Consider the following 224610-nt stretch of genomic DNA (forward strand, 5'->3'; position numbering starts at 1 on the left):
CCGAAAAGTGGTCGAGCTCAACGGAACAACCCACCACAACGTCGTTGTCACCGCCGACGACTTCATGAGCAACTGGTCGAAGCTGAGTTGGCAACGGGACGGGCCGCTGTCCGAGCCTGCGGACGTTGCGGTGTTCCGGTTGGCGCAACTCGCGCGCGAACAGGTCAAGGTCGTCCTGAGCGGCGAGGGAAGCGACGAACTGTTCGCCGGGTATCCCAAGTACAAGTTCGCCGGCGCAACCCGCTGGCTCGGGGCGATTCCCTCGCTGGGGCTCCTCGGCCGCTTGGAGAGGGCACTGCCCGCGAGCAAGGCTCGCCTCCGGATCGCGATGCGCGCCATGGACGAGAGCACCTACGACGAGCGGCTGCGCGGCTGGTTTGCGCCATTCACGGTGACGGAACGGAGCCGAATGACCGGGCGCCCGGCACTGCGCGGCGCACCCGCCGCGTACAGCACGGGCCGTGGCGACGCACTGCGCCGCATGCTCTACGCCGACACTCTGGTCTGGCTTGCCGAGAATCTGCTCGAGCGCGGCGACCGGATGTCGATGGCCGCGTCACTCGAAACGCGCCCGCCCTTCCTCGATCACCGTCTGGTAGACCTCGCGTTCGACCTACCGAGCAGCGTCAAAATCCGCGACCGCACGACGAAGTGGGTGGTCAAGCAAGTCGCGCATCGCTACCTTCCAGCCGAGATCGTCGATCGCCGGAAGGTCGGTTTCAAGGTCCCGCTGGACCGTTGGTTCCGGCATGGCCTGCGGGACATGGCATTCGACTTACTGACCGGGCCGTCGTCGTATGTCGGAAACAACTTCGACAGTGCGATCGTGTCCGGACTGCTGAGCGACCACGCGAACGGTGTCAGCGACGAGGAGTCGCGCATCTGGACGCTGCTGTCACTGGAAGTCTGGCACCGGGAGTTCGTCGCGCGGACGCTCGCCTAGCCGGTGCGCGGGTATCCCTCGACCTGATAATTGAACAGTCCCGCGAACTGCCCGCACGCATAGAACAGGCTGAAGTACGGCCGGGCCTGTACCCCACGGCCTCTGGCCAACCCCACCGGAATGAATACGAGTCCGTAAACCGCGCTACGGACGGCTCTTCCCAGTGCCGCGAACAGCGCGTCATGATGCTTGCGTAGCACGCGAATCTCGTTGGCGCCCTCGCGAATCGCGCGGCGACGCACCCAACGCAACGACTGCCTGTCACTCGGCACCTCTTCGTGCACGACTGCTTCGGCGCAGAAGAGCATGGTCGCGCCCGCCAATCGGATCCCATAGAAAAAGTCGGTGTCCTCACCACCCGTCTTCGAGAACGCCGGGTCGAAGCGGGGCGAGCCGGCCCGGACCCACATATCGCGAACCAACAAGGTGTTGTGCGACGGCGCGTGCCGCAGGTTTTCACCGGTGGCGTGGGATCGGGCCGCGAAGAAGCCCCCGCGTCGCACCCATTCCGGTGCGGGCTGAAGAAAGGCGCTCTGCACCGGACCCACCGCCACGTCAGCGCGTGTCCGGGTGGCGAAGGTCGTCAGGGCGGCCAGCCAATCGGGCTGCACCCACTCGTCGTCGTCGACGAAGATGATCGCGTGGTACCGGTCGGTGAAATGATCGAGCGCGCGGTTGCGGGCGGCCGAGATACCCGGCTCGGGCTCGACGACATACGTCGTGCCAGCCGGATGTGTGACTGCTACCGAACGTCCCGATTCCCCGGCGTCATTGTCCACGACGACGATATCCACGTTCAGGTTCGCCGACGAGATGGCCACTTCCAAACTGTCGAGTAGTCGCTGCAGTCCGGCTGGGCGGCGGTATGTAGCGATCGCGATCAGGTAGTTGTCGGCCACAGAACGATTGTTCCATTGCCGGTCAGGGCCAGAACCGCATTCTCGATCACCTGGCCGGTAACATGCTCGACGAACCCGTGTGCCGTCATCTCGGCGACTTTGCCCGGGCAGCACGAGCGGAGGGCGGATGCAAGGAAGAGGCCGGCTGTTCATCACGTGTGATGCCGCGGCCGTTCTCCTCATCGCCTTTCTGTGGTTCCGGACAATCGGCTCGTTCGTCGCGCTGTCGTTGACCGCGGAGAAGGTGTTCGTGCCCGTTGGCGCGGATCCCATCTGGCCACCCGCAGCCAACATCGTTTCAAAGGTGTTCTACCTGCTGGCGGTAGGTTTGAGCGTCTTCATCATTTTGTTCCGGATGAACGACATCACCCGTCCGGGTCTGTGGCGCATCGCTGTTCTGTTGGCTCCCTGGCTGTACATCATGACCCGCGGCCTCTACGTCGGCGGCGAGCTCAACGCCGAAACCGTCCTCTACGTCGTGGTGATATTGGCGCTGGCCGCGTTGCGCCCCCGCCCTCGGGTGCTCGCCGCGCTGGGTGTACTCGTCGTGCTCACAGCGATCATTGCGATCGCGTTCGGATTCCTGGACCCCGACGCAGGCCTGGCACATGGTGCAGATGGCAGTCTGTACGACCGCCCCGACAAGGCGGTGTTTCCCTCGTTGGGATTGCTGCAGGGCATGTTCACAGCCGAGAACAGCCTGGGGGTGTACCTGGCGATCGGGGTGGCATCGGTGGCCATGCTGCCACGGTGGTGGCGGTTCGTCGGGATAGCCATCGTCGGGTTCGCCCTCGCCTGGTCATCGGCTCGAAATTCGATGTTGGCCATGGGATTCATGCTGTCACTGGCGGGCGTGATCTGGGTTGTGAGGCAGCTCGGATGGGCCCGCGCGGCATCTGTGGTGGCGCGGCTGGCAGCCGGTGGGGCAGTCGCGGTTATGTGTGCGCTCCCATTGTCGGGATGGCTTCTGTCCCCGACGGGATGGGATGGCGACGCGTACACGGGCCGTGGCGTCATCTGGAATGGCTCACTGACCGAGTGGTCGACGAAGGGAATCCTCTTCGGTTTCGGGCGGAAATGGTATGAGCGGATCGTGGAAAGCGACACGTCCACGTTGATGAACGGGGCCTACTCAGGCCACAACGAGTTCGTCCACCTGCTTGCGACCGGCGGCATCGTGTTTGCGGTCCTGGCTGTCGGTGCGCTGCTGGTACAGGGGTATGTCATCACGACGCCCAGAAGCCGTTATCTCGCGATCGGCGCCATGCTGGTTTCGGCAATAGCGGTCAGCGGCTGGCTTGAGGTACCGCTGCGCTTCGTCGACGGGTCGATGTACTGGACCGTCACGGTGATCCCGCTTGCGGTGTTGTTCTTGGCGCCACCCGGCGACGGTGGACACGAAATACCCGGTCGATGAGGGGCAATCGAACTCGTCCGGTTTCGTCATGGTGGCAGCGGATCGAGCTACGAGAACGGCGCTTGATCCTCGCGATACCGGCCGCGATTTTCGTCACGACTCTGCTGGTGGCGATTGTCGCGGTCGCGAGCCCGCGACAACGCCCGTACACCGACGGTCCCGGAGTGATCGATGGCAGCACCCCGGTGTACACCACGCTGTACACCGATCCCGACATGTTGGCGATCGCCGCGGCACGCGACGATTCTCGCTTCGACCCGATTGCCGAAACGCCCCAAGCCAAGTGGTTCAGCGACTGGACCACCTCTTCCACGATCCGGCGGGAGATCGGTGACTATCTCAAGGCCGCAGCGGCGTCCAACGCCGTCCCGACGCTCGTGCTGTACCGGATCCCGAACCTCGACTGTGGCGGAGGCGAGCACCCTGAACAGGTGTACACGGGTGCGCACGATGAGCAGGAATACAAGGCTTGGGTGGACGGCGCAGCCGCAGCGCTGAAGGGCCACGATGACGCGATCGTCATCCTCGAACCCGATGCGCTTCCGCAACTTGGGCATTGCGAACAGGGCGACCGCCTGAACACCCTGCGTTACGCGGTGGATGCGCTCTCGACCACGCGTGCCCGGGTCTACATCGACGCGGGACATGAAAAGTGGTTGAGCGCAGCCGAAGTGGCGGACCGATTGAAGAAGGTTGACGTCGACCGGGTTACGGGCTTCAGCCTCAACGTCTCGAATTACAACAAGACGGACAGCGAAGTGGAGTACGCGGAGAGCGTGCGATCCGAACTCGGCAAGCTCGGTATCGCCGATGCGCACTACGTGATCGACATCAGCCGAAATGGCGCCGGCGGGCAGGACGATTACTGCAATGCGCCGGGGGCCCGGATCGGGCATGCTCCGCAGCTGTATCAGGGCGGTCCGCTCGATGGCCTTCTGTGGGTGAAGAATCCAGGTGAGACCGACGGGATGTGCCATGGCGGCCCGATACTCGGGTTCTGGCCATCGGGCGCGCTTCGTCTACTCGGGGGCGACGGGGCTCAGGCGACCGGTGGGTGGACAGTCGTGGAATGGGTCGCGGTGGTGGCGGTCGCGGTCGATGGCGTTGCCGTGGCGGCAGTGCTCGGCTTCCTGGCGGTCAAGAGGCGTCGCGCCCGTCTGTAGCGCAAAATGGATGTGAACGCGTTCCGCTCACCTGCCCCCGGCACCAGGTGAATTCTTCTACGATCGTCTCGTGACAGGCGGGGGCATATGAAGATTGCTGTTTTCGGGTTGGGATATGTCGGCGCAGTTTCGGCGGCGTGCCTCGCGTCAGATGGCCACCAGGTAATAGGAGTCGATCCGAATCAAACAAAGGTCGACCTGATCAACGCCGGCCAGACGCCGATCATCGAAGCTGATGTCGGTGAGATGATCGGCGCCGAGGTCAACGGCGGTCGACTCCGTGCGACAACCGAGACTGATGAAGCGGTCGTTTCCAGTGACATCTCGTTGATCTGCGTGGGTACGCCAAGTCAGCTGAACGGCAACCTTGACCTGACCTATGTACGTCGGGTGTGCGAGCAAATCGGCGAGGCGCTGCGGGACGAGGACCGCTACCACGTTGTCGCGGCGCGCTCCACGATGTTGCCGGGCAGTATGCGCGGTGTCGTGATTCCCACATTGGAGGCCGCGTCGGGCAAAACCGCCGGCGTCGATTTCGGGGTGTGCAACAACCCGGAGTTTCTCCGCGAAGGCACCGCCGTGTGGGACTACCACCACCCGCCGAAAACTGTCATCGGCGAGACAGATGCCAAAGCGGGGGAGCTGCTTGCCACGCTTTATGAGAACCTCGATTCGCCGATGATCCGGACCGGGGTCGAGGTGGCGGAAATGGTCAAGTATGCCGACAACAACTGGCACGCCATCAAAGTGGCTTTCGCCAACGAGATCGGTGCGATCTCCAAAGCAATCGGAATCGATGGCCGACAGGTGATGGAGATCTTCTGTCAGGACACGAAGCTCAACCTGTCGCCGTACTACCTGAAGCCCGGCTTCGCCTTCGGTGGGTCGTGCCTGCCGAAAGATGTGCGAGCGCTGACATATAAGGCTCGTGAACTGGATCTTGATGTACCGCTGTTGAATTCGGTCCTGCCGTCTAACCGTCGTCAAGTCGAACGTGCGATCGCGATGATCACCTCCAAGGGCAAGCGAAAGGTGGGCGTGCTCGGTTTCGCTTTCAAGGCCGGGACCGACGATCTGCGCGAATCTCCGGTCGTGGATGTGATCGAGCATCTGATCGGCAAGGGATACGACCTTCGGCTGTACGACGACAACGTGAACATGGCGGCGCTGACGGGCGCGAACCGTGACTACATCCTCAACCACATTCCACATATCGCCCGCCTGATGGTGGATACCGTCGAGGAGGTCATCGACTTTGCCGAAACGATCGTGGTGGGCAATGGCGCCAAGGAGTTCCGCTCGGCCATCGAGCGCCTAGGACCCGATCAGATGGTGATCGATCTGGTGCGCGTCGCCGACCGCACGAGTGACGACAGCTACGACGGAATCTGCTGGTGAGCGCCCCGGTGCCGAACAAATCAAGCAGTCCCAAGCGGGTCCTGATCCTGGTCGAGAATCTGCCGGTACCGTTCGACAGGCGCGTCTGGCAAGAGGCGACCACACTGCGGGCGCATGGCTGGCAGGTCAGCGTCATCTGCATCACCGGCGATGGGTACGAGAAGACTCACGAGATCGTCGACGGGATCCATATCTACCGTTATCCGTTGCCCACGCAGGGCGACGGGGCCCTGGGCTATCTGATCGAGTACTCGGCTGCGCTCTGGCATACGTTCCGCCTGACGTTCCGGGTCCGAAAAGAGCGGGGTTTCGACGTTATCCACGCCTGCAACCCGCCCGATCTGTTGTTCGTGGTGGCAGTTTTCTTCAAGGTTTTCGGCAAGACCCGATTCGTGTTCGACCACCACGACATCAACCCCGAACTCTACGAAGCAAAATTCGGGCGTCGGGATTTCTTCTGGCGACTGATGGTCTGGCTCGAGCGCTGGACTTTTCGCACGGCGGATGTGTCGATCGCGACCAACGAGTCCTATCGCCGCATTGCGATCGAGCGAGGCGGCATGGACCCGGAACGGGTATTCGTGGTGCGCAGCGGACCTATGCTCGAACGACTCAAGATCTTGCCGCCGAAGCCTGAGTTACGGTGTGGCAAAAAGTATCTGGTGGGTTATGTGGGCGTGATGGGCAAGCAGGAAGGCATCGATCTTCTGTTGCTCGCGGTGAAGCACATCGTTCGCGATATGGATCGTCACGACGTGCACTTCGGGTTGGTCGGTGGGGGCACCTCACTGGCGGAGATGCGACAGATGGCGGTCGACCTCGGGATATCCGACTACGTCACCTTCACCGGTCGCGTCCCGGACCAGGAGCTTCTCGAGATGCTGAACACCGCCGACATTTGTGTCAATCCCGACGTCGCCAATGAGATGAACGACAAGTCGACGATGAACAAGATCATGGAGTACATGGCTCTCGGCAAGCCGATCGTGCAATTCGACCTCACCGAAGGGCGATACTCCGCGGGCGAGGCATCCCTGTACGCGGCGAAAAACGACCCTCTCGATCTGGCGCAGAAGATAGTCGAGTTGCTGGATGACCCGGAGAGACGGGCGACCATGAGTGAGCTCGGGGTGCGCCGCGTCCGGGACGAGTTGGCGTGGGACTACGAAGTTCCCAACCTGATCCGCGCCTACGACAAGGTGATGTCATGACCGACCCGGCCGAAAATCCCCTCTCTTATGCGCTGGTGACGCCGAGCTTTCGCCTCGATGTGGACCGCTGCGCGCTGCTGGTCGAGAGTGTCGAGCGTTGGGCTGCACCGTATTTGCAGCATTATCTGGTCATCGACCGGCGCGACGTTGCGATGTTCAAATCCTTCGAGTCGTCGCGTACCCGAATACTGGTCGTCGAGGACATCATTCCGAGCTGGCTGGTACGGATTCCCGGTATCCGTCGGTTCTGGTTCAGCTTTCGTACGCGGCCGGTCAAGAACTGGATTCTGCAGCAGATCGTCAAGCTGTCGATTCCTAACGTGGTCAACGATGACATTCTGCTCTACACCGATTCCGATGTCTTCTACGTCGCGCCCTACGATCCCCGGACCTACGAGCGGGATGGCAAGGTGCCGTTGTTCATCGAGACCGGGCAGCGCGGCCTGATCGCCAACAACGATCATTGGCACGCCGTTGCTGCCGGGCTGCTCGGGATCCCTGCCGAAAAGGAATACGACACCAACTTCATCGGCAACGCGATCTGCTGGCGGCGCGAGAATGTGCTGAAGATGCAGGAGCGTTTACACAGTGTCGCCCACAAGCAGTGGGAACGGGCCATCGCGCCGCTGAGTGGATTCTCCGAATACATACTCTATGGGCTCTACGTGACCGAGGTACTCGGCGAGGCGTCAGGACACTGGGAGGATGGCACGGTCCGAACTCTGAATCATTGGGCTCCCGTCCCGATGACCGTGCCAGAACTGCAGGAGTTCAAGGCGAAGCTGACGCCGGAGTATGAGTCGGTGATGATCTCGGCGAAATCGAGAACTCCGGTCGCCGATATTCGCAAAGTCTTTTTCCAGTAGGCGTCAGCGCTTACGTCAGACCTTGTAGGCGTCGCGCCAGAAGCCCATCGGGTTGCGCAGTGCCCGCCCGAGTTTCTCTCGCTGAATCCGGGCGTGCTCTCGCTTGATCTCACGCGCGAAGGGGCCTGGGCCCGCGCTGACATACCCCCATACCACCGCGAAGAAGCCGACGACGTAGGGACGCCGAAAGATATAGCGGATGCAGTGCAAGACGAAGTAGGGGAACGAGTAACCGGTCCATCGGCATGTCCGGCCATTGCGGTAGCGGCCGTTGATTTCGCCCTCGCTGGCGCCGACAGCCCGGGTCAAGTGAAAATGCGCATCGGTGTCCACGTATGTCTGCAGCCCCGCCAGGCTGGCCGCCATCTCATCCACCGCGTCGAAGCCGTGTTCCTCCGGCATCGACTCCGTGGCCCGGTACGCCTCGATCGTGTACAGCTTGACCGAACCCTGAACATGAAACTTCTGCTCGGCCATGCCCTTGGTCACGACGATGCCGCCCGCGATACCGATCGGGCCCTGAGCTCGCGCCACGATCCTTTCGAGGTAGTCCGGAGCCAGTCGCACATCCGCATCCATCTTCATGACGTGCGTATACGGTTTCTTCGGCAGCGCGGTCACGACGCCGTGCCGCCAGGCTTTGAATTCTGAGCCGGTCAGCAGCCCGCCGGAGTTGTCCTTCGCCAGTATGGTGGCGATGTTGTCGGTGTCGACTTCGCTGAGGCGTTCAGCAGTGCCGTCGGTGCTGCCGTCGTCCACGACGACCCAGTCGAAGTCCTGGAAACGCTGCGCCCGAAGGGTTTCGACGAGCCCCGCCACGTTGTCGATCTCATTGTGCATCGGCGTGACGATGAGCAATGTCATAAGACCACCTCACTGACGTAGCGGCGCGGGAGTCGCACGCGGTCAGTCACTGATGCGTGAAACCGGCGGACGGTCAGTCATTGGTTTGACCCTCCTGATCGGCCGGCGCCGACTGCTCGTCCCGGCGGACTCGCGACAACACAACACCGAGAATCCTAGCGCCGCTGTGACGCAATGAGCGGGTGACTCGTTGCAATTCAGCACGCCGCGTTTTCGCTGCCTCTGCAACCACCACGACATTCGAGATGTTCTGTGTGAAAAGGGAAGCATCGCTCAAATTGGTGATCGGCGGGGCGTCGACGATCACCACGTCGAAACGCCCGGCGAGATCCCTCATCAGCTGGCGGAACTTCTCGCCGGCGAGCATCTCACCGACGTCGATGGCACTCCCGCCGCACGGTATGACCGTGAAACCACCCCAGTGCGCGTCGAACATCGATTCGTCGAGTTCGGTTCTGCCCGAAATCAAATCGGTGATTCCCTGCGTCTGCGGGATGCCGACCTGAGCAGCCAGGCGCCCTCCCCGGACGTCGGCGTCGATGAAGGTCACTCGATTTCCGGCCTCGGCAAGGGCGCCGGCCACGTTGGCGGCCAGCGTCGTCTTGCCGGCACCTGCCCGGGGTGAGGTGAAGAGCAGGAAGGGCGGTGTCTCATCCGCGGCATACAAAATGTCGATGGCGATGCGATGAAGTATCGAGCGCAATTCGGGTGACTGCTCCGTGAACTGCAATACATCCCAGGCCTTCGCGTCACGCACCTTGGGTATCCCGCCAAGATACGGAACATCGAGCGCGGTGACGTCGCGACGACTTCGCACCCTGGTGTCGAAATTGTCGATGATCAACGCCGCGAACACCCCGGCGACCAACGCGAGCATCACGGCAACGGCAAGGTTCAACAACAAGTTTGGCGACGATTGGAACAGCGGAATGCCGGCAGGCTGCAGCACCGACACCTGGATCGGGGACTCAGCGGGCACGGTGGCACCTTCGAGGCCGGCCACGGCGCCCGGCATCTCCATGGCGATGCGATTGGCGATCGAGGCGGCAGCCGAGCCCGTCCGTGCCGACGCCTGGACGTCGAGAACCGACGTGCCCGTTGGGATCGTGATGTCCAACTGCTTGGCCAGGTCGGGCACCGTGGTGCCCAGACCGAGCGAGTCGATGACCGGCTGCAGAACCTGGTTGGTCGTCACCAGTTGCGCGTAGGTCTTCATGCGACTCGTGAGATACAGGTCGGCAACCTGGCGCGTCTCCATGCCCGTGGTCACGGAGAGGTTGGGGGCGAATACCATTCGGACGCTGGAGGTGTAGGTCGCCGGTATGAAGAATCCCGCACCGGCCAGCGCCGCACCGACCAGGACGAAAACCGTCAGGAGCACCGGCCAGCGTCGCAATAGCCTACGAAAGTAGCTACGAAGGTCCATATCCCACCAGACTTGTCGGCACCAGACACCACGAAGCCCGCACGTCAGCGGTGGCCGGCTTCGTGCAGAGACAATAGCGCGACGAATCCGCGCCGGGTGAAACGGCTACGCAGGTGTCCTGAACGCAGTTCCCCACGAAAGTTATTCGCTCTCTCGTTCACGAATCTGGATCCGCGCATTCGCCGCAATCAGCACAAAGTCGCGCGCGCCTGACAATCCCGGAAGTACATTTGGTGCTACGCGCGACACGTTTAGTCCGACATTGACTCCAGCCCCCCGGGCGGGGCCGATGTCATCGCTTGCTGTCATGGCAGCGAAGCGACGTACGCCCGAGATCGCGCCCGGCACGGCGCGCGCTGTGGCTCAACAGTTCGTCACGCATGGTGATGACGGTAGCACCCAACTAATCGCCGGTACCTGGCGAAAGGTGCGGGCGTGCTCTTCCGTGTGCGGTGTGGTGGCAGACCGTGACCCACCCAATCATTGCCCGGTCGTGGCTAAGTGACCGAGATTTGCCGCCCACGCCCTGCTAGGCTACTGAGCCGGTCAGCGTGTATGGGTTGGAAGACTCGTGAAAGTAGAACTGCGTGAATTCGATCGGTGCGGCCCGGTTTGCGGCCTCGCAGGACCTCGGCGCGCGGGCGCCCCGTAACGGAAATGGTCGTTCACGCCTCGGGCGTCAGCGCCTGCAACCAGGAAAGTTCATGAGCCGGCCAGCTATGGCGCGCAGATTCGCTTGGATGATGGTGCTCGTCCTGCCGATGACGCTGGCGGGATCACTCGCCGGCTCGGCGTCTGCCGCGCCCGGTGACCCAGGCGATGTGACATTGGTGGATAACGGCCCGAACGCCACCGGCCTCGTGTTGCCGTGGTCTGCTCTGGGCTTGCCTTCCTCGGTCAGTCTGTTCGGCGAGGGTGCCAGCGGTTACACCGTGGCGCTGCCCGACGGACTGGCTGCTGTGCGGTTGCAAGGAACCGTTCACGCGCCGATCAACATCGACGGCGGCTACCTCGAGATCGACGACAGTGAGGGAAAGTTCCTCGGGGCTGTCGACCTGCCCCCGGCGGGCTCCGGCGCGGTGATGACACCGTTCGATGTCGACATATCGGCGGCGCGGGTGAAGAGCTCCGCGGTCGACCTGTCGTTCACCATCCGCCCGCGCGACGACCGGGACCGATTCTGCCGGCCGCTGCCGCAACTCCAGATCAGTGATCTCAGAACGGTATTCGCCGGCACGCAGCTTCCCGTGACCACGGTCGCGAACTTCTTCGCGCCGGTGCTGGGCAAGGTCACGTTCTACGCGCCGAACGATGCCAGTTCCGCCGAACAGCAGGCGGTGCTGGCACTCACCGCGGCGCTGGGCCGCTACTACTCGACCCAGCCGGTGGCCATCTCGGTCGTCAGTCAACCGCGGGGCGCGGTACCGCCGCCGACTGCCGGGCTGGACCGGGCGATCGTCGTCGAGAAGGGCGACCCGGGCCTGACGGTGGAAAACCCCGGGACACCGAACGCATACCTTCGGGTCTCGGGCGACGGCGACGGACTCTTGAAGCAGGTGTCGCTGGTCTCGACCCAGCTGCAGCCACTCGCGCAGGCGAGCGCGGTACGCGTCGACCAGGCCGGATCCAGCACAGCTCAAATCGGGGATACCGTGACGTTCTCCCAGTTGAATCTGGGTGACGAAAAGGTCGATACATTCGGGACGAGCAATCTCGAGGTCGGATTCCAGCGGACGCTGTTGGGCCAACGATTCGACAGCGTTCAGGTGCACCTTCTGGCCGACTACACGCCGGTGGCCGACCGTGCCGCGGCCTCGGTCATGATTCGCTCGTCGAAATCCGTCGTCTATCGAGCGTTGCTGAACAACACCGGCCATCTGGACGCAACATTCACGTTGGACAGCTCGGTCCTCGACCAGCAGTGGGTCAATCTGCAGTTCGCTCTGACCTACACGCCGGATCAACCGTGCGGCCCGTTCGTCGCGCCGCTGACCTTCCAGGTCAGCCCGCAATCAACGCTGACCATGCACCGCGGTGGCGCTCCGCTCGGCGGCTTCGCCGCATTCCCGTCGGAGTTCAGCCCGAAATTCGTGGTGGCGCTTGACGGTAGTGGCCCCAATCAGCTCGGCTACGCGGCGCGGATCGTGGCCGCGGTGGCGCGGATGAGCAAGACCGAGCTCACGCCTCAGGTTGTCGACGTTCAGAAGGCCGCATCCGCAACGTCAGGGGCGCTGATCGTGGCCAATTCCGATGCGATCAAAGGAACTCCGCTGACGCCCCCGGTCGGTGCCAACGGCTCGACTCTGAACGTGGCGCTGCCGACCCAGCTGCAGCTCAATATCGACAAGGGCCTGGGATCCATTCAGGCTTTTGCCGATCCGTCGCGCAACCGTTCGGTCATCCTCGTCACGACGACCTCGAACTGGGCGTTGGTAGACCCGCTGTTCAACTATTTCAACGGGCCCAATGGCGATGACTGGACGCAACTCAAGGGTGACGTGCTCGCCGCAGGAGAATCGGGCAACCCGGTCAACGTCGCAATCCGGCAGGCCGCCGGCGCCGCCGCCGAGCAGACCGTGTCCAGCACGTCCCGCTGGTCGACGTATGGCTACGTCGTCGGGGGCGTGGTCGCCCTCGTGGCCCTCGTGGCATTCGCCCTGACACTGTTCTTGCGTCGGCGTAGAACCCAGAAGGAACTCGTCGGTACTGAAGGCACGGGCAATTCCGACTGACTAAACTCGGCCGAGTCGCACAACCGATAGGGGAGGGCTGCGGTGTTGGGGCGGGTTGAACTCCAGGGACCGCAGTTGACCGTGAGCGCGGTCGGATTCGGGTGCGGCGGCCTGATGCAGTCCCCCTCCCGCAAGGAGCGAATGGCTGTCCTGGGCAGCGCCGTCGACAATGGGATGACCCATTTCGACACTGCGCGAATGTACGGGCTCGGGATGGCGGAGGCTGAGCTCGGTGCGTTCTTGCGCACCATCGACCGAGACAGCGTCACCATCGGCACCAAATTCGGCAACGAGATCGGCGGGTTGGCCAGCCGGCTCGCCCGGTTCCAGGCTCCGGCGCGGGCGATCTTGCGAAAGGCGCCCGCCTTGCGCGCGGCGGTCAAAGGCCGTCAGGCACCGGCCCCGACCCCTCGTACATACGACGCGACCGTTGCCGCGCACAGTCTCGACCAAAGCCTGGCGGCGCTGGGTGTCGACTACGTGGACATCCTGTTCGTGCACGGCCCGCGGCGTATGGACACCGTGGCCACCGATGAGCTCCGCCAATTTTTCGAGACCGCCCGTCAACAGGGCAAGATCCGCGCCTGGGGGGTGTCTCAGGACGAGGACCTCGACGTGGATTTCACAGGCCCGTTCGGCCCCGAGGCGGTGGACCAGCTTCGCGGTGACGTGTTCAGTCCGCCGCCGCGTTCGTCGGATATCACGTTCGGCGTTCTGAACCGGCCGTTCGCGGCACTGTCGGCCGGGCTGCACGGCGACGCCCGGATGGCGGCCCACTGGCGTGACTCTTTGCAGCTCGACCCACTGGCTCCCGGGGTGTTGGCGAAGCTCATACTCGGATCGGCCACCAGGGCAACGGATTCCCGCGCGGTTTTGTACAGCACCACCAATCCTGCGCGCGTCGCCGAAGCGGCCGGCGCCATCACATCGCCATACGACGCCGAGACGTTGGCCCGTTTTCTCGAACTCGCCGAGGAGTTCCGGCACAGCGGCCGGATGGTCCGTAAGACCGAGGACTTCACCGCGGGCACGACGATCAAGACGGACGTCGTTGTCGTCGGCGCGGGCCCGATCGGTATCTCCACCGCGCTGGAGCTCGCGAAGGCGGGCGTCGAGGTGGCGCTCATCGAAAGCGGCCTGGAACGCACTGATGACGCCGCGCAGGAGTTGGCGTCTTTCGACTCGCGTCAAGACGATGTCTTCCATGCTCGCAGCGATCTCACGGTTCGCCGCGCGGTGGGCGGTGCATCCGCCTTGTGGGGCGGCCGTTGTGTCGCGTTCGACCCGATCGACTTCGAGGACCGGCCGCTGACCGCCCAGGCACCGTGGCCGATCACGTCTGCTGATGTCGAGCCCTACATGCAGCGCGCCTGCGACTGGGCGCAGTGCGGCCAGGCCGCGTTCAACGCGCGCGATGTTCCAGAGCTCGCGCACCGCGACTTGGTCGCCGGGCTTGCCGACGGTGATGTGCGCACGACTGACCTCGAACGCTGGGCGTTACCGACGCGCTTCGGGCGCGAGTACCGCGATGCGCTGCACGGCACCCCGTCGCTGTCGCTGTGGACCGGGTTGACCTGCACGGAGATCATGACCGGTGAGAACGGCGACTCCGTTGACCATCTCGTCGTCAAGACGCTCGATGGCAAGGAGGGCAAGGTCGTCGCCAACGACTACGTCATCGCGACCGGCGGCGTGGAGGCAACCCGGCTGCTGCTGGCGTCCGACCGGCACCACCCGGGCGGGCTGGGTAACGCGGGCGGGCACCTCGGGCGGTGGTACATGGCCCACGTGGAGGGGCGATTCGCGCGGGTGAAGTTCAACACCGACAACGTCATCTACGAGCACGAGCGCGACCGCGACGGAGTTTACGTCCGTCGACGGTTCACCTTCAGCCCGCAGCTGCAGCGCGAGCTCGAAATTCCCAATGCCGCAACCTGGTTGGTCAACCCGCCGATCAGCGATCCGGGACACGGAAGTGGGATCCTGTCGGGCGTCTACCTCACTTTGATTTCCCCGGTCGGCCGGTTCCTGCTCGCCGAGGCGATTCGCGAGGCCCACACCAAGACCCAGGGGCCACCGCAGATCATGGCGCACCTGCGCAACATCGTGCGCGATCTGATCCCGTCGGTCCGGTTCGCGATCACATTTACCTACGCCCGCCTCATCCGCAAGGGCCGCAAGGCGCCGGGCTTTTTCATCAAGAGCGCCGACAACCGGTACCTGCTCCACTACCACGGCGAGCATCTCCCGCACTGGGAGAGCCGGGTCGAACTCACCGACGAGCGCGACGCACTCGGCATGCGCAAAGTCCGGACGCATATGCACTTTTCTGATGCCGACTACGAAAGTGCCCGCAAGGCAATTGATCTCATCGATGCCCACCTGCGGGCCAACGGTGCGGGAAATGTGGAGTGGCTCACCGACGACCCCGAGGGTTCGGTACGGGAGTTCATGCACGGATTCGCCGGTTACCATCAAGCCGGGACGACGCGAATGTCCGAAACCGCTGAGGGTGGCGTCGTGGATTCCGACCTCCAGGTGCACGGGGTACGCGGACTGTACGTCGCGAGTACCTCGGTGCTCCCCACCTCCAGCCAGGCCAACCCGACGCTCGTCGGGATCGCGCTCGGAGTCCGACTCGCTGACCACCTTGCTGATGCCCGCAAGGCCGACGCGACTCCGGGCGATTGATGTCGGTTTATTTGGAGGGGGTTGTTCATGACTGCTGACAATGCAGTAATGGTCACGGGCAGTGCGGGTTTCATCGGGAGCGCCCTGGTGTCCCACCTGCGCGAGATCGGCCGACCCGTCGTGGGGATCGACCGTGCCGCCGAGCCGGGCGCCGACTCGTTGCGTCTGGACCTGACGACCGTCACCGGGGCTGACCTTCCTCAGCCGTGCCCGCCGACCATCGTCCACCTTGCCGCGCTGTCCAAGGAACCCGGATTTCCGTGGCGGGAGTACTTCGCCAACAATGCCGAGGCGACGCGTCGCCTGTGCCGCGCCGCCGATGAAGCAGGCGTGCAGAACATCGTTTTCACCAGTTCGATGATGGCCTTCGCTGCCGGTCCCTGGCGTCGTAGCGAAAACGATTTCGGGGACGCTGACACTGCTTACGGCGCCAGCAAGCTGCAGGCAGAGGAGATCTTGCGGACGTGGCAGGCCTCGAAACCGGGACGGCGCCTGCGCATCGTGCGTCCGGGTGTGGTGTTCGGCCCCGGCGACACAGGCAATATGCGGCGGCTGATCCACGGCCTGAGCAAAGGGCGTTTCGCCTACATCGGCCGCGATGACACGGTGAAAAGCTGTATCTACCTGAAGGATATGGTTCGGCTGCTGGTTCTCCTCACCGAAGACAACGGGCCGCACGACACGTACCACGCCGTCTATCCGCAGCCGACCACGATCCACGATCACGTCGAGGCCATCAATGCGGCCTGGGGATGGGACCGCCACCCGCGGACTGTTCCGTATCGTTTCGCCTTGGCGGCGGCCTCACCGTTCGCGGTGGTCGATCCGACGGGGACGCGTTTCGGCCTGCATCCCAGGCGCATTCAGAAATTGCAGTTTGACACCAACATCAGTTCGGAGCGCCTGGCCGATATCGGCTTCACCGCTCAGTATTCGCTTCGCGAGGCCTTCGCTGATTGGCGGCGGGACTGTGGCGGTGGGTTGCCTCAGTGAGTGGTACCTCAGCGTGGTGGCTTGACGGGCTGCACTGCTGAGACTGGCAGGGGTGCTCCGGGCGTGCTGACGGGATCGACGGGCTTGCCGATCACTTCGTAGACGCGGAACATCTCGTCGCTGGTCGCGCCGTCTGCCGAGTAGATCAGCCTGGCGATGCCCGCGCCGGTGGACCATAATTCCGGATAGCGGCGGTTGATCGCGTCCGGGATGTTGAGCCGGGGATTGGTCGCCACGATATAGCGGATTCCCATGTCCCACGGGCGATTCAAGGCGGCCGAGAAGTCGTAGTCACTGGTAATAACGAACTGTTTCGGGTGGTCCGAGGACAGCCAGACCCCCCACGCCAAAAAGGTGTCCATCAACACTGCGCCGTCCGGAAGCTTCTTCGCATCGAGCCAGGCAGTGAGTTGTCGCTCACTGATCAGCCGCCGGCGTGCGGACTGCTTTTCGGGGGGATGGCCGACCGGATCGACCAGGGAGATGAAGCTGGATTCCAGCTGGCCGTAGGCGATATCTTCGTTGACGATCAGTGGCGTCGTCACCGGGATCGCCACCACCACCGAGGCGGTGAGCAGTACAGCGGCGGCCTGTGTGGAACGCTTGTCCGCCGTGCTGCGGATAGTCGTGGACCGTGTCGGAGGCCAACATGCAACCGCAATGCAGACCACCATCGGGATTGCCAGCAGATAGAAGCGGAACCAACCGAAAGTCATTGAAAGATGTTGTGCCACAGCGGCAAACGTCAAAGTGGCGCCCAGCACCGCAACTGGAACGACAGTGCTGACCTGCCGCCGCAAAACCCCGACCAGAACCGCCATCGCTACGGCGATACCCGTCAGAGGTTGCATGCCGAAGAGGCGTGCGGCGATGACCAGCCATCTGGAACCAGGGTCGCCGCGGCCCACGTGTGCCAGCCGTTGAGCCACCTGGCTGCTGTTCCCGTACTGGGACGAGAAGGTGGCGAACAGTTCCCCGTTGATGATCCAGCCGGTGACCGCCCATACGAGGATCGCGATGGCGATCGGGAAACTTATGATGGCGAGATTCAGGACGGTCGACTGCACACGGTCGGAATACCGCGAGCGGTGCCAGGTGACCGCCCCCACCAGAAGTGCGGCTCCGGCTGCGGCCGGGACCACTTCGTACCGGGTGAGATATCCACACCCCAGTGCGATGCCTGCCCACGCAAGGTCTCCGACGCGATCGCTCTCGCACCAGCGCATCAGGTGACGCACCGACCAGACCAGGCAGAACATTTCGGCGGCCTCACTGAGTCCGGAGGCGCCGTACAGGATGATCATCGGGTGCAGGGCCACTGCGCCGACGGCTACCCAGCGCCACCCCGCCGGGAGTCCGCGGTCGAGGGCGATCCCGCGGACCATGAGTGCGGCGCCGGCCATGAACAGCGAGCTCTGGATGACTCCGGCGATCCCGTAGTACTTCAGCGCGGGAAACCAGTGACTCAGTGCCACGAACGGTATGTCGACCATGCTGGGCAGCGGATTCCAGACGAACCCGATGGCCGACAGGTGTGGATCGCGGGCATATATCGCAAAACCGGCGTTGGCCACCCGGTTGGGCGCGTCCGGCTCGAAGATGTTGTACCGCAACACTAGAACTGTCCCGACAACACAGTAGAGCGCAGTCAGGGCGGTGAAGAGCAGCAGCCCAGGCCAGCGCGGTCGGTCCGGAGCGGACCGGCCGGGGTCGGCCTCGATCGGGGCGGCTACGACTGTGGTCACGGCGCGGAGCTGGTGGTGGTGCGCCTGCGTAGCCGGATCACGAGAACTGTCGCGGCGATGACGAGCGCGGCGGCGCCGATGCCGAGACTGAGCCAGGCCCACCATTTCCAGGCGTCGCTGGGGTGGGGCTGGCGGGCCATCGGGCCGCCCTCATTGATGGACATGTTCACTGTGCGGCCCTGGGGTCCGGTCGCGACCACGTCGCCGACCACTGAGGCCCAACGACTCGGAAGGCCGCGGATGTAGTCGAACGACGCGTCGACCAGAGACCAGTCGCCGGTGGCCGAGATGGCGAGCACCGTTCGGTTGTTGGAGGTGAACGCCTGGATGGCGCCGACCTGGCCATTGATGTTGAGATCGGTGGTCGGGTCGCCGTTGACGCCGACGTCGCTTGCTCCGTTGGGAACCAGCGGCGCCTTCATCCCCGCCCTCGACAGCGCGGCACCGGTGGTGACGGCCAACAATCCGGTGCCGGAACCGGCCGCTTGACCGAAGGTCGTCACCTTCGGACGCAGGGTCACCGACGTCTGCTGCGCCATCAGATTGATGGCCTGGGCGGCGTACCGGATGTATTCGGGACTGTCGAGCGCCACGTTGAAGTCGGGGGTGAACGCCATCGGCAGCACGGGGAAGCCGCCGCGGTTGTTGGTACCCGGTGTGACGGTGACGGTCGATTGCCCGTCCAATGCGAACGTCATACGGTCATTGAGGGGAGCGCACTCCTGCTGCGGAATGTAGCGAAGCTCGAGTGCCAGTCCGACGTTGGACGAGATTTCTTCCGGAGGAATCACGCCGGTGATGTCCAACGTGCCCGAATTGTCCAACCTGTGCGTGGCCAAAACCGTTGATCCCGAACGGATCAGGACGGACGCCTGGCCGCTGCCGACCGGGGTGTACTTGGCCATCAGGTGCACGCTGGCACTGCTGATCGGACCCGCGCCGAAGGCGCTCACGTCAAAGCCGGCATAGATGGTGGTGACCCCGAGGACCGACGCCTGTCCGTTGACGCCGAGTTGGTCAAAGGTCTTGGTGTTGCTCGACAGGATGGTGTCGTCCTTCGATGACAGCACAACGGCTGCCGGCGCCTGGGCCAAATTCGTTCTCTGGTCGGCGAATAGCTGCACCTGTCGAGCCAGAGTCTGCCCGGTGCCGCTGATCACCAACGTGGCCGCGGGCGTACCGGGGTTCTCGACGATCACCCCCGGCTGGCTGTTGTCACGGATGTCGATCACCCGCACAGTGGGTTCCGGTGCGGGTGCGGTGTCCAGCGTGGTGACGTCGATGCGGACCGGCATCGGACGGTACTTCTTGGTCAACCGTGCCACCAAGTCCAGCGCCGCCTGCTGCTGAATATAGGTCGGGTTCGGGCCCACGTTGATCAGAATCTTGTCGAGAAAGCTCGGCAGGTAGTCGGCTACCGATGCCGGGTCGGTCGGCGGTCCGGTGAACGAACTGGCCAGCTGGCTGATCGAAAGCGCCGGTATCTGGGTGCAATTGTTGACGTTTTGGTTGTTGTCACGGATGACGAAGCTCAGCTTGGCTATGCCGTCGGCGACGAGGGCTGGGCTGATGTCGATTTGGAAGGGTACGGTCGTCGCATCGGCCGGCACCGGGATGGTGCCGAGCACCATGCCGCGGTCGTCGAGAACGTCCACCCGTCCGCTGACCACGTTGACGACCGCTCCGACGATGCCGCTGAGCACTGTCGGCACGGTGCCGGCGGGGACCGGAACCGCGGTCTCGCTTGGTTGATTGGCTCCGAGTAGATCGATCCTGTCTGGCAATCCCAGCTGGGGCCACCCGATCAATCGCGGGGGCTCGGGCGCGGGCTCGGTGGCGATCACCTCGACCACGTCACCGCCCGGATCTGCCGATGCCGGCGCGACCGAATTGCCCGACATCGGTGCGGCAAGCAGAACAGACACCATGCTGACGGTGCCGAGCGCGGCGAAAAATGCTCTCACGAAAGGTTTCCCGTCGACTCAGGAGCAGTGTGCGTGTGGGACAGGCCGTGCACGGTCTTCTCCCAGAAACACGGTTTGGTCACCAGCTGGTAGAGCGCCTTCACCGCCGCGATCGATTGCAGGAACCAGTAGAGCGGGACCAGCGCGGCCGCCCACCACAGGTGCGGTTTACCCAAGGCCTGCGCGACGATGAGGCCGACGAAGATCGACATGGGCGCGCCGATGAGAAGCAGAATCAGACAGACGTAATAGGTCATCGGTGGGAACACCACTTCGACGGCGTGGGGCCGGCCCAACATCCACGTCGCCAGGATGAACCAGAACAGCAGATTGCATGCGGCGGTCAGCGGCACACCGCCCGTCATGTTGATGAGGCGCCAGGTGCCCTTCAACCCGATCTCTCTGCGCAGTGCCGCGGGATTACGCAGATGGACGAGCATGGTTTGCAGGTAGCCCTTGTACCAGCGCGACCGTTGCCGAATCCAGTTCACCACATCGGAATTCGCCTCTTCCAATGTCACCGAATCCAGGATGCGGGTTCGGTAGCCGCAGCGGGCGAGCCGCACACCGAGATCTGCGTCTTCGGTCACGTTGTACTCATCCCACCCGCCGATCTCGCGCCACACGTCGGCGCGCATGTGGTTGGAAGTGCCGCCGAGCGGCACTACGCAGCGGGCTCGTTCCACCGCGGGCAGCACGACTCCGAACCATTGGTCGTACTCCAACGAGAAGAATCGCGTCAGCAGATTCTGCCGCTCGTTGAAATAGCCGAGCCGGGCTTGCAGGCATCCCACCTCGGCGGGGGTCCGCCGAAACGCGGCGACGGCGCGTCGGAGTTGCAGCGGGTCGGGGATGTCCTCGGCGTCGTAGATGGTCATCAGCTCACCGCGGAGGCCGGGCGTTGCCATGCCGTAGTTACACGCCTTCGGCTTTGTCTTCGGCATGCTGTGCGGAACGATGATCACCCTGATCGACGTCAGATTCGCGTCGAGCAACGCCATCTGGGTTGGCAGATCGTCTTCCTCGACGAGCAGCAGGATTTCCAGTTTGTCTCTGGGGTAGTCCAAGCGCCCCACCCCGTTGAGGAGATTGGCGACGATCGTGGGCTCGTCGTAGACGGGCAGCAACACGGTGTAGACCGGCAACTCGTCATCGGTGAGTGCCAGCGCTTCGTCGTCGGAGATCCGGATGAGTGCTGACGAGCGAATCCCGCGCAGCAGAAGGTAATTCCGGTCGATGCTGGAAAAGAGATAGAAAGCCGCAATCAGTGCGGTCAAGGTGGGTGCGACAGCGTAGGGGAACTCGGCGCCGCCGACGATCAGGGCGGCGGTGACAACACCCAATGCCGTCAGGGTGCGTGCACCGAGAAGATTCCGGGCCGAGAACCGCGGGTGCAATTGCGTCGGTTGCAAGGTTTCAGTCACGTCTGCGGGGGCCTCCGGGAGATGGAGAGTCGGAAATTCCGCTGACGGCGGCCGTCAGCCTGGCGGCGCGTTGACTCACCAGCGGATCGACGTGATCAAGGCCCTGTGGCCGCTGGCGCGACAGCCACAACCACGAACCCACGGATGCGTCGAGCACGTCGGGCGGCTGAGGTGCGGGTGGTGCCTGATCACCCGACAGCGACTGGCTGACGATCACGGTCACCCGCTGGAATAGTGCGCCGGCGCGTTGGGTCCAGGTCAGCGCATACCAGTCCACTCCGCGGGCGTCTGCGGCGGCGTCGGCATCACTGTGGACTGCACGTGTGCCTGGCGGAATTCCGTTGGACGCGGCGACCGCCCGATAGCTCACCGGCCGGGCGGTCGGATACCAGACGACATCGGAGAGATCGGCCAGCACGGCCTCGCTCGGTGTCGACAGCACATCCACCGCAGCGGCCGGCATGCCCTTTGCTGCCGGCACCGCATACCGGACCAGTGTGGCGTCGGGCCCGGCGAACTTGGTGACGAAGTCATAGGAGGCGACGCGGGACAGACCGCTTCGTGCCGCCCAGTCCATTGGGATCGTCGGCTGGGCCGTTGCTCCGTACTGGTGCAGCCCGGCGGCGGCCAAGACTGCCGTGCCGACGGCCAGGACGCCCACCGTCCGTGAGGAACGGTGGGGCATTGCCGCGCTGATCGGGCGTTCGCTGGGGTCTGCCGCCCGGCGATCCGGCGTCAGCCGGGCACCGATCACCGAGAGGACGGGAATGACTCCGGCGGCGACGACGACCGTCGGCAGAAACCAGGAGGCGCAGTTGATGACCAACGGGGCGCTCGCCGCGAGGCTGATGGCCGTGGCGGCTACCCGACGATGCATCGCAAGGGTCCGGGTGGCAAGGAAAACTGCGACGGCACCGATCACGGCGGCGACAACGGCGGCGGCAGTGGGGGTCCCGCCCAAGGCGGCCGTGGCCGCCAGGTAGGGCACCGGCGTGGCGAAACAAGCCAGGAAGATCCACAGCGACCGCATCGTCAGGGCGTGACGTATTCCGAACAAGATGACGACGCAGCACACGGCCCACACCAGGACCGTCAGGGACTCCAGGCGCCACCACGCCGACAGCGTCGGCATCCGGCCGATCAACAGATAGATGGCCGCCAAGCCGAGAATGCCGATCAACGTGGCCACGATCCAGTCGGATTCACCGTCGCCGACCCCGTGTGAGGTGGTGCGGTATCCGGCGGCGATCAGAAGAGCCAGGACGGGCAGGACGACCAGATACGCGGCGCGCGAGCCGGCGAGCGCGTCGGCGAAGTTGTGTGCGTAGCTGGATGCGTACGCGACCAGGCAGAGCAGTGCCACCGCTATGCCACGAGTCAACACGCCGAGACCGGTTGGCCGGTGCGGGGCGTCAGTCGAAATATCGTCTGGGAGTTCGGTGTCGCGGACTGGCCGCGGCGCAACGGCGGCCGTCACATCGATGTTTGGCATCTATCCATCCGGGTGTCCAAATAATGTTGCAGCAGCTAATTTGCGTTTGCATGATCGCTTACGGCAGATACGGGCTGTCGGTGAATCATGGGCACAACTAGGAGAAAGTTACGCCGTAAACAATTACAGCAAACATCCAGTCCATCGCTGATAAACCCCGCCCAGTGTGGTGTAACTCACGTTTCAGCCGGGTGCGGCGGGTGCGGCGGGTACGGAGGCGCAGCGGATGCGCAATGCTGAAGACCGTGACCGCCGCGCGCACCACAACGTCGATCTACATCGCCTCCCCCGAAGGCGACACCGGGAAATCCACCGTCGCACTCGGCATCCTGCATCGGTTGACGGCGATGGTGCCGAGGGCCGGAGTGTTCCGCCCGATCACCCGGCGGGAGAACCGCGACTACATCCTGGAGTTGTTGCTGGCACACAGCAACGCCGGCCTGACATACGACGAATGCGTCGGGGTGACCTACCAGCGGCTGCACGCGGATCCCGACGGCGCGATCGCGGACATCGTCGACCGGTATCACGAGGTGGCGGCCCGCTGCGATGCGGTCGTGATCGTCGGATCTGACTACACCGACGTGGCGACCCCGACCGAGCTGAGTGTCAATGCGCGGATAGCGGCCAACCTCGGAGCGCCGGTGCTGCTGTCGGTGCGTGCCCGGGATCGCTCCCCGGCGGAGGTCGCCGAGGTCATCACGTTGTGCCTCGCCGAGCTCGCTGCCCAGCACGCACACACCGCCGCGGTGGTGGCCAACCGAGCCGACCCGGCCCGGCTCCGCGCGGTGGCCGAGGCGTGCGCGGACCTGGGCCCACATGTGTACGTGATCCCCGAGGAGCCGCTTCTGGTCGCCCCCACCGTCGCGGATCTGAGCCACGCCGTGGACGGCGTTCTGGTCCACGGTGACGGCTCGCTGCTCGGCCGCGAGGTGATGGGTGTGCTGGTGGCGGGCATGACCGCTGAGCACTGTCTGGAGCGACTCACCGAGGGCGTTGCCGTCATCACACCGGGGGATAGATCCGATGTGGTCCTCGCCGTCACCAGTGCGCATGCTGCCGAGGGGTTCCCGTCGCTGTCGGCGGTCATTCTCAACGGCGGGCTTGCGCTCCACCGTTCGATCGCCGAACTGGTGACGGGGCTGGGCCTGCGATTACCGATCATCGCCACCGACCTCGGTACCTTCGAGACGGCCAGCGCGGTGGCAGGAACGCGCGGGCGTGTCACCGCCACATCGCAGCGCAAGATCGACACCGCGATCACGCTGATGGAGCGGTACGTCGACATCGACGAGCTACAGAACCGGCTCAGCCTGCCCATCCCGACGGTGACCACCCCGCAAATGTTCACCTATCAGCTGATGGAGCGGGCCAGAGCAGATCGTAAGCGCATCGTGCTGCCCGAGGGGGACGACGACCGCATCCTGCAGGCGGCCGGAAGGTTGTTGGTGCGCGGTGTCGCCGATCTGACTGTCCTCGGGGAGGAGGCTCAAGTACGTTCGCGTGCAGCCGAATTGGGTGTCGACCTGGCGGCGGCGGTTGTCATGGACCCGCGCACCAGCGAGCTGTGTGATGAGTTCGCCGAACAGTACGCCGAGCTCCGCAAGAAGAAAGGTGTAACGCTGGAGCAAGCGCGCGAGATCATGCACGACGTGTCGTACTTCGGAACAATGTTGGTGCACAACGGAATCGTCGACGGGATGGTTTCCGGGGCGGTGCACACCACTGCGCACACGGTGCGGCCCGCCTTCGAGATCATCAAAACCCAGCCGGATGTCTCGACGGTCTCGAGCATCTTCTTGATGTGCCTGTCCGATCGCGTGCTGGCCTACGGCGACTGCGCGATCGTGCCGGATCCGACCGCTGAGGAACTCGCCGACATCGCGATCAGTTCGGCGCGGACGGCCGCACAGTTCGGTATCGAACCTCGAGTAGCCATGTTGTCTTACTCCACGGGTGACTCGGGCAGCGGCAGCGGTGTCGAGAAGGTCAGGACCGCCACCGAGTTGGTCCGATCGCGGGCGCCGGAGCTGTTGGTGGAGGGGCCGATTCAATACGACGCTGCCGTCGACCCGACCGTTGCCGCAGCCAAAATGCCGGGCTCTGAGGTGGCCGGGAGTGCGACCGTACTGATCTTCCCCGACCTCAACACCGGTAACAACACCTACAAAGCGGTCCAGCGCAGTGCGGGCGCCATCGCGATCGGCCCGGTGCTGCAAGGGCTCAACAAACCCGTCAATGACCTGTCCCGCGGCGCGCTCGTCGAGGATATTGTCAACACCGTGGCGATCACCGCGATCCAGGCACAGGGGCTGTGATGGCCGATACCGTTCTGGTACTCAACTCCGGTTCGTCATCACTGAAATACCAGTTGATGCAACCAGATACCGGTATATCCCTGGCATCTGGGCTCGTCGAACGGATCGGCGAGGAGACGTCGACCGTGACGTTGAAGTGGGGCAACGAGGAGACCAGCCGTGACGGCCGGATCGCCGATCACGAGGCGGCGCTGCGCACCACGTTCGACCTGTTCGCCGAGTCCGGCCGGCACCTGGACGATCTGGGGCTCGTCGCCGTCGGGCATCGGGTCGTCCACGGCGGCCAGGCGTTATACCGCCCCACCATCGTCGACGATGCAGTGGTCACGACGCTGAAGGAGCTCGCAGCACTGGCTCCACTGCATAATCCCCCGGCCGTACTCGGTATCGAGGTCGCCCGCCGAGTGTTGCCCGACCTGCCACACATCGCAGTGTTCGACACTGCGTTCTTCCATGATCTGCCATCTGCTGCGGCCACCTACGCGATGGACCGGGAATTGGCGCAGCGCTGGGATATTCGCCGCTACGGCTTTCACGGGACGTCGCATCAGTACGTCAGCCAACAGGCCGCGCAGTTTCTCGACGCACCGATCGAATCTCTCAACCAGATCGTGCTGCACCTGGGTAATGGCGCTTCGGCGTCGGCCATCGCCGGCGGGCGGCCGGTCGACACCTCGATGGGATTCACGCCGATGGAAGGGCTGGTGATGGGGACCCGCTCGGGCGACATCGACCCCGGCGTTCTCATCTATCTCTGGCGCACCGCGGGTATGAGCGTCGAGGAGATCGAGACCATGCTCAATCGGCACTCTGGAATGTATGGTCTCGGCGGCGAGATCGACTTCCGGGTGGTGCATGAGCGGATCGAATCCGGTGACGAGGCAGCGCAATTGGCATACGAGGTGTACATCCACCGGCTGCGCAAGTACGTCGGCGCCTACCTGGCCGTCCTGGGGCACACAGATGTGGTGACGTTCACCGCCGGTGTGGGTGAAAACGACGCCCGGGTGCGGCGCGATGCGTTGACCGGGCTGGCGCCGCTCGGCATCGAACTCGACGAGCATCTCAACGACAGCCCCGCCCGGGGTGCGCGACGGATCTCGGCCGACAAGTCACCGACGACCGTGCTGGTGATCCCGACGAATGAGGAGCTGGCGATCGCGCAAGCCTGCCTGACGGTGGTCTGAGCGTCGAGCTAGCTGGCGCCGGGCATCGGGATCGGCTTGACGCCTGGGGTCCCGATCTTGCCTGCCAGCCATGGCAGCGCATCTGCGAATGCGTAACCCGCAGACTGCAGATCGTGGCCGGCATGGAAATTGACCACAGCACATTCGATGCCGTAGCTGCTCGCAAGCTCGCACATGGCGTGTGCGATATCGGCGTGATTCTCGGAATCGGTATCCCACTTGGCGGGTGGGGTGGGGACAGCGCCGGAGTGGTCGCCGGGCCGGTACTCGGGTGGCGTGTTCGACGACACGGCAAACCACGCGGACACGCCGGTATACGTGCCATGCCGGGTGATCGCGGTCTTCGGGTCGAATGCTTCCCAGGCGTTGACGTCGCCGCCGAACAAGCGCCCGACGGTCTGATCCTTGGTCCCGGCATTGGGGCCGAGCTGACCGTCGATGTCGACGATCGCGCTGAACAGCTCCGGGTGTACGACCCCAAGCATCAGGGCGCAGGTGCCTCCCGACGACCAGCCGGCAACGCCCCAGTTCTCTGGCTTCGGACTGACGCCGAACGTCGAGGTCACGTAGGGCACGACTTCTTTGATGAGATGATCGGCCGCGTTGCCGCGCGGGCCGTTGACGCACTCGGTGTCGTTGATGAATGATCCGCCGACATCGGGAAAGACCAGCACCGGAGCGTTGCCGTGATGGCGCGCCGTGAAATCGTCCAATGTGGTGAGCACATTGGACGACCGCAGCCAGTCGTCGGCGCGGCCGAACTCGCCGCCGAACATCATCACCGCCGGCAAGGACGGCGGGGGTGCGGTCGCGAACCAGGCCGGCGGCAGGTAGACGTACTCCTGTCGATGCGCAAAGCCTGATTCCGTGTCCGGTGTCGTCATCTTGACGACGACGCCCTGGGTGGGCCTGATCCCACGCTTCTGCATATCGGCCAAGGTCGCCTGGTCGATCCAGCGGTCCGGTTCGGCACCGGTGACCCGGTCCCATGCCGACTGGACGGTGGGGAAGTAGCCGACCCAGGTGTTGACCGCCAGTGCTGTGCACAGCAGACAGAGCGGAACGGCGAGTAGTGCCGCACTTCGGCGGGGCCACCCGACGCCGCGCCAGCCCGCGACCAGGACCACGATTGCGGCCCCGAAGCCGACGATCCACACCCAGAACGTCGCTGGGGCAGGGTCCTGGGACATCCCTTGGTCTTTGATGAACCAGAAGGTCAACGCCGCGCAGACGCCACCGACGAGAAGCGCGACCGGCAACCAGACCCGAAGCCACCGTGGCGATCTGCGGCCGATCGCCGCCAACAAGACCACCGCCGCGAGGAGTTGCAGGACGATCAACAGCCAGCCATGGGTCAAGCTCACGGTTTGCGGCCTTCGCAATCATTCGGCGCCGGAACGGAATTGACGCGCTGGCTCATCCATTCCAACGCCTCCGCCATGTCGAACTTGTCGGGGGCATCGTCCGGTAGCCGGCGAATGGTGATGACGGCACCTGCTGCGCAGGCGTTGTTCAACGCGGCATCCGTCCACGCCGCGGGCACCAGCGGATCCTGATTCCCGTAGATCACCAGCATCGGCGCCTGCGTGGGCCCCTGGGGCAGGCTGACCTTCTTCAGGAATCCTCGCAACGTCTCGAGCGCGGCGGGCGACTTGGGCCGTAGGTCGTCCGGGGTGATCTGAGCTGCGATCGCGCTGCGTGCTTCAAGACCCGCCGGGTCGCAGGCCAGAAGTGCGTCCCATTTCTGCGCGACGACTCCGCTGCGGTAGTCCTCGAGGTTGAAGTCACGCGGGTACGAACTCTTCAGACCGGCGAGGAATGCTGTCAGATCGAGTTCCTGCTGGGTGTTGAGCGTGCCCGCTGCGGCCGCGTCGGCCAGCCCGGTGATGTCGGCAACCGGGGAAATCGCGACAGCGCCAAGCAAAGTGAGGTTCCACCCCTCGTTCCCCGCGAGCTCGTCGGCCGCCCACGCTGCTTGGCCGCCTTGGCCCATCCCGAAGGCCAGCCAGGAGGCCGACGACGGGGTGTTGGCCTTGTCGAACAGTTTGCGCGCGGCCCGCACGGCATCGATCAGGTTGTAACCGGCCGTCATCGAGTCGAGGTAGGGATGGTAGGTGTCGAGGTCCGCCTGATCGTGGGTCTTGTCGAGGCTGCCCAACCCTTGATAATCCGACATCACGACGGCGTAGCCGGCTTGCAGGAGTTGTCTCACTGTGTCGGCGGCGCCGAGCAGAGTCGGCGATGTCGACGGTCCGCAGCCCGGCAGGATGCCGGTGGCGGGGTGGCCGAACGCGACGATCCGCCACCCTCCGCCGGGGGGTGTGCCATTGGGAACCAACAGGATTGCTGTTACATGGGTGCCGCTGTCGTTGATTCCTGATCGAGAATGGTAGGTGAAGCGCTGGGCCCATGCGACCGCCGACTGTAATGACGGATCGAGGTCTCGTACCCCCTCGCTGTTGAGGATGGCGCCAGATTCCTCGAGCGTTGCGGGCGATGTCGGGGTGCGCGATTTAGGGCCGCCACAGGCAGTCCCGACAAGGGCGACCACCGTGACGGCGGCCAGGACGGTCAGAATTCGTCGCACGACCCAGATGGTAGTGCTCGACGTAGCCACTGCGGCCCGGGTTCGCGCGCAGTCGTGGGATTGGTTGCAGTTCGTGCCGCCGAAGTGGGAGCGGTTGGTCAGTGGTCTAGCTCGCCGGCCGCGGGTCGCGCGGGTCGTCCGGGTTCGGGTCGCCGAACCACCGCGACGCGGTGTGCTCTGGATAGTGGTCGTGCCAGGCCCACCATTCATAGGGCTTGCTCTGCGGATAGCCCGGGGGTGAGTCTTCCCAGGTCTCCTGGCGGCCCAGTGCGGTCATGTCGAGGAAATGCCATGTGTTGACGAAGATTTCATCACCGCGACTGTCGATGAAATATGTGCGGTAGATCTGGTCGTCGTCGCGGATAAACGCGTTGGTGCCGTGCCATTGATCGACTCCGAAGTCGACGTCGAAGGCGTTGTCCTGGCCGGCCTGCATCGTGTACCACGGGATGTCCCAGCCCATCCGGGCCTTGATCCGCGTGATGTCGGCCTGTGCGCCCCGTGATGCGTAGACCAGCGTGGTGTCGCGGGCGTTGAGATGGGCGAGGTTACCGATGTGGTCTGCCATCAACGAGCATCCGACGCACCCATGGTCGGGCCAACCGTGGACACCTGGATCGAGGAAGGCGCGGTAGACGATCAGTTGTCTCCTGCCGTCGAACAGCTCGAGCAGGCTGATCGTGCCGTCCGGCCCGTCGAACGCGTAGTTCTTCTCGACCGGTGTCCATGGCATGCGCCTGCGCAGTGCGGCCAGTTCGTCGCGGGCGCGCGTCAATTCCTTTTCCTTTTCCAGCATTTGGGTGCGGGCGGCTTCCCACTCGGGTGCCGACACGACGTCGGGCATCTGCACGGTTGCTCCTTGCGAATCATTCAACAAATGAGTTGAGTATCTGACTCCAGCGAACCACGGTGAGTGGCTATAGTCAACAAGATGGTTGAAGATCAAGTCTTGGACCGGGCCTATGCCGCCCTGGCCGACCCGACACGCCGCCACCTGATCGAGGTGTTGCGACAGGGTGATGCGCGGATCACCGACCTTGCCGCCCCACTGCCGATGACGTTCGCCGGAGTGTCGCGCCACGTCGGGGTGCTGGAGTCGGCCGGCTTGATCCAGCGGGAAGTCCGCGGCCGCGAACACTGGGTATCGTTGCGCCCGGAAGGGCTTACGGCTGCCCAACATTGGATCGAGGAGCAAACCCGGTTCTGGTCGACCCGCGCTGATGCGCTGGCCGCACGGCTGCGCCGCAAGAAGGCCGACGACCGATGAGTGGGACCGTGACCGTCGTCGTTTCGCGCATCATGCCCGCCCTGCCCGCGGTGGTGTTCGACGAGTGGCTCGATCCGGAAGCGCTGCAGGAATGGATGTGCCCGAACCCGGTGCGCGTCATCGAGGTCACCGTCGAGCCTCGCGTCGGCGGAACGGTGCGCTTCGACGTCGACGATGCGGGCACCAGGGTGCTCATCAGCGGGCAGTTCCTGACCATCGACCGCCCGCGGTTACTGCGGTTCACCTGGAGCAACTCGAATTGGGAGGATCCCTCTCAGGTGAGCATCGTCGACGTGACGTTCGAGCCGGTCGGTGCGGACGAGACGTTGATGTCGATCGAGCACTCGCTGCTGCCGACCAGTGAATTCGAATCGTTCCACAGCGGTTGGATCGACACGTTCGCCCAGCTCGCCGCGCGGCTGGCGCCGACCGTGGGGTGAGGGCGTCGAGTGTGCGTCCTGTGCGATGCCCGGCGCGTTGCGCGCCGCTGAGCGCACAGTCGATCCTCAGCTGACCGGTTTAGCCTGAGCAGCTGTGGTTCGCTGGTCATGTTTGGTGCTGGGCTTTACCGTGTGGGCGTTGACCACGTTCGGCCCCATCGGCCACTACGCGCCGCTGCTGTTCTGGGTCCGCGCGTTGCAGGTGGTGCTGCTGTTGTTCGTCGCACCGTTTCTGCTGGCATCAGCGCGCCCGGTGGCGTGGTTGTGCGCGCTCTCGACGCCTGTGCGACGGGTCGTGGACCGCGTGCTGAGTTCGAGAGTCATGCGGGTGGCGCTGTCGCCGCTGACCACATCAGCCGCCATGCTGGCCACACCGTGGCTGCTGTACCTGACGCCCTGGTACGTCGCCTCGATGACCGGACCATTGGCGGCGGTAACTCGAGTGCTGCTGGTGCTCGTCGGGTTCGGGTACTACTACACCCGGATGCAGGTCGATCCGGTGCCGCGACGGTTCTCCCCGCTGCTGTCCATCGGCATCAGTGTCGTGGAGTCCTTGGCCGATGGTCTGCTCGGCATCGTGCTCTGGCTCGGACCGCTCATTGCCGTCGACTACTACGCTGCGCTGCAGCGTGATTGGGGACCAAGCCTACGGACCGACCAGTCCATCGGCGCGGGCATCCTGTGGATCCTCGGCGATGTGCTGAGCATTCCGTTCATGGTGGCGCTGATGCGTCAGCTCGGGACCGACGAGCGTCGGAAGGCCAAGCGGGCCGACGCCGAACTCGACGAGGCGACCGCGGACGGGCCGTCGACGCTGTGGTGGGAGAACGACCCCGTGCTGCGCGATCGCTTCTCGCGCTAGAACGTGCTGGTTGGCCGGACGTTGTTGGCCATGTCGACCAGCGCGTAGCGGTGCGCCTGACTGGTCGCCACCCGCGCCAGGCTACGCAGTGACGCCTCAACACCCAGGCGCAGACCGTGCTCGGTGAACGGGAAACCGAGAATATGGTTGGTGCTGGCGGTGTTCCCGCTCATCCAGTCCATTGCCGTGCCCAACACCAGTGCGCGGATCTGCAGCACGCGCGGTTCGGAATCGGGCAGCGCCTCCACTCGGTGCGCGGCGTCGCGAATTTGCTCTTCGGACAGCTCATGGGCTGACCGCCCGGACAGTAGCGTCACCGCGCTGGTCAACCGGGCTGTCGTGAAATGCCTTGATGCAGCCGGGACTTCGTCGAGCGTTCGGACCGCCGCTTCGCGATCGCCCTCCACGGAGAGCGCTCGCGCCAGGCCGAACGCGGCCGAGATGGAGTTGTTGTCGGTATGCCAGACAGTCCGGTAGAACGGCAGCTCGTCGGAGGTGGCGGCCAGCTCGGCTGTTGCCGCCAACGCCAGCTTGGGCGCGAGCTCGCCCGGGAAGATGTCCAGAACCTCGGTGAAATGCTTTGTCGCCGAATCGTAGTCGCCGGTGAGTAGCTCGGACACGGCCTTGAACCAGATCAGCCGCCAGCGCCAGCCCACCCGCTCGGCCAGGTCGTCGAGCTTGCGGTTGGCCTTCGCGACATCGCCGAGGTCGAGCAGCGCCCGCACCTCCATCAGTGGCAGTTCGATCGACTCCGTGAGGTCGACCCCTTCGGAGTCGAGTACGCCGTGTCGGGCTGCGCGCAGCGAGTCCAGCGTCTGAACCGGCTGCGACAACACCGTCGCGGACAGCACCGTCGCGGCGATGTCGGTGGGATCCACCAGGGGAACCGGCAGGGCGGTGACGATTTCGGCGGCGGTCAGCTTCTCGGCATGGGCCAGCCCGTCGAGGTACACATCGGTGTGCGCCACCAGCAGCTCGACCCCGAACGCCGCCCGGGTTCGGGTGAAGACGTTCGACAAGCCGGGCCGCGGCACACCGGTGTCCTCGGCGACCACCTCACGCAGGACACCCAGCAGCTGTGACGACATCTCCTCGGCGCTGGCGAACCGGCGGCGCGGATCCGGGTCGATCGCCCGGCGCAACAGCCGCGCGAACGAGTCGTACTTCTTGAGCACCGGGTCGTCTTCGGGCAGACCATCGACGTAGCGGCCCTTGCGGGTTCGCAGGTTCAGCGTCAATGCTGCCAGGGTGCGGCCCACCGTGTAGATGTCGCTGGCGACGGTCGGTCCGGTACGAACGATCTCGGGTGCCTGATAGCCGGGCGTGCCGTAGAGGTAACCGAACGAGTTGATCCGCGACACCGCGCCGAGGTCGATCAGCTTGAGCTGCTCTTCGGTGACCATCACGTTCTCCGGCTTGAGGTCGTTGTAGCACAGGCCGATCGAATGCAGATACCCCAGCGCCGGCAGGATCTCCAGTACGTAGGCGATGGCTTCGGACACCGGAAGCTTCTCGCCCTTGGGCACTTTCAGCGACTTTCCACCGACGTACTCCATCACGATGTAGCCGACGGGCTCGCCGTGGGAGTCGGGATGCTCGACGAAGTTGAAGATCTTGACGATCGACGGGTGGACCACCTCGGCCAGGAATTGGCGCTCGGCCATCGCGATGGCCTGCGCCTCGGCGTCCCCGGAATGCACGAGGCCCTTGAGCACCACCGGCCGTTCGTTCACGTTGTGGTCGACGGCCAAGTACACCCAACCCAGGCCGCCGTGCGCCACGCATCCCTTGATCTCGTATTGGTCGGCGACCATGTCCCCGGGAACAAGCTGGGGCACAAATGAATACGGGCTGTTGCAGTGCGGACACCAACCCTCCGACGGCGCCTCACTGTCTTCGGTCGAGCGGCCCACCGGACGACCGCAGTTCCAGCAGAACCGCTTCGCCTCGGCGACAACGGGATTGACCATCAACGCCTTGAGCGGGTCGATCTCGGGATACCGGGGAATCTCCACCAGGCCGCCGCCGAGACGCCGGGTCGGCGACAGCTTGCGTGCCACGGTGGGATGATGCATGGCCTCGGGTTCGGTGCCCACACTGCCGATCGAGTCGTCGTCGTCCTCGAACTGCGGCCGATAGATTGCCTGGGTGGCCATCGGCCGCACCGTCGAGGCCGAGTCCATGGCGAAGTCGTCGAACGACGCGGGCTGTGTTCCCACGTCGACGTCTGGCTGATCGGAGGCGGCGGCCATCAGTCCAGGTACCTCGGCGTCGGGGGAGCGGGCGCTGGTCCCAGTACTGTCAACCACTTGCGGTACAGCGTGTTCCACGTGCCGTCCCGGCGGATCCGCTCCAAGGTCCCGTTGACGAATCGCACCAGCCCGGTGTTGGCCAGATTGATCCCGATGCCGTACGGCTCCTGAGCCATGTTCGGTCCGATGATGTGCAGATACGGATCCTGGGCCACCAGGCCCGCCAGGATGGAGTCGTCGGTGCTGACCGCGTCGACCTCGCGTTGCTGCAACGCGACCAGGCAGTCTGCCCAGCTCACCACGGTCACGATGATCGGAGGTGGCGCGATCTCACGCACCCGGTCCAGCGACGTGGTTCCGCTGCCGACACACACCCGGCGTCCGGACAGGTCGGAGGCCTGCGAGATGGCCGACTCGCGTGGAGCCAGAATGCGTTGGTAGGCCATGAAATACGCGGTCGAGAAGTTCACCTGCTTGCGGCGCTCACAGGTGATGGTCATGGTCTTGACCACGATGTCGACGGTGTTGTTCTGCAGCGCCGTGATCCGGTCGGCCGACGACAGGATTCGGTACTCGACGGCCGACGGCGTGCCGAAGATGTCGCGAGCCACCTCGCCGGCGATGTCGACGTCGAACCCGGTGATCTCGCCGGTGATCGGATCGCGGAAGGAGAACAGGTTGCTGCCGACGTCGAGCCCGACGATCAGCCGGCCGCGGGCGCGGATCCCGGCAACCGCCGCGTTGGCCTCGGCCTTGGTGGGGAAGGGCCGCAGACTGGCGGTGCGGTCACAGGAGTTCTCCGACGGGTCGGGACGCAGCGGCGGTTCCGGCGCGAGCTCCTGCATCCCGGCCGGCGTCGGTGGGGCCAGCGTCGGTACCGGAGGCGCCCCGATGAACTCTGTTTTGCCGCAGCCGCTGAGCACGGTCGCCGCGGCGATCGCGATGCAGAGCAGTCGGCGCATCCGCATCAGCGGTTGTCTGGTCTTCGCGCGGGCGCTCATCAGCGGTACTCGCTGAGCCGAGGCCACAGGCCGAGCGCCACTGACACCGCCGCGCCGACCGAGAGCACCACTCCGCCGACGGTGGTGCCCGACAGCACCCGGCGAGCCGACAGGATGTCGTTGCGCAGTTGGTTGCGGCTCTGCCGGATACCGCTCGAGAGCGCCGCGTCGAGCTTGTCGAACGCCGGTGTCGAGTCGTCCTCTCCGGTGCCCAACGCCACCTGGGTCGCAGCTTGGTAGTTGCCGACCGAGATGTAGGCGTTGATCCGCTCGTCGGCCTGGCGCCACTTGGTCAGCAAGCTGTCGGCATCGGCCAGGTCGTCCTTGGCGATGGCGTCCTTGCGGGCGAGGTATTCGGTGAGCTGTGTGTGCATGGCTTCGACGCGTTGATAGTAGGAGCGCTTGCGGACGTCTTCGTCTCCCCGCCGGATCAGCGACAGCGTCTCGTCGGCGCGCGCCTGCTGGGCGGTGATCGCCAGGCTAGTCACCGTTTTCAGGGACTCGGCTGCGGTGTTCTTCGCAGCCCGGCTGCCTGCGGTGGAGATGAGCAGCGCCGAGCCCACCCAGATGATCATCACCACGATCGCCAGGCCACCGGCGATCAGACCGACATTCACCCGGCGTTTGGTTCGATCGGCCAGCCACCGGTGACCGAACGCCCCGAACAACAGCGTCACGGCGACCACCATGATCACCGGCGCCGGGACTCGGGTGGAGGCGGTGGTCTCGGCGTCGACCCGCGCGGAGGTCTGCTCGTACAGCCGCTGCGCGTCCGGCAGGATCTGCTGCTGCATCAGGGCCGAGGCCTCCGAGAGATACGACGAGCCGACCGGATTGCCCATCCGGTTATTGGTGCGGGCGGTTTCGATCAGTCCGGTGTACACGGCCAGTTGCGCGTTGATCCGGCCAAGCAACTGCACAAGGGGCTCGTCGGTCAGTCCGCTGGATGCGCGGGTCACCGCCACAGCCGCATCGGTGATGGCCTGCTCGTAGCGCTGCCGGACAGCGCGCGGCTCGGAGCCGGCGATGAACGCGGTCGCCGCGGCGGCGTCGGCCACCGAGAGCGTGGTGTAGAGCTGGCCGGCAGCGAAGGACAGCGGCTCGGTGTGGTTGAGGACGGTGGTCAGCTGCGTTTGCCGGTCGGTGATCGTCGTCGAGGTGGCGAATGCGCTGAGGATCCCGAGCGTGGCGAGGATGACGCCGAGGGTGAGGATGCGCCCGGGCGTGGTGCGGGCGAACCACCAGCGGGGGTGAGCGGGCGGCACGGTCGACCGCTGGCCCAACGGCTCGGTCGACGGGTGCGCCAGCTCAACGGTCACGTTCGCGGACCTCATTCCGTGTTGTCCGGATCCACTGCTGCCCTTTGCCGGGAGGCCCGGCACGCTTTCTGAGACAATCCTAAGAGGTGCTGTGACGGATGGGGCGGGATCGACCGACCTAAGTCCGGCGTGGCGTGCTTATCCTGAACGCGTGCGCGGGGACGGCGACGGTTGGGTGGTGTCGGATACCGGCACGCCCTATTGGGGACGGCACGGCGCCGCGGGGTTGTTGCTGCGGGCGCCTCGCGCCGACGGTACCCCCGCCGTGCTGCTTCAGCATCGGGCCCCGTGGAGTCATCAGGGCGGCACCTGGGCGCTGCCCGGCGGCGCCCGTGACAGCCACGAGACCCCCGAGCAGGCCGCGGTGCGCGAGGCCCACGAGGAGGCCGGCCTGCTGGCCGAGCACGTCCAGGTCCGCGCGACCGTAGTGACGGCGGAGGTCGTCGGAGCCGGGGGCGCGCAGTGGAGTTACACCACCGTCGTCGCCGACGCCCCCGAACTGCTCAGCACAGTCGCGAACCGGGAGAGCTCCGAATTGCGCTGGGTGGCCGAGGACGAGGTGATCGAGCTGCCGCTGCACCCCGGGTTCGCCGCCAGCTGGGAACGCTTACGCATCACGACCATGCTCAGCGCCCACGAGCACGATGAATGCCTGCAGCCGGTGCCGCACACCGTGGAGATCCGGGCCGGTGTGTTCGCTTGGTGCACCTCGGCGGCCGCCGAAGTCAGCTAGTCGACCGGAGCGGGTTGGTCGAGTGCTGCCCGTAGTCGCTCGGCGGCGGCCTTCGGGTCGTCAGCCCCGGTGATCGCCCGCACCACCACAATTCGGGTCGCGCCGGCGCCGAGCACCTCCGGCAGACGCGTCTCGTCGATCCCGCCGATCGCGAACCACGGCTTGGCCGATCCCATGGCCGCGACGTCCCGCACCAGATCCAGGCCGGGCGCGGGCCGGCCCGGTTTTGTCGGCGTCGGCCAGCACGGGCCGACGCAGAAATAGTCGACGTCCTCGGCGAGCGCGCGAGCGGCCTCGCCGCCCTGATGGGTGGAGCGTCCGATCAGGGCTTGCGGGGCGACGTCGCGGGCCACGGCCAGCGGCAGGTCGTCCTGACCCAGGTGCAGGATGTCGGCGCGCGCCGCGCGGGCGATGTCGGCGCGGTCGTTGACCGCCACCAGCGCGCCGTGCGCGTGGGCGGCCTCGGCCAGGATGTCCAGTGCTGCCAGCTCGTCGCGGGCCTCCAGCGGCCCGAACCGTTGCTCACCGGGTGAACCCTTGTCGCGAAGCTGGATGATGTCGACGCCGCCGGCCAGCGCCGCGTCGGCGAACTCGGCCAGGTCACCGCGTTCGCGGCGGGCGTCGGTGCACAGATACAGCCGTGCGGTCGCCAGCCTGGAGTGAGGTTCGTGCACACCGCGACGGTAGCGGCTAGCGTGGAGGATCGGCACGGGAGCCCCGGCGCGGGGCTGAGAGTGGAGCGCAAGGCTCCAGACCGTCACCACCTGATCCGGGTCATGCCGGCGAAGGAAGCGAAAGGGATATGTCGAAGGATTCTCTGGCCGTCATCGGGGGCGGTGTCATCGGACTCGCGGTGGCACGGCGCGCCCTGCTCGACGGGCTCGCGGTGCGGGTGCACCGGACCGCCCTCTGGGGGGCGTCGTGGGTGGCCGGCGGCATGCTGACCCCGCACAGCGAAGGCTGGCCCGGCGAGGAGCAACTGCTGGCGCTGGGGTTGGAGTCGCTGCGACTGTGGCATGACGGCTTCCTCGACGGTCTGCCTGCCGAGGTCGTCACCGCGCGCGAGTCGCTGGTGGTCGGTGTGGACCGGGCTGATGCGGCCGATCTGCGGACCGTCGCGGACTGGCTGTCGGCCCAGGGCCATCCGGTCACCGAGACGACCACCGCCCGTGACACCGAACCGCTTCTGGCCCAAGGCATTCGCCACGGTTTCCTCGCCTCCGACGAGCTGGCGGTGGACAATCGCAAACTGGTGGCTGCCCTGGAGGCGCACTGTGAGCAGCTCGGGGTGCAGTGGGCGGCACCGGTGGAGCGCCTCGACGACGCCCGCCGCGGTGTCGCCACGGTGGTGATCGCCAACGGCATCGACGCGCCCGCACTGTGGCCCGGCCTGCCGGTGCGGCCGGTGAAGGGCGAAGTGCTGCGGCTGCGCTGGCGGCGCGGCTGTATGCCGGTGCCGCAGCGCGTGGTTCGGGCCCGGGTGCACGGCCGCTCGGTCTACCTGGTGCCCCGTGCCGACGGGGTGGTGGTCGGTGCCACCCAGTACGAGCACGGCCGCGACACCGCGCCGTCGGTGGCCGGGGTGCGCGAGTTGCTCGACGACGCGTGCGAGGTGATCCCGGCGCTCGGCGAATACGAGCTGGCCGAGTGCGCGGCCGGTTTGCGGCCGATGACCCCGGACAACATGCCGATCGTCGGCCGGCTCGACGAGCGCACCCTGGTGGCCACCGGGCACGGCCGGTCCGGATTCCTGTTGGCGCCCTGGACCGCGCAGCGCATCGCCGCAGAGTTGATGGGAGCACACGCGTGAAGCTGATGGTCAACGACGAGGAACTGGAAGTCGACGACGGCACCACCGTCTCGGGGCTGCTGGACACGCTCGGGTTTCCCGACCGCGGCATTGCGGTCGCCGTGAACTGGTCGGTTCTGCCTCGTTCACAATGGGATTCGACGGTGCCCGAGGGGGCCCGGGTCGAGGTGGTGACGGCGGTGCAAGGTGGTTGAACAACTAACGATCGCCGGCCGTACGTTCGGCTCGCGGCTGATCCTCGGCACCGGCGGCGCGCCGAACCTGACCGTGCTGGAAGAGGCATTGGTGGCCTCCGGCACCGAGCTGACCACCGTTGCGATGCGCCGGGTGGACGCCGAGGGCGGCACCGGTGTCCTGGATCTGCTTGCCCGCCTCGAGATCACCCCACTGCCCAACACCGCGGGCTGCCGCGGCGCGGCCGAGGCCGTGCTGACCGCACAGCTGGCCCGCGAGGCGCTGGGCACCAATTGGATCAAGCTCGAGGTGATCGCCGACGAGCGCACCCTCTTGCCCGATGCTGTCGAATTGGTCCGCGCGGCAGAGCAATTGGTGGACGACGGGTTCGTGGTATTGCCGTACACCAATGACGATCCGGTACTTGCCCGTCGGCTCGAGGACACCGGATGCGCGGCGGTGATGCCGCTGGGCTCGCCGATCGGAACCGGGCTGGGCATCTCCAATCCGCACAACATCGAGATGATCGTCGCCGCCGCCGGTGTACCGGTGATCCTCGACGCCGGAATCGGCACCGCAAGTGATGCCGCGCTCGCAATGGAATTGGGTTGTGATGCAGTCCTTCTGGCCAGCGCCGTGACGCGGGCCGCGGATCCGCCTGCGATGGCCGCCGCGATGTCGGCCGCTGTGACCGCGGGCCTGCTGGCCCGGCATGCAGGGCGCATCCCCAAGCGGTTCTGGGCACAGGCGTCGAGCCCGAGTCTGGCCTAGATGAGTCGTTATGTGGCTCTGGGTAGTTCGATGGCGGCCGGCCCTGGGATACGTCCCAGGGCGGCTGGTTCACCGATCCCGGCCGGGCGATCGGCCCGCAACTACCCACATGTGACCGCCGAACTGTTGGGCCTGGATCTGGTTGACGTCACCTACTCCGGCGCCACCACCGCGCACGTGCTGCGCGATCGTCAGCGTGGTGCGCCACCGCAGATCGATGCCCTCGACGGTTCGGAAGAACTGGTGACCGTCACGATCGGTGGTAACGACGTCGGCTATGTCCCTTTGCTGTTCGCGGCGACGCTCCCGCCGGTCCTGCACAAGATTCCGGTGCTCGGTGCCCGACTGGATGAACTCCGCGACCCCACCGCCCGGGGTGCGGCGCTGAACCAGGTGGGTGCATCGCTGCGTGAAGTGGGTCGGGTGCTGCGGGAGCGATCGCCGCGGGCGCGCATCATGTTCGTGGATTACCTGACCCTGCTGCCTCCCGCGGGAATGCCGGCGCCACCGCTGCCAGACGACGTTGTCGACCTGGGTCGCCACATCGCAACGCGATTGGCCGACCAGACCTTCGAAGCCGCGTCGGCCACGGGCTGCGAGGTGATCCACGCCGCGGAAATGAGCCGCGACCACCACCCCTGGTCGGCCGAACCGTGGACAGTGGGCGCCGGGTCCTTACTGCCATGGCGTCCGAAGCCGTGGCATCCCAACGCCGCCGGCATGCGCGCGGTCGCCGATTTGATCGTCGCGAGGGTGCGTCAGCCGTAGGTGTTGGCGGGTGGGTCGATCCGCACCACACTGACCACATCGAGGGTGGGTATCGACGCTGTGCCGGAATAGGTTTGGCCCGGCGGGGCCGTCCCCACCACCCGAAGCCAGGTGTTCTCCGGCATCGCCGCCGCGGCCTGCGCCGCCGGGCCGGACAGATGAAGGCGGGCCAGTTGAGCGTCGGCGGCACAACAGACGATCACGATCTTGGCCAAGTCGACGCGATCGCCGTCGCGCATCGTGAAACCGGTCGTGGTGATCGGGTGGGCATCCAGGCCGCCGACCTTGCCGACCGCCACCCGCATCAACACCTCGGGCAGTGACAACGACGGCGCAGGCCCTGGCGGCAGCGGCGGGAACGACCGCGCGATCGACACCGTCGCGGGAGCGGCGGCCCGGGCACTCAAAGCCGGTGGCACCACGAAGATCAGCAGGACCACCGGCAGCACCAACAACCAGACGATGCCGTTGCGGTGATGGTGACCGGCGTGCTCGGGGTGGTGACCGCCGCGGCGGACGTCGCGCACGATCGCGGTCAATGCGAGCCCGAGCAGCACGGCGGCCGAGATCACCAGCCACGGCAGCATTCCCGGCTTTACGTATCGGGTGTAGGCCCCGGTGACCGTGACCATCACCAGGGCGATTCCGACGATCAGAAGCAGCGTGTTCTCGGTTTCGCGCCTCACAACAGCACCAGCCCGACTGCCGTCGCCAGTACCGTCGCCACCACCAGCGTGACCGGGGCGAAGCGCAGCGCAAAACTGCGACCGAACAATCCGGCTTGCATGGCAACGAGTTTCACGTCGACTGCCGGCCCGACCACCAGGAACACCAGCCGTGGTACCAGCGGAACCATGGTCAGGCTGGCCGCCACGAAGGCGTCGGCCTCCGAGCACAGTGCCAGCACGAACGCCAACAGCGCCATGGTGATCACGCCGATCAGCAGGTGGCCGGCCACATGCTCGAACACCCACGGCGGCACCACGACGCGCAACGTGGCGGCGGCCGCTGCGCCGATCACCAGATAGGAGCCGGCCTGCAGGAAGTCGTGCCGGGCGGCCTCGCTGAACGCGACCCAACGGGATTGATCCGCGTCGTCGGAGCGGGGCAGCCTGCGGGAGACCCAGCCCGGTCGGCCCCATCGCGACCACAACATTCCCATCACCACCGCGGTCGCCAACGATGCGGCGCAGCGGGCGGCCACCATCTCGGGTTGACCGGGGAAGGCCACCGCGGTGGCCACCAGCACCACCGGATTGGTCGCCGGCGCACTGAGCATGAACGTCAGCGCCGCGGCACCGGTCGCCCCATCGCCGAACAGGCGCCGGGCCACCGGGACCGAGCCACACTCGCACCCCGGCAGCGCCGCGCCGGCCACGCCCGCGGCCAGCACAGCCACGGGCGCGCGGCGGGGCAGCCACCGGGCCAGCCGCTGCGGGGACACGAACGCGGCGATCAGCCCGCTGATCACCACGCCGAGCACCAGAAACGGCACAGCCTGCAGAAAAACCCCGGCGAACACAGTCCCGGCGGTGGACAGCCGCGGATCGCCCGCGACCCCGTCACGCATCCAGGTTCCGGCGAGCGCGCACACCACCAATGCGGCGACCAGCACCTCGGTGGAGGTCACCAGGCGCCGGCGCGGGGACGTGACGGTCATCGGGCACATGGTGCCACCCGAATCTGCGCGTTCGCCGATACGTACCCTGGGCGCGATGAAGTACAGACACCTGGCCGTCGCGCTGTCGGTCGCAGTCGTCGCGGTGGCGGGATGCAACCGGCCGGCCGACTCCGGCCAACCGGCAGCCCCGGCCAAGGCCGCTGCGCAGTTCGCCGACGAGCTCCGCCAGCGGGTCACCACCGACGCGATGATGGCCCACCTGCAGAAGCTTCAGGACATCGCCAACGCCAACAACGGCACCAGGGCGGTGGGCACCCCCGGCTTCGATGCCAGCGTCGACTATGTGGCCGGCGTGCTGCGCTCGAAGGGGTTCGACGTCCAGACCCCGGAGTTCCAGGCCAAGGTGTTCAAAGCCGGTAAGCCGGAGTTGCGAGTCGGTGGCGACACCGTCACCGCGCAGGCCGCGGAGTTCAGCCTCTCCACCCCGCCGCAGGGCATCACCGGGCCATTGGTCGCCGCCCCTGCGAGCGACACACCGGGCTGCGCGCCGGCCGACTACGACGGCCTTGCCGTCCAGGGAGCGGTGGTACTCGTCGACCGGGGTAGTTGTCCGTTCTCCGATAAGCAGGCCATCGCGGCCAAGCTCGGTGCGATCGCGATGGTGGTCGCCGACAACGTCGACGAGCCGGCGATGGGGGCCACCCTCGGAGAGACGACCGACGTCAAGATCCCGGTGGTCGGTGTGAGCAAGGCCGACGGCGCGCGGCTGCGTGCCAATCCCGGGCCGACGATGCTCAAGCTCGAGGCCACCACGCAAGTGGTCAACGCGCGCAACGTCATCGCGCAGACCAAGACCGGATCGACCACTGACGTGATCATGACCGGCGCCCACCTGGACAGCGTTCCCGAGGGACCCGGCATCAACGACAACGGCTCCGGGGTGGCCGCTGTGCTGGAGACCGCGGCGCAACTCGGCCCCAATCCCGACGTGAAAAATGCTGTGCGATTCGCGTTCTGGGGTGCCGAGGAGCTCGGGACCATCGGATCCAACAAGTACATCGAGTCGCTGAATGTGGATCAGCTCAAGGATATTGCGCTGTATTTGAATTACGACATGATCGGCTCGCCCAACCCCGGCTTCTTCACCTACGACGGTGACCAGTCCACCGCCCCCGGGCGCGGGGAGCGGGCTCCGCGCGTGCCCGAGGGGTCCGCCGGTATCGAGCGGACCTTGGTCGCCTATCTGAAGTCGACAGGAAAGACCGCCCAGGACACGTCTTTCGACGGCCGGTCGGATTACGACGCGTTCACCAAGGCCGGCATTCCCTCCGGTGGGCTGTTCTCCGGGGCCGAGGAGAACAAGACCGCCGACCAGCAGAAGCTGTGGGGTGGTACTGCCGACGCGCCGTTCGATCCGAACTATCACAAGGCAACCGACACCATCGATCACATCGACAAGGCCGCGCTGGGCATCCTCGGCGGGGGAGTCGTGTTCTCGGTCGGGCTCTACGCCCAGGACATCGAGGGCCGCAACGGTATTCCCATTCGGGAGGACCGCACTCGGCACGCGGGTTTGGTGTCGTAGCCCGTCGTCGAGATTGCGCTCAGATCGTCATTCCAGCCGAAATTGCGATCTGAGCGCAATCTCGCTGCCGTGAGCACAGATTCGATATGGGTTACGCCGGTCCGCCGCGCAGCACCCCCAACGCCCGCATGCCGTGGTAGATGACGAGCGCGGCGATCGAGCCGAGCGCAATGCCGGTGAACGTGAGATTGCCGATCTTCCAGGTGAAGTCGGCGATGCCGATGATCAGTGCGATCGCGGCGGTCATCTGGTTGATCGGCAGGCTGAAGTCCACCCGATTGGTCAGCCAGATCCGCACACCCAGCACGCCGACCAGACCGTAGAGCACGATCGTCGCACCGCCGAGCACGCCGGGCGGGATCGCCGAGATCGTCGCTCCGACCTTGGGACACAACGCCAACAGGATCGCGGTCACACCGGCCACCCAATAGGCGGCCGTGGAGTACACCCGGGTGGCCGCCATCACGCCGATGTTCTCGGCATAGGTGGTGGTGGCCGAGCCGCCGCCGAAACCGGCCAGCACGGTCGCGACGCCGTCCGCCGCCAGCGCGCGCCCGGTCAGCGGGTCGGTGTCGACCCCGGTCATCTGACCCACCGATTTCACGTGCCCGATGTTCTCGGCGATCAGTGCGATCACCGCGGGCAGGAACATCGGCAGGACCGAGAGGTTCAGCGTCGGCGTCTGGAACTCCGGAAGTCCGATCCACCCGGCCGCCGCGATCCCCGCGCTGTCCACTTGGCCGAGGACCAGCGCCAACAGATACCCGGCGACCACGGCCAGGAAGATCGCCAGCCGTCCGATGATGCCGCGGAAGAACGCCAGCGCCGCCACCAGCAGCACCAGCGTGACGATGCCGACCAGTGGGCCCTTCTCGAAGTTCGTCTTGGCGGCCGGTGCCAGGTTGAATCCGATCAGCGCGACGATGGCGCCCGTGACGACCGGCGGCAGCGCGATGTCGATCCAGCGGGTGCCGGCCAGGTGCACGGCCAGACCGATCACGATCAACAGCACCCCGACCGCGATCAGCCCGCCCAGCGCACTGCCGGCGCCGTGTGACGCCACCGCGGCGGTCACCGGCGCGATCACCGAGAAGCTGGAGCCGAGATAGCTGGGCAGCCGGTTGCCGGTGATCACCAGGAACAGCAGTGTCCCGATACCGGAGAACAGAAGCGTGGTGGCCGGCGGGAACCCGGTGAGCACCGGAACCAGAAACGTGGCGCCGAACATGGCGACCACGTGCTGGGCGCCGATACCGAGGGTGCGCGGCCAGCTCAACCGCTCATGCGGGGCGACGACAAAGTTCTGGTCAGCCCGGCTTTCCACCGGTGTCCAGGTCATGGGAATCACGGTCATACCGTAACCGCCGAACCGCGTAGATGACGGCGCCAAGGACGAGCACCCCCGCCCCGGACAGCACGGTCGGAAGTGGCAGTGCAACCGAGAGCACCACGCAGCCGACCAGCCCGACCGCGGGAATGATGCGGCGCCCCAACGTCCAGGCGGATGCGTTCGCGACCGCGTAGTACACCAGCACCGCGAACGACGAAAAGCCGATCACCCCACGGACATCTGCGACCGCGGCGAGCACCGCGACCACCACCCCGACGGCCACCTCGGCGCGGTGCGGAACGCCGAACCGCGGATGCACGGTGGCCAGCCCGCCGGGCAGGTGATGATCGCGCGCCATCGCCACGGTGGTTCTCGACACCCCGAGAATAAGCGACAGCAGGGAGCCCAGCGCCGCCACCGCGGCGCAGATCCGCACCACCGGCTCGAAGCCGGCCGCCCCGGCAACGCGTACCGCGTCCGCCAATGGTGCTGCGGCTGTTGCCAATCGCTCCGGACCCAGAGTCGTGAGCACCGTGACCGCAACGGCCGCGTAGATGACCAGAGCGAGCCCGAGTGCCATGGGGATGGCCCGTGGGATGGTCCGGGCCGGATCGCGGACCTCCTCACCGAGGGTGGCGATCCGCGCATAGCCGGCGAACGCGAAGAACAGCAGACCGGCCGCCTGCAGCACCCCGAGCACCGTGCCGTGGCCGAGCCGCAACTGGTCGACGTCCCCGCGTCCCGAGGCGGCCACGATCACCACGACGGCGGCGAGCACCGCCAGCACGACGGCGACGATGACGCGGGTCAGCAGCGCCGATTTCTGGACACCGCGATAGTTCACCGCCGTCAGCGCCGCCACCGCGGCGACGGCCACCGCGTGGGCGTAGGCGGGCCATACGTAGAAGCCGACGGTCAGTGCCATCGCCGCACACGAGGCGGTCTTGCCGACCACGAAGCTCCAGCCGGCCAGGTAGCCCCAGAAGTCGCCGAGCCGTTCCCGCCCGTAGACGTAGGTGCCGCCTGATTGGGGGTAGCGGGCCGCCAGCCGCGCGGACGAGTTGGCGTTGCAGTAGGCGACCACGGCGGCAACCGCCAGCCCGACCAGCAGCCAGGATCCTGCCGCCGCGGCGGCGGGCGCCAGCGCGACGAAGATGCCGGCCCCGACCATCGAGCCGAGCCCGATGATCACGGCGTCGGTGATGCCCAAACGGCGTTGGAGCGTGCTCACGGCCGGGATGCTAGGCGCTGAACATGAATGCGGACCGGCGAGGGAGCGGTCGCCCGCGCCCAAGCCGGTCCGGCACGGTCCCCCGACCCATTTCGCGTGGCATCCTCACAAACCAACGACATACGCGTCGCCGTGCCCGATCAATGTAAGCGAAATATCTGACGGGGCTGTAAATCTTGTCGGAACTGTGATCTCGAGTGTCAGCGGTTGCGGACGATGTTGGCACCCAGATAGGCGCCGTAGGCCAGCAATCCGGCCACCGCGAGCTTGCGAGTCTTGGGTGCGATCAGGGCCAGCCCGATCGCCGTCTCGATGCCGCCGTCGATGTAGGTGTGCTGCAACGTATTGTCCGGAAACGCCGACATGGTGGCGGATTCGAACAGCTCCGGGCGCACGAAGTGCGACAGCCCGGTGGCGGCCACAACCAACCCGGTCGCTTTGATCAACGGCTCTGCTGACATCGACGTCCTCTCACAGGTCAACTGATGTGGTAGTCGGAGAGCGGGTACGTCGACGCTTCGCGTAGTGCCTCGTGCGTAGTCATCGGCCGCAACAGCGTCGCCTCACCACTGGGATTGAAATAGTACGACCGCGCCGTCGCGCAATTGCCGAGGGTGAACAAAGAGGTGCCGAGCAGCTCGGTCATCTCGTCCAGATAGCGGGAGTTGGCTTCTTCGGTGATCTCGAACGTGGTTGCCCCCCGTTGCTTCAGTTCGCCGAACAGCCGGTCCATGTGCCGCATCTGATATTCCATCGAGTTGAAGAAGTTCAAGCCGAGGAACGCGTACGGACTGGCCAGGCTCAAGAAGTTGGGGAAGTACGGAACCGATACGCCTTGATAGGCCTGGAATCGGGTTTCGCGCCACCACTTCCCGAGATTGCGGCCGTCGCGACCGATCACCTCGATGGCCGGGAAATTGGCTTCCCAGAGATCGAAACCTGTTGCCAGCACCAGGGTGTCGATGACGGACTTGGTGCCGTCGTTGGCGACGATCCCGTCGGCCTCGATGTGGTCGATCCCGCTGGACTGCAGGTACACATTCGGTCGGGTGAATGCCCGATAGAACTTGTTGGAGAACGTCGGCCGTTTGCAGCCGAAGGCGTAGTCCGGGGTGAGCTTGCGCCGCAGTTCCTTGTCCCGGATGACGGCGAAGCGCCACACCTTGGAGAGGTAGGCCGCGGCGCGGTTACCCAGCGGGAAACGGCTGTAATGCAGAATGCCCCAGTCGACCAGCACCTCGTAGACGAAGTCGGTGACGGCGCGAATGATGCGTTGGCTCAGCGGCACGCGGGCGAACAGCCGCTTGGCCCTGGCGGAGAACTTGATGTCGAACTTGGGCACGACATAAATGGCCGTGCGTTGATAAACGGTGAGATCGGCTGCGTCGCGGGCCAATTCGGGGATGAGCTGGACCGCGGTGGCGCCGGTGCCGATGATGCCGATCTTGCGGTTGGTCGCGTCGTAACTGTCGTCCCACGCCGCGGTGTGGACGATCTTGCCTTCGAAGGTGTCGATGCCCGGGATCTCGGGGGTGCGCGGTTGCGAGAGGAAGCCCGTCGCGGTGATCAGGTACCGCGCCGCCAGGGTGTCACCGTCGGCGACCGTGACCCGCCACACGTTGTCTTCTTCGTCCCAGCGGGCGCTCTCGACGGTCGTGTTGAACCGGATGTGGCGACGCACGTCGTACTTGTCCGCGACGTTGTCGGCGTACTGCTTGATCTCGGCCCCGGTGGAGAACAGCCGGTCCCAGTTCGGGTTGGGCTCGAAGAAATACGAATACGTGGTGGTGGGGACGTCGACGGTCAGCCCGGGATAGTGGTTGACGTACCAGGTGCCGCCCAGATCGTCCTCGCGATCCAGAATGGCGAAGTTGTCGAATCCGAGGCGCTTGAGCTCGATCGCCGCGCCGATTCCTCCGAAACCGGCGCCCACGATGATCGCGTCGTACTGCGTTGGCATGGGAACAGAATACCGTATCTTACTCGCCAGTAAGATACGCCGTTGGACCCTAATTCCTGGGACTGATGTCGTCTCGGCCGACGTTGCTCACCGCGTCGAGCTGCGCTCAGGACAGTGCCGCCAGCGCGGCGTCGACGGCGAGGGTGGGCACGTCTAGCTTCGTGGAGCCGAGGTCGTGGCGGGCGCCGGTGACTTCGACAATCGACACCGGCGCGGGAACGAGCGTGGCCGCCTCGCGGAGTTCGTCGATGGTGCCGAACGGATCGGCGGTGCCGTGCGTGAACACCGTCGGCACGGTGATGGCGCCGAAGTGTTCGGTGCGCAACCGGTCTGGCTTGCCGGGCGGGTGCAGGGGGTAGGAGAACGGGGTCAACACGCCGACGAGGCCGGGATGCTCGGCGACGACCATCGACGTCTGCCGACCCCCGTAGGAATGCCCGCCGGCCAGAAGCGGACCCGCGGCCATTGACCGGGCCAGCGTGAGCGCATCGACGATCCCGTCCCGGTCGCCGCCCGCCGACCCCGACGGCGGACCCTTCGGGCGGCGCCTGCGGTAGGGCAGGTTGTAGCGGATCGCGAGCCAACCGCGGGAGGCCCACTCGTCGCAGATCCTGATCAGCAGGGGCGACTCCCGGCTGCCGCCGGCACCGTGGGTCAGTACCACTACGCCGGCCGGGGCGCCGTCCGGTTCATGTGCGACGCCGGCGATCTCGTCGAGGTCGGTCATGACTGCAGCCGCCACAGCGCCGACACCGGCCCGTGGCCGCTGCCAAGCGGATACGCCGCGCGCAGGCACTCGGTGACCCACGCCTTGCCGAACGCGACGGCGTCGGGCATCGAGTACCCGTGAGCCAGGGCGCACACGGTGGCCGCCCCCAGCGTGTCACCCGCACCGTGGTCGTGGCCGGTCTCCACCCGCGGGGCGTCGAACTCGTGGAAGTCGGTGCCGTCGTACAGCAGGTCCGGGCTGTGCGTCGACCCGCGCAGATGGCCCCCCTTGACCAGCGCCCACTGCGGGCCCAGTGCGTGCAGCGCCTTGGCGGCATCGCGCTGGGTCTGCTCGTCGACGACGTCGATACCCACCAGCAGTCGGACCTCGTCGAGATTGGGGGTGACCAGACTGGCCAGCGGGAAGAGCTGGCTGCGCAGGGTCTCCAGTGCCGACGGGTGCAGCAGCGGGTCGCCGTGCATCGAGGCACAGACCGGGTCGACGACAAACGGCGTGGTGCCCGCCAGGCCGAGGTCACGCCATGTGCCCGCCACCGTTTCAATGATCTGCGAGGAGGCCAGCATGCCGGTCTTGGCGGCCTGCACGCCGATGTCGGTGACCACCGCCGAGATCTGGCCGGCGATCACGTCCGTCGGAATTTCGTGAAAACCCTTGACGCCCAATGAGTTCTGTACAGTCACGGCAGTCACGGCGACCAGCGAGTGCAACCCGAGTAGGGCGAAGGTGCGCATGTCGGCCTGGATACCCGCGCCGCCACCGGAGTCGGAGCCGGCGATGGTCATGACCCGCAGTGGCGTCCGGCCCGGCGGGGTCAGGGGGAGCAAATTCACGGCACTGAGTTTTCCAGAGGGATGTACACCCGGTTGCCGTGTGCGGCGAACTCCTCGGATTTGGTGTCCATGGCGTCGCGAATGTCCTGCGTGATGCGCATCGAGCAGAACTTCGGCCCGCACATCGAGCAGAAGTGTGCGGTCTTGGCGGGCTCGGCGGGCAGTGTCTCGTCGTGGAACTCGCGGGCGGTGTCGGGGTCCAGCGACAGCGCGAACTGGTCGTGCCAGCGGAAGTCGAACCGGGCCCGCGAGAGCGCATCGTCGCGCTCCTGCGCACGGGGGTGGCCCTTGGCCAAGTCGGCGGAGTGGGCGGCGATCTTGTAGGCGATCACGCCGTCCTTGACGTCCTTGCGGTTGGGCAGGCCGAGGTGCTCTTTCGGCGTCACGTAACACAGCATCGCGGTGCCGGCCTGGGCGATGATCGCCGCCCCGATCGCCGACGTGATGTGGTCATAGCCCGGTGCGATGTCGGTGGCCAGCGGACCCAGTGTGTAGAACGGCGCCTCCTCGCACAGCTCCTCCTCGAGTCGCACGTTCTCGACGATCTTGTGCATCGGCACATGGCCGGGGCCTTCGATCATCACCTGCACCCCAGCGGCTTTCGCGACCTTCGTCAGCTCGCCGAGGGTGGCCAGCTCGGCGAATTGAGCCGCATCGTTGGCATCGGCGATCGAACCCGGACGCAAGCCGTCACCCAGTGAGAACGTGACATCGTAGCGGGCGAGGATCGTGCAGAGTTCGTCAAAGTTGGTGTACAGGAACGATTCTTGATGATGAGCCAGGCACCAGGCGGCCATGATCGCGCCGCCGCGACTGACGATCCCGGTGACGCGCTTGACCGTCAGCGGGATGTGACGCAACAGCACGCCGGCGTGCACGGTCATATAGTCGACGCCCTGCTCGCACTGCTCGATCACGGTGTCGCGGTAGATCTCCCACGTCATCCGGGTCGGGTCGCCGTTGACCTTCTCCAGCGCCTGGTACATCGGCACCGTGCCGACCGGAACAGGGGAGTTGCGCAGGATCCACTCCCGGGTGGTGTGGATGTCGGCGCCGGTGGACAGGTCCATGATGGTGTCGGCGCCCCACCGGGTGGCCCACACCATCTTGTCGACTTCCTCGGCGATCGACGAGGTGACCGCCGAATTGCCGATATTGGCATTGACTTTCACCGCGAAGGCCTTGCCGATGATCATCGGCTCGCTCTCCGGGTGGCGGTGATTGGCCGGGATCACCGCCCGGCCGCGCGCCACCTCGTCGCGCACGAGTTCGGCGTCGACGCCCTCCCTGACCGCGATGAAGGCCATCTCGGCGGTGATCTCACCGGCGCGGGCCCGCTGCAGTTGGGTGCCGCGGTCTGCGACTACGCCCGGCCGCCCGGGTAGCCCGGCGTGCAGGTCGATCACCGCGTCGGCGTCGGTGTAGGGACCCGAGGTGTCATAGAGGTCCAGATGTTCGTCGTTCGAGAGGCCGACCCGGCGAAACGGAACGCCGTCGCGATAGATCTTCGTGCTACCGGCGATCGGGCCGGTGGTGACGGTGGGATCGACAAAAGCACTCATTACGCATCTCCCTACGCCGGCATTACCCGGACAGGTTCTACGGTCGACGGCCGGTCAGCCGTCCTCTCAGCGCACTCGTTGTGCGCTCCCGTGTGGTTGTTGGTCCGCCGCCCACGCTAGCAGCCGAGCGCGAGTTTCACGTTTCGCGGCGGTCTACTCGATCTTTCGCTGCGAAAGGTGAAATTCGACAGCGGTGTCGGTGCCCGATGGGAGGCTCCCGTTCATGGCCAAGCGGGAGGTGTTCGTCGGCCGTGAAGCGCTGTCCGATGGCCGGCTCACCAGGAGTGAACTGGTCCGCTGGTACCAACCGCTATTCCGCGGCGTGTACGTACCAAAGGATTCAGCAGTGACGTTGTGGGACCGGGCGAAGGCGGCCTGGTTGGTGACCGGCCGCCAAGCCGTGATCACCGGTGTGGCGGCGTCTGGTCTGCATGGCGCGAGTTGGGTCGACCCTCAGACACCCATCGAGTTGATATCGCCACGCCATGCGCGGCCGCAACCAGGCCTCGTTGTCCGTCAGGAGTCGATCGCACCTGACGAGATCACCCAAGTCTCGGGCATCCCAGTGGTTGTGCGTGCCCGCGCGGCCTTCGATCTCGGCCGGCATCTACGGCGCGGTGACGCCGTCGCGAGGATGGATGCGCTCATGCGCAACCAAGTGTTCTCCGCCGAGGACGTGCTCATCCTCGCCAAGCGGTATCCCGGTGTGCGGGGCCTGCGACAGTTGACCGGTGTACTGCCGCTGGTCGATGGCGGTGCGGCCTCACCGCAGGAGACGCGACTGCGGTTGATGTACCTCGACGCCGGCCTCCCACGTCCCACCACTCAGGTGCCGGTGTGCGACGGCTGGCAGGCGGTCCGCATCCTCGACCTGGGCTGGGAAGAATTCCGGGTCGGCTCGGAATACGACGGCGATGTGCACCGCACCGACCGCCGTGCGTACGTCAAGGATGTCCGGCTCCGCCCAATCGTGGAAAGCCTTGGCTGGGCGGTCGATCATGTCATCAAGGAAGACCGCCAGGACGAGATCATCAGGCGCGCCGCGGTGCTGCTCTTGTCCCGCGGATGGAAGCGCTAACCGGGTCCTGCGTCGATTTTCACCTTTCGCACCGATGCACTCGATCTTTCGCTGCGAAACGTGAAATTCGACGCGGGACAACGATTGGCTCTGAATGATTTGTATAGCTAACATATGCGTTATTGCGCCGGACGGCGCCCATTGCTTTGTGCTGGACGATTGCATACGAAACGAGATTCGCCCGTGACGACCGAGCTTGACCCGGCCCTGGCCGAGACCGACCGGCGCCGCCGCCGGATGGACCACGACCACCCGCACTACAAGTGGGTGGTCCTGTCCAATACGACGCTCGGCATCCTGCTGGCCTCGATCAACGCGTCGATCGTCCTGATCTCCCTGCCCGCGATCTTCCGCGGTATCGACCTGAACCCCCTCGCTCCCGGCAACGTCAGCTACCTGCTGTGGATGCTGATGGGCTACCTCGTGGTGACCGCCGTACTGGTGGTGCCGTTCGGCCGTCTCGGCGACATGTTCGGCCGGGTGCGGATCTACAACATCGGCTTCGTCGTGTTCACCCTGGCGGCCATCGCACTGTCATTCGACCCGTTCCACCTCGACGGCGGCGCCATCTGGCTGATCGCCTGGCGTGTGGTCCAGGGCGTCGGCGGCGCGATGCTGATGTCGTCGTCGTCGGCCATCCTCACCGACGCCTTCCCGGCCAACCAGCGTGGCATGGCGCTGGGCGTCAACATGGTGGCGGCCGTTGCCGGCTCATTCCTGGGCCTGCTGATCGGCGGCGTGCTGTCCGAGGTGCACTGGCAAGCGATCTTCTGGGTGGGCGTGCCGATCGGCGTGATCGGCACTCTCTGGAGCGTGCGCTCGCTGAAGGAACTGGGCGTGCGTAACCCCGGCCGCGTCGACTGGGCAGGCACCATCACATTCGGTGTCGGGCTGACCGTTCTGCTCATCGGCATCACCTACGGCATCCAGCCCTACGGCGATTCGACGACCGGCTGGATGAGCCCGATGGTGCTGGGCTCGATCATCGGCGGCTTGGCGCTGCTGGTGGCGTTCTGTTTCATCGAGCTGCGCGTGTTACAACCGATGGTCGACATCCGGCTGTTCCGGTCGGCGGCCTTCGGCATGGGCAACCTCGCCGGACTGATGTCCTCAGTCGGCCGCGGTGGCCTGCAGTTCATGTTGATCATCTGGTTGCAAGGCATCTGGCTTCCGTTGCACGGCTACAGCTTCGAATCGACTCCGCTATGGGCGGGTATCTACCTGTTGCCCGCGACATTCGGTTTCCTGGCTGCAGCACCGATCGCCGGATCGCTCGCCGACCGGTTCGGCGCGCGGCCATTCACCGTCGGCGGCATGCTCTTGATGGCTGCCACTTTCGTTGCCTTGCTGTTGATTCCGGTGAACTTCAACTACTGGGTATTCGCGGTTCTGGTGTTCCTCAACGGCATCGGTGGCGGCATCTTCACCGCACCAAACACCGCGGCGATCATGTCGAGCGTCCCCGCTTCGCAACGCGGGGCCGCCTCGGGGGTGCGCTCGACGTTCTTCAACGCGGGCAATTCGCTGTCCATCGGGATCTTCTTCTCGCTGATGATTGTCGGGCTGGCCCACACCCTGCCCACCGCGATGAGCCAAGGCCTCCAGGCCCAGGGTATTTCGGCTTCGGTCGCCCACGACGTGGCCAACCTGCCGCCTGTCGGCAGCCTGTTCGCGGCGTTCCTGGGGTACAACCCGATCGGCGAACTCCTGGCGCCCTACAACGCGTTGCACCAGCCCGGCGTCAACGCCGACGTGCTGACCGGGCAGACGTTCTTCCCGAATCTGATCACCGAACCGTTCCACTCCGGCTTGGTGGTGGTGTTCGGTGCCGCCGCGCTGATGATGGTGATCGGCGCGATCGCCTCGATGTTCAACCCGGGCCGCTACGGCGTCGCGGAGGTCACCGAAGACCAGGCGCCCGCGACGACGACGGCCGAGTAGCCGGTGGCGGGGCGGTGCCCTCGGCGACCCAGCGATGCAACCGTCCCGCGGTGCGCCACATTGCGGCCTGCAGTTCGGCGGGCCCGACCTCGGCTTGCGCGCATGCGGTCAGGCGCTCGGAGATCCTGGACAGGGTGAAGGCGCCCATCCGGGCGGTGCGGTCCCGCGAGGCGCGCATGCTCTGCGCGATCGCCTCCCGGAACTCGAGCAGATCGCCGACCGTCCTGGATCCGCCGGCCGGCCGCTGCCGTCGATATTCCTCGATGAGTGCGTCGATACAGGTCAACGCCTGATGCGCAGTGCTTTTCGGGATCGGGATGCTGAGGTCCGAGCTCACCGTCTGAGCCCAGCACGCCCGCTCGAACGGACCGTGACCAGCCGAGAACGGCTACGGATCACGAATCCGAACGGCCGACCAAGATGAGGTCACGAAGCGCGAACGCCGGGACCGCGAGCGCATCGGAGAGCTGGGCGGCGAAGGATCGGGCGATGCGGGTACCGTCGCGCTGCTCGTCGAAGTCACCTGTGAGATCGACGGCGATCCGGCAGCCGAACGTATCGCCGGCCTCCACCACGTTGATGCCCTGCACGCCCACAGGCAACGGAAGTTGGCGGGCGGCCGCACGGACGTGCTCCACCGTCGCTGCCCAATCGACGTACACCGACACAAACGACCCCATCTCGACCATGGTTCTTCCGGTCAGCCGTGGGCGCCACACGAATCATGGAATGTTCATCTCCCGGAAACCCGCCGATGGCTTGGGCCGGAATACCGATGGGCAGCAGGGAGAGCGACCAGCGCGGATCAGCAGTCGTTGCCGGCCTGCAAAAGAACCTTTTTCAGGCGCGGTGCTGGTATGGCGTGAACGTCGTAACCAGGATTGTCATCAGCCCAGGCGATTTCAGAGCAGTCGCGAAACCCTGCTGCAGTTTCGGCTTCGCTGACCGAGTGGTCTTGCACCCACCCGTCGAGCACGCTCTTGCAACCGACGAGGTTCACGTTGCCCAATCTGACCGCTGACGCTGCCGGCCCTGTCGAACCGTCCGCGCTAGGGGGGTGGCGGGAGCTGTGCCACTCGATGAGGTCACGCACCGGCGCCAGGTGGCACGGCTGTCCCGGGCTCGACTGAAGCGTTGACGGCAAGTCGGCGGCGCTCGACGCGACCACCGAGGTCGGTGACGGTGTGGCGGATGTGGAGGTGCCGCACGATGCGAGCATCACCGGCGCGAGAGCGGCAATGAGAGTCCAGCCGATCTGCGCCATCCGCCAAATACTACGGACAGTGACCGACCGTTGGGTCGCCCGGACTCTGGGCCGCCCGTACTTTGGGGCGCGCGGGATCGCGGCGACGGCTCACTCGCCGCTGTCGGCGATGTCCACATTCGCGGTCTGGTCACCGGAACGTCGCCGGCGGACCACCACGACGGTGATCGCGACGCCCGCGAGGACCACTACCGCTGCGATCCCACCGCCGATCAGTAGCGTGCGGTTCTGGTGTCGCTGAGCCGGTGCCTGGGGCGCCTGTTGGCCGGCAACGAGTTTGATGTCGTAGCCGGGCAGCGGATCCTGAGCGGGCGGGTCGACGCCGGGCAGCAGCTGCGTCCGGGAGATCTGGAACAGCGCTTCGCCGTGTTCGTCCTTCGACCATTGCCCCCAGGCGGGAATCTCGCCGTCGAGAAGAACTCGCGTGGCATCGCCGACGGCGGGGTCCTTACCCAGCTCTGTCAGCGTGCGCACCCGGAACGGCGCGGAGGTGCCCTGGTCGAATGTCACTTGCACAAGGGCGTTCTTGATGATGTTCAGCGGTGCCGGCTTCTGCGGGGGCGCCTGCCCGGGCGCCGGCTTGAAGCCGCCGCCGGAGAAGCTGCCGACCGAGATGTTGGTCGGCGCCGCAGAACCGGTTTCAGTCGACGCGGTGAAGCTGTACACCCCGGGTCCTGGGGTGTCGATCACAGCCCTTTGCAGCGGCGGGACGGTGAATGTCCTTGGCGTGCCGCCGGATTCGTACACCACCTGCAGCGGGGCCTGGTACGGGTTGATGAAGACGGGCCGGTAGTACCGGTCGTATGAGGTCCAGCGCGAGTTCCATTTCTTGACCGGACTGTTCAGCCGCCCACCCCTGGATCGGGCCGGGCGGGGGACCGCGGACTTCACCTTGTTGGCGTAGGCGCGGGCACCCCTGGTGGTGGTCTTCGGGCCGACGACCCTGCCCCGCCGCGCGGTGGTGCCGTCGTCGCGCGGGACCTCGGCGGTGTCCGGCTTGGGTTCGGCCTCGGGCTCGTCGTCCGGGTCTGCCGTGGGATTCGCCCCGTCGTCGGGGCTGTGGGTCTCCGGAGCAGACGGCTCCTGGGGTCCGCCGTCCGGGTGCTCGCCGTCGGGGTGCTCGTCTTCGGCGCCAGGCTCCTCGCCCGTAGGCTGCTGGGCCTGCTCGGGCTCCTGCTGGTCCTCTCCCGGCGGGTTCGGCGCGTCCTCGTCGGCCGGGTCGTCCACCTCAGGCGCATCGTCCATGCCGCCGTCGTCGACGTCGCCCGGGTCGTCGAAACCCACGCCGCCCTCGTCGTAGGCGCCGCTGTCGTCATAACCGCCGTCGTCGTATCCGCCACCGTCGTCGTAGCTGCTGCCACCGTCGCCGTCGTCCGGGTCGGCCGAACTCACCGGGATTCCGGCGAACAACGTCGACATCGACAGGGCGACGGCTGCGGTGAAAGCTGCAGGCTTATAACAGAACATTGCGGTTGCGCGGCGCACTGAGACCTCCCCCTTGGACACCACGGGCCGACCGTGGCACTGCCATCAAATCACCCTGGCCGCGATGATGGAACGTCTTCGCCGTTTGCTGGGCGGTGGTGGCGTGTCATGCCGCCGCGTCGCGACTGTCCCAACTGGCCCCCGAATCGGCGCTGTCTTCGGTAGCTTCGGAGACCGTGCCCGCGCTGACGAATCGCCAGATACTCCTTCGCCGCCGCCCCTCGGGCCTGGTGCAATCGACCGATACCGAGCTGGTCACCACGCACGCACCCGACCTCGCCGAGGGGGAGGCGCTACTGCGCACCACGTATGTGGGCCTGGATGCTGCGGTCCGCACCTGGCTGGACGATCAGCCGAGCTACCTGCCGCCGGTGCAACTCGGTGAGGTCATCCGCGCCGCCGGTATCGGGGAGGTCGTCGAATCACGCTGCGACGCGTTCACGGTCGGCGACATCGTCACCACCCTGACCGGCTTCCAGGACTACGCGATCATCCGCGACGACATGTTCAGCACGCCCATCCCGGGTGAGACGGATCAGCTGGCGATCATGAGCGTGTACGGGCCGACCGGCGCCACCGCCTATTTCGGCATGACCGATATCGGCCGGCCGAAGGAGGGCGAGACGGTCGTGGTGTCGGCGGCGGCCGGTGCCACCGGTTCGGTGGCGGGCCAGATCGCCAAGATCGCCGGTGCCCGGGTGGTCGGCATCGCCGGCGGCCCGGACAAGTGCCGGGCGGTGGTCGAGGACTTCGGGTTCGACGCCTGCATCGACTACAAGAACGACGACATCCCGGCCTCGCTGAAACAGCACTGCCCCAAGGGGGTTGACGTCTACTTCGACAACGTCGGCGGTCCGATCCTGAACGCCGTGCTGGGTCGGCTGGCCCCCAGGGCGCGGGTGGTGCTGTGCGGGGTCATCTCCAGCTACCTGACCGGTGAGCATCCCGGGCCGGCCAACTACGTCAACCTGCTGGCCAAAACGGCCTCGATGCAGGGGTTCAACGCCCTGGACATGTGGGGCCGCTTCGATGAGGCGTTCGCCGATCTGCGCCGCTGGGAATCCGAGGGCAAGCTGGTGCACCGCGAAACCGTCTTCCACGGTCTGGAAGCCTGCGTCGACGCGCTCAACGGACTGTTCACGGGTGCCAACATCGGCAAGATGCTGGTGAAGGTCAGCGAGCCCGCAAAGGTCTGAGGGCGCCTACCGGCTCACGTCGACCAGCACCGGCGCGTGGTCGCTGGGGGAGGGATCGCCCTTCTTGCCCGGTCGGCGTTCGTCCTTGACGATCTCGGCGTGTGTCACCCGTTCGGCCAATGCCGGTGATCCCAGGATGAAGTCGATGCGCATGCCGCGACGCTTCTGGAACGCCAGCTGGGTGTAATCCCAGTAGGTGTAGACCCCGGGGCCGGGGGTGAACGGGCGCACCACATCGGTGAACTTGGTCTCGACGATGTCGTTGAACGCCTTGCGTTCCGGTTCCGACACGTGGGTGGCGCCGTGGAACACGGAGATGTCCCAGACGTCCTCGTCCGTCGGCGCGATGTTCCAGTCACCGACCAGGGCGATCGGCGCCTGCGGATCGTCCTGCAGCCAGGCCTCCGCTGTATTGCGAAGAGCGGCAAGCCATTCCAGTTTGTACTGATAGTGCGGATCGGCCAGGGTGCGGCCGTTGGGCACGTACAGGCTCCACACCCGGACGCCGCCGCAGGTGGCCGCCAGCGCACGAGCCTCGGCCTTGGCGTCGTCGTCCTTACCCCACGAGGGCTGGCCGTCGAAGCCCACCTGGACGTCGTCGAACCCGACGCGCGAGGCGATCGCGACGCCGTTCCACTGGTTGAATCCGCAGTGCACCACTTCGTAGCCGGCTTCCAGGAACGGCATGGTGGGGAACTGGTCGTCAGCGCACTTGGTTTCCTGCATGGCCAGCACATCGACGTCGGCGCGGCCGAGCCAGTCCACGACCCGGTCCACCCTCGCGCGAATCGAATTCACGTTCCAGGTGGCCAGGCGCAAGACGTCGGCGGACATGGCCTACAGAGTACGGGGGCTCAACGACCGGGCATCGACGTAGCGGTGGTGGTGGTGCAGCCGAAAACCCAGCGAGTGATACAGCGTGATCGCGCCCGAGTTGTCGCTCAGCACCTGCACGTACGCCCGGTCGGCGTCGCGCTGCGCGCCCCAGTCGAGCAGGGCCCGGCACAGCCGTCGGGCGTGCCCGCGCCTGCGGTGCCCGGCGTCGACGTGCACGGCCGAGATTCCCAGCCATCGGGTGCCGTCCGGTGCGGTGGTGATCGCTCCCCGCCCGACCGCGGCGCCGGCCGTCGAGGCGAAGGCGACCTCCCCGTCGACCACCGCCGTCAGTACCTCGGGCGGCACGTCGCGCTGATAGCACGCCAGCCAGGCCGCATCCGGGCTTGGCAGGAAGGTCACCGCCTCGTCCGGTTCGGTGGCGGTGATGTCGGTGACCATCACCCGGGTGTGCTTGATGCCGTCGGCGCGAATCGGCAGCAGCCGCTCCGGCAGCGCCAGCCACGGCTCCAGGTCGCGTTGCGCGTACCAGTCCACGATCGCGGGCAGGCCGGTCAGGGACGACGAGAAGTCCAGTGGCACAGCCGAGTTGGCTCGGCTGGTGTACCCGCCCGCGGCCCGCAGCAGCCAGCCGTCGTGCCAGCTGCGCTCGGTGCCCGGCCAGGCCAGCGCGGCCGCGTGCTCGAGGTTCCGGATCTCAGAGGTGCGCACGGGAACCACGCTGAGCTCCCGAACCGCGACCACATCGGCCGGGCGAACCTCCACCACTCCGTCGGACTTGGTGCGCACCATGATCACCGGGTCTTGCGCGAGAAGCTCACCGATCACGTCGGACATCGGGGGTGTGGTGCCCGCGGGCAGGCGGTAGCGGATGCTCACCCGGCTGCCGACCGGCGGCAGGCTGGCCATTGGTCAGTGACCGAACGGGTCCGGCACTTCACCGGGTGTCCACGCCAGACCGGGCACCCCCCAGCCGTTCCTCTTCGCGGTCTTCTTCGCCGCCCGCGCATGCCGGCCGATCAGCTTGTCGACGTAGAGGAACCCGTCGAGGTGGCCGGTCTCGTGCTGCAGCATGCGGGCGAACAGGTCGTGGCCTTCCAGGGTGACCGCGTTGCCGTCCGCGTCCAGGCCGGTGACCCGTGCCCACTTGGCGCGGCCACACGGAAACGATTCGCCGGGCACCGACAGGCAGCCCTCGTCGTCGTTGTCCGGGTCGGGCATGGTCTCGGGAACCTCCGAGGTCTCCAACACGGGATTGATAACCACACCCCGCCGCCGTGTGGTCTTGCCGCGCTCGTCGGCGCAGTCGTAGACGAACAGTCGCTTGCCGACGCCGATCTGGTTGGCCGCCAGCCCGACTCCGTTGGCCGCGTCCATCGTGTCGTACATGTCCGTGATCAGATCGGCCAGATCCGCGGGCAGCGAACCGTCGTCACCGACCGGCACGGGCTGCGTCGGCGTATGCAGAACAGGATCACCCAGGATCACGATTGGTCTAACCGCCATGATCGGCAAGCTTAAGTCAGCCGACGCGCGGGCTTGGCTGCCGTCCCAACCGGGACAACCGTGATTGAATGAGCGCCGAGCATAGGCAAGTCTTTTGCAGGTCTTCGAAAGGGTCTACAGATCGAAATGGACGGCGCCATGGCACGGGCCGAGCGGTCCAATGACGACGCTGACCTTCCCGATGGGTTGACTCGCCGCGAATACGACGTCCTGGCCTTCGAGCGGCAATGGTGGAAGTACGCCGGCGCCAAGGAAGAGGCCATCAAGGAACTCTTCTCGATGTCGGCTACCCGCTACTACCAGGTGCTCAACGCCCTGGTCGACCGCCCCGAGGCGCTTGCCGCCGATCCGATGCTGGTCAAGCGGCTGCGACGGCTTCGGGCGAGCCGGCAGAAGGCGCGTGCGGCGCGCCGACTCGGCTTCGAGGTCACCTGATTTTTCTCCCATGGCGGACCCGCTGGTTACAGTGGGCGCGATGAACGACCGCGTACCTGATTCCGCCGGGCTGCCGCTGCGCGCCATGGTGATGGTGCTGCTGTTCCTCGGGGTGATCTTCCTGCTGGTCGGCTTCCAGGCCATGGGCTCGGGCAATGACAACAGCAGCGACGACACGTCGGTGCGGACGGTCACCACGACGACCTCCAAGACCTCGGCCGCGCCGGCACCCAAGGCCGACGTGCGGGTTTTCAACGTCGGTGAAGGCGAAGGCGCCGCCAGCCGGATCGGTGACCGGCTGCGCGAAGCCGGCTGGAATGTCACCGAGACGAGCAACCTGCAGGTGCCGCAGCTGCCTGCGACGACGGTGTATTACGGCACCACCGACGGGGAGCAGGCCGCCGCGGAGGCGGTGGCCAAAGTGCTCAACGCGCCGGTGGCCCCGAGAATCCCGGAAATCGCCGAGCAGCCACCGGGCGTGATCGTTTTGGTGACCGGATAGGCTTCGGCTCATGGTCACGACCGTCAGCCCGCTGAGAACTGCCGCCGCCATCCTGTTCGTCGCTCCCGTCGCCGTGTTGAGCGCGTGCAGCCCGAACGAACCGATCGCCTCGCAGCCCGGAACCACGCCCCCCGTGTGGACCGGATCCCCGGCGCCGGCCGCCGCGGGCGAAGGCACCCACGGCACTAGCCACGGTGAGGACACCCACGCGGCTCCGCAGGCGTCCGCGTCCAGCGCCGACACCCTGACCGCCCAGATCAAGACTGCCGATGGCACCCAGGTCGCCGCGGCGACCTTCGAGTTCCAGGACGGCTTCGCGACGGTCACTGTGCAGACCACCGGAACCGGCAAGCTGGCGCCGGGCTTCCACGGCCTGCACCTGCACTCGTTCGCCAAGTGCGAGGCCAACTCCGTCGCCCCGACCGGCGGCGCCCCCGGCGACTTCCTTTCCGCGGGTGGCCACTTCCAGGCCGGCGGCCACAGCGGGCATCCCGCCAGCGGTGACCTCGCCTCGCTGCAGGTGCGTGAGGACGGCTCGGCAATGCTGGTGACCACGACCAACGCCTTCACCAAGCAGGATCTGCTGGGCGGCAACGGGACCGCGATCATCATCCACGCCGACGCCGACAACTTCGCCAACATCCCGCCGGAGCGCTACCAGCAGATCCAGGGCGGCGCGCCCGGCCCGGATGAAGCCACGATGGCCACCGGCGACGCCGGCAAGCGGGTGGCGTGCGGTGTCGTCGGCACCGGCTAGAACACCTTCGGAGAAGCCCGGCCGCATCGACTTCGCCGGATCGCCCCGGCCGACGCTCGGCGTCGAGTGGGAGTTCGCGTTGATCGATGCGGCCACCCGCGACCTCAGCAACGAGGCGGCCGAGGTGATCGCCGATGTCGGTGAGAGCCCGCACGTCCATAAAGAGTTGCTGCGCAACACCATCGAGGTCGTCACCGGTGTCTGTGACACCGTCGACGAGGCGATGGTCGACCTCAAGGGCACGCTGCGCAGCGCACGCGAGATCGTGCACGGACGCGACATGGAGCTGTTCTGCGCGGGCACCCACCCGTTCGCGTCGTGGTCGACGCAGAAACTCACCGACGCGCCGCGCTACGCCGAGCTGATCAAGCGGACCCAGTGGTGGGGACGGCAGATGCTCATCTGGGGTGTGCACGTCCATATCGGGGTGTCGTCGGCGCACAAGGTGATGCCGATCATCTCCTCACTGCTCAACCAGTATCCGCATCTGCTGGCGCTGTCGGCCTCCTCGCCGTTCTGGGCCGGCGATGACACCGGTTACGCCAGTAACCGGGCGATGATGTTCCAGCAGCTGCCGACCGCGGGCCTGCCGTTCCAATTCCAGACCTGGCGGCAGTTCGAGCGGTTCGTGCACGACCAGAAGAAGACCGGCATCATCGACCACATCAACGAAGTCCGTTGGGACATCAGGCCGTCGCCGCATCTGGGCACCATCGAGGTGCGCGTGTTCGACGGGGTGTCCAATCTGCGGGAGCTCGCGGCACTGGTGGCGCTGACGCACTGCCTGGTGGTCGACCTGGACCGCCGGCTGGAAGCCGGTGAGCAGCTGCCGGTGATGCCGCCGTGGCACGTGCAGGAGAACAAGTGGCGGGCCGCCCGGTACGGTCTGGACGCCATCATCATCCTCGACTCCGACAGCAATGAACGGCTGGTCACCGAGGACCTCGACGATCTGCTGACCCGGCTGCAGCCGGTGGCCGAATCACTGCACTGCGCAGACGAATTGGCAGCGGTCGCCGACATCCCGCGGCGCGGGGCGTCCTATCAGCGCCAGCACCGGGTGGCCGAGGACAGCGGCGGCGATCTGTGCGCGGTGGTTGACTCGTTGGTCGGAGAGCTGGATATCTAGCCCGCGTCACGACGATGCGGGCCGCACGCCCGAGGAGGAGTGGTGCAATGGACCCGAGGGAGGCGCCCATGAGGGTGAGACGACTGGGACTCGCGGTGGTGGCGACGGCCGTCGTCCTGACCGGTGGCGGTTGCGCCAAAGCGATCACCGGCACCCCGGTGGCCACCCCCGGTGAGGCCGGCAAGGGCATGGTGCCCGCCGATCTGCTCACCACGACCTGCCGCGAGTTCCTGACCATGGACACCGTCACCCGGCGCGAAGTGATCGTGGCGATCGGGAAAAGCGGAAATCAGCTGGTCTCGATGAACCCGCAACTGTGGGCGGGCGTGGCTAGCGCGCTGTGCGGATTCGTCGATCCCTCCGCGCCGGTGAAGGATGTGGTCATGGGGCAGGGCATTCGGTAGCCATGACCGCCCAGCCGATGTTCCCGCTGCAGTCGGCGCTGCTGCCCGGAGAACCATTGCCGCTGCGCATCTTCGAGCCGCGATACTCCCAGCTGGTGCGGGACTGCCTGGAGATGACCGATCCCGCATTCGGGGTCGTGCTGATCACCCGCGGCCTGGAGGTCGGCGGCGGCGATGTCCGCGGCGACGTCGGCGCCCTGGCCCGGATCACCGAATACGCCGACCATGGGATGGGTCAATACCAACTCGGCACCGTCATCGGTGAACGAATCCGGGTGCGCGAGTGGTTGGACGACGACCCGTATCCCCGCGCCGACATCGAACCCTGGCCCGACGAGCCGGGCCCACCGGTGACGCATGAACGCATCGGCGAGATCGTCGATGCGATGCTGGCATTGTTCGAGCGGATCGTCAGCGCGCGGGGCGCGCGGTTGCGGCCCGACGCGCTCGCGGTCGAGCCCGAGGTCGCCGACGATCCGTCCCGGCACATCTACGTACTCGCCTCGCGGGTGCCGATGGGGCAGGCCGACCGGTATGCGGTACTGGCGGCGCCGACACTTGCCGAGCGCGTCGACGTACTGGCCGACGCGATCGAAACAGTCTCTGCCATGGTCGAATTCCAGATCGCCTCCGACGAGAACGGGGAGTAGCTCCATCTCCGCGACGAGTCTGCGGTGAGCGCGTGATTCGACGGCGCGCGGTAGCGCTGAACGCAGAATCGGTGCCGCCAGCGCAGGCTCAGAGCTTGTGCGCATCCAGCAGGACGGTGTCGGGCACCGGGTCCTCAAGATCGTCTGGCGCCGGGCGCTTGTAGTGCGCCATCAGGTCGACGGCCGAAGTCGCGGTGACCTCCCAGCCGCGCTCGGTCAGCCACTTCTCGACGTCGGTGCGCGCCTCCATGTACCAGAGCCGAGTGACGTCGGGCAGCTCCGGACCGCCGGCCGCGACGGCGTCCCGGCGGGCCTGCGCCATCCGCTCCTGGCGGCGAGCCAACTGTTCGGCGGAGTAGAACGTCTCACCGAACGCCTCCACCGACAGCCTGCTGCCGGGGGCACTGAGCTGGTCGATCTGCTGGAAGAGCGCGTCCTGCGCAGCGGCGGGTAAGTACGGCAGCAGCCCCTCGGCCGACCATGCCGTCGGGATCGACGGGTCAAAACCATTCTGGCGCAGGGCTTTCGGCCAGTCGTGGCGCAGGTCGACCGCGACCGCGGCATACCTCGCGGCTGGCTTTGCCTGATGCTCGGCCAGCACCCGCTCCTTGAATTCGAGCACCTTCGGCTGGTCGATCTCGTAGACCGTCGTGCCGCTGATCCACGGCAGCCGCCAGGCGCGGGTGTCGAGGCCGGCGGCCAGGATCACCGCCTGATCCAGCCCGTTGGCGCCTGCGGCGGTGAAGAAGTCGTCGAAGAACTTCGTGCGCGAGGCGATGTAGGCGGCCATGGCCTGCGCCCGCACCGGGTCTTCGTCGAGAAACGGTGAACGCCACCCGGCCTCGACGGCGGCCTCGACGAAGAAGTGGGCGTACGGGTCGAGGTACAGCGGACATTCGGCGCCGGTCTCCGTGGCCCGTGCGCGGGCCACGCTCAGCGCGGTGGCGCCGACCCCTTCGGTGATGTCCCAGGTGTCATCGTCGGTTCGGCTCACGGCTCCGGCTTCGCTTCCTCGGTATTGTCCTCGCGCATCTCATCTACCGTCAGCCCGTCGCTGACGCGCTGTTCACGGTAGGCGAGCTGCCCGACTCGATGCGCGATCACCGGCGCGGTGATCATGGTGAACATGGCGGTCAGCACCAGCATGCCGACATCGACGTTGCCGCGCAGCCGGATCGTCGCGCCCGCGAGGACCAGCAACAGTCCCAGCACCTGCGGTTTGGTCGCGGCGTGCATGCGGGTCAGCGTGTCGGGAAAGCGCAGCACACCGATGGCCGCGGTCAGGGCCAGTGCTGATCCGGCCAGTACCAGTACGCCCGCCAGCAGATCGAGGGAGTTCATCTCTCGTCCCGTCGCGCCACGTCAGGCACCCGGAACCGGGCCACGCTGACCGAGCCGACGAAGCTGATCAGCGCGAGGGCGGCCAGGCTGTAGGTGACGGTGGTGTCCAGGCTGAACGCCGCCCACGTGCCGATGCCGCACATCGTCACCGCCACCAGGGTGTCGACCGCCACCAGCCGATCCAGCGTGTTGGGCCCCATCAAGAGCCGAATCATCGTGACCGCGGCCGCCGCGACCAGCATCACGCCCGAGAGCACCCACACGATCGTCATGACGGGATCTCCTCCTCGGCTTCGGTCGCCGCAGGACGCCATTCGGAGTCCCGCTCGAACGCCGCGATCAGCATCCGCTCCAGCTGGGTCAGCTGCCGGTAGAACCGCTCCACCGAGCGCGGCGAGCCCACGTCGAGCACATGGACGTACACCAGCCGTCGCGCCTGGTCGATCTCGAGCACGATCGTCCCCGGCGTCAGGTTCATGATGTTGACCGCCAGGGCCAGCACGAGATCGGACTTCAGGGCCAGATGGCCGCGCAGCACCGCCGACAGCGGTGGCTTGCCCGGCCGGATCGCCAGCCAGGCGACCTGCACCGAGGACTGCATCAGCCACCACGCGACATGAATCACCAGCCGCAGCAGCGACAACGGATGCAACCGGCCCTGCACCGGAACCGACGGCAGCGGCAGCAACAGGATTATCAGCAGCGCCACCGCCAGCCCGGAGAGCACGTTGGCCACCGACACGGTGCCCCACAGCAGCAACCACACCAGTGTGAGCCACACCAGCGTCCAGACCCGAAGCGCCCAGATTCTCATCGGTGGCTCCCCAGCACCGCGGTGATGTACTGGCCGCGGTCGAGCACCTCGTCGGCCGCGCGATCGGTGTAACCGATGATGGGCCCCGCCGCCACCGTCAACACCAGCCCGACAGCGATCAAAGCCATTGTGGGGACCAGCATTCCGACCGGCATCCGGCCGACATCGCCCCGGTCGTCGAACGCGACGTCATCGGAGTAGTCGTCGAGCAGAACCGACGGCGCGGAGTCGGCGAGGGCGCCTTCGGGTGCGTCGACCCGCGCCCGCCAGAACGCCTTGGTCCACACTCGGGCCACCACATACAACGTCAGCAAGCTGGTCACCACCGACCCGGCGACCAGCAGCCAGGCCAGTACCGAACCATTGGCGGTACCCGCCTCGAGCAGCGCGACTTTACCGATGAAGCCCGAAAACGGCGGGATACCACCGAGATTCAGGGCCGGCACCATGAAGACGAATGCCAGCAGCGGGCTGGCGGCGGCCAGTCCGCCGAGGCGGCGCAGGGTCGACGCTCCCGCCTGCCGCTCGATCAATCCGACCACCAGGAACAGGGTGGTCTGCACGATGATGTGGTGGGCGACGTAGTAGATCGCCCCCGACATGCCCAGCCGGCTGGACAGCGCGATGCCGAAGACCATGTAGCCGATGTGACTGATGAGGGTGAACGACAGCAGTCGTTTGATGTCACTCTGCGCGATCGCACCGAGGATGCCGACCAGCATGGTCAGCAGCGCCGCGACCAGCAGCACATCGTCCAGCCGGCCGGCGGGGAACAGCAGCGAGTGCGCCCGGATGATCGCGTACACACCGACTTTGGTGAGCAACCCGGCGAACACCGCGGTGACCGGGGCCGGCGCGGTCGGATAGGAGTCCGGCAGCCACGCCGACAGCGGGAACACCGCCGCTTTGATGCCGAACGCGACCAGCAGCACCGCGAAGATGGCGCTGCGGGTGCCGGTGGTGACCTCCTGTAGCCGCAGCGACAACTCCGCCATGTTCAGCGTCCCGGTCGTCGCGTAGATCAGTGCCAATCCGATCAGGAAGATCAGCGACGACACCATCGACACCATCACGTAGGAGATTCCGGCGCGGACCCGTTCCTTGCTCGCGCCGATGGTCAGCAGCACGAAGCTCGCCGAGAGCAGCACCTCGAAACCGACGTACAGGTTGAACAGGTCACCGGCCAGGAACGCCGTGCACACGCCGGCCGACAGCACCAGGTAGGTGGGTAGGAAGATCGACACCGGTTGGCGCTCGTCGCCGTCCCGGATGCCCTGCCCGATGGCGTAGAACACCACGGCCAGCAGCACGATCGCCGACACCACCAGCATCAGCGCCGACAGGCGGTCGGCCACAAGTGTGATGCCCAGCGGCCCGAGCCCCGCATCGGTCGGACCCCAGCCGCCGACATGCAATGCCTGGGTGCCGTCGCGGTCGGTCAGGTAGAGCAGCGCCACGCACACCACCAGCACGCCGCTCAGCGCGGCCAGCGCGATCAACCGTTGCAGCCGCGGCCTGCGCCCGGCGATCAACGTGAACGCCGCTGCCACCAACGGGATCAGCACGGGCAGCGGCATCAGCACGCCAGTGGTGTTCATCGCGACCCCTCGTGACCGGGCAGGGCATCGAGTTCGTCGGGCTCGTCGGTGTCGCGCGCCGACACAGGCTGGGGCGCGTCCTCGTCGATCGAGGCCGCGTCGGATTCGGACAACTTGGACACCCGGGTGTCCTCGGGATCGTTGCCGACGTCCTCTTCGGTGGTCAACCGGAACGAGCGATACGTCAGCGCCAGCACGAACGCGGCGATCCCCATCGCGATGACGATCGCGGTCAGGATCATGCCCTGGGCCAGCGGGTCGGCCGTCGTCGTCTCGGCGCCGCTGGTGCGGCCGTGGATGGGTGGGTTCCCGGCTTCGCCACCGACGGTGAGGATCAACAGATTCACTGCGTTGCCTGCCAGCAGCAGACCCAGCAGCATCCGGGTCAGGTTGCGCGAAAGCAACAGGTAGACACCGCAACTGGTGAGACCACCGATGATGATCAACGGAACCAGGTAGACGATCATGACGCTTTCGCTCTCAGCGCGGGGCGGGCGGCGGTGGCCATTTCCTCGTCGATGCGCGCGCCGAGGCTGCGCAACACGTCGAGCACCAGTCCCAGCACGATCAGATACACGCCGAGGTCGAAGAACAGGGCGGTCACGAACTTCACGGAGCCCAGCAGCGGCAGGTGCAGCGAGATGACCGCCGAGGACAACGCGGGAGCACCCAGCAGCATCGAGCCGACGGCGGTGCCGCCCGACAGTGCCAGCCCCGCCCCGAGGATCTTCCCGGCGTCCAGCGGCAGTGTCTCGCCGAGTTCGTAGCGCCCGCCGGCCAGGTAGCGCAGCACCAGCGCCAGGCCCGCGGTCAGCCCGCCGGCGAACCCGCCGCCGGGAGTGTTGTGTCCGGTGAAGAAGAAGTACACCGACAGCACCATGATCAGTGGGAATATCAGCCGGGTCGCCACCTCGAGCACCAGCGAGCGGTTGCGCGGGTCGCGCAGTTCGCTGCCGCGCAACCAGGTGGTGTCACCGACCGCCGGGCTGTAGGCCAATGCCGGCAGCGCCCCGATGTCGGGCTGGCCGGCATCGGAGACCCGCGGCGCGGCGCCGAACCGGCGGTTGCGGAACACCAGTGATGCGACGCCGGTGGCGGCGACCACCAGCACCGAGATCTCCCCGAGGGTGTCCCAGGCGCGGATGTCGACCAGCAGCACGTTGACGGTGTTGGCCCCGTGCCCGCGGTCGTAGGCCGCGTCGGGCAGCAGAGCGGCGATCGGTGTGCCGATGCGGGCGGCCATCGCGAACGCGGCCAGGGTGGTGACGGTGGCGCCGACGGCGAGTGCCAGCGCGATCCGGGGGAGCCGGAAGCGCGGGGACTCCTCGGCCTCGGCGGGCAGTGTCCGCAGCACCAGAACGAAGATGACCAGCGTCAGGGTCTCCACCAGGAACTGCGTCAAGGCCAGGTCGGGGGCGCCGTGGAAGGCGAAGATCGCACCGCAGCCGTAGCCGGTGATGCCGACCAGCAGGACGGCCGCCAATCGGTTGCGCATCACGGTGGCGGCCACCGCGGCGGCCAGGATGAGCAGGCCCACCACCGGCTGGACCAGGGAATCCCACAGCCGGAACTCGGGACGGTCGAGCGGGCCGAACGCCAGCACCACGACGGGGAACAACACCAGCGTCGACAGGATCACCGACTGCGTGACCGGAATCGATCCGCGTTGGGTGATGGCCGTCAGCCGTAACGAGGCGACGTCGGCGCCGCGGATCACCGCGTCGTAGATCCGGTCGGCGTTGCCCAGCGGCAGCCAGGATCCCAGCTGGGCGAGGCGCAGACGCTCGCGGCTGACGAACGCCCCGATGCCGATCGCCAGCACCAGTGCGGACAGCAGCAGCGGCAGGCCGATGCCGTGCCACAGTTCCAGCGTGTAGTGGCCGTCGTCGGCACCGGCGGCCGGCATGGTGGCCGCATAGCCGTCCAGGGTGGTGTCCAGCCGGCTGGGCACCAGACCGAAGAACAATCCGGCCGCGGCCAGGATCGTGGGCGCCACCATGAAGGCCGCCTTGGGGCGGTGCAAATTGGCCACCAGCGTCGAGGGTTCGTGAGATCCCTTGCGCGCGAACGCACCCCACAGGAATCGCAGACTGTAGATCGTGGTGAACACCGACCCGGTCACCACGCCGGTGAGCACGACCGGTGCCCACGCGCCAAGTGATTGGCTGTGCGCGATGGTCTCGAAGTCGGCTTCTTTGGCGACGAACCCGAGGAATGGTGGGATGGCGGCCATGCTGGCGGTCGCTGCCGCCGCGATGACGAACAGTCCCGGCATGCGGTGGCCCAGCCATGCCAGCCTGCGGATGTCGCGGGTACCCGTCGAATGGTCGATGACGCCGACGACCATGAACAGCGTCGCCTTGAACAGCGCGTGCGCACACAGCATGGCCAGCCCGGCCAGCATCAGATCCTGACCGCCGCCACCCACCATCACCGTGATGAAGCCGAGCTGGCTGACCGTGCCGAACGCCAGGATCAGTTTGAGATCGTTCTCGCGAACCGCGCGCCAGCCGGCCAGCAACATGGTCAGCACGCCCAGTGTGATGACCGTGGGGCGCCAGCCCGGGGAGTCGGCGAACCCCGGCGCGAGCCGGGCGATCAGGTAGACGCCCGCTTTGACCATCGCGGCGGCGTGCAGATACGCGCTGACCGGAGTCGGCGCGGCCATCGCGCCGGGCAGCCAGAAGTGGAACGGCACGATCGCCGACTTCGACAACGCGCCCACGAGGACCAGGACGACGCCCACCGCGACGGCGGTGCCGTGCGGAGCCGTGACCACCAGTTCGGAGAGCAGATAGGTGCCGGCGGAGTGGCCGAGGATCACGATGCCGGCCAGCATGGCCAGCCCGCCCGCGGTGGTCACCAGCAGTGCCTGCATGGCTGCCCGGCGGCTGGTGGCCCGCTCGGCGTAGTGCCCGACGAGCAGGAACGACAACACGGTGGTCAGCTCCCAGAACGTGTAGAGCAGCAGCATGTTGTCGCTGGCCACCAGGCCGAACATGGCTCCCGAGAATGCGACGAGTTCGGCGGCGAAGCTGGGCAACCGGTTCTCGGTGTGGCCGTCGCGGTGGTGGAAGTATTCCGCGCAGTAGAACAGCACCAGTGCCCCGATGCCCAGGACGAGGACGCTCATTATCGCGGTCAGGGTGTCGAATCGCAGAGTGATGTTCATCGACAGCTCGGGCGCCCACGGGATACTGACCGATGGGGCCGATTGTCCGCTGTCGGGCCAGTTCAGCCCCACCCACACCAGCGAGCCCGCCGGCACCAGGGCCAGCGGGTAGAAGGCCAGCCGCCCCCATCGCCATACGAGAGCCGGCGCCATGGCGGCGGCAATCGCGTGCGCGATCAGGATGACGAGCATGGCACTCCGATCTTGAGGACATGCCTGCGCGTCGTGGATCTGTTGGGCGCGCCAGCGTGTCGGGATCTACCGGTCGGTCGGGGTGTCAGCCAAAGGTTTTCGGCTATGTCCTTCGTGCAGTCTACGTGGTTGACTCCTGCGCAGAATGCCCGGTCGGACTGCCTTGGCGCTCAGCGTTGCGGCGCTGGCGCCGAAAGTGCTTGTTGAGCAATACGTTTCAGCATGTTACGGACGACGACGCGGTGTCCGCCGGATCCGATCACCAGGGCGCGATAGATCCTGCCCATGAATCCGGGAAAGGCCGCCCAGCTCTGTGCCACCACCCGGGTGCCGCCGACGGGATCGTCGTCGAGCAGGAAGATCAAGCGGTAGACCGACAACGGGTGCCGTCCCGTGAGGGCGAGGCGTTAGTTTTGCTCGGCGGCCTCGAGGGTGAATCCGAACGGCACCGTCTCGGAGTCGTCGGGGTTGCTGCGCATCGTTGCCAGCACTGCGCGCCACGTCGCTGCCCGGTCCGCGGGGACCGTTATGGCACGCTCAGTGATATAGGGCAAACGCTCCATATAGAAGGACTGTGCGAGATCGTGGCACCCCCGCGGAAGGATGAAACGGACGCCATCCTGGCTGCGGCGCGCGGCCTGATCCTCGCCGAGGGGCCTCGCTCGGCCAGCGTCACGGCCATCGCCAAAGCCAGCGGTGCCCCGGTGGGCACGCTCTACCACCGGTTCGGCAATCGCGATGCGGTGGTGACGGCGGTGTGGCTGCGCGCCCTCACCCGCTTCCAGTCCCAGGCGATGGCTGCGGCCGGTTCGGATCCGCTGGAGGTTGCGGTCGCGATGGCCCTGGCCGCGCTCGAATTCGCGACGGACTGCACCGGGGATGCGCGGGTGCTGTTGGCGATCCGGCCCGGCGATCTGCGCGACGCCCAGCCGGACCCGGAATTCACGGCGACGCTGGCGGCGATGAATGCGCCGCTGGCCGACCGGATGGCTGAGCTGGCTCGCCAGCTGTACGGACGCTCCGACGCCCGCAGCATCGACGCCGTCACCAGGGCGGTCGTCGACCTGCCTTACGCGGTGGTGCGGCGTCATGCCCACGGCGAGGGCATGCCGCCGTGGGCGCGGGCCGATTTGTCGGCGTCGGTTCGGGCGCTGTTGACCGCGCCCATGCCGGACGGACCGGCCTAACGCTGCTTGTAGGTGACCGTCTGGACGCTGTTGACGGCCGGGTGCGCGGTGTGGAGGACTTCGGTGGTACCCGTTGAGCTGGCGGTCATCCGGGCGCGACGCGCGTCGGCGCTCGCGGCGATCGCGATGCCACCGGCATTGACCAGGTGATCCGGATGCCGGTAGGCGAAGTTACAGTTCGCCGGACCACCCTTGGCGCGGCTTTTCCCTTTGAGGAATGCCGTTGCGCCCGCTGCGATCCGGGGCGGATAGCTCGCGACGTTGGCGGTGATGTCGGCGACGAAGACCAGATCGTGGTCGGTCGTGTTGGTCAGCTCGAACTCCCACCCGTCGTAGTTCGGTCCCCAGAGGTCTGGTTGATCCGGCATAGCGGTCATGGTCGCGTTCATGGGTGTCCTTCTGAGCTCGAGGTAACTGCCAAGTGCCAGTAAGGATCCCGTAGACGGTGACGGCTGCGCATCGGCCGATCGGGGGGTGAGAGGGAGGGAACCGGTGTCCCCCAATCGGACTACCGGCAATACGTACGGACCGGGAGCAGGTGCCCCAGCAGCCCGATCGCCCCGCCGAGGATCGGCCAGGCGGTGGTGGTCATACCGTCCAACTCTGACATGTCACTAATGGACTGTCAAAGGGTGTTGTTGAATTGGGGCATGGCCGACCAGGACAGAATCGTCAGCGCCACCCGGCGGATTTCCGCACCCGCCGCGATCATCTTCGAATTGATCGCCGACCCGGCGCGCCAGCCGGAATGGGACGGCAACGACAACCTCGCGCAAGCGGCTCGGGGCCAGCGGGTCCGCGCCGTCGGGGACGTCTTCACCACCACGCTCACGCAGGGCGCCAATCGGGAGAACCACGTCGTCGAGTTCGACGAGGGCCGGCTGATCGCGTGGCGGCCCGCACCCCCGGGTGGCGCCCAACCGGGCCACCTGTGGCGCTGGCGGCTCGACCCTGCCGACGACGGCACCACCGTCGTCACGCACACCTACGACTGGACCGAGTTGACCGACCCGGACCGTCTGGCCCGCGCGCAAGCCACCACCGCGGACAAATTGGCGGCGTCGGTCGACCGGCTCGCCGCACTCGCCGAGGGTTAGCGCCCCGCATCTGCCGGTGGTCCGGTTCCTCCTCCGCGCTCGTCCCTCGCGCGGCATCGGTCACCGTTCCGAAAACTCTCTCAACGACTCCACCTGCGCCGCGTCCAGCGACGGTCGTACGGTTTCGCGAGCTCTGGCCACGTCGGCGGCGGTGATGTCGGCGGCGTCGATCGAGCGGCGCATCGCGGTCAGCGCCGCCTCGCGCAGCAGTGCCACACAGTCTGCCGCGCTGTACCCGTCCAGCTCGCCGGCCAGCGCGTCGAGGTCGACGTCCGCCGACAACGGCACGGATTTGCCTGCGGTGCGCAGCATTTCGCGACGTGCATCGGCATCGGGCGGCTCGACGAACACCAGCTTCTCGAGCCGGCCCGGACGCAACAGTGCCGGGTCGATCAGATCCGGCCGGTTGGTGGCGCCGAGCACGACGACATCGCGCATCGGCTCGATGCCGTCGAGCTCGGTCAGCAGTGCGGCCACCACACGGTCGGTGACACCGGAATCGAAGCTCTGACCGCGCCGCGGCGCCAGCGCGTCGATCTCGTCGAGAAAAACCAGCGATGGCGCGGAATCCCTTGCCCCGCGGAATAATTCGCGAACGGCCTTCTCCGAGGAGCCGACCCACTTGTCCATCAGCTCGGCGCCCTTCACCGCATGCACACTCAGCCGGCCGGAGCTGGCCAGCGCGCGCACCACAAACGTCTTGCCGCAGCCGGGCGGGCCGTACAGCAAGACGCCTCTGGGTGGCTCGACACCGAGGCGGGCGAAGGTGTCCGGGTGCTGAAGCGGCCACAGCACCGCCTCGGTCAGCGCCTGCTTGACCTCGACCATGTCGCCGACGTCGTCGAGGGTCACCGACCCGACGGACACCTCCTCGGTGGCCGAGCGCGACAGCGGCCGGATCACGCTCAGCGCGCCCGTGAGATCGTCCTGGGTGAGTGCAGGCGGCTTGCCGTCCTCACTGGCACGGGCGGCGGCACGCAGGGCGGCCTCCCGAACCAGCGCGACCAAGTCGGCGCGAACGAATCCCGGTGTGCGCTCGGCGATTTCGCCCAGTTCCAGATCGCCAGCCGGGACATCACGCAGCAGCACCTCCAATAGTGCCTTGCGGGTGGCGCCGTCGGGCAGGCTCAGGCCCAGCTCGCGGTCACACAGATCCGGTGCGCGTAGCCGCGGATCGGCCGCGTCCGGCTGCTGGGAGGTGGCCACCAGCGCAACCTCGGGAGCGACGACCGCCTTGCGCAGCTCGGTCAGGATCATCGCCGACACCGGTTCGGCCGGGGTGGGCAACAGCGCGTCGATATCGGTGACCAGCAGCACGCCACCACCATTCGTGACGGTGGCGACCGCGTCGGCAACAGCGCGCTGTCGATCCTGCGCCGACAGCGCGCCGGTGTCGGGCCCGTCGAGCTCGACCAACCGTCGCCCAGCACACACCGCACGCACCAGCGTCGCCTTGCCGACGCCCGCGGGCCCGGTGACCAGCACACCCAGATTCGCTGTGGCGCCGAGCTTTTCCAGCAGCTCCGGCTGATCGAGTGCGAGTTTGAGCCATTCGGTGAGCCGGCCGGCCTGCACGTGCTGGCCCTTGAGGTCGTCGATCGATACCGCCGGGGCCTGCGGCCACGTCATCGGCTGGCTCACCGCCGCGGAGGGTCCGGGGGCGTCGGCAGTCGGGGCCACACCGTCACCCCAGGTGACCGACGAATTCGGTTGCACGCTCACCGGTCCCGCCGGATCGGTGCTGGTCACGGTCAACAATTCCGACGTCCAGGTGATACCCACCGATGAGGTGAGCGCCGAGCTGGCCTGGGTGGTGGACGTCCCGGGACCGAGGTCGCGGGGGAGCAGCGACACCGTGTCACCGACGGTCATCACCTTGCCGAGCAGGGCCTGGCGGAGCGTCGCCGATGTGACCGACTGAGTGGCCAGGGTGGAGCCGCGCAACGTGACCGACCGCGCGCCGTAGACGGTGACCGGAGCGACCAGCACGGTGGTGTCCTCACGCAGGCCGGCGTTGGACAGCGTCACATCGTCCAGGAGCGCGGTACCGGCCGGGACATCCGCCGGCGCGATCCCGGCGACGGCGGAGGTGGTCCGGGAGCCGGTGAGCGACACCGCATCCCACTCACGGATGCCGAGCGCGGCGAGAGCCTCCGGGTGCAGCCGCACCACACCACGCCGGGAGTCCAGCGCCGAGGTGTTCAACCGTGCGGTCAGCACCAGGTTGGACGGCCCCATGTCAGCGACCGGGCTTGCGCAGGCCGAGGCGCGTCGAGCGGCGATTCGGCAGGCCGCGGCGATTCGCACGGCGCGCAGCGCGCCGCTGCTTTGGCGCGTCGTTCCAGGCCTCCGGTCGCGCGGCGACCCAGCGTTGGCTGTAGACCGTGAACGGGATGATGCACAGGTAGCCCGCGATGATCAGCAGCACCAGGATGTACGGGAACAGCAGCAGCGCCGCCGCGGCGGCAGCGATCAGGATCAGCAGGATCGGCGCGGCATTCGGCGGCATCTTCACAGCCTTGAGCGCCAGCGTGGGCACCCGGCTGATCAGCAGAGCGGCGTTGGCGGCGAACCAGAAGCAGACAAACCACGGCGAGGTCCACCAGCCGTGGCCGAACTGCAGCATCGCCGCGAGGGGTCCGATCACGCCGACTGCACCGCATGGCGCCGGCATACCGGTGAAGTACTCGCGGGTGTAGGCGGGGCGAGTGTCGTCGTCGAGCAGTGCGTTGAATCGGGCCAGCCGCAGCACGATGCACACCGCGTAGAGCAACGCGAAGATCCAGCCGACCGGCGAGGTGGGCAGCAGCGTCACATAGACCACCAGCGCGGGCGCGACACCGAAGTTCACGGCGTCGGCCAGCGAGTCGATCTCGGCGCCCATCCGGGACTGAGCGTCCAGGGCCCGCGCGATGCCGCCGTCGATCCCGTCGAGTACCGCCGCGGCTCCTATCAGGGCCAGCGCGATGTGCGGGCGGCCGTCGAGCGCGAACTTGATCGAGGTCAGCCCCGCGCAGATGGCCAGCACCGTCGTCGCGCTGGGCAGAATGCGCATGGCGGACGGGCGGGGTTTGATCACGGCAGCTGCGCCAACACAGTCTCGCCGGCGAGTGCGCGCTGACCGGGTTCGATCAGGATCTGCGAGCCGGCAGGCAGGTAGGTGTCCAACCGCGAGCCGAACCGGATGAGCCCGTAGGTGTCGCCGATCGCGACCTTGTCACCGGGGTGCAGGTCGCAGATGATGCGACGCGCGATCAACCCGGCGATCTGCACGACCACCACCTCGTGCCCGTCCGGTGTGCGGATCAGCATGCTGTTGCGTTCGTTGTCCTCGCTCGCCGCCGCCAGCTCGGCGGAATGAAAGCGGCCTGGTCGGTATTCCACGGCACGCACCTCGCCACCCACCGGCGACCGCTGCACATGGGCGTCGAGCAGGGACAAGAAGATGCTCACCCGCGGACGCGGACCCGGGGGCAGGCCGAGTTCGGCTGGTGGTTCGGCCTCTTCGACCAGACAGATCAGGCCGTCGGCCGGGGCGACCACCACGCCGAGACGACTTGGGGGAGTCCGGGGCGGATGCCGGAAGAAGCCGGCGTTCGCGGCGGCCGCCGTCAGGCCTGCGCGGCGCAGCCAGCGGTTCTTTCGGCCGACACCTGCCACCGCCAGACCCGCCGCAATGAACGGCAGGCCGGCGGGGTGAACAGGGGGAACGGAGGAACGCACCAGCGCGACCAGCCGCGCGGGGCCGGACTTCATGGTGTCTTCCGCGGTGCGGGGGCGTCTGGCCATCGGCGACGATTCTACGTGCGCGCTGTGACTGTGCGGGCGTAGACCTAGGACAGGTCCCAGAGCTGAACCTGCTCGCCGGCGGCCACCTCGGTGATGTCCTCGGCGATCTCCAGAAGGCAGTTCGCCGAGGCCAGCCAGCGAAGATGGTGCGATGCCGGTGGCCCATAGGTCGTGACGGTGCCCGCCTCGGGGTCGTAGACACCGCGCCGGAACTGGCGTTTGCCCTTCGGCGATGTCAGGTCGTCGGCCAGCACGGCGGTGCGGCGCGGCCGGTTCGGGGTGGCCAGGCCCATCGCCGCGCGCAATGCGGGTCGGACGAAAACCTCGAAGGAGACCAGCGCGCTCACCGGGTTGCCCGGCAGCGTGATGATCGACGTGCCGGCGCTGCCCGATGTCGCCGGCCCAGCGGCTCCGATCCGCCCGGCGCCCTGCGGCATACCGGGCTGCATCGCGACCTTGACGAAGTCCACCGCACCCGCGCCGAATGCATCCTTGACCACCTCGTAGGCACCGGCACTCACGCCGCCGGTGGTGATGATCAGATCGGCCTGTCCCGTGTACCCCTCAAGCACGGTCCTGAACTGGTTGACGTCATCGCTCGACGTCGGGGTCGCGACCACGTCGGCGCCGGCCTCGCGGACCGCGGCGGCCAGCATGATCGCGTTGGACTCGTAGATCTGCCCGGGCCGTAGCTCGGTGCCCGCCGACACCAGCTCCGAACCCGTCGACATCACCAGCACCCGCAGCCGCGGCCGCACCGTCAGCGAGCGCAGGCCCAGGGCGGCGGCCAGCCCCAGTGCTGCCGGGGTCACCAGCTGGCCTGAGCGCAGCACCGTGGTCCCCGCGGTCACATCCTCACCGGCGTGCCGCACGTGCTGGCCGGGTTTGGACGCCGCCCGGATCTCGACGGCGTCGATACCGGCGTTGGTGGCCTCGACCGGCACCACTGCCGTCGCACCGGCGGGCAGCGGTGCACCCGTCATGATCCGGTGCGCGGTGCCCGCCGCCAACGTCAAGGAGTCAACACGGCCAGCCGGAATGTCCTCGGCGACAGGCAAAGTGACCGGACTGCTCTCGGAGGCACCCGCGACGTCCTCGGCGTGAACCGCGTAGCCGTCCATCGCCGAGTTGTCGAACACCGGCAGCGACATCGGGGCCGCCACGTCGGCCGCGAGAACCAGGCCCTCGGCGTCGGCCAATCCGACCGTCGCCGCGGGGCGCGCGGTGATCAGATCGGCGACGACCCGCTGATGCTCATCGACTGTGCGCATCAGACGGGGAATTTCACGCCGGTCAGCTCCTCGGACACCGCCCAGAGCCGCTGCTGGACGTTGCGATCGTGGGACTGATTGCTGGAACTCACCAGCTTGGGGTTGCCGCGCAGTTCGCGGAACCCGTCGGGCCCGTAGTACTGCCCTCCGATGACCGAGGGATCGGTGGCGGCCCGCAGGGTCGCCAGCGCGCCCATTTCCGCGCTGTTCAACAGCAGCCCGCTGATGAGCTTCACACCCGGCAACGAGCTGCCCGGGACGTGGCGGATCAGCTCGGTGTCCGAGACGCCTGGGTGTGCCGCCACGGCAATCGTTTTGGCACCGGCCGCGGCGAGGCGCCGCTGCAGTTCGTAGGCGAACATCAGATTGGCCAGCTTCGACTGTCCGTAGGAGGCGACCCGCTCATAGCGTCGGCGCTCCCACTGCAGGTCGTCGAACGCGATCTTGGCGCGGATGTTGTGCGCGACGCTGGCCACCACGACCACCCGTGATCCGTCGACTCCCAGCAGATTGTCCAGCAACAGCCCGGTGAGCGCGAAGTGGCCCAGATGGTTTGTGCCGAACTGTAATTCGAAGCCATCGGCCGTGGTCTGCTTCGGCGGATACATCACCCCGGCGTTGTTGATGAGTAGATCGATCCGGGGGTAGGCGCTGCCCAGCTCGGCCGCTGCTTCCCGTACCGATGCCAGCGAGCCCAGATCCAGCTTGTGCACCGTCACCTCGGCACCGGGCGCGGCTCGCCGGATCTCGGCGGCCGCCGCCTCGCCCTTGGCGGTGTCGCGGACCGCCATCACCACCTGGGCCCCGTGCTGTGCCAGCACCCGGGCCGTGTCGAATCCGAGCCCCGTATTGGAGCCGGTCACGATCGCAATGCGTCCGCTTTGATCGGGGACGTCCGCCTCGGTCCACTTCTGTGCGCTCATGGCACGACGATAGACGGCTCAAGTTGCGGACAATCGGTGGCCGTTTACTGTCGCCGTATGGCTATCGGTGGGGTGCTGTTCGACATCGACGGTGTCCTGGTGACGTCGTGGACGCCGATCCCCGGTGCCGCCGAGGCGCTGGCGGTGCTCGCCGATCACCAGATCGCCCGGTCCTACCTGACCAACACCACCACCCGCACCCGCAGGCAGATCGCAGCGGCGTTGTGCGACGCCGGAATGGACGTCCGGCCTGACGAGGTGATCACCGCGGCGGCGCTGACCGCCGACTATGTGCGCGCCAACTATCCCGATGCGCACTGCCTGTTGGTCAACAACGGCCAGATCACCGACGACATGCCGGGCATCGACATCGTCGACTCAGAGGCGTTCGACGGTGCAGGTTTCGAGGCCCCCGACGTCATCCTGCTCGGCGGCGCCGGTCCGGAGTACAGCCACCGCACCCTGAGCCGGGTGTACGAATGGATGGCTCAGGGGGTACCGGTGGTGGCGATGCACCGCAGCACCGCGTGGACCACCACCGAAGGTCTGCGCATCGACACCGGTATGTACCTGATCGGTATGGAGGAGACCTCCGGGCGCAAGGCCACCGGTGTCGGGAAGCCCGCGCCCGCAGGCTTTCTGGCCTCCGCGGCTCGCCTCGGCGTCGATCCCGATGAGATGTACATGGTCGGCGACGACCTCAACAACGACGTTCTGGCCGCACAAGTGGTCGGGATGACCGGCGTGCTGGTGCGCACCGGCAAGTTCCGCCAGGACACCCTGGACCGTTGGGCCGCAGACGAATTTGCGATGCAGCCCAACCATGTCATCGACTCCGTCGCCGCGCTGCCGGAGTTGCTCGGGTTGTAGCCGGTGTGACGCTCTGCGGCGATGAGTTTCTCCGCCGGGGCGGGTCTGTCTGACTATGACCGAAATCTTGATTGTGACCACCACCATCGACGCACCCGCCGCCGCCGTATTCGGAGTGCTCGCCGATCCGGGCACTCACCAGGACATCGACGGCACCGGCTGGGTTCGGGAGCCGCTGGACGACGGCCGGGAACTGACCGAAGCCGGACAGATTTTCCGGATCGCGATGTACCACGACAACCATCCCGACAAGCACTACGAGATGGCCAACCAGGTCACCGCGCTCGAAACCGGCCGGGTGATCGGATGGGCGCCGGGCGGGCTGGCTGAGGACGGCAGCATCGAACTCGGTGGCTGGACATGGCATTACGACCTCGAGCCCCTTGGCGACGAGCAGACTCGGGTCACCCTGACCTACGACTGGTCAGGCGCCACCCCCGAAATCCGGAAGAACATCGTCTTCCCACCGTTCCCCCTCTCCCACCTCGACAATTCGCTGGCGAACCTGGGCAAGCTGGCCATCGACAGGGCGTAGGGCTGGCCGCCGCCGTGACAAGGACTCGCGCGGATCGCCCGTGACCATGTGGTGGCCGAGCAACGGCAGACGCCTTGGCGCCGTGGGGATTCCAGAGCGGCCGGCTGGCGTCATGGCGGCAGCGTAACTCGTTTACGACGAGGTCAGGCTGCGAACGGCTTCGATGCGGGCCTTCAGCTGATCGGTGGTGGCTGCGGCCACCGGTGGTCCGCCGCAGACCCGCCGCAGTTCGTTGTGGATCTGACCGTGCGTCTTGCCGGTGCGGTGATGGGCCAGCGACACCAGGGCGTTGAGTTCGCGGCGCAGATCCCGCAGCTGGCCGTGCGTGGTCAGCCGTGGCACCTCGCCGCTGGCGGTCCGCTTCTCGATCTGCTCTTCTTGCCTGCGCCGCAACAGATCTCGCATCGACTCGGCGTCGAGCAGGCCGGGGATGCCGAGGTAGTCGGCCTCCTCGTCGCTGCCGGCCGGCGTCGCGGTCCCGAACGACGACCCGTCGAAGATGACCTGATCGAGCTCGGCGTCGGCGCCCAGATACTCGATCTTGTTGTCGCCCTCGTCGGGCTCGTCGCGGTTCTGTTTGGCCAGTTCCGCCTCGAGCGGATCGTCGTCGAGGTTCTCCCGGTGGGGCTTGCCGAGCACGTGATTGCGCTGAGCTTCCATCTCGCTGGCGAGCAGCAGCAGGTTGGGCACCGACGGCAAGAAGATGCAGGCGGTCTCGCCGGGCCGCCGGGACCGCACGAACCGGCCGATCGCCTGGGCGAAGAACAGCGGGGTCGAGGCGCTGGTGGCGTACACGCCGACCGCCAGGCGCGGCACGTCGACACCTTCGGACACCATCCGCACCGCGACCAGCCAGCGCGATGTGCTCTCCGAGAACTGCGAGATGCGATCTGAGGCGCCCTTGTCGTCTGAGAGGACGACGGTAGGGGCCTCGCCGGTGATCTTGAGTAGCAGATCGGCGTAGGCGCGGGCGGCGGTCTGATCGGAGGCGATGATCATGCCGCCTGCGTCGGGGACGTGTTCGCGAAGTCCGCGCAACCGGGTGTCGGCTGCTGCGATCACCGCGGGCATCCATTCGCCGGCGGGGTTGAGTGCGGTCTTCCATGCCCGCGCGGTCTGCTCGGCGGTCAGCGGCTCACCCAGGCGCGCCGCGTGCTCCTCGCCGGCACTGTCGCGCCAGCGGGCTTCGCCGGAGTACGCCATGAACATGACCGGCCGCACGACGCCGTCGGCCAGTGCGTCGGAGTAGCCGTAGGTGTGGTCGGCGGACGAGCGGGCGAAGCCGTCGGGTCCGACTTCGTAGTTGATGAACGGGATCGGACTGTCGTCGCTGCGGAACGGGGTCCCGGTCAGCGACAGTCGCCGCGTCGCGTCGTCGAACGCCTCGCGGATCGCGTCGCCCCAGGTTTTGGCGTCACCGCCGTGGTGGATCTCGTCGAAGACGACGAGGGTTTTGCGGTTCTCGGTGCGCACCCGGTGCCGGGTGGGGTGGCTGGCAACCTGGGCGTAGGTGACTACGACGCCGTGATACTCCGCGGAGGTCTGCGAGTTCGAGTTGGAGAACTTGGGGTCGAGGGCAATGCCGTGCCGTGCGGCGGCCTGCGCCCACTGGATCTTGAGGTGCTCGGTGGGGACGACGATGGTGACCGCCTCGACGGTGCCCTCGGCGAGGAGTTCGGCGACGATCCGCAGGGCGAAGGTGGTCTTACCGGCCCCGGGGGTCGCGACAGCGAGAAAATCGCGCGGCTTGGCGGCCAGATACTTGACCAACGCCCGTCGCTGCCAGCCCCGTAACGCCTGGGTGCTGGGCGCATCAACTGCCCGCACCCCTGGGACTCCTCTCGGTCGAGATGGACTCTAGTGCAAGCAGATCCGCCCGCGCACTTCGATCCGGCGTGTCGTCAGACCAAGAAATTGTCGTTGCGAACGAAGAACTCGCGACGTTCGTCGTCGGTCAGCTCGCCGAGCTTGGGCAACCCCTCGAAATAGAACTCACGGGGCGCGCCCGGAGCAAACAACATCAAGATCGAGGCGGGCTCGTCGGACTGGTTCCCGAAACCATGGATGCCGCCGGGTGGGACGTAGAGGTAGTCGCCTTGCTCGCCGACGGTCCACTCGCGGCCGTCGAACAACTGGATCCGGCCGGACAGCACGAAGAAGGATTCCGACATGGCCTTGTGGAAATGCGGCCCCGGGCCACCCGCGTTGGGGCCGAGATCGACGCGATAAAGACCGAAGTCGCCGCCGGTCGATTTCTCCGTGGCCAGGTAGGTGTACGTGACCGGGCCGACTTCGAAGTCGGCCGGGGTGTCGGCCTTGCGCAGGGTGGCGCTGATCTCGCCATCACCGTCATACCGCGGCGGCGGGTAGGGCGGCACGTGCAGCGACATGACTACATTGTGCCGGTCATCCGAGCGGGTAGGTCACGCCCGTCAACTCTTCGGACACCGCCCACAACCGCTTCTGCGACGCGACGTCATGCGACCGCCCGTTGGAGGAGACGAGCTTCGGATAGCCCCGCATCTGCAGCAGTCCGCCGGGGCCGTAGTACTGGCCGCCGTGCACCGTCGGGTCGGTCGCGGCGCGCAATGTGGGCAGCGCACCCATCTCGGAGCTCTGCACGGTCAGGCCGAAACCCCATTCGACGATCTTGGGCAGGTTGCGCCCCAGCTCGGTGGCCGAGCTCCCCGGGTGGGCTGCGGTGGCGATGGTGTCGGTGCCGGCCAGACGCTTCTGGAGTTCATAGGTGAACAGCAGGTTGGCCAGCTTGGCCTGGCCGTAGGCGCCGGTGCGGCTGTAGCTGCGCTCGGACTGCAGATCGTCGAAGCGGATGCGCCCGAACCGGTGTCCGTTGCTGCTGACGGTCACGACCCGGGAGCCCGGAGTGGCGAGGAGCCGGTCGAGCACCAACCCGGTGAGCGCGAAGTGGCCCAGGTGGTTGGTGCCGAACTGCAGCTCGAAACCGTCTTGGGTGGTCTGCTTCGGCGTCATCATCACACCGGCGTTGTTGATCAGCAGGTCGATGCGGTCGTGGCGGGCGCGAAGCTCCTCGGCGGCGGCGCGGATGGACGCCAGCGAGGTGAGGTCGAGTGCTTGCACGCTGACGTCGGCCCCGGGGTAGCGCCGGACGATGAGGTCGGCGGCGGCCTTGCCCTTGTCGAGGTTGCGGACCGCGAGAACCACGTGCGCACCCTTGGCTGCGAGCGCGCGGGCGGTTTCGTAGCCCAGTCCGGTGTTGGCGCCGGTGATGACGACTGTCCGCCCGGTCTGGTCCGGGATGTCGGCGGAAGTCCAGGGTGCCATGTGGTTCTCCTCGGTTAGACTGGCTAACCGGAGCGTGCGCCCCGGTTTTGTCCGACTATACGGAACGCGCGCCCCGCTTTGTCAACGCTGGAGAGGTGTGAGGTGGGTCTGAGCTGCCGGCCGCTACGGGCCGATGCCGCGCGCAACCGTGCCCGGGTGCTGCAGGTGGCCTACGAAGTGTTCGCCGAGCAGGGGCTGGCCGTGCCGATCGACGAGATCGCGCGGCGCGCCGGCGTCGGCGCTGGCACCGTCTACCGGCATTTCCCGACCAAGGAAGCGTTGTTCGAGGCGGTGATCAGCGATCGGGTGCGCCTGGTGGTGGCGCGAGGGCGGGAACTGCTCGCCGCCGACCCGTCCACTGCACTATTCGAATTCCTCCGCGAGATGGTGCGTTCCGGTGCTGCCGACCACGGGATGGTCGAGGCACTGGCGCGGTACGGGATCGACCTCGACTCCGCGGCGCCCGGCGCCGAAGCGGAGTTTCTCGAGGTGCTGGGGGAGATGCTGGTGGCGGCACAAAAGGCCGGCGCCGCCCGAGCCGACGTCGGCGTCGCCGAACTCAAGGCACTGCTGGTCGTGTGCAAGAGCGGCCAGGAATACGGCGAGGACGTCGCCGACCGGATCACCAACGTCATCGTGGCCGGCTTACGCGCCGGGTGAACGGCTGATCCACTTCTTGCACTCACCTAGGCCGAGTGCTAAGAATGTGGTTGGCACTCGCGACCGGTGAGTGCTAGGTCGGGACGGTGAGGCCGGGGCCGCGCACGCGGAGCACTCTCCAGCCGTCCGTCGCGGGCACTGCACCCGACCGAAGACGTGCCATCCCCAACCGGAGGATTCACTTCGCAATGTCCAAGATCATTGCTTACGACGAAGAGGCCCGCCGCGGCCTCGAGCGGGGCCTGAACGCCCTCGCCGACGCGGTAAAGGTGACGCTGGGCCCCAAGGGTCGCAACGTCGTCCTGGAGAAGAAGTGGGGCGCCCCCACGATCACCAACGATGGTGTGTCCATCGCCAAGGAGATCGAGCTCGAGGACCCGTACGAGAAGATCGGCGCCGAGCTGGTCAAGGAAGTCGCCAAGAAGACTGACGACGTCGCTGGAGATGGAACGACGACGGCAACCGTCCTCGCTCAGGCCCTGGTTCGCGAAGGCCTGCGCAACGTCGCTGCCGGCGCCAACCCGCTGGGCCTCAAGCGCGGCATCGAGAAGGCCGTCGAGAAGATCACCGAGACGCTCCTCAAGAGCGCCAAGGAGGTCGAGACCAAGGACCAGATCGCGGCCACCGCCGGGATCTCCGCGGGCGACCAGACCATCGGTGACCTGATCGCCGAGGCCATGGACAAGGTCGGCAACGAGGGTGTCATCACCGTCGAGGAGTCGAACACCTTCGGCCTGCAGCTCGAGCTCACCGAGGGTATGCGCTTCGACAAGGGCTACATCTCGGGTTACTTCGTGACCGACGCCGAGCGTCAGGAAGCGGTCCTCGAGGATCCGTACATCCTGCTGGTGTCGTCGAAGGTCTCGACGGTCAAGGACCTGCTCCCCTTGCTGGAGAAGGTCATCCAGTCGGGCAAGCCGCTGCTGATCATCGCCGAGGACGTCGAGGGCGAAGCCCTGTCCACCCTGGTGGTCAACAAGATCCGTGGCACCTTCAAGTCCGTCGCCGTCAAGGCCCCGGGCTTCGGTGACCGCCGCAAGGCCATGCTGCAGGACATCGCGATCCTGACCGGTGGCCAGGTTGTCAGCGAGGAGGTCGGCCTCTCGCTTGAGACCGCCGACGTCTCGCTGCTGGGTCAGGCCCGCAAGATCGTCGTCACCAAGGACGAGACCACCATCGTCGAGGGTGCCGGTGATTCCGACGCCATCGCCGGCCGGGTGGCTCAGATCCGTGCCGAGATCGAGAACAGCGACTCCGACTACGACCGCGAGAAGCTGCAGGAGCGCCTGGCCAAGCTGGCCGGCGGTGTTGCGGTGATCAAGGCCGGCGCTGCCACCGAGGTGGAGCTCAAGGAGCGCAAGCACCGCATCGAAGATGCCGTGCGCAACGCCAAGGCTGCTGTCGAAGAGGGCATCGTCGCCGGTGGCGGCGTGGCGCTGCTGCAGTCGGCTCCGGCTCTGGACGAGCTGTCGCTCTCTGGTGACGAGGCCACTGGTGCCAACATCGTGCGCGTCGCGCTGTCGGCTCCGCTGAAGCAGATCGCCTTCAACGCGGGCCTGGAGCCCGGCGTTGTCGCCGAGAAGGTCACCAACTCGCCCTCCGGGACCGGCCTGAACGCCGCGACCGGTGAGTACGAGGACCTGCTCAAGGCCGGCGTTGCCGACCCGGTGAAGGTCACCCGCTCGGCGCTGCAGAACGCAGCGTCCATCGCGGCTCTGTTCCTCACCACCGAGGCCGTCGTCGCCGATAAGCCGGAGAAGGCCGCCGCACCTGCGGGCGACCCGACCGGTGGCATGGGCGGTATGGACTTCTAAGTCCCAGTACGAAAGAAGCCCCGGCTCGCTTGGCGAGCCGGGGCTTTTTCGTTGTTTGTCCCGCTTCGTGCCGAGTGTGCGGTTTCATCCGCAACACGCCGCGGTTGGCGTATCGATCCGCACACTCGATGACCTGCTGTGGACAGCGGAACGCACACATTGCGGTGCATTGGCAGTGTTCGCGTATGCAGACCATCGCCGGGCCATTTCGTGCGGCCGAGGCGCTGGATGCGAAGGCGCTCACCCTTCGCGAACTCAGACGCTTTCATAGGGCGGTCTATCCGGGCGTCTGGACGCCGCGCGGCGTCGAACTCTCGGCAATAGACCGGGCCCGCGCCGCATGGCTCTGGTCGGGGCGCCGAGGTGTACTTGCCGGTTTGTCCGCGTCTGCGTTGCTGGGCGCGAAGTGGATCGATCCGGACGTGCCCGCGGAGTTGGTGCACACCAATCGGCGCGCACCACAACTGATCTCAGTGCATTCGGACACGTTGTTGCCTGCCGAGATCCAACAGACCCGCGGGCTGCCTGTCACCACGCCGGCACGGACGGCGTTCGATCTCGGGCGACGGCTCGACTTCACGACGGCGATACAACGAATCGACGCCCTCATGAACGCCACTGACGTGAAGGTCGACGACGTCTGGTCCGTACTGGCTCAACACGGGGGCGTCCGCGGATTGCGGCAGTTGACGTCGTTGCTTGACCTGGTCGACGGCGGGTCTGAATCGCCGTACGAGTCGCTCACCCGAATCTTGCTTGTCCGCAATGGTTTTCCGCGGCCGCAGACGCAGGTTCGGGTGTGCGACGGCGACGGATATGTGGTGGCCCGACTGGACATGGGATGGCCCGAATACCGGGTCGGCGTCGACTTCGACGGAGCGCACCACTGGACTGACCCCAAGCAGCGATCGAAGGACATCGAACGCTACGCGCGACTGCCAGAGCTCGGATGGATCGACGTGCGGGTGACGAGTTCGATGCTGCACAACAATCCGCGGGTCATCCTCGACCGGGTCGGGCAGGCGCTCATGGCCCGCGGCTATCCGCGGACGTGGTGAGTGTGCGTTCTCATCCGCGATCGACGGCGTGTCGCGGATGAAACCGCACACTCGAGGATTAAGCCAACGGAACGCAGTCGTCGCCGCAACCGGATGCCGTCGCCACCCCGGGGACGGCAGGCCGGTGCAGCACCGCTCGCTGCGGGATGACCCGCAGCCGGTCGTCGGCGAACTCGCCGCGGCCGTCGACGATCAAGCTGTACCCGCCGGGCTCTCGCGGTGGCCAGACGATCGTCACGTCGGGGTGCGCAAGCGCGTTGCTCCGGGTGCTGTTGCCCACCGGTCCGATGTCGAATACACCCGCGACGAGCTGAGGGTCGACTGCGACGGTGTGCGCGCGGTGCTCGTCGCTGACGGTGATCAGATAGCCGAAGGGAAAGTCGGCCAGCGTGCCGGCGAGCTGCTCGAGATCCACCCTGACGCTCATGCGCCGACGATACTGCGCCCGTCTAGCGTGGGAATACCGTCGCTGCCCGCACGAGTTGAGGACCACATGCCGCTGCCTACGCCGTCCCCCACGTCCACTGCCGTCGTCACCGGGGCCTCCTCGGGAATCGGCGCAGACCTCGCCCGCGAACTCGCCGCCCGCGGGCACGGGGTCACCCTCGTCGCGCGTCGCGAGGACAAGCTCAACGAGCTCGCGGCCGAACTCACCGACCACGTCCGCGTCGAGGTCATCGCCTGCGACGTCGCCGACCCCGACGCCCGCGCAGCGCTGTTCGACGAGGTCGAGCGACGCGGCCTGACCGTGGACATCCTGATCAACAACGCCGGCATCGGCGTGGTCGGATCGGTCGCCACCGCACCGGTCGCCGACGAGATCGCTCAGGTACGTGTCAACGTCGAAGCCGTCATCGACCTCACCTCACGCGCTGTGCAGCAGATGGTGCCGCGCGGTCGCGGCGCGATCCTCAACGTCGGTTCGACCGCAGGCTTCCAACCGTTCCCCGGCCAGGCCGGCTACGCCGCCACCAAAGCGTTCGTCCGCAGCTTCACCGCCGGGCTGCGCGGCGAGCTGGCAGGCACCGGCGTGACCGCCGCGGTCCTGCACCCCGGCCCGGTGCGCACCGAGTTCCTCGCCGCTGCCGGGATGGACGAACGCGAATTCGCCTCCGCCTTCCCGAAATTCATGTGGATGCCGTCGCGGACCGTCGCGAAGATCGGCATCGACGCGCTAGCCGGCGACCGCGGCGACGTCATCGCCGGCATTCAGAACGTGATCAGCACCCGCATTTTCCAGGCACTGCCGCATCGTGTCTTGCTACCGCTGCTGAGCAAGAGCCACCCCGCGCTCAAGCGCGATGCATCACGCAACTGACGGCCACGCCCGCATCCAGCCCTCGACCGGCAGGTCCAGTCCGTTGCACAGCGTGCACACGGTCCGGTACCAGCCGACGGCGATCAGCAGTTCCATCCGCTGCTCGTCGTCGAAGCTCTCACCCAGCGCGGCCCAGGTGGACGCCGACCACGACCCGGTGCGCTCCAGCTCGTCGACGGCCCCGATGAGCACCCGCTCCGAAGCGCTCCATCGCGCATCGTCAGCAGAACCGACCGCCAAGGCATCGGCCTCCTCACCGGACACCCCGGCGATCGGTCCCCAGAACGCGGCCTGCCCGCCCCACTCGTAGGCGCAGCGCACCAGCCCGCAGATCCGCAGGATCGCGATCGTGCGGACGCGCGGTGGCAGCCGGGTGTCGACGTAGAGGGATTCACCCATCTTGCGCAGCTTGCGCGCCATGTCGGGGTGCCGCTGCAGACACCGCACCAGCAGCAACGGCTCGTAGGTGCGATCGGGGTGGCCCCAGCTGCCGATGTCGGCGGCGTCGGCGTCACTCCACGGCTGGGCCAGCGGTGCAACCCGACTCACGCTCAGGCCAATTCCCGGGTCGCTGCGCTCCTGCCCTCCGCAGGCGCCGCCTGCCGTCCGCGGATCAGCTTGCCCGGCAGCGCCGACGTCGGCATCCCGTTCTCCGAGATCACCTCACCGGCGACGATTGTCGCGACGTAGCCGTCGGCGGTCTGGTCGAGCCGCCTCCCGCCCGCGGGCAGGTCGGCCTTGACGGTCGGCTGGTGCAGCCGCAGAGCTTCGGCGTCGATCACATTGACGTCGGCTTTGTAGCCCGCCGCGAGCCGGCCGCGGTCGGCCAGTCCGGCGATGCGGGCGGGTACCGACGTCAGCTCCTGGACCACTCGTTGCACCGACAGCCGGCCCGACGGCCTGTCGCGCACCCAATGCGTCAACATGTAGGTGGGAAAGCTTGCGTCGCAGATCATTCCGTAATGCGCGCCGCCGTCGCCCAGGCCCAGGACGACATCGTCGCGCTGGATCAGCTCGGCCACCGTATCCAGCGAGTTGTCCCGGAAATTGGCCAGTGTCACCAGCAGCATGGCGTGACCGTCGTCGTCGAGCAGCCGGTCGTACGCCTCCTCCAAGGGGCTGACGCCACGGGCGGCAGCTCGTGCGCCGATCGAATCCTCAGGCGAGGGTTCGTAATTGGGCGGATCCCCGAGGGGGAACATGTAGTTCCACGCCTGCGCGGCGAACATCAGCGGATGCCCGTCGCTGGCCGGCTGGTCGTTCAGAATACGTTCGCGCACTTCCGGTTTACGCATCTCGGCGACGCGCTCGGCCAGCGGCAGATGGGCGATCTCCCGGTATGCCGGGTACATGACGAACGGGTTGCCGGACAGGTCCAGGCCGAGAACCAGCCCGATCGGTCGCGGGAAGATCTGCCCCGTGACGTCGCCGCCGTTGGCGTTGGCCTTCTCGACCATCCGCAGTGCGTCGAGGTGAATCGGCGGGCCCGCGTTGCCGATCGCGAGCGTGAAGGTCACCGGCAATCCCACGTCAGAGGCGACGTCGAACACCGCGCTCAGTGCGCCTTCGTAGTCTCCGGCCATCAGATCCGGCACGAACTGCAGAAGTCCGCCGCCGGCGTCGTCGACACCTCGGGCGATCGCCTCGATCTCCTCGTATTGCGCCTCGTAACTCGGAATCGGCTGTCCGCCAGAGGTTTTATGCAGGGTGAGTCGGGACGAAGCAAACCCCAGTGCACCCGCGCGAATAGCCTCCTCCGCCAGCTTGCGCATCATCGCCAGGTCCTCGGGAGTGGGCAGCTCGCGGTTGACGCCGCGCTCACCCATCACGTACACCCGCAGCGGGGAGTGCGGCAGGAACGCGGCGACGTCGATGTCCCGCTGCCGCGAATCGAGTGCGTCGAGGAATTCGGGGAAGGTCTCCCAGGTCCACGGCAGTCCGTCGACCATCACGACGCCGGGGATGTCCTCGACACCGGCCATGACGTCGACGAGCGTGTCGTGGTCCTCCGGACGGCACGGCGCGAAGCCGACGCCGCAATTGCCCATGACGGCTGTCGTCACTCCGTGAGCCGACGACGGCGTCATCCGGTCCGACCAGATCGCCTGCCCGTCGTAATGGGTGTGCAGGTCGACGAAGCCGGGGGTGACGAGGAGACCGGTGGCGTCGATCTCGCGCTCACCTTTCTCGGCGACGGTGCCCACCGCGGCGATGATGCCGTCGGACACCGCGACGTCACCGGGGTAGGGCTCGCCGCCCAGCCCGTCGACGATCGTTCCGTTGCGGATGACCAGGTCATAGCTCATACCGACGACATTACGTCGCAACCTCCTGTCACGATGGAGGTGTGATCGATCACTTCGGAATCAACTGCGCCAACTACGTCGAATCCCAGGAGTTCTACGACAAGGTCCTGCACGTCTTGGGCTACCACCGGGTGATGGATTTCGGTGAAGCCGTCGGTTACGGCACCGACGGCAAGCCCTCGTTCTGGATCGCCGACGCCGCGGCCGGCGACGCCAATGGGCCCAACCGGGAGGTGCACATCGCGTTCGCGGCCAAGGACGCCGAATCGGTTCAGGCGTTCTTCCACACCGCCCTGGCGCTCGGTGTCGAACCGCTGCACGAGCCGCGACTGTGGCCCGAATACCATCCCGGCTATTACGGCGCCTTCGTCCGCGACCCCGAGGGCAACAACGTCGAGGCGGTCTTCCACGGCGCCCAGCCTGAGGCTCAGACTCCGACGAACTCCGCGTAGCGTCTCACGTTATGGCCGACTCACTGTCCGATGCAGATGCCGCCCGCGAATTACTGCGGGACTCGTTCACCCGCATCATCGAGCATGTCCAGGACATCACCGACGATCTGACCGAGGAACTCTCGTTCTTCCGGCCGACGTCGACGGCCAACAGCATCGCGTGGCTGGTGTGGCACAGCGCCCGGGTCCAGGATGCGCAGCTCGCCGATATCGCCGGGACTGAACAGGTGTGGTTCAGCGGCGGATGGGTGGACCGCTTCGATCTGGACCTGCCCCGCGACGCGCACGGCTACGGCCACACCCCTGAGGAGGTGGGCAAAGTGCGCGCACCGGCGGATCTGCTGGCCGGCTACTACCATGCAGTGCACAAGGTCACCCTGGAGTACATCGCCAGCGTCACCACCGAGGAACTCGCCCGCGTGGTCGACAAGAACTGGAATCCGCCGGTGACGGCAAGCGTCCGGTTGGTCAGCATCATCGACGACTGCGTCCAACATCTGGGTCAGGCGGCGTACGTGCGAGGCATCGCCCGCTGATCACCTCTGCGGTCCGCTGGTGGCCGGCGGCCGGGCTGGCCGCGATGGCGGTCCTCGGCTGGGCTGTGGGCAAGGGCTCGACCGCGCTCGACGATTGGTTCCAGCTTGCCAACGGCAGCGGGTTGGGACGACTGCTGTTCTTCACCGACCAGCGCACGATGGCGGTTCTTGTGGTCGGTGTCCTGGCGCTGGCCGTCTATCGGCGCCGCTGGCCGCTGGTCGCCGCGGTCGCAGTGAGTCCTGTTGCCGCCATCTGGCTTTCGCGTTTCTTCAAGGGGGTGTTCGGTCGCCAGAAGGGAGGCGGGGTCGCCTACCCGAGCGGCCATACCACGCTGATGGTGGTGGTTCTGGGCATGGTCCTTCTGGTGGTGGGTGCGCGGCTGTACGTCGTGGCGGTCGCGGTTGTCTGGGCGCTGCTGGGGATACTCGGTCAGGCGGTGACCTATCACTACTTCACCGACGCTGTCGGTGGGCTTCTGCTCGGCAGCGCGATCGCCTGCGTGGCGGCTGCACTCGTCGACGGGACCGGCCGTTCACCGCGGCGTCATCCTCGGTTTCCTTGACGCTGCTAATTTTCGCGCGTGTCACTAGACAGCCATGGCTACACGGTTTTCGACGACGATGATGACGACCCGGTGCTGCTCGACGCCGCCGGCTTGGCCGTCGACACCTGGCGGGAGAACTACCCGTACGACCATCGGATGTCGCGCAACGAGTACGAGGAGCAGAAGCGGCTGCTGCAGATCGAGCTGCTGAAGCTGCAGAAGTGGAGCCAGACGAACGGCCTGCGGCATGTCCTGGTGTTCGAGGGGCGCGATGCGGCAGGCAAGGGCGGCACCATCAAGCGCTTCATGGAGCACCTCAACCCGAGGGGCGCTCGGGTGGTGGCGCTGGAGAAGCCCACTGAGAAGGAACGCACTCAGTGGTACTTCCAGCGCTACGTCAACCATCTGCCTGCGGCGGGTGAGATCGTGATGTTCGACCGGTCCTGGTACAACCGCGCCGGGGTGGAACGGGTGATGGGGTACTGCACGCCCAAGCAGCATGCCGAGTTCATCCGGCAGGCGCCGTTGTTCGAGCAGATGCTGGTCAACGACGGCATCAGCCTGACCAAGCTCTGGTTTTCGGTGTCCTCGAGCGAGCAGCGCACCCGGTTCACGATCCGCCAGGTCGACCCCGTCCGGCAGTGGAAACTCTCGCCGACGGACCTGGCGTCGCTGGACAAGTGGCACGACTACACCTCGGCCAAGGAAGACATGTTCGCCTGGACGGACACCGAGATCGCGCCGTGGACGGTCATCAAGAGCAACGACAAGAAACGCGCGCGGATCAACGCGATGCGCCACGTGCTGAGTAAGTTCAACTACGACAACAAAGACCATGAGGTGGTCGGCCAGCCCGATCCCTTGATCGTGGGCCGCGCAACTCACTCCGACTGAGGCGTCGCGTCCCCGCAGAGGAGGACGCGTGCGGTTCGCGACGACGCTACTGATGTGGCTCGTCACGACGCTCTTGTTGGCGGTCGCCTTGCCGGCGGCCTGGGTGCAGCAGAACTTGGTCGACGAGGACGGCTACGCGGCGCTGGCGCAGAAGGCGGCGGCCGATCCCGGGTTGCAGTCGGCGATGGCCTCGGAGCTGACCTCGCAGGTGGGCCGATTGGGTACGAGCGTGAACACCGGGACCGTGAGTCTGGTTGCCGCCGCATACACCGCGAGTTCGACGTTCCCCGGACAGTTCGCGCAGGCGAATCGCTTCGCGCACCGCTGGCTGTTCACTGACCGGGTCCGCTCGAGTGTCGATTCGCAAGGCCGGTGGGTGATCGACGCCGCGCCGATGCTGTCGGACGCCGCGTTCAAAGAGACGCTCAGCGACTACAACGTCACGCTGCCGTCGTCACTGCCAATCCCGTTGACCGACAACGCGCCTGCGGCACTGCGGCCCGGCGCTTTACGTCCGATCGCGACGTTCGGCCCCTGGGTCAGCGTGGGCGCCGCGGTGGTGGCCGGGCTTTTCGCGCTGCTGACACTTTTCGTGGCCCGCAGTCGGGGCAAGATGCTCGTGGGGCTCGGCGTGTCGGCTCTGCTGGTGGGGGCTTCCGGTTGGGCGGCAATCGAATTCGGCCGCCGGCGCCTGGATGCGGTGTTGAACAACTCGTCGGGTGATATCCGGCGGATCGCTGAGGTGATGGTCAGCACCGCGCAGGACAGCATGCACCAATGGCTGAACATCACTTTGATTGTCGGGGGCGGGCTGGTGATCATCGGGGTGATTGTGTCGCTGCTGGTGAGTCTGGCCAGGACGAACTAGGCGGACGGCTCGTCGTCCTCTTTGGCGTAATGCCGGGCGACCGGGTCTCGGAGGCCGTAACCCATTGGGCGGATGGCGCCGATTCGATAGCCGATGAGGTAGAGGATTGGTGGCAGGAACGCCATCGAAACCGACAGTGCCGCAGCAATGATGGCCTGCGTGTTCTGCCCGCGCGCCTTCGGAAGTTTGCGTGTCGCGTCGTCGATCCCGGACGCGAGGGCTCCCAGACAAACGATGGCCGCGGCGGGGAGGGTCTTTGCATTCCACTCCGTCAGTGCGCCACCGAAGCCGAAGAACCCGACGCATGCGACGAACAACCACCATGTTTTGGACGCGGTGACCCGACCGGGATAGCTGTCGCGGGGTGGCATCGATGGCGGCTCATCGCCCTTGGCGTCGCTTGGATCGGGCGCGCTGTCCTGCATCGAGAAGGCATGATTGCGTCCGCGGATCCTGATGTAGGGCGTCTTGAAATACGCCTGCAGGACGGTGACAAACGCGATGCAGAGTGCCGCGGCCACAACGACCTTCCATCCCCGGCCTGCCAAGCTGAGGGAGATGAAGGAGCCGCCGAGCAGGGAGCCGAACCAGTACACCCACCGCTCGTACTGACGGTCTTTGACGAAGGCGGTGCCGAGCCAGCCGGCGACGAGTAGCGCTGCCCCGGAGATAAACAACCAGTGCGACCACGTTTCAAGAGTCATGGTCGAGGAAGGGTTCGTGCGTGAGTTCCTCACGCTGCGTCGGACTGGTCATGTAGTAGGCGACGAAGTACACCAGCACGGGGCCACAGCAGCGTCGGTATTGATGGCAGGACCACGATGGCGAAAGGAAGGTACCCTGGCGGGCGATCGGATATCGGTCCTTGCTGTCTAGGTGACCGACTAAATCGAGTGGAGCTACGAGGAGCGCGCCGCCGATAATCCCGACGGGCGCCAGCCACCCCGTCGACAAAGCGAATCCGCCCGTGATCACGCCAAGTTGGGCTAGGTTCCACCACATGCTGGGAGCGGTGACCCGCTCTAAATAACTGGCTGGCGAAGACCACCTGCCGCGAGCTGTTCAATGTCGGGGCTGCTGGTCAGTGCGGCCGGCGCTTCTGAGTGGACGGCGCTTGCCAAACTGGTAGCCAGCCGTGTACGCGATGGTTGGTAGTGCCCACAGCATCAGCGACGCGATCGCGGCGATGACAGCCTGGACAGTCTGCCCACGCGCAACTGGCTCACCACGTGATGCGTCATCAGCACCGGCAAGTGCACCCATCACCGTCAACGCAATGGCTCCGATTACTGACTGCCAAACCCAGCCGAACAAATACACGTCAGCCGCGATTATCGAAGTAAGAACGACTGCTATCCACCAGAACCCGTCAGCCGTAACCACGCCGCTGTAGCTATGTGGGGGTGGGGGAGGCGGTGGAGGGGGCTCTGAACCGTCTTCCGGCGGGTCCGGATGCGTATTCCTGACGAACACGGAGCGCGTCTGCCCACCGATTCTGAGTTGCCAACCGACAAAATATGCGAAGCCAATTGCGAAGATTAAGCCAAGGCCCACTGCGAGCAATACCACCCGCAAAGGGCGTCCCGACTGCTGCAACCCGAGTCCAAGCAATGCGGTTGTGGCGCCACATCCAATCCAGTAGCACAGACGTGCCACATGGCGTGTCCGGCATAGAAGCTGAGACATGACGACGAACACGACTCCCGCTGCCGCGCAGAGAAGAAGCGCAGACGAAGTGCTTATGCGCGACGGGCCAGCGGCTGCTACCGCCACCGAGGTCCCCGCGTATGTGAGCGACTCAATTGTCAAATTGCGAACCTACCCATCCGCCGAACTTGCCTCCGCCAAAGCCAAGCACGATTGCACCGACTACTGCGGCAGCTGCCGCGCCTTCCGGGCCGATGGCAGTACCCGCCAGCGCCCAGGCGCCCACGCCGGCAAGATAGCCGCCACCAATAGAACCGGCCGTCTCTCCGATTGTCTGCCCCATGGGCGCGCCGTCCTCCAGGGCACGCCCAGCCATCACGATCTCAATGGCAGCACCGACGGCGCCCATGCGCTTTCCAATCGTGGTGAGCGCCTCTGCGTCCGCGGCCGACAGGGCCCCGATCGCATGCCTTCCCGTACTCGCCGAGTCGCCGTAGACCTCGACACCGCTGGCGGCAGCACCACCGTAAGTGGTCAAGCCCTTCGTCAAGTCAGCGAGGGTCACACCGTCTGACAGTTCACTGACCGTTGTAGCCGCTCCAGTAGGTGACATACCTTGCTGTTCAAGCGCATTCACAGCCTGCTTGACGGTTAGGGAACGCGCGAACTGCTCTCCATCATCGAGCTGCTGCGTCGCTTGGTCAGCCGACATAGGCGGCAGGCCGTACAGCCCCTGCTCCAACTTTCGTTGGAGGTCCAGCCTGCCCTCCGCTCGCGTGCGCGCATCGCCGCCGAGAATTGGATCCTTCGGCAGTGGCCCCGTGAAGTGAGCCATCCGAAAATCATCGAGCCGTTCGCCGGCCAACCGCCGTGCGTCCGCGTCGGCCGTCGGATTGGTCGCCGTGGCGAAGTCACGCAAACGCGCTGCGGCGTCGGCTTTTTCCGGGGTCATCGGGCCGCCGCTGTTGACCAGCGCCTCGTCCTTGGCGCGCTGGTTGGCGTCGTAGTAGTCGGTGGATTCGCGGCCGCGCTGCTCGGCGCCCGGCTGACCGTCACCGTCGACATCCTCGATCGGCGCGGGATCGTAGCCGTGCTCGGCGCGCAGATCGGTCAGCGCCGCATTCAACTTGGTTCCGTAGTCATCCCGCAGTGCCTCGACTTGGTGTAGCACTCCGGAAGTGGCTGTAATCGCGTTGTCCTCCAGTGCGGAGGTGTCCTGGTCGTGCGCCAGCGCTTGATCGATGAGTGCGTCGATGTAGTGCAACTGGGTGTTGAGATTCTCTACCTGCATGCCCGAAAAGCGCTGTGTCTCAGCGAGAGTTGCCGCGATGTTGGACAAATCCACACCGATCGCGGGCAATTGGTCACGCTGGACCATCAGCTTGGTGGTGGCGCGTTGAACCTCAGCGCTGTCATTGATCGGGTGCTCACCGTTCTCGCGGTTCCACGAAGCTTGAAATCGCTGCTGTGCCTGCGCGAACTCCGAGTATGTCTCGGCTGTGCAGGCGCCTGCGCTGTAGAACGCCCGGCCGAGGTCGTTGATCGCCCCGGGATCCCCGCTCTGCAGCGTCTGGTCAACCTTCCACGGATCGCCGCCGGCCTCACCGACGAGAGCGCCGATGCTGATGTGCTTGAGGCTCGGATATTCGGTCACAGCACCGAACGCAGGGCCTCGGCATTGCGTTCTTCCATCTCGACGAACACCGACGCCGTCTTGTGTCCCTTGTCGCCAACGACACCAAGCCGGTTCTCATGGTCGCGTAGCCGCTGGATGTGGTTGCTGTGCGCATCGGAAAGCGCGCTGTGAAACGACTCCGCGGCCGAGAAATCACCGAAGATGCCAGCGCCGACCTGTGAGCGACTCAGCTGGTCAGCGCCCTCCATGGCGAAGGAGGCGGCGTTGTAAGACCGGTTCGCGCCGGAGCGCATCTCATCGACGTCGACCTGCATGAAACACCCCCAAGCGAGTTAGCTGTTAGCTAGAGGGTACTACGTCATCCACGCTGGTCAACTCACCCAATCAGCCCAGCATCCGATGCAGGAACGAGTAGCTCAGGGCGGACTTGAAGGCCGTCTGCGCATTGTCGGCCGCCCCGGCGTGACCGCCCTCGATGTTCTCGTAGTACCAGACCGGATGCCCGGCAGCCTCCAGCGCGGCCGTCATCTTGCGCGCATGGCCCGGGTGCACCCGGTCATCACGCGTCGACGTGGTGATCAGCGCCGGTGGGTACCGCTTGTCGGGCGAAATGTTCTGGTAAGGCGAGTACTCCGAGATGAACGCCCAGTCCTCAGGTTCGTCCGGGTCGCCGTACTCGGCCACCCACGACGCGCCGGCCAGCAGTAGATGGAACCGTTTCATGTCCAGCAGCGGCACCTGGCACACCAGCGCGCCGAAAAGCTGCGGGTACTTGGTCAACATGATGCCCATCAGCAATCCGCCGTTGCTGCCGCCCTGCGCGCCCAACTGCTCGACGGTGGTGATACCGCGGGCAACGAGATCACTTGCGACAGCGGCAAAGTCCTCGGCCACCTTGTGCCGACCCTCCCGCATCGCCTGGGTATGCCAGCCCGGTCCGTACTCTCCACCGCCGCGGATGTTCGCCAACACGTAGGTGCCGCCCCGCGACAACCACAGCCGACCCAGCACGCCGTCGTATCCCGGAGTCCGTGACACCTCGAATCCGCCGTAGCCACCCAGCAGCGTCGGGCCTGGCGCCTCGTCGTGCTTGTGACCCACCACGAAGTAGGGGATGGCCGTGCCGTCAGCGGAGGTCGCAAAATGCTGGGACACCTCCAGGTCGGCGGCGTCGAAGAACGATGGCGCCCGCTTGATCTCAGCGAGCTCCCCGCCGGCCCTTCCGTACAGCAGTCGTGACGGCGTGATGAAATCGCTGGAATCCAAAAAGATCTCGTCACCGTCTGGATCGGTGGCAACGATGACCGTGTTGTCTCCGACCCCCGTGATGGGCTCACGAGTCCACGATCCCGGTGTCACGATCTCGACCCGGCTGGCGACGTCGACCAGGCTCACCAGCAGCAGGCGATCCAGCGTCCAGGAGTATTGGTGCAGACTGGAATGCTCGTCAGGTTTGAAGACCACCGCCAATTCGGCTGTCCCCGAGAGGAACTCGTCGTAGTCGGCCGCCAGCAGCGACCCAGCTCGGTATGACGCGGTGCCGGTCTCCCAGTCGCTGCGCAATTCAATCAACAGCCAGTCACGGTGGACGGACACGCTGGCGTCGGTCGGGGCGTCGATGCGGATCAGCTCGCCCGAACGCAACTCGTACACCTCATCGTTGAAGAAGTCGATGGCGCGGTGCAGCATTGTGCGCTCATAGCCGGGTGTGCGGTCCACCGATGCCCCGACGATCACGTCGGTGACCGGTCCGGTGAACACGGTCTCCGCCTCGGTCAGCGGCTGGCCCCGGCGCCACCGCTTGACCACTCGCGGATAGCCGGACTCGGTCATCGAATCCGGTCCGAAGTCTGTTCCCACCAAGACCGTGTCATGGTCTTCCCACGACACCTGCGACTTTGCCTCTGGGAGTTCGAAGCCGCCGGCAACGAATTCTCGTGTGATCATGTCGAATTCGCGCACGATAGCCGCGTCCGAGCCGCCCGGTGACAGGCTGACCAGAGCCCGCGTGTAGTCCGGTTCGATCACGTCGGCGCCCGCCCACACCCACTTCTCGCCATCGGCGGAGGCAAGTGCGTCGACGTCGATGATCACATCCCAGTCGGGATCCTCGGTCAGGTAGCTCTCCAGCGTGGTCCGCTGCCACAGCCCCCTGGGGTTCTCGGCGTCGCGCCAGAAGTTGTAGAGATACTCACCGCGACGGCGCACGTACGGAATGCGCGCGTCAGTATCGAGAACCTCCAGTGCTTCGGCGCGCATCTGCTCGAACCTCTCGTCGCTGAATTCGGCGACGGTCGGATCGTTGTGCTTGCGCACCCACGCGAGCTGCTCTTCACCGGCGATTTCTTCGAGCCACAGGTACGGGTCGTCTTCGGCCATGCCCTCTATTCTGCGGGCGGAGCCTCAGCTCAGGTGATGCACCTCCTGTAGCCCGTACACCGGAGTGGGAATTCCTTCGTAGCGAGCCTTGAGCTGCAGGGCCAGATACAGCGAGTAATGCCGCGACTGATGCAGATTGCCCCCGTGGAACCAGAGATTCTCCTGTTGGGTGGGCTTCCACATGTTGCGCTGCTCGCCCTCCCAGGGGCCGGGGTCCTTCGGGGTGTCCGAGCCCAAGCCCCACACCTTGCCGACTTTGTCGGCCACCTCCTGGCCGATCAGTTCGGCTGCCCAGCCGTTCATCGAGCCGTACCCGGTGGCGTAGACCACCACGTCGGCCGGTAGTTCGGTACCGTCGGCGAGCACCACCGAATTCTCGGTGAGCCGATCGACCTGGCCGTGAGCCAGCTTGATCCTGCCGTCGGCCACCAGCTCGCAGGCGCCGACGTCGATGTAGTAGCCGGAACCGCGGCGCAGGTACTTCATGAACAGCCCGGATCCGTCTGCACCCCAGTCCAATTCGAAGCCTGCTGCTTCGAGGCGGGCGTAGAACTCCTTGTCGCGTTCCCGCATCTGGTCATAGAGCGGGATCTGGAACTCGTGCATGATCCGGTACGGCAGCGACGCGAACGTGAGGTCGGCCTTCTCGGTGGTCATTCCCGCTGCCAGTGCGCGCTCGGAGTACAAATCACCAAGGCCGATGTCCATCAGGGATTCCGACTTGACGATGTGCGTCGATGACCGCTGCACCATGGTCACGTCGACACCGTTCTCGTAAAGCGCCTTGCAGATGTCGTGGGCGGAGTTGTTCGAGCCGATGACCACCGCCTTGTTGCCCACGTACGGATCGGGGCCGGGGTGCGCACTGGAGTGATGCTGATCCCCGCGGAAGATGTCTTGCCCCGGCAGCACCGGCACGTGGGGTTTGCCTGACATGCCGGTCGCGAGCACCAGCTGAGTGGGATGCAGGGTCAGCCGCTCACCATCGCGGTCGACCTCGACGGTCCACTGCTGGGCGGTCTCGTCGAATGTTGCCGACAGGCAGGTGGTTTTCGGCCAGTACGGCACCTCCATCACCCGGGTGTAGAACTCCAGCCAGTCGCCGATCTTGTCTTTGGGGGCGAACACCGGCCAGTTCTGCGGGAATGGCAGGTACGGCAGGTGGTCGTACCAGACGGGGTCGTGCAGGCACAGCGACTTATACCGCTTGCGCCACTGGTCCCCGGGTCGCTCGTGGCGGTCGACGACGATGGCGGGCACCCCGAGCTGACGCAGCCGTGCGCCCAATGCGATCCCGCCCTGACCGCCGCCGATGACCAGCGTGTAGGGCTGCACGGTGCGGCCGAGCTGGGCTTCTTCCTCGGCCCGCTTCTCCGCCCACGACCGGGCATCGGGATCGTCGCCGTGGACTGCACCCAGCACCCGGGAGGCGCCCTTGTGCTCTTCGTGTCCCTTGAGCTCCTGTAGCGCGGTCAGCAGCGTCCACGCCTGGTCGGTCCCCGACTCGCTTCGAAGACGCAGATGCCCGGTTCCGCGGCCCGCGGCGGTCTCGAACTCGATGAACGCCGACGTGACGTCGCCGTCGACGGTGGGTTCCTCTCGAGTGCGGAAGCCGGACGGGTCGGTGTCGGATAGTCGCGCGCCGAGCATGTCGGCGATCCGATCGCGGCCCTCCATCGTTTTGATGTTCCAGGTGAAAGACACCAGGTCACGCCAGAAGCTGTCCACCGCGAACATGCCGGCACCCCGCTCGATGTCGCGGCTGCCCAGGGCAGCTTCGAACTCGTCGAGCCAGGCGTCGACGCGCTGCTGCGGCGTCACGTCGCCGGTGGTCTGAGGTTCCAGAGTTGAAGTCATGTGAGCCACACCACACCCGATGCGCACGGTCTGGCAAGAGTTGCGAGCCGTTGCACCGCCGCGGCTGCAACCCCCTGCAACTCTTTCGGATGTGGTCGCCGTCACATAGAACTGCGGCATGAAGGCAGCTGTGTACTACGGACCGAACAAGGTCGAGATCGATGACGTCGCCGAACCCGACCCAAGGCCGGGCACCGTCAAACTCAAGGTCGGCTTCAACGGGATCTGCGGCACCGACCTGCACGAGTACTACGCCGGGCCGATCTTCATCCCGACTCAGCCGCATCCACTGACCGGCGCCGAGCTGCCACTCACCATCGGGCATGAATTCTCAGGCACCATCACCGCGGTCGGGGACGGGGTCACGGGATGGGCGGAAGGCGACCGCGTCGCCGTCGAGCCCATCTACAAATGCGACCACTGCGGACCGTGCCGGGCCGGCAACTACAACGTCTGTCAGCAGATCGGCTTCCACGGGCTGATGTCCGACGGTGGGATGGCCGAGTACACCGTGGTGCCGACCAGCATGCTGCACAAGCTTCCCGGCAACGTGTCGCTGGAACTCGGAGCGCTCGTCGAGCCGATGTCGGTGGCGTACCACGCCGCCACCCTGGGCGACGTACACCCCGGCGACACCGCGATGGTGTTCGGTGCCGGTCCCATCGGAATAGGGCTGTGGTTTGCGTTGCGCGGCAAGGGCCTTGACGACGTTCTCGTCGTCGAACCTTCTCCGACCCGGCGCGCCGCCATCGAGGCGCTCGGAGCGAAGACGCTGGATCCAGCCGCCCTCGACGTGCCCGGCTTCATCGCAGAGCACACCGGGGGCAACGGGGCCGACGCGGTGTTCGATGCCGCCGGCCTTACCCCGGCCGTGGCGACAGCGCTGGCGTGCGTCGGTTCCCGCAAACCCACCATCAGTGTCGCGATCTACGAAAAGTCCTTGGAGACACCACTTCTCAACCTGGTGATGAACGAGTCCCGCATCCAGGGATCGCTGTGCTACACCGGTGCCGACTTCGACGCGGTCATCGCGCTGATGGCCGACGGCAAGTACGACACCACCGGTTGGGTGACCCGCATCCCAATCGACGATGTCGTCGACGAAGGTTTCGAGGCGCTGCACGCCGGCACCAAGATGAAAGTCCTCGTCGACCCGAACGGAGAATCGTGAGTCTGAACGGAAAAGTCGCTCTGGTCACCGGTGCGGCACGAGGCATCGGACGCGGCATCGCGCTGCGGCTCGCCCGGGACGGCGCTGACCTGGCCCTGGTCGACGTGCGACCGGAAGGCATCGACGCCGTCGCCAACGAGATCAGCGAGATCGGCTGCAAAGTCACCACATTCGTCGCCGACGTCAGCGACCGCCGACAAGTCTTCGCCGCCGTCGACCATGCCGCCTCGGCGCTCGGCGGCTTCGACATCATAGTCAACAACGCCGGCATCGCCCTGGTCGGCCCGATCGCCGACGTCACGCCCGAACAGATCGAGAAGCTCTGGGCGATCAACGTCAACGGCGTGCTGTGGGGCATCCAGGCCGCCGTCGCCATGTTCAGACAGAACGGCACCAGGGGAAAGATCATCAATGCTTCGTCGATCGCCGGCCACGACGGCTTCGCGATGCTCGGCCCGTACAGCGCCTCCAAGTTCGCGGTGCGCGCGCTGACCCAGGCCGCCGCCAAGGAATACGCCGCCGACGGGATCACCGTCAACGCCTACTGCCCGGGTGTCGTCGGCACCGACATGTGGGTGGAGATCGACAAACGGTTCGCCGAATTGACCGGAGCCGCCGAGGGCGAGACCTACGAGAAGTTTGTCGGTGGCATCGCCCTCGGCCGTGCCGAAACCCCCGACGACGTGGCGGGCTTCGTCTCGTATCTGGCCGGCCCGGACGCCGACTACATGACAGGCCAGGCGGGTCTGATCGACGGTGGCCTGGTCTACCGCTGAGATGCGGAGCACAATCGGCAGTAATGCAAGGGGCGTACGTGCCTGAGCCCGCAGTCGCGCTCGGCGAGGACCCGCGCAACTATGCGCGGCTGATGTCGGCTGTCTACGACGCGACCATGGCGGGCCATCGCGCCCCCGCCCGCCCGCGCGACGTCATCGGCGAATCGTGGCACCGGCTGATGTCGGCCGGTGTCGACCCGGACCGCCGCGCCCAGCCCGTCGTCGAAGCCGGCGGCCTGGAGGCGCTCCGCCGGACGTCCGGCTTGATGGCCGTCCTCGACGAGGTCTCCCGCGGGTTGGAATCGCTCGTCGCCGACGGCACCAACATCCTCGTCGTCGCTGACGCGCAAGGCCGGGTGCTGTGGCGGTCAGGCTCGCCGGCCGTGCTCACCAACGCCGACCGGTTGGGCTTCATCGAAGGTGCGCACTGGGCGGAAGGGGAAGTCGGCACCAACGCCATCGGCACCGCGCTGGTGTCGAACCGCGCCGTGCAGGTGTTCTCCGCCGAGCATTTTCTGCGCACCCACCACTCCTGGACTTGTGCGGGCGCGCCCATCCGCGATCCGCGAACCGGGCAGGTGATCGGGGTGGTCGACGTGTCCGGCCCCGCCGCGACCGTGCACCCGACAACGGTGGCGCTCGTCGATGCCGTCGCCCGGCTCGCCGAGTCGCACCTGCGTGAACAACACGACCGCACCCTGAACCGGCTGCGGATGGTCGCGGCCCCGATCCTGGCCCGGATCGGCAAGCCCGCGTTGGCGGTCGACGCTGAGGGCTGGGTGGCGGCTGTCGACTCGCTGCCGCTGCATCACCGCATCCTGTTACCCGAGGACATCGCGGCGGGCCGCTCGTGGATCCCCACCTTCGGAATCTGCGATATCGACATATTGCCCGGGGGTTGGCTGGTTCGGCCGGCTGACGACGACGCACCAGCGTTGGCGCAGGCATCGTTGGACTTGACGGTCGCCGGCGCACCGGCGTTGGACATGACAGGACAGTTCGGGCGTTGGCGCCACGACGTTTCGCTGCGGCATGCCGAGATCCTGCTGATTTTGGCGCGGGATCCCGGCGGCCGGTCGGCGCCCGAGTTGGCCGCCGACCTCTATGGTGATCGTTCCCGGGTCGTCACGGTTCGCGCCGAATTGTCCCGGCTGCGCAAGCAGTTCGCCGGTCTGCTTGCCGCCCAGCCGTACCGCTTCGCCGGCGGAATCGAGGTGACGGTGCGCTACCCCGCGGACCTCTCGATGGTGTTGCCCGCGTCGACCGCACCCGCGGTTCGCGCCGTTCGTATCAATGCAAGTGACTCATAGAGGAGTACCTATGCCAGTGTTCGCCCGCCCCGGAACGTCGGGTTCTGCCATGTCTTTTCAGTCCCGCTACGAGAATTTCATCGGTGGTGAGTGGACGGCGCCGGTGGGGGGTTTGTATTTCGAGAACCGGACGCCGGTGACCGGTGAGGTGTTCTGTGAGGTGGCACGGTCCACGGATGCCGATATCGAGTTGGCGTTGGACGCTGCGCACGCTGCGGCACCCGGCTGGGGGAAGACGTCGGCGGCCGAGCGGGCGGTGATCTTGAACAAGATCGCCGATCGCATCGAGGCCAATCTGGAGTCGATCGCGTTGGCCGAGTCGTGGGACAACGGCAAGCCGATCCGGGAAACGTTGAATGCTGATATTCCGTTGGCGGTGGACCACTTTCGGTACTTTGCTGCCGCGATCCGTGCTCAGGAGGGTGCGCTGTCGCAGATCGATGAGGACACTGTCGCCTATCATTTCCACGAGCCGCTGGGTGTGGTGGGGCAGATCATTCCGTGGAACTTCCCGATCCTGATGGCGGTGTGGAAGTTGGCGCCGGCGCTGGCTGCGGGCAACGCCGTGGTGCTCAAGCCCGCCGAGCAGACCCCGGCCTCGGTGCTGTATCTGATCTCGCTCATCATTGATCTGTTGCCTGCCGGAGTTCTCAACGTGGTCAACGGGTTTGGGGTTGAGGCCGGCAAGCCGTTGGCGTCGAGCAACCGGATTGCGAAGATCGCGTTCACCGGGGAGACCACCACGGGCCGGTTGATCATGCAGTACGCCTCCCAGAACCTGATCCCGGTCACCCTCGAACTCGGCGGCAAGAGCCCGAACATTTTCTTCTCTGATGTGATGGCTGCCAACGACGACTATCAGGACAAGGCGTTGGAGGGCTTCACGATGTTCGCCCTCAACCAGGGCGAAGTCTGCACCTGCCCGTCCCGCAGCCTGATCCAGTCCGACATCTACGACGAGTTCCTGGCCATGGCCGCCATTCGCACCAAAGCGGTCCGTCAGGGCGATCCACTGGACACCGAGACCATGATCGGCGCGCAGGCCTCCAACGACCAGCTCGAGAAGATCTTGTCCTACATCGAGATCGGCAAGAGTGAAGGCGCCCAGATCCTGACCGGTGGGGAGCGCGCCGACCTCGGTGGGGACCTCAACGGCGGCTACTACGTGCAGCCGACGATCTTCACCGGGGACAACGCGATGCGGATCTTCCAGGAAGAGATCTTCGGCCCGGTGGTGTCGGTGACGTCGTTCAGCGATTACGACGACGCCATCCGCATCGCCAACGACACCCTCTACGGCCTGGGTGCCGGGGTGTGGAGCCGTGATGGCAATACCGCCTACCGGGCCGGCCGCGACATCAAGGCCGGGCGGGTGTGGACCAACTGCTACCACGCCTATCCCGCCCACGCGGCGTTCGGCGGCTACAAGCAGTCCGGCATCGGCCGGGAGAACCACAAGATGATGCTCGACCACTACCAGCAGACCAAGAACCTGCTCGTCTCCTACTCCAACCAAGCCCAAGGCTTCTTCTGATGAGTGATTTCGGCGCGCAAACGGCCGCCCAGCGAACGAAAACGCGCCGAAATCCCGAGGAGCAGGCGCCGCCGCGAGCATTGATCACCGCGGCGGCCGCCGACCTTCTGCACCGCTTGCAGCAGCGGCACGGGCCGCTGATGTTTCACCAGTCCGGCGGCTGCTGCGACGGGTCGTCGCCGATGTGCTACCCCGACGGTGACTTCATCGTCGGCGACCGCGACGTTCTGCTCGGGGTGCTCGAGGGCGCCCCGGTCTGGATTTCCGGCCCGCAGTTCGAGACGTGGAAGCACACCCAGCTCGTCATCGACGTCGTCCCCGGTCGCGGCGGAGGCTTCAGCCTCGAGGCCCCCGAGGGGATGCGCTTCCTGAGCCGCGGACGGGCGTTCACCGATGCGGAAAACCGGTTGCTGGCCAGCGATTCTCCGCTGACCGGAGCCGATTATGAGCGTGGTGCACGACCAGCTGGACGGTCCGATCTGGTGGTCATCGAGGCGGCAGATGCGTGTGCAATCCCTGGTCGGCGCGCCGGAGTCGTTCAGCAATAGACCGCTTGACTGCACGTACCCTCATAAGGGTGATACCCCTGCCTCGGGCATGGCTGCTCACAAGCGCGTTGCTGGTGGGCACCGTGACCGGCCTCGTTGCCGCGGTCGTGGCCACCCTGCTGGTCAAGACGCCCGTTCGTCCGGATCTGGTGGTCGGTTTGGTGGTGGCTGTTCCGAGCGTCATCGGCATGCTGCTGATCCTGTTCTCGGGCCGCCGGTGGATGACCACAGTGGGGGCCTTCATCCTGGCGATGGCGCCAGGTTGGCTGGGGGCATTGGTTCTGGTTCAGGTGGTGTCCCATGGCTGACAAAGCGTCCCTCCCGTCGACCGAGCCCCACCACGCACCGATCTTCGACACCGGCCCGCATCCTCACGCGCTGCGGTCGTTGACAGACGAACCCGAGGCGGAAGTCTCGGAGGAATCAATCGCCTTCAGCGAGTTGGAGAACTTCGACACCGATGCGTTCCTGCACCGGGTCGAGGGTTCACTGCACGCGGAGCCGGTGGTGGTGCCGCCCGCGCCGACGGCCGTCGCCGGCACGTACCAGTACGTGAAGCGGTGGCAGTTCGTGTTCATCGTCGCCGCGGTGTGGGTCCTGGCCGGAGCCGCCGGCCTGGGCTTCTACTTCTGGTGGTACACCTCGCTGCATAAGACCCCCGCGGTGTTCTGCGTGCTGATGTACCTGATCGTCTGCTCGGTCGCCAGCATGCTGGTCTCGATGGTGCAGAACCGGCCACCGGTTACGGCGCTGGCCATCGCGCTGATGTCGGCGCCGTTGGCCTCGGTGGCCACCGCCGCGCTGCTGCATGGCGCCTACTACTTCGAATGGATTGCCCGTCCGACGATAGGCTGAGGCCGTGACTCACTATGACGTCGTCGTTGTCGGAGCCGGTCCCGGCGGATACGTCGCGGCGATCCGCGCGGCACAGCTCGGACTCAACACCGCCATCATCGAACCGAAGTATTGGGGCGGAGTGTGCCTCAATGTCGGCTGCATCCCGTCGAAGGCGTTGCTGCGCAATGCCGAGCTGGCCCACATCTTCACCAAGGACGCCAAGACGTTCGGCATCAGCGGAGAGGCCACCTTCGATTACGGTGTCGCCTTCGACCGCAGCCGGAAAGTCGCCGACGGCCGCGTCGCCGGCGTGCACTTCCTGATGAAGAAGAACAAGATCACCGAGATCCACGGCTACGGGAAGTTCACCGGCCCGAACAGCATCGAGGTCGATCTCAACGAGGGCGGGACCGAAACGGTCGAGTTCGACAACGCGATCATCGCGACCGGCTCGAGTACCCGACTGGTTCCGGGCACCTCACTGTCGAAGAACGTCGTCACCTACGAGGAGCAGATCCTGTCCCGGGAGCTGCCCAAGTCGATCATCATCGCCGGCGCCGGCGCGATCGGCATGGAGTTCGCCTACGTCATGAAGAACTACGGCGTCGACGTCACGATCGTCGAGTTCCTGCCGCGCGCGCTGCCCAACGAGGATGCCGAGGTCTCCAAGGAGATCGAGAAGCAGTACAAGAAGCTCGGCGTGAAGATCCTGACCGGCACCAAGGTCGAGTCCATCACCGACAACGAGGCCGACGGATCCGTTGTCGTCGTGGTCAGCAAAGACGGCAAAACAGAGGAGCTCAAGGCCGAGAAGGTGTTGCAGGCCATCGGCTTTGCCCCGAATGTCGAAGGCTTCGGACTCGACAAGGCGGGCGTCGAGCTGACCGACCGCAAGGCGATCGGCATCGACGACTACATGCGCACGAACGTGCCGCACATCTACGCCATCGGCGATGTCACGGCCAAGCTGCAACTCGCCCACGTCGCGGAAGCGATGGGTGTGGTGGCCGCCGAGACGATCGCCGGCGCCGAGACGCTGGCGCTCGGTGACTACCGGATGCTGCCGCGAGCGACGTTCTGCCAGCCGCAGGTCGCCAGCTTCGGCCTCACCGAGCAGCAGGCCCGCGACGAGGGTTACGACGTGAAGGTGGCCAAGTTCCCGTTCACGGCCAACGGCAAGGCGCACGGGCTGGCCGACCCCACCGGCTTCGTCAAGGTCATCGCCGACGCCAAGTACGGCGAACTCCTCGGTGGCCATCTGATCGGGCCTGATGTCTCCGAACTTCTGCCGGAGCTGACGCTGGCGCAGAAGTGGGATCTGACCGTCAACGAGCTGACCCGCAACGTGCACACCCATCCGACGCTGTCGGAGGCACTCCAGGAATGCTTCCACGGTCTCGCCGGCCACATGATCAACTTTTGAGACCGACGCTGATCGCCGGTATCGGCGGCCTAGTGATCGGCCACATCCTGTGGCTGATCGGTATCTCGTTGGCAACCAACGGGCAGGACGTCAGCTTCTGGGTGCTGATCCTCTCGGCGGTGATCCTCGTGGCCGCCGCGGTCGTCGGCTATTTGGCCTGGCGGGAGTATCAGCGGAAACGCATGGTGTGGGCTGCTTTTCTGGGCTGCATGCCAGTCTCGCCGGTGATCTTCACGCTGATCGTTCTCGGCGTCACCTACCTGTAGGCGTTCCTGCCAGCTGTTCAACAGGTTCGTTTCAGGCTGCCTCAAGCAACTCGTAGTCCACTGCGTGGCAGCCGGTGCCAAACAGGGTCCGGCTCCAAACGGGGGGCGACATGGCCGAGTGGGCGCGTGCTGGACGCACGAAAATTCTGATGGCAGTGCTGGGGGGCAGCGCCGTGCTCGCGATGGGGGGACTGACCATCGCGTTCGACGGCGGCGTGCCGATGGATTCGTCGCCGGTCGCAGCGCCCATCCTGCCCGGCCCGATGACGCAGGGTGACACCGTGACCATGACGGTTCCGCCGTCGGTCTTGGAGACGGAGAAAGCTGTCGTAACGCACAAGGCTCAGCCCTACAAGGGGTAGCCCGACCCTAGTCGGCGAAGTCCATCGGAACCCGCAGCGTGGCCAGAATGCCTGCTATCGCATCGTAATGGCCTGCCAGGGCGCAGAATTCGATCACCTGCTCGCGGCTCAAGTGTGTCGATAACGTTGTGAAGGTGTCATCGGACAGGTCGCGATTGAGCACGAACTCGTCCACCGCGGTCAGCAGTGCGCGCTGACGGTCGGTCAGTCCCTCGGCCGTTGGGCCGGCAAAGATCTTGTCCTGCAACGCCTCATCGACGCCACGGCTGCGGGCCAGCCTGCGGTGCTGCTGCAGCTCGTACTCCGAACCGCGCAGGTGACCGACGCGCAGGATCACCAGTTCTTTGTCCCGCTTGGGCAGCTTGCCCCAATTCAGCAGCACACCCGAATACGGCAGAAATGACAGGAACAGTAGCTTGTGCCGGCCCAGGACTTCGAAGAGGTGCATGTGCGGAGCGCGAATCGACCGTGCACCCAACCGGGATATGCCCCAGTTGAGCAGGCCGAGCTCGCGTCGGTCCCCGGGTGGAATACGTTGACCCATCACGACTCCTTGACCAGATAGGGCGACACCGTGCTGCGGTGCTCATCGAGATCCAGTGCCCGGCCCAGAGCCGGAAAGGCCCGCTGCGGGCAGTTGTCCCGTTCGCACACCCGGCAGCCCGCACCGATCGGTGTCGCGCTGTCTGATGACAGATCAAGACCCTTCGAGTAAACCAGCCGGCTGGCGTGCCGCATCTCGCAGCCCAGTCCGATCGCAAAGGTCTTGACGGGCTGGCCGTAGCGCGACGCCCGCCGTTCGACCGTGCGCGCCACCCACATGTAGTTCTGCCCGTCGGGCATCTGGGCGATCTGCACCAAGATCTTGCCCGGGTTGGAGAACGTCTCGTAGACGTTCCACAGTGGGCAGGTACCGCCGGCGGAGGAAAAGTGAAAGCCGGTGGCGGACTGGCGTTTAGACATGTTTCCGGCCTTATCCACCCGGACGAACGAGAACGGGACGCCACGCATGGACGGCCGCTGTAACGTCGAGAGCCGATGGCAGATCGTCTCGTAACTGACCTGATAGAAGGCCGAGAGTCGTTCGATATCGTAGCGAAAGTTCTCAGCCATACTGTGAAACTGCCCGTAGGGCAACACCGTTGCGGCCGCGAAATAGCTTGCCAGGCCCAGACGGGCCAGTTTTCGCGACTCCTCGCTGGTGAACTTTCCCTCGTCGACCAATGTGTCGATCAGGTGACCGCACTCGAGATACGCCAGCTCCGTGGCCATCTTGAACACTTGCTGGCCCGACGACAGGTGGTTGCTGATCTCGAGAGTGCGTGCCACCGGGTCGTAACGGTGCAGCACGGTATCGCCCATATCGACACGCCGGATGATGTGGACGCCGTGCACCATCGTCAGCCGGTCGGCCAACTCCCGTGACAGCTCGGCACGGTGCATCCGCATCCGGATGGTGAGATCCTCGGCGGCAGTGTCGAGTTCGTGCAGATAATTCTGCCGTTGGTAGAAGTAGTCGCGGACCTCTTCGTGCGGCATGGAGATCGACGCCGAGCCACTGCCCCCGGTGTTGAGGTTGAACCGATCTTCGGTGGCCGCCGCCAATTGCGCGGTGGTGATCCGGTAGCGGCGATGCAGGTTGACGATCGCGCGGGCTATCGCCGGATGGGTGCCGACGATGTCGGCGACCTCGGTCATGTCGACATCGAGGTCGAGGTCGCGATCCATGGTCACTTCACGCAGTTCGGCCACCAGTCGGGTGTCGTCCTCCGACGAAAAGAAGGTGGCATCAACCCCGAACACCTCGGTGATACGCAGCAGCACCGCGACGGTCAACGGCCGGACGTCGTGCTCGATCTGGTTGAGATAGCTCGGTGATATCTCCAGCATCTGAGCCAGTGCGGCCTGGCTGAATCCGCGTTCGCTGCGGAGCTGTCGAATCCGGGAGCCGACGAACGTCTTGGCCACCTGCCCAGCCTACTCACGCCTGCGAAGGCGGCTTCGCACCGTTGCCAACGCAGGCTGGTTGGCATCCGGGGGGGCCTTTGGCATGATCGCGCTGGGACGGGACGGGAGAGGACGACAGACCAGATGACCACCAGCACCACCGACACCGGCTTGGCGAAGGTGTTGATGCCGGTTCCCGATCCGCATCCCGATGTTTTCGACCGCGAATGGCCGCTGCGCGTCGGCGATATCGACCGCGTCGGCCGGTTGCGGTTGGACGCCGCCTGCCGCCACATCCAGGACATCGGCCAGGACCAGCTCCGCGAGATGGGCCACGAGGAAACGCATCCGCTGTGGATTGTCCGGCGCACCATGGTCGACCTGATCCGCCCGATCGAATACCCGGAGATGCTGCGGCTGCGACGGTGGTGCTCGGGGACCTCGAACCGCTGGTGCGAGATGCGGGTCCGCATCGACGGCCGTAAGGGCGGCCTCATCGAATCCGAGGCCTTCTGGATCAACATCAACCGGGAGACTCAGGGGCCGGCCCGCATCGCCGACGACTTCCTGGACGGCCTGCAGCGCACCACCGATGTGAAACGACTGCGCTGGAAGGCCTATCTCACCGCCGGCTCGCGGCATGACGCCAACGAGATCCGCGCTTTCCCCATCCGCGTCAGCGACATCGATCTCTTCGACCATGTCAACAACTCGGTGTACTGGAAGGTCGTCGAGGAGTTCCTGGCGCCGCAGCCGGAGCTCTTCGAATCGCCGCTGCGGGTCACCGTCGAACACGATGCGCCGGTCGCCTTCGGCGACAAGCTCGAGATCTGTCTGCACGTGTATCCGCCCGGCTCCACCGACAAGTTCGGCCCGGAGCTCGCGGATCGCACTGTTAGAACGCTCACATACGTCGTCGGCGAAGAGGTCAAAGCCGTCGCATCGATCTTCGCGCTCTGACCGTCGCGGTTTAACAGTACGGGCGTACTGACCTGCGAGAATCTGCTACTGAACGGTAACTTCTGAACCGGTTCAGCTGTTGGCTGTCTTCGCAACCTTCGCAGGGTTATCACCCGGGTTGGCGAAAATTGGCACTCTTAATGGCTTGAACTGCGCTAATGGTGCGAGGCATGCTCGAGACAGCACACCAGCCACGCTGCGTTGACGTTAACAACTGATTTGCCGTCAAGGTGGCCAGTCGATCGAAAGAAGGAGCGCAGGCGCCCATGACACTGTCCAACGTTGGCCAGCCGAAGAGCCCAGAAGAAATCCAGAAGGACTGGGACACCAATCCCCGCTGGAAAGGGATCACCCGTACCTACACCCCGGCCGACGTCGTTGCGCTGCAGGGCAGTGTCGTCGAAGAGGCGACCCTGGCCCGCCGTGGCGCCGAGGTGCTGTGGAACCAGCTGCACGACATGGAATTCGTCAACGCGCTGGGTGCCCTGACCGGCAACATGGCCGTCCAGCAGGTCCGCGCCGGCCTGAAGGCCATCTACCTGTCGGGCTGGCAGGTCGCCGGCGACGCGAACCTGTCCGGCCACACCTACCCCGACCAGAGCCTCTACCCGGCCAACTCGGTGCCGCAGGTCGTGCGCCGGATCAACAACGCGCTCATGCGTGCCGACCAGATCGCCAAGGTCGAGGGTGACACCTCGATCGAGAACTGGCTCGCCCCGATCGTCGCCGACGGCGAAGCCGGCTTCGGTGGCGCGCTGAACGTCTACGAGCTGCAGAAGGCGATGATCGCCGCCGGTGTCGCCGGTTCGCACTGGGAGGACCAGCTGGCCTCGGAGAAGAAGTGCGGCCACCTCGGTGGCAAGGTGCTGATCCCGACCCAGCAGCACATCCGCACCCTGACCTCGGCTCGCCTGGCCGCCGACGTCGCCGACGTCCCAACCGTCGTCATCGCCCGCACCGATGCCGAGGCTGCCACGCTGATCACCTCCGATGTGGACGACCGCGACAAGCCGTTCGTCACCGGTGAGCGCACCGCGGAGGGCTTCTACCGGGTGAAGAACGGCCTCGAGCCGTGCATCGCCCGCGCCAAGGCCTACGCGCCGTACTCCGACCTGATCTGGATGGAGACCGGCACCCCGGACCTGGAGCTGGCAGCCAAGTTCGCCGAGGGCGTCAAGAGCGAGTTCCCGGACCAGATGCTGGCCTACAACTGCTCGCCGTCGTTCAACTGGCGCAAGCACCTGGACGACGCGACCATCGCGAAGTTCCAGAAGGAGCTCGGTGCGATGGGCTTCAAGTTCCAGTTCATCACGCTGGCCGGCTTCCACGCCCTGAACTACTCGATGTTCGATCTGGCCTACGGCTACGCCCGCAACCAGATGAGCGCCTACGTCGAGCTGCAGGAGCGCGAGTTCGACGCCGAGGAGCGCGGCTACACCGCCACCAAGCACCAGCGCGAGGTCGGCGCCGGTTACTTCGACCGCATCGCCACCACCGTGGATCCGACCTCGTCGACCACGGCGCTGAGCGGCTCGACCGAAGAGGGCCAGTTCCACTAAGTCCCTGCCGAGCAGACGCAAAGGTCCCCTTCACCGCGGCGTGTTGGGGACTTTTGCGTCTGCTGGCGCGTCTAGTAGAAAGTGACTTTGTGAGCAGCCAGAAAAGCATTGAACGAGTGGGTGTGGTCGGAGCCGGGCAGATGGGCTCGGGCATCGTCGAGGTGTCTGCCAAGGCGGGTGCCAACGTCGTCGTCTACGAGCCGACCGACGCACTGATCAACTCCGGACGCGACCGCGTCATCTCCTCGCTGGAACGCGCGACGAGCAAGGGCAAGCTCTCGGAAGCCGATCGCGACGCGACGCTGGCCAGACTGATGTTCACCACCGATCTCGCCGACCTGTCGGATCGTCAGCTGGTGATCGAAGCCGTCGTCGAAGACGAGGCTGTCAAAGGCAAGATCTTCGCCCAACTGGACGAGCTCATCACCGACCCTGACGCCGTGCTCGCGTCCAACACCTCGAGCATCCCGATCATGAAAATCGCGGCGGCGACCAAGAATCCGAGCCGGGTGCTCGGCCTGCACTTCTTCAACCCGGTACCGGTGCTGCCGCTCGTCGAGCTCGTCAACACCTTGGTCACCTCTGAAGACGCCATCGCCAGGGTGGAGCAGTTCGCCGCTGAGGTGCTCGGAAAGAAGGTGGTGCGCTGCGGCGACCGCTCCGGGTTCGTCGTCAACGCCCTGCTGGTGCCCTACCTGCTGTCGGCCATCCGCATGGTTGAGGCCGGGGTCGCCAGCATCGAGGACGTCGACACGGCAATCGTCGCGGGCCTATCCCACCCGATGGGCCCGCTGCGTCTTTCGGACCTGATCGGCCTGGACACCATGAAACTCATCGCCGACTCGATGTACGACGAACTCAAGGATGCGCACTACGCGCCGCCGCCATTGCTGCTGCGCATGGTCGAGGCGGGACAGCTGGGCAAGAAATCCGGCCAGGGGTTCTACAGCTACTGAGCGCGCCGCCGCGCCCGCCGCTTGTGCATTTCCTTCGTTGATTGGCTAGGCTCCTGGATTTGGTCGGGGGGCCGCGCAGCAACATCGCATTTCGCGGCAACCGACCGTGCACACAATGCGTTGGAGGTAGCTGTCGATGGTCGATGTGGATACGGATCTGACTCCCTACTACGAGGAATCACAATCCATCTACGACGTCTCCGACGACTTCTTCGCCCTGTTCCTAGGCCCGACCATGGGCTACACCTGCGGCTACTACGAGCGCGACGACATGACGCTCGACGAGTCTCAGACCGCCAAGTTCGACCTGGCGTTGGGCAAGCTCGACCTGCGGCCCGGCATGACTCTGCTCGACGTCGGTTGCGGCTGGGGCGGGGCCCTGGAGATGGCGGTGCAGAAGTACGACGTCAACGTCATCGGTATCACGCTGAGCAAAAACCAGTCGGAGTTCGCCCGTAAGCGCCTGGCCAAGCTGGACACCAACCGCTCGATCGAGGTGCGACTGCAGGGCTGGGAAGAGTTCGACGAGCCCGTCGACCGCATCGTGAGCATCGGCGCCTTCGAGGCGTTCAAGGTGGAGCGCTACCCGCTGTTCTTCGAGAAGGCCTACGAGCTGCTTCCCGACGACGGACGCATGTTGCTGCACACGATTTTGGCGCACACCCAGAAGTTCTTCCGCGACAACGGGATCAAGGTCACGATCAGCGACCTGAAGTTCATGAAGTTCATCGAGCAGGAGATCTTCCCGGGCGGACGGTTGCCTGCTGTCGAGGACATCGAGCAGCTTGCGGTCGACTCCGGCTTCACCCTCGAGCGCATTCACCTGCTGCAGCATCACTACGCCCGCACGCTGGACATGTGGGCGGCCAAGCTGATCGCCAACCGTGACGAGGCAATCGCGATCACGTCGACGGAGATCTACGACCGGTACATGAAGTACCTGACCGGCTGCGCGGACTTCTTCCGCCGCGGCATCACCAACATCGGGCAGTTCACCCTGGTCAAGGGCTGAGGTTCAGGCCGGCTTAGGCCTCCGCCAGTTTCTTCTTCTCCGCCTCGACGTCGAAGTCGGCCGGCGGCCACTCCAGCTTCATTCCCTTGAGCGCCTCGATCAACAGTTCGTTGATGGCCAGCCGGGAATACCACTTCTTGTCACAGGGGATGACGAACCACGGGGCGTAGTCGGTCGAGGTCCGGTCCAGCATTGCCTGGTATGCCTCTTGGTACGCGGGCCACAGCTTGCGCTCGGCGACATCGCCCGGGTTGTACTTCCAGTACTTGTCCGGACGTTCGAGGCGTTCGGAGAGCCGCCTCTTCTGCTCGTCGAGCGAGACGAACATCGCGCATTTGACGAGGGTGGTCCCGGAGTCGACGAGTTCCTTCTCGAAGGCGTTGATCTCGTCGTAGCGCGGCTCCCAGACGTCGCGCGGGACCAGCTCGTGCACGCGCACGACCAGGACGTCCTCGTAGTGGGACCGGTCGAACACCCCGATGTTGCCCGCCGCCGGCAGCGCCTTGCGAACGCGCCACAGGTAGTGGTGGGCGCGCTCCTCCTCGGTCGGCACACCGAAGCTCGTGTAGTGGATGCCCTGCGGATTGCCTGCTCCGACAACGTGTTTCACGGTGCCGCCCTTGCCCGCGGTGTCCATGCCCTGCAGAACGAGCAGCAGTGAGCGGTTGTCGCCGGCGCGGCCGTTCGCGTAGAGCATCTCCTGCAGGCCGGCGAACCGCTCGTTGCGTTCGTTCTGCAGCTCCTCCGACCCGTCTTTGCCGTCGGAGTAACCCGGGGAGGAATCGGTGTCGATGTCGGCCACCTTGTCACCCGGCCTGAATCGCAGGACCTTGCGCGGCTCATGGGTCCATTGCGACGGCAGATCACTCATAGCCGACGAGACTAACCCCCAATCACCCGCCTGTGCCGCGGCGCCGTGAAACCACCATGAACCCGACCACGGCCAGCGCCAGTACGCCCGCCGCGACGGCCACGCTGATCAGGACGGTCCGGTTCTTGTCGATCCACGATGTCGACTGCGAGGCGGCGGTCAGCTTCACGTTGTAGCCGGGCAGCGGCTCCTGCGCCGGACGCTGGATGCCGGGCAGCAGCTGCGTCTGGTTGATGACGAACAACGCGTCGCCCTTGTCGGTCTTCGACCACTGGCCCCAGGCCGGGACCTCCTCGTCGAGCAGGACCTTGGTGGTGTTGTTGACCGCCGGATCCTTGCCGAGGTCGGTGAGCGACGACACCCGGAACGGTTCGGACTGTCCCCGGTCGAATTTGACCTGAACCAGCACGTTCTTCTGGGTGTTCACCGGCGCCGGCTTCTGCGGCGGCGCCTGGCCCGGACCAGGCTGGTAGCCGCCGCCGGAGAAGCTGCCCACGGACAGGTTGGTGGCGGGTCCGGACGCCGGACGTGTCATCGCGGTGAAGTTGTAGGTGCCGGTATTGGGCACGTTCAGCGCGGCCCGTTGCAGCGGGGGCACCGTGAAGACCTGGGTGCGTCCGCCGTAGTCGTACAGCACGCTCAGCGGCGTGCGGTACGGATTGGTGAACACCGGACGGTAGAAGCGGTCATAGGTGATCCAGCTCGAATTCCACAGTGTCACCGGGCTACTCAGGGTCATGCCGGTGGTCATGGTGGACGTGCTCACCGTCGTAGACACCGACTCCTGGTAGGTGGTGACCTCCTCGGACGTGACCTCGGTGGACGTGGTGGTCTCGACCGCCGAGGCGAGCGCCGTGGTGACGTCTTCCCGGGACACCTGCGGCTCGGCCGGTTCGGCCAGTCCGTTGGCGTTGGTGGGTTCCTGCGTGCCGCCGCTGGGCGCCGGGGCCTGCGTGCCGGGTGCCTCGTTCGTACCGCTGCCGCCGGGGGCTTCGGTACCGCCGGGCTCAGAGGGCGCGCCGCCCGGTTCGTCGTGCGTGGTGCCGACGGGCGGTTCGGTGCCGCCGGGCTCGTCGTGCATGCCACCGCCCGGCATGTCGATGCCGCCCGGTTCGTCGTGTGGAGCGCCGGCAGGCGGTTCGACGCCGCCCGGTTCCTGATGCATCCCGCCGTCCGAGGGCTCCTCCACGCCGCCACCGGATGGCGCCTCGGGTGCGCTGCCGCCCTCGTCGCCGCCGCTGTAGCTGCTGCCGCCACCGTCGTCGTCGCCGAATGGATCCGCCGCGCTGACCGCAGTACTAGCAAACAGCGCCGACGTCGATATCGCGACGGCGGCGATTACCGCCGCCGGCTTACGGAATTTTGCGGTGCTGTCGTTGTCCACCCCGGCCTCCCTAGACCCTTATGACGCGAAACCATTCCGCCCGAGGACATATCTCATGGGCAGCCCCGAAGGATTGTTCTACATGATTCACAGCACTTTCATGGGAGGTTGGGTTTCCTGCGCTCGTGCGCGTCCGTTTTCGCCGGCGGGCAGTTAACATCATGTGGCTTATGTGCGGATGAGTCTCGGGGGGATTGGTGGGGGCGCGAACCTGGTCGATCAGTGCAGCAGTGCTCGCTGTCGCGGTTGCTGCCGCCGGTTGTGGACACGAGACCTCGGCCACATCGACGTCGGGGGCGGCGGCGGCCCCGTCGACAGCGCAGGCATCTGCCACGCAGTCGGGACAACCGGACGTCAACAACAACGGCGTTCCGGACTCCTCGCCTGACGATAAGGACTGGCCGGGCAAGATGACGGCGACCTACGAGGACGCCACCTCGCCGGAGGCGGTGACCGGTCGCGACCTCATCAAGAACGATCATCTGCTCGAAGATCTGGCCGACGGCATCAACCAGTCGCTGAAGCTGCCGTTCGACATCCCGCTGATCGGCAAGCAGTGCGGCACGGCCAACGCTTACTGGAGCCCCGACGCCAAGTCGGTCACCATCTGCTACGAAGACGCCGCCGACGCGCTGACCATCTACACCAAGGCCGGTGACCCCGACCCGAAGGCCTCGGCGATCAACTCCGAGATCGCGACGTTCTATCACGAGACCGGGCACATGGTGATCGACATCTACGACCTGCCGGCGACCGGGCGGGAAGAGGACGTCGCCGATCAGCTGGCCGCCTACATCCTGCTGGCACCCGGCCCCGACGGAAAGATCGACCCGGAATCGGTCCAGGCGGTCAAGGATTTCGCGCGTGAGTTCAAGGGATACAGCGACCAGCGGGGCGGCGAGATCGACGAACGTCAGCTCTCCGACGTGCACACACTGGATCTGGCCCGGATGTACAACCTCGAATGTTGGGTCTACGGCGCCGATCCCAAGGGCAACGCCGATCTGGTGAGCAGCGGCGCGTTGCCCCAGGACCGCGCCGATGGCTGTGAGGACGAGTACGCCAAGCTGAGCAGCTCGTGGGATACCTTGCTGGGCCCGTATATCAAGTGAGCGGCGGCAGCGTCGGCGACGGATGCGGGCCGGCGTTGAACCGTTTCAGCGATCCGCCTGCCTCGACGATGCCGCACAGGGCGTTCCAGCACAGCATGGTCAGGTAGTCGATCAACTCGTCGCTGGTCATTCGCGGGCTCGACATCCACGAGTGCGTCGCCAACTGCACGCCGCCGACGATCAGGTAGGCCCAGGGCTCGACGCCGCCGGTGTCCATCCCGGCCCGATTCATGCGCCTGCGGAGCACGACCGCGAGCATCCTGGCGATGATTTGCTCCGAGTCGGCGATGACTTTGGTTTTGCTGGCGGAACTGTTTGCCATCACGAATTGATACGTTGCGGGCTCGGCCGCGACGGTGTCCACATACACCCGGATGATCTCGCGGGTGAGGTCGAAACCGTCCATGTTCGACGACAGGGCGGCGGCCATGTTGGGGATGAGGGTGGTTTGCGCGAACCGCATCATCACCGCGGTGGTGAGGTCGTTCTTGTCGACGAAATAGCGGTACAGCACGGTCTTCGACACACCGATTTCCGCAGCTATCTCGTCCATGCTGACGTCACGGCCGTGCTGGCGCACGGCCTCTAGTGCGCCGTCCACCAGTTCGGTGCGGCGCTCGACCTTGTGCTGATGCCAGCGTCGCTTGCGACCGTCGGTCTTGGCCCGGCTGCTGTCCAGGCCATGGCTCATGTTCTGTGCCACTATCGCGGAGTCCGTTCCCCTCGTTCGCAACGATTCTACGGTCTGACCCGAGGGCAGCGTCACATTAACTGGGTCGCGGGATAGCGGATGATGGTGGAGTGGCAGCCAAACATCGCCTCCCGGGGTTGCCGACGGAGGCAGTCCGCACAGGTACCTCGCTTGCGGAATCGTTCGCCGGTGCCGACCCGGAGGCGGACGCGCAACGAGCGCGTGCCCTGCGTCGGATGAAGGCGGTGGCGCTGAGCTTCCTGATCGGTGCCACCGTGATCTTCCTGGCGTGTCGCTGGGGTCAGGCCCACGGCGGCCCGGCCTGGATCGGGTACGTCGGTGCGGCCGCCGAGGCCGGGATGGTCGGCGCGCTGGCCGACTGGTTCGCCGTCACTGCGCTCTTCCGTCACCCGCTGGGGTTGAAGATCCCGCACACCGCGATCATCAAGCGCAAAAAGGATCAGCTCGGCGAGGGGCTCGGCACGTTCGTGCGGGAGAACTTCCTGTCGCCCGCGGTGGTGGAGACAAAGCTGCGCGACGCCGAAGTCGCTGGGCGCCTTGGCAAGTGGCTTTCCGAACCGTCACACGCCGAGCGGGTCGCCACCGAGGCCGGCACCGTGCTGCGGGTGGTGGTGGAACTGCTCAACGACGACGACATCCAGCAGGTGATCGATCGCACCATCGTCCGCCGTCTCGCAGAACCGCAGTGGGGGCCGCCGGTGGGCCGGGTGCTGGGGCAACTCCTGGCGGAGAACCGCCAGGAAGCCCTGATTCAGCTGCTGTGCGACCGCGCGTTCCAGTGGGCGCTCAACGCCGGCGACACGATCGAACGGGTGGTCACCCGTGATTCACCCAGCTGGTCACCGAAATTCGTCGACCAGCTGGTGGGGGACCGGATCCACCGCGAGCTCATGGATTTCACCGACAAGGTGCGGCGCGACCCGAATCACGAACTGCGGCAATCGGCCAACCGCTTCCTGTTCGAGTTCGCCAGCGATCTGCAGAACGACGATGCGACGATCGCCCGCGCCGAGGCTGTCAAAGAACAGCTGATGGAACGCGACGAGGTCGCACGGGCGGCCGAGACGGCGTGGAAGACGTTGAAACGCTTGGTACTCGAGGGTGTTGACGACCCGAAGAGCACGCTGCGAACCCGCGTCACCGAGTCGGTGATGCGGATCGGGGAGTCGCTGCGCGACGACGCCGAACTGCGCGACAAGGTGGACAACTGGATCGTGCGCGGCGCGCAGCACTTGGTCGCCCAGTACGGGGCGGAGATCACCACGATCATCACCGACACCATCGAGCGCTGGGACGCCGACGAGGCCAGCCGTCGCATCGAATTGCATGTCGGACGCGACCTGCAATTCATCCGGATCAACGGCACCGTGGTGGGCTCGCTGGCCGGCCTGATCATCTACACCGTGGCGCAATTACTGTTCTGACCTGCGCTAGCACAAGTGCTTGCAAAAGCTAGCACCCCCGCGTAGGGTGGCGTTCGTACGTATCGGACACCCATCGCGACGGGAGGAAACTCATGGCGCAAGACGGCGATCTTCAGGCCGTGGTATCCAACGCCGCGCATGACATCGGTGGCTTCATCAGGGCGCAGCGTGAAGCCGCTCAGGTTTCGGTGCGGCAGTTGGCCGAGAAGGCCGGTGTCAGCAACCCGTACCTCAGTCAGATCGAACGGGGACTGCGGAAGCCGTCTGCGGAGGTGCTGAGCCAGATCGCCAAGGCGCTGCGGCTATCTGCCGAGGTCCTGTACATCCGGGCGGGAATTCTCGAACCGGGGGAGGCGAGCATGGTGCACGACGCGATCATCGGCGACACCGTGATCACCGAGCGTCAGAAGCAGGTGCTGCTCGATATCTACACCTCGTTCTGTCAGCAGAACGAAGCTGCCCGTGAGGAGCTCATCCCTGAGTAACAGACCAGCAACTGACGAAAACCATTAACGGACAACAACATCCAATGTGAAAGGAACCACTACGATGGCTGAGAACAACCCCAATGTCGAAGACCTGAAGGCCCCCCTGCTCGCTGCGGTCGGCGCTGCCGATCTGGCGCTGGCCACCGTCAACGAAATCCTCGCGACTCTGCGCGACCGTGCCGAAGAGGCCCGCACCGAGGCCAGCACCCGCGTCGAAGAGCGTCGCGCCGCGCTGACCAAGCTGCAAGAAGACCTGCCGCAGCGCGCCGAGGAGCTGCGCGGCCGGCTGTCCAGCGAGGAACTGCGCAAGGCTGCGGAGGGCTACGTCGAGTCCGCCACTGCGACCTACAACAGCCTCGTCGAGCGCGGCGAGGCCGCCCTGGAGCGCCTGCGCAACCAGTCGGACCTCAAGGACGTCGCCGCTCGTGCCGAGGGCTACGTCGACCAGGCCGTCGAGCTGACCGAGGAGGCGCTGGGCAACGTGTCGTCGCAGACCCGCGCCGTCGGTGAGCGCGCCGCCAAGCTGGTCGGCGTCGAACTGCCCGCCAAGGCCGCCCCCGCCAAGAAGGCCGCCCCGGCCAAGAAGGCGCCGGCCAAGAAGGCCGCCCCGGCCAAGGCTGCGGCCAAGAAGGCTCCCGCCAAGAAGGCGCCGGCCAAGAAGGTCACCCAGAAGTAAGCAGAAGCAATTCGTCGTAAGGACAAGACCCGCCTACGCTTGTAGCCGTGATGCTGCAAGGTGTGGCGGGTCTTGTTCTTCAGGTCGTCTTTTGGGTGGTCACCGCGGTGACCATCTATGCGTTCGTCAATGCCGCGATGCAGCGGCCGGATGCCTACACCGCGGCCGAGAAGCTCACCAAGCCGGTCTGGCTGGTGATCCTCGGTGTCGCGGGTCTGCTGTCGCTGTTCCTGGGAGTCACGGGCGTGGCGATCGCCGCCGTGGCCACCGGCGTCTACCTGGTGGACGTTCGGCCCAAGCTGCTCGAGGTCCAGGGGAAGTCGCGCTGAGCGCTCGACGCCGTCTGGCCGCAGTGCTCCTGGCCGTCCCGTTCGGGCTGACCCTCGCAGCTCCGGCTGCTGCCGCGCCCACTCCCACTCCCGCTCCGCCGTACATCGACCACGTCACGTGGGCCAGCTGGGGAGATCTGAAGAGCCTGCGGGTGTATCCCACGCCGGCCGGCCGCGCGGTGGCCGGTCAGTTGCTCAAGCCGCAGACCGACATCGACGAAGCCTGGGGTGAGGTGCTGGCGCTGGCACCCGACGCCGACCTGCCGGGAATGCGGGACCAGTTCGTCTGCCACTTCCGGTTCGCGGAGTTCGGTCAGCCTGGCAAGACCAGCTGGAATCTGGAGCCGTGGCGGCCGGTGGTCGACGACCAGACGATGACCGAAGCCGGCTGCAATCCGGGTGGCCTCGAGGAGCCGTTCTGATGCTGAACCCCGCTCAGGTCGCCGCACTTGTCGACCACACGCTGCTCAAGCCCGAGGCCACCGACGCTGACGTGATTGCGCTGGTCGACGAGGCCGTGGACCTCAGCGTACTGGCGGTCTGTGTGTCCCCGTCGATGGTGTCCGTCGCCGTCAAGGCCGCGAGCACGCATCCGGAGAGCCTGGTCGTCGCCGCTGTCGCCGGGTTCCCGTCGGGCAAGCATCTGCCGGCCATCAAGGCGCAGGAGGCTCTCGCTGCAGTCGACGACGGTGCCACCGAGATCGACATGGTCATCGACGTCGGGGCTGCCCTGGCCGGCGAGATCGCCCAGGTGGCGGCTGACATCGCGACCGTCCGTTTTGCGGTGCCCGGAGCCGTCCTGAAGGTCATCGTCGAATCAGCCGCCCTACTGAGTCTGGCCGACGAGGCCACACTCGTCGCGGTGTGCCGGGCCGCTGAGGAGTCCGGTGCCGACTTCGTCAAGACCTCAACGGGATTTCACCCCGCCGGCGGTGCTTCGGTGGTCGCAATCGAGATCATGGCGGCGACCGTGGGCGGCCGGCTCGGCGTCAAAGCCAGCGGCGGTATCCGCACCGCCGAGCACGCGATCGCGATGCTCGACGCGGGCGCGACCAGGCTGGGCCTGTCCGGGACGCGAGCGGTGCTCGACGGGTTGGCGGGCTAAACCCCCGCGAAGCAGGGATCCTGCTGGCCGTTGGGGATGGTCGCGTTCTGGGTGACGAACTTGGCCGTGACGCCCGAGTCGGTGACCGCGACGCTGTCCGCGTGAATGCCCATCGGCAGGTTCTTCGTCAACGTCGACATGAAGGCGTCCAGCGCCGGCTGCGCGGTTTCGCGCGGCAAGGTCATGCCCAGACCGGTCAGGCTGACCACCTGCAGGCTCAGGGCGCCATTGGACACCGCAGGCTTGACGGTCACCGTGCCCAGCCCGCCCTGCAGCTCGATCGTGCCGTCCGACGGCGATGTCGCCACTCCGCTGACCAGGCTGCCCAGGAATGGGATGGCGTCCTGCACGGTCTGCTTGATGCCGTCGCTTGTCCAGGCGATCGTGGCGTCAAGCGAGCCCATGGTCCCGGCCGAGTTGGAGGTCTGGTTGAGCTGGATATCGTCGAGCCACAGGTCGAGCTTCATGCCCTTGGCCTGCCGGATCTGATTGCCTGCCGTTTGCACGTGAATGCCGTTGTAGTGCTTAGTCAGGTGTTGGATGAGGAAGGGCTTGGCCCCGAACGAGACCTGAGCCTGGTCCTGCACCACGCAGGAGACGGCCTTGGACACCACGGTGTCGGCAACGTGGCGCACGTAGAGCTCGGTGCCCAGCAGCCCGGCGATCACCACGGCCAGGACGATGACCACCACCAGCACCATCGACAGCGGGTCTCGCAGGAAGCCCCGCTTGCCCTCTTCTGGCTCTTCGCCGGGCGGTGTCGCCGAGGGCGGGGGCACATGCGGGATGTGCTGGGTCGGCGCGTCAGCGGGGCCGCCCGGTCGGGGGATGTACTCGGTGGGTGCGCCTTGACCCGGGGAGGCGGCCCATGCCGGCGTGGTCGGGTCGCCGGGGCCGACGGGATGGTTAGGGCCCTGTGGCGGATTCGTCACCTGGGCGATTCTGCCTTATCAATCTGAGCGAACTCTGAGCGGTTACGCAGTACCGCGAGGGTTTCCCTGGTCGGCGCGACCCGATCGATGTCGATGTCGGTCACCAGCAGCTGCGGATCGTCGCCCGCCGCGGCTACCACTTCCCCGAGCGGCGAGGCCACCACACTGCCGCCGACACCGGTCGGCGCCTTGGTCGACGTCGCCAGTTCGTCGCCCGGGTAACCCTGGTCGACGGCCGCGACGAAAGACTGCGAGTCCAGCGCGCGAGCGCGTGCCAGCAGCGTCCACTGCTCCAATTTGCCCGGCCCTGCGCCCCACGAGGCATGCACGGTGATGAGCTGCGCCCCGCGGTCGGCGAGCTCGGTGTAGAGCGCGGGGAACCGAACGTCGTAACACAGCGTGATCCCGACGCCGACGCCGTCGACGGTGATCACGACCGGTTCCCGGCCGGGCGCCACCGCCTCGGATTCAGCAAATCCGAACGCGTCGTACATGTGGATCTTGTGATAGTGCGCGTCGACGTCTGGTCCCGTCGCGAGGATCGTGTTGGTGACCCGCCCGTCGGGGGCGGGAGTGAACATCCCGGCCAGCACGGTGATGCCCGCGCCCTGCGCGATCCGGCGCACCTCGTCGGCCCAGGCGCCGTCGAGTGGTTCGGCCACCGGGGCCAGCGGCACACCGAAGCGGCACATCGTGCCTTCGGGGAAGGCCACCAGTCGGGCACCGGCGTCAGCGGCGCGACGGGTGTAATCCTCGACCAGCTTCAGGTTCACGGCCGGGTCGGTGTCCGACAGCAGCTGGGCCAGCGCAATCCGCATGCGTTCAGACTACGTCCGGTGCGACCGTCGACCAGGGGACGGTGAGCACCGCATCCCGGACGGTGCGTCGCTGTGCCTCGACGGGGGCACCGCCCGCCCGCAGCTCCGCGAGCATCGCCCGCCAGCGATCACGCGGACCGAACACCGAATGCCCGGCTGCGCTCGCCCACGCCCGGTCTGCCGACGACAACAGGTCGTGAATGGGCTGACTCGGAACATTGTGGTGGATAAGCACTTTCGGCAACCGCTCGGCCAAGTCTGACGGGCGGTCGATATGCCGGGGGTCGCACGCCAGGGTCAGGCTCACGGGACCATCACGGTCCAACAGCACCCAGCAGCAGCGCCGCCCGAGCTCGTCGCAGGTGCCGTCGACGATCAGCCCGCCCGGCGCCAGTTGGGCCCGCATCTGCGCCCAGGCCTGGCCCACCGCCTCTTCGGGGTACTGCCGCAGCACGTTGAACGCCCGCACCAGGACCGGACGCAGGCCGGCGAGCTCGAAACCGCCGACCCTGAACTCGACTCCGTCGACCTCGGGCACCACCCGCTGCGGGTCGATCTCCAACCCGACGACCCGCACATCGGGCCGGACCGCTCGAAGCCGTGCGGCCAATTCCAGTGTGGTGACCGGCAATCGGCCGTATCCCAGGTCGACGATCACCGGGCTGGTGGTCGACTCCAGCGCCGCGCGCACCCGGCGCGAGTTGACCATCCAGCGATCGGCGCGCCGCAGCCGGTTGGCGTTGGTGGTGCCGCGAGTGGGGACACCCACCGGCCGTGGTGGTCTAGTGATGGCTGGCAATCCAGTCGCGGGTGAAATCCCGTTCGTTGTCGAACAATCCGCGCAGACCGTCCAGTACCCACTTTTCGATCTTGCCGCCGAGGAGCGGCACGTTGACCTTGCAGAGGCTGCGCAGGCGCAGTTCGCTTCCCGCGCCGGTCTGCTGCAGCACGTAGGTGCCGTCGAAGTCCAGGGGGGCGGCGGGCACCAGTGCCCGATAGTGTCCGTCGGCCGAATTCGTCCCGGCGTCGAACGGGTCGAAATGTTGTTCGCGGGTGATGGTGAGCCGCAACGGAACCACCGCGGCGATCATCGACGGCATATCGCGGCGCGACACGGTGTGGGTGAATACGATGTCGGTGCCGGTGACGTCCGAGTGGAAATGCGTCATCTCTGAATCCGTGTGCTGCTGATGCTCGGCGACCAGGTCTTCCCAGTACTCGCGACTGGTGAAGCTCTGGTAGAGCTCAGCGACGGGCTTGTCGAGCCCGATGACGTAGTCCATGCGGCGGGACATGTGCCCAACGGTACCTGTGAGGTCAGCTGTTCTCGGCGATCCACCTGGTGGTGAACTGTTGCTCGGCGATCAGCAGGTCGACGAGTTGGTGGCCGATGAGATTTTCCACCTTGCCGCCAACCAGTGGGATACGAACCTCGACGGTGGCGCGAAAAGCCAAGTGCGCCTGCAACTCTGCCGGTGTCAGCTGAGCGCTTCCGGTCAATGACACCGGCGCTCCGGGGATGGCGCCGCTGACAGTTGCTTCGGCTGTGCCGTCGACCAGCCCGGTCCAGCTCTCCACCCGGCGAATTTCGAGATCGCCGTGGTGGAACTGGGTGACCACGGCCGGCAGCCGGTCGACTCTGAGCACCTGGGTGGTCGCCACGTCGACGCCACCGCCGGCCGTCAACCGAATCGAGTCGAGCGACGCGTGGTCGGCACCGGAATCGGCCAACCGCGCCAGCCAGTACTGCTCGTCGCGCAGAGCCTGGTGCACTTGTTCGACGCTGCCCTCATAGGCGGTGGCCATGTCGAATGAGCGCGGCATAGCTGGTGAGGCTACCGTTACGGGCCGTGGCAGCTGGGAATTCATACGGTGGCGCGGCGCTTGCCGAGAACGTGCCACTGGCTCCGCTGACCACTCTGCGGGTCGGTCCGGTTGCGCGCCGCCTCATCACCTGCACCACCACCGATCAGATCGTGTCGACGTTGCGCACCCTCGATGGCGATTGCGACGGCCCGGTTCTGGTGCTGGCCGGGGGGTCCAACGTGGTGATCGCTGATGACCTCACCGATGTGACCGTCGTGCTGCTGGCCAACCGAACGATCAGCATCGAGGGCGGTTTGCTTCGCGCTGAGGCAGGCGCGGTCTGGGATGACGTGGTCGTCGCGGCCGTCGCGGCCGGGCTGGGCGGACTGGAGTGCCTGTCCGGGATCCCGGGGTCGGCGGGCGCCACCCCGGTGCAGAACGTAGGCGCCTACGGCGTGGAGGTGGCCGACTACCTGACCCGCGTTCGGCTGCTCGACCGGCGCAGCTCGCTGGTGCGGTGGATGCCCGCCGCGGATCTCGGTCTCGGCTACCGGCACAGCGATCTGAAGGGCTCGTCCGACGCGGTGGTGCTGGAGGTGGAGTTCGGCCTGGACACCGACGGTTGCTCGGCGCCGCTGCGATATGCCGAGCTGACCGGCGCGCTCGGTGTGCCGTCGGGGGAGCGGGCTGCACCTGCCGACGTTCGCCGCGCCGTGTTGTCGTTGCGCGCCCGCAAGGGCATGGTGCTCGACGTCGACGACCATGACACCTGGAGTGTCGGATCGTTCTTCACCAATCCCGTTGTCCCCGCTGGGCAATTCGAAGAATTGCAGGGCCGGGCGGACGGTCCGGTGCCGCACTATCCGGCCGACGACGGGGTCAAGCTCGCGGCCGGCTGGCTGGTCGAAAACGCCGGTTTTGGCAGGGGTTACCCCGGCTCGGACGGTGCGCCGTGCCGGCTGTCGACCAAGCACGCGCTGGCGTTGACCAACCGCGGGGGCGCGACCACCGCCGACGTCCTGGCGCTGGCGCGCACGGTCCGCGACGGTGTGCGAGACAGCTTCGGGATCACTTTGGTGCCGGAACCTGTGCTGGTCGGCTGTTCGCTGTAGGCACTAGCGGCCCCCTTTCGCGAATATTCTGATAATTAACCCGCGCGACGAAAAAGGGGGAGAATGGTTGGGTGTGAGCCCGCCAACGGGTTTGCTTTGATCATCTACGGGGGATGTGAAATGGCCACTGCCAGCACCAAAACTGTCAATCGCGGACGCAACCGCACACTGGGGGTCAAGACGTGGCTGGGCGCGGGGGCACTGACCCTCGGCGTCGGCGCCGCGCTGGCCGGGGCGACTGCCGTCGCGTCGGCCGATACCGGCGGCCATTCGGCGTCGGGTTCGGCCTCCTCGAGCTCATCCAGCAAGTCTGACGCCGGACCCAAGCGCACCGTGGCCGCCTCAGCCCGCACGGTCGCCAAGGTGACGACGGCTCCCTCGAGCGCGGCAGTCTCAAAGCCGGCTGCCAGCGTGAGGCCCGCAACGAAGACGGCCACGGCCTCCGCAGTCATTCCGCCGATCAACCAGACCATCAACACTCCGTTCGGTCCCATTTCCTTCGTGGCGAACGTGACGGTCCCGGATCCCGGCCAGAGCGGTGCCGTGGCGGTGGACGTGACCGCCAAGACTCCCGTCGGCGGTGCCAAGTTCTCGCTCGGCGGGACCCAGACGTTCGTTGCAGGGCCCCCGACCACCAGCACGACGGCGTTGACCGACGGGACCCTCCAAGTGCCTCCTGCGGTGGCATTCGCCGCCAGCGCGGCTGGTGCGTTCGTCGGGGCCGGGCTCAGCGCCGCCGACAGCCTGAACACGTTCTTCACCGCCGCACGCAGCGGAAACATCGCAGGAGCGTTCGTCGCGTGGGCCGCGGCCGCGCCGAAATTCACGAACGCTTTGCTGTTCGGCACGAGCACGCTCGACCTGCCGATTCCCACCGGGGGAACGGGGCCGGCCATCATCGCGCACATCCCCGTCGGCGGGTTCTTCTCCCCGGCTCAGTCGCTGTCGGTGAGCTGGGATCAGTACCAGACCGTCCAGTCCGGCGTCACGGTGACGCTGTCCGCCGGCGATATCGTGTTTGCCGGATCGAAGTTCGGGGGTGCTGCGCCGGCGTTCCTGGCGATCTTCGGCCTCTGATCCCAGCGGAGTGGGGCGAATCCCACACTCCGTCGATTGGCAGCCGGGCGGCTGGGTTCCGTATCTTGGTTTGACGTGAGCCCAGCCGACCGACCGCCGATCAACCGGCGACGCGCTTTGGCAGCGCTGGCGGTCGGCGTCGCCGCGCCCGGCGCGCTTGCAGCCTGCATGACCACGGCTGGCAAACAAGCCGAGAAGCAGGGACCCCCGCCGAAGGCATCGCTGAACTTCAGCCCGGCCAACGACGCCAAGGATGTGCTGCCCACAACCCCGGTGAGCCTCGAGGTCAAGGACGGCTGGTTGCAGCACGTTGCGCTGACCAACGTCGACGGTAAGCCCGTGGCCGGCACACTCAACCGCGATCGCACCGCCTTCACCGTCACCGAACCCCTGGGTTACGGCGCGTCCTACACCTGGACCGGTTCGGCGGTCGGACGCGACGGGCAGGCTGTACCGATCGCCGCGGCGTTCACCACGATCAACCCCACCAAACAGGTCAACGGCCAATTCCAGCTGTCCGACGGACAGACCGTCGGCGTGGCCGCGCCGATCATCTTGCAGTTCGACGCCGCGATCGACGACAAGCACAAGCCCGATGTCGAGAAGGCGCTGACCGTCACCACCACGCCGCCGAACGAGGGTAGTTGGGCCTGGCTGCCCGACGAGGTGGGCGGCTCGCGGGTGCACTGGCGCACCAAGGAGTACTACCAACCGGGAACCAAGGTCCATGTCGACGCCCGCCTCTACGGGGTGAAGTTCGGCGATGACTCCTTCGGCGCGACGGACTCGACGCTCGACTTCACGATCGGCCGCCGGCAGGTGGTCAAGGCCGATGCGACGTCGCACCGCATCCAGGTGATCACCGACGAGGGCGTGATCATGGACTTCCCGTGCAGCTATGGCGAAGCCGATAAGCCCCGCAACGTGACCCGCAGCGGCATTCACGTCGTGAGCGAGAAGTACGCCGACTTCTACATGACCAACCTGGCCGCCGGATATTCGAATGTCCATGAGCGCTGGGCAGTTCGGATCTCCAACAACGGCGAGTTCATCCACGCCAACCCGGCCAGCTCCGGTGCACAGGGCAATACCAACGTCACCAATGGCTGCATCAACCTGTCCACCGGCGATGCCGAGCAGTACTTCGGCACCGCCATGTACGGCGACCCCGTCGAGGTGACCGGCACGTCGATCCAGCTGTCCTATGCCGACGGCGACATCTGGGACTGGGCGGTGGACTGGAACGAGTGGAAGTCCATGTCGGCGCTGTCTGATACCCAGCCCGAGACGAGCATCCCGAGCAGCGCACCGGCCACCCCGACCGACGCGCCGACCTTGTCGGGCACTCCCACGACGACCACCCCGACACCGACGAGTTCGTCCTCCACGAGTTCGACGACGAGTTCCACCACCACCTCTACGGCAACCCCGACGACGACCGGTTCGGCTACGAGCGGCGGTTGAACCGGCTGGCGCTGGCCTGATCTCGGGGCCGCAGCACGATCTGGTCCAGGTTGACGTGCGACGGCCGTGACGCGACGAAGCCGATCACCTCGGCGACGTCGGCGGCCACCAGCGGGGTGATACCCGAATAGACCGCGTCGGCTCGCTGTTCGTCGCCGCCGAAACGCACCAGCGAGAACTCCGTCTCCACGGCTCCCGGCGCAATCTCGGTGAGCCGCACCGGTTTTCCGAGTAGTTCGCCGCGCAGCGTCCGGTGTAGAGCGCCCTGGGCGTGCTTGGCGGCGGTGTACCCGCCCCCGTTGTCATAGACCTCGAGCGCGGCGATCGAGGTGACCGTGACGATCAATCCGTCACCGGATTCGACGAGCTTGGGCAGCAATGCCCGCGTCACCCGCAGTGTCCCGAGGACGTTGGTCTCCCACATCCAGCGCCAGTTGTCCACGTTCGCGTCGGCGATCGATTCCAGGCCTTTGGCGCCGCCGGCGTTGTTGACCAGGACATCCACCCGCGGCACGCTCTCGGCCAACGCGGTGACGGCCGCATCGTCTGTGACGTCGGCCACAATGGCGGTGCCGCCGATCTCGTCGGCCAGCCGTTCGATCCGATCGGCCCTGCGTGCCACCGTGACCACGTGAAAGCCAAGGGCGGCAAGAGCTTTGGAAGTCGCCTCGCCGATGCCGGAGCTCGCCCCGGTCACTACCGCTACACGGGAATGGGCGTCTGGAGTGATCATCGAACCAACTCTAGTAACTGTGCTAAATTCCCCACCGTGATCCGAATCGGTCTGACCAGTTGTCTGGTCGCGCACACCGCGTGTTGTTGTCACGCGACTCGCTGCGCCTGACCCGACCGGACTTTCTTCTCTCGTCCCGCTCACGTCGCCAGGTGTGGCATCTGCCCCCATCTGAAGACCTCGAGAAGGACACCCCGCATGCGTACCGTCGCTCTTTCGTCCCACGATCCGCTCCGCACTTCCGCCAATGACGCGGCCCGCATCGTCGCCAATGACGCGGCCCGCATCGTCGCCAATGACGCGGCCCGCATCGTCGCCAATGACGCGGCCCGCATCGTCGCCCGCCCGCATCCCCTGCGGACCCGCCACCACGTCATGGCCCCGTCACTGCGGATCCCCGATGGGGCTGCCGCGTCGGTCTTCGCGGCGGTCCGCCAGCGTGGCGCCATCGGGCGCGATGTGATCGCCCAGGTCACCAACCTGTCGGTCGCGACGGTGAACCGCCAGGTCACCGCCCTTCTGGATGCCGGAATCCTGCGTGAGCGAGCCGATCTGGCCGTGTCGGGCGCGATCGGCCGCCCGCGCGTTCCCGTCGAGGTCCACCACGAGCCGTTCCTGACCCTCGGCATCCATATCGGCGCCCGCACCACCAACATCGTCGCGACCGACCTGCTCGGCCGCACCCTGGACGCGGTCGAGACCCCGACGCCACGCGGGGGTCAGGCGGCCGCACTGGCGTCACTGGGCGGCAGCGCCCGTCGGTATCTGAGCCGTTGGCATCGCCGCCGTCCATTGTGGATCGGCGTGGCGATCGGTGGCGTGGTCGACAGCGGCACGGGCCACGTCGACCACAGCCGGTTGGGGTGGGCACAGGCTCCAGTCGGCCCGGTGCTGGCCGAGGCGTTGGGCCTGCCGGTGTCGGTGGCATCCCACGTGGACGCGATGGCCGGCGCCGAACTGCTGCTGGGACTGCGTCTGCCGCCGGTCCAGGCGTCGAGCAGCCTGTACGTGTACGCCCGTGAGACCGTCGGCTTCGCGCTGGTCATCGGCGGCCGGGTGCACAGCCCGATCAGCGGCCCCGGCACCATCGCCGCCTTGCCGGTGAATTCCGAATTGCTCGGCGGCAGTGGGCAATTGGAGTCAACCGTCAGCGACGAGGCGGTGCTTGCCGCGGCCCGCAAGCGCGGCATCGTGCCCAGCTCCGGGCCCGGCGCGTCGATGACCACGCTGCTGCGCACCGCCCGCCAGGACGACACGCCGGCAGCGGTCGGTGCTCGAGAACTGCTGGCCGAGCGGGCCCGAGTTCTGGGCGGCGCGGTGGCGCTGCTGCGCGACATGCTCAACCCCGACGACCTGGTGGTCGGCGGCCAGGCCTTCACCGAATACCCCGAAGGCATGCGACTCGTCGAGGCCGCGTTCGCCGGACGGTCGGTGCTCCCGGACCGCGATATCCGGGTGACTGCTTTCGGAAACCGGGTGCAGGAAGCCGGCGCCGGGATCGTCTCATTGGGCGGGCTGTACGCCGATCCGATCGGCGCGCTGAGGCGGGCACAGAACCGTCGCGGAGCCCAGCACACGACGGGTGTAAAGATGGAGGCGTGCGGCACGCCCGGGAACTGAGCGACAGCTCGACCGATGCGATGCCGCGGCGCGTCGCGGTGTTGTCGGTGCACACCTCCCCGCTGGCGCAGCCCGGGACCGGTGACGCCGGCGGAATGAACGTCTACGTGCTCCAGACCGCGCTGCACATGGCCCGGCGCGGGGTGGAGGTGGAGATTTTCACCCGGGCGACGTCGTCGTCGGATCAGCCGCTGGTCCGGGTGGCCCCCGGGGTTCTGGTGCGCAACGTGGTGGCAGGGCCCTTCGAGGGACTCGACAAGTACGACCTGCCTACCCAGCTGTGCGCGTTCACCGCCGGAGTACTGCGCGCCGAGGCCAACCACGAGCCCGGCTACTACGACATCGTGCATTCGCACTACTGGCTCTCCGGCCAGGTCGGCTGGCTGGCCCGCGACCGATGGGCAGTGCCGTTGGTGCACACCGCCCACACGCTGGCCGCGGTGAAAAACGCCGCACTGGCCGACGGCGACTCGCCGGAGCCACCGCTGCGCGCGGTGGGCGAACAGCAGGTGGTCGACGAGGCCGACCGGCTGGTCGTCAACACCGAAGATGAAGCACACCAGCTCATTTCGCTGCACAACGCGGACCCGCGGCGGATCGATGTGGTGTACCCGGGCGTCGATCTGGAGACGTTCACCCCCGGCGACCGGCGCACTGCGCGAGCGGCGCTCGGCCTGTCCGACGGCGAGCGCGTGGTCGCCTTCGTCGGGCGTATCCAACCGCTCAAGGCACCTGATGTGCTGTTGCGCGCCGCCGCCCGGCTGCCCGGCGTGCGGGTGCTGGTGGCCGGTGGTCCGTCGGGCAGCGGCCTGGCCGCACCCGACGCGCTGGTGGGCCTCGCCGCCGAACTCGGTATGGCCGACCGGGTGACATTCCTGCCGCCCCAGTCGCGCGAGCAACTCGTCAACGTCTATCGCGCCGCCGATCTGGTCGCCGTGCCCAGCTATTCGGAATCGTTCGGCCTGGTCGCGGTGGAGGCGCAGGCGTGCGGCACGCCGGTGGTCGCCGCCGCGGTCGGCGGCCTGCCGGTGGCAGTAGCCGACGGAGTCAGCGGTGCGCTGGTCGCCGGACACGAGCCCGGCCAGTGGGCCGACGCGATCGCCGCAGTGCTGGCCCGCGACCCCGACGAGCTCAGCCGAGCGGCCGTCGAGCATGCGCAGGGGTTCTCCTGGGCGCACACCGTCGACGGACTGCTGACCAGCTACGGCCACGCGATCGACGACTACGCCAGCGCCCGGCACCGGCGCGCGGCCGGTGATGCGCTGGCCAAGCGCAACGGGCGGCGCTGGTCGATGCGGCGGGGTGTGCGGTTATGAATGGCGGGCGAGAAGCCGAAGGCGGATCGCGCGTCGGCGCCGCCGAGGTCCAACAGGTCATCGAGAAGGCGCTGGACGAGCACGGGCTGGTCTACTCCCGCCACGAAGGCGCCCACGGCGGGTTGCCCGGACTGATCGTCGAGCTGCCGGGGGAGCGCAAGCTCACGACCAACACTCTGCTGAGCGTCGGTGAGCATTCGGTGCGCGTCGAGGCGTTCGTCTGCCGGCAGCCCGACGAGAACCACCAGGGCGTCTACCGGTTCCTGCTCAAGCGCAACCGCCGGCTCTACGGGGTGGCCTACACGCTGGACAACACCGGCGACATCTATCTGATCGGGCGGATGGCGCTGGAGGCGGTGACCCCCGACGAGCTGGACCGGGTGCTCGGCCAGGTGCTCGAGGCGGTCGACACCGACTTCAACACCCTGCTGGAACTGGGCTTCAAAACGTCCATCCAGAAGGAGTGGGCGTGGCGGGTGTCGCGCGGCGAATCGCTGAAGAACCTGGCGGCCTTCGAGCACCTCATAGACGAGGACGACCAAACGGGGTCGTGAGAGGATTCCGGCATGGCTGACTCCACATTGATCCTGCTGCGGCACGGCGAAAGCGAATGGAACGCGCTGAACCTGTTCACCGGCTGGGTGGACGTCGACCTCACCGACAAGGGTCGCGCTGAGGCGGTGCGGGGCGGCAGGCTGATGGCCGAGCAGGGGCTGCTGCCCGACGTGCTCTACACCTCGCTGCTGCGCCGCGCGATCACCACCGCCCACCTGGCGCTGGACGCCGCCGACCGGCTGTGGATCCCGGTGACCCGCAACTGGCGGCTCAACGAACGGCACTACGGCGCCCTGCAGGGCCTCGACAAGGCCGAGACCAAGGAAAAGTACGGCGAGGAACAGTTCATGCTGTGGCGGCGCAGCTACGACACACCGCCGCCGCCCATCGAGAAGGGCAGTAAGTACAGCCAGGACGCCGATCCGCGCTACGCCGACATCGACGGCGGCCCGCTGACCGAGTGTCTTGCCGACGTCGTGGCCCGCTTCGTTCCGTACTTCACCGAGACGATCGTCCCGGACCTGCAGGCGGGCAAGACGGTGTTGATGGTCGCGCACGGCAACTCGCTGCGGGCCCTGGTGAAGTATCTGGACAACATGTCCGACGCTGACGTCGTCGGCCTCAACATCCCGACCGGCGTCCCGTTGCGCTACGACCTGGACGCCGATCTGAAGCCGCGCGTGCCGGGTGGCACCTACCTGGATCCCGAGGCCGCCGCCGCCGGCGCGGCCGCGGTCGCCAGCCAGGGCGCCAAGTAACTTCGGTGGTCGCCCCGGATTTGGCAAACACGGGGTAAACGGGGGCGGAATACATGCGCGCTGAGACTGTGACGTGTACCGATTTGGCCGCACGCTGCTGGGATGACGTTCACCGGATGCGTACCCTTTTCCTGTGAGTGTTGGCTCGGTGGCAGTACTGGCCACCGCCGCAGCGCTGGTAGCGCTTGCTTGCGGACTCGGAATCGGGGCCGCGCTCACGCCACGGATCATGGAGCGCAGGCAGCGCCGCGCGATCACCGAAGCCGGCATCACGGTGTCGCAGATGCTGCAGCATGTGGTGTCGCTGGCGCCGATCGGGATGGTGGTCGTCGACTCCCATCGCGACGTGGTGTTCATCAACGATCGCGCCACCGAACTCGGCATCGTGCGGGACCGCCAGCTCGACGAGCGGGCCTGGACGGCCGCCCAAAGCGTGCTGGCCACCGGTGAGGGCGTCGAGGTCGACCTGTCCCAGCCGCAGCGCGCGACGGCAGGCCGGTCCGGGCTGTCGGTGCGTGGGCACGTGCGGCTGCTGAGCAAGCAGGATCCCCGCTTCGTCGTCGTCTACGTCGACGACCAGTCCGAGCAGGCCCGGATGGAGGCCAGCCGGCGCGATTTCGTGGCCAACGTCAGCCACGAACTCAAGACCCCGGTGGCCGCGATGGGCGTACTGGCCGAGGCGCTGTTGGAGTCGGGCGACGATGCCGAGACCGTGCGCCACTTCGGCAAGAAGATCCTCACCGAATCGCAGCGACTGGCCAACATGGTCCGCGAGCTGATCGAACTGTCCCGCCTGCAGGGTGCCGAGCCGCTTCCCGACCTCGACAGCGTCGACGTCGATTCGGTTGTCAGCGAAGCAATTTCGCGCCACAAAGTGGCCGCCGACAATGCCGACATCACGGTGACCACCGACGCGCCGAGTGGGTTCCGGGTGTTGGGTGACCAGTCGTTGTTGGTCACCGCGCTTGCCAACCTGATCTCCAACGCGATCGCATACTCGCCCGACGGATCGAAGGTGTCGATCAGTCGCCGCCGTCGTGGCGACAACATCGAGATCGCCGTCACCGACCGGGGTATCGGGATTGCCCGCGCCGATCAGGAGCGGGTTTTCGAACGGTTCTTCCGGGTCGACAAGGCGCGCTCGCGGGCCACCGGCGGCACCGGTCTGGGGCTGGCCATTGTCAAACACGTGGCGGCCAATCACAACGGCAGTATCCGGCTGTGGAGCCAGCCGGGCACCGGCTCGACGTTCACCCTGTCCATTCCCGCCTATCCGCATACCGACGATGACGAACCGGCCGACCTTTCGGCCATTGACCAGGAGGCACTACGCCAATGACCAATGTGTTGATCGTGGAAGACGAAGAATCGCTGGCCGACCCGCTGGCGTTCCTGCTGCGCAAGGAGGGGTTCGAGGCCACCGTCGTTGGCGACGGCCCGTCGGCGCTGGCTGAATTCGACCGGTCGGGGGCCGACATCGTGCTGCTCGACCTGATGCTGCCTGGCATGACCGGCACCGACGTGTGTAAGCAGCTGCGGGCCCGCTCCAGCGTGCCGGTGATCATGGTGACCGCCCGCGACAGCGAGATCGACAAGGTCGTCGGTCTGGAACTCGGCGCCGACGACTACGTGACCAAGCCGTACTCGGCCCGCGAACTGATCGCCCGCATCCGGGCCGTGCTGCGTCGCGGCAGCGATACCGAGGACTCCGGCATCGGCGACGCGATCCTGGAGGCCGGCCCTGTCCGGATGGACGTCGAACGGCACGTCGTGACCGTTGGCAGCGAGCCGATTACCTTGCCGCTCAAGGAATTCGACCTGCTGGAGTATTTGATGCGCAACAGCGGGCGGGTACTCACCCGCGGTCAGCTCATCGACCGGGTGTGGGGCGCGGACTATGTGGGGGATACCAAGACCCTCGACGTCCACGTCAAGCGTCTGCGCTCGAAGATCGAATCCGATCCGGCCAACCCGGTGCACCTGGTCACCGTGCGGGGCCTGGGCTACAAGCTCGAGGGCTGACGGACCGGCCGTTACCGGCGGCTGGGCCTGATTGCCGGACTCCTCAACGGCTCGCTGCGCTGCGCCGCATCGTCGTCCAGCCGGGCCTGATTGCCGGACTCCTCAGCGGCTCGCTGCGCTGCGCCGCATCGTCGTCCGGCCGGGCCTAGTAGGCGCCTTCGCCGCTCAGGACCGTCTTGATGGTCTTGGCGATGATCACCAGATCGCGGATGGGTGACCAATTTTCGATGTAGCTGAGGTCGAGGCGTACGGCGTCCTCGAGGGGCAGGTCTGATCGTCCGCTGACCTGCCAGAGCCCGGTCAGTCCGGGCTTCACCGTCAGCCGCCTGCGCACCAGATCGTCGTAGGAGTCCACCTCGCGGCGCACCTGTGGGCGTGGCCCCACCACGCTCATGTCGCCGCGCAGCACATTGATGAACTGCGGCAGTTCATCAATGCTGTACTTGCGAATGATCTTGCCCACGTGAGTGATCCGCGGGTCGTCCTTGTCTTTCCAGAACACCGGGTCGCTGCCGTTGGCGGCGATCATCGCCTGCGCGTTGGCATCGGCGCCGTCGACCATGCTGCGGAACTTCAGCATCGTGAACGTCGTGCCCTTGAACCCGATTCGTTCGGAGGCGTAGAACACCGGCCCGGGTCCGGAGAGCCGCACGGCGAGCGCGGCGAGGAAGAACACCGGCGCCATGATCGTCATCGCGGCGAGGGTGAACACGACATCGAACACCCGCTTGGCCGCGGAGTTGGCGCCGTCGTACTGGGGCTTGGCCACCTCGAACATCGCCATGCCGGCGATAGGTCGGCTGTGCAGCCGGTCCTCGGCGATGTCGACCAGGCCGGGGGCGATCATCAGGTCCACGCCCAGCGAATCGAGTTCCCAGATCAGGCGGCGGATCTCGGTGGGATGCAGATGATCGGTAGCGGCCAGGGCGACGGTGTGGGCGTTGGTGTGTCGGACGGCGTCGACGATCGCCTGGTCTATCCCGACGATCGGGATGTGGCGCCCATCGACGTCGATGCCGTCGTTCTGCGCGGTCGGTCCGGTGGGTGTGCAGATACCCACGACGCGGTAACCGGCGCCGGGATCTCGCACGAAGTTGGTGGCGACGTCGGCGGCGGTCCTCGCGCTGCCCACGACGAGCACCGAGATCTGGTGCTCGTCGCGGCGGAGTTCGGCGGCCGCCACCCGGCGCCAACACAGCCGGCTGGTCAGGAGGCCGAGCAGGCCGACCGCGAAGACGACGGCGAGATAGGTTCGCGACACGTCGACGTGCAGGAGCAGCGCGCCGATCGCGATCAGCCCGAAGAGCTGGAGGGTGGCGAGGGTGACGCTCATGTATTCACCGACATCGCGGCCCACCACCCGGCGAACGCGGTATCCGGTGAGGCCGAGCGCCGCCATCCACGAGGCGGCCAGTGCCGCTGAACCCACCGCGTAGGTCAGCAGGACAGAGGGTTGGCCGGCGAACAACGCCATCGTCACGGCGGCCGACGCAAGGCAAATGACGGCGGCATCACTCAAGATCAATCGCTTGGAGTGCCGGAAGCGCCGGGTCTCCCGTCGGGAAGCCTGCGGCTGTTGCCAGAGCGGCGGGATGCTGTTCTCGTCAAATAACGCTTCGGTTGAGTTTTGGCGAAGATTATTCGGCCGGCTGTTACCAGCTGAGATCTGATTATCAGACTGTTCAGCCAACACAGCGAAGATCTGCTCCCGTAGTCACCGAACTGCTATTAACTGCACCGTAACCCTACTTAGGTCGCATGGCAACCTCAGCAGGGGATGACGAAGGTCACGAGTTTTGTACACAGTGATGCAGAACTAGCAAATAATGCTCAGCCTGTGGTGGAGACGGAGAGCCCGGCGGGATGCGCGCTACTGCGCGGCGCGGGTGGCCGGGTGGATGGCGATCAGCGGAAATCCGCCACGCCGCCGGCACATCGACGCCAATTCCGAGTACGCCTTCTCGCCGAGCAACTCGGTGAGCTCCGGGGCGTAGGACTGCCACACCTGCTTGGCGCCGACGTGGGCGGCCGGATCACCGGTGCAGTACCAGTGCAGGTCGGCCCCGCCCTCACCCCAGCCGCGCCGGTCGTATTCGGTGATCGTGGATTTCAGGATCTCCGAGCCGTCCGGTCGGGTGATCCACTCCTGGACGCGCCGGATGGGGAGCTGCCAGCACACCTCGGGCTTCATGGTCAGCGGCTCGACCCCGAGCTTGAGCGCCTTGGTGTGCAGCGCGCAGCCGATCCCGGTCGGGAAACCCGGCCGGTTGAGGAAGATGCAGGCACCCTTGTATTTGCGGGTGCGCAAGCTCGGTTTGTCGTCGAACTCGTCCATCTCGAGGTAGCCCTTGCGGCCCAGCCCTTTGTCCCGGAACTGCCAATCCTCGTCGGTCAGGTGCTTGACCGCATCGTCGAGGTTGGCGCGGTCGTCGTCGTCGGACAGGAATGCCCCGTGCGAACAGCAACCGTCATCCGGCCGGCCCTCGACGGTGCCCTTGCAGGCCGGCGTACCGAACACGCACGTCCAATTCGACAGCAGCCAAGTCAAATCCGCGGCGATCAGATGTTCCGGGTTGTCCGGGTCGTAGAACTCCACCCACTCGCGGGGGAAGTCCAGGTCAACTTCGCCAGGGTGCGCATCTGTCACAGCGCCCAACCGTAGTCCACGTGCGCGCCACCTTCGCGGTGGCATTTGCCCCATGTCGCAGGTGCCGCGCACGGAACGCAGGCTAGTTTTGTTCACGTGCGATTAGGCGTGCTCGACGTGGGCAGCAACACAGTTCATCTGCTGGTGGTCGATGCCCACCGCGGCGGGCATCCGACTCCGATGAGCTCGACCAAAGCCGCGCTGCGGCTGGCCGAGGCGATCGACGACTCAGGCAAGCTCACCCGGCGCGGTGCCGACAAGCTGATCGACACCATCGACGAATTCGCCAAGATCGCGGCCAGTTCAGGCTGCGCCGACCTGATGGCCTTTGCCACCTCCGCGGTGCGCGATGCCAAGAACTCCGAGGACGTCCTGGCGCGGGTGCTCGCCGAAACGGGGGTGAACCTGCAGGTTCTGTCCGGTGCGAACGAGTCGCGGCTGACGTTTCTGGCGGTGCGCCGGTGGTACGGCTGGAGCGCCGGTCGCATCATCAACCTCGACATCGGCGGCGGCTCGTTGGAGCTGTCCAACGGCGTCGACGAAGCGCCCGAGGTGGCGCTGTCCCTGCCGCTGGGCGCAGGCCGGCTCACCCGCGAGTGGCTCCCGGACGATCCGCCGGGCCGCCGTCGGGTCGCGATGCTGCGCGACTGGCTGGACAACGAGCTGGCCGAGGCCAGTACCTTCGTCCTGGACGCCGGCCTCCCGGACCTCGCGGTCGCGACGTCGAAGACCTTCCGGTCGCTGGCGCGACTCACCGGTGCGGCCCCCTCGGGTGCCGGGCCGAGGGTCAAACGAACGCTGACCCTCAATGGCCTGAGGCAGCTCATATCTTTCATCTCTAGGATGACCACGACAGATCGTGCCGAGTTGGAGGGAGTCAGTGCCGAGCGGGCGCCACAGATAGTGGCCGGTGCTCTGGTGGCGGAGGCGAGCATGCGAGCACTGTCATTGGAATCCGTGGACATCTGCCCGTGGGCGCTGCGCGAGGGTCTCATCCTGCGCCGACTCGACAGTGAAGCTGACGGAACTGCCCTGGTGGAAACCGCCGTGGGGGATGCTGGAAGCAAGAATTTTGATCGGTCGACTGCCCGATCGAGAGGCACACGATGACAGCACCAGATGACAGCGAGAACAGCAGGCCCATCTCGGTGGCCGAGCTGCTCGCGAAGAACGGAACGATCGGCTCTCCGCCGGTCGGGGGGCGCCGCCGTCGTCGTCGCGGCAACAGTGACGCTGTGACTGTCGCCGAGTTGACCGGTGAGATCCCGATCTTCCGGACCGGCGAGATGCCCGTCGTGCGCGAGGACCACGTCGCCGAGGAGCCGGTCGAGCCTGAGCCTCCCGCTGCGCCGCCGGCCGCCACCAACGGCTCGGCCGCCGCGACCGAGGTGGTCGACGACGAGGCAGCAGAACACGAGGAACTCGAGGACGAAGCACCGGAGCGGCCGTTCGACGGACCGCCGCCGCGCTCGGAGCGCCCGCTGCCGCGGCGTGAGCCGGGCCCGGAGCGCGCGTATGACCCGCGCCCGCTGCGCCGGCCCGAACCCACCCCCGTCGACGAATCGGACTCCGACGCCGAGCAGATGGCGTTCGACCCGGTCGACGAGGCGGCGCCGGTGCTCGACCTGACCGCCGACGAAGAGGTCGACGAGGCCGCCGAGCTGCAGTCCTATCTGCGGTCCTCCGCCGGCGCCCTGTTCAGCGGCCAGACCGTCGCGGACGACCTCGCCCGCCGCGGTGTGGCCGTCGACGAGCACGACGGCGACACGCCCTCGGCAGACCTCGACACCCAGGCCGACCACGCCGAGGACCGGCCGCGCGAAGGCAAGCTCACCGCACTCTGGCGCGGGCTGCTGGTGGCCGGTCAGTCGATTTTGGCCGTCGCGTTCGGTGCCGGGCTCTTCATCGCGTTCGACCAGCTGTGGCGGTGGAACAACATCGTCGCGCTGGTGCTTTCGGTGTTGGTCATTCTCGGTTTGGTGATCGCCGTCCGAATCGTCCGTAAGACCGAGGACATCGCCAGCACGCTGATCGCCGTGGCGGTCGGTGCGCTGGTGACGCTCGGACCGCTGGCGCTGCTGCAATCGACCTGATTCGTCAGTGCGCCCAGCCATCAAGGTCGGTCTGTCGACGGCCTCGGTCTATCCGCTGAGGACCGAGGCCGCATTCGAGTACGCGGCCGAATTGGGTTACGACGGAGTCGAACTCATGGTGTGGGCCGAAACCGTGAGCCAAGACATCGGCGCCATCGCCAAGCTCTCCCGGCAGTACGACATGCCGGTGTTGTCGGTGCATGCGCCGTGCCTGTTGATCTCCCAGCGGGTGTGGGGCGCCAATCCCATCCCGAAGCTGACCCGCAGCGTGCAGGCCGCCGAGCGGCTCGGCGCGCAGACCGTCGTGGTGCATCCGCCGTTCCGATGGCAGCGCCGCTACGCCGACGGGTTCAGCGAACAGGTCGCCGAGTTGGAAAGCCGCAGTGACGTTCTGGTGGCAGTGGAGAACATGTTCCCGTTCCGGGCCGACAGGTTCTTCGGCTCCGGCGACCCGTCGATCGAGCGGATGCGCAAGCGCGGCGGCCGTCCGGGGGTGGGCATTTCGGCGTTCGCGCCGTCGTATGACCCGCTGGATGGCAACCATGCGCACTACACCTTGGACCTGTCCCATACCGCGACGGCGGGTACCGACGCCCTGGAGATGGCCGACCGGATGGGTGAGGGTCTGGTGCACCTGCACTTGTGCGACGGCAACGGTGCCTCGACCGACGAACACCTGGTGCCTGGCCGGGGAACCCAGCCGACCGCGGAGGTGTGCCAGATGCTGGCCGCCAGCGACTTCACCGGGCATGTGATCCTGGAGGTCACCACCTCGGGTGCGCGCACCAAGGCCGAGCGCGAGGCGCTGCTGGTCGAATCGCTGCAGTTCGCGCGCACCCACCTGCTGCGGTGAGTGCCGCAGCGCGCGGAATTGTTGTGTGAGAAAGGCATTGATGCACCCCCGGTTCGCCGACGCGATGATGTTGCACCCCGTCGAGGATGGTTTCGAGGCAAACCTCAACGAGCACTGGACAATTGGGCCCAAGATTCACGGCGGCGTGATGCTGGCGCTGTGCGCCAACGCCGCCCGGGCGGCGTATGTGCAGGAGTCCGGCGGGCTGGGGCGGAGCGACAAGGGAATGAACACAGCTGAACCGGTTGCGGTGTCGGCGGATTTCCTGTCCGCGCCGGATCCCGGGTCGGTTCGCCTGGTCACCAGCGTTCAGAAGCGGGGACGCCGAATCGGTTTGGTCGACGTCGCCCTCACCCAGGGTGGGCGCACCTGCGTGCGCAGCGTCGTCACCCTGGGCGATCCTGAACATCACGTCGAGCCCCTGCTGTCGGCCAATCCGGTGACACCGCTGATGAGCGTCGAGCCGCCGGAGCACATCGAGCCGATCGGCCCGGGCCATCCGGCGGCGGCGATCAACAATCTGGCGCGCGGCTGCGACATCCGCCCCGACCTGGACGAGACCCGAACCGAGTCCGGTGCGCCGGTGTTCAAGATCTGGGTGCGGCCCAAGGATGGGCCGGTGGACGTGTTGTTCGCGTTGATGTGCGGCGACATCTCGGTGCCGGCCTGCTACGCGGTGGGCCGCCGCGGCTGGGCGCCGACGGTGCAGATGACGGCGTACCTGCGGGGCATGCCGGACCAGGGTTGGCTGCGGGTGGCGTGCACGACCACCCAGATCGGCCAGGACTGGTTCGACGAGGACCACACCGTGGTGGACAGTGCCGGACGCATCGTCGTGCAGACCCGCCAGCTCGCCCTGGTGCCCGCTCAGTGACTTCGGCGCGCAAACCGCCGCTGGGCGAACGAAAGCGCGCCGAAATCGTGGGGAGATCGAACGGCCGATAGGGTCTGCGCATGGCCAGAATCGCGATCATCGGCGGCGGCAGTATGGGCGAGGCGATCCTTGCGGGGCTGCTTCGGGCGGGCCGGCAGGTGAAGGACATCGTCGTCTCCGAACGCATGCCGGAGCGTGCCCGCTACCTGGGCGAGAAGTATTCGATCCAGCTGGCGTCGGTGTCGGAGGCGGTGGAGACCGCCGCATTCGTCATTGTGGCGGTCAAGCCCGGTGATGCCGAGTCCGTCGTGGCCGAGATCGCGGAGGCCGCCGCCCAGGCCGAGGGCGACAGCGTCGAGCAGGTCTTCGTGACCGTCGCCGCGGGGGTGACGATCGGCTTCTACGAATCGCGACTGCCGGCCGGATCACCGGTCGTCCGGGTGATGCCCAACGCACCGGCGCTGGTCGGTGCCGGCGTCAGTGCCATGGCGCCTGGGCGGTTCGCCACCTCTGAGCAGCTCGCTGACGTCGCGGCGGTGTTCCGCTGCGTCGGCGACGTGTTGACGGTCCCGGAGGGCCAACTGGACGCCGTCACGGCCGTCTCCGGTTCGGGGCCCGCTTACTTCTTCCTGTTCGTCGAAGCTTTGGTCGATGCGGCGGTCGCCAACGGGCTCGGGAGGGCCGTCGCGACGGACCTTGCCGTGCAGACCATGGCCGGATCCGCGGCGATGCTGCTGGAACGTCTCGACAGTCAGCGCGCTGCCGGCGAAGACGTCGGCCTGGACACGTCGCCGGCCCGGCTGCGGGCGATGGTCACATCACCCGGCGGCACCACTGCCGCTGGCCTGCGCGAACTCGAGAACGGTGGGCTTCGGGCGGCACTCGCAGCAGCCATCGATGCCGCAAAAACCCGCTCTGAGCAGCTAGGAATTACATCAGAGTAGTTCAAAGAATTTCTGATGGATTGACCCACACCCGTCGCAGTAACCCCATCCGCCACGCTATTCTCCTCGTGTATGCACGGCTGGGTGCCAGCGGTGGGGAAGCCGCTGGAACTGCCCGTGCCTGACGGATTGGGTTGCGATGACGTCTATGAACGGGCCATCAGCGCGGGATTCGGCTGGAAAGTCGGCGCGTGATGCCGGCGCCGACAACCCGCCCGCCGCTCGAGCTCAATTTCTCACCGTCGCCGAGGTCGCCGCGCTGATGCGCGTCAGCAAGATGACGGTCTACCGCCTGGTGCACAACGGCGAGCTGCCCGCGGTGCGGGTGGGCAGGTCATTCCGGGTGCACGCGAAGGCCGTTCACGATCTGCTGGAGACGTCGTACTTCGACGCGGGCTAGCGAGCTCGTCGCGCAGGCGTTCATCGCACGCTAGCGAGCTCGTCGGCAACAGGTCGTTTTCCGTTCCGCATGCCTGCTTAGGTAAGGTGTCCGGGACACAAGAAGCCTGCTCTCGTGCAGGCACTGCGAGGATTTAGGTAGCGGATTTTCATGGGTTCAGTCATCAAGAAGCGGCGTAAGCGCATGTCGAAGAAGAAGCACCGCAAGCTGCTGCGTCGTACCCGGGTCCAGCGCAGAAAACTCGGCAAGTAGACGTCGCACCCGGCCTGGCTCGGCCATCGTCGTCGAGCCGTGCCGGGTTTCGCGCCGGCCGATAGGCTGTGCTGATGTCTTCCGGCGGTATCGACAACGAAGCCCCGCATTACCCGAAGGTCGTGCTGGTCACCGGAGCGTGTCGCTTCCTCGGCGGATACCTCACCGCGCGTCTGGCGCAGAACCCGCTGATCAACAAAGTCATCGCGGTCGACGCCGTCGCGCCCAGCAAGGACTTGCTGCGCCGGATGGGCCGCGCCGAGTTCGTCCGCGCCGACATCCGAAACCCGTTCATCGCCAAGGTGATTCGCAACGGCGAGGTCGACACCGTGGTCCATGCCGCCGCGGCGTCGTACGCCCCCCGTTCGGGTGGGCGCGCCACGTTGAAGGAAATCAACGTAATGGGCGCCATGCAGCTGTTCGCGGCGTGCCAGAAGGCGCCCTCGGTACGGCGGGTGATCCTCAAGTCGACCTCCGAGGTCTACGGCTCGCACCCGCACGATCCGGTGGCGTTCACCGAGGACAGCAGTAGCCGTCGCCCGCCGGCGGAAGGGTTCGCCCGCGACAGCATCGACATCGAGGGCTATGCCCGCGGACTCGGCAGGCGCAGGCCCGACATCGCGGTCACGATTCTGCGGCTGGCCAACATGATCGGCCCGGGTATGGACACTGCGCTGTCGCGGTATCTGGCCGGCCCGTTGGTGACCACGATGCTCGGCCACGATGCGCGGCTGCAGCTGCTGCACGAGCAAGACGCGCTCGGGGCGCTGGAGCGGGCCACGATGGCCGGCAAATCGGGCACTTTCAACATCGGCGCCGACGGCGTGATCATGATGTCGCAAGCGGTCCGGCGGTCCGGGCGCGTTGCGATTCCATTGCCGAATTCCGCGGTTTGGGCACTGTATTCGTTGCGAAGAGCGGGCCGGGCTTCCGACCTCAACCGTGACCAGATGGATTGGCTGAATTACGGCCGGGTCATGGACACCACCAGAATGCGCTCCGAGTTGGGCTTCACGCCGAAATGGACGACGATGGAGGCGTTCGACGACTACGTGCGCGGCCGAGGTTTGACGCCGATCATCGACCCGAAATGGGTACGATCTGTGGAGAGTCGCGCGGTCGCCGTTGCGCAGCGGTGGGGCGGCTGACAGGCCGATGGTGGGGAGAAGGTACCGAAGTGGCGGGTGAACCAAAGGCGAAAGTGATTCCGCTGCACTCGAATACGAGTCGAGTCGCGGCGGCCCGTCGTGCTGCGCAGCGCGCCGACGCGGCGCGCCGTCATCCCTCGCTGCTGTCCGACCCGGCCACCCGGGCCTCGGCGGAGGAGATCGCCGCCGTCGTCCGGGAGATAGACGCGCGGCGCGGTGCCAGTGGAATCGGGGTCGCCGAGGATGCGCCCAATGAACTGGCGCAACGCATTTCGGCCGTCGCGGAGTATGTCACCAAACGATTCACCGGTGATTATTCGGTCGACGAATTCGGGTTCGACCCGATGTTCAACAACGCGATCGTATTGCCTTTGCTCCGGCCGCTTTTCCAGAAGTGGTTCCGGGTCGAGGTCAGTGGCATCGAGAATCTGCCCAAAAAAGGCGCCGGCCTGGTGGTCGCCAATCACGCCGGAACGTTGCCGATGGACGGGCTGATGTTGTCGGTGGCGGTGCACGACCACCACCCGGCGAATCGGGACGTCCGGTTGCTGGCGGCCGACATGGTCTTCGATATGCCGATGCTCGGCCCGATCGCCCGCAAGGCCGGCCACACCATGGCGTGCACCACCGACGCCCATCGTCTGCTGGCCGGCGGGGAACTCACCGCCGTCTTCCCCGAGGGCTACAAGGGTTTGGGCAAGCCGTTCCGCGATCGCTATAAGTTGCAGCGGTTCGGCCGCGGCGGCTTCGTCTCGGCGGCGTTGCGCACCAAGGCGCCGATCATCCCGTGCTCGATCGTCGGGTCCGAGGAGATCTATCCGATGATCACCGACGTCAAGCTCCTGGCGAGGGTGCTCGGGCTGCCCTACTTCCCGATCACGCCGCTCTTCCCGTTGGCCGGGCCGGCCGGACTGATCCCGCTTCCGTCGAAGTGGCACATCGCATTCGGCAAGCCCATCGAGACGGCCAGCTACGACGAGGCCGCCGCCGACGATCCGATGATCACGTTCGATCTCACCGATCAGGTGCGCGAGACCATCCAGCAGACGCTGTATCAGTTGCTGACGAAGCGTCGCAACATGTTCCTGGGCTGAGCCCGGCCACTGCGCGCTAGGTTTGCCTGCCCAGTGCCGCCGCGGCGATGGCCGCGACCTGAGCATTGGTTTCCTCGTCGCCGCCGGCTTCGCCGATCATTGTCACGACGGTCGTCATCACCGGTTTGCCATCTTCGTCGGTGACTTCGCTGCGCAATTCGCTGATCACCGTGCCGTGCGATTCGACAACCGAGTCCAGCCACGAATCGAAGAACAATTTGTCGCCCGCCACGATCCGGCGGTGGAATTTGATCTTCTGGTCCCGATGAATGACGCGGGCGATATTGATGCCGACGTCGAAGTTACGGAAGATGTCGAGCTGCACCTGGCGGCCCGGGATCGCGATGAACGTCAGTGGCGCCACCACGTCGGGGTAACCGGCGGCCTTGGCCGCCTCCTCGCTGAAGTGCAGCGGATCGTCGGACTGGATCGCCTTGGCGTACTCGCGGATCTTCTCGCGACCGACGAGGTAGTAATCCGGATAGCGGTAGTGGGTTCCGATGATGTCGCTGGCGATTGACACCCGGGGAGCCTATCAGCGGCTATTGCGCACGCTGTGAATCAGCGCCTGCGTGACACCGCCGCCGCCAGCGCGCCGCCGACCGCACCCAGCGCCAGCGCCGACGGCACCCCGATGCGTGCCGCCTTGCGTGCGGTGCGGAAATCGCGGATCTCCCAGCCGCGCTCGCGGGCCAGCTCGCGCAGGTCGGCATCGGGGTTGATCGCGACTGCGGTGCCCACCAGCGACAGCATCGGCACGTCGTTGTAGCTGTCGGAGTACGCGGTGCAGCGTCTGAGGTTCAGCCCTTCGCGAACGGCCAGCTGCCGCACCGCGTGTGCCTTGCCGACGCCGTGCAGGATGTCGCCCACCAGCCGGCCGGTGAAGACCCCGTTCTCCGACTCGGCGACCGTCCCCAGCGCGCCGGTGAAGCCGAGCCGGCGGGCGATCGTGCCGGCCAGCTCGTACGGCGTCGCGGTGACCAGCCACACCTGCTGGCCGGCGTCCAGATGCATCTGCGCCAGTGCCCGGGTGCCCGGCCAGATCTTGTCGGCGATGATCTCGTCGTAGATCTCTTCGCCGACGGCGATCAGCTCGGCCGTCGAGCGTCCCTCGATGAACGCCAGCGCCTTGCGCCGGCCCTCGGCCACATCGTCGCTGTTCTCCCGGCCGGTGAGCTGAAACTTGGCCTGCGCGTAGATGAATTTGGCCATGTCGCCGTAGGTGAAGTACTTGCGTGCGGCCAGCCCGCGGCCGAAATGCACCAGCGACGAGCCCTGCACCAACGTGTTGTCCACGTCGAAGAACGCGGCCGCGGTGAGGTCGGCAGGCGGCGGCACGGTCGACTCGGCCGCCACCGGCCCCGGCTCGCGCACCGCGGCGATGCTGGCGTCACGCGCCACCGCGCTGGCTTGCTCGGCGACCAACTCGTCGACGGCCAGCTCGGCGCCGGCATCACCTGCAAGCTCCTGGTCGTGGTCCCCGGAACCCATGGGTCAACCCTAACTGCGACACTGGCTCAGGTGAGCCGCGCACACGTCGAGCTGTTGACCCGGGCCGGGTGCACCATCTGCCAGCAGGTCTACGGGCGCCTCACCGAGCTGGCCGCCGAACTCGATTTCGAGCTGACGGCCACCGACGTCGACGCCGCTGCGGCCGCGGGGGACAACGCCTTACGCGCCGAATTCGGCGACCGACTGCCGGTCGTTCTACTCGACGGACGTGAGCACAGCTACTGGGATGTCGATGTCGAGAGGCTTCGCGCCGACCTGTCCCAGCGGTGAACACCGGCGGAATTTGGCCAGCTGCCTGCGCAGCGTTTACCGTGGAACTAAGTTTCACTAACGGAGCATTCCGTCACAGCGAGGGAGCGGGCCAGGTGATCGTGCCGTGAGCGTCCTGCTGTTCGGAGTTTCGCATCGCAGCGCTCCGGTTTCGGTCCTCGAGCAACTGTCCACCGACGAGTCGGACCAGCTCAAAATCGTCGATCAGCTCCTGCAGTCACCGCTGGTGACCGAGGCGATGGTGCTGTCCACGTGCAACCGCGTCGAGGTCTACGCGGTGGTCGACGCCTTCCACGGCGGCCTGTCGGCGATCGGCCAGGTGCTCGCAGAGCACTCCGGCATGCCGATGGGCGATCTGACCAAGTACGCCTACGTCCGCTACTCCGAGGCCGCCGTCGAGCATCTGTTCGCGGTCGCCAGCGGCCTGGACAGCGCCGTGATCGGCGAACAGCAGGTGCTCGGCCAGGTCCGACGTGCCTACGCCACCGCGGAAGCCAACAAGACCGTCGGGCGGATCCTGCACGACCTGTCCCAGCGCGCGCTGTCGGTGGGCAAGCGGGTGCACTCCGAAACCGCGATCGACACCGCCGGCGCCAGTGTGGTGTCCGTCGCACTCGACATCGCCGCCTCGAGGATGGACGGGTTGGCCGGACGCACCGCCGCCGTCGTCGGCGCCGGATCGATGGGTGGGCTGTCGGTCGCGCATCTGTTGCGCGCCGGCATCACGCACATCGACGTCGTCAACCGGTCGTTGCCACGTGCGACGCGCCTCGCCGAGAGCATCCGCCAGCAGGGCGCCACAGCCCAGGCGCTGAGCCTCGATGACCTGCCGACCGCGCTGGCCACCGCCGATGTCGTGGTCAGCTGTACCGGCGCGGTCCGCCCGGTGATCTCGCTGGCCGACGTGCACCACGCGCTGGCCAGCGTCCGCCGCGATGAGACCGCCGCTCCGCTGGTGCTCTGCGACCTGGGCATGCCCCGCGACGTCGACCCCGCCGTGGCCGGTCTGCCCGGTGTGGCGGTCATCGACATGGACCGGGTGCAGCGCGAACCGTCGGCCAGGGCCGCGGCCGCCGACGCCGAAGCAGCCCGTCAGATCGTCGCCGCCGAGGTTGCCAGCTACCTGACCGGCCAGCGGATGTCGGAAGTCACACCCACAGTCACCGCACTGCGCCAGCGCGCCGCCGACGTCGTCGAATCAGAGCTGCTGCGGTTGGACAACCGGTTGCCGGGCCTGGACGACGCCCAGCGCGACGAGGTCGCCCGCACCGTGCGGCGGGTGGTCGACAAGCTGCTCCACGCCCCGACGGTGCGCGTCAAGCAGCTGGCAAGCGCACCGGGCGGCGACAGCTACGCCGAGGCGTTGCGAGAACTCTTCGAACTCGATCCGCAGGCCGTCGATGCCGTGGCCGCAGGTGAATTGCCCCTGCTGGCAACGGAATTCGAACAAGGCCGAACCGACGGCACCGGGTAGCGCGGTTGGCCGGCAGTAACGACGCGGTGATCCGGATAGGTACCCGGGGCAGCCTGCTGGCGACCACGCAGGCGGGGACCATCAGAGACCAACTGATCGAGCGCGGGCACCGCGCCGAGCTGATCATCATCAGCACCGCCGGCGACCGATCCGACAAGCCGATCGCCGAAATCGGGGTCGGGGTGTTCACCGCCGCCTTGCGTGAAGCCATCGCCGACGGCCGCGTCGACATGGCGGTGCACTCGTACAAGGATTTGCCGACGGCATCCGACGAGCGGTTCACCATCGCCGCGATCCCGCCCCGGGAGGACGCCCGCGACGCCTTGGTGGCCCGCGACGGCTTGGTTCTGGGGGAGTTGCCGGCGGGTTCGGTGATCGGCACGAGCTCGGTGCGACGGGCTGCGCAGCTTAAAGCACTGGGTCTCGGTTTGGAAATCCGCCCCCTACGAGGCAACCTAGATACCAGGTTGAACAGGGTAAGCAGTGGTGATCTCGACGCCATCGTGGTTGCCCGGGCGGGCCTGGCCCGTCTTGGACGACTCGGCGATGTCACCGAGACGCTGGAGCCGGTGCAGATGTTGCCAGCGCCGGCCCAAGGTGCGCTTGCGGTCGAGTGCCGCGCGGGCGACACCGAGCTGGTGGCGCTGTTGGGAGAACTCGATGATCCCGACACCCGCGTCGCGGTCACCGCGGAGCGAACCCTGCTGGCCGAACTGGAGGCGGGTTGTTCCGCACCGGTGGGCGCGATCGCCGAAGTGGTCGAGTCCATCGATGACGACGGCCGCGTCTTCGACGAGCTGTCACTGCGCGCATGCGTGGCGGCAGCAGACGGATCCGACGTGATTCGTGCGTCCGGTATCGGCACGCCCGGCCGGTCCGCAGAGCTGGGGCTCTCGGTCGCCGCGGAGTTGTTCGAGCTCGGTGCTCGTGAAGTCATGTCGGTACAGGGCTCCGTAGGTACGGCAGAAGACGGAGCAGAGCGGGAGTGAAGCGATGACTGGTCATGTGAGCGGTCGGGGACGCAAGGCGAAGCCGGGACACATCACGTTTGTCGGCTCGGGTCCGGGTGACCCCAACCTGTTGACGACGCGAGCCCGCACCGTGTTGGCCAACGCCGCGCTGGTGTTCACCGATCCCGACGTGCCACCGGCCGTCCTGAGCGTGGTCGGCACCGACCTGCCACCGGCGTCCGGCCCCGCGCCGGCGCCGGACGGTCCCCCTGCCGACGGCCATGACGAGACCGCGCCGCCGGTGGTATCCGTCGGCCCGGACATCCGGCCCGCGCTCGGCGACCCGGCCGAGGTGGCCAAGACGCTGGTCCACGAGGCCAAGGCCGGCTTCGACGTGGTGCGCCTGGTCGCCGGGGATCCGCTGTCGATTGATTCGGTCATCACCGAGGTCAACGCCGTCGCCCGCGCCCACGCCGAGTTCGAGATCGTTCCCGGTCTGCCCGCCACCAGCGCGGTCCCGACCTACGCGGGTCTGCCGCTGGGATCGGCGCACACCGTCGCCGACGTGCGCGGCGAGGTCGACTGGGCGGCCTTGGCCGCCGCACCCGGCCCGCTGATCCTCACCGCGAGCGCCTCGCACCTTCCCGAGGCCGCGCGCACCCTGATCGAGTACGGCCTGGCCGAGGCCACGCCGTGTGTGGTGACCTCCAACGGCACCACCTGCGGCCAGCGTTCGGTCGAGACCACGCTGCACGGCCTGACCGACCGCGCCACCCTGGCCTGCAACAGCGATCCGGCCGGTCCGCTGACCGGCACGCTGGTGGTCACCATCGGCAAGACGGTGGCACACCGCGCCAAGTTGAACTGGTGGGAGAGCCGCGCGCTGTACGGCTGGACTGTGTTGGTGCCGCGCACCAAGGATCAGGCCGGCGAGATGAGCGACCGGCTGGTCGGCCATGGGGCACTGCCCATCGAGGTGCCCACGATCGCCGTCGAGCCGCCGCGCAGCCCGGCTCAAATGGAAAGGGCCGTCAAGGGTTTGGTGGACGGCCGCTACCAGTGGGTGGTGTTCACCTCTACCAACGCGGTCCGCGCGGTGTGGGAGAAGTTCGGCGAGTTCGGTCTCGACGCCCGGGCTTTCTCCGGCGTGAAGATCGCCTGCGTGGGCGAAGCGACCGCCGACCGGGTCCGCGCTTTCGGCGTCAGCCCTGAGCTGGTGCCCGCCGGTGAGCAGTCTTCGCTCGGTCTGCTCGACGAATTCCCGGAGTACGACAGCATTTTCGATCCGGTGAACCGGGTGCTGCTGCCGCGCGCCGACATCGCCACCGAAACGCTGGCCGAAGGTCTGCGCGACCGCGGCTGGGAGATCGAAGACGTCACCGCCTATCGCACCGTGCGGGCGGCGCCGCCGCCGGCCGAGACCCGCGAGATGATCAAGACCGGCGGGTTCGACGCGGTGTGCTTCACCTCGAGCTCGACCGTGCGCAACCTGGTCGGCATCGCCGGCAAGCCGCACGCCCGCACCATCGTGGCGTGCATCGGGCCGAAGACGGCGGAGACGGCCGCGGAGTTCGGGCTTCGGGTCGATGTGCAGCCGGAGACCGCTGCGGTCGGTCCGCTGGTCGACGCGCTGGCCGAGCATGCCGCTCGGCTGCGTGCCGAAGGGGCGTTGCCGCCGCCGCGCAAGAAGAGCCGACGCCGCTAAACGGAAGCCGTTACATGTCGTTCCCCAGGCAGCGTCCGCGCCGATTGCGCTCAACTCCGGCGTTGCGCCGATTGGTGGCCGAAACCACGGTGGAGCCAAGGCATTTGGTGCTCCCGATGTTCGTCGCCGACGGGATCGACGAGCCACGGGAGATTGCCTCCATGCCCGGGGTCCATCAGCACACCCGCGACTCGCTGCGCCGGGCCGCCGAACAGGCTGTGGCTGCCGGCGTCGGCGGTCTGATGCTGTTCGGGGTTCCGCGTGAGTCGGACAAGGACGCTCTCGGCTCGTGCGGGGTGGATCCCGACGGCATCCTCAACGTGGCGCTGCGCGACCTCGCCAAGGACCTCGGCAACGACACCGTCCTGATGGCTGACACCTGCCTCGACGAGTTCACCGACCACGGGCATTGCGGTGTGCTGGACGCCCGGGGTCGGGTCGACAACGACGCCACCAACTTGCAGTACGTCAAACTTGCTGTCGCCCAGGCCGAATCGGGAGCCCACGTGGTGGGGCCCAGCGGCATGATGGACGGTCAGGTGGCGGCCATCCGCGACGGTCTCGATTCGGCCGGGTTCACCGACGTGCTGATCCTGGCCTACGCCGCGAAGTTCGCCTCGGCGTTCTACGGACCGTTCCGCGATGCGGTGGCGTCCAGCCTGCAGGGGGACCGGCGCACCTATCAGCAGGACAGCGGCAACGCGCGGGAAGCGTTGCGCGAGATCGTTCTCGACCTCGACGAGGGGGCCGACATCATCATGGTCAAGCCGGCGATGGCCTACCTGGACGTGGTGCGAGCGGCCGCCGACGTCTCCCCGGTTCCGGTTGCCGCCTATCAGGTGTCGGGGGAGTACGCGATGATCAGCGCGGCCGCGGCCAACGGATGGATCGACGGGCGCGCCGCTGCGCTGGAGTCGCTGACCAGCATCCGGCGCGCGGGCGCCGACATCGTGCTGACCTACTGGGCCGCTGACGTCGCGGGCTGGCTGTCGTGACACATCAACATCAACAGCCGCCCACGGCTCACACGCGTCCCGCCGACGTCGATACCGGCTTCTGGCTGTGGCTCATCGCCCTGCCGCTCATGGTCATCGGCTACCTCGTCGACGCGTATTTCACCGCGAGTAAGCATTCGTCGTTCTTCGTCATCGGGATCACCGTGTTGTTCGCGGTGACGGTGTCGGCGGTGGTCGTCACGTTCCTGTTCTTGATGCGGTCCGGCTATCGCTGGACCCGGACGGTACTGACCGGTGGCGGCGTGGCCAGCGTCATCTATACCGCGGCCAGCCTGTTCAGCACCGATCGGGAGACTGTGCAAGCGGTCGTCTTCGCGGTCACCGGCATCATCGGCTCGGTGTTGATCATGGGGGGCGCGTACCTGCTGCACCGGCCGGACGCGCACGGGTTCTTCAGCAAGTGACCCGATAGGCTGGCCCGACCATGACCGCAACCCAACCCCGGCCACGCCTTGTCTCGATCGCATTCTGGTGCTGGCTGGCGGGGGCCATCGTGCTGATGTTGGGCGGCCTGCTGCTCGTGTTCTCCAACAGCCCGGTTCCGGTGTTCTTCCGCGGCGCCGGCGTGCTGTGGATCGTGGCCGGTGCGCTGTTGAGCTACATCGCAGGCCGGACCCGTGGCGGTGACACCCGCTTCCGGCGGGCCGCGGTGGCGCTCTCGATCGCGCTGGCGATACTGCTGGCGCTGTTCTCGGTGATGACCGGCGGCCTGGTGTGGCTGTTTGCCATGGTGCTGGTGTTCGTTCCCGCGGTGTTGATCATGCGACCCGCGGCCCAGGAGTGGTACACCCCGGAGTCCGATGTCTGACGATCAGCGCACCGAGCAGCCGGAGCGGCTGTTCTTCGAAACCGGCGCCAGCTGGTACTGGCTGGTCGCCGGGCCGGTGTCGGCGATCGCGATGCTGCTGATCCAGATCAAGGGCGGGGCTGGATTCCAGCCGTTCGTGCCGCTGATTTTCCTGGTGCTCGTCACCGGCTTCCTCTACATCCAGGTCAAGGCCGCCCGTATCCACACCAGCGTGGAACTGACCCGCGACGCCTTGCGCCAGGGCACCGAGGTCACCAAGCTGACCCACATCGTGCGGGTGTTCCCGCCTGCTGAACATTCGGTGAAATCGCGTGAGCCGCTGGAGAAGTGGCAGACTTCGCGGGCGCTAGGAGAGTTGTCCGGGGTGCCCCGCGGCCGGACCGGCATCGGCGTCGAGCTCACCGGCAAGCGCACAGCGCAAGCCTGGGCGCGTAACCATCGCGCTCTGCGTGCCGCGCTGACCGGGTTGGTCGAGGGCGAGACGGTGGACGCCTCGTGAGGCACATCGTCCAGTTGGTCCTGGCCGCACTGGCGCTGGCCGGCGCCGTGGTGACCGGTTTGGCCGCGCGCAGCGTGGCGGTCGTGGCACCGGTCACCGACGGTCAGCCCTCGACGACGTCGGCGGTCTTCGACCCGCCGCTGATGATGCTGACCTGGTTGCTGGTCACCCTGGCCGGGGTGTTCACGGTGCTGGGTGTGGCCGGCCTGATGCGGGCCAGGCGGGCCCGCACCGCCGTAGCGCTCAGAACACCCGAGTCTGTCCCTCCAGCACTGGAACCGTCGTAGGCAGCTTGTAAGTCTCGACGCCGTTGCGCCACATCACGGCATCACGGGCATGCTCGGGCAGGTGCTTGACCAGCCAGCGCGGGTCGTCGAATGTCCAGTGCGGGTAGTCCGAGGAGAACAGTAGGATCTTCTCGCATTCCATCCATTCGAAGGCCCGCAGCAGTTCGGTCTTGTCCTCGGGATAGTCCAGCGGCTGGGTGGTGAACTTGATGTGGTCTTTGACGTAGTCGCTGGGCTTGCGCGTGATGTCGACCCACGATTTGCGCGCGTCGTAGATGGCGTCCATCCGCCACATCAGCGGCAGGATCCAGTTGAAGGCGTGCTCGACGAACACGATCCGCAACGTGGGGAACCGGTCGAAGACGCCGTCGAAGATCAGGCTCATCACCTGATTGGCGGCCAGCAGTGAGTAGCTGACCATGAAGTCGTGGTTGTAGCTGGGGAAACCGACCGGCGGGATCGGCAGGGTCTCGAACTTGCCCCGGCCGAGGTGGCAGCTGACGGTGATGTCGTGCTTGGTGGCGGCCGCCCAGATCGGGTCGTATTTTGGGTCACCCCATGACGGCCGGGGTTCGGCCTTGATCAGGATCTGCGACATGTACGGGTGGCCGGCCCACTGCTCGATCTCGCGGGCCGCCCCGGCGGGATCTTCGATCGCCACTGTGATCGAGCCGCGCCACCGCTGATGCCAGTTGTTGCGGCCGTCCAGCCAGTGTTCGTCGAGCCAGCGGTTGGTCGCGATGGCCGAAGCCTGCGCCGCGTCGGCCAGGCGCGCCCCGGGAGCCAGCGGTTCCAGGATGCAGATATCGGCACCGGCATCCATGACGAGTTGACGAAACGCCAGATCAGGGTCGGTTCCGGCGAACTCGCCGTCGGGCGGGAAGGTATCGGTGCGCATCGCGTAGGCGTGCGCGTAGTCGGGGGCGTCGTAGTAGATCTGCTCCCCGATGGGGTGGGAGAGGAAGTACTTGGTGCGCCAGGGCTCGGGTATGTAGTCGATCAGCACCCCGCGGCGCGGTACCGGGTGGACGTCGGAATCCACGCACCGCACGGCGATGTGTTCGGTCGGTGCTGACCGCGCCTCGATGTGGGTCAGAGTCATCCGGGTCATCTCTTCGTCGTCGGTCTCTCCAGTGTCCCACTCCAAGCCATCCAAATCGGGCCGAAAATCGAGTAGTCGGCTACGGATGTCCTCGCGCGGTCGGTGGCCCAGAGTTGGAAACGGGGAGCGAGGAGGCGATGTGGGGCGCACCGGCGATCGGTCGTCCGAGTTCTCCCCCGTGCCCCCGACCCTGCACGGGCAGCTGTTCATGCTCGCGTTCGATCCTCGGAGCGGTCGGTTCGACGGCTACGATCCTCAGCTCTTCGGCTTTGCGCTGCGGGCCGCGATGCTGACGGACCTGCATCTGCGCGGTTTCCTGGTGGAGCGTGCCGGCGCGCCGGTCCCGGCCCGGGCGGCCAGTCCCGATGATCCGATTTTGCGTGCCGAATTCGCCCAGGTGGGCGTTCACAACCGGGCGACTTGGGCGCACTTGATCGCCGACAACCGGCACGAAGCGATCACCGCGGTGCGGGAACAGCTGGTCGACCAGGGCTGGCTGCGCACTCGGCAGCAGCCCGGTGCCCCGGTGTCCGACGCGGGCCTCGAGCCGTTCGACCAGTGGCGGGTCCGCACCTTGGCGGACGCGGCGCGCGGGGCGCTGCGAAACGCTGTTGTCGGCCTTCCGGCGGAGCCGTGGCCCGTGGCGTGCGGATTGCTCGCGGTGATGGCCGAACTGCCTGTCATGGGCGAGTTCTCCGCCGAGGAGCATGGCCGGGGTCGTCTTGACGGGTTGGCGGTCGGCGGTCTGGTGCCTGTCTCGGGGTTGATCGAAACGATCCGGGAGCGTCGCGGGGGCAGCTGTCCGGGGTTGATGGGCGGGTCATCGTGACGGCCGGACGGCCTCGGCACCTGTCGTCGGTGCCCCCGCCGGACAGCTCGGACGACGATCCCGACCCGCCGGACCAGGAGGATCCCGAACCGCCAGACGACGAGGCCGGCGTGCTGTTGTGGTGATTCAGGAGACACTGGACAAGATACCCCCTAGGGGTATCATCGGGCTTATGGCGACGACCGACCTTCAGTTGACCGGCATGAGCTGCGCGTCCTGCGCGGCCCGTATCGAACGCGGCCTCAACGATCTGGACGGCGTGCAGGCCACGGTGAACTTCGCCGTCGAGCGCGCACACGTCGAGCACGGCCCACAGGTCTCAGAACGCGATCTGATCCACGCCGTGGAATCCAGCGGCTATCACGCATCGGTGGTGGACCACTCCGGCCACGGCGACGACCACATGAACCACGACGTCCCGAGCGAACAGCTGCGCCCTCGGCTGGTCGGCTCGGCATTGCTGGCGGTCCCGGTGGTGGCGCTGTCGATGGTGATGCCGTGGCAGTTCCCGGGATGGTTGTGGGTGGTGTTGGCGCTGACAACCCCGATCGTGGTCTGGGGCGGCTATCCGTTCCACAAGGCCGCCCTGAACAGTGCGCGCCACGGATCCTCGACGATGGACACCCTGGTATCGATCGGCACACTGGCCGCCTACCTGTGGTCGCTGTATGCGGTGCTGACCGGCGCCGCCGAGCACGGGCACGGCCACGTCTACTTCGAGGTCGCGGCCGCGGTGACGGTGTTTCTGCTGGCCGGCCGCTATGCCGAGGCCAAAGCCAGGCGGTCGGCGGGAGCGGCGCTGCGGGCGCTGCTGTCGCTGGGCGCAAAGGAGGCAACCGTGCTGCGCGACGATGCCGAGGTGCGAATCCCAGTGCAGGACTTGAATGTTGGTGACGTCATCGTCGTGCGACCAGGAGAGCGGGTGGCCACCGACGGCGTGATCGTCGACGGTGCGTCGGCGCTGGACACCTCGGCGATGACCGGGGAGTCGGTGCCCGCCGACGTCGGCCCGGGTGACGAGGTACTCGGCGGAGCGGTCAACACCTACGGCCGAATGCTGGTGAGCGCCAAGCGCGTCGGTGGTGACACCCAGCTCGCGCGGATGGCCAGGATGGTCTCCGACGCACAAAGCGGGAAGGCGTCCATCCAGCGGCTGGCCGATCGGGTGTCGGCGATCTTCGTGCCGGTGGTGTTGGCCATCGCGGCGGTCACACTGGTTGCCTGGCTGGTGGCCGGCGGGTCGGCCACGGAGGCGTTCACCGCGGCGGTCGCCGTGCTGATCATCGCCTGCCCGTGCGCACTCGGCCTGGCGACACCGACCGCGATTCTGGTCGGCACCGGCCGCGGCGCTCAACTCGGGGTGTTGATCAAGGAGCCCCAGGTTCTCGAAACCGTCACCGGCATCGACGCCGTCGTCCTCGACAAGACCGGCACGGTGACCACCGGCTCGATGGCCGTGGCGGCCGTCGAGACCGAAGCCGGCACCGACGCCGACGCGGTGCTGGCTCAGGCGGCCGCGGTCGAATCCGCGTCCGAGCACCCGGTGGCCGCGGCGATCGTCGCCGCCGCCCGGGAGCGGGGCCTGACCGTTCCCGCGGTCCATGACTTCGCCAACGACCCCGGGACCGGCGTCAGCGGCGTCGTCGGCGGCGTGCGGGTGCGGGTGTCCCGCGCCGCCGAGCAGTCAAACGACGGGCGCACCAGCGTCGAGGTCCGCGCCGACGGCAGCCGCCGTGGGGTGATCCGGTTGGTCGACGCAGTCAAGCCGACCAGTGCGGAGGCCATCGCTGAGTTGAAGGCCATGGGCATCACGCCGATTCTGCTGACCGGCGACAACACCGCGGTTGCCGCGCGGGTGGCCGCCGAGGTCGGCATAGCGGCCGAGAACGTCATCGCGGGCGTGCTGCCCTCGGAGAAGGCCGACGCCATCAGCCGATTGCAGGCGCTGGGGCACAAGGTCGCGATGGTCGGGGACGGGGTCAACGATTCGGTGGCATTGGCCACCGCGGACGTAGGCATGGCGATGGGCACCGGGACCGATGCGGCGATCGAGGCCGGCGACATCACGCTGGTCCGCGGGGACCTGCGCACTGTCCCGACCGCACTGCGGCTGTCGTCGCGCACCCTGCGGATCATCAAGCAGAACCTGTTCTGGGCGTTCGGCTATAACGTCGCGGCCATCCCGCTGGCGGCGCTGGGCCTGCTGAACCCCATGATCGCCGGCGCGGCCATGGCGTTCTCCTCGGTGCTGGTGGTGACCAACAGCCTGCGCCTCAAGCGCTTCAGTTGACTCCTCCGCGAAACCGACGATTCGCAGAAGAACTGCGAGGCGAGACCTGCATTTCGTGAATCTCGGCGACGGGGTGACGCTCGTCACGAACCGGTTGGTACAAAGTGCGAAATCTGTAACACTGTTGCACATGACGGAACTCGCCGAATCTGACTCCGCGACCGACGCCCTGCCGCTGGGCCCGCAGTCACTGGTGTGGCGCTACTTCGGCGACAACCGGATGTTCCTCATCGGCCCGCGTCCGGCGGTGCTGCAGAACATGCTCGCCGAACTCGGCCAGGGTGTGCTCGACCATTCGGTGTGGTTCGCCGACACCGCGGCCCGGATCAAGCGCTCGTTGCCGCCGATCTTCATGACCGTCTACGGCAGCGAAGACGACAACGCCGGCGTCAGCGTCCGCGACTTCCACCACAACATCAAGGGCGATATGCCTGGCCCACCAGGAAAGGCCGGCCGCTACCACGCGCTGGATCCCGACACCTACTACTGGGCGCACGCCACCTTCTTCGATCAGGCGCTGTACTTCGCCGACACCTTCGTCAAGCGCCTCTCGCGCGAGGAGAAGGAGCAGATGTATCTGGAGTCCAAGACCTGGTATCGCCGCTACGGCGTCAGCGACCGCCCGATGCCCGCCGACTACGCCGAGTTCGAGCGCTACTGGGACCGGATGATCAACGAGGTGCTGGTCGCGCATCGAACGGCCGTTTACGGCGTCGGCTACGTCACCAAGGGATTCCCGCGGCCCAAAGCCGTCAACCCGATCGTCTGGCGGCTGGTGGCACCGGTCTTCAACCCCATCGCGGCGTTTCTGACCACCGGGGGGATGCCACCGCGCACCCGCGAGATCCTCGGCCTGCCATGGAGTGATCGCAAGGAGCGCAATTACCAGCGCTTCGCGGCGTTCTGGCGCTCGCGTCCGGTGAACTGGCTGTGGGATCATCTTCCGATGAATGTCCGCTACAACCGCTACGCCGCAAAGGGTTTCGCGCAGGCAGGGCATGCCTGACCAGTCGACCGAAGCGATACTCGACGCCGCGCTCGTCGAGTTCGATCGTCATGGCATCCGCCGGGTTGCCCTTGATGACGTCGCCCGCCGGGCCGGGGTGAGCCGGACGACGATCTACCGTCGCTTCGCCAACAAGGACGACCTGGTGGCCGCGGTGATGGACCGGGAAAACCTACGGTTGTTCCACGACATCGCCGAGGAATTGAAAACCGCCCGCCCGCAGTCGAATTACTACGTCGAAGCGTTCACCCAGGCGATCCTGCGAACCAGACGGCACCGGGTGCTCAACCGCATGGTGGTCGACGAGCCGGCGCTGACGCTGGAACTGGCCCGGTTGCACTACGGTGCCGCGGTCCAGCGGATCGAGGCGGCGCTGCGGGTGATCTTTCCGCCCGGCTTCGCCGACCGGATCGGGCCGCAGGCCGTCCATGAGCTGGCCGACAACATCTGGCGCTACGCGTTGATGGCGATGCTGTTGCCCAGCCCGGTTCCGCTCGAAACTGCCGACGATATAAGGGCTTTCGCGACCAAGCACTTCCTGCCCAGCCTGCCCGATGAGCTGCGGGTAGTACCGGTCTAAGTACCGGCTGGGCAGTCCAAGTCCACATACGCCACGGGCGCTGCCTCGTGGACACCGGTGACGGTGCACTGGGACAGCCCACCGCTCGGCTGACCGTTGAATTGGACCTGGTAACCCTGGGCCTGCAGTTCGCTGACGATATCGGGAGCCGATCCGGTTCCAGAGGACACGACGTGGGCAATGCCGACGAGTGCTGCTGCAATGAGGTTGGTGTACATACCGTTAGATATGCACCCAGGTTACAGCTCTCAGGTCGTCCGGGGTGGTGGTGCAAGAACCTCCACGAGCCCGTTGCGCTCGCGGACTTCGAAGTGCGGCAACGGGTTCGGTGCTATCGGAAGGGCATGCGTAACCACCATGCCGGCCGGTGAGAACGACGTCGAGTGGCACGGACAGCGCAGCCGGTCATCGCCCTGGTCGAACCACAGCTTGCAGCCCTGGTGGGTGCACACGCCGGACACCGCATCGACCCGGCCGTTGACCCGACGCACGAATCCACTGACTGCACCAAGGTCGAACGCGTGCACCGCCCCCTCGGGCAGGTCCCCGCTGGCGGTCACGGTCTGCCAGGACCCGTCGGTGGGTACCAACTCCGCGTCGGCGACTTGTTCTTCGTCGGTCTGCGGTCGGATCACCATCCGATCGACCGCAACCCCGGCGACCGCGGCGGTTGCCGCGGCGGAGGTGCCGACGATCACCTGTCGGCGGGTGGCCGACATTGTTCGCTTTGCCGGTGCTGTGCTCGTCGAAGTTGCCGGATCCGAGGACATGTCGGCGGCCAGCCGGGCTTTGAGCCCTTCGATGAACTCCGGTCGTGGTTCGCCGGCGTCTTCGCGGGCGGCGGTGAGGTCGATAGCGGTGCGCAGCTGGGCCGCCTCGAACTCGTCGGGGGTGAATCCCCGCGGCTGTCGGCCTGCCAGCATGTCGTCTATGTAGTGGCGAAGATCGCGGCGGGTCATGGCAGGGCCCCCTCGCTGATCTGTGCGGCCAGCCGCAACGCTCGATGCTGCAACACTTTCGCGTTCGCGACGCTGATGCCGAGCGTACTGGCCGCCTCCCGCACCGAACAGCCTTGGAGGAACCGCAGTTCCAGTACCCGTCGATAGTTGTCGGGCAGGGCGCCGAGAAGGGCGGCGACGCGCTGCGGAGCGGTGCTCGGCGCGGCGGGACCGAACGCGGTGGCCGGCACGTCCTCGATGGTGGTGATCTCGGTGCCCAGGGTGGCGCGCCAATGCGCGGCCAGCACGGTGCGGGCGGTGGCCCGCAGGTAGGCACGCACTTCGGCGATGCTGGCAGTCAAACGCAGCGGGCGCATCGCGGCCAGGAAGACCTCCGAGGTCAGGTCCTCGGCGTCGGCGCGGTTTCCCACCCGGCCGAAGATCAGCCGGTAGACCCACGTGACGTTGTCGTCGTAGACGGATTCCCAATCCGGATAGCGCGCTTCGGCGACCAGGCGAAGCTCGGGTCGCGGGCGTGGATCGTCGTCCGCCGCCATCATCGGTTGCCTTCCGCTCATCGATAAGAGATAGGCGGCGGGGTTACCCGACCGTCGGCGTGTAACCGCCGCCCTACCTCTTGATGAGACGGTCCGCGCCGCGGACTTGGTTCAGCCGAGGAGGCAGTTTTCATGCACCACACCCGCACCGCTCTGGCGTGCCTGGCGGTCGTCGTCGGCGCCGCAGCATGCGCCACACCGCCGAAGGCTCCGGCACCGACGGTCGACTTCGGGCCCAATGGCGGCACATCGGTCGGCATGCCGGGGATGTCGAACATGCCGGGAATGCCGATGCCTCAGGCAACGACAACCGTCGCCGCCCCGCCCGTCGCCGGAACGGCAGTGAACATCACGAATTTCGCGTTCGCACCGGCCACCCTGACCGTCAAGGTAGGCGACACCGTCACCTGGACGAACAAGGACGAGGAGCCGCACACCGTCGTCGCAAACGACGGCTCGTTCCACTCGCCGGGTCTGGACGCCAACGCCACATACAGCTTCACATTCACGAAGGCAGGCAGCTTCGACTACATCTGCAGCATCCACCCGTTCATGCACGGCACCGTGGTGGTGAGCGCATGACCGGCGACCCGCACCAGATGAGCAGACGCCAGCTGATCAGGCACGGCGCCTGGTTCGGCGCGGCTGTCGGGCTGGCGGTCGTCGGCGGCGAGGTGCTGTCCCACGTCGCGAGCGCCCCGGCCGCCACCGACACCCGGCCCACCCTGCGCTTCGCTCAGATCAGCGACAGTCATATCGGGTTCACCGGCGCCGCCAACGCCGACGTGACGGGATCGTTCGAGCGGGCCATCCGGCAGGTCAACAAACTCGGGTACACGCCCGATTTCGTGATCCACACCGGTGACCTCACACATCTGGCGACCCCCACCCAGTTCGACCAGGTCAACCAGATGCTGGGCGCTCTCAAGACCCCGCACGTCTTCACCGTGCCGGGTGAGCACGATTCGGTCGACGACGCCGGGCAGAAGTACCGGTCGGTGTTCGGGGCGGGCACCCGCGGTGACGGCTGGTACAGCTTCGACATCGCGGGTGTCCATGTCATCGGGTTGGTCAACACGCTGAACCTGAAGAAGCTGGGGCATCTTGGAGCCGACCAGCTGGAGTTCGTCGAGAAGGACGTGGCGCCGCTGTCGTCGGACACCCCCATCATCGTGTTCAGCCACATCCCGCTGTTCGCGATGTACCCCGACTGGGGCTGGGGCACCGACGACGCCACCCAGGCGCTGAGCTACCTGCGCCGGTTCTCGTCGGTGACGTGCCTTAACGGTCATGTCCACCAACTGTTTTCCAAGACCGAGGACAACGTCACGTTCTACAGCGCCACCACCACGGCCTACCCGCTGCCGCACCCCGGCGACGGGCCCGCCCCCAAGCCGCTGACCCTGCCCGCCGGTCAATTGCATGACGCCCTCGGCATCCGCGAGGTCAGCTACACCCGCGGCCAGAACGTGCTCGCCCTGAAAGAGGAGACCCTGCAATGACCCGTCTGCTGAATCTCGGAATCGCGGCGAGCCTGCTGGTGAGCGCGGCCAGCCACGGCTATCTCTACCTGCACGGATACTCCTCCATTCCGGCCATCGGGCGGGGGTTCCTGGTGCTGACGAGCGTCTTCGTCGCGCTGGCCATCCTGATCGCGGTCGGCGGGCCGGTCTGGTTGCGCGCGGTGGCGTTGATGGCCGCGCTCGGTTCGCTGGGGGCCTTCGTGATGTCGCGCACGATCGGGCTGCAGGGGTTCATCGAGCATGGCTGGCAGCCGGCGCCGCACGCGTTTATCAGCGTGCTGGCCGAGGCGATCACCGTGGCGCTCTGCGGGTGGTCGTTGGTCAGGAGCGGGTCAGCAGTACCGCGGACTCGAACGGCAGCATCCTGAAGAGTGGACGCCAAGCTCCTGAAACATGATGGGCAGCGTCAGTTTTGGGCATCACCCGCGGATTGCTGACGGCGAAGGTCCGTCCGTAGCGGGTGAGCCGCCCGCCGCCGGCCGCGGTGATGTTCTTGAGCCAGTCGCGATTGGGCCCGTAGGTGAGCAGGATCGCGATGCCGTCGTCGGTGGTGAACACGGTCAGCGGGGTGCGGTAGTGCGCGCCGGAGCGGCGTCCGACGTGCTCGAGGATCCCCATCGTCGGAACGAAGCCGGCCCACAATCGCTGCACCGGGTTGGTGACGTGCCGGTTGAACCTGGCCAGCCACTGCGGAAGTTGCATCACTCGATCCAACTCCTAGCCTGGGCGTACCTCAAGGCCCGTGGTGAGCGGACGAAGGTTTTGATCAAGATCGCGATGGCCACCGGCGTCTCGGGCAGCGAGACGCTGACAGTGACGGCCCGCAACAGCGGGCAGGAGCAGACAATTCCGGCGCTCACCGTCGAGGTCGACGGCGTCCGGTCCCTGGTGTCGACGCCCGGCGATTCTTCCCGCCTACCGCGCGAAAGCCGGCAAGGCGGCCGACGGGTACTTCACCAAGCTGCCCGACCTCGCCGACCACCCGGTGTTCAGCGTGACGCCGCTGTGAGGGTCAGGTTTAGGCCGCCACCGTCTGAATTCAACTCGATGACGTCAGGGCAACGGCGGCGAAGCTCTCCGACCAGCCGCTGTTGCAATGTGCGTTCTGCTGCAGCGCAACTCTCGCATGCGCCACCGAGGCGAATCGTCACTATGTCGCCCAGTCGCTCGGCGGTCACCGACCCACCGTGGGAGCGGACGAAGTCGCCGACAAATCCGTCCAGTAGGTCCCCGGTCACCCGTTCGAGAATCTCTCCGGGCGCCGGCTCGATCAACCATCCCGCCGGCTCCGCCAGTGCTGCTCGCAGTGCTGTCTGAATCGCGGGTCCGTAGTCACGCCACGACAAGCCCTCGCGTAGCCACAGCCAGACCCCGGCGTGCTCGACCAGTCCCTTGCTCAACGTTCCATCGGCAAACCGATCACCCAGGTCACCGGGTGCTCCCAGAATGCGTCCTGCGTCCATGCCTTCGGTGGGAGCCACCCAGCGCACTGCGTCGGGTTCACCGGTCACCCGTTCGGCGTGCAACGTGATCACCACACGGCCGCCACGATCGTCCGGGTCAGCAGCGCCAGCACCCACGCCAGGACGAACATGTACGCCCAGGCGATCACCGGCCACTTCCAGGTGCCGGTCTCCCGGCGCAGCACACCCACGGTGGACATGCACTGCAGGGCGAACATGAAGAACACCAGTAGCGCGGCGATCGTCGGTGCGTCGAACAACAGGCGGCCGGTATCCGGCCCGCTCTGTACACGCATGGAGTGCAGCGACTCGGCCGGATCATCGGGATCCTGGGCGGCGGCCACCTGGCCCAGCGTGGCGACGAAGGTTTCTCGCGCAGCCAGCGAGGACAGCACACCGATATTGATCCGCCAGTCGAAGCCCAACGGCCCGAACACCGGCTCGATCGCCCGGCCGACCGACGCGCCATACGAATGGTCCAGCACATAGGACGACACCGCGGCATTGTCTCCGGCGTCGACCCCGGCGGCGGATAGCTCTGCGTCGTGACGAAGCGGCAGGTTGAGCAGGACCCACAGCAGCACGGTGGTGACCAGGATGATCGACGACACCTTGCGTAGGAACGCCGACGCGGCGGTCCACACCTCGGCGACGACCGTCCGCAGCCTCGGCAGCTGATAGGGCGGCATCTCCATGTAGAACGGCAGCGCCGGGGTTCCGCGGGAGGTGATCCGTTTGAAAACCGCCGCGACGGTCATCGCAGACACCGCGCCCAACAGGTACAGCACAAACATCAGTACGCCCCGGGCGTTGAACGGACCGGCCCGTTCATCGGCCCCGAGCAGCATGCTGACCAGCAGGATGTAGACCGGCAGCCTGGCCGAGCAGGTCATCAACGGAGCGGCCATCATCGTGGCCAGCCGATCCTTGGCCGACGGCAGGGAGCGGGTCGCCATGATTCCCGGGATCGCGCAGGCCACGGAGGACAGAAGCGCCACGAACGCCCGGCCTTCGAGTCCGGCACGGGCCATGACCCGGTCCATCAGGAACGCTGCCCGGGCCAGGTATCCCGTACCTTCCAGCAGCGCGATGAGGATGAACAGCAGCACAATCTGCGGTACGAACGCCAGCACACTGCCCACGCCGCCGATGATCGCCTCGGAGAGGAACGCGGCCAGCCAGGAGATGTGCACGTGGGCGGCGACGAGGCTACCGAGCCACCCGAAGAACTTCCCGACATCGTCTTGGAGCGGGGCCGCGACAGTGAAGATCGTCTGGAAGAACACGAACATCGTGAGCAGGAAGATCAGCGTGCCCGCCACCGGGTGCAGCAAGACGGCATCAATGCGCCCGGTGCGCCGGTCGAGATTCGGGACGTGGTAGCAGGCTCGCGTCAGGACCGAGTCCACCCACGCCGTAACCTCGTTGGTCTCGGTGGGCGGCAGCACCACGGGGGCGCTCCACGACCGGAAGCCGGCCATCGTCGAGCGCAGGGTTTCGACACCGTCGCGATGCCCGGCCACCACGGTGACGGCGGGAACACCGATGGCTTTCGACAGCGCTTTGACGTCGATCGTGCCGTTCCTACGGGCGAGGTCGTCGGTGAAGGTAAGCACCACACACGTGGGCAGTCCGATCTGCAGGATTTGGGCCAGCAACCCCAGTGACCGGCGCAGGGTGGTGCTGTTGAGTAGAACCAGCAGCGCGTCGGGCACGTCGACCCGGCTGTTGTGGTGGTCGGTGTCGAGGACGTCGACGACGATCATTTCGTCCGGGCTGATCGGGTCGAGGCTGTAAGTGCCGGGCAAGTCCTCGACGACGACGGTCTGGTGGTCGTCTAGGCGCATCCGGCCCTCGAAGCGCGCGACGGTGACGCCTGGGTAGTTGCCGGTCTTGGCGTGTAGACCGGTCATGGCGTTGAACAGTGTTGTTTTGCCCGAATTGGGGCTGCCGACCACGGCGAAGCGGGTAAGGCCCAGGTTGACTTCGGCGGTGCCACCGCCGTGGTGATGCCCGCTCACGTCACCGGTTCCACGTGGATGCAGCGGGATTGGGCGGTCCGTAGGGCGATCTCATAGTCGCCGACACGGAACACCACGGGATCGCGCAGCGGCGCGCGGCGCACCATCGTGACCTCGATACCCGGGACGATGCCCAGATCGAAGAGGCGGCGTGCAGTGCTGCCGGCGACGTCGTTCCCGTAGCCGATGACCTTGGCGCGGTCGCCGCGGCGGAGGTCGGCCAGCGTCATCGTCGCCGAGGTGCCCGATGCGCGAGCCGACGCCAGTTGACGGTGGCTCATGCGATCAGAAAGTGAGGACACCCTTAGGAGAATAGCCTTACCGTGCTGTGCGCTTTCTGGCTCCTACACCCTGTAGTTGAGCATGCCCGCAGTCTGGGACACTGGTGGCCATGAGCAGTACGGATCAGGCCGCCTCTACGGCGGCATCGGCCGGGCTGTTCGCCGACGCCTGCGCAGTCATCCCCGGTGGAGTGAACTCGCCGGTCCGGGCTTTCAACTCCGTCGGCGGCACGCCTCGCTACATCACCTCCGCCAAGGGCTACTGGCTGACCGACGCCGACAGCAACCGCTATATCGACCTGGTGTGCTCGTGGGGCCCGATGATCCTGGGGCACGCGCACCCGGCGGTCGTCGAAGCGGTGCAGCGCGCCGCCGCCGACGGCCTGTCGTTCGGGGCGCCGACGCCCGGGGAGACCGAGTTGGCTGCCGAGATCATCGCCCGGGTGAAACCCGTCGAGCGGGTGCGCCTGGTCAACTCCGGCACCGAGGCCACCATGAGCGCGGTACGCCTGGCCCGCGGGTTCACGGGCCGCTCCAAGGTCATCAAGTTCTCCGGCTGCTACCACGGCCACGTCGACGCGCTGCTCGCCGACGCCGGTTCGGGTGTCGCCACCCTGGGTCTGCCGTCGTCGCCAGGAGTCACCGGCGCCACGGCTGCCGACACGATCGTGTTGCCCTACAACGATGTCGCCGCCGTGGAGGAGTCCTTCGCGAAGTTCGGCGACAGCATCGCCGCGGTCATCACCGAGGCGTGCCCGGGCAACATGGGTGCAGTGCCGCCGCTGCCCGGCTACAACGCTGCGCTGCGGCGCACCACCGCAGAGCATGGCGCGCTGCTGATCATCGACGAGGTGATGACCGGGTTCCGGATGAGCCGAAGTGGTTGGTATGGGCTCGATCCCGTCGACGCCGACCTGTTCACTTTCGGCAAGGTGATGAGCGGTGGGCTGCCCGCCGCGGCATTCGGCGGCCGCAGAGACGTGATGGAACGGCTGGCCCCGCTGGGTCCGGTGTACCAGGCCGGCACCCTGTCCGGGAACCCGGTGGCGGTGGCCGCCGGGCTGGCCACCCTGCGCAACGCCGACGACGCGGTCTACGCCGCCCTTGACTCCAACGCGGACCGGCTGGCTGGCTTGCTCTCGGATGCGCTCACCGAAGCCGGTGTGGCCCATCAGGTTCCGCGCGCCGGAAACTTCCTGTCGGTGTTCTTCACCGACTCGCCGGTCACCAACTTCGCCGAGGCGAAGGCCAGCGAGACGTGGCGGTTCCCGGCCTTCTTCCATTCCCTGCTCGACGCCGGGGTGTACGCCCCGCCGAGCGCCTTCGAAACCTGGTTCGTCTCAGCTGCACTCGACGACGCGGCGTTCGATCGAATCGCCGACGCGCTGCCGACGGCGGCGCGCGCCGCTGCAGGAGCCAAGCAATGAGCGGCCGGACGCAAGCCGATGGGCCGGCCGCCAGCGGCCGGACCGTCGTACACGTCATGCGGCACGGCGAAGTCCACAACCCCGACGGCATCCTCTACGGGCGCCTGCCTGATTTCCACCTTTCCGATCGTGGCCGCGCCCAGGCCGAGGCGGTGGCCGGCTGGCTGGCCACCCGCGACATCGTCTACGTGGTGGCGTCGCCCCTTGAGCGCGCCCAGGAGACGGCCGCGCCGATCGCTGCGCACCACGGCTTGGCCATCGACACCGATGACGAACTCATCGAGTCGCACAACGTGTTTCAGGGTGAGAAGGTCTCACCAGGCGACGGGGCGCTGCGCGACCCGCGCAACTGGTGGCATCTGCGCAACCCGCGCACACCCACCTGGGGGGAGCCCTACCGGGAGATCGCCGAGCGGATGCGTCGTGCGGTGGAGCGGGCCAGGGTCAAGAGTGCCGGGCACGAAGCGGTCTGCGTCAGCCATCAGCTACCGGTAGAGACGCTGCGCCGGTCCATGACCGGTACTCAGCTGCACCACTTTCCGACCCGGCGGCTGTGCAACCTGGCATCGGTGACGTCGTTCTACTTCGATGGGAATGAGTACGTCGGCTGGGGATACTCGGAGCTCGCCGGGCGGTGAAGCGGCTGTTGGTCCTCCTGGTGGCGGCGACGGTGTTGGTCGGCTGCTCCACCGGTGACGACGCTGTCGCTCAGGGCGGCACATTCGAGTTCGTCGCCCCGGGCGGTAAGACCGACATCTTCTACGACCCGCCGAGCAGTCGCGGAACCCCCGGGCCGTTGTCCGGCCCTGAGCTGATGGACACCTCGAAGACCGTGTCGCTGAAGGACTTCGAGGGCAAAGTCGTCGTGATCAACGTGTGGGGTCAGTGGTGCGGGCCCTGTCGGTCCGAGATCACCCAGTTGGAGCAGGTCTACGCCCAGACCCGGGACCTGGGCGTGGCGTTTCTCGGGATCGACGTGCGGGACAACGACATCAGCGCTCCGCAGGACTTCGTGGTCGACCGCAAGGTCACGTTCCCGTCGATCTACGACCCGGCCATGCGCACCATGATCGCCTTTGGCGGCAAGTACCCCGCCACGGTGATCCCGTCGACCGTCGTGCTCGATCGACAACATCGGGTCGCCGCGGTGTTCCTGCGCGAACTACTGGCCGAGGACCTGCTGCCTGTGGTGCAGCGGCTGGCCGCCGAGCCGAAAGCGGGCACACCATGACCGGTTTCGCGCAGACCGCCGCCGCGGGCCCGCTGCTGCTTGCATTGGGCGTCTGCATGCTTGCCGGTTTGGTGTCGTTCGCCTCGCCGTGTGTGGTTCCGCTGGTTCCCGGCTATCTGTCCTACCTCGCGGCGGTCGTCGGTGTGGACGACACGTCCGGTCCGGTGGCCGTGCGGACGCAGCGCCTGCGGGTGGCCGGCTCGGCGCTGCTGTTTGTCGCCGGCTTCACTTTGGTGTTCGTGCTCGGCACGGTGGCGGTGCTGGGGATGACCACCACCCTGATCACGAATCAGCTTGTGCTGCAACGTGTCGGTGGGGTGCTGACTATCGTCATGGGTCTGGCGTTCATCGGCTTCATCCCGGCCCTGCAGCGTCAGGCCCGGTTCACTCCGCGCCGGTTCGCCGGTGTGGCGGGGGCACCGCTGCTCGGCGCGGTGTTCGGGCTGGGCTGGACTCCGTGCCTGGGTCCGACGCTGACCGGGGTCATCACCGTCGCCTCGGCCACCGACGGCGCCAGCGTCGCCCGCGGTGTCGTCCTGGTGATCGCCTACTGCCTGGGCCTTGGCATCCCGTTCGTGGTGTTGGCGCTGGGATCCAGTTGGGCGGCCAACGGTTTGGGCTGGCTGCGCCGGCACACCCGGACCATCCAGATCGTCGGCGGTGTGCTGTTGATCGCCGTCGGACTGGCCCTGGTCACCGGGGCATGGAACGACTTCATCTCCTGGGTGCGAGACGCCTTCGTCTCCGACGTGAGGCTGCCGATATGACGACCGCCCCGCCGCGAGCAGACACAAAATCGCCCAAAACAAGGGGGTTTGGGTCGATTTTGCGTCTGCTCGGCAGGCCGATCCGCATCCTCTGGCGGGCGCTGACCTCCATGGGCACCGCGTTGGTGCTGTTGTTCCTGCTCGCCGTCGCCGCCGTCCCCGGTGCGCTGCTGCCGCAGCGCAGCTTGAACGACGCCAAGGTCGAGCAGTACATCGCCGAGCACAACATCATCGGGCCATGGTTGAACCGCCTGCAGTTCTTCGAGGTGTTCTCCAGTTTCTGGTTCACCGCGATCTACGCGCTGTTGTTCATCTCGCTGGTGGGTTGCCTGACCCCGCGGATGATCGAACACGTCAAGAGCATGCGTGCCGTGCCGGTTCCGGCCCCGCGCAACCTGTCCCGACTGCCCAAGTACGCCACTGCCGAGGTGGTCGGTACGCAAGAGTCGGTCGCGGCCGGCATATCCGAACGGCTCAAGGGCTGGCGACGGGTCACCCGCCACACTGACGAGGGCACCGAAATCTCCGCTGAGAAGGGTTACCTGCGCGAGTTCGGCAACATCGTCTTCCACTTCTCGCTGCTCGGCCTGCTGGTGGCGATCGCCGTCGGCAAGCTGTTCGGCTACGAGGGCAACGTCATCGTCATCGCCAACGGTGGCCCCGGTGTCTGCTCGTCCTCGCCGGCGGCGTTCGACTCGTTCCGGGCCGGTAACAGCGTCGACGGCACGTCGCTGTACCCGATGTGCCTGCGAGTCAACGACTTCCAAGCCCACTACCTGCCCAACGGGCAGGCGCTGTCGTTCGCGTCGAACATCGACTACCAGGCCGGAGACGATCTGGCCGCGGGCACCTGGCGGCCCTACCGTCTCGAGGTCAACCATCCGCTGCGCATCGGCGGCGACCGGGTCTACCTGCAGGGCCACGGCTACGCCCCGACCTTCACCGTCACCTTCCCGAACGGGCAGAAGCGAACCCAGACTCTGCAATGGCGACCGGACGATCAGCACACCCTGCTGTCCTCGGGGGTGATCCGCGTCGACCCGCCCGGCGGCATGTACCCCGACCCCTCGGAGCGGCGTAAGCATCAGCTGGCGATCATGGGCCTGTTCGCGCCCACCGCCGAACTCGACGGCACCCTGCTGTCGTCGAAGTATCCGGCGGCCAACGACCCGGCGGTGGCCATCGACATCTACCGCGGCGACACCGGGCTGGACACCGGCCGACCGCAGTCACTTTTCACCCTCGACCCTCGGCTCATCGAGCAGAAGCGGCTGACCAAGGTCAAGCGCACCAATCTGAAGCAAGGTGAAGAGGTCAGGCTCGACGACGGCACCGTGGTCCGGTTCGACGGCGCCACCCCGTTCGTCAACCTGCAGGTTTCCCACGATCCCGGGCAGGTGTGGGTGCTGGTGTTCGCGATGTCGATGATGGGCGGTCTGCTGGTGTCGCTGATCGTGCGCCGCCGCCGGGTGTGGGCCAGGATTTCTCCTGTCGGCGGGCTGGGGGTGCCGCCCGGCGGAAGGCGAGGGGGAGAGCGCAGCGACCCGGGGATAGATTTGGCCTCGGGCGGTACGGTGAACGTCGAGCTGGGCGGTCTGGCCCGCACCGACAACTCCGGCTGGGGCAACGAGTTCGAGAAGCTCGCTGAACGGATGTTGGCGGACCTGCCGGAGCCGTCGAAAGAGAAGGTCTGAGCATGAACACCGAGCGAGAAGCGAAGCGGGATCGCGCATGAACACCGAGCACATCGACATCGGGTTGGCCCGCTACTCCGACTGGGCGTTCACCTCGTCGGTCGTCGTACTGGTCTTGGCGCTGTTGCTGCTGGCCGTCGAACTCGCCTATAGCCGCGGCCGCAAGGTCGAGGCCCGCGAGCTGGTATCGGCAGGAGTCGCGGCGGACAGTGATCGGCCCGGCGTCGTCGTCGAACAGCAGAAGCGCTCCGCCGACGAACGCATCGGCAAGGCCGGCCTGTCGCTGGTCTATCTCGGTATCGCGCTGTTGTTCGCCTGCATCGTGCTGCGCGGCCTGGCCACCGCCCGGGTGCCGTGGGGCAACATGTACGAGTTCATCAACCTGACGTGCTTCTGCGGTCTGGTGGCGGGCGCTATCGTCCTGCGCAAACCGCAGTACCGCGCGCTGTGGGTTTTCGTACTCGTTCCTGTGCTGATTCTCCTGACCGTCTCGGGCCGTTGGCTTTACACCAATGCGGCGCCGGTGATGCCCGCGCTGCAGTCGTATTGGCTGCCCATTCACGTATCGGTCGTCAGCCTGGGTTCGGGAGTATTTCTGGTCGCCGGTATGGCCAGCATCATGTTCCTGCTGAAGATGTCGCCGTTGGCCGCTGCGGGGCGCGAGGGCGCGCTCGCGCAAATCGTGCAGCGGATGCCCGATGCCCAGACCCTCGACCGAATCGCTTACCGCACCACGATTTTCGCGTTCCCGATCTTCGGCTTCGGCGTCATCTTCGGTGCCATCTGGGCTGAGGAAGCGTGGGGCCGGTACTGGGGCTGGGACCCCAAGGAGACGGTGTCGTTCATCGCCTGGGTGGTCTACGCCGCATACCTGCACGCCCGCTCGACGGCGGGATGGCGCGACAAAAAAGCCGCGTGGATCAACGTCATCGGCTTCGTCGCGATGGTCTTCAATCTGTTCTTCATCAACCTGGTGACGGTCGGCCTGCACTCCTACGCCGGAGTGAGCTGACACGAGCGTGCGCTAGGGTTCAAAGGACCCACGAATCACCACTCGACCCGAAACGATATGTCAGGGGGAAGTGCACGTGTCCACTCCTCATGGGTCCCGCCAGGGCCATGAATTAACTGATGCGACAACAGTATTCCGCACCGAACAGCGGTTCACCGATCCGGCGACCATCGCACCCGAATCCGAACCGGACTGGCTGGCGCCCACGCCGCCCATCGGCATCCCGATGGAGTCGCTGACCGCGGCCGCGCCGCTGTTCAACCAGTACGTCGCCGAGAATCCGGTGCCGTCCTACCGCCCGACGGTGCCGCCGACGCCGTATCCGGACCTGTCGACGAGCGCGCTGCTGCGCCAGGTGAAGCCGCCGCCATCCGGTGGCTGGCGCCGCTGGTTGTATCTGGCGTCCGGGAAGCTGATCAACGTCGGCGAGGGTCAGCGCGCCGCGCACCACACGAACCTCGTCGCACAGGTGAACCGTCCGCTGCCGGGCTGCTACAAGATCGCGCTGCTGTCGCTGAAGGGCGGGGTCGGAAAGACGACGATCACCGCCACCCTGGGCGGAACGTTCGCCACCATTCGCGGCGACCGGGTGATCGCGGTCGACGCCAATCCCGACCGTGGGACCCTGAGCCAGAAGGTGCCGCTGGAAACCCCGGCCACCGTGCGTCATCTGCTTCGCGACGCAGAGAAGATCGAGCGCTACAGCGACGTCCGTGGTTACACCTCGCAGGGCCCGAGCCGGCTGGAAGTGCTGGCGTCAGAAAGCGACCCCTCGGTGTCCGAGGCGTTCAGCGCCGCGGATTACGACAAGGCGCTTGCGGTGCTCGAGCGGTTCTACAGCCTGGTACTCACCGACTGCGGCACCGGGCTGCTGCACTCGGCGATGTCGTCGGTGCTGTCGCAGGCCGACGCACTGGTCGTGGTGAGTTCGGGTTCGGTGGACGGGGCGCGTAGCGCCTCGGCGACGCTGGATTGGCTGGACGCCCACGGCCATCAGGACCTGGTGCGGCGGTCGGTGTGCGTGGTCAACGCCGTCCGGCCGCGGGCGGGCAAGGTCGACATGCAGAAGGTGGTGGACCACTTCTCGCGGCGGTGCCGGGCGGTGTGCGTGGTGCCGTTCGACCCGCACCTGGAAGAGGGCGCCGAAATCGATCTCGAGCGGCTGAAGCCCAAGACTCGTGAGGCTCTGGTTCAGCTGGCCGCTGTGGTGGCCGACGGCTTTCCGGCCGTCGACGTCAACGAACGGTTCGGCTAGCGGGGGTTGTTGTCGCCGTGGCCGAGTCGCCACAGGAAGTCGGGATCGTCGTCGGGGCCGACGACCCTGGTCTTCGGCCGGTGCGCTTGGGCGCGAACCGCGCGCCAGCCGACGTAGACCGCGGCGGCGATGATCAGAATCAACAGCAGGTACAGCACGAAAACCTCCTTTGTCCGAATATACGCGCGTCGGTAGGCTCGGCGCGGTGTCGGACAATTCGGACAACAAGACCCCGGGCGCGGGCGGTCGCTTAGCGCTCGACGTCCTCGTGTACACCCTTGCGCGGATCGCCTTGGTGGTAGTTCTGACGGCGGCGATCTACTACCTCGGCAAGCTGATCGGGATCACCGAGTTCCCGCTCATCGTGGCGTTGTTGTTCGCGATCGTGCTTGCTCTTCCGCTGGGGATCTGGCTGTTGGCTCCGCTGCGCAAGCGGGCCACCGCGAGCATCGCCGCGGTCGATGAGCGTCGTCGCCGTGACCGTGAGCAACTGCAGGCCCGGCTGCGCGGCAAAGAGTCGACCGACTAGCCGAACGCCAGCGCCACCGCCACCGCGATCGACCAGACCAGCATCGTCAGGCCGGTATCGCGCAGCACCGGGATGAGCTCGCGGCCGCCGAGGCCGCGGCGTACCGGGCCGGCCGCGCGCAGGGCCAGCGGTGCGGCGATCAGGCCGACCGCACACCACGGCGTCGCGAGCATCAGGACCAGGGTCAGCACGCCGGCCACGGCCAGCATGGACTGATAGAGGATTCGGGTGTGGGCATCGCCCAACCGGACCGCCAAGGTGACCTTGCCCGCTACCCGGTCGGTCGGGATGTCACGCAGGTTGTTGGCCACCAACACGGCCGACGACAGCGCGCCCGTCGCGACGGCCAGCGCCAGGCCGACCCAGTCGACCCGCAGCGCCTGGGTGTACTGCGTGCCCAGCACAGCGACGAGGCCGAAGAACACGAACACCGCGACTTCGCCGAATCCCGCATAGCCGTAGGGCCGCGAGCCGCCGGTGTACAGCCACGCTCCCGCGATGCAGACGACACCCACCGCGATCAGCCAGGGCGCGCTGACGACGGCCAGCGCCAGTCCGGCGACCGCACCGACTGCGAGGCTGACGACGGCGGCGCTCAGCACCGCACGCGGTGACGCCAGCTTTGAGCCGACCAGTCGCAGCGGCCCGGCCCGGTCGTCGTCGGTGCCGCGGATGCCGTCGGAATAGTCGTTGGCGTAGTTGACCCCGACGATCAGTGCGAGTGAAACGGCAAGTGCCAGCAGCGCCTTCCACCACACGAAGGCGTCCAGCCAGGCCGCCGCGCCGGTGCCCGCGACCACTGGCGCCACCGCGTTGGGCAGAGTTCTGGGCCTGGCCCCTTCGACCCACTGCGCGATGCTCGCCATGCCCGCAATCGTCGCACGCAGGTCAGCCCGGTTGCTCAGGTGTGGTGCGGATACGAAGAGCCGATATTTGCTGATCGGGTGAGCGTTCCGCTTATCGGTGATAGCTGCCCGGGGCTGCCGGTTACGCTTCGCTGGATCGCAATGTTTCCGGCGTATGCCGACGATAAGCACATCAAACTAAAGTTCGGTGTTTTGCCGACGGGTCCATCTCGGAGGTAGCTGACGGCTGCGAGAAGGCCGGCCCCGGGGTCTGGCGGAGTCGGGACAACGTAGCACGTCAGCAAACAGCAACCGCTGAAGAGAAGACCATAGTGGTCCTGGGGTCTCGGGAACGCGGATCGCAGACTTGATCTGCGCGGGGCCGGGAGGCCCAGCCCTAATGGTTGCACGCTTAAATAATTCACGCGTCAAGAAGGTTTGCTGATAGACGGACGCATCGCGTTCACCTGCGACTCTCGCAGGCGTTGTGATTGCGAGCAGCGCCACAGAACTGACTGACCGGTAAGTTCCTTCAAAATACCGCCAACGCCCGATTTCGCCTCCGGTAGCTTTTGCCGAGTTCATTCCAGACCCCTCGACAGGAGTAATAATGCGCATTGCTGTGCGGTCGTCCATCGCATCCGGGGTGGCGCTGGTGGGCGCCGGTGCTGTCGCGTTCGCACCGATGCAACCGGTCGCGTCCCCGCTGTCGAACGTCCACCTTCCGTCGGCGTTCTCCAGCGTGCAGCTCACCGCGACCTTCGATCCCGTCACCCCATGGGTTGACCTCGTGACCGCCGCAGTGAACAACGTGGCGGGAATCGGACAGGACTGGCTGGCCGACCCGGCGCCCGCGCTGCGCCAGCTCGGAACCAACTTGTTCGGCTACGCCCAGACCACCGGCACGGCACTCGGCGGAGTCGCCACGGCCACCTATGACTACTTGACGACGACGGTGCCCCAGTCGATCACCACCGCGCTCCAGCAGATCGCCGCCGGCGACCTCTCCGGGGCGGCGGGCACGATCAACAACGCGCTGGGCACCGCGATCCTGACGATCGGTCTTCCGCTGTTCCCGGTGCTGGACATCCCCGGCAAGATGGCCGACAACTTTGCCGCCGTGATCAAGACGGTCACCGGACTCACGACGGTGCTGCCGGCTCTGATCGGCGTTCTCGGCCCGATCGAGGGTTCGATCCAGTCTCTCGGCGACAGCGGCCAGGCAGTGCTCGACTCGCTGGCCGCCGGGCAGACGGTCGCCGCGCTGAACGCCGCGGTCAATGCGCTCCCGAAGTTCATCGGTGCCGTCGTCAACGGGTACGAGGCGACTGATGGTAGCCAGTATCCGGGGCTGTTGTCGCTGCCGGACGTCAACGGCAACAACGCGGGGATCGCCTACACGCTGCTGATCTCGATCCCGAAGGCGATAGCCACCGCGCTCGGAGCCCCCGCCGCCCCGGCCGCGGCGGTGAAACCGGCCGCGGCGAGCGCGAAGGTTGTCGCGGCGGAGCAGCCGGCCGCAGTAGAGGGTGGGTCCGACCCGGCGTCGTCGTCCGCCGAGGCAGCCGATGCGGCGTCGGGCAGTGGCGCGTCGGTCACCGTGAAGGACGGCAACAAGGTGACCCCCGGCAAGGCCGGCGTCACGAGTGCGCGCGCCGCGAACGGGTCGTCCAAGCCGGCGGCGTCCGAGACCGCGGGTGGCAAGGGTTCGAGCGCGGGCGCCTCCGGCAAGGGTCACAGCGCGCGGCACGGCGCCGGCGGAGCCGACTAGTCCGACTTCACAAGTACTGACGAGGTAACGGCGGCCCCCGCGGCGACGCGGGGGACTCGCCATGTCGTTCCAGGCACGCGGAGGATCTGTGTCGACACGTCGACCGGGTGACGTAGGCCGTCGATTGGTTCAACAACGCCGCCACAGACTGGGCTTCGACGATGTCGAGGCCCACGCGTGGGTGCAGTTCGAGTCGGTCGCCATCGCATTGCACGGACTGGTCAATCGAGCCCTGCAGCACCACCACCAATTGAGCCTCGCCGACGTCCAATTGCTGACGCATCTGAAAAGTCATGGCCCCAGCCCGATGGGTGCTCTGGCCGAGATGCTGATGGTCACCCCGAGTGCGTTGACCCAGCAGATCCAGCGCCTCGAGCGCCGGCGACTGGTCGACCGGGAGGCGAGTAGCGACGACGGCCGCCGGGTGCTCGCGACGATCACCCGAGACGGGCTCCGCCTTACCGCCGCGTCGTTGGAGACCTACGCCCGCGTGGTGCGTACACACTTCCTCGACGAACTGAGCAGGAACCAGATGATTGCGCTCGGCGACGGCTGCCGGCGGATCAGCGCCCGGTTGAAGGCCGCCGATCCACCTGGCGAACCATCCGACAGCCAGTGACCGGCGAGATCGGAACTGCCTGCACAATGGTCCAATGCTCGGAGTCATCGGCGGCAGCGGTTTCTACACCTTCTTCGGGTCCGACGCGCGCAGCGTCAACCTGGATACGCCCTACGGTGAGCCGAGTGCGCCGATCACAGTCGGCCAGGTCGGCCAGCACGAGGTGGCCTTCCTGCCCCGGCATGGCCTGAGCCATGAGTTCTCGCCCCACACGGTGCCGTACCGGGCCAACATGTGGGCGTTGCGTGCGCTCGGCGTGCGCCGGGTGTTCGGGCCGTGCGCGGTCGGCAGCCTCACCCCCGAACTCGGGCCCGGCGCCGTCGTCGTCCCCGATCAGCTGGTCGACCGGACCCGGGGCAGGCTGGACACGTACTTCGACTCCGGTGGCATCCATGTCGGCTTCGCCGATCCCTACTGCCCGACGTTGCGCTCGGCGGTGACGGGGCTGCCCGGTGTGGTCGACGGCGGCACCATGGTGGTGGTGCAGGGGCCGCGGTTCTCCACCCGCGCCGAGAGCCAGTGGTTCGCGCGCGAAGGGTTCAGCCTGATCAACATGACCGGATACCCCGAGGCGGTGCTCGCCCGAGAGCTGGAAATGTGTTATGCGGCAATTGCTTTGGTGACCGACCTGGATGCCGGCGTGGATGTCGGGGCGGGTGTTCGCGCGGTCGACGTTTTCGCGGAGTTCGAGAAGAACATGGGGCCGTTCAAGCAGTTGGTGCTGGAAGCCATCGACCAGGTGGCCTCTGACCGCGTGTGCGAACACTGCCTTGCGCACGAAGGTGTCGAGTTGCCGTTCGACCTGCCGTGAGGATCCTGCTGACCGGCGCGGCCGGGTTCATCGGCAGCCGGGTGCGCGCGGCGCTGCTCGCCGGCGGGCACGAGGTGGTGGCGGTCGACGTCATGCTCGACGCGGCTCATGGTGCCGGGGCCGAGCTGCCCGACGACACACACCGTGTGGATGTGCGCGATGCGGATGCCTTGGCGCCCTTGCTGTCCGGTGTCGACGTGGTGTGCCATCAGGCTGCTGTGGTGGGGGCGGGGGTGAACGCCGCCGACGCGCCGTCCTACGGCAGTCACAACGACTATGGGACCGCGGTTCTGCTGTCGCAGATGTTCGCCGCAGGCGTGCAGCGGTTGGTCTTGGCGTCGTCGATGGTGGTTTACGGCCAGGGTGGATACCGGTGCCCCCAGCACGGCGCCGTCGAACCGCTGCCGCGCACCAGGGCCGACCTCGATGCCGGCGTGTTCGAGCATCGCTGTCCCGTCGGTGGTGAGGAACTGCAGTGGCAGCTGGTCGGTGAGGACGCACCGCTGCGCCCTCGCAGCCTGTACGCCGCCAGCAAGGCGGCTCAGGAGCATTACGCGCTGGCGTGGGCCGAATCGACCGGCGGATCGGTGGTCGCGCTGCGCTATCACAATGTCTACGGCCCCGGCATGCCGCGTGACACCCCGTATTCGGGAGTGGCCGCGATATTCCGGTCGTCGCTCGAGAAGGGCGAGCCGCCAAGGGTTTTCGAAGATGGCGGTCAAATGCGAGACTTCGTGCACGTCGACGACGTCGCGGCGGCCAATGTCGCGGCCGTGCACTCGCAGGCCGGCGGATTTCTGGCGGCCAATGTGTGCTCGGGGCGGCCGGTATCGATCATGACGGTCGCCACCCGGATCTGCGAGGCCCGGGGTGGGCCGGCGCCTCTGGTCACCGGCCAGTATCGCAGCGGCGACGTGCGCCACATCGTTGCCGACCCCGCCCAGGCTGCCGATCGGCTGGGCTTCCGGGCCCAGATCGACCCGGACCGGGGACTGCGGGACTTCGCCTTTGCGCCGTTGCGGGCGTGACCCGCGCCACAGCTTTAAATCCCTTCGCTCCGTGGGCAATTCATGGATGATGTCCGGGGTCCCCGGAACTGGTGACAATCGTCACCTTCGACCCGTGGAGGCCTGACTAAACCGCACCGCGATGGCAGAATCTGGATTGGTTCCAATTTAGCTATTCAAGGAGTGGTGACGATCATGGCTCTGTTGACAATCGGGGATCAGTTCCCGGCCTACGACCTCAAAGCGGTTGTCGGGGGTGACCTGTCGAAGGTCAACGCCCAGCAGCCCGACGATTACTTCATTCAGGTGACGAGCTCGGACAGCCCGGGCAAGTGGCGCATCATCTTCTTCTGGCCCAAGGACTTCACGTTCGTCTGCCCCACCGAGATTGCCGCGTTCGGCAAGCTCAACGACGAGTTCGAGGACCGCGATGCCCAGGTGATCGGGGTGTCGGTGGACAACGAGTTCGTTCACTTCCAGTGGCGGGCGCAGCACGAGGAACTCAAGAAGCTGCCGTTCCCGATGGTGTCCGATCTCAAGCGCGAGCTGGCCCTCGCGACCGGCGTGCTCAACGCAGACGGCGTCGCCGACCGTGCGACGTTCATCGTCGACCCGAACAACGAGATCCAATTCGTCTCGGTGACCGCGGGATCGGTGGGGCGCAACGTCGACGAGGTGCTGCGGGTGCTCGACGCGCTGCAGTCCGACGAGCTGTGCGCGTGTAACTGGAAGAAGGGCGACCCGACCATCGACGCCGGCGAGCTGCTGGCCGAGGCGGTCTGATCATGAGCATCGACGCCGTCAAAGAGGCGTTGCCCGAGTACGCCAAGGATCTCAAGCTCAACCTGGGCAGCATCGTCCGCTCGACCGAGCTGACCGAACAGCAGCTATGGGGCGCGCTCGTGGCGACAGCTGCGGCGACCAAGTCCGAGCGGCTGCTACGTGAGGTGACCGAGGACGCCCTGGACGTGCTGTCCGAGGAGGCGTATCACGCAGCGCTGGGCGCGGCCGCGGTCATGGGGATGAACAACGTCTTCTACCGCACCAAGTATCAGCTCGAGGGTCGGTACGACGATCTGCGGGCCGGTCTGCGGATGAACATCATCGCCAACCCGGGCGTGGCCAAGGCGGACTTCGAGCTGTGGTCGCTGGCCGTGTCGGCGGTCAACGGGTGTGCCCAATGCCTGACCGCGCACGAGGACGAGCTTCGTAAGGCCGAGGTGTCCCGGACGGTGATCTTCGAGGCGATTCGGCTGGCGTCGATCGTGTCCGGGGTCGCGCAAGCCCTGCTCACGGCTCAGGCGCTCGCTTCCGCCTGAGCAGAAAAGTGGCTCGACCCCTTTCCCAACCCGGTAGTTGGTCGGGACGGGGGTCGAGCGCATACTGGGCCGGTGAAGACTGAGATCTGCGACCAGTTCGGCATCGACTTCCCCCTGTTCGCCTTCAGCCACTGCCGCGACGTCGTAGCCGCGGTGACCAACGCGGGCGGCTTCGGCGTGCTCGGCGGCACCGCCTACACCCCCGATCAACTCGACCAGGAGCTCACCTGGATCGACGAGCAGGTGAAGGGCAAGCCGTACGGCGTGGACATCATCGTGCCCGCCAAATTCGAGGGCAAGGGCGAGAACCTGTCGTTCGGTCAGCTCGCCGACCGCATCCCCGAAGACTTCCGCGGCTTCATCAACGAACTGCTCGCCGCCCACGACATCGACATCAGCGATCAGCCGCGGATGGCCGCGTCGTCGCTGAGCGGGGACACCGGCGCGAGCCTGCTCGACGTCTCGCTGAGTCATCCGATCAAGTTGATGGCCAACGCACTTGGCGTTCCGCCGGACTACATGATCGAGGCGGGCAAGCAGACCGGCATCCCGGTCGCCGCGCTCGTCGGCGCCAAGGAGCACGCGATCAAACAGGTCAAGGCGGGCGTCGATCTGATCGTCGCGCAGGGCACCGAGGCCGGCGGTCACTGCGGTGAGGTGACCACTCTGGTGCTCATCCCCGAGGTCATCGAAGCTATCAAGCCGATTCGCGAGGTGCCGGTGCTGGCTGCGGGCGGGATCGTGACGGGCCGACAGATGGCCGCGTCCGTCGCCCTGGGTGCCGCCGGCGCGTGGACGGGTTCGGTGTGGTTGACCACTGAGGAGGCCGAGACGGCCCCGTATACGGTGCAGAAGTTCCTGGCCGCGACGTCGCGGGACACGGTCCGGTCGGCCGGTCGCACGGGAAAGCCGTCGCGCCAGCTGGTTTCGGATTGGACCGACGCGTGGGCACCGCATGAGGGCGGTCGCCAACCGCTGCCGCTGCCGCTGCAGAACATGATCGCCGAGCCGGTGTTGCGCCGGATCGACAAGCTTGCCGAGGGCGGTCATCCCGGTGCTCAGGCGTTGGCGACCTATTTCGTCGGCCAGGGCGTCGGACTGATGAACAAGGTCAAGCCGGCCCGCGAGGTGGTTCTGGAGTTCATCGAGGATTACCTGGCCGCCGCCGAGCGGCTCAGCAGGTCACTCGACGACTGACCTACAGCCCCTTCGGTGCGGCCTTCACCGCTTGCACGTCGGAGGGGTCGCCGGCGAAGTCGACGTGGGCCGGCCGTCCGGTCGCGAACAGCAGCAGCTCCTCGGCGGCACCGGTCACCGTCACGGCCGGGCCGTGGCCTGCGGTCAGCACGGTTTTGCCGTCCGGGGTCTTCAAGGTTACCCGGGCCGGCATCTTCGCCAGCGTGAGTCGGGCCATCATTCCCAACGTGCGCCGCAGCTTCCCGGCCAGTTCCGCGTCGAGCACCCGCGGCTCCCAATCCGGCTGGGCGCGGCGGATGTCCTCATGGTGGATGAACATCTCGGCGACGTTGGCCACCGAATCGACCAGCTTCAGCGGTGAGTAGAGCGGCGGCCCGGCGGCCACCTTGTCCACCAGTGCGTCCCATTGCGTCTGACCGGCCACCGCGTCCTGCACCTTGGCGGTGTGCCCGGCGAACAGCGGAATGAGGATGCCGGGTGCCGCATCCACGCGATACTCGCGAACCATCAAGTGCGCGGCGAGATCTCGGGCTGTCCAGCCTTCGCACAATGTCGGTGCGTCTGGTCCGACGTCGCGCAAGGCGGCAACGAGGGCGGCACGTTCACGCTGGGCTACGGACATCTCGATCTCCAGGGGTCGGCGACTGTCGACGTCCCACGCTACCGATCTCCGCGTGGGCGGCCTAACCCGGCCGGGCCGGACGGTGTCACTCCGACTTCGGCAGGCGGACCTCGAATCGGGCGCCGTGCGCGGTATTGTGCGCCGACAGCGTGCCGTGGTGTGCCTGCACCAACCCGGCCGCGATCGCCAGACCCAGGCCAGAGCCGCTGGGCAGCGACGAATCCTCGCGCGGCACACGGCCATTCGATCCGCGATAGGCGACGTCGAACACCCGCGGCAGGTCCGTCTCGTCGATCCCGACGCCGGTGTCGTCCACCCGCGCCCACGCCCCGCTCGCGTCGCTGCCGAGCGCCAAGGTCACCGCACCACCGGACGGGGTGTGCGCAATCGCGTTCGCCACCAGGTTGGACAGCGCCCGCACCAGCGCGCGATCGCTGCCGATGACCCGAACGGGGTCGGCCGGAACCGACGCGGTCAGGTGCACCCCGGCCCGCTCCGCGGCGATCTTATGGGCCGCGATCACGTCGTCGACGACCTCGTCGAGGGCCACCTTCTCGTATGGTGCGTGGACCGCTCCGGCGTTGATCTTCGACATCTCGAACAGGTCGTCGACCATCTCGGAGAGCCGAACCGATTCGTGTTCAATGTGTTTGGCCTGCACTCGCACCTCGTCGTCGCTGACCACTCCGTCGGCGATCGCCTCGGCAAGGGCGCGGATGCCGGCCAGTGGGGTGCGCAGGTCATGGCTGACGAACGCCACCAACCGGCGCCTGGACTGTTCGGCCATCCGCTCGGCGTCGTGAATCTCCCGTTCCCACACCGTGCGGCGGGCTTGATAGCGGGCCAGCATCACCGCCGCGGGCAGTGTCACGATCGCCACGATCAGCAGCACGACGGCGATCGGCGCGAACGTGCTGGTGATCATGAATCCGCTGGCACCCAGCACGCCGGTCAGCGTCGCCAGCGTCGGGATCAACACCAAGGCCACCATCGTGACCGTCATCGACCAGGACCGGGCCAGCCGGATCACCAACGCGCCCAGCAGGACTACCGGCAGCGAGCAGGCCAGCGCAAGTACCGAGATCTGGGCGAGATCATGCGGTGGCACGGTCACCGCCGCCGGCTTCACCGCGCCACAGGTACCCACGGCCCCAGACCGTTTGTACGCGGTGATGATCGCCGAGCTTGGACCGCAAGCGCTTGACGTGCACGGTGACCGTGGACAGGTCACCGAAGTCCCAATGCCACACCTGCTGCAGCAACTCCTCGCGGGAGAAGACGGTGTCGGTGTGAGTCAGGAAGAACAGCAGCAGATCGAATTCACGGTTGGTCAACCCCACCGGCTTGCCGTCGATCTGCACAGCACGTGCCGCTGTCGACACCGTCAGGTCACCGACGGTCATCTCCAGCGGGAGAGCAGCCGCGGGGGCTGGTGCGCGCCGCAACACCGAACGCACCCGCAGCGCCAGCTCGCGCGGGCTGAACGGCTTGGTCAGGTAGTCGTCCGCGCCGGCTTCCAGCCCCGCAATGCGGTCCTCTTCCTCGCCGAGCGCGGTCAGCAGGATCACCGGCACGCTGAAGTCGCCGTGCTGGCGCAGGTTCCGGCACAGCGACAGACCGTTGGGTCCGGGCATCATCACGTCCAGCACCGCGACGTCGATTCGCTGGGTGCCCAGCACCCGCAGCGCCTCGCTTCCATCGCCCGCCACCGCTACTTCCAGGCCGTCGCGCTCGAGGTATCGGCGCACCACGTCACGGACGACCGTGTCGTCGTCGGCGATGAGCACACGTGCGGGCATAGGAAAAGGTTAGCCAACAGCAGCCTTCACCTGCACCAACGTCACGATTTTGTCATTACCTCCCGCGCAGATTCGCCAATGCTCGCCTAGGTTGGCTCCTATGCCCGTATGTCCGGTCACGGTGGTGCTGCCCTGCCTGAACGAAGCGGATTCGCTGCCCACCGTGCTGGCAGCCATGCCGGCTGGTTATCGCGCTCTGGTGGTGGACAACAACAGCACCGACGGCACGGCGCAGGTCGCTGAGCAGCATGGTGCGGACGTGGTCCGCGAGGCCCGGCCGGGCTACGGGTCCGCGGTTCACGCCGGGGTGTTGGCGGCCACCACGCCCATCGTCGCGGTGCTCGACGGTGACGGTTCGCTGGACCCCGCCGATCTGCCGCGGCTGACCGCTGCGCTGGAGGGCGGCGCCGACATGGTGACCGGTCGGCGCCGGCCGCTGCCGGGGGTGACATGGCCCTGGCATGCCCGTTTGGGTACCGCGGCGGTGTGCTGGCGGCTGCGGACCCGGCATCGGCTGCCGGTCCACGACATCGCGCCGATGCGGGTGGCCAAGCGGGACGCGTTGCTGGCACTCGGCGTAGTCGACCGCCGTTCGGGGTATCCGCTCGAATTACTGGTCCGTGCCGCTGCGGCGGGATGGCGGGTGGTGGAGGTCGACGTCGACTACGGCCCGCGGGTCGGCGGTAAATCGAAGGTCAGCGGGTCGGTGCGAGGAAGCTTCACCGCCGCCGTCGACTTCTGGAAGGTCATTTCGTGACGCCGAGCCCGGGACCGATCCCGGTCACCGTGCTGGTGGTGGCCAAAGCGCCGATACCCGGGCTCGCCAAGACCCGACTGGCCGCGACGGTGGGGGACCGCGCCGCGGCCGATATCGCTGCCGCCGCGCTGCTGGACACCCTCGATGCGGTGGCCGCGACTCCGGTCACGGCTCGGGTGGTCGCGATGACCGGCGACCTGGACCACGCCTGCCGCGCCGCTGAGTTGCACGATCGGCTCGCCGACTTCACCGTGATCCCGCAACGCGGTGACGGCTTCGCCGACCGGCTGACCAATGCGCACACCGACGCCGCGACGGTTCGTCAGCCGGTGCTGCAGATCGGAATGGACACCCCGCAGGTCAGCACCGAGCTTCTCACCGCCTGTGCCCGCCGGCTGATGGACGCACAGGCCGTACTCGGAATGGCACGCGACGGTGGGTGGTGGGTGCTCGGCGTGTCCGACGGCGCGAGTGCCGGCTGGCTGCGCGATGTGCCGATGTCGCAGTCCGATACCGGCGCTGTAACGCTTGCCGCGCTGGAGCACACCGGTATTCCCGTGACCCTCGTCGAGGAACTGCACGACGTCGACACCGTCGATGACATCCCTGCCGTCCGCGCTGCCTGCTCGCCGTCGAGCCGGTTCGCCCAAGCCACCCGAGGACTGTGAATGTTGGGACAGCTGTACGACGACGCCCTCGACGGCGAACGATGTTGGTTGCGCCACGGCGACGGCCGCCGGCACCCGCTTCCGGTACGCAGCTGGCTGGGCGGTCAGGACGCCGACAGCGCGTTCGACGCGGCCATCGTGGCGCTGTGCGACGGGCCGACGATCGACTTGGGTTGCGGTCCAGGACGTTTGGTGGCGGATTTGATCCAGCGCGGTATTCCTGCCCTGGGTGTCGACCAGTCGGCGACGGCGGTGCGGCTCGCACGGCGTAGCGGTGCACCGGCGTTGCTGCGCGACGTCTTCGAGCCGCTACCGGGAACCGGCCGCTGGCAGACGGTGCTGCTGGCCGACGGGAACATCGGTCTGGCCGGTGATCCGCGCCGGGTTCTGCGCCGGGCAGCGGAGCTGCTGTGCGCCGGCGGTCGTTGCGTGGCCGAGTTCGATCCCGGCACAGTCGGGGTGCGGACCAGTTGGGTGCGGTTGGAGTCGTCGAACAACATCGGCCCCTGGTTCAAGTGGGCCTCGGTGGGTGTGGACTGCGCGGCCGCGCTGGCCGAAGAAGCCGGGTTGACGTTGGTCGGGATTCACCCGATCGGCGGGCGTGTGGTGGCTACACTCACGCTGACGTGACGCCGCAGATGGGATCCACCACGAAGGCCACTTCCTTGCGTGGTACAGCAGTGACGGCTCGGGTCGGGGTCGCCCTCGGTGTCGCCGTGGCCGTCTGCTTCGGCACGGGATTGATAAGCCACTTCATCCAGCATCCGCAACCGTGGTTTTTCTGGCCGACGCGCCCGGTCTGGCTGTATCAGCTGACCCAGGGCCTGCACGTCATCTCGGGCATCGCTGCGATCCCGCTACTGCTGGTCAAGCTGTGGTCGGTGTACCCCAAGCTGTTCGAACGGCCCATCGTCGGCGGCCTGACCCGGCAGATCGAGCGTGCGTCGATCCTGGTGCTGGTTGGGTCGATGATCTTTCAGCTCTCCACCGGCGTCATGAACATCGCGCAGTGGTATGCGTTCAAGTTCTTCTTCACCACCAGCCATTACGCGATGGCCTACGTTGCGGCCGGAGCCGTCCTGGTGCACATCGGGGTGAAACTGCCGGTGATCCGCCGGGCTCTCGGTGAACCTCTGGAGGAGCCGCCGACCGGTGAACTGCGGGTCGGTCCCAGCAGGCGCGCGGTACTGGCCGGCACCTGGCTGGCCGTCGGTGCAGCGACGATAGTCACTGCGGGGCAGACGATTCCGTGGCTGCGGCGGGTGTCCCTGCTGGCCCCGCGGTCGGGCGGCGGCCCCCAGGGTGTGCCGGTGAACCGGTCGGCGTTCGCCGCCGGGGTGCTGGGGAGCGCGCGCTCGCCGGACTACCGGCTGACCATCGTCAACGGTGGCGCCGTCACGGCGATGACTGTCGACCAGCTCGCGGCGCTGCCGCAAACCACCCACCGGCTTCCCATCGCATGCGTCGAGGGCTGGAGTGCCACGGCGGACTGGACCGGTGTCGTTCTCGCCGATCTACTCAGAGCCGTTGGCGCCAAGGCCGATTCCGATGTACGGATGATCTCGCTCGAACCGCCGGGCCCGTACTCGCGTACCGTGCTGCCCGCGCGGCACACCCGTGATTCCCAGACCCTGATCGCGCTGAAGCTCAACGGTCAGACCCTGGACCTCGACCACGGTTATCCGTGCCGGCTGATCGCGCCGACGAGACCGGGTGTGCTGCAGACGAAATGGCTGTCCAGAATTGAGGTGGTGGCATGACGTCGGCGCGGGTTTTCCTGGTGGTGCTCGGGCTGGCGCTCGGCGTCTACGGTGTGGTGCTGGTGGCGGAGAACTCGACTGACGTCATCATCCGCATCGTGGTGTGGGCCTTGATCGGTGTGCTGCTGCACGACGCGGTGTTCGCGCCGGTGTGCGTTGCCCTCGGGTTCGCCGGGCGGCGTCTCCTGCCGCACAAGTGGTGGACGCCGGTGCTGGTGGCCGCGCTGCTCACGGTGGTCCTGGTGCTGCTGGCGATTCCGGTCTACGACAAGCCTGGGCTGCACCTGGACAATCTGACGGTGCTCGACCGCAACTACGAGGCCGGGTTCTGGATCGCGTTGGGCGTGGTCTGGGGCGCGGCACTGCTGTACCTCGTCGGCGACCGGGTGTTACCAGTTGGTCAGGATGAAGTGGTTGAGCAGCAGCGCGCCGATGACGTTGAGTCCGAGCCACCATCGGTGGGCCCGGACCGGCAGCAGGGCACCGGCGGCGGTGAGCCACACCTCGAACGGTAGCCAGATCCGTTCGGTCTCGGCCTTCGACAGCATCGACAGGTCGGCGAACAGGATCGCCATCAGGGCGGCGAGGATCAGCAGGTGCAGCCCCGAGCGGCGTCTGATCGCGGCGATATCGAAGACGCGGCCGATTCCGGCGACGCTGCCCAGCCCGATTGCACAGACCACCGACGCCAGGTTGGCCCAACTCCAATACTGGAACGGCCGGTTCAGTGCGATCCCCTGCCAATAGCGCTGCTGCACAAGGGTGTAGCCGTCGAACCACCAGAAGCCGGCGATCGCAAACACGCCGACTACCGCCAGTGCGCCCAGCGCCGCCGGAATCAGCACCCGGATCGCACCACGCCACGATGACGCACAGATCAGTACCGCGAGCGCGGGCACGGCCATCAACGCCAGGCCGTAGTTGAGGAAGATCGCCCAGCCGAGCACCAATCCCGCTGCCACGGCGACCAGTGGCGGCAGGCGCACCGTCCGGCGAACCGCTAACGCCAGCAACGCGATTCCCCACGCCGCTACACCGGCGAAATAGCCGTCGGCGGAGACCGCGATCCAGATCGCGGTCGGTGCGACGGAGACGAAGGGCGCGACCAGGCGTGCCGTCTGCTCACCGTTGAGTGCCCGCACCGCGACCACGATGGCCGCCGCCGCGGACGAGCCGAACAGCAGACACCACAGGCCGGCCCACGCGCCGCCGCCCAGCCCGATGCGGTCAAGCCAGACGAACGTCAGCAGCGCCCCCGGCGGATGACCGGAAACGTGAGTGATCCACGAATTGGGTTGAAAATCCAGGATCCGGCTGGCGAACGTGCGGACGGCGACCGGGATGTCGGTGATCGTCGGAACCTGATTGAGGTATTCGTGCTTGGCGGTGAGCCGGCCGGCGAAGCCGCGCTGCCAGCCGTCGATCATTGCCAGGGAGAACGCCCAGAGCATCGACGTCGCCCACACCGCGAGTGTCAACGATCGCCAGGGCAGGCGCCGCGCCAGCGTGGCACCCCAGATCACGGCAGCCAGACCGATGAGGATCGCCGGCACGGTGCCCCAGCCGACGTGGGCGTTCCACCAGCCGAAGATCGGCGCGGTGTCGGCGAAGCTCTTGATCTGCGCGGGGGAGCTGTTGATCAGCGGGGTGACGATGCCCAGATGAAGGTGTGGGACGACGAACGCCGCGACCACCAGCAGCACGCCGACGGTTACCGCGACCGCTTCTCTGCGACCGATGCTCACAAGACCCCAGCGTACGGACAGCCCAACCAACGTAAGTTGCAGCTAACGGTTGACATTCACTTACCGTTAGTTGTAACTTACCGATGTGTCCGGATCAGCTGCCGCCGTACTCGATGCCTTGGGGGACAGGACGCGGCGATCGATCTTCGAAAAGCTGGCTGACGGTCCGATCGCCGTCGGCGTCCTCGCCGAGCAACTGCCCGTCTCGAGACCGGCTGTCTCGCAGCATCTTCGAGTGCTCAGGGAAGCCGGTCTGGTAGTGGAGACGGCCGCCGGAACCCGTCGGCTGTATCGGGTCAACCCGGCCGGGCTGGCCGCGGTGCGCTCCTACCTCGACCGATTCTGGGAGACGGCCCTCGACAATTTCGCGCTGCTGGCCGAGGCCGAGGCGCACCGACAAGGAGGATCGTCCTCATGACCGCTGAGCCAAGCTCAGATCTGCATGTGATCCGCTCGATCACCGTGCCACTCGCGCCGGCGGCGGCGTTCGATCTGTTCACGCGCCGGATGACCGAATTCTGGCCGTCGGGCCACTCGATCGGCGCAAGTCCGTTTGAAGCCGTGGTGATGGAGCCGAAGGCCGGCGGCCGCTGGTACGAGCGGAGCGCAGATGGAGTCGACTGCCCGTGGGGCCGGGTGTTGGAGTGGGACCCGCCGCACCGGGTGGTACTCGCCTGGCAGCTCAACGTCGACTGGACCTACGACCCCGGCTTCGAGACCGACGTCGCGGTCACCTTCACCGAAGTCGAGGAGGGCCGCACGAAAGTCGAACTGCGGCACGGGCATCTGGAAAGGTTTGGCGATCGCGCCGCCGAGATGCAGACAACCTTCGAATCGCCGGAAGCCTGGGACAGCATCCTCGCCGCGTACGCCGATGCGATTCAGTCGCCCCAGGCCGACCACTGATCGACGTCCACCGAGATCACCGGGCCGTCCAGCGGAACGTATTGGTACTGCGGATATTTCGCGCGCAACAGTTCATAGCCGCGTTCGCATACCGAATCGTCGTGGTGGATCGCCGCAATGCCGTCGGCCCGCACCCACCACAGTTGCGACCAGTCGTCGTCGTAGTGGTCCACCAGGATGCTCACCCGTGGGTTGGCCTCGATGTTGGCCAGCCGCCGCAGCCGTTGAGTGGTTTTCGGCTTCCCGTCCACCGCGGTGTAGATGGTGCACTCGGCCACCGCGAACACGATGGGCACCACATGCGGGGGGCCGTCCGGCGTCACGGTGGCCAGCCTGGCCACCGGCGCGGCAGCGAAACGGTCGGCGGATCCGGTCACGCCTGGGTGGCTGGCTGCTCGATATCGGCGCCCGCCGTGGTGGCGATGAAGTCGTCGATCAGGTCGACCACTTCCATCGGACGCTCCACCTGGGGGAAGTGTCCGACGCCGGCCAGCACCTCGAGCCGGACGTCCGGCCGTGTCTCATGCGCGGAGTACGCGTGCTCGACGGGAATGATGGCGTCCTGATCGCCCCAGATGACCATGACCGGCATTGTGGCGACGTGCAGTCGGTTCAAGGCGCTGACGGCCTGCCCGCGATAGTCGACCACCGAACGCAGCGTGCGCAGGAACGCCTGCCGCGTCTCGGCGTCGGCGAAGGAACTGTAGGCGTTCCAGATCTCCCCGCCTCGCGGCGAGCTGATGCCGAGCTTGCTGAACAGCGACCGCACCCGCTCGCCTGCGGCGAGCACCGGCGGCGGCGCGATGATCGGCATGATCAGCTCGGCGCCGGGCGCGGAGAGCAGTCGTAATGTCCATCCGACGTCCGGGCCCAGACCGCCGCTGTTCATCAGGATCAGCCGCCGGCAGTAGTCGGGGTGCTGATAGACGAATTGCATGGCGATGCCGCCGCCCAGTGACTGCCCCACGACGGTGGCGTGTGTCACGCCGAGTTCGTCGAGCAAGTCGCGCAGAAACACCGCGAACGCACCCAGCGAGTAGTCACTGCGCGGCTTGTCGGACCGCCCGTGGCCCGGCAGGTCCGGAGCGATCACCCGGTATTTGCGCGACAGCGGGCGCATCATCTGACGCCAGGTCTGTGAGCTGCCGGCCATTCCGTGCAGCAGCAGGATGACGTCGCCCTGGCCTTCGTCGCGATAGGCCACCTGGTCACCGTGCAGGTCGAGAAACTTCAGCTCGTCCATACTGTTCTGTCCCCTCTATGTGGCTGCGTAAACCATTGTTCACCAGCCGTAGCCGCCGGGTAGGTCACCGCCGTTGGCAAACCGCTCGCGCAGCGCGCGACGGTCGAGCTTGCCGATGCCGCGGCGCGGCAACTCGTCGAGAATGTGCAGTTCACGGGGTGTGGCCGTCGGATCGAGCGATTCGGCGAGGTACTCACGAATGTCGTCCAGGCTGGGTTCGGGGGCCCCAGTGACAAGCACCACTGCGGCCGCCACCCGCTCGCCGAGCCGGTCGTCGTCGAGGCCGAACACCGCGCAATCGGCGATCGCCGGGTGCTGCGAGAGCACTGCTTCCACTGGTGCGGGCATCACCGTCAGCCCGCCGGTGCTGATGCCCTCGTCGACCCGGCCCAGTACACGCAACCGGCCTTCGTCGTCCACGGTGCCCAGGTCATCGGTCCGGAACCAGCCGGCTTCGGCGAACGGATCGGGGTCCGGTGGGTTGCGATAGCCCAGCGCCAGGGTGGGCCCGCCGATCACGATGCGGCCCTCGCCCGGCTCGGCGCCATCGTCCAGCCGGATCGTCACGCCGGTCAGCGGAACGCCGTCGTATACGCATCCACCGGCTGTCTCGCTGGAGCCATAAGTCCGCACCACCGTGATTCCGGCTGCCGCCGCACCGTCCAGAACCGGCCGTGGCGCGGGCCCGCCACCGAGCAGCACCACGTCGAGTTCGGCGAGTGCCGCGGTGGCGTCGGGGTCCAGCAGCGCCTTGGCGAGCTGAGTGGCGACCAGCGAGGTGTAGCGCCGACCCGATCCCAATTGCGCTACAGCCGTTGGCAATTGGGCGACATCGAAGCCTGCTGAGACGTCCATCTCGACCGGCACCGTGCCGGCTTGCAGGCTGCGCACCAGCACCTGGATCCCGGCGATGTGGTGCGTCGGAAGCGCCAGCAGCCAGGTCCCCGGGCCGCCGAGGTGATCCAGGGTGGCCGATGCGCTGGCGATCAGCGCCGCAGGGGTGAGCATCGCGCCCTTGGGCGTGCCGGTGGTGCCCGATGTCGACACCACCAGCGCGACGTCGTCGTCGATCTCCTCACCGACTCGAAGGGAGCTTGTCAGCAACTCGCTTTCACGTAGGTCACCGGCCGGAATAGGCACCAGGGGCGCGTCGCGCCCGTCGAGCACACCATCCAACGCGGCCATCACTGACTGCGCCGACGGGCCGGGCGGAATGGCGAGCGCTCGCAGAGTGGTTATTCGACGTCCTCACTGTCTCGGGGATCGTCCAGCGGCCAGCCGTAGTTCGCCAGCCTGTCGCGGACCCGATCGATGTCCTCCGGTGTGGGCAACGCATCGGTGATCTCGGTGATCAGTACCCCGATGTCGATGTGGTCGAACGCACCGCGCTCGAGCAGTGCGTTGGCCACCGCGATTACTTCGTCGTCGCCCAACCGCCGCCGCAGCAGGGCGAAAAGCGGCACCTGGTCGGGGTGCGGAACTCCGTCGGGGTAACCGGCTTTGATCCAGGCCACGATCTTGGTGATGAAGTTGGTCACCGCAGCATCTCCCTGGCTGGGGCGTCTGATCGACGCCCAATGGACTCACGAATCTTAATCCGCGCGGGCAGGCCGCGGCATCGGAGTACCCGGGATGCTCGGGCGCAGACCAACCAAGGACGGCCGAAAGGTTAACGAACGATGAACAGCTGCGGGACGTTCGCAAATGCGCAGTTCGAGGACTTTTGGCCGCTGGTCAAAGGGTGCCCTCACCCACCACAATCTGAGTTATGAGCGCGGAGATGATCATCCTGGTGCTGTTGATCGGCACAGCACTGGCTTTTGACTTCACCAACGGATTCCACGACACCGGCAACGCGATGGCGACCTCGATCGCCACCGGCGCACTCAAGCCCAAGGTGGCGGTGTTGCTGTCCGGTGTCCTCAATCTGGTCGGCGCCTTCCTCTCCGTCGAGGTGGCCGTGACCGTGACGACGTCGGTCCTGAAGGTCCAGGACGGCAAGACCGGACATCTGCTACCCGGCATCTCGTCCTCGATGGGGCTGACGATCATCTTCGCCGGCCTGATCGGCGGGATCCTCTGGAACCTGCTGACCTGGCTGTTCGGCATCCCGTCCAGCTCGTCGCATGCGCTCTTCGGCGGATTGATCGGGTCGGGTCTGGCCGCGCTGGGCTCTGCCGGTGTGAACTGGTCCGGCGTGACCCAGAAGGTCTTGCTTCCCGCGGTGGCCTCTCCGATCATCGCCGGACTGGTGGCCGGCTGCGGTACGTGGCTCGTCTACCGCATCACCCGGAAGGTCCTCGCGAGTCGGCGGGAAACGGGCTTCCGGTGGGGCCAGATCGCGACCGCGTCCCTGGTCTCCTTGGCACACGGCACCAATGACGCGCAGAAGACCATGGGCGTCATCGCCCTGGCGCTCATCACCACCGGTCACCTGACGGGCGATGTCAAGAAGGACGGCCTGCCGATCTGGATCATCTTCAGCTGCGCGCTGGCGATCGGGCTGGGCACCTACATCGGCGGCTGGCGGGTCATCCGCACGCTGGGCAAGGGCTTGGTCGAGATCGAGTCGCCGCAGGGCCTGGCTGCCGAAGCCTCCTCTGCCGCAGTCATTCTCACCTCCAGCGCCGCCGGAATGGCGCTGTCCACCACGCACGTCGCCACCGGCTCGATCCTCGGCAGCGGCGTCGGCAAGCCGGGAGCCGAGGTGCGCTGGGCGGTGGCCGGTCGCATGGTGGTGGCCTGGCTGGTCACGCTGCCCGCTGCGGGTCTGGTCGGAGCCCTGTCCTACTGGCTGTCCTACCTCGTCAAGGACATCAGCGGCTCGCAGCTGATGGGTGACGGTCTGATCTTCCTGATCCTGGTGGGTCTGTCCGGTTACATCTGGTGGCGTGCCCAGCAGCAGAAGGTCGACCACAGCAACGTCAACGCCGATTGGGATTCGTCCACCAATTCCGTGGTGCCCGCCGAGGTCCGGGCAGCCAAGGCTGCCAAGCCGGCTGAGCCCACGGCCACGGTCTGACCCGCGTCAACACCACTTAAGGACAGGTTCAATGACTTTCTTCGCGGCGATCTTCAAAGTGCTCATCGTGGGGCTGATCCTCGGTGCCGGCTTACCGGCGATCTTCGCAGGGGGGATGCTCGCGTACTCGTTCGGCGCCGGCGGCGAGGAAGCCGACCATGTGATCCACAAGCCGAACCCGGCGCTGAAGTACCTGGGGATCGTGCTGTTCCTCTTCGTCGGCCTGGTGATCGTGACGGCGGTCGCCTGGATCACCCGGGCTACGGTCATCCACCACTTCGGGATCGACCTCTTCCCGATGCTCAAGAAGTGATGTCGCGATGACTCTGGATCAGCAGCCCCCAGCGTTTCTCGACAGCGTTCTCGGCTGGTTGCACAAGGGATATCCGGAAGGCGTTCCGCCCAAGGACTATTACCCGCTTCTAGCCCTGCTCAAGAGGTCCCTGGCCGAGGATGAGGTTGTGCAGGCCGCCCAATCGATCCTGCGCGCAACGGATTTCGATACGCCGGTCAGTGAAGACCAGATCCGCGAAGCGGTCCGCGAGGTCATCGAGAAGGAACCCAATCCCGAAGAGCTGAATCAGGTCGCCGCACGGCTGGCCTCGGTCGGCTGGCCGCTCGAAACGCACTAGCCTCGGCTGTCGCGCCGCAGCGGGTGGTCCTCGGGGATCTGCACGAAGATCAAGGTGATCCCGTCCGGGTCGTTGACGTGCATCTCGTGTAGGCCCCACGGTTCACGCCGGGCTTCGCGGGCGATCTCGACACCGCGGGACGTCAACTCCTGCTGAGTGGCGTAGAGGTCGCGCACCTGCAGCCACAACGAGGCGTGGAACGGGCCCTCCGCGTTCGCGGGGGCGCCATGGCCGGCGAGTTCGATCAGCGACTGCCCGGCATAGAACACTGTCCCGCCGCCGTATTCGCGCGCGATGGCCAGTCCGAGTGCGTCGCGGTAGAAGTCCAGTGAGCGTTCGTAATTCGCCGGCCGAAGCAGCATCCGGCTCGCAAGGATCTCCATTCCGTCGTGTCTACCTCAGTTGGGCTGCAGGCGCTGACGCTTCATCGCCCGGTTCATCGCGCCGGGTGCGACGACGTCGAGCGCACGGGCGGTGACGGCCATGCGCGGCGCGATCCGCACCGGGCGGTGCCGCGCCGCCTCGATCATCCATTGGCCGGCCTCGTCCGGAGTCAGCGCGGGCAGCCCGTCGTATTCCTTGGTCGGGGCGATCATCGGGGTGGCCACCAGCGGGTAGTAGAGCGTCGTGGAATGCACGCCCTGGCCGGACCATTCGGTTTCGATGACGCGGCTGACCGCGCTGAGCGCGGACTTCGACGCGTTGTACACCCCGAACAGGGGAGACGCTTCGCTGAAGACGCCCCAGGTGGCGACGTTGATGATGTGCCCGTCGCCGCGCTCCAACATGGCCGGCGCCAGCCCGCGGATGAGGCGCAGCGGCGAGAAGTAGTTCAGCCGCATGGTGCGCTCGACGTCATGCCAGCGGTCCAGCGATTCGGCCAACGGCCTGCGGATCGAGCGGCCCGCGTTGTTGACCAGGATGTCTACCGCGCCGACCTGCTGTGCCAGCGCGTCCACGGCGTCGAGGTCGGACAGGTCGCACGAGATCGCGGTCGCGGCCCCGCCGGCGTCGGTGATGCGGTCGACGACCGCGGCGAGCAGGTCTTCGCGGCGGGCAACCACAATGACCTCGCACCCTTCGGCGGCGAATTGTTCGGCGCCGGCGGCACCGATGCCCGAGGAGGCGCCGGTGATCAGCACCCGCTTGCCGCGCAGGTCGACAGTGATGCCGGTCGGCAGGCTCAGTGGTGGGCGCATACCGGTCAGCGCGATGGCCTCGGTGATTCTGCGCAGTGGATTCACGGCTGCTGAGTCTATGTGGTCTATGTGCGGCAGATCGGGTGCGGTTTCCGGTGGTCTGCCGCGGTTATCGCGCCGAACTTCAGGCCGCGATCGCCGCGCTCGACGCCTGGGCCAGCACCGCGGATGTGGTCTCGAAGTCGTCCGCCGCCCATGCCTTGATGAAGACCTTCAGCGGCACCGCCATCCCGGCGCCGTTCGAGACGCCACTGTCATTGATGTAGACGGTCCGGGTGGTGGCGTTGTACCCGATGATCGAGACCTCGTGATCTGCTTGTTCGGCGATGGCTTCGGGGGTCGCGTTGCTCTTGAGTGCGGTGTAGATCGTGTCGCCGTCCACGCCGACCATCACGGCCTCGCCGGCCTTGAGGGCTGCTTCGACGTTGCGAAGCGCGGTGGCCCCCTGGCTCCTGTTGTAGCGCGTGGTGGTCGAGTCGACCCCGTAGTACTGCTTCATCAGTGCCTCGGCATCACCGATCGCGACGCGATCCTGGGTGTTCAAACCCAGGTACATCTTCCTGCTGGGGTTGACGACGCTCTGGGTGCTGGTCGCTTGGTCGGCGATCTGCTGTTCGGTCGGCATGGTCCCGGTGAGCTGCCCGACCACCGAGGCGCTCGCCATCAGAACGCAGTTCTGGGCGTTCTGCTCGGCCCAGTACTTGGCGTTGTCCAGGTTGCCGTAGAACTTCGGCTTGGCCGGCGTGACACCGAGCGCGCGGCTCAGACCCGCGACATCGCGCTTGACCTCGGTCTCGACGCGCTGCTCCAGGGCGACAAGATCTCGACGGGCGTTCTGCACGGCGCCCTCGACTGTGTTCTGCACTTCGACGGGGGTGGGCAGGTGCGGCGCCGCGGGAGTGGACTTGGCGGTGGCCAACGTCATCGAAGCGCTCGTCGGTACCGTGCTGATCGATGAGGTCTGTTGTGCAGCAGCAGTTTTGGGAGTGTTCAGCACGGTGACGTGGCTGCGCCCCGGCGACGCGGGATGCGACGAGTTGGCAGAGCCGGCCGCGGAGTGGCCGGTACCGCCGGGGGACGCCGACGCGACAGCGCCGCCGCACCCCATCGCGATCAGGAATCCGACGCCGACGCCGAACGCGAGCGTCCCGAGCTGTCCGACCACACGTGCTGCCGCCATAACGCCCCCTTGACCCGGCACGCCAGCGCGCGCAACTCAGGTGATGGTAGCTAGGCGCGGCGCGTTCGCGTGAGAAACGCGCTGTGGTTTTTCTGGATAGTCGCGTTCGGAATCATTTGCTCTGAGGCGAACCCGGCGCCAATTGGATTCCCTAGAAGTAGCGGGGGAACGGAGTCCAATCGGGATCGCGCTTTTCCAGGAACGCATCCCGGCCCTCGACGGCCTCGTCGGTCATGTAGGCCAGCCGGGTGGCTTCTCCGGCGAACAGTTGCTGGCCCACCAATCCGTCGTCGAGCAGGTTGAAGGCGAACTTCAGCATGCGTTGGGCCTGTGGCGATTTGCCGTTGATCTCCTTGGCCCACTGCACGCCCACGTTCTCCAGCTCGGCGTGGTCGACCACCTCGTTGACAGCGCCCATGTTATGCATCTGCTCGGCGGTGTAGGGCCGGCCGAGGAAGAAGATCTCCCGGGCGAACTTCTGGCCGACCTGCCGTGCCAGATAAGCGCTGCCGTACCCGCCGTCGAAGCTGCCGACGTCGGCGTCGGTCTGCTTGAACCGGGCGTGCTCGCGGCTGGCCAACGTCAGATCGCACACCACGTGCAAGCTGTGGCCACCGCCGGCCGCCCAGCCGTTGACCAAGCAGATGACCACCTTCGGCATGAACCGGATCAGCCGCTGGACCTCCAGGATGTGTAGTCGTCCCGCACGCGCCGGATCGACGGACTCGGCGGTTTCTCCTTCGGCGTACTGGTATCCGCTTCGGCCCCGGATGCGTTGGTCGCCGCCCGAGCAGAACGCCCAGCCGCCGTCCTTGGCTGACGGCCCGTTGCCTGTCAGCAGCACCACGCCGACGTCCGGCGACATCCGGGCATGGTCGAGCGCGCGGTACAGCTCGTCGACGGTGTGCGGCCGAAATGCGTTGCGAACGTCGGGGCGGTCGAACGCCACCCGCACCGTGCCGTCGGAGACGTGGCGGTGGTAAGTGATATCGGTGAGGTCCTCGAAGCCGTCGATGGCTCGCCACTGTGACGGGTCAAAAGGATTGTCAGTCAAGGGTTGTGAACTCCATTGCTCAGGGGATCGAATCGGAAAACCGCACAGCGGCCGGCCAGCGCCTCGAACTCTTCGGGCTTGCCCTCGGTGACCAGCCCGGCGTTCTTCATGAAGCTGACCCCGGTGGGAACGAGGACGGGGAACGCCCGCAGCAGAGGGCGTGCCTCCTCGGCGGGCAGCTCGACGATGCGCACCGCTTCGCTGCGCCGGCCCGTGGTCAGGGTGACGACGCCGGCGGCGCGGGCGTTGCGCACCCAGTCCGCGCCGGGGAAGCCGCCCACCACGTAGCGCTTGCCGTCGACGGTGAACGGGGTGATCGGAGTCGAGCGCGGCTTGCCCGATGTGCGACCGGGAACGGTCAGCACGATCGGCGATTCGCCGCCGAAGGAGGTCAGGCCCAGACGCATCGCCGCCATGAAGATCTTGTTCATGGGCTTGAGCCACCAGGGCGGCCTGATGCGCTCGGAGTCGGCCATGCCCAAAAGGTACGCCAACCGATTTCGGCGCGGTCGAAGGGCTGAGACGGTTGTAACACCAGCCCCACCAGGCGCGATCGAATCATATGTCACATTTGACGAGCACGTCAGCCGGCGATAGTCGGCAGGCGGAGCATTTCCGGCGCATCCTCGCCGAGCGCCGGGCCGAAGTGGATGCTCGATTGGCTGACGATGCGCGGCGGTTGGCCGCTCGGCGCCGGGCCGGCAGCACCTGCGGGGTGAAGTCGATTCGACACCGAATGCGCAAGCTGCAACGTCAGCGCGACGAAATGGACCGGATGCTGAGCGGACTCGACTCCCTGGCCGGCGCCGCGGTCACGAGCTGATGCCTCGTTCGCGCATCGCATCGAGGAGCATGCTCGGGCGCTCGGCGACCGGCAGCGGATCGACCAGGATGAAGTCGCAGCCGAGCTGGCGCGCGGCGCCGTCGTTCTCCTCGCTGTCACCGACCATCAGCGCCTCGTCGCCCGCTACGCCGAGTCTCTGCAGTGCGATCTCGAAGATCCGCGGATCGGGTTTGACCGCACCGACTTCGAAGGACAGCACGAACTCGTCGGCGTCCGCGCCGGCGGTGCGGAACGCGGGCCGGATGTCGAAGGCGATGTTGGACACGATGCCGGTGCGCAGGCCCTGCGTCCGAAGCGATCGCAACACCTCGACGGTGTCGGGGTAGGGCAACCACGACGCAGGGTCGACGGCCCGCTGATAGAGCGTTTCGGCGTGGTCGGCCGCAAGGCCGGCGTCGGTCAGCGCGTGCAGGTAGGCCTCCCGGTGCAGAGCGGGGGCGAGGTCACGGTTGACCCAGGCTCGCTGCGCCTCTTCCGTTCTCGTCACCGAGCCGCCGGTGGGGTGGGTGAGACGCTCCATCAACTCGGCTTGCGCGTGCTCATCGACGGCACGCCGGCCGTCCTCGTCGATCAGCTCCATCCCCGCGAACCAACGGTCGTCCTCCTCGAGACGAAACAGGGTGCCGGAGAAGTCGAACAGCACAGCGTGCACAGGCATGGCCCCATGCTGCCAGTGCGGGGGAGTAGCGCCGCTCAGGGCCCGGGATTGGTCCAGGTGGGGTTGGCCGAGCCAGGCACACCGGAGGTCGGCGCGGGGTAATGAAATCGGTGCTCCAACATCGACGCGCCGCGGTAGTACGCGAACACCATACCCAGCGCGATCAGCGCTGCCATGAATGCGATCTGCAGCGCCACCGAGACCGAGCGGGGCACGGCAGGGGCCTTGATCCTGCCGCGGATCCTCGGAGCGATTCGTTCTGCACGCGGCATGATCGGCTGCTCTTTGCCGCGCAGGAACTGCATCACCACATCGGTGGCCCGATGGATCTGCTCACGGTCCACGTAGAGCTGGACGCCGTGTGCTGGTGCGCCCTTCAAGCCGCTCGGCCTGGCCACGTATCCGCCGATGTCCGCGTCGTGTAGCAGCGCGAGAACCGCTGCCGCGTGGGCGGATTCGAGGTCGGCCAAGATGACCCAGGTGTCGGCCCACACGTCGTTGTCCTGGCCGCCCGGTGGCAGCCAGAACATCACGTCGCGCTCTTTGAGGTACTCGAGCGGGATGACGCGGGACAGCATCAGCCCAGTATGCGCCGCGGACCTAACCGACGGCGCGCGATGACCCTTCCCAGAACTGCGCCCGCACGGCCTTCTTGTCCGGCTTGCCCAGCGCGGTCACCGGCACCGAGTCGACGATGATCACCTGCTTGGGCGACTGCACCGAACCCTTGCGGTCCTTGACCGACGCCTGGATCTCGGCGGTCAGCGTCGCCACCGCGTCATCGTCGGAGGGATGATCCGGGCGCAGCACGATCACCGCGGTGACGGCCTCGCCCCACTTCTCGTCGGGGGTGCCGATCACGCAGACCTGCGCAACCGCGGGATGTTCGGCGACGACGTCCTCCACCTCGCGCGGGAACACGTTGAAGCCGCCGGTCACGATCATGTCCTTGACCCGGTCGACGATGAACCAGTAGCCGTCCTCGTCCTCGCGCGCCATGTCGCCGGTGTGCAGCCAGCCGTCCTTGAACGTCTTGGCCGTCTCCTCCGGCAGGTTGTGGTACCCGCCGGACAGCAGCGGCCCGGACACGCAGATCTCGCCGACTTCGCCCTGCGGCACCTCGTTGCCGTCGGCGTCGAGCAGTGCGGTGCGCGCGAACAGGGTGGGCCGCCCGCAGGAGGTCAGCCGCTTCTCGTCGTGGTCCTTCTTGCCGAGGTAGGAGATCACCATCGGGGCTTCGGACTGTCCGTAGTACTGCGCGAAGATCGGGCCGAAGCGGCGGATCGCCTCGGCCAGGCGCACCGGGTTCATCGCCGAGGCGCCGTAGTACACCGTCTCCAGCGACGACAGGTCGCGGGTGTGCGAATCGGGGTGATCCATCAGCGCGTAGATCATCGACGGCACCAGCATGGTGGCGGTGATCTTCTGCTCCTCGATCACCCGCAGCACCTCGGCCGGGTCGAACTTGGTCAGCACTACCAGCTCGCCGCCCTTGACCACGGTCGGCACGAAGAACGCGGCGCCGGCATGTGATAGCGGCGTGCACATCAGGAACCGCGGGTTCTCCGGCCACTCCCACTCGGCGAGCTGAACCGTCGTCATCGTGGTGATCGACTGTGCGGTGCCCAGCACGCCCTTCGGCTTACCGGTGGTGCCGCCGGTGTAGGCCATGCCGCCGACGTGGTCGGGCGGAAGGTCGGCCGCCACCAACGGCTTCGGCGTGTACTTGGCGGCCTCGGCGATCAGGTCCACCGCGGAATCACCCAGGGCTTCCGGCACCGGGCCCAGCGTCAGCACCTGCTTGAGGGCGGGCACCTTCTCCAGCAAGCCCTGCGCCCGCTCGATGAACATCGGGTTGGGGTCGATGATCAGCGAAGTCACCCCGGCGTCGTTGAGCACGTAGGCGTGGTCGTCGAGTGAGCCGAGAGGGTGTAGTGCCACCCGGCGATAACCTTGGGTCTGGCCGGCGCCGATGATCATCAGCACCTCCGGCCGGTTGAGCGACAACAGCCCCGCGGTCGCCCCGCTTCCGGCGCCGAGCGCCTCGAACGCCTGAATGTACTGGCTGATGCGGTCCGCGAGTTCGCCTCCGGTCAGGGTGGTGTCACCCAGATGCAGCACCGGCTTGTTCTTGTTGCGCTTCAGCGCTCCGACGGTCAGGTGGCCAGAATGCAGGGGATGGCGAAGCAGCTCGTCACTCATGCGGTCCACATTAGAACGTGTTCCAGTTCGGAAGGAAGGGTGTTCCCCAAGGTCGACGACCACTCTTTGTTTGACGCATGCGCAAACCGGTGAACCAGGCCCAGGCGATCCGTACCTGACGGTCCGCGAGAGGACATGGCGTGTTCACGATGTTTCAGGGGGCTCGGCAGCGCCAGGCGGTCTTCGTCGATACGGTCCGCAGCCGGCTCTGGCCGGTACCGGCGATCGGTGTGATCGCCGCCGTTGCCCTCGGGGTTGCACTTCCGCAGCTGGACACCGCACTCGACGCGCGCATGCCCGTGACGTTGGCGGGCTATCTGTTCGGCGGAGGCGCTGACGGCGCGCGAGAGGTGTTGGCCGCCATCGCGACGTCGTTGATGACCGTTACGTCGCTGACGTTCTCGTTGACGCTGGTGACGTTGCAGTTGGCCAGCAGTCAATACTCCCCGCGGCTCCTGCGGACCTTCGCTTCCGACCGATTTGTGCAGCGCACCCTCGCGCTCTTTCTTGCGACCTTCGCCTACGCGCTCACCGTCCTGCGGACGATCCGCAATGCTGTCGACGGGTCCGCCTCGTTCGTCCCACGCATTTCGGTCACCGTTGCTTACCTGTTGGCGATGGCCAGCGTGCTGGGCTTGGTGCTGTTTCTCGGACATCTGGTACGGCAGATCAGGATCGAGACGATGCTCGATCACGTCTCGAGAGACGTCATCGACACGGTCTGCCGCACGGCGGCACCTCTGGGCGACGAGCCCGCGTTCGTCCCGCCGCTGCCGCGCACGCGGACGCACATCATCGCCGCACGGTCATCGGGCTTCCTCACCCAGGTCGGCGAGGCCGCGTTGGTCGCAGCCGCGGTTGACGCCGATGCTGTGGTGTTGGTCGATCGTCCGGTGGGCAGCAGCATCGTGGCGAATGTGCCGGTCGCCTTGTGCTGGGCTGCCGGCCCCTCCAGTGAGCTCGACGGAGACGGCCTGGACTCACTGCGCGAGCGCGTGGCGGGCGCCCTGCACACCGGTGTCGAACGCACCGCAACTCAGGATGTCGGTTACGGGTTGCGCCAGCTGACCGACGTCGCGGTTCGGGCATTGTCACCCGGCATCAACGACCCCACCACCGCTGTCCATGCCTTGCAGTCCTGCACTGCGGTGCTGTGTGAGTTGGCCGGTTACCGACTCGGCCCGCGGATTCTGCGCGATGAGGACGACGTCGCCCGAGTGGTGCTGACCCGCCCGGACTTGCCCGAACTGCTCGACATGGTCTGCACCCAGCCGCAGATCTACGGCGAGCGTGATCCGCTGGTCATGGGCAGCCTTCTGATGCTGCTGCGAGACCTTGCCTGGGTGGTGCGCCAGCCGGAGCACCGGCTGGCGATCGCGGATCGATGCCAGCGGCTGCGCCTCAGCATCGCGGCACAGCAATTCGAATCTTCTGGACGCAGCGGGCTGGAGCGGCTCATGAGCCAGGTCGACGAGGCGCTCCATCAGCGATGGGATCTCGGCAATGACAGTCACGCGGAAGGAAGGCAGCCACGATGACGGACGTGCGCGGTCGGCTGCGCGCCGCGATCCTGACGATGACAGCCGAGCGTGCCCCGCGCACGATCTGCCCGTCCGACGCCGCCCGCGCCGTCGATGCTGAGCACTGGCGTGAGCTGATGAACGCGACCCGCGAACTCGCCCGCGAGCTGGCGAGGACCGGCGACGTCGTCATCACGCAGAAGGGTGCGGTGCTCGATCCAGACGTTGAATGGCGCGGACCCGTCCGGATAGGACGCCTGCGCGGCTAGCATCTGCCCATGTCGCAGCAGCAGGTGACCGGCCTCGCCGCGACCATGACGATCGTGGCCATGGGTCTGGGCTACAGCATCACCGCCGCCGACCCGACGATCCTGTCGGCCAACCTCGCCGAGGTGCGCCACGGTCTGGGGTTCAGCCCCAGCACCGCCAGTTTCCTGGCCTGCCTGGCCACACTCACGCTGGCCGCGGCGGTGCTCGGCGCGGGTGCGCTCGGGGACCTGTACGGCATGAAGCGGATGTTCGCGATCGGCTGTTACGGCTCGATCGGCTTCGGCGTGCTCGCGGCCGTGGCACCCAACGTGGCGGTGCTGACGTTCGCTCGGGCCGGGGTGGGCATTGGCTTCGCATTTGTTCTGGGGTTGTCGCTGGCCATCATCAACGCGGTGTTCCCGGCGGAACGCCGTGCCGCTGCGATCGCGATGTACCTAGGCGTCGGCCACGCCCTCAGCGTGTTTCAGCCCGCGGTCGGAAGCTGGCTGGCGGCGCATTTCGGTTGGCGTGCATGCTTTCTGGTGACCCCGGTGCTGGCCGCCGTCACGCTCGCGCTGACCATGCGATACGTACCGGAGACGTTGCGGTGGCAGCGCAAGCTGGACGTCGTCGGGATCGTGTTGATCGCGGTCGGACTGATCCTGTTGATTCTCGGGCTCACTCAGCTGCAGGGCGGTTTCCACGTGAGCGCTCTGGTGCAGATCATGGTCGGGATCGCGCTGGCGGCGGCGTTCGTGTTGTGGGAGCGGCACACCGACGAACCGGCGTTGGACATGCGCATCTTCGGATCCGGTCGGTTCAACGCCGCGGTGGTCGCCGGCGCGACGTTCAACTTTCTGCAGGGCGGGGCCACCATCCTGTTCGCCTACTACCTGGTCACCATCCGCGGTGAGTCGCCGGAGATGCTCGGCCTGTTGCTCATTCCCGCTGTGCTGCTGGCGTCGGTGGCCGCGACCGCGGCTGGGCGGGCGGTCGACCGGTTCGGCGAGCGCGCGGTGCTCATGTCCGGGTTGGCCATCCTGCTGGCCGGGATGGTGATGCTGGTGGTGCTCGACGCCCACACGCCGATCCTGGTCATGGGTGTTGCGGTGACGCTGAACGCGATCGGTGGCGCGGTGGTGCAGACCCCGCAGTCCACGATCATGATGTCCAGCGCGCCCGCGGAGTTGGGTGGCGTCATCTCGGCGGTGAAACCGGCTGTCGGACAGGCCAGTTACTCACTCGGGCCGGCGCTGTTCGCATTGGTCGGCACGACGCTGTTCCTGCGCGACGGGCGGCAGAAGCTGGAGGGGTCGGGGATCACCGAGGACCAGGCCCGCGACGCCTTGCGTGTCGCGCACGGCGGTGTGCCCGGCCCGGCGGCCGGCGCCGAGGTCTTGGACCCGGAGCAGGCCCGCTGGGTGGTGTCTGAGGCGGCGCAGAGTTGGCTGACCGCCATCCACGACTTGAGCCTGATCATGGCCGTCGTGCCCGCCGCCGCAATGATGCTTGCCTGGGTGCTGCTGCGCCCGAAGGCTGGCTCGTCCTCGGCTTGACGTGGCAATCTGGCTCGTATGCAACCACCCGAACCACGCTTCCTCGATGACCGGCCGGCGTACTGGGCCGAGCACAGGCCCGACGGTCAGGCCATCAGCTACCTGGACCGCACCTGGACCTGGGCGCAGTGGGACGACCGGATCCGGCGCCTCGCCGGCGCTCTGGTGGAGCGCGGCATCGGCCGCGGCGACGTGGTGGCGTTCTTGGACAAGAACCACCCCGCATGCGTCGAGCTGACGCTGGCGGCGGCGTCGATCGGCGCGGCCACCGCCGTGATCAACTTCCGGCTGGCCGCCGACGAGATGGACTACGTCCTCAATGACTCCGGCGCCAAACTGCTGATCGTCGGTACCGAGCTGATGGGTGCTGTCGAGAAGATCCGCGACAAGCTGACCAACGTCACAGCGGTCATCGAGGTGACTCCCGACGGCGCAAACGGTGACGGGTATGAGGCCCTGTTGGCCGCCGCCGCCCCGGTCGGGCGTCCCGCCGAGGTCGATCCCGAGGATGCCGCGCTGGTCATGTATTCCTCGGGCACCACGGGCCGGCCCAAGGGTGTGGTCCTGTCTCACCGAAACGTGTTGGCGCACACGATCAATGCCGCGACGTTCGAGTTCGGCGACGACGACAAGAACATGGTGGCGATGCCGTTGTTCCATGTCGGCGGGTCGGCTTACGTTCAGTACGGCATTCACGCCGGCATCCCGACGATCATGACGCGTGAGGCCGACGGTGCGTCGCTGGCCGGCGCACTCCTGCAGGGTGCCAACCGGACGTTCCTGGTGCCCGCCGTGCTGGGCAAAGTGCTGGAGTCCGGTGAGGATGCGGTAAAGCTGTTCAGCGCATTGAAGACGTTCGTCTACGGCGCGTCACCGATGCCGCCTGCGCTGCTGAAGGCGGCGCTCAAGGCCTGGCCCGACACCGATTTCATCCAGGTGTACGGCCTGACCGAGGTCTGTGGGGCGATCACCCAGCTCTCCCCGGAGGTGCACCGCGACGACTCCCGGCCCGAGCGCATGATCAGTGCCGGCCAGCCGTCTCGTGAGGTGGAGGTCCGGGTGGTCGACATCGAGACCCTTGCTGAGGTGCCGATCGGTCAGCCCGGCGAATTGTGGTTCCGCACACCGCAGTTGATGAAGGAATACCACAACAAGCCGGAGGCCACCGCCTCGACGATCACCGAGGACGGCTGGTTCCGCTCCGGTGACATCGGCCGCGTCGACGAGGACGGTTTCATCTTCGTCGAAGACCGGCTCAAGGACATGATCATCTCCGGGGGCGAGAACATCTACTCCGTCGAGGTCGAGCGGGTGCTCACCGATCATCCGGCCGTACTCGACGCCGCGGTGTTCGGCGTGCCGGACGAGAAGTGGGGCGAGTCGGTCAAGGCGGTCGTCGAATTGTCCGCCGGCGGCCAGACGTCCGAAGAGGAACTGGTTGCCTGGTGCCGGGAGCGGCTGGCGCACTACAAGTGCCCGCGCAGCGTGGAGATCTCGCCGGCGTTGCCGCGCAACCCCACCGGCAAGCTGCTCAAGCGCGATCTGCGCAACCCGTACTGGGAGAACCGCGGCCGCGCGATCTGATGGCGGTGGCGCTGGAGGACTTGCTGGACCGGTTGCACGTTCTGGCACTGCCGATGCGGGTTCGCTTCCGCGGCATCATGGTTCGCGAGGTAGCCCTGATCGACGGGCCCACCGGCTGGGGCGAGTTCGGCGCGTTCGTCGAATACGAACCGCCCGAGGCGGTGCACTGGCTGGCGTCCGGTGTCGAATCCGCTTACTGCGCAAGGCCTTCCGTCGTACGCCAGGTGGTGCCGATCAACGCGACGGTGCCCGCCGTCCCGGCCGGGCAGGTGCCGGAGGTATTGGAGCGTTTCCCTGGCACGCGTACCGCCAAGGTGAAGGTAGCCGAGCCCGGCCAGACGCTGGCCGACGACGTCGCCCGGGTGAACGCGGTGCGTGCGGTGATCCCGACGGTGCGGGTGGACGCCAACGGCGGGTGGACCGTCGAGCAGGCGGTGGCCGCGGCGGCCGCGCTGACCGCCGACGGTCCGCTGGAATACCTTGAGCAGCCGTGTAAGACGGTAGCCGAGCTGGCCGAGGTGCGCAGCCGGGTGGACGTCGCGGTGGCCGCCGACGAGAGCATCCGCAAGGCCGCGGACCCGCTGGCGGTGGTGCGCGCGCGGGCAGCCGACATCGCTGTGCTCAAAGTGCCGCCGCTCGGCGGGGTGCGGGCGTTGTTGGACATCGCTGCCGAGATCGACATCCCGGTGGTGATCTCGAGTGCGCTGGACACCGCGGTCGGGATCGCGGCGGGGTTGACCGCGGCGGCGGCATTGCCGCGGCTGGAGCATGCCTGCGGGCTGGGCACCGGCGGGTTGTTCGTGGCGGACGTCGCGGAGATCAGCCTGGTCGACGGGGGGCTGCCGGTCGGCGATGTGGTGCCCGACCCGGCTCGGCTGGCCGCGCTCGCCGCGCCGGCCGACCGCCGCGACTGGTGGATCGAGCGAGTGCGCACCTGCCACGCGCTTCTCGCCCAAACCGACACACCGCAGGACAATCGCGAGTAGATCGCCGCACAACGTCGACCTCGGCGCTAGAAGCCGCCCTTCAACTCCGCGACGGCGCGGCGCACGAAGTGAGCGAGGTCGTGCGTGTCGTCGGCCAGCCACTGCTCGAAGGCCAGCTGAAAGACCGCGGCGCCGGCCTCGGCGGTCAGGCGCGCGGTGGTCTCGGCGACACCGCGGGTCACCAGGCCGTCGGCCATCGCGGCGGCGAGCGCGGACCGTTTGGACAGCTCGCGTTCCTGCAGGGCGGGGTTGGCCTCGATCACCGCTTGCCGCAGTCGCGACGCATCCCGGCGATCGTCGAAGAAGGCGCTCACCGCCTGCATCGCTGTGCTGACCGCATCTAGGGGAGCGGACGAATCCGGCGCTTCCGCAACGCTTTTCGTCAACTGTTCCAGTAGCTGGAGCTGGCCGCCGAAGAGGACTTCGCGCTTGTCGGCGAAGTAGCGGAAGAAGGTGCGCTCAGTGAGACCCGCCCGCTCCGCGATCTCGGCGACGGTCGTCTGGTCGAATCCGCGTTCGGTGTAGAGCGCCATGGCCGCCTGTTGCAGGCGGCCCTGTGCGTCCGGCTCCCAGCGGCCCATGCGGGAATTTTAGCGGGATGACAGTTGCTGACATCAGCGCTAGTGTTTGATGACAGCGACTGACATGGAGGTATGCCCCATGAAGATATTCGTTACCGGAGCGTCCGGCTGGGTCGGCTCGGCGGTGGTGCCCGAACTGCTCGCGGCCGGCCATCAGGTTCTCGGCCTGGCCCGCTCCGACGGGTCCGCCGCCGCGCTGACCGCCGCCGGCGCCGACGTTCACCGCGGCGACCTCGCCGACCTCGACAGCTTGCGCGGCGGCGCCAAAGATGCCGACGCCGTTATCCACCTTGCCTTCCACCACGACTTCGAGAACTTCTCCGGCGCAGGTGAACTCGACCGCGCCGCGATCACCGCCCTCGGTGAGACGCTGGCTGATTCCGGCCGCCCCCTGGTGGTCACCAGCGGAACCGCCGGGCACGCGCTCGGCCAGGTTCTCACCGAGGACCAGGCCGCCAACCCACACTCCCCACGCGTCTCCGAGCGGGCCGCGTTGGCGTTCGTCGACCGCGGAGTGCGGGTGTCGATCGTTCGGCTTGCGCCCTCGGTGCACGGCAACGGCGACTACGGGTTCGTCCCGCGGCTGGTCGACGTCGCTCGCGAGAAGGGTGTGTCCGCCTACGTAGGCGACGGCACCAACCGCTGGTCGGCGGTGCACCGCGACGACGCCGCCGTGCTGTTCCGGCTGGCCGCCGAAGGTGCACCCAGTGGGACCGTGCTGCATGCGATCGGCGAAGAAGGTGTGCCCACCCGGGCGATCGCCGAGACGATCGGCCGAGGCCTGGGCGTTCCGGTCACCAGCATGCCTGCCGAGAACGCGATGGATCACTTCGGGTGGATCGGTGGGTTCTTCAGCCTCGACATGCCGGCCGGCAGCGCCGTCACCCGTGAGCGGTTCGGCTGGCAGCCCACCGGAATCGGACTGCTCGACGACGTGGAGCGGCACTATTTCGAGGTCAGGACCACACCGTGATGTCCTGATCTGTGGGGTGCATGGCCTAGACGCCATCACCGGATGCCTCGACACTGAACCCATGGCGAGATCGGTGGTGATCCTCGGGTTTCCCGGGGTACAGGCCCTCGACGTGGTCGGGCCGCACGACGTGTTCACCGGCGCCGCGCTGCTGACCGAGGGCGGATACCGGGTCAGCGTCGCCTCCCGCGACGGCAGTCCGGTGAGCACCCCGACCGGCCTGGCGTTTGTCGCGGAGGCGATGCCCGAGCCCACGGACATCGACACCCTGATCCTGCCCGGCGGGCCCGGCGTCGACGCCGTCCGCGATGACCCCGCCACCATGGCCTGGATTCGCGCGGCAGCTGCCAACTCGCGGCGCGTGGTCAGCGTGTGCACCGGCTCGTTCCTGGTCGCTCAAGCCGGTCTGCTCGACGGCTGCCGCGCCACCACACACTGGGCGTTCGCCGACCAGATGGCCCGCGAGTTCCCGGCCGTGACTGTCGACCGCGACGCGATATTCCTTCGCAGCTCGGCAACAGTGTGGACGGCGGCCGGGGTGACCTCCGGCATCGACTTGTCACTGGCGCTCGTCGAGGACGACTACGGGACCGAGGTAGCCCAGACCGTCGCGCGCTACCTCGTTCTGTATCTGCGCCGCCCCGGCGGTCAGACCCAGTTCGCGGCACCGGTGTGGATGCCGCGCGCCCGTCGCCGGCCGATCCGCGAGGTGCAGGAAGCGATCGAGGCCGATCCCGGTGCCGCCCACAGTATCTCCGAGTTGGCGCGCCGCGCGGCCATGAGTCCGCGGCACTTCACCCGGGTGTTCACCGACGAGATCGGCGAGGCTCCCGGCGCCTACGTCGAGCGAGTCCGCACCGAAGCGGCCCGCCGTCAGCTCGAGGAGACCGACGACACGGTCGTCACCATTGCCGCCCGATGCGGTTTCGGCAGTTCGGAAACGTTGCGTCGCAACTTCATTCGCCGGGTCGGCATCTCACCCGACCAATATCGCAAAACGTTCGCATAGAGGAGACTGTCGTGCAGATCGCCATCGTGCTCTATCCCGGTTTCACCGCTCTGGATTTCATCGGGCCCTATGAGGTGCTGCGCTGGCTGCCCGACGCCGAGGTTCGCTTCGTGTGGCACGAAACCGGCCCGATCACCGCGGACTCCGGTGTGCTCGTCGTCGGCGCAACCCACTCGTTCGACGAAACACCCTCTCCGGACGTCGTTCTCGTGCCCGGCGGGATGACGACGATCGAGCACTCCCGCGACGAGAAGCTGCTCGACTGGGTGCGCCAGGCGCACCGGACCGCAACCTGGACGGCGTCGGTGTGTTCCGGGTCGGTGATCCTCGCGGCGGCAGGCCTGCTGAAAGGAAAGCGAGCGACGTCGCACTGGGCCGCGCTGACCGCGCTCAAGGCGCTCGGAGTCACGCCGGTCAAGGACGAACGCGTGGTTCACGAAGGCGACATCGTCACCAGCGCCGGGGTGTCGGCAGGTATCGACCTCGCGCTGTGGCTGGCCGGACAGATCGGCGGCGACGAGCGCGCCAAGGTGATCCAGCTGTCGATGGAGTACGACCCGCAACCACCGTTCGACTCCGGGCACATGTCGAAGGCGTCGGCGACCACCAAGGCTTCCGCTGCCGCCCTGATGGCCAAGGATTTGGCCACGCCCACCCAGCTCAAGGCGATGACGTCGCTGCTGTGGTCCGGCGCCATCGACGCCGCGCGGTCGAAGACACGGCGGAAACGGGGTCGCGTAGCCTCTGCCAGGTGATCAACCTGGCCTACGAGGACAACGGCTCCGGCGATCCGGTGCTGTTCATCGCCGGCACCGGCGGCGCCGGCCGAACCTGGCACATTCACCAGATTCCGCGCTTCCTGTCCGCGGGCTATCGCTGCGTCACGTTCGACAATCGTGGAATCGGAGCCACCGAGGAAGCAGGCGATTTCACGCCGGAGCAGATGATCGCCGATACCGCCGCCCTCATCGAGGACGTGATCGGCGGACCCACACGGATCGTGGCGATCTCGATGGGCGCCTACATCGCCCAGGAGCTGATGCTGACCCGCCCGGAGCTGGTCACCCAGGCCGTGCTGATGGGCACCCGCGGCCGCCTGGACCGCACCCGCAAATCGTTCCGTGCCGCCGACGTCGAGCTCACCAACGCCGGCATCCAGCTGCCGCCGGCCTATGCGGCGAAAGTGCGTGTGCTGGAGAACTTCTCACCCAAGACCATCAACGACGAGAAGGCGATCGGCGACTGGGTGGAGATGTTCACCGCCTTCCCGATCAAGCGCACTCCCGGCCTGCGCGCCCAGCTCGAGGTCTACCCCAAGGACAACCGGCTGGCCGCTTACCGTTCCATTACCAACGAGGTGCTGGTCATCGGGTTCGCCGACGACCTGCTGACCCCGGCCGCGCTGGGCCGTGAGGTCGCCGAGGCCATCCCCAACGGCCGATACGTGCAGATCGGGCACACCGGCCACCTCGGATTCCTGGAGCGCCCGGACACCGTGAACAACGCGATGCTGGACTTTTTCGCAGGCACTCTCGTCTGATGTCGAGCCAGATCGACGTGTGACACGCTGTAGTAATGAATCCATCGACGGCCCAGGCCCGCGTCGTCGTCGACGAATTGATCCGCGGCGGCGTCCGCGACGTGGTGCTGTGCCCAGGTTCGCGTAACGCCCCGCTCGCCTTCGCGCTGTCCGATGCCGACCGGGCCGGCCGGCTGCGCCTGCACGTCCGCATCGACGAGCGCACCGCCGGCTTCCTGGCGATCGGCCTGGCCGTCGCCGAGCGCGCCCCGGTGTGCGTGGCGATGACCTCGGGCACCGCGGTGGCCAACATGGGCCCCGCCGTCGTCGAGGCCAACTACGCCCGGGTTCCGCTGATCGTGCTGTCGGCCAATCGGCCCTACGAGCTGCTGGGCACCGGCGCCAACCAGACGTTCGAGCAGCTCGGCTACTTCGGCACCCAGGTCCGCGCGGCGATCAGCCTGGGCCTGGCTCCCGAAATGGCCGGGGCGTCAGCGGGCGATCTCGGTTCGCTCAACGCGCAGTGGCGCTCGGCCACCTGCCGGGTGCTGGCCGCGGCCACCGGCGCACGCTCGGCCAACGCCGGCCCCGTGCAATTCGACATCCCGCTGCGGGAGCCGCTGGTGCCCGATGCTGACTCAGGTGCCGCGGCAATCCCGCCCGGCAGGCCGGACGGCAAGCCGTGGACGTGCAGCCCGCCGGTGGCATTCGACCAGCCGCTGGACATCGATCTGACGCCCGACACCGTGGTGATCGCCGGGCACGGCGCCGGCGTCCACCCGAACCTGGCCGCGCTGCCGACGGTCGCCGAGCCGACCGCGCCGCACGCCGCCAACCCGCTGCACCCGCTGGCGCTGCCGCTGTTGCGCCCCCGCCAGGTGATCATGCTGGGCCGCCCGACGCTGCACCGGCCGGTGTCGACGCTGCTGGCCGACCCGTCGGTGCCGGTGTTCGCCCTGACCACGGGTCCGCGCTGGCCCGACGTGTCGGGCAACTCCGCGGCCACCGGCACCCGCGCCGAGACCAGCGGCACGCCCGACCCGGCGTGGCTGGCGCGCTGCGCGGAGGCCAACGCGCACACCATGGCGGCGGTGCGCCGGCAGCTGGCCGCCCACCCGCTGACCACCGGCCTGCACGTCGCGGCCGCGGTGGCCGCCGCGGTGCGCCCGGGGGACCAGCTGGTGCTCGGCGCCTCCAACCCGGTCCGAGACGCAGCCCTGGTCGGACTGAACACCGAGGGCATCAAGGTGCGCTCCAACCGGGGAGTGGCCGGTATCGACGGCACGGTGTCGACGATCATCGGCGCCGCGCTGGCGCATGACCGGAGCCGGGCGGCCGGCGACATCGAATCGCGCCGGACCATCGGTCTGATCGGGGACATGACCTTCGTGCACGACAGTTCGGGGCTGCTGATCGGGCCGACCGAGCCGACTCCGAAGAACTTGACGATCGTGGTGTCCAACGACAACGGCGGAGGCATCTTCGAACTTCTCGAGCAGGGCGACCCGCGGTTCTCCGATGTGTCGGCGCGGATCTTCGGCACCCCGCACGACGTCGACGTCGGCGCGCTGTGCCGGGCGTATCACATCGACGCCCGCCAAATCGAGGTCGACCAACTCGGCGGCGCGCTCGCCGAGCCTTTCGAGGGCATGCGGGTTCTCGAGGTCAAAGCCGACCGATCGTCGTTGCGGCAGTTGCACGCCGCGATCCGGTCGGCGCTGTGATCGCTCGTCTCTTTGCGTGGGTGAAACCGGCCCTGCCCCGGCGTCAGCCGGATGTCGTCGACACGACGCGTCGGAAAGTGTTGCGCTGGAGCAAGTGTGCGGTGTGGATCCTCATCGGGCTGGTCACCCTGCAGTCATTGCTACTGGTCGCCGGTGCGTGGCGCAACGATCAGCAGATCGAACACCACATGGGTGTTGCGCAGGCCGAAGTCCTCTCGGCCGGCCCGCGCCGCTCGACGATCGAGTTCGTCACCCCCGACCGCGTCACCTACCGTCCCGAGCTCGGTGTGCTCTATCCCTCCGAACTGGCCGAGGGCATGCGCATCTACGTCGAGTACGACCGCAACAACCCGGATCTCGTTCGCGTGCAACATCGTACGGCGGCATTGGCGATCATCCCGGCCGGCTCGATCGCGGTGGTGGCGTGGCTGATCGGCGGGTTGTTCTTGACGGGCCTGGTACTGCTGGAACGCCGGGTGAATCAGGTCGACATCAGCTTGGACAACCAGTTGTTGTCGTAGATGTCGATTTTCTCGTTGGTGTTGAGGTCGAACACCGTTGGGGTGCCGGTGTTGATGGCGTCGATCTCATAGAGGTATTCGAAGTTGGTGTCCGCCATCTCCTGGACGTCCAAGGCGGGCTTGCCGGCCCGCATCGCGTCGACGGCCGGGGCAGGAATTCCGCTCTCGCGGGCCATGTCGGCGATCTGAGCGTCGCTGGGTCCGTTGCCGTGCGAATCCTGGTGGCCCCATAGGTCTTGCACGAACCTCTGGAATGCCTTTCCTGACGTATTCGGGCCCGGCGCCAGGAACATCGCGTTGCTGACGCGGTCGGAGTAGCCGCCGGGCTTCTTGTCCAGGAATGTCAACGGACGGTAGGTGATGGCGAGCTGGCCGAGGTTGATGTAGCGGGCCATGTCGTCGCCGAAGTCCTTCTGAAGATCGGCGCAGTGGCTGCATTGCGGTTCGGTGTACAACTCGATGTGGACCCGCGCGTTCGGGTCGCCGGCCACGATGCCGTAACCGTCTTTGCTCAGCGCCGTCCCCGGTCCGCGCGGATCCACCTGTGCCACACCGACAATTTCCGTGCTACAACCGGTGGTCAGCACGACGATCGCCACCACGAGCACAGACCAGAACCGCATGCTCGCACGGTACCGCGTTCCACCTGTTTTTCGTGTCGTGTATGCCTGGGCGCAACCTCGCTGACAGCCGCCGCTGTCACGCTCGAAATCGTGCGCGTTGCCATTGTCGCCGAGTCCTTCCTGCCCAACGTCAACGGAGTGAGCAACTCGGTGTTGCGGGTGCTCGAGCATCTCCGCCGCACCGGCCACGAAGCTCTCGTGATCGCACCGGACACCCCACGGGGTGAACCGGCAGCTGACCGGATCCACGACGGAATCCGGGTGCACCGGGTCCCGTCGCGGATGTTCCCAAAAGTCACGTCGCTGCCGCTGGGGGTGCCGAGACCACGCATGGTCGGCGTGCTGCGCGGCTTTGATCCGCATGTGGTGCATCTGGCCTCACCCGCGCTGCTGGGGTACGGCGGAATGCAAGCCGCTCGGTTCCTCGGTGTGCCGACGGTGGCGGTGTACCAGACCGACATCGCCGGATTCGCCCAGAGCTATGGGATCGGCGTCGCGTCACGCGCGGCGTGGGCGTGGAACCGGCATCTGCATTCGCGAGTGGACCGGACGCTGGCACCGTCTACTGCGGCGATGGAAGACCTTGCCACCCATGGCATTCCGCGGGTGTTTCAGTGGGCTCGCGGTGTCGACGTCACCGGATTCGCGCCGTCAGCGCGGAGTAACGAATTGCGGGCGCGCTGGTCACCGGCGGGCAAGCCGATCGTCGGCTTCGTCGGGCGGCTCGCACCGGAAAAGCATGTGGAGCGCCTCGCAGTATTGGCCCGCCGCGACGACCTGCAGCTGGTGATCGTCGGCGACGGTGTCGATCGCGACAAGCTCCGCACGCTCATGCCGTCGGCGGTGTTCACCGGGGCGTTGTACGGCGATCAGCTGGCTACCGCCTACGCCAGCATGGACGTCTTCGTTCACCCGGGCGAGCACGAGACGTTCTGCCAGGCCGTGCAGGAAGCGATGGCGTCAGGTTTGCCGGTCATCGCCCCGAACGCCGGTGGGCCGCGGGATCTGGTGGCGCCGTACCGAACCGGACTGTTATTGACGGTCGCGGAATTCGAAGCGCGACTGTCGCAATCGGTCGATCACCTGCTCGACGAGCGGGCGCGCTATTCGCTTGCCGCGCGCCGCAGCGTGCTCGGGCGGACGTGGCCGGCGATCTGCGAAGAGTTGCTGGGCCACTACGAGGCCGTGCGGGTCTCCGGGCGACGGCGTCGCGCGGCCTGAGTCTGGTGCAACGCCAATGACTTTCCTTAATTGTTCCTGAGAGACCTTTTCATGGCCTGTGGGCGGGCGCACACTTGAACGCAAGCGGGGGAACGCTGAACGCCAATGACAACGCTGTCAACACCAACTCTCCAAGCCCTGGGGGCGTCCGAATGAACGACGCGTCGTATCGCCAAGATCTCAGCGAATTCGCACTCGAACTCCGTAAGTTGGCTTACACCATGCCCGCTGGGCACGAGGATCGGCTGATCCACCTCAGCGAGCGCATGGCGAGTCGTGCGCGTCAATCACCGAGAGTCGACGCGCACGCGATCTGATCAGCCCTGGGCCTCGACGGCGACCGGCTGCCACTGCTCCCAGTTGGAGATGCGGCTTTCGTAGTCGGCCTTGGCGGTCTGCAGGGGTGACTCCCCGAAGAACACCCGCAGCGGGGGAGTCGGAGCGTCCACGACCTTGAGAATTGCCGACGCCGATGCCTGGGGATCGCCGGGCGCAGACCAGCGCTGCTTGCGGGCCTCGTCGACCTGGCGGTGCAGTTCGGCGTAGTCGGGCAGCTCGGTCGAACGCTTGGAGGACGAGCCGGACCAGTCGGTGTCGAATCCGCCCGGCTCGATCAGCGTGACATGAATCCCGAACGGGGCGACCTCCTGGGCCAGCGCCTGCGAGAAGCCTTCGAGCGCCCACTTCGAGGCGTGGTAGATGCCCACGAGCGGGAACGCGGTGATACCGCCGATCGACGACACCTGGATGATGTGGCCGCTGCCCTGGGCCCGCAGATACGGCAGCGCGGCCTGGGTGATCCACAGCGCGCCGAAGACGTTGGTCTCGAGCTGGTCGCGCGCATCGCTCTCGGACAGCTCCTCGATGAAGCCGAAGTGCCCGTAGCCGGCGTTGTTGACCACGATGTCCAGGCGCCCGAAGTGGTCATGCGCGTGCGCGACGGCGGCGAAGTCGGCGTCCCGGTCGGTGACGTCGAGCTGGATCGGCAAGATGGCGTCGCCGTACCGGTCGACCAGGTCGGACAGGCTGTCGGTGTCGCGGGCGGTGGCGGCGACCTTGTCGCCGCGGTCCAGGGCGGCGATCGCCCACTCCCGGCCGAAGCCGCGCGATGTCCCGGTGATGAACCACACTTTTTCGCTCATGCGTCTAGCCAACGCATCGTCAGGCTCAACATTCCCGCTCGGGTAGCGTCGGCACCGTGAGCCGCGCGACGCTGGACAAGAATCCCCGCGATGTGGCGTCGATGTTCGACGCCGTCGCGCGGCGGTACGACATCACCAACACCGTGCTGTCGCTGGGACAGGACCGCGCCTGGCGGCGGGCGACCCGGTCGGCGCTGGGCATCGGAACCGGTGACCTTGTGCTGGACCTCGCGGCGGGGACCGCGGTGTCGACAGTCGAGCTGGCCCGCTCCGGCGCGTGGTGTGTGGCCGCGGACTTCTCGGTCGGCATGCTGCGGGCCGGCGCCGCACGGCCGGTGCCGAAGGTGGCGGCCGATGCGACCAAGCTGCCGTTCGGCGACGCGGTGTTCGACGCGGTGACGATCAGCTTTGGGTTGCGCAATGTCGTCGACCACCCGGCGGGCCTGCGGGAGATGGCGCGGGTGACCCGACCCGGCGGCCGGCTTGTGGTGTGCGAGTTCTCCACCCCCGTCGTGCCGGTGTTCTCGACCGTCTACAAGGAGTACCTGATGCAGGCGCTGCCGCGGGTGGCTCGCGCGGTGTCGAGCAATCCGGACGCGTACGTCTATCTGGCCGAGTCCATCCGTGCCTGGCCCGATCAGGCGGCGCTGGCCGGGCAGATCCGGGATGCCGGCTGGTCGGATGTGCGCTGGCGCAACCTGACCGGCGGGATCGTCGCCATGCACTACGCCGTCAAGGCCTAACCGCCCGGCGATTTGGGCGCGGTTTCGTGCGCTCAGCGGCGGAAAGCGCGCCGAAATCGCTAGCGGCCGGCGTCTTCCAGCACCTGATAACCGGCGTTGTAGCCGGGGATGAACGTGATGCCCGGTCCGCCGTGGCAGCCCGCGCCGCCCAGATACAGGCCCTCGATCGGGATCGGCTCGTCGATGAACCCCTTGGGTCCCGGCCGGTTGACACCCATCAGCTCGGGCTGCAGCAGCCCATGGCAGAAGTCGCCGTTGGGCGCGGCGAACATGGTGTTCATGTGGTACGGCGCGAACGTGATGTCGCGGATCAGGATGTCTTTGAAGTTCGGGGCGTAGCGCGTGATCTTGTCGACAACCCGTTCCGCCATAACGGTTTTCAGGTGACCGTGCTGATCCCGCGGCGCCTCGATGGGGAAGCCGTAGGCGTACACGCTGGCCGCGTGCTTACCTTCTGGTGCCATCTCGGGATCACCGACAGTGGGCATCTGGATCGACAACGCGGGGTTGTCCGGTACTTCGCCGCCGCGGGCAATCTCCCACTGGCGCTGCTGCTCTTCCGGTGAACCGAACATGCCGACCGACATCTGCATGCCGGGCTCATTGAGGAAGTCGTAGGGCGCGGCGTACTGGGGCAGGCCGTCCAGGGCGAAGTGGATCTGCATGAACGACGCCCGGTGATCGCGACCGCCGAGCCTGGTCACCAGCGACGACGGAAGATGGTCGACGCCAACAAGATCCAGCAACGTGGTCTCCGGAGCAAGGTTGGACACCACGATCGGTGCGTTGATCACTTCGCCGTCTTTGAGGCGCACTCCGGTGACCTTGCCGTCCTCGACGAGGATCTGTTCGACCCTGGTGCGGTAGCGCATCTCTCCGGCCGCGTCGACGAACAGGTCCCGCAGGTGCTCGGCGAGCACGCCGATTCCGCCCTTGAGTTTGGTGGTCATCTGCCCGCCCTCCGGGGGCATGGCCATCGCGAACGCCAAACAGGTTGCGCTGCCGGGGGTGTACGGGCCGCGGTAGGTGGAGTTGACCGCAAGGAAAGCCAGCATGCCGCGGATCACGGAGTGCTTTTCCTTGTCGGGCAGGAATCGGTCGACGACGTCCATGGCCGAGCCGAACAGCATCTCGTGGATGGCCCGCCGTTCGTTTTCGTCGGCGGCGCAGGCATACATCTCATCGATGGTCTTCGGCGGCGCCAGCGCGTCGAAGCGACCCAGCGCCTTACCCGGCCCGCTGCTCCAGGCGTACAGGTTCGCCATGGCCATCACGGCGTCCATGCCGTGTTTCTCGTTGAGATGGGTCATCATCGCCATCGGGTCGCTGTGGAAGACCATTGCTTCCTCGCCGTTTTCCCCGAGGTTGACCGACATGATCTCCGACGAAATGGTCGGCAGCGTGTCCAGGCCGAGTTCGCTGTTGATCTTCTGCGCGGTGGGGAAGCGCACCGATCCGGCGATCTCGTATTTGAAGCCGTCGATCAGCTCGACGGTGGCCGACATGCCGCCGCTGTAGGTGTTGGCCTCCAGGCAAAGCGTGCGCAAGCCGGCTCGCTGCAGCACCACCGCAGCGGTCAGACCGTTGTGTCCGGCCCCCACAATGATCGCGTCGTAGTCACTCATGCGGCGGAGCCTATGCCGCAACCGCCGCGATGTGAAGAAGTTTTGTCAAATTTGTCATT

The 224610-nt window shown here is 66.7% G+C and carries 236 protein-coding genes, 2 pseudogenes and 2 riboswitches (1 of these 240 only partly in view); of the genes and pseudogenes, 137 read left to right on the forward strand and 101 right to left on the reverse strand.

Annotation, left to right across the window (positions count from 1 at the left end; translation table 11 throughout):
- Positions 1-943, forward strand: partial view of an asparagine synthase (glutamine-hydrolyzing) gene (asnB, locus tag Y900_RS15580; RefSeq protein WP_036343051.1) — the 3' portion only. 896 nt of this gene lie to the left of the window's left edge; only the last 943 of its 1839 coding nucleotides appear in the window; its start codon lies off the left edge, out of view; it ends in the stop codon at positions 941-943.
- Here the strand turns inward: asnB and Y900_RS15585 are convergent.
- Positions 940-1842, reverse strand: a complete 903-nt coding sequence (locus Y900_RS15585) for a glycosyltransferase family 2 protein (RefSeq protein WP_036343053.1) — start codon at positions 1840-1842, stop codon at positions 940-942. The two genes, asnB and Y900_RS15585, sit on opposite strands and share 4 nt — an antisense overlap.
- Positions 1843-1969: 127 nt before the next feature.
- Here Y900_RS15585 and Y900_RS15590 point away from each other — a divergent pair, with 127 nt between their 5' ends.
- The 5 genes from Y900_RS15590 (at position 1970) to Y900_RS15610 (ending at position 7897) form a co-directional block, all read left to right on the forward strand.
- Positions 1970-3259: an O-antigen ligase family protein gene (locus tag Y900_RS15590; protein WP_036343054.1), complete on the forward strand. Its 1290-nt coding sequence runs from the start codon at positions 1970-1972 to the stop codon at positions 3257-3259.
- 62 nt (positions 3260-3321) lie between these two features.
- Positions 3322-4422 carry a glycoside hydrolase family 6 protein gene (locus tag Y900_RS15595; RefSeq protein WP_051660084.1) on the forward strand — a complete coding sequence of 367 codons (1101 nt, stop codon included), beginning with the start codon at positions 3322-3324 and terminating at the stop codon, positions 4420-4422.
- Positions 4423-4509: 87 nt separating this feature from the next.
- Entirely contained in the window at positions 4510-5820 is a 1311-nt protein-coding gene (locus tag Y900_RS15600; RefSeq protein WP_036343056.1) for a nucleotide sugar dehydrogenase, read from the forward strand.
- Positions 5817-7031, forward strand: a complete 1215-nt coding sequence (locus Y900_RS15605) for a glycosyltransferase family 4 protein (RefSeq protein WP_237752571.1) — start codon at positions 5817-5819, stop codon at positions 7029-7031. The genes Y900_RS15600 and Y900_RS15605 overlap by 4 nt, the downstream gene beginning before the upstream one ends.
- Positions 7028-7897: a DUF6492 family protein gene (locus tag Y900_RS15610; RefSeq protein ID WP_036343058.1), complete on the forward strand. Its 870-nt coding sequence runs from the start codon at positions 7028-7030 to the stop codon at positions 7895-7897. The genes Y900_RS15605 and Y900_RS15610 overlap by 4 nt, the downstream gene beginning before the upstream one ends.
- Positions 7898-7912: 15 nt before the next feature.
- Here Y900_RS15610 and Y900_RS15615 read toward each other — a convergent pair whose 3' ends face one another.
- Positions 7913-8761: a glycosyltransferase family 2 protein gene (locus tag Y900_RS15615; RefSeq protein ID WP_036343059.1), complete on the reverse strand. Its 849-nt coding sequence runs from the start codon at positions 8759-8761 to the stop codon at positions 7913-7915.
- Between the two features lie 73 nt (positions 8762-8834).
- Positions 8835-10187 (reverse strand): polysaccharide biosynthesis tyrosine autokinase, encoded by a 1353-nt coding sequence (locus Y900_RS15620; RefSeq protein WP_081845123.1) that lies wholly within the window; start codon positions 10185-10187, stop codon positions 8835-8837.
- A 704-nt stretch (positions 10188-10891) separates the two neighbouring features.
- Between Y900_RS15620 and Y900_RS15625 the strand changes: the two genes are divergently transcribed.
- The 4 genes and pseudogenes from Y900_RS15625 (at position 10892) to Y900_RS15640 (ending at position 16603) form a co-directional block, all read left to right on the forward strand.
- Positions 10892-12919, forward strand: a complete 2028-nt coding sequence (locus tag Y900_RS15625; RefSeq protein WP_051660085.1) for a hypothetical protein — start codon at positions 10892-10894, stop codon at positions 12917-12919.
- A gap of 75 nt (positions 12920-12994) precedes the next feature.
- Positions 12995-13903, forward strand: a pseudogene (locus tag Y900_RS33580) (aldo/keto reductase); the annotation flags it as partial.
- Positions 13904-13915: 12 nt separating this feature from the next.
- Positions 13916-15610, forward strand: coding sequence for a GMC oxidoreductase (locus tag Y900_RS15635; protein ID WP_036346892.1), 1695 nt, complete (start codon positions 13916-13918; stop codon positions 15608-15610).
- 48 nt (positions 15611-15658) lie between these two features.
- The gene (locus tag Y900_RS15640) at positions 15659-16603 is read left to right on the forward strand and encodes an NAD-dependent epimerase/dehydratase family protein (protein WP_272945571.1); all 945 of its coding nucleotides are present in this window, start codon (positions 15659-15661) and stop codon (positions 16601-16603) included.
- An 8-nt stretch (positions 16604-16611) separates the two neighbouring features.
- Here the strand turns inward: Y900_RS15640 and Y900_RS15645 are convergent, their stop codons facing one another.
- From Y900_RS15645 to Y900_RS15660, 4 genes are read right to left on the reverse strand one after another with little or no spacing between them, the layout of a single operon-like run.
- The gene (locus tag Y900_RS15645; protein ID WP_237752573.1) at positions 16612-18348 is read right to left on the reverse strand and encodes a glycosyltransferase family protein; all 1737 of its coding nucleotides are present in this window, start codon (positions 18346-18348) and stop codon (positions 16612-16614) included.
- Complete coding sequence (locus Y900_RS15650; protein WP_237752574.1) at positions 18345-20312, reverse strand: hypothetical protein; 1968 nt, start codon at positions 20310-20312, stop codon at positions 18345-18347. The genes Y900_RS15645 and Y900_RS15650 overlap by 4 nt, the downstream gene beginning before the upstream one ends.
- Positions 20309-21736 carry a glycosyltransferase family 2 protein gene (locus Y900_RS15655; protein WP_420329768.1) on the reverse strand — a complete coding sequence of 476 codons (1428 nt, stop codon included), beginning with the start codon at positions 21734-21736 and terminating at the stop codon, positions 20309-20311. Before Y900_RS15655 ends, Y900_RS15650 begins: the two co-directional genes overlap by 4 nt.
- Entirely contained in the window at positions 21729-23228 is a 1500-nt protein-coding gene (locus Y900_RS15660; RefSeq protein WP_131536175.1) for a hypothetical protein, read from the reverse strand. Before Y900_RS15660 ends, Y900_RS15655 begins: the two co-directional genes overlap by 8 nt.
- Positions 23229-23461: 233 nt before the next feature.
- Between Y900_RS15660 and pta the strand changes: the two genes are divergently transcribed.
- A complete protein-coding gene (gene pta / locus Y900_RS15665) occupies positions 23462-25546 on the forward strand; it encodes a phosphate acetyltransferase (RefSeq protein ID WP_036343067.1) in 2085 nt (694 codons plus the stop codon).
- Positions 25546-26733 carry an acetate kinase gene (locus Y900_RS15670; protein WP_036343068.1) on the forward strand — a complete coding sequence of 396 codons (1188 nt, stop codon included), beginning with the start codon at positions 25546-25548 and terminating at the stop codon, positions 26731-26733. The genes pta and Y900_RS15670 overlap by 1 nt, the downstream gene beginning before the upstream one ends.
- An 8-nt stretch (positions 26734-26741) precedes the next feature.
- On the opposite strand, the gene Y900_RS15675 is transcribed toward Y900_RS15670, so the two are convergent.
- The 3 genes from Y900_RS15675 to Y900_RS15685 form a co-directional block, all read right to left on the reverse strand.
- Complete coding sequence (locus tag Y900_RS15675) at positions 26742-28097, reverse strand: alpha/beta hydrolase (RefSeq protein ID WP_237752575.1); 1356 nt, start codon at positions 28095-28097, stop codon at positions 26742-26744.
- Positions 28094-29320, reverse strand: a complete 1227-nt coding sequence (locus Y900_RS15680) for a lipase family protein (protein WP_051660087.1) — start codon at positions 29318-29320, stop codon at positions 28094-28096. Before Y900_RS15680 ends, Y900_RS15675 begins: the two co-directional genes overlap by 4 nt.
- A gap of 106 nt (positions 29321-29426) precedes the next feature.
- On the reverse strand, positions 29427-30164 hold the full coding sequence (locus tag Y900_RS15685) for a DUF899 domain-containing protein (RefSeq protein WP_420329823.1): 738 nt from the start codon (positions 30162-30164) through the stop codon (positions 29427-29429).
- A gap of 87 nt (positions 30165-30251) precedes the next feature.
- On the opposite strand from Y900_RS15685, the gene Y900_RS15690 reads away from it, so the two are divergent.
- The 3 genes and pseudogenes from Y900_RS15690 to Y900_RS15700 all read left to right on the forward strand — a co-directional run.
- A complete protein-coding gene (locus tag Y900_RS15690; protein ID WP_036343072.1) occupies positions 30252-30587 on the forward strand; it encodes an ArsR/SmtB family transcription factor in 336 nt (111 codons plus the stop codon).
- A complete protein-coding gene (locus Y900_RS15695; RefSeq protein WP_036343073.1) occupies positions 30584-31027 on the forward strand; it encodes an SRPBCC family protein in 444 nt (147 codons plus the stop codon). Before Y900_RS15690 ends, Y900_RS15695 begins: the two co-directional genes overlap by 4 nt.
- Before the next feature lie 106 nt (positions 31028-31133).
- Positions 31134-31889, forward strand: a pseudogene (locus Y900_RS15700) (cytochrome c oxidase assembly protein); the annotation flags it as partial.
- Here Y900_RS15700 and Y900_RS15705 read toward each other — a convergent pair.
- Genes Y900_RS15705 through glnX form a run of 3 tightly spaced genes read right to left on the reverse strand, consistent with a single transcriptional unit; the run spans position 31886 to position 36461 of the window.
- A complete protein-coding gene (locus Y900_RS15705) occupies positions 31886-34141 on the reverse strand; it encodes a serine/threonine-protein kinase PknG (protein ID WP_036343074.1) in 2256 nt (751 codons plus the stop codon). The pseudogene Y900_RS15700 and the gene Y900_RS15705 overlap by 4 nt on opposite strands.
- The gene (locus Y900_RS15710) at positions 34141-35109 is read right to left on the reverse strand and encodes a glutamate ABC transporter substrate-binding protein (RefSeq protein WP_192827585.1); all 969 of its coding nucleotides are present in this window, start codon (positions 35107-35109) and stop codon (positions 34141-34143) included. Before Y900_RS15710 ends, Y900_RS15705 begins: the two co-directional genes overlap by 1 nt.
- Positions 35110-35141: 32 nt before the next feature.
- Positions 35142-36461, reverse strand: coding sequence for a protein kinase G-activating protein GlnX (gene glnX / locus Y900_RS15715; RefSeq protein WP_036343075.1), 1320 nt, complete (start codon positions 36459-36461; stop codon positions 35142-35144).
- Positions 36462-36612: 151 nt separating this feature from the next.
- Between glnX and Y900_RS15720 the strand changes: the two genes are divergently transcribed.
- Complete coding sequence (locus tag Y900_RS15720; RefSeq protein ID WP_051660089.1) at positions 36613-37194, forward strand: NUDIX hydrolase; 582 nt, start codon at positions 36613-36615, stop codon at positions 37192-37194.
- Here Y900_RS15720 and thiE read toward each other — a convergent pair.
- A complete protein-coding gene (thiE, locus tag Y900_RS15725) occupies positions 37191-37868 on the reverse strand; it encodes a thiamine phosphate synthase (RefSeq protein ID WP_036343076.1) in 678 nt (225 codons plus the stop codon). The genes Y900_RS15720 and thiE overlap by 4 nt on opposite strands.
- Before the next feature lie 24 nt (positions 37869-37892).
- A riboswitch (TPP riboswitch) is annotated at positions 37893-38002 on the forward strand.
- Between thiE and thiO the strand changes: the two genes are divergently transcribed.
- From thiO to Y900_RS15745, 4 genes are all read left to right on the forward strand, one after another.
- On the forward strand, positions 37997-39004 hold the full coding sequence (gene thiO / locus Y900_RS15730) for a glycine oxidase ThiO (RefSeq protein ID WP_036343077.1): 1008 nt from the start codon (positions 37997-37999) through the stop codon (positions 39002-39004). (Overlaps the previous riboswitch by 6 nt.)
- Complete coding sequence (gene thiS, locus Y900_RS15735; RefSeq protein ID WP_036343078.1) at positions 39001-39198, forward strand: sulfur carrier protein ThiS; 198 nt, start codon at positions 39001-39003, stop codon at positions 39196-39198. Before thiO ends, thiS begins: the two co-directional genes overlap by 4 nt.
- Positions 39191-39949 (forward strand): thiazole synthase, encoded by a 759-nt coding sequence (gene thiG / locus Y900_RS15740; RefSeq protein WP_036343079.1) that lies wholly within the window; start codon positions 39191-39193, stop codon positions 39947-39949. Before thiS ends, thiG begins: the two co-directional genes overlap by 8 nt.
- Positions 39950-40717, forward strand: a complete 768-nt coding sequence (locus Y900_RS15745) for an SGNH/GDSL hydrolase family protein (protein WP_036343080.1) — start codon at positions 39950-39952, stop codon at positions 40715-40717. It begins immediately after the preceding gene.
- On the opposite strand, the gene Y900_RS15750 is transcribed toward Y900_RS15745, so the two are convergent.
- Positions 40708-41403: a TIGR03943 family putative permease subunit gene (locus tag Y900_RS15750; RefSeq protein WP_036343081.1), complete on the reverse strand. Its 696-nt coding sequence runs from the start codon at positions 41401-41403 to the stop codon at positions 40708-40710. The genes Y900_RS15745 and Y900_RS15750 overlap by 10 nt on opposite strands.
- Positions 41400-42377: a permease gene (locus Y900_RS15755; RefSeq protein WP_036343082.1), complete on the reverse strand. Its 978-nt coding sequence runs from the start codon at positions 42375-42377 to the stop codon at positions 41400-41402. The genes Y900_RS15750 and Y900_RS15755 overlap by 4 nt, the downstream gene beginning before the upstream one ends.
- 55 nt (positions 42378-42432) lie before the next feature.
- Between Y900_RS15755 and Y900_RS15760 the strand changes: the two genes are divergently transcribed.
- The gene (locus tag Y900_RS15760; protein ID WP_036346929.1) at positions 42433-43923 is read left to right on the forward strand and encodes a M28 family metallopeptidase; all 1491 of its coding nucleotides are present in this window, start codon (positions 42433-42435) and stop codon (positions 43921-43923) included.
- Between the two features lie 91 nt (positions 43924-44014).
- On the opposite strand, the gene Y900_RS15765 is transcribed toward Y900_RS15760, so the two are convergent.
- From Y900_RS15765 to thiC, 7 genes are all read right to left on the reverse strand, one after another.
- Positions 44015-45277: a uracil-xanthine permease family protein gene (locus Y900_RS15765; RefSeq protein ID WP_036343083.1), complete on the reverse strand. Its 1263-nt coding sequence runs from the start codon at positions 45275-45277 to the stop codon at positions 44015-44017.
- Positions 45231-46493 (reverse strand): APC family permease, encoded by a 1263-nt coding sequence (locus Y900_RS15770; RefSeq protein WP_051660405.1) that lies wholly within the window; start codon positions 46491-46493, stop codon positions 45231-45233. The genes Y900_RS15765 and Y900_RS15770 overlap by 47 nt, the downstream gene beginning before the upstream one ends.
- A 191-nt stretch (positions 46494-46684) precedes the next feature.
- Positions 46685-46945: a DoxX-related protein gene (locus Y900_RS15775; protein WP_036343084.1), complete on the reverse strand. Its 261-nt coding sequence runs from the start codon at positions 46943-46945 to the stop codon at positions 46685-46687.
- A gap of 17 nt (positions 46946-46962) precedes the next feature.
- Complete coding sequence (locus Y900_RS15780) at positions 46963-48444, reverse strand: flavin-containing monooxygenase (protein ID WP_036343085.1); 1482 nt, start codon at positions 48442-48444, stop codon at positions 46963-46965.
- A 106-nt stretch (positions 48445-48550) separates the two neighbouring features.
- Positions 48551-49171: an alpha/beta hydrolase family protein gene (locus Y900_RS15785; RefSeq protein ID WP_036343086.1), complete on the reverse strand. Its 621-nt coding sequence runs from the start codon at positions 49169-49171 to the stop codon at positions 48551-48553.
- Positions 49168-50004, reverse strand: a complete 837-nt coding sequence (gene thiD / locus Y900_RS15790; RefSeq protein WP_036343087.1) for a bifunctional hydroxymethylpyrimidine kinase/phosphomethylpyrimidine kinase — start codon at positions 50002-50004, stop codon at positions 49168-49170. Before thiD ends, Y900_RS15785 begins: the two co-directional genes overlap by 4 nt.
- Positions 50001-51566: a phosphomethylpyrimidine synthase ThiC gene (gene thiC, locus Y900_RS15795; RefSeq protein WP_036343088.1), complete on the reverse strand. Its 1566-nt coding sequence runs from the start codon at positions 51564-51566 to the stop codon at positions 50001-50003. Before thiC ends, thiD begins: the two co-directional genes overlap by 4 nt.
- Positions 51558-51668, reverse strand: a riboswitch (TPP riboswitch). Its footprint overlaps the gene before it by 9 nt.
- A 121-nt stretch (positions 51669-51789) precedes the next feature.
- Between thiC and Y900_RS15800 the strand changes: the two genes are divergently transcribed.
- Positions 51790-52644, forward strand: coding sequence for a putative endonuclease domain-containing protein (locus tag Y900_RS15800; RefSeq protein ID WP_036343089.1), 855 nt, complete (start codon positions 51790-51792; stop codon positions 52642-52644).
- A gap of 237 nt (positions 52645-52881) precedes the next feature.
- Positions 52882-54585 carry an MFS transporter gene (locus Y900_RS15805; RefSeq protein ID WP_109751226.1) on the forward strand — a complete coding sequence of 568 codons (1704 nt, stop codon included), beginning with the start codon at positions 52882-52884 and terminating at the stop codon, positions 54583-54585.
- Here Y900_RS15805 and Y900_RS15810 read toward each other — a convergent pair.
- From Y900_RS15810 to Y900_RS31730, 4 genes are all read right to left on the reverse strand, one after another.
- Positions 54545-54922: a hypothetical protein gene (locus Y900_RS15810; RefSeq protein ID WP_036343091.1), complete on the reverse strand. Its 378-nt coding sequence runs from the start codon at positions 54920-54922 to the stop codon at positions 54545-54547. The genes Y900_RS15805 and Y900_RS15810 overlap by 41 nt on opposite strands.
- Before the next feature lie 58 nt (positions 54923-54980).
- Positions 54981-55265, reverse strand: coding sequence for a hypothetical protein (locus tag Y900_RS15815; RefSeq protein WP_131536177.1), 285 nt, complete (start codon positions 55263-55265; stop codon positions 54981-54983).
- 125 nt (positions 55266-55390) lie between these two features.
- Positions 55391-55849 carry a hypothetical protein gene (locus Y900_RS15820; protein WP_036343093.1) on the reverse strand — a complete coding sequence of 153 codons (459 nt, stop codon included), beginning with the start codon at positions 55847-55849 and terminating at the stop codon, positions 55391-55393.
- Positions 55850-55939: 90 nt separating this feature from the next.
- The gene (locus tag Y900_RS31730; protein WP_131536179.1) at positions 55940-57334 is read right to left on the reverse strand and encodes a hypothetical protein; all 1395 of its coding nucleotides are present in this window, start codon (positions 57332-57334) and stop codon (positions 55940-55942) included.
- Positions 57335-57510: 176 nt separating this feature from the next.
- On the opposite strand from Y900_RS31730, the gene Y900_RS15830 reads away from it, so the two are divergent.
- On the forward strand, positions 57511-58530 hold the full coding sequence (locus Y900_RS15830; RefSeq protein WP_036346936.1) for an NADP-dependent oxidoreductase: 1020 nt from the start codon (positions 57511-57513) through the stop codon (positions 58528-58530).
- 6 nt (positions 58531-58536) lie between these two features.
- On the opposite strand, the gene Y900_RS15835 is transcribed toward Y900_RS15830, so the two are convergent.
- The 3 genes from Y900_RS15835 to Y900_RS15845 are packed head-to-tail and all read right to left on the reverse strand — an operon-like array spanning position 58537 to position 60870.
- Positions 58537-59349: an exodeoxyribonuclease III gene (locus Y900_RS15835; RefSeq protein WP_036346939.1), complete on the reverse strand. Its 813-nt coding sequence runs from the start codon at positions 59347-59349 to the stop codon at positions 58537-58539.
- 18 nt (positions 59350-59367) lie between these two features.
- Positions 59368-60273 carry an N-acetylglutamate synthase, CG3035 family gene (locus tag Y900_RS15840; protein WP_036343094.1) on the reverse strand — a complete coding sequence of 302 codons (906 nt, stop codon included), beginning with the start codon at positions 60271-60273 and terminating at the stop codon, positions 59368-59370.
- A gap of 3 nt (positions 60274-60276) precedes the next feature.
- Positions 60277-60870, reverse strand: coding sequence for a peptide deformylase (locus Y900_RS15845; protein ID WP_036343095.1), 594 nt, complete (start codon positions 60868-60870; stop codon positions 60277-60279).
- Between the two features lie 126 nt (positions 60871-60996).
- Here Y900_RS15845 and Y900_RS15850 point away from each other — a divergent pair, with 126 nt between their 5' ends.
- From Y900_RS15850 to Y900_RS15875, 6 genes are all read left to right on the forward strand, one after another.
- On the forward strand, positions 60997-61305 hold the full coding sequence (locus tag Y900_RS15850; protein WP_036343097.1) for a nucleoid-associated protein NapA: 309 nt from the start codon (positions 60997-60999) through the stop codon (positions 61303-61305).
- 40 nt (positions 61306-61345) lie between these two features.
- Positions 61346-61807: a LytR C-terminal domain-containing protein gene (locus tag Y900_RS15855; protein WP_036346942.1), complete on the forward strand. Its 462-nt coding sequence runs from the start codon at positions 61346-61348 to the stop codon at positions 61805-61807.
- 10 nt (positions 61808-61817) lie between these two features.
- Positions 61818-62564 (forward strand): superoxide dismutase[Cu-Zn], encoded by a 747-nt coding sequence (gene sodC, locus Y900_RS15860; RefSeq protein ID WP_036343099.1) that lies wholly within the window; start codon positions 61818-61820, stop codon positions 62562-62564.
- Positions 62545-63693 carry a glutamate--cysteine ligase gene (locus tag Y900_RS15865; protein ID WP_036343100.1) on the forward strand — a complete coding sequence of 383 codons (1149 nt, stop codon included), beginning with the start codon at positions 62545-62547 and terminating at the stop codon, positions 63691-63693. The genes sodC and Y900_RS15865 overlap by 20 nt, the downstream gene beginning before the upstream one ends.
- A gap of 68 nt (positions 63694-63761) precedes the next feature.
- Complete coding sequence (locus Y900_RS30300) at positions 63762-64097, forward strand: hypothetical protein (protein ID WP_131536181.1); 336 nt, start codon at positions 63762-63764, stop codon at positions 64095-64097.
- Between the two features lie 2 nt (positions 64098-64099).
- Positions 64100-64747: an LON peptidase substrate-binding domain-containing protein gene (locus Y900_RS15875; RefSeq protein ID WP_036343101.1), complete on the forward strand. Its 648-nt coding sequence runs from the start codon at positions 64100-64102 to the stop codon at positions 64745-64747.
- A gap of 88 nt (positions 64748-64835) precedes the next feature.
- Here the strand turns inward: Y900_RS15875 and Y900_RS15880 are convergent, their stop codons facing one another.
- The 9 genes from Y900_RS15880 to Y900_RS33590 all read right to left on the reverse strand — a co-directional run bounded on the left by Y900_RS15880 (position 64836) and on the right by Y900_RS33590 (position 72427).
- The gene (locus tag Y900_RS15880; protein WP_036343102.1) at positions 64836-65741 is read right to left on the reverse strand and encodes an SAM-dependent methyltransferase; all 906 of its coding nucleotides are present in this window, start codon (positions 65739-65741) and stop codon (positions 64836-64838) included.
- On the reverse strand, positions 65738-66088 hold the full coding sequence (gene mnhG / locus Y900_RS15885; RefSeq protein WP_036343104.1) for a monovalent cation/H(+) antiporter subunit G: 351 nt from the start codon (positions 66086-66088) through the stop codon (positions 65738-65740). Before mnhG ends, Y900_RS15880 begins: the two co-directional genes overlap by 4 nt.
- Positions 66085-66360 carry a monovalent cation/H+ antiporter complex subunit F gene (locus Y900_RS15890; RefSeq protein ID WP_036343106.1) on the reverse strand — a complete coding sequence of 92 codons (276 nt, stop codon included), beginning with the start codon at positions 66358-66360 and terminating at the stop codon, positions 66085-66087. The genes mnhG and Y900_RS15890 overlap by 4 nt, the downstream gene beginning before the upstream one ends.
- Complete coding sequence (locus Y900_RS15895) at positions 66357-66902, reverse strand: Na+/H+ antiporter subunit E (RefSeq protein ID WP_036343107.1); 546 nt, start codon at positions 66900-66902, stop codon at positions 66357-66359. Before Y900_RS15895 ends, Y900_RS15890 begins: the two co-directional genes overlap by 4 nt.
- Positions 66899-68500: a Na+/H+ antiporter subunit D gene (locus tag Y900_RS15900; protein ID WP_036343108.1), complete on the reverse strand. Its 1602-nt coding sequence runs from the start codon at positions 68498-68500 to the stop codon at positions 66899-66901. The genes Y900_RS15895 and Y900_RS15900 overlap by 4 nt, the downstream gene beginning before the upstream one ends.
- Complete coding sequence (locus tag Y900_RS15905) at positions 68497-68967, reverse strand: Na(+)/H(+) antiporter subunit C (RefSeq protein WP_036343109.1); 471 nt, start codon at positions 68965-68967, stop codon at positions 68497-68499. The genes Y900_RS15900 and Y900_RS15905 overlap by 4 nt, the downstream gene beginning before the upstream one ends.
- Positions 68964-71864, reverse strand: a complete 2901-nt coding sequence (locus Y900_RS15910) for a Na+/H+ antiporter subunit A (RefSeq protein ID WP_036343110.1) — start codon at positions 71862-71864, stop codon at positions 68964-68966. The genes Y900_RS15905 and Y900_RS15910 overlap by 4 nt, the downstream gene beginning before the upstream one ends.
- Positions 71865-72034: 170 nt before the next feature.
- Positions 72035-72229, reverse strand: a complete 195-nt coding sequence (locus Y900_RS33585) for a hypothetical protein (protein WP_337588776.1) — start codon at positions 72227-72229, stop codon at positions 72035-72037.
- Between the two features lie 42 nt (positions 72230-72271).
- Positions 72272-72427 carry a hypothetical protein gene (locus Y900_RS33590; protein ID WP_337588777.1) on the reverse strand — a complete coding sequence of 52 codons (156 nt, stop codon included), beginning with the start codon at positions 72425-72427 and terminating at the stop codon, positions 72272-72274.
- 21 nt (positions 72428-72448) lie between these two features.
- On the opposite strand from Y900_RS33590, the gene Y900_RS15920 reads away from it, so the two are divergent.
- Positions 72449-73051, forward strand: a complete 603-nt coding sequence (locus tag Y900_RS15920; protein WP_036343111.1) for a TetR/AcrR family transcriptional regulator — start codon at positions 72449-72451, stop codon at positions 73049-73051.
- Here Y900_RS15920 and Y900_RS15925 read toward each other — a convergent pair.
- Positions 73048-73440, reverse strand: a complete 393-nt coding sequence (locus tag Y900_RS15925) for a hypothetical protein (RefSeq protein ID WP_036343113.1) — start codon at positions 73438-73440, stop codon at positions 73048-73050. The genes Y900_RS15920 and Y900_RS15925 overlap by 4 nt on opposite strands.
- Positions 73441-73701: 261 nt before the next feature.
- On the opposite strand from Y900_RS15925, the gene Y900_RS15930 reads away from it, so the two are divergent.
- The gene (locus Y900_RS15930) at positions 73702-74148 is read left to right on the forward strand and encodes an SRPBCC family protein (protein ID WP_036343114.1); all 447 of its coding nucleotides are present in this window, start codon (positions 73702-73704) and stop codon (positions 74146-74148) included.
- Positions 74149-74208: 60 nt separating this feature from the next.
- Here Y900_RS15930 and Y900_RS15935 read toward each other — a convergent pair whose 3' ends face one another.
- From Y900_RS15935 to Y900_RS15955, 5 genes are read right to left on the reverse strand one after another with little or no spacing between them, the layout of a single operon-like run.
- The gene (locus Y900_RS15935; RefSeq protein ID WP_036343115.1) at positions 74209-76386 is read right to left on the reverse strand and encodes an AAA family ATPase; all 2178 of its coding nucleotides are present in this window, start codon (positions 76384-76386) and stop codon (positions 74209-74211) included.
- A 1-nt stretch (position 76387) separates the two neighbouring features.
- Complete coding sequence (locus tag Y900_RS15940) at positions 76388-77203, reverse strand: CDP-alcohol phosphatidyltransferase family protein (RefSeq protein ID WP_051660406.1); 816 nt, start codon at positions 77201-77203, stop codon at positions 76388-76390.
- Positions 77204-77223: 20 nt separating this feature from the next.
- Positions 77224-77937 (reverse strand): phosphatidylserine decarboxylase, encoded by a 714-nt coding sequence (locus Y900_RS15945; RefSeq protein ID WP_036343119.1) that lies wholly within the window; start codon positions 77935-77937, stop codon positions 77224-77226.
- A gap of 44 nt (positions 77938-77981) precedes the next feature.
- Positions 77982-79208, reverse strand: a complete 1227-nt coding sequence (gene moeA, locus Y900_RS15950; RefSeq protein ID WP_036343121.1) for a molybdopterin molybdotransferase MoeA — start codon at positions 79206-79208, stop codon at positions 77982-77984.
- A complete protein-coding gene (locus Y900_RS15955; protein ID WP_036343123.1) occupies positions 79208-80131 on the reverse strand; it encodes an SDR family NAD(P)-dependent oxidoreductase in 924 nt (307 codons plus the stop codon). The genes moeA and Y900_RS15955 overlap by 1 nt, the downstream gene beginning before the upstream one ends.
- A 57-nt stretch (positions 80132-80188) precedes the next feature.
- Between Y900_RS15955 and Y900_RS15960 the strand changes: the two genes are divergently transcribed.
- Complete coding sequence (locus Y900_RS15960; RefSeq protein ID WP_036343125.1) at positions 80189-81001, forward strand: HAD-IIA family hydrolase; 813 nt, start codon at positions 80189-80191, stop codon at positions 80999-81001.
- Positions 81002-81056: 55 nt separating this feature from the next.
- Complete coding sequence (locus tag Y900_RS15965) at positions 81057-81536, forward strand: SRPBCC family protein (RefSeq protein WP_036343127.1); 480 nt, start codon at positions 81057-81059, stop codon at positions 81534-81536.
- A gap of 132 nt (positions 81537-81668) precedes the next feature.
- Here the strand turns inward: Y900_RS15965 and Y900_RS15970 are convergent, their stop codons facing one another.
- From Y900_RS15970 to Y900_RS15980, 3 genes are all read right to left on the reverse strand, one after another.
- Entirely contained in the window at positions 81669-83363 is a 1695-nt protein-coding gene (locus Y900_RS15970; RefSeq protein ID WP_036343129.1) for a DEAD/DEAH box helicase, read from the reverse strand.
- A gap of 74 nt (positions 83364-83437) precedes the next feature.
- The gene (locus Y900_RS15975) at positions 83438-83926 is read right to left on the reverse strand and encodes a cupin domain-containing protein (protein WP_036343130.1); all 489 of its coding nucleotides are present in this window, start codon (positions 83924-83926) and stop codon (positions 83438-83440) included.
- Positions 83927-83942: 16 nt separating this feature from the next.
- A complete protein-coding gene (locus tag Y900_RS15980) occupies positions 83943-84839 on the reverse strand; it encodes an SDR family NAD(P)-dependent oxidoreductase (protein WP_036343131.1) in 897 nt (298 codons plus the stop codon).
- A 102-nt stretch (positions 84840-84941) separates the two neighbouring features.
- Between Y900_RS15980 and Y900_RS15985 the strand changes: the two genes are divergently transcribed.
- The 3 genes from Y900_RS15985 to Y900_RS15995 all read left to right on the forward strand — a co-directional run bounded on the left by Y900_RS15985 (position 84942) and on the right by Y900_RS15995 (position 88371).
- Positions 84942-85499, forward strand: a complete 558-nt coding sequence (locus tag Y900_RS15985; RefSeq protein WP_036343132.1) for a TetR/AcrR family transcriptional regulator — start codon at positions 84942-84944, stop codon at positions 85497-85499.
- A 188-nt stretch (positions 85500-85687) separates the two neighbouring features.
- Positions 85688-87313, forward strand: coding sequence for a chaperonin GroEL (groL, locus tag Y900_RS15990; protein WP_036343133.1), 1626 nt, complete (start codon positions 85688-85690; stop codon positions 87311-87313).
- Between the two features lie 185 nt (positions 87314-87498).
- The gene (locus tag Y900_RS15995) at positions 87499-88371 is read left to right on the forward strand and encodes a type IV toxin-antitoxin system AbiEi family antitoxin (RefSeq protein WP_036343134.1); all 873 of its coding nucleotides are present in this window, start codon (positions 87499-87501) and stop codon (positions 88369-88371) included.
- A 58-nt stretch (positions 88372-88429) separates the two neighbouring features.
- Here Y900_RS15995 and Y900_RS16000 read toward each other — a convergent pair whose 3' ends face one another.
- A complete protein-coding gene (locus tag Y900_RS16000; RefSeq protein ID WP_036343135.1) occupies positions 88430-88798 on the reverse strand; it encodes a hypothetical protein in 369 nt (122 codons plus the stop codon).
- A 66-nt stretch (positions 88799-88864) separates the two neighbouring features.
- On the opposite strand from Y900_RS16000, the gene Y900_RS16005 reads away from it, so the two are divergent.
- Positions 88865-89689, forward strand: coding sequence for an SDR family NAD(P)-dependent oxidoreductase (locus Y900_RS16005; RefSeq protein ID WP_036343136.1), 825 nt, complete (start codon positions 88865-88867; stop codon positions 89687-89689).
- Here Y900_RS16005 and Y900_RS16010 read toward each other — a convergent pair.
- A complete protein-coding gene (locus Y900_RS16010) occupies positions 89678-90238 on the reverse strand; it encodes a carboxymuconolactone decarboxylase family protein (protein ID WP_036343137.1) in 561 nt (186 codons plus the stop codon). The genes Y900_RS16005 and Y900_RS16010 overlap by 12 nt on opposite strands.
- Positions 90239-90240: 2 nt before the next feature.
- On the reverse strand, positions 90241-91995 hold the full coding sequence (locus Y900_RS16015; protein ID WP_036343138.1) for an N-acyl-D-amino-acid deacylase family protein: 1755 nt from the start codon (positions 91993-91995) through the stop codon (positions 90241-90243).
- Positions 91996-92036: 41 nt separating this feature from the next.
- Between Y900_RS16015 and Y900_RS16020 the strand changes: the two genes are divergently transcribed.
- The 5 genes from Y900_RS16020 to Y900_RS16040 are packed head-to-tail and all read left to right on the forward strand — an operon-like array spanning position 92037 to position 95290.
- A complete protein-coding gene (locus Y900_RS16020) occupies positions 92037-92447 on the forward strand; it encodes a VOC family protein (RefSeq protein WP_036343139.1) in 411 nt (136 codons plus the stop codon).
- Between the two features lie 11 nt (positions 92448-92458).
- A complete protein-coding gene (locus Y900_RS16025) occupies positions 92459-92983 on the forward strand; it encodes a mycothiol transferase (RefSeq protein WP_036343140.1) in 525 nt (174 codons plus the stop codon).
- 44 nt (positions 92984-93027) lie between these two features.
- On the forward strand, positions 93028-93546 hold the full coding sequence (locus Y900_RS16030; RefSeq protein ID WP_051660093.1) for a phosphatase PAP2 family protein: 519 nt from the start codon (positions 93028-93030) through the stop codon (positions 93544-93546).
- 18 nt (positions 93547-93564) lie between these two features.
- A complete protein-coding gene (ppk2, locus tag Y900_RS16035; RefSeq protein WP_036343141.1) occupies positions 93565-94422 on the forward strand; it encodes a polyphosphate kinase 2 in 858 nt (285 codons plus the stop codon).
- Positions 94423-94450: 28 nt separating this feature from the next.
- Entirely contained in the window at positions 94451-95290 is an 840-nt protein-coding gene (locus Y900_RS16040) for a hypothetical protein (protein WP_036343142.1), read from the forward strand.
- Here Y900_RS16040 and Y900_RS30305 read toward each other — a convergent pair.
- From Y900_RS30305 to Y900_RS16070, 5 genes are all read right to left on the reverse strand, one after another.
- On the reverse strand, positions 95287-95994 hold the full coding sequence (locus Y900_RS30305) for a hypothetical protein (protein ID WP_051660094.1): 708 nt from the start codon (positions 95992-95994) through the stop codon (positions 95287-95289). The genes Y900_RS16040 and Y900_RS30305 overlap by 4 nt on opposite strands.
- 1094 nt (positions 95995-97088) lie before the next feature.
- The gene (locus tag Y900_RS30310; protein ID WP_051660095.1) at positions 97089-98591 is read right to left on the reverse strand and encodes a putative alpha/beta hydrolase; all 1503 of its coding nucleotides are present in this window, start codon (positions 98589-98591) and stop codon (positions 97089-97091) included.
- Positions 98588-98887 (reverse strand): DUF2563 family protein, encoded by a 300-nt coding sequence (locus Y900_RS16060; RefSeq protein WP_036343145.1) that lies wholly within the window; start codon positions 98885-98887, stop codon positions 98588-98590. The genes Y900_RS30310 and Y900_RS16060 overlap by 4 nt, the downstream gene beginning before the upstream one ends.
- A gap of 70 nt (positions 98888-98957) precedes the next feature.
- Positions 98958-100952, reverse strand: coding sequence for a prolyl oligopeptidase family serine peptidase (locus Y900_RS16065; protein ID WP_036343146.1), 1995 nt, complete (start codon positions 100950-100952; stop codon positions 98958-98960).
- 24 nt (positions 100953-100976) lie between these two features.
- A complete protein-coding gene (locus Y900_RS16070; protein ID WP_036343148.1) occupies positions 100977-102809 on the reverse strand; it encodes a flavin-containing monooxygenase in 1833 nt (610 codons plus the stop codon).
- 118 nt (positions 102810-102927) lie between these two features.
- Here Y900_RS16070 and Y900_RS16075 point away from each other — a divergent pair, with 118 nt between their 5' ends.
- The 10 genes from Y900_RS16075 (at position 102928) to Y900_RS16120 (ending at position 111036) form a co-directional block, all read left to right on the forward strand.
- Complete coding sequence (locus tag Y900_RS16075) at positions 102928-103980, forward strand: 2,3-butanediol dehydrogenase (RefSeq protein ID WP_036343149.1); 1053 nt, start codon at positions 102928-102930, stop codon at positions 103978-103980.
- A complete protein-coding gene (locus Y900_RS16080; protein WP_036343151.1) occupies positions 103977-104756 on the forward strand; it encodes an acetoin reductase in 780 nt (259 codons plus the stop codon). Before Y900_RS16075 ends, Y900_RS16080 begins: the two co-directional genes overlap by 4 nt.
- A gap of 23 nt (positions 104757-104779) precedes the next feature.
- Positions 104780-106066, forward strand: coding sequence for a GAF domain-containing protein (locus Y900_RS16085; protein ID WP_036343152.1), 1287 nt, complete (start codon positions 104780-104782; stop codon positions 106064-106066).
- A gap of 10 nt (positions 106067-106076) precedes the next feature.
- The gene (adh, locus tag Y900_RS16090) at positions 106077-107600 is read left to right on the forward strand and encodes an aldehyde dehydrogenase (RefSeq protein WP_036343154.1); all 1524 of its coding nucleotides are present in this window, start codon (positions 106077-106079) and stop codon (positions 107598-107600) included.
- Entirely contained in the window at positions 107600-108148 is a 549-nt protein-coding gene (locus Y900_RS16095) for a DUF779 domain-containing protein (RefSeq protein ID WP_081845131.1), read from the forward strand. The genes adh and Y900_RS16095 overlap by 1 nt, the downstream gene beginning before the upstream one ends.
- 29 nt (positions 108149-108177) lie before the next feature.
- Positions 108178-108456 carry a putative holin gene (locus Y900_RS16100; protein ID WP_071947746.1) on the forward strand — a complete coding sequence of 93 codons (279 nt, stop codon included), beginning with the start codon at positions 108178-108180 and terminating at the stop codon, positions 108454-108456.
- Positions 108449-109003 (forward strand): hypothetical protein, encoded by a 555-nt coding sequence (locus Y900_RS16105; protein WP_036343157.1) that lies wholly within the window; start codon positions 108449-108451, stop codon positions 109001-109003. The genes Y900_RS16100 and Y900_RS16105 overlap by 8 nt, the downstream gene beginning before the upstream one ends.
- 4 nt (positions 109004-109007) lie before the next feature.
- Positions 109008-110408 carry a dihydrolipoyl dehydrogenase gene (gene lpdA, locus Y900_RS16110; RefSeq protein ID WP_036343158.1) on the forward strand — a complete coding sequence of 467 codons (1401 nt, stop codon included), beginning with the start codon at positions 109008-109010 and terminating at the stop codon, positions 110406-110408.
- Positions 110405-110674, forward strand: a complete 270-nt coding sequence (locus Y900_RS16115) for a hypothetical protein (protein ID WP_036343159.1) — start codon at positions 110405-110407, stop codon at positions 110672-110674. The genes lpdA and Y900_RS16115 overlap by 4 nt, the downstream gene beginning before the upstream one ends.
- Positions 110675-110823: 149 nt before the next feature.
- Positions 110824-111036, forward strand: a complete 213-nt coding sequence (locus Y900_RS16120; RefSeq protein ID WP_131536183.1) for a hypothetical protein — start codon at positions 110824-110826, stop codon at positions 111034-111036.
- A 7-nt stretch (positions 111037-111043) separates the two neighbouring features.
- Here the strand turns inward: Y900_RS16120 and Y900_RS16125 are convergent, their stop codons facing one another.
- Complete coding sequence (locus tag Y900_RS16125) at positions 111044-111580, reverse strand: carboxymuconolactone decarboxylase family protein (RefSeq protein ID WP_036343162.1); 537 nt, start codon at positions 111578-111580, stop codon at positions 111044-111046.
- On the reverse strand, positions 111580-113004 hold the full coding sequence (gene ramB / locus Y900_RS16130; RefSeq protein WP_036343164.1) for an acetate metabolism transcriptional regulator RamB: 1425 nt from the start codon (positions 113002-113004) through the stop codon (positions 111580-111582). Before ramB ends, Y900_RS16125 begins: the two co-directional genes overlap by 1 nt.
- 123 nt (positions 113005-113127) lie before the next feature.
- Here ramB and Y900_RS16135 point away from each other — a divergent pair, with 123 nt between their 5' ends.
- The 4 genes from Y900_RS16135 (at position 113128) to Y900_RS16150 (ending at position 117470) form a co-directional block, all read left to right on the forward strand.
- Entirely contained in the window at positions 113128-113943 is an 816-nt protein-coding gene (locus Y900_RS16135; protein ID WP_036343165.1) for an acyl-[acyl-carrier-protein] thioesterase, read from the forward strand.
- A 272-nt stretch (positions 113944-114215) separates the two neighbouring features.
- Positions 114216-115502 (forward strand): isocitrate lyase, encoded by a 1287-nt coding sequence (gene aceA / locus Y900_RS16140; protein ID WP_036346957.1) that lies wholly within the window; start codon positions 114216-114218, stop codon positions 115500-115502.
- Between the two features lie 89 nt (positions 115503-115591).
- Complete coding sequence (locus Y900_RS16145; RefSeq protein ID WP_036343167.1) at positions 115592-116458, forward strand: 3-hydroxybutyryl-CoA dehydrogenase; 867 nt, start codon at positions 115592-115594, stop codon at positions 116456-116458.
- A gap of 136 nt (positions 116459-116594) precedes the next feature.
- A complete protein-coding gene (locus tag Y900_RS16150) occupies positions 116595-117470 on the forward strand; it encodes a cyclopropane mycolic acid synthase family methyltransferase (RefSeq protein WP_036343168.1) in 876 nt (291 codons plus the stop codon).
- A 13-nt stretch (positions 117471-117483) separates the two neighbouring features.
- Here Y900_RS16150 and Y900_RS16155 read toward each other — a convergent pair whose 3' ends face one another.
- Positions 117484-118341: a polyphosphate kinase 2 family protein gene (locus Y900_RS16155; RefSeq protein ID WP_036343170.1), complete on the reverse strand. Its 858-nt coding sequence runs from the start codon at positions 118339-118341 to the stop codon at positions 117484-117486.
- A gap of 22 nt (positions 118342-118363) precedes the next feature.
- Positions 118364-119725, reverse strand: coding sequence for an ICP22 family protein (locus Y900_RS30315; RefSeq protein ID WP_051660096.1), 1362 nt, complete (start codon positions 119723-119725; stop codon positions 118364-118366).
- Positions 119726-119919: 194 nt separating this feature from the next.
- On the opposite strand from Y900_RS30315, the gene Y900_RS16165 reads away from it, so the two are divergent.
- Positions 119920-120837 carry a DUF4344 domain-containing metallopeptidase gene (locus Y900_RS16165; protein WP_420329769.1) on the forward strand — a complete coding sequence of 306 codons (918 nt, stop codon included), beginning with the start codon at positions 119920-119922 and terminating at the stop codon, positions 120835-120837.
- Here the strand turns inward: Y900_RS16165 and Y900_RS16170 are convergent.
- Positions 120830-121528: a TetR/AcrR family transcriptional regulator gene (locus Y900_RS16170; protein ID WP_036346961.1), complete on the reverse strand. Its 699-nt coding sequence runs from the start codon at positions 121526-121528 to the stop codon at positions 120830-120832. The genes Y900_RS16165 and Y900_RS16170 overlap by 8 nt on opposite strands.
- A 110-nt stretch (positions 121529-121638) precedes the next feature.
- Between Y900_RS16170 and Y900_RS16175 the strand changes: the two genes are divergently transcribed.
- The 6 genes from Y900_RS16175 to deoC all read left to right on the forward strand — a co-directional run bounded on the left by Y900_RS16175 (position 121639) and on the right by deoC (position 125571).
- A complete protein-coding gene (locus Y900_RS16175; protein WP_051660097.1) occupies positions 121639-122973 on the forward strand; it encodes a DUF445 domain-containing protein in 1335 nt (444 codons plus the stop codon).
- 92 nt (positions 122974-123065) lie between these two features.
- Positions 123066-123458, forward strand: a complete 393-nt coding sequence (locus tag Y900_RS16180) for a helix-turn-helix domain-containing protein (protein ID WP_036343176.1) — start codon at positions 123066-123068, stop codon at positions 123456-123458.
- A gap of 64 nt (positions 123459-123522) precedes the next feature.
- Complete coding sequence (locus Y900_RS16185; protein WP_036343178.1) at positions 123523-124137, forward strand: hypothetical protein; 615 nt, start codon at positions 123523-123525, stop codon at positions 124135-124137.
- 53 nt (positions 124138-124190) lie between these two features.
- Positions 124191-124466, forward strand: a complete 276-nt coding sequence (locus Y900_RS16190; protein ID WP_192827587.1) for a DUF2516 family protein — start codon at positions 124191-124193, stop codon at positions 124464-124466.
- Positions 124467-124489: 23 nt separating this feature from the next.
- Positions 124490-124888, forward strand: coding sequence for a DUF2599 domain-containing protein (locus tag Y900_RS16195; RefSeq protein WP_109751076.1), 399 nt, complete (start codon positions 124490-124492; stop codon positions 124886-124888).
- Positions 124888-125571 (forward strand): deoxyribose-phosphate aldolase, encoded by a 684-nt coding sequence (gene deoC, locus Y900_RS16200; RefSeq protein ID WP_036343181.1) that lies wholly within the window; start codon positions 124888-124890, stop codon positions 125569-125571. The genes Y900_RS16195 and deoC overlap by 1 nt, the downstream gene beginning before the upstream one ends.
- On the opposite strand, the gene Y900_RS16205 is transcribed toward deoC, so the two are convergent.
- Genes Y900_RS16205 through Y900_RS16225 form a run of 5 tightly spaced genes read right to left on the reverse strand, consistent with a single transcriptional unit; the run spans position 125568 to position 129145 of the window.
- Complete coding sequence (locus Y900_RS16205; RefSeq protein ID WP_237752577.1) at positions 125568-126503, reverse strand: LmeA family phospholipid-binding protein; 936 nt, start codon at positions 126501-126503, stop codon at positions 125568-125570. The two genes, deoC and Y900_RS16205, sit on opposite strands and share 4 nt — an antisense overlap.
- On the reverse strand, positions 126500-127321 hold the full coding sequence (locus tag Y900_RS16210; RefSeq protein ID WP_036343183.1) for a carbon-nitrogen hydrolase family protein: 822 nt from the start codon (positions 127319-127321) through the stop codon (positions 126500-126502). The genes Y900_RS16205 and Y900_RS16210 overlap by 4 nt, the downstream gene beginning before the upstream one ends.
- A 4-nt stretch (positions 127322-127325) precedes the next feature.
- On the reverse strand, positions 127326-128111 hold the full coding sequence (locus tag Y900_RS16215; RefSeq protein WP_036346968.1) for a class I SAM-dependent methyltransferase: 786 nt from the start codon (positions 128109-128111) through the stop codon (positions 127326-127328).
- Positions 128104-128616 (reverse strand): DUF2505 domain-containing protein, encoded by a 513-nt coding sequence (locus tag Y900_RS16220; protein ID WP_081845132.1) that lies wholly within the window; start codon positions 128614-128616, stop codon positions 128104-128106. The genes Y900_RS16215 and Y900_RS16220 overlap by 8 nt, the downstream gene beginning before the upstream one ends.
- Before the next feature lie 22 nt (positions 128617-128638).
- On the reverse strand, positions 128639-129145 hold the full coding sequence (locus Y900_RS16225; protein WP_036343187.1) for a DUF2505 domain-containing protein: 507 nt from the start codon (positions 129143-129145) through the stop codon (positions 128639-128641).
- 5 nt (positions 129146-129150) lie between these two features.
- On the opposite strand from Y900_RS16225, the gene Y900_RS16230 reads away from it, so the two are divergent.
- The 3 genes from Y900_RS16230 (at position 129151) to Y900_RS16240 (ending at position 132780) form a co-directional block, all read left to right on the forward strand.
- Complete coding sequence (locus Y900_RS16230; protein WP_036343188.1) at positions 129151-130239, forward strand: UDP-N-acetylmuramate dehydrogenase; 1089 nt, start codon at positions 129151-129153, stop codon at positions 130237-130239.
- A 120-nt stretch (positions 130240-130359) separates the two neighbouring features.
- Positions 130360-131316, forward strand: coding sequence for a hypothetical protein (locus tag Y900_RS16235; protein WP_036343190.1), 957 nt, complete (start codon positions 130360-130362; stop codon positions 131314-131316).
- A gap of 75 nt (positions 131317-131391) precedes the next feature.
- Positions 131392-132780: a L,D-transpeptidase gene (locus tag Y900_RS16240; protein WP_036343191.1), complete on the forward strand. Its 1389-nt coding sequence runs from the start codon at positions 131392-131394 to the stop codon at positions 132778-132780.
- On the opposite strand, the gene Y900_RS16245 is transcribed toward Y900_RS16240, so the two are convergent.
- The gene (locus Y900_RS16245; protein WP_036343192.1) at positions 132764-133513 is read right to left on the reverse strand and encodes an SDR family NAD(P)-dependent oxidoreductase; all 750 of its coding nucleotides are present in this window, start codon (positions 133511-133513) and stop codon (positions 132764-132766) included. The two genes, Y900_RS16240 and Y900_RS16245, sit on opposite strands and share 17 nt — an antisense overlap.
- 198 nt (positions 133514-133711) lie before the next feature.
- Between Y900_RS16245 and Y900_RS16250 the strand changes: the two genes are divergently transcribed.
- The 6 genes from Y900_RS16250 (at position 133712) to Y900_RS16275 (ending at position 139784) form a co-directional block, all read left to right on the forward strand.
- On the forward strand, positions 133712-135133 hold the full coding sequence (locus tag Y900_RS16250; protein WP_237752578.1) for an ROK family protein: 1422 nt from the start codon (positions 133712-133714) through the stop codon (positions 135131-135133).
- A gap of 20 nt (positions 135134-135153) precedes the next feature.
- The gene (gene mshA, locus Y900_RS16255; protein WP_036346972.1) at positions 135154-136449 is read left to right on the forward strand and encodes a D-inositol-3-phosphate glycosyltransferase; all 1296 of its coding nucleotides are present in this window, start codon (positions 135154-135156) and stop codon (positions 136447-136449) included.
- On the forward strand, positions 136446-137003 hold the full coding sequence (locus Y900_RS16260) for a type III secretion system chaperone family protein (protein WP_051660099.1): 558 nt from the start codon (positions 136446-136448) through the stop codon (positions 137001-137003). The genes mshA and Y900_RS16260 overlap by 4 nt, the downstream gene beginning before the upstream one ends.
- Before the next feature lie 12 nt (positions 137004-137015).
- Positions 137016-137762: a phosphoglyceromutase gene (locus Y900_RS16265; protein ID WP_036343193.1), complete on the forward strand. Its 747-nt coding sequence runs from the start codon at positions 137016-137018 to the stop codon at positions 137760-137762.
- A gap of 133 nt (positions 137763-137895) precedes the next feature.
- Entirely contained in the window at positions 137896-139101 is a 1206-nt protein-coding gene (locus Y900_RS16270) for a sensor histidine kinase (protein ID WP_036343194.1), read from the forward strand.
- The gene (locus Y900_RS16275; RefSeq protein ID WP_036343195.1) at positions 139098-139784 is read left to right on the forward strand and encodes a winged helix-turn-helix domain-containing protein; all 687 of its coding nucleotides are present in this window, start codon (positions 139098-139100) and stop codon (positions 139782-139784) included. The genes Y900_RS16270 and Y900_RS16275 overlap by 4 nt, the downstream gene beginning before the upstream one ends.
- Before the next feature lie 145 nt (positions 139785-139929).
- On the opposite strand, the gene Y900_RS16280 is transcribed toward Y900_RS16275, so the two are convergent.
- Both Y900_RS16280 and Y900_RS16285 read right to left on the reverse strand, forming a co-directional pair.
- Positions 139930-141303, reverse strand: coding sequence for a sugar transferase (locus tag Y900_RS16280; RefSeq protein WP_237752579.1), 1374 nt, complete (start codon positions 141301-141303; stop codon positions 139930-139932).
- Between the two features lie 351 nt (positions 141304-141654).
- A complete protein-coding gene (locus tag Y900_RS16285) occupies positions 141655-142476 on the reverse strand; it encodes a DUF3109 family protein (protein ID WP_051660101.1) in 822 nt (273 codons plus the stop codon).
- A gap of 51 nt (positions 142477-142527) precedes the next feature.
- Here Y900_RS16285 and Y900_RS16290 point away from each other — a divergent pair, with 51 nt between their 5' ends.
- The 9 genes from Y900_RS16290 to Y900_RS16325 all read left to right on the forward strand — a co-directional run bounded on the left by Y900_RS16290 (position 142528) and on the right by Y900_RS16325 (position 150089).
- A complete protein-coding gene (locus tag Y900_RS16290; protein ID WP_036343198.1) occupies positions 142528-143541 on the forward strand; it encodes a Ppx/GppA family phosphatase in 1014 nt (337 codons plus the stop codon).
- A complete protein-coding gene (locus Y900_RS16295; RefSeq protein ID WP_036343199.1) occupies positions 143538-144524 on the forward strand; it encodes an Rv0497 family membrane protein in 987 nt (328 codons plus the stop codon). The genes Y900_RS16290 and Y900_RS16295 overlap by 4 nt, the downstream gene beginning before the upstream one ends.
- 7 nt (positions 144525-144531) lie before the next feature.
- The gene (locus Y900_RS16300) at positions 144532-145377 is read left to right on the forward strand and encodes a sugar phosphate isomerase/epimerase family protein (protein ID WP_036343200.1); all 846 of its coding nucleotides are present in this window, start codon (positions 144532-144534) and stop codon (positions 145375-145377) included.
- A gap of 40 nt (positions 145378-145417) precedes the next feature.
- Positions 145418-146251, forward strand: coding sequence for a thioesterase family protein (locus Y900_RS16305; protein WP_036343202.1), 834 nt, complete (start codon positions 145418-145420; stop codon positions 146249-146251).
- An 80-nt stretch (positions 146252-146331) separates the two neighbouring features.
- Entirely contained in the window at positions 146332-147195 is an 864-nt protein-coding gene (proC, locus tag Y900_RS16310; RefSeq protein ID WP_036343203.1) for a pyrroline-5-carboxylate reductase, read from the forward strand.
- Between the two features lie 139 nt (positions 147196-147334).
- Complete coding sequence (locus Y900_RS16315) at positions 147335-147595, forward strand: helix-turn-helix domain-containing protein (protein ID WP_036343205.1); 261 nt, start codon at positions 147335-147337, stop codon at positions 147593-147595.
- A 150-nt stretch (positions 147596-147745) separates the two neighbouring features.
- Positions 147746-147847, forward strand: a complete 102-nt coding sequence (locus Y900_RS30960) for a 30S ribosomal protein bS22 (RefSeq protein ID WP_003402602.1) — start codon at positions 147746-147748, stop codon at positions 147845-147847.
- A 74-nt stretch (positions 147848-147921) separates the two neighbouring features.
- Positions 147922-148995: an SDR family oxidoreductase gene (locus Y900_RS16320; protein WP_036346976.1), complete on the forward strand. Its 1074-nt coding sequence runs from the start codon at positions 147922-147924 to the stop codon at positions 148993-148995.
- A 29-nt stretch (positions 148996-149024) separates the two neighbouring features.
- Positions 149025-150089, forward strand: coding sequence for a lysophospholipid acyltransferase family protein (locus Y900_RS16325; protein ID WP_036343207.1), 1065 nt, complete (start codon positions 149025-149027; stop codon positions 150087-150089).
- 16 nt (positions 150090-150105) lie between these two features.
- On the opposite strand, the gene Y900_RS16330 is transcribed toward Y900_RS16325, so the two are convergent.
- Positions 150106-150612: an FAS1-like dehydratase domain-containing protein gene (locus Y900_RS16330; protein ID WP_036343208.1), complete on the reverse strand. Its 507-nt coding sequence runs from the start codon at positions 150610-150612 to the stop codon at positions 150106-150108.
- Between the two features lie 38 nt (positions 150613-150650).
- Complete coding sequence (locus Y900_RS16335) at positions 150651-151580, reverse strand: HAD family hydrolase (RefSeq protein WP_036343210.1); 930 nt, start codon at positions 151578-151580, stop codon at positions 150651-150653.
- 30 nt (positions 151581-151610) lie between these two features.
- Here Y900_RS16335 and Y900_RS16340 point away from each other — a divergent pair, with 30 nt between their 5' ends.
- The 9 genes from Y900_RS16340 (at position 151611) to Y900_RS16380 (ending at position 158610) form a co-directional block, all read left to right on the forward strand.
- The gene (locus Y900_RS16340) at positions 151611-151871 is read left to right on the forward strand and encodes a glutaredoxin family protein (RefSeq protein ID WP_036343211.1); all 261 of its coding nucleotides are present in this window, start codon (positions 151611-151613) and stop codon (positions 151869-151871) included.
- Positions 151872-151977: 106 nt separating this feature from the next.
- The gene (locus tag Y900_RS16345; protein WP_036343212.1) at positions 151978-153345 is read left to right on the forward strand and encodes a glutamyl-tRNA reductase; all 1368 of its coding nucleotides are present in this window, start codon (positions 151978-151980) and stop codon (positions 153343-153345) included.
- A gap of 26 nt (positions 153346-153371) precedes the next feature.
- Positions 153372-154334, forward strand: coding sequence for a hydroxymethylbilane synthase (hemC, locus tag Y900_RS16350; RefSeq protein ID WP_051660409.1), 963 nt, complete (start codon positions 153372-153374; stop codon positions 154332-154334).
- 4 nt (positions 154335-154338) lie between these two features.
- Positions 154339-156000 (forward strand): bifunctional uroporphyrinogen-III C-methyltransferase/uroporphyrinogen-III synthase, encoded by a 1662-nt coding sequence (locus Y900_RS16355; protein WP_237752580.1) that lies wholly within the window; start codon positions 154339-154341, stop codon positions 155998-156000.
- Positions 156001-156014: 14 nt separating this feature from the next.
- The gene (gene hemB / locus Y900_RS16360) at positions 156015-156995 is read left to right on the forward strand and encodes a porphobilinogen synthase (RefSeq protein ID WP_081845133.1); all 981 of its coding nucleotides are present in this window, start codon (positions 156015-156017) and stop codon (positions 156993-156995) included.
- On the forward strand, positions 156992-157420 hold the full coding sequence (locus Y900_RS16365; RefSeq protein ID WP_036343218.1) for a hypothetical protein: 429 nt from the start codon (positions 156992-156994) through the stop codon (positions 157418-157420). Before hemB ends, Y900_RS16365 begins: the two co-directional genes overlap by 4 nt.
- A 20-nt stretch (positions 157421-157440) precedes the next feature.
- A complete protein-coding gene (locus tag Y900_RS16370) occupies positions 157441-157824 on the forward strand; it encodes a hypothetical protein (protein WP_036343219.1) in 384 nt (127 codons plus the stop codon).
- Complete coding sequence (locus Y900_RS16375) at positions 157817-158323, forward strand: transport-regulating membrane protein Mce1N (RefSeq protein WP_036343220.1); 507 nt, start codon at positions 157817-157819, stop codon at positions 158321-158323. Before Y900_RS16370 ends, Y900_RS16375 begins: the two co-directional genes overlap by 8 nt.
- Entirely contained in the window at positions 158320-158610 is a 291-nt protein-coding gene (locus tag Y900_RS16380) for a hypothetical protein (protein WP_036343222.1), read from the forward strand. The genes Y900_RS16375 and Y900_RS16380 overlap by 4 nt, the downstream gene beginning before the upstream one ends.
- Here Y900_RS16380 and Y900_RS16385 read toward each other — a convergent pair.
- Entirely contained in the window at positions 158567-159712 is a 1146-nt protein-coding gene (locus Y900_RS16385; RefSeq protein ID WP_036346978.1) for an amidohydrolase family protein, read from the reverse strand. The genes Y900_RS16380 and Y900_RS16385 overlap by 44 nt on opposite strands.
- A 139-nt stretch (positions 159713-159851) precedes the next feature.
- On the opposite strand from Y900_RS16385, the gene Y900_RS30320 reads away from it, so the two are divergent.
- The 5 genes from Y900_RS30320 to Y900_RS16405 all read left to right on the forward strand — a co-directional run bounded on the left by Y900_RS30320 (position 159852) and on the right by Y900_RS16405 (position 164417).
- Positions 159852-160541, forward strand: a complete 690-nt coding sequence (locus tag Y900_RS30320; RefSeq protein ID WP_051660102.1) for a GOLPH3/VPS74 family protein — start codon at positions 159852-159854, stop codon at positions 160539-160541.
- Positions 160538-160666 (forward strand): hypothetical protein, encoded by a 129-nt coding sequence (locus tag Y900_RS33460; protein ID WP_272945554.1) that lies wholly within the window; start codon positions 160538-160540, stop codon positions 160664-160666. Before Y900_RS30320 ends, Y900_RS33460 begins: the two co-directional genes overlap by 4 nt.
- Positions 160667-160713: 47 nt before the next feature.
- Positions 160714-162831 carry a heavy metal translocating P-type ATPase gene (locus tag Y900_RS16395; protein WP_036343223.1) on the forward strand — a complete coding sequence of 706 codons (2118 nt, stop codon included), beginning with the start codon at positions 160714-160716 and terminating at the stop codon, positions 162829-162831.
- A gap of 130 nt (positions 162832-162961) precedes the next feature.
- Complete coding sequence (locus Y900_RS16400; RefSeq protein WP_036343225.1) at positions 162962-163837, forward strand: oxygenase MpaB family protein; 876 nt, start codon at positions 162962-162964, stop codon at positions 163835-163837.
- Positions 163830-164417 carry a TetR/AcrR family transcriptional regulator gene (locus tag Y900_RS16405; RefSeq protein WP_036343227.1) on the forward strand — a complete coding sequence of 196 codons (588 nt, stop codon included), beginning with the start codon at positions 163830-163832 and terminating at the stop codon, positions 164415-164417. The genes Y900_RS16400 and Y900_RS16405 overlap by 8 nt, the downstream gene beginning before the upstream one ends.
- On the opposite strand, the gene Y900_RS16410 is transcribed toward Y900_RS16405, so the two are convergent.
- The 3 genes from Y900_RS16410 to Y900_RS16420 are packed head-to-tail and all read right to left on the reverse strand — an operon-like array spanning position 164414 to position 165912.
- Complete coding sequence (locus Y900_RS16410; protein ID WP_036343229.1) at positions 164414-164635, reverse strand: hypothetical protein; 222 nt, start codon at positions 164633-164635, stop codon at positions 164414-164416. The genes Y900_RS16405 and Y900_RS16410 overlap by 4 nt on opposite strands.
- 30 nt (positions 164636-164665) lie before the next feature.
- The gene (locus tag Y900_RS16415; protein ID WP_036343231.1) at positions 164666-165376 is read right to left on the reverse strand and encodes a Rieske (2Fe-2S) protein; all 711 of its coding nucleotides are present in this window, start codon (positions 165374-165376) and stop codon (positions 164666-164668) included.
- On the reverse strand, positions 165373-165912 hold the full coding sequence (locus Y900_RS16420; RefSeq protein ID WP_036346981.1) for an RNA polymerase sigma factor: 540 nt from the start codon (positions 165910-165912) through the stop codon (positions 165373-165375). Before Y900_RS16420 ends, Y900_RS16415 begins: the two co-directional genes overlap by 4 nt.
- Before the next feature lie 132 nt (positions 165913-166044).
- Here Y900_RS16420 and Y900_RS16425 point away from each other — a divergent pair, with 132 nt between their 5' ends.
- Genes Y900_RS16425 through Y900_RS16435 form a run of 3 tightly spaced genes read left to right on the forward strand, consistent with a single transcriptional unit; the run spans position 166045 to position 167803 of the window.
- Positions 166045-166494: a cupredoxin domain-containing protein gene (locus tag Y900_RS16425; RefSeq protein ID WP_051660103.1), complete on the forward strand. Its 450-nt coding sequence runs from the start codon at positions 166045-166047 to the stop codon at positions 166492-166494.
- The gene (locus Y900_RS16430; RefSeq protein ID WP_036343233.1) at positions 166491-167414 is read left to right on the forward strand and encodes a metallophosphoesterase family protein; all 924 of its coding nucleotides are present in this window, start codon (positions 166491-166493) and stop codon (positions 167412-167414) included. Before Y900_RS16425 ends, Y900_RS16430 begins: the two co-directional genes overlap by 4 nt.
- Positions 167411-167803, forward strand: a complete 393-nt coding sequence (locus Y900_RS16435) for a hypothetical protein (RefSeq protein WP_036343235.1) — start codon at positions 167411-167413, stop codon at positions 167801-167803. The genes Y900_RS16430 and Y900_RS16435 overlap by 4 nt, the downstream gene beginning before the upstream one ends.
- On the opposite strand, the gene Y900_RS16440 is transcribed toward Y900_RS16435, so the two are convergent.
- The 4 genes from Y900_RS16440 to Y900_RS16455 all read right to left on the reverse strand — a co-directional run bounded on the left by Y900_RS16440 (position 167757) and on the right by Y900_RS16455 (position 171200).
- Positions 167757-168137, reverse strand: a complete 381-nt coding sequence (locus Y900_RS16440; protein ID WP_036343237.1) for a nitroreductase family deazaflavin-dependent oxidoreductase — start codon at positions 168135-168137, stop codon at positions 167757-167759. The genes Y900_RS16435 and Y900_RS16440 overlap by 47 nt on opposite strands.
- Before the next feature lie 287 nt (positions 168138-168424).
- Positions 168425-168970: a NifU family protein gene (locus Y900_RS16445; protein WP_157838256.1), complete on the reverse strand. Its 546-nt coding sequence runs from the start codon at positions 168968-168970 to the stop codon at positions 168425-168427.
- Positions 168967-170919, reverse strand: coding sequence for a ferrous iron transporter B (feoB, locus tag Y900_RS16450; protein ID WP_051660105.1), 1953 nt, complete (start codon positions 170917-170919; stop codon positions 168967-168969). The genes Y900_RS16445 and feoB overlap by 4 nt, the downstream gene beginning before the upstream one ends.
- Positions 170916-171200, reverse strand: coding sequence for a FeoA family protein (locus Y900_RS16455; RefSeq protein WP_051660106.1), 285 nt, complete (start codon positions 171198-171200; stop codon positions 170916-170918). Before Y900_RS16455 ends, feoB begins: the two co-directional genes overlap by 4 nt.
- A 110-nt stretch (positions 171201-171310) precedes the next feature.
- Here Y900_RS16455 and hemL point away from each other — a divergent pair, with 110 nt between their 5' ends.
- The 7 genes from hemL to Y900_RS16490 all read left to right on the forward strand — a co-directional run bounded on the left by hemL (position 171311) and on the right by Y900_RS16490 (position 178586).
- On the forward strand, positions 171311-172627 hold the full coding sequence (gene hemL / locus Y900_RS16460; protein ID WP_036343238.1) for a glutamate-1-semialdehyde 2,1-aminomutase: 1317 nt from the start codon (positions 171311-171313) through the stop codon (positions 172625-172627).
- Complete coding sequence (locus tag Y900_RS16465; RefSeq protein ID WP_051660107.1) at positions 172624-173265, forward strand: histidine phosphatase family protein; 642 nt, start codon at positions 172624-172626, stop codon at positions 173263-173265. The genes hemL and Y900_RS16465 overlap by 4 nt, the downstream gene beginning before the upstream one ends.
- Complete coding sequence (locus Y900_RS16470; protein ID WP_036343239.1) at positions 173262-173858, forward strand: TlpA disulfide reductase family protein; 597 nt, start codon at positions 173262-173264, stop codon at positions 173856-173858. The genes Y900_RS16465 and Y900_RS16470 overlap by 4 nt, the downstream gene beginning before the upstream one ends.
- Positions 173855-174625, forward strand: a complete 771-nt coding sequence (locus tag Y900_RS16475) for a cytochrome c biogenesis CcdA family protein (RefSeq protein ID WP_036343240.1) — start codon at positions 173855-173857, stop codon at positions 174623-174625. The genes Y900_RS16470 and Y900_RS16475 overlap by 4 nt, the downstream gene beginning before the upstream one ends.
- Positions 174622-176319 carry a cytochrome c biogenesis protein ResB gene (gene resB / locus Y900_RS16480; protein WP_109751080.1) on the forward strand — a complete coding sequence of 566 codons (1698 nt, stop codon included), beginning with the start codon at positions 174622-174624 and terminating at the stop codon, positions 176317-176319. Before Y900_RS16475 ends, resB begins: the two co-directional genes overlap by 4 nt.
- 37 nt (positions 176320-176356) lie before the next feature.
- Entirely contained in the window at positions 176357-177331 is a 975-nt protein-coding gene (ccsB, locus tag Y900_RS16485) for a c-type cytochrome biogenesis protein CcsB (protein ID WP_036343241.1), read from the forward strand.
- A 76-nt stretch (positions 177332-177407) separates the two neighbouring features.
- Positions 177408-178586, forward strand: a complete 1179-nt coding sequence (locus tag Y900_RS16490; RefSeq protein WP_036347007.1) for a MinD/ParA family ATP-binding protein — start codon at positions 177408-177410, stop codon at positions 178584-178586.
- Here the strand turns inward: Y900_RS16490 and Y900_RS31735 are convergent.
- Positions 178583-178744, reverse strand: coding sequence for a hypothetical protein (locus Y900_RS31735; protein WP_109751082.1), 162 nt, complete (start codon positions 178742-178744; stop codon positions 178583-178585). The two genes, Y900_RS16490 and Y900_RS31735, sit on opposite strands and share 4 nt — an antisense overlap.
- Positions 178745-178791: 47 nt before the next feature.
- Between Y900_RS31735 and Y900_RS16495 the strand changes: the two genes are divergently transcribed.
- Positions 178792-179115, forward strand: a complete 324-nt coding sequence (locus Y900_RS16495; RefSeq protein ID WP_036343242.1) for a DUF4229 domain-containing protein — start codon at positions 178792-178794, stop codon at positions 179113-179115.
- Here Y900_RS16495 and Y900_RS16500 read toward each other — a convergent pair.
- Positions 179112-179981 carry a 1,4-dihydroxy-2-naphthoate polyprenyltransferase gene (locus Y900_RS16500; protein ID WP_036343243.1) on the reverse strand — a complete coding sequence of 290 codons (870 nt, stop codon included), beginning with the start codon at positions 179979-179981 and terminating at the stop codon, positions 179112-179114. The genes Y900_RS16495 and Y900_RS16500 overlap by 4 nt on opposite strands.
- Positions 179982-180570: 589 nt before the next feature.
- Here Y900_RS16500 and Y900_RS30325 point away from each other — a divergent pair.
- From Y900_RS30325 to Y900_RS16535, 7 genes are all read left to right on the forward strand, one after another.
- A complete protein-coding gene (locus Y900_RS30325) occupies positions 180571-181731 on the forward strand; it encodes a hypothetical protein (RefSeq protein WP_051660108.1) in 1161 nt (386 codons plus the stop codon).
- A gap of 88 nt (positions 181732-181819) precedes the next feature.
- Positions 181820-182350 (forward strand): MarR family winged helix-turn-helix transcriptional regulator, encoded by a 531-nt coding sequence (locus tag Y900_RS16510; protein ID WP_237752581.1) that lies wholly within the window; start codon positions 181820-181822, stop codon positions 182348-182350.
- Positions 182351-182384: 34 nt separating this feature from the next.
- Complete coding sequence (locus Y900_RS16515; protein ID WP_036343244.1) at positions 182385-183161, forward strand: S-methyl-5'-thioadenosine phosphorylase; 777 nt, start codon at positions 182385-182387, stop codon at positions 183159-183161.
- Positions 183158-184189, forward strand: a complete 1032-nt coding sequence (locus Y900_RS16520; protein WP_036343245.1) for an NAD-dependent epimerase/dehydratase family protein — start codon at positions 183158-183160, stop codon at positions 184187-184189. Before Y900_RS16515 ends, Y900_RS16520 begins: the two co-directional genes overlap by 4 nt.
- Positions 184190-184363: 174 nt before the next feature.
- Entirely contained in the window at positions 184364-184951 is a 588-nt protein-coding gene (locus tag Y900_RS16525; protein WP_036347014.1) for a peroxiredoxin, read from the forward strand.
- Positions 184952-184953: 2 nt separating this feature from the next.
- Positions 184954-185487 carry an alkyl hydroperoxide reductase AhpD gene (gene ahpD, locus Y900_RS16530; RefSeq protein WP_036343246.1) on the forward strand — a complete coding sequence of 178 codons (534 nt, stop codon included), beginning with the start codon at positions 184954-184956 and terminating at the stop codon, positions 185485-185487.
- 72 nt (positions 185488-185559) lie between these two features.
- The gene (locus Y900_RS16535) at positions 185560-186684 is read left to right on the forward strand and encodes an NAD(P)H-dependent flavin oxidoreductase (protein WP_036343247.1); all 1125 of its coding nucleotides are present in this window, start codon (positions 185560-185562) and stop codon (positions 186682-186684) included.
- Position 186685: 1 nt separating this feature from the next.
- On the opposite strand, the gene Y900_RS16540 is transcribed toward Y900_RS16535, so the two are convergent.
- The 3 genes from Y900_RS16540 to Y900_RS16550 all read right to left on the reverse strand — a co-directional run bounded on the left by Y900_RS16540 (position 186686) and on the right by Y900_RS16550 (position 189105).
- Positions 186686-187306: a TIGR03085 family metal-binding protein gene (locus Y900_RS16540; protein ID WP_036343248.1), complete on the reverse strand. Its 621-nt coding sequence runs from the start codon at positions 187304-187306 to the stop codon at positions 186686-186688.
- An 85-nt stretch (positions 187307-187391) separates the two neighbouring features.
- Positions 187392-188414, reverse strand: coding sequence for a sensor histidine kinase (locus tag Y900_RS16545; protein WP_036347016.1), 1023 nt, complete (start codon positions 188412-188414; stop codon positions 187392-187394).
- Positions 188401-189105 carry a response regulator transcription factor gene (locus Y900_RS16550; protein WP_036343249.1) on the reverse strand — a complete coding sequence of 235 codons (705 nt, stop codon included), beginning with the start codon at positions 189103-189105 and terminating at the stop codon, positions 188401-188403. The genes Y900_RS16545 and Y900_RS16550 overlap by 14 nt, the downstream gene beginning before the upstream one ends.
- 100 nt (positions 189106-189205) lie before the next feature.
- On the opposite strand from Y900_RS16550, the gene Y900_RS16555 reads away from it, so the two are divergent.
- From Y900_RS16555 to Y900_RS16570, 4 genes are read left to right on the forward strand one after another with little or no spacing between them, the layout of a single operon-like run.
- Positions 189206-189862, forward strand: a complete 657-nt coding sequence (locus Y900_RS16555; RefSeq protein WP_036343250.1) for a glycosyltransferase family 2 protein — start codon at positions 189206-189208, stop codon at positions 189860-189862.
- Positions 189859-190530 carry a TIGR04282 family arsenosugar biosynthesis glycosyltransferase gene (locus tag Y900_RS16560; protein ID WP_081845136.1) on the forward strand — a complete coding sequence of 224 codons (672 nt, stop codon included), beginning with the start codon at positions 189859-189861 and terminating at the stop codon, positions 190528-190530. The genes Y900_RS16555 and Y900_RS16560 overlap by 4 nt, the downstream gene beginning before the upstream one ends.
- Positions 190531-191160, forward strand: a complete 630-nt coding sequence (locus tag Y900_RS16565; RefSeq protein ID WP_036343251.1) for a methyltransferase domain-containing protein — start codon at positions 190531-190533, stop codon at positions 191158-191160.
- An 8-nt stretch (positions 191161-191168) separates the two neighbouring features.
- Positions 191169-192290, forward strand: coding sequence for a molybdopterin-dependent oxidoreductase (locus Y900_RS16570; protein WP_036347023.1), 1122 nt, complete (start codon positions 191169-191171; stop codon positions 192288-192290).
- Between the two features lie 389 nt (positions 192291-192679).
- Here the strand turns inward: Y900_RS16570 and Y900_RS16575 are convergent, their stop codons facing one another.
- Entirely contained in the window at positions 192680-194035 is a 1356-nt protein-coding gene (locus tag Y900_RS16575) for a hypothetical protein (RefSeq protein ID WP_036343253.1), read from the reverse strand.
- An 85-nt stretch (positions 194036-194120) separates the two neighbouring features.
- Between Y900_RS16575 and Y900_RS16580 the strand changes: the two genes are divergently transcribed.
- The gene (locus Y900_RS16580) at positions 194121-194453 is read left to right on the forward strand and encodes an ArsR/SmtB family transcription factor (RefSeq protein WP_036343254.1); all 333 of its coding nucleotides are present in this window, start codon (positions 194121-194123) and stop codon (positions 194451-194453) included.
- Entirely contained in the window at positions 194450-194941 is a 492-nt protein-coding gene (locus Y900_RS16585) for an SRPBCC family protein (protein ID WP_036343255.1), read from the forward strand. The genes Y900_RS16580 and Y900_RS16585 overlap by 4 nt, the downstream gene beginning before the upstream one ends.
- On the opposite strand, the gene Y900_RS16590 is transcribed toward Y900_RS16585, so the two are convergent.
- The 4 genes from Y900_RS16590 to Y900_RS16605 are packed head-to-tail and all read right to left on the reverse strand — an operon-like array spanning position 194917 to position 197722.
- Complete coding sequence (locus Y900_RS16590; protein WP_036343256.1) at positions 194917-195318, reverse strand: TIGR03668 family PPOX class F420-dependent oxidoreductase; 402 nt, start codon at positions 195316-195318, stop codon at positions 194917-194919. The two genes, Y900_RS16585 and Y900_RS16590, sit on opposite strands and share 25 nt — an antisense overlap.
- Positions 195315-196184 carry an alpha/beta fold hydrolase gene (locus Y900_RS16595; protein ID WP_036343257.1) on the reverse strand — a complete coding sequence of 290 codons (870 nt, stop codon included), beginning with the start codon at positions 196182-196184 and terminating at the stop codon, positions 195315-195317. Before Y900_RS16595 ends, Y900_RS16590 begins: the two co-directional genes overlap by 4 nt.
- A 39-nt stretch (positions 196185-196223) precedes the next feature.
- Positions 196224-197369, reverse strand: coding sequence for an o-succinylbenzoate--CoA ligase (gene menE / locus Y900_RS16600; RefSeq protein WP_036343258.1), 1146 nt, complete (start codon positions 197367-197369; stop codon positions 196224-196226).
- Between the two features lie 50 nt (positions 197370-197419).
- A complete protein-coding gene (locus tag Y900_RS16605; RefSeq protein ID WP_036343260.1) occupies positions 197420-197722 on the reverse strand; it encodes a DUF3349 domain-containing protein in 303 nt (100 codons plus the stop codon).
- Positions 197723-197952: 230 nt separating this feature from the next.
- Between Y900_RS16605 and Y900_RS16610 the strand changes: the two genes are divergently transcribed.
- Genes Y900_RS16610 through Y900_RS16620 form a run of 3 tightly spaced genes read left to right on the forward strand, consistent with a single transcriptional unit; the run spans position 197953 to position 199838 of the window.
- On the forward strand, positions 197953-199206 hold the full coding sequence (locus Y900_RS16610) for an inorganic phosphate transporter (protein ID WP_036343262.1): 1254 nt from the start codon (positions 197953-197955) through the stop codon (positions 199204-199206).
- A 31-nt stretch (positions 199207-199237) separates the two neighbouring features.
- The gene (locus Y900_RS16615; protein ID WP_036343264.1) at positions 199238-199519 is read left to right on the forward strand and encodes a hypothetical protein; all 282 of its coding nucleotides are present in this window, start codon (positions 199238-199240) and stop codon (positions 199517-199519) included.
- A gap of 7 nt (positions 199520-199526) precedes the next feature.
- Positions 199527-199838: a DUF3349 domain-containing protein gene (locus tag Y900_RS16620; protein ID WP_036343265.1), complete on the forward strand. Its 312-nt coding sequence runs from the start codon at positions 199527-199529 to the stop codon at positions 199836-199838.
- Here Y900_RS16620 and Y900_RS16625 read toward each other — a convergent pair.
- From Y900_RS16625 to Y900_RS16645, 5 genes are all read right to left on the reverse strand, one after another.
- Positions 199835-200221 (reverse strand): VOC family protein, encoded by a 387-nt coding sequence (locus Y900_RS16625; RefSeq protein ID WP_036343266.1) that lies wholly within the window; start codon positions 200219-200221, stop codon positions 199835-199837. The genes Y900_RS16620 and Y900_RS16625 overlap by 4 nt on opposite strands.
- Before the next feature lie 15 nt (positions 200222-200236).
- The gene (locus tag Y900_RS16630) at positions 200237-201082 is read right to left on the reverse strand and encodes an SDR family oxidoreductase (RefSeq protein WP_272945555.1); all 846 of its coding nucleotides are present in this window, start codon (positions 201080-201082) and stop codon (positions 200237-200239) included.
- A 79-nt stretch (positions 201083-201161) separates the two neighbouring features.
- Positions 201162-202217 (reverse strand): C39 family peptidase, encoded by a 1056-nt coding sequence (locus tag Y900_RS30330; RefSeq protein ID WP_051660109.1) that lies wholly within the window; start codon positions 202215-202217, stop codon positions 201162-201164.
- A gap of 151 nt (positions 202218-202368) precedes the next feature.
- Positions 202369-203271 (reverse strand): 1,4-dihydroxy-2-naphthoyl-CoA synthase, encoded by a 903-nt coding sequence (locus Y900_RS16640; RefSeq protein ID WP_036343270.1) that lies wholly within the window; start codon positions 203269-203271, stop codon positions 202369-202371.
- Complete coding sequence (locus Y900_RS16645; RefSeq protein ID WP_036343272.1) at positions 203268-203747, reverse strand: nitroreductase/quinone reductase family protein; 480 nt, start codon at positions 203745-203747, stop codon at positions 203268-203270. Before Y900_RS16645 ends, Y900_RS16640 begins: the two co-directional genes overlap by 4 nt.
- 95 nt (positions 203748-203842) lie before the next feature.
- Between Y900_RS16645 and Y900_RS16650 the strand changes: the two genes are divergently transcribed.
- Positions 203843-204094, forward strand: coding sequence for a hypothetical protein (locus tag Y900_RS16650; protein ID WP_131536187.1), 252 nt, complete (start codon positions 203843-203845; stop codon positions 204092-204094).
- On the opposite strand, the gene Y900_RS16655 is transcribed toward Y900_RS16650, so the two are convergent.
- Genes Y900_RS16655 through fadD8 form a run of 3 tightly spaced genes read right to left on the reverse strand, consistent with a single transcriptional unit; the run spans position 204084 to position 206975 of the window.
- Positions 204084-204773, reverse strand: coding sequence for an HAD family hydrolase (locus Y900_RS16655; RefSeq protein ID WP_036343276.1), 690 nt, complete (start codon positions 204771-204773; stop codon positions 204084-204086). The two genes, Y900_RS16650 and Y900_RS16655, sit on opposite strands and share 11 nt — an antisense overlap.
- 35 nt (positions 204774-204808) lie before the next feature.
- Positions 204809-205351, reverse strand: coding sequence for a hypothetical protein (locus Y900_RS32775; RefSeq protein ID WP_192827521.1), 543 nt, complete (start codon positions 205349-205351; stop codon positions 204809-204811).
- Between the two features lie 22 nt (positions 205352-205373).
- Positions 205374-206975 carry a fatty-acid--CoA ligase FadD8 gene (fadD8, locus tag Y900_RS16665; protein ID WP_036347029.1) on the reverse strand — a complete coding sequence of 534 codons (1602 nt, stop codon included), beginning with the start codon at positions 206973-206975 and terminating at the stop codon, positions 205374-205376.
- 149 nt (positions 206976-207124) lie between these two features.
- Between fadD8 and Y900_RS16670 the strand changes: the two genes are divergently transcribed.
- From Y900_RS16670 to Y900_RS16690, 5 genes are read left to right on the forward strand one after another with little or no spacing between them, the layout of a single operon-like run.
- Positions 207125-208513, forward strand: coding sequence for a DUF2254 domain-containing protein (locus Y900_RS16670; protein ID WP_051660412.1), 1389 nt, complete (start codon positions 207125-207127; stop codon positions 208511-208513).
- Positions 208510-208764, forward strand: a complete 255-nt coding sequence (locus Y900_RS16675) for a DUF3253 domain-containing protein (protein ID WP_036343278.1) — start codon at positions 208510-208512, stop codon at positions 208762-208764. Before Y900_RS16670 ends, Y900_RS16675 begins: the two co-directional genes overlap by 4 nt.
- Before the next feature lie 9 nt (positions 208765-208773).
- A complete protein-coding gene (locus Y900_RS16680) occupies positions 208774-210300 on the forward strand; it encodes an MFS transporter (RefSeq protein WP_036343280.1) in 1527 nt (508 codons plus the stop codon).
- Positions 210301-210318: 18 nt separating this feature from the next.
- Positions 210319-211884 (forward strand): long-chain-fatty-acid--CoA ligase, encoded by a 1566-nt coding sequence (locus Y900_RS16685; RefSeq protein WP_036343281.1) that lies wholly within the window; start codon positions 210319-210321, stop codon positions 211882-211884.
- Positions 211884-212870 carry an o-succinylbenzoate synthase gene (locus Y900_RS16690; protein WP_036343282.1) on the forward strand — a complete coding sequence of 329 codons (987 nt, stop codon included), beginning with the start codon at positions 211884-211886 and terminating at the stop codon, positions 212868-212870. Before Y900_RS16685 ends, Y900_RS16690 begins: the two co-directional genes overlap by 1 nt.
- A 26-nt stretch (positions 212871-212896) precedes the next feature.
- Here the strand turns inward: Y900_RS16690 and Y900_RS16695 are convergent, their stop codons facing one another.
- On the reverse strand, positions 212897-213451 hold the full coding sequence (locus Y900_RS16695; RefSeq protein WP_036343283.1) for a TetR family transcriptional regulator: 555 nt from the start codon (positions 213449-213451) through the stop codon (positions 212897-212899).
- A 79-nt stretch (positions 213452-213530) separates the two neighbouring features.
- On the opposite strand from Y900_RS16695, the gene Y900_RS16700 reads away from it, so the two are divergent.
- From Y900_RS16700 to Y900_RS16725, 6 genes are all read left to right on the forward strand, one after another.
- Positions 213531-214424, forward strand: coding sequence for an SDR family oxidoreductase (locus tag Y900_RS16700; protein WP_036343284.1), 894 nt, complete (start codon positions 213531-213533; stop codon positions 214422-214424).
- A gap of 61 nt (positions 214425-214485) precedes the next feature.
- A complete protein-coding gene (locus Y900_RS16705) occupies positions 214486-215433 on the forward strand; it encodes a GlxA family transcriptional regulator (protein ID WP_036343285.1) in 948 nt (315 codons plus the stop codon).
- 11 nt (positions 215434-215444) lie between these two features.
- Positions 215445-216188 (forward strand): DJ-1/PfpI family protein, encoded by a 744-nt coding sequence (locus Y900_RS16710; protein ID WP_036343286.1) that lies wholly within the window; start codon positions 215445-215447, stop codon positions 216186-216188.
- Positions 216185-216973, forward strand: coding sequence for an alpha/beta fold hydrolase (locus Y900_RS16715; protein WP_081845140.1), 789 nt, complete (start codon positions 216185-216187; stop codon positions 216971-216973). Before Y900_RS16710 ends, Y900_RS16715 begins: the two co-directional genes overlap by 4 nt.
- A gap of 35 nt (positions 216974-217008) precedes the next feature.
- Positions 217009-218676: a 2-succinyl-5-enolpyruvyl-6-hydroxy-3-cyclohexene-1-carboxylic-acid synthase gene (gene menD, locus Y900_RS16720; RefSeq protein ID WP_036343288.1), complete on the forward strand. Its 1668-nt coding sequence runs from the start codon at positions 217009-217011 to the stop codon at positions 218674-218676.
- A 20-nt stretch (positions 218677-218696) separates the two neighbouring features.
- The gene (locus Y900_RS16725) at positions 218697-219197 is read left to right on the forward strand and encodes a DUF3592 domain-containing protein (protein WP_036347036.1); all 501 of its coding nucleotides are present in this window, start codon (positions 218697-218699) and stop codon (positions 219195-219197) included.
- Here the strand turns inward: Y900_RS16725 and Y900_RS16730 are convergent.
- On the reverse strand, positions 219158-219820 hold the full coding sequence (locus Y900_RS16730) for a DsbA family protein (protein ID WP_036343289.1): 663 nt from the start codon (positions 219818-219820) through the stop codon (positions 219158-219160). The genes Y900_RS16725 and Y900_RS16730 overlap by 40 nt on opposite strands.
- A gap of 90 nt (positions 219821-219910) precedes the next feature.
- On the opposite strand from Y900_RS16730, the gene Y900_RS16735 reads away from it, so the two are divergent.
- Positions 219911-221041, forward strand: coding sequence for a glycosyltransferase family 4 protein (locus tag Y900_RS16735; RefSeq protein WP_036343290.1), 1131 nt, complete (start codon positions 219911-219913; stop codon positions 221039-221041).
- A gap of 317 nt (positions 221042-221358) precedes the next feature.
- Here Y900_RS16735 and Y900_RS16740 read toward each other — a convergent pair whose 3' ends face one another.
- The gene (locus Y900_RS16740) at positions 221359-222183 is read right to left on the reverse strand and encodes an SDR family oxidoreductase (RefSeq protein WP_036343292.1); all 825 of its coding nucleotides are present in this window, start codon (positions 222181-222183) and stop codon (positions 221359-221361) included.
- A gap of 56 nt (positions 222184-222239) precedes the next feature.
- On the opposite strand from Y900_RS16740, the gene Y900_RS16745 reads away from it, so the two are divergent.
- On the forward strand, positions 222240-222926 hold the full coding sequence (locus tag Y900_RS16745; protein WP_036343294.1) for a demethylmenaquinone methyltransferase: 687 nt from the start codon (positions 222240-222242) through the stop codon (positions 222924-222926).
- Between the two features lie 59 nt (positions 222927-222985).
- Here Y900_RS16745 and Y900_RS16750 read toward each other — a convergent pair whose 3' ends face one another.
- Positions 222986-224551, reverse strand: a complete 1566-nt coding sequence (locus Y900_RS16750; protein WP_036343296.1) for a phytoene desaturase family protein — start codon at positions 224549-224551, stop codon at positions 222986-222988.
- Positions 224552-224610: the final 59 nt, after the last annotated feature.

Source organism: Mycolicibacterium aromaticivorans JS19b1 = JCM 16368, from assembly GCF_000559085.1.
Taxonomy (GTDB): domain Bacteria; phylum Actinomycetota; class Actinomycetes; order Mycobacteriales; family Mycobacteriaceae; genus Mycobacterium; species Mycobacterium aromaticivorans.

What these genes read in the sequence shown, in the direction of transcription:
- Y900_RS15590 (WP_036343054.1), top strand. Translation starts at nt 1,970, where the DNA reads ATGCAAGGAAGAGGCCGGCTGTTCATCACGTGTGATGCCGCGGCCGTT.
- Y900_RS15600 (WP_036343056.1), top strand. Translation starts at nt 4,510, where the DNA reads ATGAAGATTGCTGTTTTCGGGTTGGGATATGTCGGCGCAGTTTCGGCG.
- Y900_RS15610 (WP_036343058.1), top strand. Translation starts at nt 7,028, where the DNA reads ATGACCGACCCGGCCGAAAATCCCCTCTCTTATGCGCTGGTGACGCCG.
- Y900_RS15615 (WP_036343059.1), bottom strand. Translation starts at nt 8,761, where the DNA reads ATGACATTGCTCATCGTCACGCCGATGCACAATGAGATCGACAACGTG.
- Y900_RS15620 (WP_081845123.1), bottom strand. Translation starts at nt 10,187, where the DNA reads ATGGACCTTCGTAGCTACTTTCGTAGGCTATTGCGACGCTGGCCGGTG.
- Y900_RS15625 (WP_051660085.1), top strand. Translation starts at nt 10,892, where the DNA reads ATGAGCCGGCCAGCTATGGCGCGCAGATTCGCTTGGATGATGGTGCTC.
- Y900_RS15635 (WP_036346892.1), top strand. Translation starts at nt 13,916, where the DNA reads ATGGTCCGTAAGACCGAGGACTTCACCGCGGGCACGACGATCAAGACG.
- Y900_RS15640 (WP_272945571.1), top strand. Translation starts at nt 15,659, where the DNA reads ATGGTCACGGGCAGTGCGGGTTTCATCGGGAGCGCCCTGGTGTCCCAC.
- Y900_RS15660 (WP_131536175.1), bottom strand. Translation starts at nt 23,228, where the DNA reads ATGCCAAACATCGATGTGACGGCCGCCGTTGCGCCGCGGCCAGTCCGC.
- pta (WP_036343067.1), top strand. Translation starts at nt 23,462, where the DNA reads ATGCTGAAGACCGTGACCGCCGCGCGCACCACAACGTCGATCTACATC.
- Y900_RS15670 (WP_036343068.1), top strand. Translation starts at nt 25,546, where the DNA reads ATGGCCGATACCGTTCTGGTACTCAACTCCGGTTCGTCATCACTGAAA.
- Y900_RS15685 (WP_420329823.1), bottom strand. Translation starts at nt 30,164, where the DNA reads ATGCCCGACGTCGTGTCGGCACCCGAGTGGGAAGCCGCCCGCACCCAA.
- Y900_RS15690 (WP_036343072.1), top strand. Translation starts at nt 30,252, where the DNA reads ATGGTTGAAGATCAAGTCTTGGACCGGGCCTATGCCGCCCTGGCCGAC.
- Y900_RS15695 (WP_036343073.1), top strand. Translation starts at nt 30,584, where the DNA reads ATGAGTGGGACCGTGACCGTCGTCGTTTCGCGCATCATGCCCGCCCTG.
- Y900_RS15705 (WP_036343074.1), bottom strand. Translation starts at nt 34,141, where the DNA reads ATGGCCGCCGCCTCCGATCAGCCAGACGTCGACGTGGGAACACAGCCC.
- Y900_RS15710 (WP_192827585.1), bottom strand. Translation starts at nt 35,109, where the DNA reads ATGCGGATGCGCCGACTGCTCTGCATCGCGATCGCCGCGGCGACCGTG.
- thiO (WP_036343077.1), top strand. Translation starts at nt 37,997, where the DNA reads ATGTCGAAGGATTCTCTGGCCGTCATCGGGGGCGGTGTCATCGGACTC.
- Y900_RS15745 (WP_036343080.1), top strand. Translation starts at nt 39,950, where the DNA reads ATGAGTCGTTATGTGGCTCTGGGTAGTTCGATGGCGGCCGGCCCTGGG.
- Y900_RS15755 (WP_036343082.1), bottom strand. Translation starts at nt 42,377, where the DNA reads ATGACCGTCACGTCCCCGCGCCGGCGCCTGGTGACCTCCACCGAGGTG.
- Y900_RS15760 (WP_036346929.1), top strand. Translation starts at nt 42,433, where the DNA reads ATGAAGTACAGACACCTGGCCGTCGCGCTGTCGGTCGCAGTCGTCGCG.
- Y900_RS15765 (WP_036343083.1), bottom strand. Translation starts at nt 45,277, where the DNA reads ATGACCGTGATTCCCATGACCTGGACACCGGTGGAAAGCCGGGCTGAC.
- Y900_RS15775 (WP_036343084.1), bottom strand. Translation starts at nt 46,945, where the DNA reads ATGTCAGCAGAGCCGTTGATCAAAGCGACCGGGTTGGTTGTGGCCGCC.
- Y900_RS15780 (WP_036343085.1), bottom strand. Translation starts at nt 48,444, where the DNA reads ATGCCAACGCAGTACGACGCGATCATCGTGGGCGCCGGTTTCGGAGGA.
- Y900_RS15785 (WP_036343086.1), bottom strand. Translation starts at nt 49,171, where the DNA reads ATGACCGACCTCGACGAGATCGCCGGCGTCGCACATGAACCGGACGGC.
- thiC (WP_036343088.1), bottom strand. Translation starts at nt 51,566, where the DNA reads ATGAGTGCTTTTGTCGATCCCACCGTCACCACCGGCCCGATCGCCGGT.
- Y900_RS15800 (WP_036343089.1), top strand. Translation starts at nt 51,790, where the DNA reads ATGGCCAAGCGGGAGGTGTTCGTCGGCCGTGAAGCGCTGTCCGATGGC.
- Y900_RS15805 (WP_109751226.1), top strand. Translation starts at nt 52,882, where the DNA reads ATGGACCACGACCACCCGCACTACAAGTGGGTGGTCCTGTCCAATACG.
- Y900_RS15815 (WP_131536177.1), bottom strand. Translation starts at nt 55,265, where the DNA reads ATGGGGTCGTTTGTGTCGGTGTACGTCGATTGGGCAGCGACGGTGGAG.
- Y900_RS15820 (WP_036343093.1), bottom strand. Translation starts at nt 55,849, where the DNA reads ATGGCGCAGATCGGCTGGACTCTCATTGCCGCTCTCGCGCCGGTGATG.
- Y900_RS15840 (WP_036343094.1), bottom strand. Translation starts at nt 60,273, where the DNA reads ATGGCCAGCCTGCCGCCGGTCGGCAGCCGGGTGAGCATCCGCTACCGC.
- Y900_RS15845 (WP_036343095.1), bottom strand. Translation starts at nt 60,870, where the DNA reads ATGGCGGTTAGACCAATCGTGATCCTGGGTGATCCTGTTCTGCATACG.
- Y900_RS15850 (WP_036343097.1), top strand. Translation starts at nt 60,997, where the DNA reads ATGGACGGCGCCATGGCACGGGCCGAGCGGTCCAATGACGACGCTGAC.
- Y900_RS15855 (WP_036346942.1), top strand. Translation starts at nt 61,346, where the DNA reads ATGAACGACCGCGTACCTGATTCCGCCGGGCTGCCGCTGCGCGCCATG.
- sodC (WP_036343099.1), top strand. Translation starts at nt 61,818, where the DNA reads ATGGTCACGACCGTCAGCCCGCTGAGAACTGCCGCCGCCATCCTGTTC.
- Y900_RS30300 (WP_131536181.1), top strand. Translation starts at nt 63,762, where the DNA reads ATGAGGGTGAGACGACTGGGACTCGCGGTGGTGGCGACGGCCGTCGTC.
- Y900_RS15875 (WP_036343101.1), top strand. Translation starts at nt 64,100, where the DNA reads ATGACCGCCCAGCCGATGTTCCCGCTGCAGTCGGCGCTGCTGCCCGGA.
- mnhG (WP_036343104.1), bottom strand. Translation starts at nt 66,088, where the DNA reads ATGAACTCCCTCGATCTGCTGGCGGGCGTACTGGTACTGGCCGGATCA.
- Y900_RS15890 (WP_036343106.1), bottom strand. Translation starts at nt 66,360, where the DNA reads ATGACGATCGTGTGGGTGCTCTCGGGCGTGATGCTGGTCGCGGCGGCC.
- Y900_RS15895 (WP_036343107.1), bottom strand. Translation starts at nt 66,902, where the DNA reads ATGAGAATCTGGGCGCTTCGGGTCTGGACGCTGGTGTGGCTCACACTG.
- Y900_RS15900 (WP_036343108.1), bottom strand. Translation starts at nt 68,500, where the DNA reads ATGAACACCACTGGCGTGCTGATGCCGCTGCCCGTGCTGATCCCGTTG.
- Y900_RS15905 (WP_036343109.1), bottom strand. Translation starts at nt 68,967, where the DNA reads ATGATCGTCTACCTGGTTCCGTTGATCATCATCGGTGGTCTCACCAGT.
- Y900_RS15910 (WP_036343110.1), bottom strand. Translation starts at nt 71,864, where the DNA reads ATGCTCGTCATCCTGATCGCGCACGCGATTGCCGCCGCCATGGCGCCG.
- Y900_RS33590 (WP_337588777.1), bottom strand. Translation starts at nt 72,427, where the DNA reads ATGGAGCGTTTGCCCTATATCACTGAGCGTGCCATAACGGTCCCCGCG.
- Y900_RS15925 (WP_036343113.1), bottom strand. Translation starts at nt 73,440, where the DNA reads ATGAACGCGACCATGACCGCTATGCCGGATCAACCAGACCTCTGGGGA.
- Y900_RS15930 (WP_036343114.1), top strand. Translation starts at nt 73,702, where the DNA reads ATGGCCGACCAGGACAGAATCGTCAGCGCCACCCGGCGGATTTCCGCA.
- Y900_RS15935 (WP_036343115.1), bottom strand. Translation starts at nt 76,386, where the DNA reads ATGGGGCCGTCCAACCTGGTGCTGACCGCACGGTTGAACACCTCGGCG.
- Y900_RS15940 (WP_051660406.1), bottom strand. Translation starts at nt 77,203, where the DNA reads ATGCGCATTCTGCCCAGCGCGACGACGGTGCTGGCCATCTGCGCGGGG.
- Y900_RS15945 (WP_036343119.1), bottom strand. Translation starts at nt 77,937, where the DNA reads ATGGCCAGACGCCCCCGCACCGCGGAAGACACCATGAAGTCCGGCCCC.
- moeA (WP_036343121.1), bottom strand. Translation starts at nt 79,208, where the DNA reads ATGCGCACAGTCGATGAGCATCAGCGGGTCGTCGCCGATCTGATCACC.
- Y900_RS15955 (WP_036343123.1), bottom strand. Translation starts at nt 80,131, where the DNA reads ATGAGCGCACAGAAGTGGACCGAGGCGGACGTCCCCGATCAAAGCGGA.
- Y900_RS15960 (WP_036343125.1), top strand. Translation starts at nt 80,189, where the DNA reads ATGGCTATCGGTGGGGTGCTGTTCGACATCGACGGTGTCCTGGTGACG.
- Y900_RS15965 (WP_036343127.1), top strand. Translation starts at nt 81,057, where the DNA reads ATGACCGAAATCTTGATTGTGACCACCACCATCGACGCACCCGCCGCC.
- Y900_RS15975 (WP_036343130.1), bottom strand. Translation starts at nt 83,926, where the DNA reads ATGTCGCTGCACGTGCCGCCCTACCCGCCGCCGCGGTATGACGGTGAT.
- Y900_RS15980 (WP_036343131.1), bottom strand. Translation starts at nt 84,839, where the DNA reads ATGGCACCCTGGACTTCCGCCGACATCCCGGACCAGACCGGGCGGACA.
- groL (WP_036343133.1), top strand. Translation starts at nt 85,688, where the DNA reads ATGTCCAAGATCATTGCTTACGACGAAGAGGCCCGCCGCGGCCTCGAG.
- Y900_RS15995 (WP_036343134.1), top strand. Translation starts at nt 87,499, where the DNA reads ATGCAGACCATCGCCGGGCCATTTCGTGCGGCCGAGGCGCTGGATGCG.
- Y900_RS16000 (WP_036343135.1), bottom strand. Translation starts at nt 88,798, where the DNA reads ATGAGCGTCAGGGTGGATCTCGAGCAGCTCGCCGGCACGCTGGCCGAC.
- Y900_RS16005 (WP_036343136.1), top strand. Translation starts at nt 88,865, where the DNA reads ATGCCGCTGCCTACGCCGTCCCCCACGTCCACTGCCGTCGTCACCGGG.
- Y900_RS16015 (WP_036343138.1), bottom strand. Translation starts at nt 91,995, where the DNA reads ATGAGCTATGACCTGGTCATCCGCAACGGAACGATCGTCGACGGGCTG.
- Y900_RS16025 (WP_036343140.1), top strand. Translation starts at nt 92,459, where the DNA reads ATGGCCGACTCACTGTCCGATGCAGATGCCGCCCGCGAATTACTGCGG.
- Y900_RS16030 (WP_051660093.1), top strand. Translation starts at nt 93,028, where the DNA reads ATGGCGGTCCTCGGCTGGGCTGTGGGCAAGGGCTCGACCGCGCTCGAC.
- Y900_RS30305 (WP_051660094.1), bottom strand. Translation starts at nt 95,994, where the DNA reads ATGACTCTTGAAACGTGGTCGCACTGGTTGTTTATCTCCGGGGCAGCG.
- Y900_RS16060 (WP_036343145.1), bottom strand. Translation starts at nt 98,887, where the DNA reads ATGCAGGTCGACGTCGATGAGATGCGCTCCGGCGCGAACCGGTCTTAC.
- Y900_RS16065 (WP_036343146.1), bottom strand. Translation starts at nt 100,952, where the DNA reads ATGGCCGAAGACGACCCGTACCTGTGGCTCGAAGAAATCGCCGGTGAA.
- Y900_RS16070 (WP_036343148.1), bottom strand. Translation starts at nt 102,809, where the DNA reads ATGACTTCAACTCTGGAACCTCAGACCACCGGCGACGTGACGCCGCAG.
- Y900_RS16075 (WP_036343149.1), top strand. Translation starts at nt 102,928, where the DNA reads ATGAAGGCAGCTGTGTACTACGGACCGAACAAGGTCGAGATCGATGAC.
- Y900_RS16085 (WP_036343152.1), top strand. Translation starts at nt 104,780, where the DNA reads ATGCAAGGGGCGTACGTGCCTGAGCCCGCAGTCGCGCTCGGCGAGGAC.
- adh (WP_036343154.1), top strand. Translation starts at nt 106,077, where the DNA reads ATGCCAGTGTTCGCCCGCCCCGGAACGTCGGGTTCTGCCATGTCTTTT.
- Y900_RS16095 (WP_081845131.1), top strand. Translation starts at nt 107,600, where the DNA reads ATGAGTGATTTCGGCGCGCAAACGGCCGCCCAGCGAACGAAAACGCGC.
- Y900_RS16105 (WP_036343157.1), top strand. Translation starts at nt 108,449, where the DNA reads ATGGCTGACAAAGCGTCCCTCCCGTCGACCGAGCCCCACCACGCACCG.
- Y900_RS16120 (WP_131536183.1), top strand. Translation starts at nt 110,824, where the DNA reads ATGGCAGTGCTGGGGGGCAGCGCCGTGCTCGCGATGGGGGGACTGACC.
- Y900_RS16125 (WP_036343162.1), bottom strand. Translation starts at nt 111,580, where the DNA reads ATGGGTCAACGTATTCCACCCGGGGACCGACGCGAGCTCGGCCTGCTC.
- Y900_RS16135 (WP_036343165.1), top strand. Translation starts at nt 113,128, where the DNA reads ATGACCACCAGCACCACCGACACCGGCTTGGCGAAGGTGTTGATGCCG.
- Y900_RS16150 (WP_036343168.1), top strand. Translation starts at nt 116,595, where the DNA reads ATGGTCGATGTGGATACGGATCTGACTCCCTACTACGAGGAATCACAA.
- Y900_RS16155 (WP_036343170.1), bottom strand. Translation starts at nt 118,341, where the DNA reads ATGAGTGATCTGCCGTCGCAATGGACCCATGAGCCGCGCAAGGTCCTG.
- Y900_RS16170 (WP_036346961.1), bottom strand. Translation starts at nt 121,528, where the DNA reads ATGAGCCATGGCCTGGACAGCAGCCGGGCCAAGACCGACGGTCGCAAG.
- Y900_RS16180 (WP_036343176.1), top strand. Translation starts at nt 123,066, where the DNA reads ATGGCGCAAGACGGCGATCTTCAGGCCGTGGTATCCAACGCCGCGCAT.
- Y900_RS16185 (WP_036343178.1), top strand. Translation starts at nt 123,523, where the DNA reads ATGGCTGAGAACAACCCCAATGTCGAAGACCTGAAGGCCCCCCTGCTC.
- deoC (WP_036343181.1), top strand. Translation starts at nt 124,888, where the DNA reads ATGCTGAACCCCGCTCAGGTCGCCGCACTTGTCGACCACACGCTGCTC.
- Y900_RS16210 (WP_036343183.1), bottom strand. Translation starts at nt 127,321, where the DNA reads ATGCGGATTGCGCTGGCCCAGCTGCTGTCGGACACCGACCCGGCCGTG.
- Y900_RS16220 (WP_081845132.1), bottom strand. Translation starts at nt 128,616, where the DNA reads ATGTCCCGCCGCATGGACTACGTCATCGGGCTCGACAAGCCCGTCGCT.
- Y900_RS16225 (WP_036343187.1), bottom strand. Translation starts at nt 129,145, where the DNA reads ATGCCGCGCTCATTCGACATGGCCACCGCCTATGAGGGCAGCGTCGAA.
- Y900_RS16235 (WP_036343190.1), top strand. Translation starts at nt 130,360, where the DNA reads ATGGCCACTGCCAGCACCAAAACTGTCAATCGCGGACGCAACCGCACA.
- Y900_RS16245 (WP_036343192.1), bottom strand. Translation starts at nt 133,513, where the DNA reads ATGATCACTCCAGACGCCCATTCCCGTGTAGCGGTAGTGACCGGGGCG.
- Y900_RS16250 (WP_237752578.1), top strand. Translation starts at nt 133,712, where the DNA reads ATGCGTACCGTCGCTCTTTCGTCCCACGATCCGCTCCGCACTTCCGCC.
- mshA (WP_036346972.1), top strand. Translation starts at nt 135,154, where the DNA reads ATGCCGCGGCGCGTCGCGGTGTTGTCGGTGCACACCTCCCCGCTGGCG.
- Y900_RS16260 (WP_051660099.1), top strand. Translation starts at nt 136,446, where the DNA reads ATGAATGGCGGGCGAGAAGCCGAAGGCGGATCGCGCGTCGGCGCCGCC.
- Y900_RS16265 (WP_036343193.1), top strand. Translation starts at nt 137,016, where the DNA reads ATGGCTGACTCCACATTGATCCTGCTGCGGCACGGCGAAAGCGAATGG.
- Y900_RS16275 (WP_036343195.1), top strand. Translation starts at nt 139,098, where the DNA reads ATGACCAATGTGTTGATCGTGGAAGACGAAGAATCGCTGGCCGACCCG.
- Y900_RS16285 (WP_051660101.1), bottom strand. Translation starts at nt 142,476, where the DNA reads ATGCCACCGCGAAGGTGGCGCGCACGTGGACTACGGTTGGGCGCTGTG.
- Y900_RS16295 (WP_036343199.1), top strand. Translation starts at nt 143,538, where the DNA reads ATGACAGCACCAGATGACAGCGAGAACAGCAGGCCCATCTCGGTGGCC.
- Y900_RS16305 (WP_036343202.1), top strand. Translation starts at nt 145,418, where the DNA reads ATGCACCCCCGGTTCGCCGACGCGATGATGTTGCACCCCGTCGAGGAT.
- proC (WP_036343203.1), top strand. Translation starts at nt 146,332, where the DNA reads ATGGCCAGAATCGCGATCATCGGCGGCGGCAGTATGGGCGAGGCGATC.
- Y900_RS16315 (WP_036343205.1), top strand. Translation starts at nt 147,335, where the DNA reads ATGACGTCTATGAACGGGCCATCAGCGCGGGATTCGGCTGGAAAGTCG.
- Y900_RS30960 (WP_003402602.1), top strand. Translation starts at nt 147,746, where the DNA reads ATGGGTTCAGTCATCAAGAAGCGGCGTAAGCGCATGTCGAAGAAGAAG.
- Y900_RS16320 (WP_036346976.1), top strand. Translation starts at nt 147,922, where the DNA reads ATGTCTTCCGGCGGTATCGACAACGAAGCCCCGCATTACCCGAAGGTC.
- Y900_RS16335 (WP_036343210.1), bottom strand. Translation starts at nt 151,580, where the DNA reads ATGGGTTCCGGGGACCACGACCAGGAGCTTGCAGGTGATGCCGGCGCC.
- Y900_RS16355 (WP_237752580.1), top strand. Translation starts at nt 154,339, where the DNA reads ATGACTGGTCATGTGAGCGGTCGGGGACGCAAGGCGAAGCCGGGACAC.
- hemB (WP_081845133.1), top strand. Translation starts at nt 156,015, where the DNA reads ATGTCGTTCCCCAGGCAGCGTCCGCGCCGATTGCGCTCAACTCCGGCG.
- Y900_RS16370 (WP_036343219.1), top strand. Translation starts at nt 157,441, where the DNA reads ATGACCGCAACCCAACCCCGGCCACGCCTTGTCTCGATCGCATTCTGG.
- Y900_RS16375 (WP_036343220.1), top strand. Translation starts at nt 157,817, where the DNA reads ATGTCTGACGATCAGCGCACCGAGCAGCCGGAGCGGCTGTTCTTCGAA.
- Y900_RS16385 (WP_036346978.1), bottom strand. Translation starts at nt 159,712, where the DNA reads ATGACTCTGACCCACATCGAGGCGCGGTCAGCACCGACCGAACACATC.
- Y900_RS16395 (WP_036343223.1), top strand. Translation starts at nt 160,714, where the DNA reads ATGGCGACGACCGACCTTCAGTTGACCGGCATGAGCTGCGCGTCCTGC.
- Y900_RS16400 (WP_036343225.1), top strand. Translation starts at nt 162,962, where the DNA reads ATGACGGAACTCGCCGAATCTGACTCCGCGACCGACGCCCTGCCGCTG.
- Y900_RS16405 (WP_036343227.1), top strand. Translation starts at nt 163,830, where the DNA reads ATGCCTGACCAGTCGACCGAAGCGATACTCGACGCCGCGCTCGTCGAG.
- Y900_RS16410 (WP_036343229.1), bottom strand. Translation starts at nt 164,635, where the DNA reads ATGTACACCAACCTCATTGCAGCAGCACTCGTCGGCATTGCCCACGTC.
- Y900_RS16415 (WP_036343231.1), bottom strand. Translation starts at nt 165,376, where the DNA reads ATGACCCGCCGCGATCTTCGCCACTACATAGACGACATGCTGGCAGGC.
- Y900_RS16420 (WP_036346981.1), bottom strand. Translation starts at nt 165,912, where the DNA reads ATGGCGGCGGACGACGATCCACGCCCGCGACCCGAGCTTCGCCTGGTC.
- Y900_RS16425 (WP_051660103.1), top strand. Translation starts at nt 166,045, where the DNA reads ATGCACCACACCCGCACCGCTCTGGCGTGCCTGGCGGTCGTCGTCGGC.
- Y900_RS16430 (WP_036343233.1), top strand. Translation starts at nt 166,491, where the DNA reads ATGACCGGCGACCCGCACCAGATGAGCAGACGCCAGCTGATCAGGCAC.
- Y900_RS16435 (WP_036343235.1), top strand. Translation starts at nt 167,411, where the DNA reads ATGACCCGTCTGCTGAATCTCGGAATCGCGGCGAGCCTGCTGGTGAGC.
- Y900_RS16440 (WP_036343237.1), bottom strand. Translation starts at nt 168,137, where the DNA reads ATGCAACTTCCGCAGTGGCTGGCCAGGTTCAACCGGCACGTCACCAAC.
- Y900_RS16455 (WP_051660106.1), bottom strand. Translation starts at nt 171,200, where the DNA reads ATGAGCCACCGTCAACTGGCGTCGGCTCGCGCATCGGGCACCTCGGCG.
- hemL (WP_036343238.1), top strand. Translation starts at nt 171,311, where the DNA reads ATGAGCAGTACGGATCAGGCCGCCTCTACGGCGGCATCGGCCGGGCTG.
- Y900_RS16465 (WP_051660107.1), top strand. Translation starts at nt 172,624, where the DNA reads ATGAGCGGCCGGACGCAAGCCGATGGGCCGGCCGCCAGCGGCCGGACC.
- Y900_RS16475 (WP_036343240.1), top strand. Translation starts at nt 173,855, where the DNA reads ATGACCGGTTTCGCGCAGACCGCCGCCGCGGGCCCGCTGCTGCTTGCA.
- resB (WP_109751080.1), top strand. Translation starts at nt 174,622, where the DNA reads ATGACGACCGCCCCGCCGCGAGCAGACACAAAATCGCCCAAAACAAGG.
- ccsB (WP_036343241.1), top strand. Translation starts at nt 176,357, where the DNA reads ATGAACACCGAGCACATCGACATCGGGTTGGCCCGCTACTCCGACTGG.
- Y900_RS16500 (WP_036343243.1), bottom strand. Translation starts at nt 179,981, where the DNA reads ATGGCGAGCATCGCGCAGTGGGTCGAAGGGGCCAGGCCCAGAACTCTG.
- Y900_RS30325 (WP_051660108.1), top strand. Translation starts at nt 180,571, where the DNA reads ATGCGCATTGCTGTGCGGTCGTCCATCGCATCCGGGGTGGCGCTGGTG.
- Y900_RS16515 (WP_036343244.1), top strand. Translation starts at nt 182,385, where the DNA reads ATGCTCGGAGTCATCGGCGGCAGCGGTTTCTACACCTTCTTCGGGTCC.
- Y900_RS16525 (WP_036347014.1), top strand. Translation starts at nt 184,364, where the DNA reads ATGGCTCTGTTGACAATCGGGGATCAGTTCCCGGCCTACGACCTCAAA.
- ahpD (WP_036343246.1), top strand. Translation starts at nt 184,954, where the DNA reads ATGAGCATCGACGCCGTCAAAGAGGCGTTGCCCGAGTACGCCAAGGAT.
- Y900_RS16540 (WP_036343248.1), bottom strand. Translation starts at nt 187,306, where the DNA reads ATGTCCGTAGCCCAGCGTGAACGTGCCGCCCTCGTTGCCGCCTTGCGC.
- Y900_RS16550 (WP_036343249.1), bottom strand. Translation starts at nt 189,105, where the DNA reads ATGCCCGCACGTGTGCTCATCGCCGACGACGACACGGTCGTCCGTGAC.
- Y900_RS16555 (WP_036343250.1), top strand. Translation starts at nt 189,206, where the DNA reads ATGCCCGTATGTCCGGTCACGGTGGTGCTGCCCTGCCTGAACGAAGCG.
- Y900_RS16565 (WP_036343251.1), top strand. Translation starts at nt 190,531, where the DNA reads ATGTTGGGACAGCTGTACGACGACGCCCTCGACGGCGAACGATGTTGG.
- Y900_RS16570 (WP_036347023.1), top strand. Translation starts at nt 191,169, where the DNA reads ATGGGATCCACCACGAAGGCCACTTCCTTGCGTGGTACAGCAGTGACG.
- Y900_RS16585 (WP_036343255.1), top strand. Translation starts at nt 194,450, where the DNA reads ATGACCGCTGAGCCAAGCTCAGATCTGCATGTGATCCGCTCGATCACC.
- Y900_RS16595 (WP_036343257.1), bottom strand. Translation starts at nt 196,184, where the DNA reads ATGGACGAGCTGAAGTTTCTCGACCTGCACGGTGACCAGGTGGCCTAT.
- menE (WP_036343258.1), bottom strand. Translation starts at nt 197,369, where the DNA reads ATGGCCGCGTTGGATGGTGTGCTCGACGGGCGCGACGCGCCCCTGGTG.
- Y900_RS16610 (WP_036343262.1), top strand. Translation starts at nt 197,953, where the DNA reads ATGAGCGCGGAGATGATCATCCTGGTGCTGTTGATCGGCACAGCACTG.
- Y900_RS16615 (WP_036343264.1), top strand. Translation starts at nt 199,238, where the DNA reads ATGACTTTCTTCGCGGCGATCTTCAAAGTGCTCATCGTGGGGCTGATC.
- Y900_RS16620 (WP_036343265.1), top strand. Translation starts at nt 199,527, where the DNA reads ATGACTCTGGATCAGCAGCCCCCAGCGTTTCTCGACAGCGTTCTCGGC.
- Y900_RS16625 (WP_036343266.1), bottom strand. Translation starts at nt 200,221, where the DNA reads ATGGAGATCCTTGCGAGCCGGATGCTGCTTCGGCCGGCGAATTACGAA.
- Y900_RS30330 (WP_051660109.1), bottom strand. Translation starts at nt 202,217, where the DNA reads ATGGCGGCAGCACGTGTGGTCGGACAGCTCGGGACGCTCGCGTTCGGC.
- Y900_RS16645 (WP_036343272.1), bottom strand. Translation starts at nt 203,747, where the DNA reads ATGGCCGACTCCGAGCGCATCAGGCCGCCCTGGTGGCTCAAGCCCATG.
- Y900_RS16655 (WP_036343276.1), bottom strand. Translation starts at nt 204,773, where the DNA reads ATGCCTGTGCACGCTGTGCTGTTCGACTTCTCCGGCACCCTGTTTCGT.
- Y900_RS32775 (WP_192827521.1), bottom strand. Translation starts at nt 205,351, where the DNA reads ATGCTGTCCCGCGTCATCCCGCTCGAGTACCTCAAAGAGCGCGACGTG.
- fadD8 (WP_036347029.1), bottom strand. Translation starts at nt 206,975, where the DNA reads ATGAGTGACGAGCTGCTTCGCCATCCCCTGCATTCTGGCCACCTGACC.
- Y900_RS16670 (WP_051660412.1), top strand. Translation starts at nt 207,125, where the DNA reads ATGTTTCAGGGGGCTCGGCAGCGCCAGGCGGTCTTCGTCGATACGGTC.
- Y900_RS16675 (WP_036343278.1), top strand. Translation starts at nt 208,510, where the DNA reads ATGACGGACGTGCGCGGTCGGCTGCGCGCCGCGATCCTGACGATGACA.
- Y900_RS16680 (WP_036343280.1), top strand. Translation starts at nt 208,774, where the DNA reads ATGTCGCAGCAGCAGGTGACCGGCCTCGCCGCGACCATGACGATCGTG.
- Y900_RS16685 (WP_036343281.1), top strand. Translation starts at nt 210,319, where the DNA reads ATGCAACCACCCGAACCACGCTTCCTCGATGACCGGCCGGCGTACTGG.
- Y900_RS16690 (WP_036343282.1), top strand. Translation starts at nt 211,884, where the DNA reads ATGGCGGTGGCGCTGGAGGACTTGCTGGACCGGTTGCACGTTCTGGCA.
- Y900_RS16695 (WP_036343283.1), bottom strand. Translation starts at nt 213,451, where the DNA reads ATGGGCCGCTGGGAGCCGGACGCACAGGGCCGCCTGCAACAGGCGGCC.
- Y900_RS16700 (WP_036343284.1), top strand. Translation starts at nt 213,531, where the DNA reads ATGAAGATATTCGTTACCGGAGCGTCCGGCTGGGTCGGCTCGGCGGTG.
- Y900_RS16705 (WP_036343285.1), top strand. Translation starts at nt 214,486, where the DNA reads ATGGCGAGATCGGTGGTGATCCTCGGGTTTCCCGGGGTACAGGCCCTC.
- menD (WP_036343288.1), top strand. Translation starts at nt 217,009, where the DNA reads ATGAATCCATCGACGGCCCAGGCCCGCGTCGTCGTCGACGAATTGATC.
- Y900_RS16730 (WP_036343289.1), bottom strand. Translation starts at nt 219,820, where the DNA reads ATGCGGTTCTGGTCTGTGCTCGTGGTGGCGATCGTCGTGCTGACCACC.
- Y900_RS16740 (WP_036343292.1), bottom strand. Translation starts at nt 222,183, where the DNA reads ATGAGCGAAAAAGTGTGGTTCATCACCGGGACATCGCGCGGCTTCGGC.
- Y900_RS16750 (WP_036343296.1), bottom strand. Translation starts at nt 224,551, where the DNA reads ATGAGTGACTACGACGCGATCATTGTGGGGGCCGGACACAACGGTCTG.